We start from the raw sequence: 188,095 nt of genomic DNA, 5'->3' as shown, positions 1-188,095 counted from the left end.
CTTTTTTTGCCTGTGACAAAGGTGGCGGCCTCTTCGCGGGCAAGCCCGCTCCCACAGATACACCACTGTTCTCAAGTAGGTGGTAATCCTGTGGGAGGGCACCGGCGAAGCATTGTTGAGTGATCCAAAGGTACGTGACGCCTATCTGGGTGGTTGATCGACATTGCACACAGAAAGGGCCTACGGGCCCTTTTTTTGCCTGTGACAAAGGTGGCGGCCTCTTCGCGGGCAAGCCCGCTCCCACAGATACACCACTGTTCTCAAGTAGGTGGTAATCCTGTGGGAGCGGGCTTGCCCGCGAAGAGGCCTGCATGGGCCATCGAGGGCTTGTGATCCCCACCCAGCCTGAGTACCGTGGCCAGCTCTTTTGCAAGATTTCCGGAGCCCGCCCCATGCGCCTCACCCAATCCCTGCTGCTCACCGCCCTGCTGCCCTTGTTCGCCGGTTGCCAGCTCATGGCAGACAAGCCAAACGACCCGAACATCGGCACTACGCGCATGCAGGGCGAACTGAGCGCGGCAGGCGGCCAATTGTTGTTCAAGCCTTGCAGCGAACCTCGTCACTTCGTGATCAAGGACGTCGCCGGCACCGGCATCCTGCAGGAAGCCGCCAACCTGGCCGAAGACGCCAACGACAAGCTGTTCGCCGACGTGCGCGGCCGCCTTACCGGCAGCAAGCAGGTCAATACCGATGGCCAACTCGACGTCCGTCACCTGTATCGCCTCGAGCCCTCGACCAACGCCTGCGAAGACCCCAACTTCAAGCAGCTGACCCTGCGCGCTGGTGGCCATGAGCCGGAGTGGGACATCAAGGCCAGCGGCAAGGGCATGGTGCTCAACCGGGTTGGCCAAGAGCCACTGCCCCTGCCCTTTCTGGAAGAACAGGTCCCCGGCGGCGGCCTGACCCTGAGTAGCGAAGCCAACGGTAAACAGGTCGAGCTGTGGGTCTCCCCGCAGCGCTGCGTCGACAGCGCCACCGGTGCCATCCGCCACCTGCGCGCGCAGCTGAAGATCGACGGCCAGACCCTGCAAGGCTGCGGTTACTATGGCGGCGCTCGCGACAACTGATCGTCGGGCACTTTTATCCTGCCAGTCAGGGCGGCGAACAGCTTATACTTGGCGGTTTGAGTAAAGCCGCCGGCCGCCCATGGCCGGGATACTGGACCCTGCCATGCTACGAATCACCGAACTGAAGCTGCCCCTGGACCATCCTGACGAAGCCCTGCGCGAGGCCATCGTCCAGCGCCTGGGCATTAGCGATGACCAACTGCTCAGCTTCACCCTGTTCAAGCGCAGCTACGACGCCCGCAAGAAAAACAGCGAACTGCTGTTCATCTATACCATTGACTTGGAGGCAGCCAACGAAGCCGAGCTGCTGGCCAAGTTCGCTGACGATCGCAACATCAGCGTGGCGCCTGACGTCAGCTACAAGTTCGTTGGCCAAGCGCCGGCCAAGCTTGACCAGCGTCCGCTGGTGGTGGGTTTTGGCCCGTGCGGCATCTTCGCTGGGCTATTGCTGGCGCAGATGGGCTTCAAGCCGATCGTGCTCGAGCGCGGCAAGGAAGTTCGTCAGCGCACCAAGGACACCTGGGGGCTGTGGCGTAAAAGCGTGCTCAACCCTGAGTCCAATGTGCAGTTCGGCGAAGGCGGCGCTGGGACCTTCTCCGACGGCAAGCTGTACAGCCAGATCAAAGACCCGCAGCACCATGGCCGCAAGGTCCTGGAAGAGTTCGTCAAGGCCGGTGCGCCGGACGAGATCCTCTACATCAACAAGCCGCACATCGGTACCTTCCGCCTGACCGGCATGGTCGAGAACATGCGCGCCGAGATCATCGCCCTGGGCGGTGAAGTGCGCTTCGAGCAGAAGGTCAGCGACCTGCTGATCGACGGCGAACAACTCACTGGCGTGGTGCTCGACAGCGGCGAACAGCTGCACTCGCGCCATGTGGTCCTGGCCCTGGGCCACAGCGCCCGCGACACCTTCCGCATGCTGCATGGCAAGGGCGTGTTCATGGAGGCCAAGCCGTTCTCGGTCGGTTTCCGTATCGAGCACCCCCAAACCCTGATCGACAAGGCTCGCCTGGGCAAATACGCCGGTCACCCGAAGCTGGGCGCCGCCGACTACAAGCTGGTGTACCACGCCAAGAACGGTCGTTCGGTGTACAGCTTCTGCATGTGCCCGGGCGGCACCGTGGTCGCCGCAACCAGCGAGCCAGGCCGGGTGGTGACCAACGGCATGAGCCAATACTCGCGTAACGAGCGTAATGCCAACTCGGGCATTGTCGTGGGTATCGATCCGGAGCGTGATTACCCAGGTGGTCCACTGGCTGGCATCGAACTGCAGGAGCGCCTTGAAGCGCACGCCTATGTGATGGGTGGCAGCAACTATCAGGCGCCGGCGCAACTGGTCGGTGACTTCGTTGCCGGACGTCCTTCGACCGCGCTCGGCAGTGTCGAGCCGTCGTACAAGCCGGGGGTGACCCTGGGTGACCTGGCGCCGAGTCTGCCAGACTTCGCTATCGAAGCGATTCGTGAGGCGCTGCCTGCCTTCGACCGGCAGATCAAGGGCTACAACCTGCACGATGCAGTGCTGACCGGGATTGAAACCCGCACCTCTTCGCCGCTGCGTATCACCCGTGACGCGAGCTATCAGAGCGTCAATCTCAAGGGGTTGTTCCCGGCCGGTGAAGGCGCGGGTTACGCGGGCGGGATTCTCTCGGCGGGCGTCGATGGCATTCGCATCGCAGAAGCGGTAGCGCGCGATATCCTCGGGCTAAATGGGTAACCTGGCGTCAGCCATCGCGGGGCAAGCCCGCTCCCGCGAGCTTAATTGCGCGTCATCGTGGGAGCGGGCTTGCCCCGCGATAGGCAATAAAAAACCCCGACCGGCGCTGCCAAGTCGGGGTTTTGTTTTTCAGCGAATTGCTCAGTGGGTCACACGGCTGGTGCCGTCGACGGTGACGATGCGCACACGCTCACCCACGCGGAAAATTTCGTTTTCCTGCACCGCCTGCACATAGGCGCGCATATTGCCGTCGTCTTCACGCACGGTGACCTCGACACCTTGGGTACGGGTAATGCCCTCTTCGGCGGCAGAACCCGCCAGGCCACCGGCCACAGCGCCGATTACCGCAGCGACGATGCTGCCCCGGCCACCACCGATAGCACTACCGGCAACACCACCGACGATAGCGCCCGCGCCACCGCCGATTGGGGTCTTGGTGCCTTCGATCTTCACCGGGCGCAGCGATTCGATGGTACCCATGCGCACGGTCTGCACGCGGCGGGCCTCATCACGGGAATAGCTGTCACCGGTCAGGCTCGACGCACAGCCGCCGAGCAACAGCGACAGGGTGGTGAAGCTCGCCACCAGCAAAACAGATTTACGCATGGGTTGAATCTCCATAAGTCAGGTGTCCATTAGACTCCGCAGGTTGACGGCTGTCACGACACATACGTTACAAATTTGTTTTCATTCAGCTCTGGTACAGCCGCCGTGCTGTCACTATTTAGTCAGACCAAGGATAGCCATGGATTACTTCATCGTCTTGGTAACAACTGTCGCAGGCCTGTATTTCCATGGCTGGCTGTATCTACGCATGCGCCGCTGGATGGACCGCGACCTGGCGTTGTCGATGGCTGGAAAGGATGATGATAAACGCGCCTACATGCTGCAGCGCCTGGAGCTGGCGCGCGCGCAAAAGATCAAACGCAAGGCATTGGCGGCCTGGCTGGAACGCGAGGCCGCCAACTATCGGGCTTAAGGTGCCAGGCGCTCACGCAGCCATTGGCCCTCGACGTGGCGATAATTCAGGCGGTCATGCAGGCGACTCGGCCGCCCCTGCCAGAACTCGATTCGCTCAGGCAGCAGACGATAACCGCCCCAATGCTCCGGGCAGTGCGGCTGGCTGTCGGAGAAGCGCGCTTCGGTCGCCTTGACCAAGCCTTCCAATTGCTCACGCCCGGTAATGACCTGGCTCTGCGGCGATGCCCAAGCGCCCAGGCGACTGCCCAGCGGACGCACCTGGTAATAAGCGTCCGACTCCTGCGCGGTAACTTTCTCCACTTGCCCTTCGATTCGCACCTGACGCTCCAGCGCCGGCCAGAAGAAGGTCATGGCAGCGTAGGGATTGGCCAGCAGCTGCTGGCCTTTGGCGCTGTCATAGTTGGTGAAGAAGGTAAAACCGCGCTCATCCAGTCCTTTGAGCAACAGCACCCGGCAATGCGGGCGGCCGTCGGCATCGACTGTGGCCAGGGTCAGGGCATTGGCCTCCACCGGTGGCTGCTCGGTCTTCACCGCATCAGCGAACCATTGGTGGAACAGGGCGAACGGCTCGCCCGGAGCCTGGCTTTCAACCAGGCCATCCCGGGTGTAGTCGCGGCGCATATCGGCCAGGGATTGGGTCATGACTGCGTTTCCTTGACGATCAGTTGGTCTTCGCAGGGCTATTGGCAGCTACTTTCTTATCGGTTGCGGCCTTCTTGGCGGCAGGTTTTGCCGCGGCTTTTTTGGCAACGGGCTTGGCTGCGGGTTTCTTCGCAGCTGCCTTGGCCGGTGCTTTCTTGGCGGCCGGTTTGGCGGCGGCGGCTTTCGCTGCAGGCTTACTCGCAGCCTTAGCTGCCGGAGCCTTGGCGTCTTGCACTGCAACCATGGCGGCTGGAGTCGGTGCTGGTGCGGCCTGCTGATACTTGGCCAGCAGCGCGACCATGGTGTTCTGCGGGGTCAGCAACATTTCCACACGGCGGTTCAAGGCCCGGCCTTCAAGGCTGTCGTTGGCCGCACGCGGCATCACCGAACCCATGCCCTTGAGGGTCAGGCGGTCTCGCTGCAGGCCGCTGAGGCGGAAGATCGCCGATACCGAAGCAGCGCGTTCCAGGCTGAGCTTCTGGTTGGCAGCAGCCACACCGCTGCTGTCTGCATGGCCGAGCACCAGCACAGCGGTCTTGGGATCGACCTCTACCGCCTTGGCCACGCGAGTAATCGGCCCCAAGCTCGCTGGCAGCAGCATGTTCGGGCGATCAGGGTTGTACGAACCCTCCACCGGAATAATCACCGCCATGACATCTTCACGCCGCTCGACTTCGAACTTGCTGCCCTTGACCGCCTCACGCAGCTTTGGCTCGTACTCGTCCAGCCAGGCCTGGGTGGCCTTGTGATCGATCTTCGGTACGACTGGGCCTTTGGCTTGCTTGTCGTCACCACCAAATGGCCACCACCAACGGCTGGCGCTATCGGCTTTGGCGTCAGCCTTGGCGACCTTCTCGGTCACTGCTTCTTTCACTTCCTGTTCGGCGACTTTGTCGGAGCCGAAAGGCCACCAGCTGAGGCCGCCGTCTTTGGCAGTACCTTGCGAGTGGCTGGCGCAGCCGGTCATGGCCAGGCACAGGGCGAGTGCTAAGGTTTTATGTGAAGACATCAGCGATACACCATGAATTAGAAAGAAATTTTGCCCACACACATGAGGCGTTGGCATTGAGGATAGTCAAAGGGTCGGGCCAATACCCGCGTTACCCGATCAAAGGCAAGTGCCAAGTACACGCACCAGCTGTTGCGCCCGCGGGTCCATCAGCACGTAGGGGCCGAGCGTGTTGGTGACGAAACCAAAGGCGACATCGTGCTCGGGATCGGCAAAGCCGACCGAGCCACCCGCTCCTGGATGGCCGAAGGCGCGGGCGCCCAGCCCGAAAGTGGCATTGGCGACCGTGGGCTGATCAAGCATGCAGCCCAGGCCGAAGCGGGTCTGGGTCAACAGGGTACGATCCTGCCCAAGGCTATGTTCGCGCGTCAGCTCATCGAGCAATTCAGACTCCAGCAGGCTGCCATCGAGCAGACCGGCATAGAAACCGGCCAGGCTGCGAGCATTGCCATGGCCATTGGCCGCCGGCTGCTGCATCCGTCGCCACTCCGGCTTGTTGGTGCTGGTGAGAATGGCTGGCGGGTTGGTAAAGGCTCGCGTCGACAGCGCTTCAGGCTCGCGCAGGGTCACCTGCAGCAAACGCTGTGCAGCAGCGTCGCCAGGGTTGCCTTTGCCGCGAGCAATGTGCGCGACACGGTGGAACTCTTCATCCGCCAGGCCGACATGAAAATCCAGGCCCAGGGGTTTGGCGGTACGCGCGACGATCGAGTCGCCCGGGCCACGGCCATCAGCGCGGCGAATCAGCTCACCGATCAACCAGCCAAAGGTAATAGCGGCGTAGCCATGCTCGGTGCCCGGCGTCCACCAAGGGGTCTCAGCAGCCAGGGCAGCGGTCATGGTCTCCCAGTCATAGAGTGCTTCGGCGGGCAGCAGTTCCCGGATCGCCGGCAGGCCAGCGCGGTGGCTGAGCAACTGACGCAGGGTCACCTGCTCCTTACCGGCCTGGGCGAACTCCGGCCAGTAGCGCGCCACGGGCGTGTCCAAGGCCAGTTTGCCCTCGCCGACCAGTTGCAAGGCGGTAACGGCGGTGAAGGTCTTGGTGCAGGAGAACAGATTGGCAATGGTATCGCTGTGCCAAGCTTCGCGGCCGTCCTTATCGGCGCTACCGGCCCACAGGTCGATCACGGTCTCGCCGCCGACCTGGATGCACAGCGCGGCGCCGCGCTCCTGAGGATCCTCGAACAATGCGGCAAACGCTTCACGCACTGCCTCGAACTTCAGCTCATAGTGACCCTGGATCTGCACCCGCCTACTCTCCGTACGACTCGTCTTCACAAAGTCGTGCATTGTTTCAGTAGTTGGCGGTTTTGCAAACTGAATGTGGCCGGATGGTCGTAGGGAAAAGTCGACAAACGGCACCGAAATGCCGCTTTATGACCTACGGAGCAGGCTTGTTCAGCGCCTTGCGCAACTCATCCATTACCTGCTGATTGCTCCTGCGCACCGCTTCGACAAAACCTGGATATGGCACATCGGTAATTGCAATCAGCCCCAAGTGCCCATTCTCGCCATCGAGCAAGCGCCCACTGGCCGGTTGGTCGAGGTACTGGAACCAGTGCGCGCCGACAATCATCGGTTGAGCCAGCGCAGCCTTGAGGAAGTTGGCGTAAGCCGGGCCGCGATCTTCCTCGCGTACCAGCTCCAGCGGCCCCGGCCAGAATGGCCCACGGTCGCGGGAACCGAACTGGAATTCGGACACCAGCAACGGCTTGTCCAACTCGGCAAGCCGAGCGAAATCGTAGCCATCTTCAGGCTTGAGGGTATAGAAGTTGAAACTCAGCACGTCGCAGAACTCGGCGCAGGCTTTCACTGCCTCTGGAGTACTGGCCGCATAGCGCCCGCCCAGCAGCAAGTGGTTGGGGGCATGCCATTTCAGCGAGTCGGAGATGGTCTTGAAGTAGGTATTGGCGAATACCTGCTGGAAATGCTGATAATCGCGCTCGATTTCCGGATGCTGCGCATTGGGCAGCGGCGCTTCGAAGCCTGGGTCTTCCATCAGTTCCCAAGCTTGCAGGTCTATACCCCAAGCCTTGGACAGACCTTCCTGGTTGCGGTACTTGTCGCGCAGCTGCTTGAGAAACGCGCGCTTGGCCGGTACATCGGTGGTCAGCCTCAGGGTGCCGAAGGCCAGCCCATAGCGGGCCTTGGGATCATCACCTGGCGCTGCCCAGGCCAGTTCATTGTCGGCGAAGTAGCCAATCAGCCAAGGATCATCGCGGTGATCACGGGCGGCGATGGCTACGGCGCGCTCGGTCGCCATGGCAAAGCGTGGATCGAACGGATCGGGCATGCGCCCCCACCAGTCCATACCGGTACTGATGCTGGCGTAGTCGCCAACGATTGATAACGGTAGTGTGTAGGGCACTCGCTTGGCCAGGCCAAGGGCCGGATCGCTCCAGTTACCCAGGGTATTGAAGCCCCAGGCCTGCATGCGATCGAGGGTGTGGCTCTGCCAGCGTGCTGCGTCGAGGGCCGCCGGTGGGCAGGCAACGGGTAGTTGCCCTTCTACTGGCGCCGGACAAGGCTGGCCATGCCCACGATGCAGGTTGGCAGCATAGAAGTCGAACCAGCGACCTTTGTTGAAATTACGTCCCTGCGACGAGGCATTGCCATCATCGTTGTTGCCTTGGCCATAGAACGCGGCGAGACGCTCGCCTTCGCCCGGCAAGGCGATGAACATACTTTCGCGTCCGCTTATATAGGTACGACCGCCGTCGGCGGCCACGGCATTGATGCCGAGCGAATAGAACGGGTGCCCCTCAGGGGTCACCAGGAACCAGCGGCCATCACGCTTTTCCGTACGGAAAAACCCTTTGGCTTCGAAGGCCGGGCCGGCGATCAGCCCACCGTAGCTGTCCAATTGCTGTTTGCCGCGCTCTGCCAACCAGCCTTTGAGCTGAGCTTGTTCGCGGGTATCAGCGGCCTTGAGCTGATCATCGTTGACGATCTTTTCCGGCCAGCGTCCCCGGGTGGACTGGCCATAAGCATCGATCAAACCGTCGTAGGCGGCCTTGAACGCCAGGTCGTCATCCTGGATACCGACTTTCTCGATCAGCAGGCTTTGGGCCACCTTGGGTCTTGGAATGCTCAAGGTAACCGAACTGATCTGCTTGAGATCGACTTCACCGACGCTGCTGGTCAGCAGCAGCCGTTGCCCTTGATAGGTCCACGGCATGGGCGGCCCCGCACGCATGCCCTGGCTCAATGGCGAGCTGGCCTTGAGCGGAACCATCACTGTCTGCGCAGGCCCGGCGGGCAGGTCGATACGGCTGGTAAGCGTGCGGCCATCACTGCTCTGCACCGTGACATCCACACTCAAGGCCCAGTCCATAGCGCTTTGCAGGCGCAAGGTCAGCGCCTGACCGGCAGACCAGTCCCAGACGCCACTCTGCGGGCTGAGGCCCAGTGTCGGCCGCTCCACCGGATTGAACACCACCCGCCGCAGCACCTCGCCCTCGGCCGTCTGCTCCGCGTTGTACTGCGGCATGCCCGCATCAGCGGTGATCACATTGACCACTGAAGCCGGCCGCACAAAGCTGAACAACGTCTGCTGCGCGGCCAGCAACGGCGAGCTGAACAACAGCGTAAGTACAGCGGGCAAGGTGCGATGGAGCATAGGGCTGGGGCTCTCCTTCAGAGCCCTCATGGGCCCTTGACTGAGTGATGGACAACGGGCCGGGCGTCTTGCTCCGGCCGTCAGGAAATCTCCCGCCTAAATGGCGGCAGCGCATTGAGAATAGCCTTGCCGTAGCGCTGGGTGACCAGGCGTCGATCAAGCAAGGTGATGACGCCGCGATCCTGCTCGGTACGCAGTAAGCGACCGCAGGCCTGGATCAACTTGAGCGAGGCGTCGGGTACGGCAATTTCCATGAACGGATTGCCACCGCGGGCTTCGATCCACTCGGCCAAGGCCGCCTCGACCGGATCGTCCGGCACCGAGAATGGGATCTTGGCGATCACCACGTGCTCGCAATAGGCACCCGGCAAGTCGACCCCCTCGGCGAAGCTGGCCAGGCCGAACAGCACACTGTGCTGGCCATCGTCGACCCGCGCCTTGTGCTTGTTGAGGGTTTCCTGTTTGGACAGGTTGCCCTGGATCAACACCAGTTTGCGCCAGTCACGGTCCAGGCCATCGAACACGTCTTGCATCTGTTTGCGTGAGGAGAACAACACCAGCGCGCCGCGGGCCTCCTCGAGCATTGCCGGCAGTTCACGAATGATCGCTGCCGTGTGCCCAGCAGCGTCACGCGGATCAGCGCCCAGGTCAGGCACTCGCAGCAGGCCAGCATCGCCGTGCACGAACGGGCTGGGCACCACGCACGTCACCGCGTCGCGAGGCAGGCCCGAACGCATGCGGAAGCGGTCGAACTTGCCCAGCGCGGTGAGTGTAGCCGAAGTCACCAGAGCGCCGTGGGCGACGCTCCACAGGCTGCGGCGCAGCATTTCGGCGGCAAGGATCGGGCTGGCGTTGACTTCGATGTCGAATAACGCACCGGTTTCGGCCAGCGTCAGCCAGCGCGCCATTGGCGGGCTGTCTTGCGGGTCTTCGGCGGTAAACGCGGTCCATAGCTCCCAGTTGCCCTGGGCGCGGGTCATCAGGCTGCCGAACAGTGGATACCACTCTTCGGCCTGGTGGCTGGCAATACCGATGTTGTTTTCCCCGTCCATGCCTTCCTTGAGCAGGTCGGCCAGACGGGTGAACAGGTCGTTGAGACGCGAGAAGCCCTTTTTCAGCTCTATGCCGACTTCGCGGATCTGCTCTGGTACCACTCCACCCTCGAAGCGGTAGCGTGGGCGCTCACGGCCTTCGGTGTCTTCGCCGGGGCGGAAATCCGCGACCTGCTCGCACAAGGTGAACATGAACTGCTGCTGGGTGCGGATTTCGCGGGCCAGCTCCGGCACCTGTTCGATGTACTTGCCCAGGTCACCCGGCAGCGGATGCTGGGCGAGCAGCTTGGTCAGGTTCTTGGCCGTCTGCTCCAACCAGTCGGCAGTGGAGCGCAGGCGCGAATAATGCGCGAAGTGGCCGATCGCCTTGTCTGGCAGGTGATGGCCTTCGTCGAATACGTACATGGTGTCACGCGGGTCGGGCAGTACCGCACCGCCACCCAAGGCCAGGTCGGCCAGGACCATGTCATGGTTGGTGACGATTACATCGACCTTACCCATGCCCTCGCGTGCCTTATAGAAGACGCATTGCTGGAAGTTCGGGCAGTGGCGACCGGTGCACTGGCTGTGGTCGGTGGTCAGGCGCGCCCAGTCCTGGTCTTCGAGGGTTTCCGACCAGCTGTCGCGATCACCGTCCCAGCGATTGCCGGCAAGCTTCTCGATCATGCTGTTGAACAGCTTCTGGCTGCGCTCGTCGACTTCGATGTGAAAGCCTTCTTCCTCGAACAGCTGGGCGGTCGCCGACTGGGCGTGACCTTCCTGCAGCAGCACGTCGAGCTTGGACAGACACAGGTAGCGCCCGCGCCCCTTGGCCAGGGCGAAGCTGAAATTGAGCCCGCTGTTGCGCATCAGGTCGGGCAGATCCTTGAACACGATCTGCTCCTGCAAGGCCACAGTCGCGGTGGCGATCACCAGGCGTTTGCCGGCAGCCTTGGCGGCGGGAATCGCCGCCAGGCTGTAGGCGACGGTCTTGCCGGTACCGGTGCCGGCCTCGACCGCGACCACGGCCGGCTCGCCCGAGCGGCGACCTTCGTCGTCGCAGGCGATATCGCCGAGCACTTTCGCCACTTCGGCGATCATCAGGCGCTGGCCATAGCGAGGCTTGAGGCTCTTGGCTTCGAGAAAACGCGAGTAGGCGCCCTGGATGGTGGCTTTGAGTTCGTTGCTGATCATGGTCTGCAGGCGCCCGAAGGGCTGGATATATTTTCAGTGTTTCGCATGGGGCGGCTATCATACCCCGCTATCGCCCTTTGTGCCGCATGGAGATCCTGATGCTTGCCTTTGCCCTGCCCTACACACTGCATGTTTTGGCTGCCCTGGTCTGGGTTGGCGGCATGTTCTTCGCCTGGCTGGTCCTGCGCCCGGCCACGGTTGCCGCCTTGGAGGGGCCTGCGCGGCTGCGCTTGTGGGTGGAAGTTTTCCGACGTTTCTTTGGCTGGGTCTGGGCGGCGGTAGCGGTTTTGGCGATCAGTGGTATCGGGATGTTGCATTTGCGTTTTTCCGGGTTTGAAACGGCGCCTCGGTATGTGCAGGTGATGATTGGGGGTGCGATTGTGATGTTTGCGCTGTTTATGCGGGTGCAGGCGTTGATGCTGCCGGAGCTGCGGGCGGCGGTGCAGGCTGGGGATTGGGCGGCTGGGGCTGGGGTTTTGGCGCGGATTCGGCGGATGGTGGGGGTTAATTTGCTGGTGGGGTTGGCGGTGGTTGGGGTCGCTAGTTCGCGGGTTTTGGTTTGAGGTTGGGCTGGGGCTGGGGCTGGGGCTGGGGCTTTTAGAGATTGAGCTTATCCGTTTGATGTGGCGGCGCTGCTGGCCCCTTCCGCCCTTACGGCGGCCTACTTTGGTCTTGGCCAAAGTAGGCAAAGCCGCTCGCTCCTGCATACGGCCCCTGCGCTGCGCTCCGGGGTCCCTTCGCGCCGGCGCCTTCCGGGCCCGCGCGGCCTACGATTTGCTGCGCAAATCTACATCTCGCGCCTTCGGCTGCGCCGAAGGGTGCTGGCGCACCTGGCCCTACAGGCACCTCTGCTCAGCCTCCTGAAGTCGCGAATCTGCGTTGCCTGGAGTTGCGCGCATAAAGATCAAGAGCAGGCGAATCGCTGCGCTCTCGCTAAAGCCAAAGCCAAAGCCAAAGCCAAAGCCAAGTTTGTATTTTTGATTTGTGGGGTTTGGCCTGGCCTCATCGCTTTGACTTTTCCCGCGATGAGGCCTGAAGGAACGCTTGCGCTACTTCGCGACCACGCGTTCAGAAGGGCGTCGAGCGCCGGCTACGAGCTTCTCCACCGCTTTGCTCGCCGCTACCATGCCAAAGGTCGCCGTTACCATCATCACTGCGCCGAAGCCGCCGGAGCAGTCCAGGCGCACGCCCTCGCCGACGAAGCTTTTCTGCAGGCAGACACTGCCATCACCCTTTGGGTAACGCAGCTGCTCGCTGGAAAACACGCAAGGTACCCCGTAGTTGCGCGAGGTATTGCGCGAGAAGTTGTAATCGCGGCGCAGGGTCGAACGCACCCGCGAGGCCAGCGGGTCGTTGAAGGTCTTGTTGAGATCGCCGATCTGGATCTGGGTGGGGTCGATTTGCCCGCCGGCGCCGCCAGTGGTAACGATGCCGATCTTGCGTCGACGACACCAGGCGATCAGCGCCGCCTTGGCCATCACGCTGTCGATGCAGTCGATCACACAGTCCATCTGCTCGGTGATGTACTCGGCCATGGTTTCGCGGGTGACGAAGTCAGCCACGGCATGCACTCGACAGGCCGGGTTGATCGCCCGCAGGCGATCAGCCATGACCTCGACCTTGGCGCGCCCAACTTGGCCCTCCAGGGCGTGCGCCTGGCGGTTGGTGTTGCTCACGCAAACATCGTCCAGATCGAACAGGCTGATTTCACCCACCCCGCTACGGGCCAGCGCCTCTGCGGCCCACGAGCCCACGCCACCAATGCCGACAATCGCCACGTGGGCATCGCGCAGGCGTTGCAGCCCCTGGTCGCCGTACAACCGGGCGACGCCGGCAAAGCGTGGATCTTCTGTGCTCATGGCCAATACCCCGAAAAAACCGGCGCACATTATACGCCAATCGAGCGCTCCCAGGGCCGCGGCACAGCGCCGCCAATTGGCACCTTCCCTAGCATCCCTGCTTTAATGTCCTACCACGCAACCAGATATGGACGACAATAGAGCGGGATCAGAACTTCATCCTCTGCGGAAAATCCAATCAACTACCTTCCCAGGTAAGCGTAGGACTCACGCCCCTGTGGCGCCCGCCCCGCTCCCTTCATCGGAACCTTGAAACGCTTATGTCATCACGCAAATTCGGCCTCAACCTGGTGGTGGTGCTGGCCATCGCCGCGCTGTTCACCGGGTTCTGGGCGCTGATCAATCGCCCAGTGTCGGCCCCTGCCTGGCCGGAACAGATCTCCGGTTTCTCCTACTCGCCGTTCCGCTTGGGCGAAAGTCCGCAGAAAGGCCAGTACCCAAGTGACGATGAGATGCGCCAGGACCTGGAGCAGATGAGCAAGCTGACCGACAGCATTCGCATCTATACCGTCGAGGGCACCCAGGCCGAGATCCCACGCCTGGCCGAGGAACTGGGCCTGCGCGTCACCCTGGGCATCTGGATCAGCCCCGATCAAGAGCGCAACGAGCGTGAGATCAGCAAGGCCATCGAGCTGGCCAATACCTCGCGCAGCGTGGTCCGGGTGGTAGTGGGCAACGAAGCGCTGTTCCGCGAAGAGATCACGCCTGAGGCATTGATCCAGTACCTGGATAGGGTCCGCGCGGCGGTGAAAGTACCGGTGACTACCAGCGAACAATGGCATATCTGGAAAGAACACCCAGAGCTGGCCAAGCACGTCGACCTGATCGCCGCGCACATCCTGCCGTACTGGGAGTTCGTGCCCATGCAGGACTCGGTGGAGTTCGTTCTCGACCGTGCCCGCGAGCTCAAGCTGCAGTTCCCCCGCAAGCCGCTGCTGCTCTCGGAGGTTGGCTGGCCAAGCAACGGCCGCATGCGCGGTGGCGCCGATGCGACCCAGGCCGACCAGGCGATCTACTTGCGCACCCTGGTCAACACCCTCAACCGCCGCGGCTACAACTACTTTGTCATCGAAGCCTATGACCAGCCGTGGAAGGCCAGTGACGAAGGCTCGGTGGGCGCCTATTGGGGCGTGTTCAACGCCGAACGCCAGCAGAAATTCAACTTCGAAGGGCCGGTGGTGGCGATCCCGCAATGGCGGGCACTGGCGGTCGCGTCGGTGGTGCTGGCGATGCTCGCCCTGACCATCCTGTTGATCGACGGCTCGGCCCTGCGCCAGCGCGGGCGGACCTTCCTGACCTTCATCACCTTCCTGTGTGGTTCGGTGCTGGTATGGATTGCCTACGACTACAGCCAGCAGTACAGCACCTGGTTCAGCCTGACCGTGGGCTTCTTGCTCGCGCTGGGTGCAATTGGCGTGTTCATCGTGCTGATGACCGAGGCGCACGAACTGGCCGAGACGGTGTGGACCGCCAAGCGGCGCCGGGAGTTTCTCCCCGTGCAGGGCGATTCTGCCTACCGGCCGAAGGTCTCGGTGCATGTGCCCTGCTACAACGAGCCACCAGAAATGGTCAAACAGACCCTCGATGCCCTAGCCGCGCTGGATTATCCGGACTACGAAGTGCTGGTGATCGACAACAACACCAAGGACCCGGCTGTCTGGGAGCCGCTCAAGGCCCACTGTGAACTGCTCGGCGAGCGCTTCAAGTTCTTCCACGTCGCGCCGCTGGCCGGTTTCAAGGGCGGTGCGCTGAACTACCTGCTGCCACACACTGCCAAGGACGCCGAGGTGATCGCGGTGATCGACTCGGACTACTGCGTCGACCGCAACTGGCTCAAGCACATGGTGCCGCACTTCGCCGACCCGAAGATCGCCGTGGTGCAATCGCCACAGGATTACCGAGACCAGCATGAAAGTGCCTTCAAGAAGCTGTGCTACAGCGAATACAAAGGCTTCTTCCACATCGGCATGGTGACCCGCAACGACCGTGACGCGATCATCCAGCACGGCACCATGACCATGACCCGGCGCAGCGTCCTGCAAGAGCTGGGTTGGGCCGAGTGGTGCATCTGCGAGGATGCCGAACTGGGCCTGCGGGTATTCGAGAAAGGGCTGTCCGCCGCCTATGCGCACAACAGCTATGGCAAGGGCCTGATGCCCGATACTTTCATCGACTTCAAGAAGCAGCGTTTCCGCTGGGCCTACGGCGCGATCCAGATCATCAAGCACCACGCCCGCGCCCTGCTGCGCGGCAAAGGCAGCGAGCTGACCCGTGGCCAGCGCTATCACTTCCTGGCCGGCTGGCTGCCGTGGGTCGCCGATGGCATGAACATCTTCTTCACCGTCGGCGCACTGCTGTGGTCGGCAGCGATGATCATCGTGCCGCATCGGGTCGATCCGCCGCTGATGATCTTCGCCATTCCGCCACTGGCGTTGTTCTTCTTCAAGGTCGGCAAGATCCTGTTCCTGTATCGTCGCGCGGTCGGCGTCGACCTAAAAGATGCCTTCGCCGCAGCGCTGGCGGGGCTGGCGCTGTCGCACACCATCGCCAAGGCGGTGCTGTACGGTTTCTTCACCAGCAGCATGCCGTTCTTCCGTACACCGAAAAATGCCGACAGCCATGGCTTGCTGGTGGCGATTTCCGAAGCGCGCGAAGAGCTGTTCATCATGCTCTTGCTGTGGGGCGCTGCGGCCGGGATCTATCTGGTCCAGGGCCTGCCGAGCTCGGACATGCGTTTCTGGGTGGCGATGTTGCTGGTGCAGTCGTTGCCGTACCTGGCGGCGTTGATCATGGCCTTCCTGTCGTCGCTGCCCAAGCCTGTCGCAAAGTCTGTTGAGCCCTCGACTGCTGCCCAAGGCTAAGGGGCACGTGGGAACGGGCTTATTCCGTGATAGCGAGTGTGGATTGAACATCGCTATCGCGGGGCAAGCCCGCTCCCACGCCCTTCCCTCAAGGTCATTGGCCTCCTGCCGCCTGCCCTGGGCGTGCCCGGCGACATCATTTGATATAAGATAACGCCCCTGATTTCCCGCCTTGCCTTGCCCCCGGAGTCCCCCATGACGGCCCCAGCCGAGCTCTCGCCTACCCTTCAACTGGCCTGCGACCTGATCCGCCGCCCCTCGGTGACCCCGGTCGACGCCGACTGCCAGACCCAGATGATGAACCGCCTGGGTGCCGTCGGCTTCCAGCTCGAACCGATGCGTATCGAGGACGTCGATAACTTCTGGGCCACCCACGGCACCCAGGAAGGCCCGGTACTGTGCTTCGCCGGCCATACCGACGTGGTCCCCACCGGCCCGGTGCAGCAATGGCAGCATGAGCCGTTCGAAGCGCTGATCGATGCCGACGGCATGCTCTGCGGGCGTGGCGCGGCCGATATGAAAGGCAGCCTGGCCTCGATGGTGGTGGCCAGCGAGCGCTTCGTCCACGACTACCCCAATCACCGCGGCAAGGTCGCCTTCCTGATCACCAGCGACGAAGAAGGCCCGGCCCACCATGGCACCAAAGCCGTGGTCGAGCGCCTGGTCGCGCGTAAAGAGCGCCTGGACTGGTGCATCGTCGGTGAGCCGTCGAGCACCAACCTGCTCGGCGATGTGGTGAAGAACGGCCGCCGCGGCTCGCTCGGTGCCAAGCTGACTGTACGTGGCAAGCAGGGCCATGTGGCCTACCCGCACCTGGCGCGCAACCCGATCCACCTGGCCGCGCCAGCACTGGCGGAACTGGCTGCCGAGCACTGGGACGAAGGCAACGCATTCTTCCCGCCGACCAGCTTCCAGATCTCCAACCTCAACTCGGGCACGGGCGCGACCAACGTGGTTCCGGGCGACCTGACGGCGCTGTTCAACTTCCGCTTCTCTACCGAGTCGACCGTCGAGGGCCTGCAGGCGCGCGTCGCCGCCATCCTCGACAAGCACCAGCTGGACTGGTCGATCGACTGGGCACTGTCGGGCCTGCCGTTCCTCACCGAGCCAGGTGACCTGCTCGATGCGGTGTCGGCCAGCATCAAGGCAGTGACTGACCGCGATACCCAACCGTCGACCAGCGGCGGCACCTCCGACGGCCGCTTCATCGCCACCATGGGTACCCAGGTGGTCGAGCTCGGCCCGGTCAACGCCACCATTCACCAGGTCGATGAACGTATCCTGGCCAGTGATCTCGACCTGCTGACCGAGATCTACTACCAGACCCTGGTGCGGTTGCTCGCCTGATGCTCGCCTGCCCGCTCTGCCAGGCAGCCCTGGCACCCCTGGACAACGGCGTAGTGTGCCCTGCCGGCCACCGCTTCGACCGCGCGCGCCAGGGCTACCTGAACTTGCTGCCGGTGCAGCACAAGAACAGCCGCGACCCAGGTGACAACCAGGCCATGGTCGAGGCCCGCCGCGACTTCCTCGACGGCGGCCATTACGCGCCGGTGGCGCGGCGCCTGGCAGAACTGGCTGCCGAGCGCCAGCCCGGCGTCTGGCTGGATATCGGCTGTGGCGAAGGCTACTACACCGGGCAAATTGCCCAGGCCCTGCCGGCGGCGCAAGGCTATGCCCTGGACATCTCCCGCGAGGCGGTCAAGCGCGCCTGTCGCCGCGCGCCAGAGGTGACCTGGATGGTCGCCAGCATGGCCCGGGTGCCGCTGGCCGATGCCAGCTGCCAGTTCATTGCCAGCGTGTTCAGCCCGTTGGACTGGCAGGAGGCTCTGCGCCTGCTCAGCCCAGGCGGTGGCCTGATGCGGGTCGGACCGACCAGCGGCCACCTGATGCAATTGCGCGAGGTGCTCTACGATGAAGTACGCCCCTACGCCGACGACAAACACCTGGCATTGGTCCCGCAAGGCATGGCCCATGCTCATAGCGAGATCCTCGAGTTCCGCTTGAGCCTGGCCGAGCCCAAGGCCCGTGCCGACCTGCTGGCCATGACCCCACACGGCTGGCGCGCCAGCGCCGAGAAACGCGCACGGGTGATCGACCAGCCCGAGCCGTTCGAGGTCACGGTTTCCATGCGTTATGACTATTTCGTGCGCCAAGACTGAGCACACCCGGAGCCTTTTTATGCGCCAACCCGATATCGAGATCTACCTCAAGGACAGCGACGTCGACCACAAGCAGATTTCTGCCTGGCTCGCCCAAGCGCTGGGCCCTTGCAGCGAATGGAAGCAAAAAGGCCAGACCTGGAAATGCCAGGCCGGTAACATTCCGGTCACCTGGTTACCCAAGGCTGTAGGGAAATGGAACAGCTTGTACCTGGAAAGCGACCAGACTCCATGGGACGACGACATCGCCTGCGCACGCGCAGCCTTTGCCGCGCTCAACGTGGAAATACGTTGCGCACCGGGTAGCTGGGCGGAAGAACAAGGGGAAGAAGATGCCGATCGCTGGATCCGCATCAGTGCCGACGGTGAAGAGGAAATCACCTGGCGTACGAGCTGAAGCTCGTTGCGCTTGGCATCAGGCTGCAAGTTCCACGGTCAACTTGCAGCTTGAAGCTTGAGGCTTAAAGACCGACTACATCCTCGGCCTGCAGGCCTTTCTGGCCCTGGGTCAAGTTGTACTCGACCTGCTGCCCTTCGACCAGGCTACGATGACCCTCACCGCGGATTGCCCGATAGTGGACGAATACATCCGCCCCACCCTCGCGCTGAATGAAGCCATAACCCTTGGCATCGTTGAACCACTTTACATTCCCAGTCTCACGAGACGACATCTGAACTACTCCGGTTTTTTATTGTGAAGATCGCCTTGCTGACACAGGTTCTCCACCCTGTGCCGACACAGCTTGCCGAAATATCCTGCAAGGTGCGGACCGAGTATATGACAGAGAACAAAGAAAATTCATGACCGCCCCGTGAATTGCAGATTTTTGCTGAACTTACGCCGATACGGCAGACTAACTGATTGTAAATAGACCCGATCCTCTCATCAGGGCACACACATTCCATGACCCGTTCTCCCTTGCGTCGCCTGATCTTCGGCGCCCTGCGCCGCGTGCTGTACCTATGGGTGCGCTCCGAGACCATCAACCAATCGTCCCTGACCCTCAAGCTCGATCGCAGCCGCCCGGTGTTCTACGCCCTGCCCTCGCCGTCACTGACCGACCTGGCGGTAATCGATCGAGAGTGCACCAAAGCGGGGCTGCCGCGCCCGGTATTGCCCGTTGTCGTGGGCCCCTTGCAGGAACCGGCCGCATTCTTCTACCTGACGCCAGACCCGGACTGGCTCGGCCGCCAGGATAAACGCGGTGCACCGCCAACGCTCGAGCGGCTGGTCGCGGCGATCAGCCAGCACGCGGAGGAAGACGCGCAGATCATTCCGGTGAGCGTGTTCTGGGGGCAGACCCCCGCCAGCGAATCGAGCCCATGGAAGCTGCTGTTCGCCGATAGCTGGGCCGTCACCGGCCGCCTGCGGCGCTTGCTGACCATCTTGATTCTTGGACGCAAGACCCGCGTGCAGTTCTCCGCGCCTATCCACCTGCGCGAGCTGGTCGAGCATAACAAGGGCCACGAACGCACGGTGCGCATGGCTCAACGGCTGATGCGGGTGCATTTCCGCAACCTCAAGACGGCAGTGATCGGCCCGGACATTTCCCACCGGCGCAACCTGGTCAAGGGCCTGATCCACGACCCGCTGGTGCGCCAGGCCATCGCCGATGAAGCCGAACGGGAGAAAATCCCACTGGCCAAGGCCGAGGCCCAGGCCTTGCGCTACGGCAACGAGATCGCCTCGGACTACACCTACACTGCGATCCGCTTCCTGGAGGTCGTGCTCAGCTGGTTCTGGAACAAGATCTACGACGGTATCAAGGTCAATCACATCGAGCAGGTGCAGGGCATCGCCCCCGGCCACGAAGTGATCTACGTGCCGTGTCACCGCAGCCATATCGACTACCTGCTGCTGTCGTACCTGCTGTTTCGCAATGGCCTGACCCCGCCGCACATCGCTGCCGGCATCAACCTCAATATGCCGGTGATCGGCGGGCTGCTGCGGCGCGGCGGGGCGTTCTTCATGCGCCGCACCTTCAAGGGCAACCCGTTGTACACGGCCGTTTTCAACGAGTACCTGCACACCCTGTTCACCAAGGGTTTTCCGGTGGAATACTTCGTCGAAGGCGGGCGTTCGCGTACCGGGCGCATGCTGCAACCGCGCACCGGCATGTTGGCGATCACCCTGCGTAGCTTCCTGCGTTCCTCGCGTACGCCGATTGTCTTCGTGCCGGTGTACATCGGCTACGAGCGCGTGCTGGAAGGCCGCACCTACCTGGGCGAGTTGCGCGGCGCAAGCAAGAAGAAGGAGTCGATCTTCGACATCTTCAAGGTCATCGGCGCGCTGAAGCAGCGCTTCGGCCAGGTCTACGTCAACTTCGGTGAACCGATCCGTCTGGCCGGCTTTCTCGACCAGCAGCAACCTGGCTGGCGCGAGCAGGCGCTCGGTCCGCAGTTCCGCCCGGCCTGGCTGAATGAAACCACCACCCGCCTGGGCGAAACCGTGGCCCGCCACCTCAACGAGGCGGCGGCGATCAACCCAGTCAACCTGGTGGCCCTGGCGCTGCTTTCGACCAGTCGCCACGCCCTCGACGAACGCGCGCTGGTGCGCATTCTCGACCTGTACCTGGCGCTGCTACGCCAAGTGCCCTACTCGTCGCACACCACCTTGCCCGAGGGCGATGGCCTGGCCTTGATCAAGCACGTGCGGGGCATGGACCTGCTGGCCGAGCAGAACGATGCGATGGGCCGCATCCTGTACCTGGACGAAGCCAACGCGGTATTGATGACCTACTACCGCAACAACGTCATGCATATCTTCGCCCTTCCAGCGTTACTGGCGAGCTTCTTCCAGAGCAGTTCGCGGATGAGCCGCGAGCTGATCGGCCAGTACGTCAAGGCGCTGTACCCGTACCTGCAGGCGGAGCTGTTCCTGCGCTGGGCGCCCGAGCAACTGGACGAGGTCATCGATCAGTGGCTGGCAGCTTTTGTCGAGCAAGGCCTGCTGCGCTTCGAAAACCAGGTCTACCTGCGCCCGGCACCGAGCTCACGGCAGTTCGTGCTGTTGACCTTGCTGGCCCGCACCATCACCCAGGCCCTGCAACGCTACTACATGGCCACCTCGCTGCTGCTCAACAGCGGCCAGCAGACCTTGAGCGCCGAGGAGCTGGAAGACCTGTGCGTGATGATGGCCCAGCGCCTGTCGATCCTGCATGGCCTCAATGCTCCGGAGTTCTTCGACAAGACCCTGTTCCGCCACTTCATCCAGACGCTGGTGCAACAAGGCGTGCTGCGCCCGGACAACAACGGCAAGCTTGGTCATCACGACAAGCTCGGCGAGCTGGCCGAAGGGGTGGCCAAGCGTGTGCTGTCGGCAGAGCTGCGTCTGTCGATCCGCCAGGTAGCGCTGCATCGCAATGATCTATAGGGACAGCTTTCCAACTTACTCACACTCCTGCCAACACACAGACTCGTCAGTGCGCGATAACCGCGCACTCACTATTCTTCGTGGCAGGAGCCATGTTATGAGCAAAGTAAACTTTATCGAGTTGTTTGGTTCATTAAGTTTAGTAGATATACCCCACTATGATGCAACACCACATCAAATCATTATTGCTTTGACCCCACCCACAGTCACTGAACTACGCGAGGCGAGGTCTTACTGCATTCAGCAATATAGTGGCACCCGCATCCCCTTCCAATTGACCGTGGACACCGGCGCTTTTGAAGCGGGCGAGGCGCTCGAGCTGGAGGCGATAATTCAGGCGGGCTTCGGGCCTGACAGCAATAAGGAACGGGTAAAAATCCCACTGATGCTCAATCATGCTACAGCGCGCGTGGAGCAGAACATTACCGTCTCAGGTTCGAGCACCTCAGCGACCCAACAACCCGCTTCAACAGTGTTCACTGAAATTCATGGCGATATTTCAATTCCTCAGATCGACGACCTGGAAGGTCACCAGCTCATCATTAGCTTAAATGAAGTAGGGCTGAATGATGACCTGCAGCCTTTCTTCAATAGGATCAGCGAAACCAGTTATCAGGTTCGCGCACTTAAGGCGCCCTTCTCTCTTCGATACGATAACAACGTATTGACCAGCGGGCGCAGCTATGACCTTCTTTTCATCCTGCGCGCGCCTTCAGGTAAATTTGTAGCCGGCCGAAACCTGAGAAATATCGACCTGGCTGAACTCACTGAAGCCCAGCAGGTGACGCTGGGACGGCCGAGGGGATAAGGCACTCCCGAAGTGAGTCCTGAACACTAGCAGGGCTCACTATCGGCGAAGAAAATCCGCTAAAGTCCCTGGGGTTGGCCACAAGCCAGCCCCAGGACTACGGAGATTCCATGAAAAAGCTCGTTATGCTGTGTTGCGCATCCCTGCTCGCAGCCTGTTCCAGCACTACCCCGTCGAACCAGGCCAGCCTGGATGGCGAAGTCTTCTACCTCCAGCGCATTGCCTTGCCACCGGCCGCTACCTTGAGCGTGAGCCTGCAAGACGTATCGCTGATGGACGCCCCCGCCGTGACCCTGGCCAGCCAGGCCGGCCCAGTCAAGGGTAACGTACCGCTGCCGTTCCACTTGACCTACGACCCAGCCCAAATCAAGCCTGGCCATCGCTATGCGGTCAGCGCGCGCATCGAACTGGACGGCAAGCTGCTGTTCATCAATACCGAACACCACGGTGTCCAGCTCGACGGCAGCGATGTGCAGCCGGTGCGGATCAAGGTCGATCCGGTTCGCTGATCCCCGTTTATTCATTTGCATAAGGAAGTCCCCATGATTCGCTCCTCCCTGCGCCTCACCACCCTGTGCGCCGGCCTGCTGCTGTCTGCCAGCACCCTGGCGGTGTCGCTTGGCGACCTGACCCAGAACGATGCGGCTGGCGGCCTGAAGGACGCCCTGACCCAAGGCGCACAAGTTGCCGTCAAGCAACTGAGCACCCCTGGCGGTTTCAGCAACAATCCGGACGTGCGTATCGAGCTGCCGGGCAACCTGGGCAAGGCCGCCAAGGCGATGAAGATGTTCGGCAAGGGCGACCAGGTCACAGCCCTGGAAGACAGCATGAACAAGGCTGCCGAAGCTGCGGTGCCACAGGCGCAGGCGATTCTGGTCGACGCCGTGAAGAAGATGACCGTGACCGATGCCAAGGGCATTCTCAGCGGTGCAGATGACTCGGCAACCCAGTACTTGAACAAGAGCAGCCGCGAGCAGATTCGCGCCAAGTTCCTGCCAATCGTCAAGGCGGCCACCGACAAGGTTGGCGTGGTTCAGCAGTACAACAGCTTCGCCGGCCAGGCTTCGGCCCTGGGTCTGGGCGATGCCAAGAGCGCCAACGTCGAGAGCTACGTGACCGAGAAGGCCCTTGACGGTCTGTTCGAGATGATCGCCAAGCAAGAGCAGAGCATTCGCCAGAACCCGGCCCAGGCGGCGACCAGCCTGGCCAAGAAAGTCTTCGGCGCACTTTGATGTAACTGTTGGGGCTGCTTTGCAGCCCCAATCTCATCAGTCTTTCCTGACCCTGAACCACGCCGCATACAAAGCCGGCAAGAACAACAGGGTCAACACCGTGGCGACGATCAAGCCCCCCATGATCGCCACCGCCATTGGCCCATAGAAGACACTGCGCGACAGCGGAATCATCGCCAGCACGGCCGCCAACGCGGTCAGCACGATCGGCCGGAAGCGCCGCACCGTGGCCTCGATGATCGCCTGCCAACGTTGCATGCCAGAGGCGATATCCTGCTCGATCTGGTCGATCAGAATCACCGAGTTACGCATGATCATCCCCGCCAAGGCGATGGTGCCGAGCATGGCGACAAAGCCAAACGGCTGGCGGAACACCAGCAGGAACAGGGTCACGCCAATCAGCCCTAGCGGGGCGGTGAGGAACACCATCACCGTGCGCGAGAAGCTGCGCAGCTGGATCATCAGCAGGCTCAGTACCACCACGATGAACAGCGGCATGCCGGCATTCACCGACTTCTGCCCTCGCTCGGAGTCTTCAACAGTACCGCCCACCTCCAGCAGATAACCGTCTGGCAAGCTGGCGCGTACGTCCTGCAAGGTGGGCGAGATCTGCTTGACCAAGGTCGCCGGCTGCTCCTTGTCATAGATATCGGCACGTACGGTGACCGTCGGCAGGCGATTGCGGTGCCAGATGATGCCCTCTTCAAAGCCGTACTCCAGCGTCGCCACCTGCGACAGGGCAACGCTTTGGCCATTCTCGGTGGGCAATGCCAGGCTGCCGAGATTGGCCAGGTCACTGCGCTCTTGTTGAGTGCCGCGCAGGAGGATCTCGATCAGCTCGTTGTCTTCGCGGTACTGGCTCACCGTACTGCCGGTCAACGAACTCTGCAGGAAGCTCGCCAGGTGCGAAGTGCTCACGCCCAAGGCACGCGCGCGGTCCTGGTCGATTTCCAGGAACACCGCCTTGCTCGGCTCTTCCCAATCCAGGTGCACGTTCACCACGTGCGGGTTTTCCCGCACCTTGTCGGCGACTTTACGGGCCAGTGCGCGGACCTTCTCGATGTGCTCGCCGGTCACACGGAACTGCACCGGGTAGCCCACGGGTGGGCCGTTTTCCAGGCGCGTGACCCGCGAGCGCAGCTCTGGGAACTGCTCATCGAGCGTGGCGATCAGCCAGCTACGCAGCGCTTCGCGATCTTCCAGCGATTTGGCCAGGACCACGAACTGGGCGAAGCTCGCCGCCGGCAGTTGCTGGTCCAGCGGCAGGTAGAAACGCGGAGAGCCGGTGCCGATATAGGCCACATAGTTATCGATGCCATCCTGGGCCTTGAGCAGCCCTTCGAGTCGCTTGACCTGTTCGGCGGAGTTGCTCAGCGAGGCGCCTTCGGCCAGTTTCAGGTCGATCATCAACTCAGGCCGGCCCGAGGCCGGGAAAAACTGCTGGGGCACGAAGCGGAACAACAGGATGCTGCCGACAAAGGCGGCGATGGTCAGCAGGATGACGGTCTTGCGCCGCCGCACGCACCACTCCACCACGCGCCGTACGCGTTGATAGAACGGTGTGGCGTATGGGTCTGGCGCATGCCCATCGCTGCCGTGGCGCGCCGCGTGCAGCTTGGCCAGATCTGGCAGCAGTCGCTCCCCTAGATAGGGCACGAACAGCACTGCCGCGACCCACGAGGTGAGCAAGGCGATGGTCACCACCTGGAAGATCGACCGGGTGTACTCGCCGGTGCTCGACGCCGCCGTGGCGATCGGCAGGAAGCCCGCCGCCGTGATCAGGGTGCCGGTGAGCATCGGGAAGGCGGTGCTGGTCCAGGCGTAACTCGCCGCCTTGAAGCGGTCGAACCCCTGTTCCATCTTGATCGCCATCATTTCCACGGCAATGATCGCGTCGTCCACCAAGAGGCCCAAGGCCAGTACCAGCGCCCCAAGCGAAATCTTGTGCAGGCCGATACCGAAGTAATGCATGGCAGCGAAGGTCATGGCCAGCACCAGCGGAATCGCCAGGGCCACGACCAGGCCGGTGCGCAGCCCGAGCGAGAAGAAGCTCACCAACAAGACGATGACCAACGCCTCGACCAGCACCTGGACGAACTCGCCAACACCGGCCTTCACCGCTGCCGGCTGGTCGGACACCTTGCGCAGCTCCATCCCCGCCGGCAGGTTGTGCGCCAGCCGCTCGAACTCGCCTTCAAGAGCCTTGCCCAGCACCAGGATGTCGCCGCCCTCCTTCATCGACACCGCCAGACCAATGGCATCTTCGCCCATGAAGCGCATGCGCGGCGCGGGCGGGTCGTTGAAACCGCGGTGCACCTCGGCCACATCGCCAATCCGGAAGGTGCGGTCACCGACCCTGATCGGGAACTGGCGGATCTGCTCGACGCTGTCAAAACGTCCACTGACGCGCAATTGCAGACGCTCGCTGGCGGTTTCGAAGAAGCCTGCGGTACTCACCGCATTCTGCTCCTGCAGCGCTTGCTGAACCGCCGCCAGCGGCACACCCAGGGTGGCCAGCTTGAGGTTGGACAGCTCGATCCAGATCTTCTCGTCCTGCAGGCCGATCAGCTCGACCTTGCCCACATCCTTGACCCTTTGCAGCTGGATCTGGATGCGGTCGGCGTAGTCTTTGAGCACGGCGTAATCAAAGCCGTCACCGGTCAGCGCATAGATATTGCCGAAGGTGGTGCCGAATTCGTCATTGAAAAATGGCCCTTGGATTTCCGGTGGCAGGGTGTGGCGAATGTCTGCGACCTTTTTACGAATCTGGTACCACAGCTCCGGAATATCCTTGGAATGTAGCGAATCGCGGGCCATGAAGGTCACCTGCGACTCGCCCGGGCGGGAGAACGAGACGATCTTCTCGTACTCGCCCGTCTCCATCAGCTTCTTTTCGATGCGCTCGGTCACCTGGCGCGAGACCTCCTCGGCCGTTGCCCCGGGCCAGAGGGTGCGGATGACCATGGCCTTGAAGGTGAACGGCGGATCCTCGCTCTGCCCCAGCTTGGTGTAGGACATCGCGCCAATGGCCGCGAGCAGGATCATCAGGAACAGTACGATCTGGCGATTGCGCAGCGCCCAGGCGGAAAGATTAAAACCCATCGGGACTTACTCCTTGGCCGCCAGGTCTACTTCACGGTTGGTGCGATCCACCGGTCGCACTTGCTGGCCTTCGCGCAATACATGGCCGCCTGCGGCAACCACCCAGTCGCTGGCTTCGAGGCCTTCGAGCACGGGCACGTTGTCCGCGCCATAAGCGCCCAGGCGCACTGCAGCACGGTGCAAGCGTTTGTCCTGGCCGACACGCCAGACATAGGCCTGGCCTTGTTCGGCAGTCACCGCCGACAGCGGCACCGACAGCGGCACCTGGCCGTCGTGGGCAATGAACACCCGCGCGCTCTGGCCCAGTTCGGCCGGCGTCTTGGTCGAATTGAAGGCAATTCGCGCGGCAAAGGTGCGCGAGCGTGGGTCGGCTGCTGGCGACAGCTCGCGGATATGGGCCTCGAAACGCTGGTTGGGGTGCGACCACAATTCGACGCTAACCTTCTGCCCCACCGCGAAGCGGGCGAACTGTTGCTCTGGCAGGCCGATGACCACTTCACGTTCGCCATCGGCGGCCAGGGTAAACACCGTTTGCCCGGCGGCCACGACCTGGCCGACCTCGACCTGGCGCTTGGCGATCACCCCCGCCTGCGGCGCACGCAGCACGGCATAGTCGGCCTGGTTGCCGGCGACATCGAACTCGGCCTTGGCCTGCTTCAGACGGGCAAGCCCGGCGCGATAGAGATTCTCGGCGTTGTCGTAGAGCGAGCGGCTGACCATTTGTCGATCGAGCAGCTTCTGGTAGCGGTCACGCTCGGCCTGCACCAGGGCCAGATTGGCTTGGGCGGCGGCCAGTTGGGCGCGGTTAGCTTCCAGTTGCAGGCGGACGTCTTGCGGGTCGAGTTCAGCCAACGGCTGCTCGGCCTTGACCCGCTGGCCCTCCTCGACCAAGCGCTTGCTGACCTTGCCGGCGATGCGGAACGCCAGCTCCGGCTCGAACCGCGCTCGCACCTCACCCGGGTAGCTGTCGGCAGCCGCAGCGGCGGGTTGGGGCTGAACCACCAAGGCCGGGCGGGGTGCGGCCGGTGCTGCGGTCTGCTGACCACAGGCGGCCAGCAGCAAGGCCGCGGTGGCAGGCAAAGCGATGGACAAGGCATGACGCAACATGATGAATGACCTTTCGCGAAGAGCACTTCGAATATTTATACTGCCGAGTATATTAAATCAGGGAACCGAAGCCGGGAAGCTGGCGTCGCACAGATAATCAACATTAACGATTGGTCGCAGATTGCAGCCGGAGCGCGCCTGACCCGGTAAGATGGGCGACTGTTCACCTAGATGCGGATTCCAATGTCCAACGACGCACCCATCGGCCCTGGCCGGCCGAAGGACCTGGCCAAACGAGAGGCCATCCTCGAAGCGGCCAAGGCGCTGTTCCTCAGCCTTGGCTATGCCAACACCAGCATGGATGCGGTCGCTGCGGCGGCAGGTGTTTCAAAACTCACGGTCTATAGCCACTTCACCGACAAACAGACCTTGTTTGGCTCGGCGGTGATGGCGACCTGTCAGACGCAATTGCCTGAGCTGATCTTCGAATTGCCCGACGGCGTGCCGTTGGATCAGGTGCTGTTGAACATCGCCCGCGGCTTCCAGGCGCTGATCAGCAGTGACGAGTCGGTGAAATTGAGCCGTTTGATCATTGCCCTGGGCAGCCAGGACCCAGGCTTTGGCCAGTTCTTCTACGAAGCGGGGCCCAAGCAGGTACTGGGCGAGATGGAGGCGCTGCTGCGCTCGGTGGCTGAGCGCGGGTTGTTGCAGATCGATAACCCCTTGCGAGCGGCCGAGCATTTCTTCTGCTTGATCAAGGGCGCGCCGGATTATCGCTTGCTGCTGGGCTGTGCGCCGGCGTTGTCGGTGGATGAGGCAGAGGTGCATGTGCGCGAAGTGGTGGGCTTGTTTATGCGGGCTTATCAGTTTTAGGTTTTCACCCCATCGCGGGCTTGCCCCGCGATGAGGCCCATGCCAATTAAATTACAGCCGCTGCAAAATCAACTCTCCCGCAGCCCCCGCCAACCCAGGTTGCCCCGGCTCACCCGCACGCCCATTGGCCCCAGCATCGGTGCGATACACCAGACAGCCTTTGCTAGAGCCTCCTGCCCCAGCCTTGCCGGCAGCACCCGGCTTACCCGGCGCACCACCCTCCAGGCGAACCTGAACACGCTCCTGCGGATAGCCCTCAGGCAAGGCAAGACGGATCCGCCCACCGGCCGCGCCGTCATGGCCATTGCCGCCATTGTCGCCATTAGCCCCACGGCTAGCCTGCCCCCAGGTACAACCACCGGCCTTGCCATTGGCGCCATCGAGGCCGACATACCCAGGCGCCCCAGCCCCACCGCGAGCATCGATCGCCAGCCGATCCGCCTCCAGCGCATGCAGTTGCACATCCAGATTGCGCCCCGGTCGAGCAGCCCGCTCATAGCTGCCCGGCGCGCCTGGCGCACTGATCTCACTGCCTTCGGCAAAACGGGCACTGCCCGCTTCGATACTCAAGGCCGTTTCAGCCGGCGCCACGGCAATTCGCGCATCACGGCCAAGCTCCAGTTGATCGACTTTCAGCGAGGTCAGCGACGCCGGTAGCAATAACGTTGCAGAATCCGCAACGCGTAGGTGCTCAAGGTGCACGCTGCTGGCTTTATTGGCCAAACGCAGCACCGAATGGGCGGCGACTTCCAGGCTTTCGGCGTGAGCCAGCGGGCTGGTCAATGCAACCAGCAACATCAATTTACGCACGGCGCGGCGCCTCCTGAGGCTTGGGAATGGACATTACATGGAAAATACCCGTCAGCAGGATCTGCAGACGGTCGAACCAGCGGTGGCTGCGTTGGCGCAGGCTGGCGTTGAAGAACAGTACTTCGAGCACATGCAGGCTCAGCAGCAAGATACCCGCAGCATTGATCAGTAGATTGAACGGCAGCGGCTGGGGCATCAGCCAGTTCACCAGCACCACCCACCAGAACACCACGGTCAGGGCCTTGCCCAGGCCCAGGATGAACTTCATACCCCGCCCCCTGAGTTGTTGTTATGACGAAGCGGCCCGTTCGAGCGGGCCGATTCGGCAACAGTAACCGCATGGCAGAAAGCGCGCCAGAGGGGTTCAGTCCAGGTGCAGTTCCACCCGTCGGTTGAGCGCGCGGCCTTCCTCAGTGTCGTTGTCGGCCACCGCTTCGCTCTTGCCGCGGCCTTGGCTGGTCACCTTGCTGGCCGCCACTCCCTGGCTGATCAGGTATTCGGCGACACTGCTGGCACGGCGTTCGGACAAGGTCTGGTTATAGCTGTCGGAGCCTACTGCGTCGGTATGGCCAATGACCTTGATGCTCGTCACGCTGGGGTCATTGAGCTTGGGCAGCACATCATGCACTCGCTGCTGGGCGGCAGGCGTGAGGGTGGCCGAGTTGAACGCGAACAGCACCTGGCCTTGGTCGTCCAGGGTGATCACCTGGGAAGTGGCTACAGGCTCTTGCGGCGTTCCGCTGGCAGGTGGATAGCCCACAAACGGACAGCCCATATGATCGACCTGGGTGCCAGCCGGCGTATCCGGGCAGCGGTCGCGGCGGTCGAAGACGCCGTCGCCATCCTCGTCGCCATCCTGGGCATAGCAGATCAGACCGCCCGCGATCGCCCCGGCCGCGCCAAGCCCGGCCGCCCAACTGGAACTCTCGATAGCGCCCAGGCCACCGCCGGCCAGCCCGCCAAGCAGGCTGCACAGAGGCCACGTCCTTTGATTGAGGGGCGCACTGCCGTCACTGTGGGTTGCGCAGCCTGTGAGCAGACTTGACGCCAACAGCAACGGCAAAGCCGCCTTCGACATAACACTCATGGTGAATGCTCCTGTGTCACCGGCCGCTACCGGTCTGACAGGAGTAAAGACGCGCCCGCGCCACTTCTCAAGGCGCGGGCACGTGCCATCAACGCTGGATCTTGATTTCCGTACGCCGGTTCATGGCCCGCCCATCAGCGGTAGCGTTGTCGGCCACTGGCTGGGTTTCGCCAGCGCCAACCACCGAGACGAAGCTGCTGCGCGGCACTCCACTTTCAACCAGGTAATCGGTGACCGAATGGGCCCGACGCTCAGACAGTTTCTGGTTGTAGCTGTCGGAGCCGACGCTATCGGTGTGCCCGGTAACGCTCAAGCGAGCGCTGGCCGCCTCTTGCTTCAATCGTGTCGCGATGGTGTTCAAGCGCTCCTTGTCGGCGGCGGTCAGGCGCGCGGAGTCGAACTCGAAGTGAACGTCGCGAATGACAATGACCTCTTCCTTCTCGACCACCACCTCCTCGACCACGGCAACCGGCTCAGGCGGGCAGCCATTGGCGTCGACCTGCACCCCACGCGGGGTACCGGGGCACTTGTCGCGGCTGTCCGGCACGCCATCACCATCTTCGTCACCATCGCCGTGGGCCCAGCAGTAACCTGCCGCCAGGCCACCGCCCAGTAGCGCGCCCCAACCCGCCCAGCTGGAACTCTCGATGGCGCCAAGCGCTGCGCCGCCCACACCCCCGACGGCAGCACACTTCGGCCAGTCGGTTTTTTGCAAACCTGCACAACCAGTCAACACACTGGTGAGCAGTACCAGGGGTATCGCTGTGCGTACTATGCTCATTTTGTTGCGTCTCCTAGGGGGAATCGGCAGATGGCCGATCCCTGGGAGTAAAGACCGCACATTTCCTCTCTGCCAGCGATAAGCCACGATGCGCTTTGCCCGCGCGCCGGGGACGGCTAGTCTTGAACACCCCCAACGAGGATTGGCAATGACCGACGGTTTTTCCCAACGCACCCCGCAGCAGGCACTGGCAGCCTTGCTGGAACGCTTCACGCCGCAGCGACTATTGCTGGTGGGCACGCGCTTTCCCGCCTTGGACGCGTTCGCCCAGGCCCACCCCGAGGTCACGATAGAAGTGGCCGAACCTGGCGCATTGCCGGCTCTAGTAGCGGCGCAACGTTACGATCTGGCCGTGCTGGTCGATTGCCTGGAGCACCTGTCCAAGCGCAACGGCCTGCAACTGCTCGGCGGCATCCGCAACCTCAATGCCAGCCGGGTCGCGGTATTGGCCGACCTGGCCGCCTGCGGCTGGCACGACACCGATTTTTTCTCCCTGGCAATGTCGGCGAGCGAGAAATTCCGCCGTGACCAACAGGTATTGAGCCTGTTCACCTATGATCTACATGACTACAAGCAAGTCCCGGACTGGCTCAACGCCAGGTTCTGGGCCAACCCTGAAAATTTTGGCAAGTATTGGTGGTGATTTGATGAGTGTCTCGGTCTGCCCCTGTGGCAGCGGCAACCTGCTCGACGCCTGCTGCGGGCATTATCATTCCGGTACCCCGGCCCCCGACGCGCAGGCGTTGATGCGTTCGCGCTACAGCGCCTATGTACTGGGCCTGATCGACTACCTGGTGGCGACCACCCTGCCTGCCCAGCAAGCGGGCCTGGATCGCGACGCCATCGCGGCGTGGAGCGCGCAAAGTACCTGGCTGGGCCTGGAAGTGGAGAGCGCCGAGGTGCTCGGCGGCCAACCCGAGCATGCCTTCGTCACCTTCACCGCGCGCTGGCACGATGCACAAGGCGAGCATGCCCATCGCGAACGCTCGGCCTTCGTCCAACGGGATGGGCGCTGGTACTTCATCGACCCGACCGTAGGCCTGAAGGCCACGCGCAACGACCCCTGCCCCTGCGCCAGCGGGCAGAAATTCAAGAAATGCTGTTCCAGTTACGTCGGTAGCTGAGCATGAGCGCCCTGGCCCGCCTGCTGCTGCTCAGCCTGGTGCTGCTGGTAGCCGGTTGTGCCAGCTGGGGGGGCGACGACTGGCGCGAACCTGAGGTGCATCTGGTCAAGGTCGAGACCGTCAAGGCGCGTTTGCACCAGCAGGAGTTCGTGCTGCACCTGCGGGTCGACAACCCTAACGACAGTCGCCTGTTCATTCGCAACCTGGGGTATTCGCTGCGGCTCAATCAGCTGACCCTGGTGGAGGATGAAACCAGCGTCTGGCGCAGTGTCGGCGGGCACGCCCGGCGGACCTTCAAGATCACCGCGCGAACCAACCTCTGGCAGCACCTCAAGCCCCTGGCCAAGCTACTCAAGAGCCGCCAGCCGCTGCGCTATCAACTGCAGGCTGAGCTCAATACCGGGCTGATCATCTGGCGAAGCCTGCACTTGTCGCGAAGTGGTGAGATAATGCCCGGCGATTTCAACCCGGAGTGACCCGCAATGACTCAACAACCCCATGTCCATGGCCCTGACTGCAACCACGATCATGATCACCACCACGATCACGACCATGGCCATGTGCACGGCCCGCACTGCAACCACGGCCACCAGGAGCCGGTGCGCAACGCCCTGAAGGACGTTGGCCGCAACGACCCATGCCCGTGCGGTAGCGAGAAAAAATTCAAGAAGTGCCACGGCGCCTGATCCACGCCCGGTACTGGCCTCTTCGCGGGTTTACCCGCGAACGAGCGCAGCTCGATCTCCCGCCCGGCGACCACTGGGCAGCCCCACGAAAATAAAGCTTTGCAGCACCTTGCATGGCGCCCCCTCGCTCACTACCTTAGCGCCTTTCGAACCCCGCCACGCCTTGCAGGAGCCTTGTCATGGCCGCGCCCGCCTTTCCTCCCATCCGTCCCCGCTTCGCCGCCATGGCGCTGCTCAGCCTGTTCGGTCTCGCCGGCTGCCAGATGGGCGGCTATCAGGACAGCGTGCCACCGACCACTGGCGTGCAGCCACTCAAGGGCCTGGCGCAGAACGTTTCGGTACGCCGCAACGCCATGGGCGCGCCGCTGATCGAGAGCAGCAACTTCCACGATGCGCTGTTCAGCCTGGGCTACGTGCATGCCGGTGATCGCATCGAGCAGATGATCAGCATGCGCTTGCTGGCCCAGGGCCGTTTGGCCGAACTCGCAGGCCCCGAGGCGCTGGATATCGACCGCTTGATGCGCGCCGCCAATCTCAAGCAGAACGCAGCCCAGCTGTACGCCGATGCCTCGCCGCGGCTCAAGCGCTTCTTCGAGGTCTATGCGCGCGGGGTCAACGCCTACCTGTTCCGCTACCGCGACAAACTGCCGGCCGAGCTCGCCCGCAGTGGCTATCGCCCGGAATACTGGAAGCCCGAGGATTCGGCCCTTGTATTCAGCTTGTATGCCTTTAGCCAATCGGTGAATGTCCAGGAAGAGCTGGCAGCCCTGACCCTTGCGCAAAAAGTCGGCAGCGACAAGCTGGCCTGGCTGCTGCCGGGGGCACCGGACGAACCGCTGGCCGAAGCTGAAGTCGACAAGCTTAAGGGCCTTAATCTGGCTAGCCAACTGCCAGGCCTGGCAGCCTTGGCCAGTGCCAGCCAGAAGCTGGCCGACCTCGGCCTGCTTGGCAGCCCAGGCTCGGCCAACCTTGCCCTGGGCCCGCAGCGCAGCCGCAGTGGCAAGAGCCTGTTGGCCAGTGATAGTCGCGCCGCCTGGGCGCTGAGCCCGGTTCAGATTCATACCGGCAAGTACCAGGTCGCCGGCCTGTCGCTGCCAGGATTGCCGATTCTGCTCGGCGGCTACAACGGCAAGCTGGCCTGGAGCAGCAGTGCGGTCATGGCCGACAACCAGGACCTGTACCTGGAACAGGTCCGCCGCCAGGGCACCCAACTGACCTACCTGGCCGACGGCAAGTGGCTGCAAGCCCGCGCCCGTAGCGAAACCTTCTTCGCCCGCGGCCAGCGCCCGCTGCGCGAAGTCATGTACGACACCCGCCACGGCACCCTGCTCGGCCAGCCGGGCACTAACGGCCTGGGCCTGGCCCTGAGCCTGCCGCAGCTCAAGGGTGATCGCAGCCTTGATGCGCTGTTTGACCTGACCCGTGCGGCCAACGTTGAGCGCGCCTTTGACAGCACCCGCGAGGTCGGTGCAGCCGCCCTGAACTTTGTCTTCGCCGAGCCCCAGCACATTGGCTGGCAGGTCAGCGGCCGCTACCCCAATCGCCGTGAAGGCCAGGGCCTGCTGCCCTCGCCAGGCTGGGACGGGCGGTATGACTGGGACGGCTATGCCGACCCGATGCTGCACCCCTACGATCAGGACCCGCCAGCAGGCTGGATCGGCCACGCCAACCAGCGCAGCCTGCCCAAGGGCTATGGCATGCAGCTGTCCAACACCTGGTACTACCCGGAGCGCGCCGAGCGCCTGGCGCAGTTGGCAGGTAACGGCCGTCATGACAGCCGCAGCCTGATGGCGCTGCAGAACGACCAGGTCACCTTGCTTGCGGACAAACTCAAGCAGATGTTCGACGCTCCAGGCATGGCCCAACCGCTCAAGCAGGCCATCGATGCCCTGCCCGGAGCACAACGCGACAAGGCCCGCGACGCCCTGGCCCGGCTCAAGGCCTTCGATGGCCGCCTGAGCCCGGTGTCGGCGGATGCCGCGCTGTACGAGCTGTTCTTGCAGGAAGTGGCCCGGCAAACCTTCCTCGACGAGCTTGGCCCTGAGTCCAGCCCCGCCTGGCAGGCATTCGTCAGCAACGCCCAGTTGTCCTATTCGGCCCAGGCCGACCATCTGCTGGGCCGTGAAGACAGCCCGTTCTGGGATGACCGCAGCACTTCAGGCAAAGAAGACAAACCCACCATCCTCGCTCGCAGCCTGGCCGGCGCAGTGGATGCCGGCACTGCGCAACTGGGCGCTGACCGTCGCGCCTGGCAATGGGGCAAGTTGCACCAGTACCGCTGGCCAGCGGCCAACTACCATGGCCTGGGCGATGCCATCAGCCGGGCGCCAATCGCCGCCGGTGGTGATTTCAGCACCTTGGCGATGACCCCGTATGGCTGGGGGCGCAACTTCGACACGCAACTGCCGGCCTCGGCGCGGATGATCGTCGACTTCGGCCAGGCAGAGCCCTTGCAGCTGCTGACCAGCAGTGGCCAGTCCGGTAATCCGGCCAGCCGGCATTACGCTGATGGCCTGGATGCCTGGTTCAAGGGGCGGTTCATGAGCCTGCCCATCCAGCCGCAGAACTTTGCTCGGGCCTATGGCAGCCAGCGCCTGACCTTGGTGCCGGGCAAGTAAGCAGACAACGAAATGGGCGTAATGCTGTTCACTTAAGGCCCTTGTCGCCTGCTTTGGGGCCGCTTTGCGCCCCTTCGCGGCGGTTCGGCGCTCCGACAAGCCCGCTCCCACAGGTATAGCGCCGCTCGGACGGTCGGCGCCGTACCTGTGGGAGCGGGCTTGCCCGCGAAGGGCGCAAAGCGGCCCCAAGATCTGCCAACCCAAGCGAACTTCCCCTGTCAGCCCACGCTCCTACTTGGTAACCCCTAGCCAGCGCGCCTGCCATGGATCTTGTGATCGCCCGCCCCGAAGGCCTGTACTGCCCGCCCGGTGATTTCTACATCGACCCGTGGCGCCCCGTCGAGCGCGCGGTGATCACCCATGGCCATGGCGACCACGCGCGCACCGGCAATGCGCGCTACCTGACTGCCGAACCCGGCGCGGGGGTTCTGCGCAGCCGCCTGGGCGCGGACATCAACCTACAGACCCTGGCCTACGGCGAGCGCCTCGATCACCACGGCGTCACCTTGAGCTTGCATCCTGCTGGGCACGTGCTCGGCTCGGCCCAGGTGCGCCTGGAATACCAGGGCGAGGTGTGGGTGGCCTCCGGCGACTACAAGGTCGAGCCCGACGCCACCTGCGCGCCCTTCGAGGCGGTGCGTTGCCACACCTTCATTACCGAATCGACCTTCGGCCTGCCGATCTACCGCTGGCCGCCACAGGCGGTGATATTCGAGCAGATCAACAGCTGGTGGCGGGCCAATCGCGATCAGGGCAAGGCCAGCGTGCTGTTCTGCTACGCCTTCGGCAAAGCGCAACGCATCCTGCATGGGCTGGATGCAAGCATAGGGCCGATTCTTGTGCATGGCGCAGTCGAGCCGCTGAACCGGGTCTACCGCGAAGCCGGGGTGGCCCTGCCCGAAACCCACTATGCCGGTGACTTTACCCGTAGCGATCCGCTGCTGCGTCAGGCCATCGTACTGGCGCCACCGTCTGCTGGCGGCAGCAGCTGGATGAAACGGTTTGGCGACTACAGCGACGCCTTCGCCAGCGGCTGGATGCGCCTGCGCGGCACCCGTCGGCGGCGCGGGGTGGATCGTGGTTTCGTCTTGTCTGACCACGCCGACTGGCCTGGATTACTCTGGGCCATCGAGCAAACCGGGGCCGAGCGGGTGATGGTGACCCATGGCTCGGTCAACGTGCTAGTGCGCTACCTGAGTGAACGCGGGCTGGATGCCCGCGGATTCGTCACCGAATACGGCGACGAAGACGACGCCAGCACCGAGCAGACTTCGCCATGAAGGCCTTCGCCGAGCTCTACCTGCGCCTGGACGCGACCACTTCCAGCAATGCCAAGCTGCAGGCCCTGCGCGACTACTTCAGCCAGGCGCCGGCCAAGGATGCGGCTTGGGCGGTGTATTTTCTCGCCGGCGGCCGCCCCCGGCAGTTGGTGCCGACGCGGCTGTTGCGTGAACTTGCCATCGAGCTGTCGTGCCTGCCGGACTGGCTGTTCGAAGAAAGCTACCAAGCAGTGGGAGACTTGGCCGAGACCATTTCCCTGCTGCTGCCGGACAACCCCCACGGCAGCGAGCAAGGTCTGGCCGAATGGGTCGAGCAGCATTTGCTACCGCTGCGTGGCCAGCCCCCGGAGGCGGTGCGCGAACGCCTGCCACAGCTGTGGGCACAGCTCGACCGGCAAAGCCTGATGCTGTGCCTGAAGCTGATCACCGGCAGCTTTCGGGTTGGCGTCTCCAAGCTGCTGGTCACCCGCGCCCTGGCTCAGCTCGCCGAGCTCGATGCCAAGCGCGTAGCGCAGCGGATGGTCGGCTATACCGACCTGAGCCATAAACCGAGCGCCGACAGTTACCTGAAGCTGATCGCTGCCGAGTCTGCCGATGAGCACAGCCAGCGTGGCGGGCAGCCCTACCCGTTCTTTCTCGCCCACGCGTTGCAGGCACCTACCGAGCAGTTCGCTGGGCTGCTCGGCCCGCCCAGCGACTGGCAAGTGGAGTGGAAATGGGATGGCATCCGCGCCCAGGTGGTCAAGCGTGATGGCCAGTTGTGGATCTGGTCGCGGGGCGAGGAATTGGTGACCGAGCGCTTCCCCGAACTGCACAGCCTCGCCTCGACCTTGCCCGATGGCTGCGTGCTCGACGGCGAGATCCTGGTCTGGAAACCTGGCGCAACGGCCGCAGAAGTGGCAGTGCAACCATTCGCTTTGTTGCAGCAGCGCCTCGGCCGCAAGACCCTGGGCAAGAAACTGTTGGCCGATGCGCCGGTGGTACTGCAAGCGTACGACCTGCTCGAATGGCAGGACCAGGACTGGCGCAACCGGCCCCAGCACGAGCGTCGCGCGCAGCTGGAACGGCTGGTGGAGCAATACCCACTGGCACCTGTCCTGCTCTCGCCCTTGTTGCAAGGGGATGACTGGGCCGATCTCGCCCGCCAGCGTGAGCAGTCACGCAGCCTAGGAGTGGAAGGCTTGATGCTCAAGCAGCGCGAGGCGCTCTACGGGGTCGGGCGCACCAAGGACATGGGCGTGTGGTGGAAGTGGAAGATCGATCCATTCAGCGTCGATGCGGTACTGATCTATGCCCAACGCGGCCATGGCCGGCGCGCCAGCCTGTACAGCGACTACACCTTTGCCGTCTGGGATGCGCCTGCTGGCACTGCCCAGCGCAGCTTGGTGCCCTTCGCCAAGGCCTACTCGGGGCTTAGTGACGAAGAGATGCGCAAGGTTGACGCGATCATTCGCAAGACGACGGTGGAAACCTTCGGGCCGGTGCGCAGCGTAACCCCTACCCTGGTGTTCGAACTGGGCTTCGAGGGCATCGCCCTGTCCAAGCGGCACAAGAGCGGAATTGCCGTGCGCTTTCCGCGAATGCTGCGCTGGCGATTGGACAAGCCGGTGGATGAGGCGGATGACCTGGGCACCCTGCAAGCATTGCTGGCGTGATTGACAGCGCAAAGCCACTGACAACATGCGCAATCGCCAAGTTTATGCTTCTATCTTCAATCGCAGACCGTTCAACCCAACGCCTACCAGGACCACCATGCACCACTCGACCCACGACCTGCTGTCGCCCGTTCCGGGCATCACCCGCCAGTTGCACAGTTTCCACTTCGGCCCACGCGGGGGCGGCAAGGTCTACATCCAGGCCTCGCTGCACGCCGACGAGCTGCCCGGCATGCTGGTGGCCTGGCACTTGAAGCAGCGTCTGCTGGAGCTTGAGCAGCAAGGCCGACTGCGCCAGGCGATTGCCTTGGTGCCGGTGGCCAATCCGGTGGGTCTGGAGCAGGTGCTGCTCGACGCCCCACTGGGGCGCTTCGAGCTACAGAGCGGGGAGAATTTCAACCGCAATTTCGTTGATCTGTCAGACAGCATCGGTGACCAGATCGAAGGCCATTTGACCGATGACCCGGCGCATAACCTTGCCTTGATCCGCGAGTACCTGCGCCGCGGCCTGGACGCTCACCCGGCGCGCACGCCGCTGCAGTCGCAGCGCCTGTGCCTGCAACGGCTAGCCTGCGATGCCGACATGGTGCTCGACTTGCACTGCGATTTCGAAGCGGTCGAGCATCTCTACACCACCCCAGAGGCCTGGCCCAAGGTCGAGCCGCTGGCACGCTACCTCGGCGCCCAGGCCAGCCTGCTGGCCACCGACTCTGGCGGCCAGTCGTTCGATGAATGCTTCAGCCTGGTCTGGTGGCAGTTGCAGCAACGTTTCGGCAAACGCTTCCCGATCCCGCAGGGCAGCTTCTCGGTGACTGTCGAGCTGCGCGGCCAGGCCGATGTCAGCCACGAACTGGCGAGCAAGGACAGCCAGGCGATCATCGACTTCCTCACCCATGCCGGCGTCATCGATGGCCAGCCCGCGCCTCTGCCTGCACTACCCTACCCAGCCTCGCCGCTGGCTGCGGTTGAGCCGGTCACCGCGCCGCTGGGCGGCCTGCTGGTGTTCCACGCCAAACCTGGCCAGTACCTGGAAGCCGGGCAACTGATCGCCGAGGTGATTGATCCGCTCAGCGATCGCGTGACCGCGCTACGCAACAGCCAGGCCGGGCTGTTGTACGCACGTAGCGTGCGGCGGATGGCTACCAGCGGAATGGTCATCGCTCATGTCGCCGGCGAAGAGATCTGCCGTAGCGGCTACCTGCTGGGTAATTGATCGAGTAAAACCAATCGCCGCGGCCAACGGTCTGTAGAAGCACAGCCTTCGACGGATCCGCCGCATGAGCGCCTCGACCGACCTTGCCAACGCCTGGTTTACCGCCCGCGGCTGGAAACCGTTCGCTTTCCAGCGCCAGGTCTGGGCGGCGGTCGAGCGAGGTGAGTCAGGCCTGGTGCATGCCAGCACTGGCGCTGGCAAGACCTATGCGGTGTGGCTGGCGGCACTGCGCGCCTTTGCCCAAGCAGGCACTGCACGCCAACCAGCGCCGCTACAGGTCCTGTGGGTCACCCCTATGCGCGCCCTGGCAGCAGACACCGCGCGCGCCTTACAGACGCCATTGGACGACCTGGAGCTGAACTGGAGCGTGGGCGTGCGCAGTGGCGATACCAGCGCTTCGGAGCGAGCGCGCCAAGCTCGACGCTTGCCCAGCACCCTGATCACCACACCCGAAAGCCTCACCCTGTTGCTGACCCGCGAACATGCGGTTGAAGACTTTTCTGCACTGCGCATGGTAGTCGTGGACGAATGGCACGAACTGCTCGGCAACAAGCGTGGCGTGCAGTTGCAACTGGCCTTGGCGCGCTTGCGCCGCTGGCGGCCGGAGCTGGTGGTCTGGGGGCTGTCGGCCACCCTCGGCAACCTGGAGCACGCCCGCGAAGTCTTGCTGCCTGGCGCCGGCGTACTGATAGAGGGCAGGCAAGACAAGCGTTTTGAGGTCGACACCCTGCTGCCGGAGGCCATCGAACGCTTCCCCTGGGCGGGCCATATGGGCCTGAAGATGCTCGCTCAGGTCAGCGCGCAAATTGACGCCAGCGCCAGTTGCCTGGTGTTCACCAATACCCGCGCGCAAGCCGAACTCTGGTATCAGGCCCTGCTCGAGCAGCGCCCCGACTGGGCTGGACTGATTGCCCTGCACCACGCCTCGCTGGCACGACAGACCCGCGACTGGGTCGAGCGCAGTCTCAAGCAGGGCACGCTCAAGGCGGTCATCTGCACCTCCAGCCTCGATCTGGGCGTGGACTTTCTACCGGTAGAGCGTGTGCTGCAGATTGGCTCGGCCAAGGGCATAGCCCGGCTACTGCAGCGCGCGGGGCGTTCCGGGCATGCGCCGGGGCGGGCCTCGCGGATCACCCTGGTGCCTACCCACAGCCTGGAACTGGTGGAAGCCGCAGCAGCCCGTCACGCCCTGGCAGCCGGCCAGATCGAGGCTCGTCAGTCGCCGCGCTTAAGCATGGATGTGCTGGTCCAGCATGTGGTCAGCATGGCTTTGGGCAGTGGCTTTCGACCGGAGCAATTGCTCCAGGAAGTGCGCAGCACCTGGGCGTTTCGCGATTTGCGTGATAGCCAGTGGCAATGGGCGCTGGACTTTGTCCGCCACGGTGGCGACTCACTCAGCGCTTACCCTGACTACCAGCGCGTAGTCGCCCACCCGGATGGTGTCTGGCGAGTGGCCAGCGAGCGCTTGGCCCGCCGCCACCGGATGGGCATCGGCACCATCGTCAGTGAGGCCAGTATCAACCTCAAGTACTGGAGCAAGGGTGGCGGTGGCAAAAGCCTGGGCAGTGTCGAAGAGGCCTTCATCGCCCGCTTGCGCCCCGGCGATACCCTGGTGTTCGCTGGCCGCGTGCTGGAGCTGGTGCGGGTCGAGAACATGACCGCCTACGTGCGTCGCAGCACCTCGCGCAAGGCCGCGGTAGCGCGCTGGAATGGCGGGCGCATGCCGCTTTCCAGCGAACTGGCCGATGCCCTGGTCGCCCAGCTGGACGCCGCCGCCCACGGCCACTTCAACGGCCCGGAGATGCGCGCCGTGCGTCCCTTGCTAACCTTGCAACACACGTGGTCAGTGCTGCCCACCGAGCAGACGCTGTTGGCCGAGACGCTCACCTCGCGCCAGGGCTCTCACCTGTTCCTCTACCCCTTCGCTGGACGCATGGCCAACCTGGGCCTGGCCAATCTGCTGGCCTGGCGAGTCAGCCGGGTGCAGCCACTGTCGGTGTCGATCGCCGTTAGCGACTATGGCTTCGAGCTGCTCAGCCCGAGCGCTGTCGATTGGGCCAGCTACCTACCTCCGGCGCTGTCCACCGATAACCTGCTGGAGGACGTGTTGGCCAGTCTGAACGCCGGCGAAATGGCCCTGCGGCGCTTTCGCGAAATCGCCCAGATCGCCGGCTTGGTGTTTGGCGGCTATCCGGCGGCGCAAAAAAGTACCCGGCAGATTCAGGCATCCAGCGGCCTGTTCTATGAAGTGTTTCGCAAGCATGACGCGGGTAATCTGCTGCTGGGCCAGGCGCGCGATGAAGTGTTGCGCGAGGAGTTGGAGATCGAACGGCTGCATCGGCAACTGCTGAAGATGAGCAGGCTGCGCCTGGATTTACGCGCTCTGCGCCGGCCCGGGCCGCTGGCGTTTGCGCTGTTGGTCGAAGGCATGCGCGAGACGTTGAGCACCGAGAAACTGGCCGATCGCATTGCGCGGATGGTCGCTGACCTGGAAAAAGTGGCAGATAGAGGCTGAGGGGCGCCAGACCGATGAGCTACCAAGCGTTGGACATCGTCAACGATCCTGAAGGAGTGTCATGGGCCAGCACCTGGTAATCGAACACTGTGGCGAAACCCTCTGGCTGCTACCGGACAAGGCCCTGTATTGGCCTGCCCGACGCGCCTTGCTGGTGGCCGACGTGCACATCGGCAAAGCCGCAAGCTTTCGCGCGCTGCATCAACCGGTGCCTCGCGGCACCACCGACGCCACGCTTGCCCGACTGGATGCGTTGCTCGATGCCTACGATTGCGAGCAGCTGATCGTGCTGGGCGACTTTCTCCATGCGCGCCCGGCGCGCGCACCCACAATCGTCGCCAAGCTCACGGCTTGGCGCCAGCGCCATCGCCACCTGCAAATGGTATTGGTGCGCGGCAATCACGACCGCCACGCTGGGGATCCGCCAGCAGAGCTGGACATCGCGATCAAGGATGAACCCTGGCTTCTGCCGCCCTTCGCCTTGCAGCACGAACCGACTGCGAACCCAACCCACCCCGTGCTGGCGGGGCACATTCATCCGGTCTTCATACTGCGCGGCAGAGCCCGACAGCGCTTGCGCCTGCCGTGTTTTCTGATCGATGACAATGTCAGCCTATTGCCCGCCTTTGGTGAATTCACCGGCGGCTGGACGGTCGAGCCACACGCCGCCACCCGCGTGTTCGTCGCGGGGGCTGAGCAGGTCTGGGCGCTGCAGCGCTGATCAGGCTACAGGGGCAGGAGGCGGCTCATCGGGCAAAGTTGGCTCGCCCGGTTCCATCGGTGGATGCTCACCAGGTTCGGGCGGCTGCGGGGTGTCGGGATCAGGCTGGTGCGGCACGCCACCGGCTTGCAGCGGCGGATGGGCCAGCAGTGACCATGCAAGCAACCCGATCTGGTTGGGCTGCAAGACGGCCAGCTTCGCACTGATTGCGGGATTGAGTTTCATAGACAGCTCCTGACGAGAGCCAGCGCACGTCATGCGCGCTGGAACTGTTCACTCGTTGGAGTGCCAGGCGGGGCAGGAATTCCCCGCGCTCGTCGGCTCAGGTGCGCGGCAGGGTGACGCCACGCTGGCCCTGGTACTTGCCACCGCGGTCCTTGTAGGACACTTCACACTCTTCGTCGGACTCCAGGAACAGCATCTGCGCCACGCCTTCATTGGCGTAGATCTTCGCCGGCAGCGTGGTGGTGTTGGAGAACTCGAGGGTCACATGGCCTTCCCACTCGGGCTCGAGCGGGGTGACGTTGACGATGATGCCGCAGCGGGCATAGGTGCTCTTGCCCAGGCAGATGGTCAGCACATTGCGTGGAATGCGGAAGTACTCGACGGTGCGGGCCAAGGCAAAGGAGTTGGGCGGGATGATGCAGACGTCGCTCTTGACGTCGACAAAGCTGCCGGCATCGAAGTTCTTCGGATCGACGGTGGCCGAATTGATGTTGGTGAAGACCTTGAATTCGTCAGCGCAGCGTACGTCGTAGCCATAGCTGGAGACGCCGAAGGAGATCACCCGGCTATCTGCTTCGCCGCGCATCTGGCGCTCGACGAACGGTTCGATCATGCCGTGTTCCTGCGCCATGCGGCGAATCCACTTATCCGATTTGATGCTCATGGCGGGGGGTGTCCTGAGAGTGCGAGGTAAAAAACAAGATGCGCATCTTACCGGTCCCGGCGTCTGGGTTAAAGTTCCATGCCGTATCCCGCGTCGGACGGGGCTTGCGGCCGCCGTCGATCCGAATTTCATCAAACCGGCTTTTGACCATTGGCAGGTCGCGGAAAGTGGGTTAAGGTGACGCCACTGTGCTGCACGTGACACCGAGAATCTCTAGTTTGATGCACGATTTCCATCGGCCCATCGCTGAATTTTCCTACTCTTTGCACTCAGTCCGGCCAGGGCGTTTCCTGTGCCGAAATTTACTTTGTCCAAGGAGACAGACACATGTCCAACCGTCAATCCGGTACCGTCAAGTGGTTCAACGATGAGAAAGGCTACGGCTTCATCACCCCTCAGTCGGGTGACGACCTGTTCGTGCACTTCAAAGCCATCCAAGCTGACGGCTTCAAGACCCTGAAAGAAGGCCAAGCTGTTACTTTCGTCGCTACCCGCGGCCAGAAAGGCATGCAGGCTGAAGAAGTTCAACTGGCCTAATCCAGTTTAGCTTCAAGAAAAACCCGCCTTTTGGCGGGTTTTTTTGTGCCTGCAAAAACATCCAGCTGCTGGGCAGTAGCAGCGGGCTGGCCTACGACAGCGTCAGCACGTGCGACGCTATCGCGGGGCATGCCCGCTCCCACGGTCAGTCTTCGCTGATGGTGATATTGGGCATTGCCGGTGCTGCGGCTTCCTGCTGCACGATCCGCGCACCGACGTGCCGCGCCAGCTCTTGATAGACCATGGCGATCTGGCTTTCAGGTTCAGCGATCGCAGTAGGCTTGCCGCTATCGGCCTGCTCACGGATCAGCATCGACAGCGGCAGCGAGGCCAGCACTTCGACCCCGTACTGGGCGGCCAGCTTGGCGCCACCGCCTTCACCGAACAGATGCTCGGCATGCCCGCAGTTCGAGCAGATATGCACGGCCATGTTCTCGACCACACCCAACACCGGAATGTTGACCTTGCGGAACATTTCCACGCCCTTCTTGGCATCGAGCAGCGCCAGGTCTTGCGGGGTGGTGACGATCACCGAACCTGCCACCGGCACTTTCTGCGCCAGAGTCAGCTGGATGTCGCCAGTGCCGGGTGGCATGTCGATCACCAGGTAATCAAGATCATCCCAGGCGGTCTGGGTCACCAGTTGCAGCAGCGCTCCGGACACCATCGGACCACGCCAGACCATCGGTGTGTTGTCGTCGGTCAGAAACGCCATGGACATCACTTCGACGCCGTGGGCGTTGAGCGGCACGAACCACTTCTGGTCACGGATCTGCGGACGGGTACCTTCGGCGATACCGAACATCACCCCTTGGCTCGGGCCATAGATGTCGGCGTCCAGAATACCTACCCGGGCACCTTCGCGGGCCAGGGCCAAGGCAAGGTTGGCGGCAGTGGTCGATTTACCCACCCCCCCCTTGCCCGATGCCACGGCGATGATGTTCTTGACGTTGGCCATGCCCGGGACTTGCGCCTGGGCCTTGTGCGCAGCGATCACGCAGTCGATGGCCACGTGCGCAGCCTCCACCCCGTCAAGATTGCCAATGGCCGTTTCCAATACCTGGGCCCAGCCGTTCTTGAACAGGCCTGCGGCATAACCCAGCTGCAGCTGGACCTTGACCTGCCCGCCCTGGATATCGATGGCGCGCACGCAACCGGCACTGACCGGGTCTTGGTTCAGGTATGGGTCGGTGTACTGGCGGAGCACGCCTTCGACGGCGGCACGTGTGACGGCACTCATGGAGACTCCCATTGGCAAACTGAATATGGAACAGACGCTTATGCTAACCCGTCAATCGTCTAGAGATGCGTGCTTGGGGTGAAATATATTCGCCAGCCCTTTATAGTGGCCGATCATCCATTTTTTTCCGTAGCCAGATAAGTAGCCGAGCCACCATGTCCGAGCCACGTCAGATTCTCGTCACCAGCGCCCTGCCCTATGCCAATGGTTCAATCCACCTTGGCCATATGCTGGAGTACATCCAGACGGACATGTGGGTTCGCTTCCAGAAGCTACGTGGCAACCAGTGCATCTATGTCTGTGCTGACGATGCCCATGGCTCGGCGATCATGCTCCGTGCCGAAAAAGAAGGCATCACCCCAGAGCAGCTGATTGCCAACGTCCAGGCCGAGCACAGCGGCGACTTCGCCGAGTTTCTGGTCGACTTCGACAACTTCCACTCGACCCACAGCGAAGAAAACCGCGAGCTGTCGAGCCTGATCTACACCCGTCTGCGCGAAGCCGGCCACATCGCCAATCGCTCGGTCACCCAGTATTTCGACCCTGAGAAGGGTATGTTCCTGGCCGACCGCTTCATCAAGGGCACCTGCCCTAAATGTGCGGCCGAAGACCAGTACGGCGACAACTGCGAAAAGTGCGGCGCCACCTACGCGCCCACCGAGCTGAAGAACCCCAAGTCGGCCATCTCTGGTGCCACTCCGGTCCTTAAAGACTCCCAGCACTTCTTCTTCAAGCTGCCAGACTTCCAGGCCATGCTGCAGCAATGGACCCGGAGCGGCACCTTGCAGGATGCGGTCGCCAACAAACTCGCCGAATGGTTGGACTCGGGCCTGCAAGAGTGGGACATCTCCCGCGATGCCCCATACTTCGGCTTCGAGATCCCTGGCGAGCCTGGCAAGTACTTCTATGTCTGGCTGGACGCACCGATCGGCTACATGGCCAGCTTCAAGAACCTCTGCGCACGCCGTCCGGAACTGGACTTCGATGCGTTCTGGAAAGAAGACTCCAGCGCCGAGCTGTACCACTTCATCGGCAAGGACATCGTCAACTTCCACGCCTTGTTCTGGCCAGCCATGCTTGAAGGCGCAGGCTTCCGCAAGCCTACCGCGATCAACGTGCACGGTTACCTGACCGTCAACGGCGCGAAGATGTCCAAGTCGCGCGGCACCTTCATCAAGGCGCGCACCTACCTCGATCACCTGGCCCCGGAATACCTGCGCTACTACTACGCATCCAAGCTGGGCCGTGGCGTCGATGACCTGGACCTGAACCTGGAAGACTTCGTGCAGAAGGTCAACTCTGACCTGGTCGGCAAAGTGGTGAACATCGCCAGCCGCTGCGCAGGCTTCATCCACAAGGGCAACCAAGGTGTACTGGTAGCGGGCGACGCCGCGCCGGAGCTGAGCGAGGCGTTCCTCGCCGCGGCACCGTCGATCGCCGAAGCCTATGAAGCGCGCGATTTTGCCCGCGCCATGCGCGAGATCATGGGCCTGGCCGACCGCGCCAACGCCTGGATCGCCGACAAGGCGCCATGGTCGCTGGCCAAGCAAGAAGGTAAACAGGACGAAGTGCAGGCGATCTGCGCCCAGGGCGTCAACCTGTTCCGTCAGTTGGTGATCTTCCTCAAGCCAGTACTGCCGGTATTGGCAGCCGATGCCGAGGCGTTCCTGAATGTCGCACCACTGACCTGGAACGATCACCTGTCGCGCCTGGAAAACCATCAGTTGAACGCCTTCAAACCACTGATGAGCCGGATCGAGCCAGCCAAGGTCGAAGCCATGGTCGCCGCCAGCAAGGAAGACCTGCTCGCCTCGCAGACTTCCAGCGCACCTGCCGGTAACGGCGAGCTGAGCAAAGAGCCACTGTCGGCAGAAATCGAGTTCGATACCTTCGCCGCCGTCGACCTGCGCGTAGCGTTGATCGTCAAGGCCGAGGCTGTACCAGGCGCTGACAAGCTGCTGCAACTGACCCTGGACATCGGTGACGAGCGCCGTAACGTATTCTCCGGCATCAAGTCGGCCTACCCTGACCCATCCAAGCTGGAAGGCCGCCTGACCATGATGGTCGCCAACCTCAAGCCGCGTAAAATGCGCTTTGGCATGTCCGAAGGGATGGTCATGGCTGCCGGCCCTGGCGGTGAAGAGATCTACCTGCTCAGCCCAGACAGCGGCGCCAAGCCGGGTCAACGCATCAAGTAAGTCTCCAGCCCCGGCCTTTGCGCCGGGGCTTTTTCATTCCCCGCCGCAGTGCCAGATATACTCAGTGCAGCCCACGGCTTTCGGCATTCTCATGAGCGACTACGTCCTGGTTCTGGTCAGCGCTGCGCTGATCAATCACCTGTTCTTGCACAAGGGTGCAGACTCGCAGCTGCAAGTGCATGCGTTGGGCCTCTCCAGCGCGGTGCTGATACTACTTGGGTTGCTCGGTGCGAAGCTGCTCGAGAGCCTCATTTTCACACCCTTGCAGATACAGCACCTGCAACTGTTGGCGCTGCTGCCGCTGCTGGCGAGTATTGCCTGGGGCTGGCCAACCCTGCTTGCCCGCCTAAGGCCAGCATGGCCCATCGCACAGATGCGCCCGGCATTGCTTTTGAATGTAACGGCCCTTGGCTTGGCCTTGCAGCTTAGCGCCGAGCGCAGTGACTGGGTGACCACCCTCGTCTGGGGACTGCTCGGTGGGCTGGGATTTTGGCTGGCCCTGGCCTTGTTCGACGACCTGCGCCAGCGCTGCCAGCATGAAGACGTGCCGGTCACGCTGCGCGGCCTGCCCATCGAGCTGTTGGCCGCCGGAATCATGGCCATGGCGTTTTCTGGCCTCAATGGATTGTTCACCACATGAGCCCGGCGCCTGACCCACGACTGCGCACGACCATGGGCCAGGTGTTGCTCGCCTGCGTGCCGGGCCTGTTGGCACTGCTCTGGCTACAAGGCTGGGGCGTACTGTTCAATCTGATCTTGTGCGCCTGCGCTGCCAGCGCCAGCGAAGCCTTGCTACTCAAGCTGCGCGGGCAACAGCTGTTGCCTTCGCTAGTCGATGGCAGCGCCTTGGTCACGGCAGTGCTACTGGCAGCGGCCTTACCGCCCTATGCGCCGTGGTGGCTTCCAGTGCTAGGCGCAAGTGTCGCCATCGGCATTGGCAAGCAAGCCTTTGGCGGAGTTGGACGCAACCTGTTCAATCCGGCAATGGTCGGTTACGCCTTCGTGCTCTTGAGCTTCCCGCTGCAGATGAACCATTGGCCGGGACCGATACCGGGATTACCAGAAAGCCTGCAACTGGTGTTTGGCAACGCCAGCATCGATGCCTGGGCCCAGCCCACCGTACTCGATGGCCTGCGCCACAACCGCAGCTTGACCATCGAAGAGCTGTTCGCCAGGCATCCAGGATTTGGCAGCATTGGCGGCCGCCCTGGCGAATGGGTCAACCTGGCATTTCTGCTCGGTGGGCTTTTTTTGCTGCAGCGCAAGGTCTTCAGCTGGCACGCGCCAGTGGGCCTACTGGGTGGGCTGTTAGTGTTCAGCCTGCTGGGCTGGAACGGTTCGGGCTCCGACTCCCATGGCTCACCACTGTTGCACCTGTTCAGCGGCTCGACCATGCTGGCCGCCTTCTTTATCGCTACCGAGCCCGTGTCCGGCCCCAAGCCTGCGCTGGCGCGGCTACTGTTCGGCGTTGGTGCAGGGTTGTTGATCTATCTGATCAGGACTTGGGGCAACTACCCTGACGGCAGCGCCTTCGCCATTTTACTGATGAACCTTGCAGTGCCGTCCCTTGAGCGTCTGGCGATGCGCCGGCAGCAGGCGACTTCATGAACAGCGTGGCACGTCAGGCCTTGGTGCTGACACTGGTCGGCAGTTTGTCGCTGGCGGTGACGGTGGCCTGGTGGCAGCTCACAGAGAAGCCCATCGAGCAAACACAGCGCGAGTTGCAGAGCCGTCAGTGGCTGGCGGTATTGCCGTCTGACAGCTACGACAACGATCCTTTGCAGGCCCCACTGCACCTGGAAAATATCCAGCTTGCCCACAGCCAGCTACTTGCGGGCTTTCGCGCCACCCTGTCGGCAAAACCGATAGCAGTGGTGTTGCGCAGCCGTACTCAAGGCTATGCCGGGCCGATAGAGCTGGCCATTGCCGTTGCGGCAAATGGGCGGCTGCTTGGCATTGAGGTATTGCACCAGCAGGAAAGCCCTGGATTGGGTGATCGCCTAGTCGACCCTGCTCTGCGCTGGCTGGATCAATTTATCGGCCGCACGCACTCGGATGCCTGGGCGATCAAACGTGATCAGGGGGATTTCGATCAGCTGGCAGGGGCTACGGTTACCTCTCGCGCGGTGATTGATGCCTTGCAAGATGCCTTGCGCTACTTCGACGAACACCGCGCCGCCCTGATCGAAGGCAATCCTGATGAATAGATTGTGGTTTTTCAGCGTCAGTCTGGTGCCCTTGCTGGGCGCGACCCGCACACTGCTCCAGGCGGCGGCAATCTGCGGCTGTGCGGTTCTGCTGATGGTCTCGCATCAAGCCTTGTTGACGCCCTTGCGCCGGCAGCTCAGCGGCTATCTCTACCTGCTGGCGAGCGTCCTGCTGATCGCAGCACTGACCAGCTGCCTACATATGAGCCTGCATGCCTGGGCACTACCGCTGGCCTTGGCGCTCGGTCACTACCCGCTATTGCTCAGCGTGCAATGCCTGGCAGCCGATCATCTATTACCCCAGCAAGCACGATGGCGCTCATTGGCCCTGCATCTAGCTGGCTTCGTCACAGCCGGCCTGTTGCTCGGTGCGCTGCGCCAGTGGCTGACGAGCAGCACTGATCTATACCTGGCCAATCTGGCTCCAGGTGCATTGATACTGCTCGGCCTGCTGCTTGCCTTGTACAATCGCCTGCGTCCGGGGCCTGCCCCTTCACGTCGTCAAGGAATTCGTTGACCCCATGAATGCTGCCAAACGCCTGGAGATTTTTCGCAGGCTGCACGAAGACAATCCTGATCCGAAGACTGAACTGGCCTACACCACGCCCTTCGAGCTGCTCATCGCAGTGATCCTGTCTGCCCAAGCCACTGATGTCGGTGTCAACAAGGCCACTGCACGCCTGTATCCGGTTGCCAATACACCTGAGGCGATCTATGCGCTAGGGGTCGAAGGCTTGAGCGAGTACATCCGCACCATCGGCCTGTTCAACAGCAAAGCTAAGAACGTTATCGAGACCTGTCGTTTGTTGATTGAGCAACATGGAAGCGAGGTGCCGCAAACCCGTGAAGCGCTCGAAGCACTCCCGGGAGTTGGCCGCAAGACCGCCAATGTGGTGCTCAATACCGCTTTCCGCCAGCCGGCGATGGCTGTCGACACGCATATCTTTCGGGTCAGCAATCGAACCGGCATCGCACCAGGCACGACCGTGCTGGAGGTGGAAAAGAAATTGATGAAATTCGTTCCCAAAGATTACCTGCTCGATGCTCATCACTGGCTGATCCTGCACGGCCGCTACGTCTGCCAGGCGCGCAAGCCGCGCTGTGGTAGCTGTCGGATCGAGGACCTGTGCGAGTACAAGCACAAGACCTCCGATGATTGAGCCAATAGGTGAAAACACCGTCGAACGATTGAAAAAATCTTTTTTACCGCGATCGAGTTTCTCGTTATAAGGACGCCCAATGGCCCTTTGGCTTGGAGTAACTCATGAGCACCGATAAAGACGAGCTGTCGATCGACGATGATTTCACCGCTTCCGCTGATGACGAAGCAGAGCCTCAAGTGGAAACCGCAAAGACCAACCTGAGTAAACGCCGCACCATTGATAACATGCTCGAGGAGCGCCGCCTGCAGCGCCAGCTGTCCGACTACGACTACGACTTGTAACGCATCGAATCTTACTCTGCGCAAGCCTGTAGCTGGGGCTGCGTGCAGCCCAATCGCAGACTGCGATCGGGCCGCGCAGCGGCCCCTTGGCTTGGGCTCTAGTTGCTTAGTCAGGCCAGGCCATGACGCTGTGCCAGTTCTATCAGATCGACCAACGAGCGAGCGTTGAGCTTGAGCAGCAAACGTGTTTTGTAGGTACTGACGGTCTTGTTACTCAGAAACATGCTATCGGCAATGTCCTTGTTGCTTTTACCCCGCGCCAATTGCTGCAGCACCATCATTTCCCTGGCCGATAGACGCTCGACCATTTCCACCTCACTACCGTTATTCAGACTTCCACGGGTCTTGTGCAACGCCTGATTGGGAAAGTAGCTGTAGCCGGACAATACCGCCTTTATGGCACTGAGCAGTTCAGTCAGCTCTTGTTGTTTACACACATATCCGGCGGCGCCAGCCTGCATGCAACGCATCGAAAAATGCCCAGGTGCCTGCGAGGTGAGTACCAGCACTTTACTGCCAGGACTGGCCAAGGTCATCCGCGCAATCACCTCGAGCCCATCCAGTTTGGGGATGCCGATATCCAGCACGACGATGTCGGGTAGATGCTCCCGTGTCAATTGCAGGGCATCCACACCATTATCAGTTTCCGCCACCACCTCATAGCCATGCCGTTGCATCAGCATGCGCACGGCCAGGCGGATAACAGGATGATCATCCACGATAAGCACTTTATTCATGCGATATCCATTGATTCGTTATTTTTTGCAGGCGTAACAATAACCGAGGAGAACCTTCAATGGGTCTATGAATTGCCCTTTAAACGCATGCAAAGATGAGTACTACATAAAATAAGGAATAGTCCTACAAACAAGGAGTGGGCAAGTTGTTTAACCGTTGATAATTAGGTCCAACATCTCTAAGCACTCGCCTGGTAGCACTCACTCAACCGAAGCAGCAGAAGCCAGAAATCAATTGGCACCCGCCATCCCCACTTGCCCATGGGAATGACTTCCTTTTGTTTTTAAACGTCATTACAGGTACATATAAAAAAATCCAATGTAAGGCTGCAGTCATGAACATTGAAAAGGGCCTGGGTCCATTGACGCTCATCGCCATCTTTGCCGGCATCGTTGAAGCCTCGGCCTTGGCTTCGCTGCCGTTTCTCTCTGAAAGCAGTCAGACAATCTACACTTGGTTTTTGGTCGGCTTCCCCTTCTTCTTAACGGTGCTGTTTTTTCTGACGCTGAATTTCAATCACCGCTCTCTATACCAGCCCCCCTCACCCTCCACCGCCGACAGACACTCTGTGCCCCCTGCGAACATTACTGCGCAGCCTTCATTACACGCCCCAGACCAAAACAGTCAAATTATTGCCTTGTCTGGCCCTGAAGCGCAGAAGTTCATCGAAACTCACATTTTGCGGACTCTCAGCCACCCTCACGCGCAGCCCCGGAGTTGGACCTTGTGTAATTTGGATACACGCATGCGCATCAAGTTGATTGTTCACCCGGTTGCCGACGACGAGGAACTGGCTGACTTTTGACAGAGACAAAAAACCCGGCGCAAGGCCGTAATACTGTTCACTTAAGATGATTTTGGGGCCGCTCTGCGCCCCTTCGCGGGCAAGCCCGCTCCCACAGGTACGGCGCCGACCAACCGAGCGGCGCTATACCTGTGGGAGCGGGCTTGCCCGCGAAGGGGCGCAGAGCGGCCCCAAAGCAGGCGACAAGGGCCTTAAGTGAACAGCATTACGGCGCAAGGCCGGGTTTTTCAAAACAGCGCGTTATTACAGTAGCGAGCGGCCCTTGTTAGCGGCAATCCGCATACGCAGGGCGTTGAGCTTGATGAAGCCAGCAGCATCGGCCTGATTGTAGGCGCCGCCGTCTTCTTCGAAAGTCGCGATGTTAGCATCGAACAGTGAATCGTCCGACTTGCGACCAACAACAGTGACGTTGCCCTTGTACAGCTTCAGGCGAACCACGCCATTGACGTTGACCTGGGACGCATCGATCATCTGCTGCAGCATGACCCGCTCTGGGCTCCACCAGTAACCGGTGTAGATCAGGCTGGCGTATTTTGGCATCAGCTCATCTTTGAGGTGAGCGACTTCACGGTCGAGGGTGATCGACTCGATGGCGCGGTGAGCGCGCAGCATGATGGTGCCGCCTGGGGTCTCGTAGCAGCCACGCGACTTCATGCCCACGTAACGGTTTTCGACGATGTCCAGACGACCGATACCGTTGGCGCCGCCGATGCGGTTCAGGTCAGCCAGCACGGTAGCCGGGGACTTCTCGACGCCGTCGATGGCAACGATGTCGCCATTGCGGTAGGTCAGCTCGATGTAGGTTGCCTGGTCTGGTGCGTTCTCTGGCGAGACGCTCCAACGCCACATGTCTTCTTCGTGCTCGGTCCAGGTATCTTCCAGGACACCGCCTTCGTAGGAGATGTGCAGCAGGTTGGCGTCCATCGAGTACGGTGATTTTTTCTTGCCGTGGCGCTCGATCGGGATGCCGTGCTTCTCGGCGTAGTCCATCAGTTTTTCGCGGGACAGCAAGTCCCACTCACGCCATGGGGCGATGACCTTGACACCAGGCTTGAGCGCATAGGCACCCAGCTCGAAGCGCACCTGGTCGTTGCCTTTACCAGTAGCGCCGTGGGAGATAGCGTCGGCGCCGGTTTCGTTGGCGATTTCGATCAAGCGCTTGGCAATCAGCGGACGAGCGATGGAAGTACCCAGCAGGTACTCGCCTTCGTAGACGGTGTTGGCGCGGAACATCGGGAATACGAAGTCACGCACGAATTCTTCGCGCAGGTCGTCGATGTAGATTTCTTTCACGCCCATCGCCTGAGCCTTGGCGCGGGCCGGTTCGACCTCCTCGCCCTGCCCCAGGTCAGCGGTGAAGGTCACCACTTCGCAGTTGTAGGTATCCTGCAGCCACTTGAGAATCACCGAAGTATCAAGGCCGCCGGAATACGCCAGTACGACCTTATTTACGTCCGCCATGCCATCACTCCACGGGGTTGTACGGAAAGCGATTGATTCTACCGGCGTCAGTGACAAATTTACAGTGGGGCGACAGCTTCTGACGACAAAGCGACAGGAACTGTCGACGGCGCGACTATGGGTTGGTGGCGGTTATCCAAGTTTAGTGGCGACTAGAGCTGTTTGGCGGCAGGCGCAGCAGCGGGCGCTGATGTCGAAGCCGGCGCAGCAGGCGCCTGCTCAAGCGGCTTCTCGACCGGCTTGGCAACCGGCGTAACCCGATCCAGCTCAATATTCACTCGACGGTTGCGCGCACGATTGGCGGCGCTGTTGTTCTTGGCCAGCGGGTACCGCTCGCCATGGAATCGCACGGTGATCTGCTCTTCCGGCACGCCATGCGCCTTCAGGTAATCAGCTACGGCCAGGGCGCGGCGCCGCGAATTTTCCCGATTGGTCAGGCGATTGCCGCTGTTGTCGGAGTGGCCGTTGAGCTCGATGTGATTTACCGACGGGTCTGCCTTGAGATAATCGAGGATCACATCCAGTCGCGCCCGGGCATTGCTGTCCAGATCGACCCCGGTGGGGAAGCCGACCTGGGTCTGGCGAATCTGGTCGTAGTTCATTGGCAGCAACTTACCGGCACACGCCTGATAATCGCTGTAGGCCTTGGCGAAGCTTACCGGCAGTACTCGCACTTCCATGGCCCGGCCGCCTTCGCCGGTGTAGTTGCGCACCACCGTGCTGCGCCCATCGAGCAGGCCATTGATCAGACGACTGGCCTGGCCCTGGGACGAGGTGAACAGCACGCCGGTACGCGCCATACGCACGGCGCCCAGGTTGATATCGCCACGCCCAGGCTGCCAGGGCGCTGCAGCAGCGAGCAAAGTGGCCGAACCCGCTCCCAACACGTTGCTGTTGGAACGCAGCTGGAAGGTCGGCTGCTCGCCGGCGCGCCGCACGAACTCGCCGCTGCCAAAGCCTTCGATCGGCTGGACCAATCGGCACTCGAACTGGTCACCCTCGACCGTCCAGGCGATGTTCTCCATCCGAGTCTGGAAGGTCAGTGCACCGGCCGGCAGGCTGGCAAACAGAGTGAACAGGGCTAGGTAACGCTGGCGCACGGGCGGCTCCACAAATTCTGACGGCTTACCTGCAGGCTATCGGTCGGCTGGCGGAAAACTTGATAGCCGTGCTCGCCCAAGGGTTTTCCGGTAGCATTCACCCTTGAGTTCGACCCGCCTGGAATTCCCAATGTCCGACCGCCTGACCCTCCTGCGTCCCGACGACTGGCACATCCATCTGCGCGATGGTGCCGTCTTGCCCCACACCGTTGGTGACGTGGCGCGCACCTTCGCCCGTGCCATCATCATGCCCAACCTGGTCCCGCCGGTGCGCGACGCCGCCGAGGCTGGCGCCTACCGCGAGCGCATCCTTGCCGCTCGCCCGGCAGGCAGCCGCTTCGAGCCGCTGATGGTGCTGTACCTCACCGATCGCACCAGCCCTGACGACATCCGCGCGGCCAAGGCCAGTGGCTTCGTGTACGCCGCCAAGCTTTACCCGGCTGGCGCTACGACCAACTCCGATTCCGGCGTGACCAGCATCGATAACATCTTCCCGGCTATCGAAGCCTTGGCCGAAACCGGCATGCCATTGCTGGTACACGGCGAGGTGACCCGGGCCGAGATCGACGTGTTCGACCGCGAAAAACGCTTCATCGACGAGCATATGCGGCGTCTGGTCGAGCGTTTCCCGACGCTCAAGGTGGTGTTCGAGCACATCACCACGGCCGATGCTGCGCAGTTCGTCACCGAGGCCCCAGCCAACGTTGGCGCGACCATTACCGCCCAGCACCTATTGTACAACCGCAACCACATGCTGGTCGGCGGCATTCGCCCGCATTTCTACTGCCTGCCGATCCTCAAGCGCAACACCCATCAGGTGGCGCTGCTGGACGCCGCTACCAGTGGCAATCCCAAGTTCTTCCTCGGCACCGACTCGGCGCCGCATGCCCAACATGCCAAGGAAGCGGCCTGTGGCTGCGCCGGTTGCTACACCGCCTATGCGGCCATCGAGATGTACGCCGAGGCGTTCGAGCAGCGCAATGCGCTGGACAAGCTCGAAGGCTTTGCCAGCTTGCACGGCCCGGCCTTCTATGGCCTGCCGGCAAACACCGACACCATTACCCTGGTCCGCGAAGAGTGGACTGCGCCAAGCAGCCTGCCGTTTGGCGACAATACTGTGATTCCGCTGCGCGCCGGTGAAAAACTGCGCTGGCGCCTGCTGGAGGAAAACGCGTGAGCGAAGATCTGTACGAAGACGACCAGGAAGGTCAAACCGGCGGTCCTCGCCACCCGATGGCCGAGCGCTTTCGTGGTTACCTGCCAGTAGTGGTGGATGTCGAGACTGGCGGCTTCAACAGCGCTACCGACGCACTGCTGGAGATCGCCGCAGTTACCATCGGCATGGATGAGAAGGGCTTCCTGTTCCCGGAACACACCTATTTCTTCCGCGTCGAGCCGTTCGAAGGCGCCAACATCGAAGCGGCCGCCCTGGAGTTCACCGGGATCAAGCTCGATCACCCACTGCGCATGGCCGTGAGTGAGGAAAGCGCGCTGACCGATATCTTCCGTGGCGTGCGCAAGGCGCTCAAGGCCAACGGCTGTAAGCGGGCGATCCTGGTTGGTCACAACAGTAGCTTCGACCTGGGCTTCCTCAACGCAGCAGTGGCGCGCAACGACCTCAAGCGCAACCCGTTCCATCCGTTCTCCAGCTTCGACACCGCCACCCTGGCCGGCCTTGCCTATGGTCAGACCGTGCTGGCGCGAGCGTGCCAGAGCGCGGACATCGACTTCGATGGTCGTGAGGCGCATTCGGCCCGTTATGACACCGAGAAGACCGCCGAGCTGTTCTGCGGCATCGTCAACCGCTGGAAAGAGATGGGCGGCTGGCGCGACTTCAACGATTGATCCAAAGGCCGCACTGCAGGGCCGGGCCGCTGCCACATATCCATTACGAGAGTGGGAGTAGCCGTGCTGCGCGATGGGGCTTTGAGCACGCATAAAAAAACCGGCCACTTGGGCCGGTTTTTTTTATGCATGGCGCTTACAGCTTGCCAGCATTCTCGCTCAGGTAGGCAGCAACGCCTTCTGGCGAAGCGTTCATGCCTTTGTCGCCTTTTTTCCAGTTGGCAGGGCAAACTTCACCGTGCTCTTCGTGGAATTGCAGGGCGTCAACCAGACGCAGCAGCTCGTCCATGTTACGGCCCAGCGGCAAGTCGTTGACGATCTGCGAACGAACAACGCCGTTCTTGTCGATCAGGAAGGCGCCACGGAAAGCTACGCCGCCTTCGGACTCGACGTCGTAGGCTTTGCAGATTTCGTGGGTGATGTCAGCTGCCAGGGTGTACTTGACCTGGCCGATGCCGCCGTTGTTGACCGGGGTGTTACGCCAGGCGTTGTGGGTGAAGTGCGAGTCGATCGACACGCCGATCACTTCCACGCCGCGGGCAGCGAAGTCTGGGATGCGGTTGTCCAGGGCGATCAGCTCGGACGGGCAGACGAAGGTGAAGTCCAGCGGGTAGAAGAACACCAGGCCGTACTTGCCCTTGATGGCCGAGGCCAGGTTGAAGCTGTCGACGATTTCGCCGTTGCCCAGTACAGCTGGAACGGTGAAGTCGGGGGCTTGTTTACCAACGAGTACGCTCATTCGTTAACTCCTGATGATGGTGAAAAATCGTTGCCCGCACGCTGACAGCGCCAGGCATCCAACAAAGGCCGCCCATCATACACAGGTTCGAGTGACAGTCCGAATCCAACCGCCGGTCGCTCAAGGCGGGCGCTTTCAGAAAGCACTTTGACAAGCATTCTCATTACCATTAAGCTCCAATCCATCGACTCAACCCGCGATGGTCAGCCCTATGTATGTGTGTCTTTGTGTCGGCGTGACCGACGGACAGATCCGCGATGCGATCTACGAAGGATGCTGCAGCTACAAGGAAGTTCGAGCCGCCACCAATGTGGCCAGCCAATGTGGCAAGTGTGCCTGCCTCGCCAAGCAGGTGGTCCGCGAGACCCTGACCGACCTTCAGGTCAGCCAACAAGCCGCCCTGCCCTACCCCGTTGAATTTAATGCGGCCTGAAATACCAGCGAATTTGAAGAACCGGACCTCGTGTCCGGTTTTTTTATGCCTGTAATTCAATAAGTTAGCGCTCTAACGCGGTTCACAAACATTCTTATTCCGATTAAATTTCATTTATTATTCAATAACTTAGGTTTGACAGTGGTACTTGTGGGGCTCAAACTTCTCTGTATTGGCATACCTCACAGGGCAGGAACCCGGACATGAAAGGCGACGTAAGCGTCATCCAGCATCTCAACAAGATCCTCGGAAACGAGCTGGTCGCGATCAACCAGTACTTCCTGCACGCCCGCATGTACGAAGATTGGGGCCTGAACAAGCTCGGCAAGCACGAGTACAAGGAATCGATCGATGAGATGAAGCACGCTGACAAACTGATCAAGCGTATTCTCTTCCTCGAAGGCATCCCGAACGTTCAAGACCTGGGCAAATTGCTGATCGGTGAGCACACCAAGGAAATGCTTGAGTGTGACCTGAAGATCGAGCAAAAAGGCCTGACCGACCTCAAGGCCGCCATCGCCCATTGCGAAACGGTCGGCGACTTCGGCTCGCGTGAAATGCTCGAAGACATCCTCGAATCCGAGGAAGAGCACATCGATTGGCTGGAAACCCAGCTGAGCCTGATCGACAAGATTGGCATCGAGAACTACCTGCAATCGCAGATGGGCGAAGAATAATCTTCTTCCAGATACGAAAAAGCCCCGCCAAGTGCGGGGCTTTTTCGTATCTGCCAGAGCGGCGTGACCGCTCCGGCATCAGCGTGTATCAGGCTTCGGAAGCCTTGGCCTTGGCGGCTGCTTCCTTGATCAGCGTTTGCAGCTCACCGTTCTCGAACATCTCGAGCACGATGTCGCTGCCGCCGACCAGCTCACCGGCCACCCACAGTTGCGGGAAGGTCGGCCAGTTGGCGTACTTGGGCAGGTTGGCGCGAATTTCTGGGTTCTGCAGGATGTCGACGTAGGCGAACTTCTCGCCGCACTGCATGACGGCCTGCGAGGCACGGGACGAGAAGCCGCACTGCGGGGCGTTCGGCGAGCCTTTCATGTAAAGCAGAATGGTGTTGTTGGCAATCTGCTCTTTGATTGTTTCGATGATATCCATGGAACACCTCGTCTGAACTTTCCGACTCGATGGTCGGCACGGTGACGCATTGTATCGGAAAGCTCAGCGGTGGGTCGACCAGCGTGCGGACAGATCGACCAATGCGTTGTAGCCGTCAATGTTATCGCGGGGCAAGCTCGCTCCCACGCAAGCGCTCGTAGACCTTACAGCACCTGAGTTGGAGCAGTTAGGGCAGCATTTGCGAAGGATGGTGGACGGTTCAATCTTTAGCAACGCCTAACAACGCCTAACAACGTGGGAGCGGGCTTGCCCCGCGATAGCGTCATCGCAAACAACGCTATCGCGGGGCAAGCCCGCTCCCACGTGCACCCACGTTAGCTAACAGAAGAGCCCCCATAGCAGAAGAATCAAGCCGCCTCCACCTTCACCGGCACCCCATTCAACGCTGCATTGCCCGACACTGCATCGCGCAAATGCTCATCGGTCAGGTCATTGGCACTCACTCCAGGCTGCGCCCCGGCGATGTGCAGCTGCACGCCCTGACGGCCATGCCCATAACCATGTGGCAAGCTGACCACGCCCGGCATCATTTCCTCACTCGATTGCACCTGAACCTCGACGACCCCAGTCCGCGAACGGATCCGCACCCATTGACCGTCCGTCAGCTGCCGCTGGGCGAGGTCCTGCGGGTGCATCAGTAACTGATGACGTGGCTTGCCTTTAACCAAGCGGTGGAAGTTATGCATCCAGGAGTTGTTGCTGCGCACATGTCGACGTCCTATCAACAGCAGCTCGTCCACCGCCGGTGGCACCTGCTCAGCCAACCGGCGCAGATCGTCCAGTAGCAACTGCGGCGCCGCTTCGACGGCTTGGCTGGGGGTGCGCAAACGCGCCGCCAGGTTCGGCTGTAACGGCCCGAGGTCGAGCCCGTGAGGAAACCGATCGAGGGTTTCCAACGACAAGCGCCATGGCGAGCCCTCGCCATGACGGCCTTTACGCAAAGCCAGGTCGATCATCTGGGCGGGCGGCAGGGTCGGCTTGAGTTCCACGCCAGCACGCTCGGCGAAGGCCTTGGCCAGGCCGACGAAAATCTCCCAGTCGTGCAGTGCACCCTCAGGCTTGGCCAGGATCGCCCGGTTGAAGCGCGTGACGTTACGCACGGCCAGCAGGTTAAAGGTGGTGTCGTAGTGATCGTTCTCCAACGCCGAGGTGGACGGCAGGATCAGGTCGGCATGGCGGGTAGTCTCGTTGATATACAGATCGATGCTAAGCATGAACTCTAGGCCCGCCAGCGCCTGGTCCAGCTGTCGGCCATTGGGCGTGGACAACACCGGGTTGCCGGCTACCGTTACCAAGGCCCTCACCTGCCCTTCGCCAGGCTCGAGCAGCTCTTCTGCCAAGGCTGCCACCGGCAACTCACCGCCATACTCCGGCAAGCCAGACACGCGACTTTGCCAGGCATTGAAGTGCCCACCGGCGGTACTGGCGACCAGATCCACCGCAGGTTCGGTGCACAACGCCCCGCCTTGGCGGTCAAGATTGCCGGTGACCAGGTTGATCACCTGCACCAGCCAATGGCACAAGCTACCAAAGGCCTGGGTCGAAACGCCCATACGCCCGTAACAGACGGCCCGCCGTGCGCCAGCGAACTCACGCGCCAGCAGGCGAATCTGCTCGGCGGCTACCCCGCATAATGGGCTCATGCGCTCAGCGCTGAACGGCGCAATCGCCTCGCGTACCTGCTCCAGGCCATTGACCGGCAAATGCGAGCCCTTGGCCAGATCCTCGCTGAACAGGGTATTGAGCAGGCCGCACAGCAACGCCGCGTCACCGCCTGGCCGAATGAACAGATGCCGATCAGCCATGTTGGCTGTCTCGCTGCGTCGAGGGTCGACCACCACAAGCCGCCCGCCCCGCGCCCGCAAGGCCTTCAAGCGTTTCTCGACATCCGGCACGGTCATGATGCTGCCGTTGGAGGCCAGCGGATTCCCCCCCAGAATCAGCATGTAATCGGTGTGGTCGATATCCGGGATCGGCAGCAACAGGCCGTGGCCGTACATCAGAAAGCTGGTCAGGTGCTGAGGCAACTGGTCCACCGAAGTGGCCGAAAAGCGATTGCGCGTCTTCAGCAGGCCGAGGAAGTAATTGCTGTGGGTCATCAAGCCGTAGTTGTGCACGCTGGGGTTGCCCTGGTACACGCCCACCGCATTGCGCCCATGACGTTGCTGGATGTCCCACAGTTTGTCGGCGGCCAAGGCAAACGCCTGGTCCCAGCCGATGGGCTCCCAGCGTTCGCCCACACGCCTGTGCGGCTGGCGCAGGCGGTCAGGGTCTTGCTGGATATCCTGCAGCGCCACCGCCTTGGGGCAGATATGGCCACGGCTGAACGGATCCTGAGGGTCGCCCTTGATCGAGGCAATGCGCGCCTGGCCGTCGCTTTCATGGGCGATCTCGATGTTCAGGCCGCAAATGGCCTCGCACAGGTGACAGGCTCGGTGATGCAGGGTCGTGGACATGGTCGCCTCTGCCTTGTTGTTGTGAGCCTTCGACTATGCGCCCACCCTCAACCTCTCGCCAGCCGGCTTTGCCGCGTGAATCGCACGCCATCAGGCATACGATTCGCGACACAGGGTTTGCCAACGCCCCCGCGCCCCGTGTACAACCCCTGTAGTAAATAAAAAACAGTACCCCAGCAGAGGGTTACGACACCCGTTGATACAGAGACGCGGTTTCCCCTCTTGGTTTCAGGCGACATTTAATTATAGTATTGCGCCTTTCCCCTATTTCGTCCGCCCCGTGCGGCTTACGCCGCAGGTCACTCCCGTTGTCAATAAAACCATACGGTCGACCTGCAAACCGTTGCAGATAAGGTAGTCAATCATGAGCGCTAGGCACTTTCTCTCCCTGATGGATTTCACTGCTGACGAATTGCTCGGCGTGATCCGTCGAGGCATCGAGCTGAAGGACCTGCGTAGTCGCGGCGTGCTGTTCGAGCCGCTGAAGAACCGCGTGCTTGGGATGATTTTCGAAAAATCATCTACCCGTACCCGCCTGTCGTTCGAAGCCGGCATGATCCAGCTCGGCGGCCAGGCTATCTTCCTGTCGCCTCGTGACACTCAACTGGGCCGTGGCGAGCCGATTTCCGATAGCGCCATCGTCATGTCGCGCATGCTCGATGCGGTGATGATCCGTACCCATCACCACAGCATCCTCACCGAGTTCGCCGCGCATTCGCGGGTGCCGGTGATCAATGGCCTGTCCGATGAGTCGCACCCCTGCCAACTGCTGGCCGACATGCAAACCTATCTGGAGCACCGCGGCTCGATCCAGGGCAAGACCGTGGCCTGGATCGGCGATGGCTACAACATGTGCAACTCCTACATCGAGGCCGCCCAGCAGTTCGACTTCCAGCTGCGCATCGCCTGCCCCGAGGGCTACGAGCCCGATCCACGCTTCCTGGCATTGGCCGGCGAGCGTGTGCAGATCGTTCGTGATCCCAAGCAAGCCGTCGCTGGCGCGCACCTGGTAACTACCGATGTCTGGACTTCCATGGGCCAAGAAGAGGAAACTGCACGGCGCCTGGCGCATTTCGCGCCTTACCAGGTCAACCGCGAACTGCTCGACCTGGCAGCACCCGATGCCCTGTTCATGCATTGCCTGCCCGCCCACCGTGGCGAGGAAATCAGCCAGGACCTGCTCGACGACCCGCGTTCGGTCGCTTGGGACCAGGCTGAAAACCGCCTGCATGCGCAGAAGGCCCTTCTCGAATTCCTTGTCGAACCGGCTTACCACCACGCATGAGTCAACCGCTACTGCTTAACCTGCGCAACCTGGCCTGCGGCTATGGCAACCAGCGCATCGTCCAGAACCTCAACTTGCACCTCAATGCAGGCGACATCGGTTGCCTGCTGGGGTCCTCGGGTTGCGGCAAGACCACCACCCTGCGTGCCATTGCCGGCTTCGAGCCGGTGCACGAGGGTGAGATCCAGCTCGCGGGCGAAGTGATTTCGCGCGCAGGCTTTACCCTGTCGCCGGAAAAACGCCGGATCGGCATGGTGTTCCAGGACTACGCGCTGTTCCCCCACCTGACCGTGGCGCAGAACATTGCCTTCGGCATTGGCAAGCACCCGCGCCAGGGTGAAGTGGTCGAGGAGATGCTCGAGCTGGTCAAGCTCGGTGGCCTCGGTGGGCGCTATCCGCATGAGTTGTCCGGTGGCCAGCAACAGCGCGTGGCCCTGGCCCGCGCGTTGGCCCCTGAGCCGCAATTGCTGCTGCTCGATGAGCCTTTTTCCAACCTCGACGTCGAACTGCGTCGGCGCCTGAGCCATGAAGTGCGCGACATTCTCAAAAGCCGCGGCACCAGCGCCATTCTGGTCACCCATGACCAGGAAGAGGCATTCGCCGTCAGCGATCAGGTCGGAGTGTTCAAGGAAGGTCGCCTGGAGCAGTGGGACACGCCCTACAACCTCTACCACGAACCGCAGACGCCCTTCGTTGCCAGCTTCATCGGCCAGGGCTACTTCATCCGTGGCCAGATGATCAGCCATGAGGCAGTCAATACTGAACTGGGCGAACTGTGCGGCAACCGTGCCTATATCATGGCGCCGGGCAGCTCGGTGGACGTGCTGCTGCGCCCGGACGACATCGTCCATGCGCCAGACAGCGAACTGCGCGCGAGCATCGTCGGCAAGAGCTTCCTCGGTGCGTCGACCTTGTACCGCCTGCAACTGGCTACCGGTAGCCAGCTCGAGGCGATTTTCCCCAGCCATGTCGACCATCAGGTCGGCCAGGATGTGGGGATTGCAGTGAAGGCCGATCACCTGGTGTTGTTCGCTGTGCCTGGCAGTGTCGCGGCGCAGTTGCCACGTCAGGAGAATGGCGTTCGCCGCTACAGCTCGGCAACCTGACAAGCCGCTCCTTACAGCGCTGAGCCTATAGGAGCAGCTGGCTTTGCCTGCAATGGCCTGCGCAGCAGGCCGTTATCCATGACTAGCCCCGGCCAATCTCGGCAAAGGTGCCTTGGGTATGCTCAGCCAGCACTGCTGCAGCCAGCTCCACCTCCAACCCACGCCGCCCAGCACTGACGTGAATCGTTTCGAACTGTTGCGCTGATTGATCGATAAACGTGCGCAAACGCTTCTTCTGCCCCAACGGGCTGATCCCGCCAACCAGGTATCCGGTGGCCCGCTGTGCCGCAGCCGGATCAGCCATCTCGCACTTCTTGACCCGGGCCGCCTGCGCCAACGCTTTGAGGTCCAAGGTGCCACCCACCGGCACCACCGCCACCAACAACTCACCTTTCTCGCTGCTGGCCAGTAGTGTCTTGAATACCTGCACAGGGTCTAGCCCAAGCTTTTCCGCCGCTTCCAGGCCATAAGAAGCAGATTTGGGATCATGTTCATAGCTGTGCACGCGGTGTTCGGCGCGGGCCTTTTTCAGCAGATCGAGAGCGGGGGTCATGCAGGGCTCCGAGCAAGTACAGGTCGGCGGCTACTTTAGGTGAAAAGGCTTGAGCCAGCCAGTCTGTCGCCAGATCGCGGCGAGTTATCGGAATAGTCACTCTTGTTGCAGTTAGTCAGATTATGGCTGACCGTTCACTTTCGACCTTTGACATGAGCGTTTCTTGCCTATATTTTTTCGTTTCTGAATAAATGGTGCACTTTTAAGGTGCGCTTTCGCTTATCCGCCCGGGGTCAATGGGGATCGACTCTGGGCCTTGCTGTCGAGCGCCTTGCGCCTCACAACAACAAGAACCGAGGTCATACATGACGACTGCTCTACGCGAACCAACGCTTTCCGGCCAATGCATGGCCGAATTCCTGGGCACGGCCCTACTTATCTTTTTCGGCACAGGTTGCGTCGCTGCGCTCAAGGTCGCTGGCGCCAGCTTCGGCCTGTGGGAAATCAGCATCATCTGGGGGGTCGGCGTGAGCATGGCGATCTACCTCACCGCCGGGGTTTCCGGCGCGCACTTGAACCCAGCGGTGAGCATTGCCTTGAGCCTGTTCGCGGGCTTCGACAAGCGCAAACTGCCCTTCTATATCCTTGCCCAGGTCTGTGGCGCCTTCTGCGGCGCCGCCCTGGTCTACACCCTGTACAGCACTCTGTTCTTCGATTTCGAACAGGCCCACGCCATGTTGCGTGGCAGCGAGGCAAGCCTGGAACTGGCCTCGGTGTTCTCCACCTATGCCCATCCAGCCCTGTCGATCGGCCAGGCATTTTTGGTCGAGATGATCATCACGGCCATTCTCATGGCGGTGATCATGGCCCTGACCGATGACAACAACGGCCTGCCCCGCGGGGCGATGGCGCCACTGCTGATCGGCCTACTGATTGCGGTTATTGGCAGTGCCATGGGCCCGCTCACCGGCTTTGCGATGAACCCTGCCCGAGATTTCGGCCCAAAACTGATGACTTTCCTCGCTGGCTGGGGCGAAATCGCCTTTACCGGCGGGCGCGACATTCCCTATTTCCTGGTTCCGGTGTTCGCACCGATCGTGGGCGCATGCCTGGGCGCGGCGGTTTACCGCGGCCTGATCGCGCGCAATTTGCCGATGGCGCAAACCGCGAACCTGCAAACAGACGATAATCCCCAGAGCGATGCGCAGGTGTCCTGATTCGGACACCTAAACGCATGCCGGGCCGATTGCCCGGCCAGCCTGACCTAACCCTTTTTGTGCAAGGCCACCGACATGACAGACACCCAGGACAAGAACTACATCATCGCCCTGGACCAGGGCACCACCAGTTCGCGGGCCATCATTTTCGACCGTGACGCCAATGTGGTCGGCACCTCCCAGCGCGAGTTCGCCCAGCACTACCCACAGGCCGGCTGGGTCGAGCACGACCCAATGGAAATCTTCGCCACCCAGAGCGCGACCATGGTCGAGGCCCTGGCCCAGGCGGGTATCAGTCACGCCCAGGTCGCTGCAATCGGCATCACCAACCAGCGCGAAACCACCGTGGTCTGGGACAAGGAAACCGGCCGCCCGGTCTACAACGCTATCGTCTGGCAGTGCCGACGCAGCACCGAGATCTGCGCCCAGCTCAAGCGCGACGGCCATGAAAGCTATATCCGCGAGACCACCGGCCTGGTCACCGACCCGTACTTCTCTGGCACCAAGCTCAAATGGATCCTGGATAACGTCGAAGGTGTACGCGAGCGCGCCGAGCGTGGCGAGTTGCTGTTCGGCACTGTCGATACCTGGCTGATCTGGAAATTCTCCGGCGGCAAGGTGCATGTCACCGACTACACCAACGCCTCGCGCACCTTGATGTTCAACATCCATACCCTGCAATGGGACGAGAAACTCCTGCAACTGCTCGGCGTACCGCGCCAGATGCTGCCGCAGGTGCGCTCCTCCTCCGAGGTCTACGGCAAGACCAAGAGCGGCATCGACATCGCCGGTATCGCTGGTGACCAGCAGTCGGCGTTGTTCGGCCAGATGTGCGTGGAGGCCGGTCAGGCCAAGAACACCTACGGCACCGGCTGTTTCCTGCTGATGAACACGGGCGACAAAGCCGTGACCTCGTCGCATGGCCTGCTCACCACCATCGCCTGCGGCCCGCGCGGCGAAGTGGCCTATGCGCTGGAGGGCGCGGTCTTCAATGGCGGCTCGACCGTGCAGTGGCTGCGTGACGAACTGAAGATCGTCAACGATGCGCTGGACACCGAGTACTTTGCCAGCAAGGTCAAGGACAGCAACGGCGTCTACCTGGTACCGGCCTTTACCGGCCTGGGCGCGCCGTACTGGGATCCGTATGCCCGTGGCGCGTTGTTCGGCCTGACCCGTGGAGTCAAGGTCGATCACATCATCCGCGCAGCGCTCGAGTCGATCGCCTACCAGACCCGCGACGTGCTCGACGCCATGCAGCAAGACTGCGGCCAGCGCCTGAGCGAGCTGCGCGTGGACGGCGGCGCGGTGGCCAACAACTTCCTCATGCAGTTCCAGGCCGATATCCTCGGCACCTGTGTCGAGCGGCCGCAGATGCGCGAGACCACCGCCCTGGGCGCCGCTTACCTGGCGGGCCTGGCATGCGGTTTCTGGAGCGGCCTGGACGAGTTGCGCGACAAGGCGATCATCGAGCGCGAATTCAGCCCACAGCTGGATGAGACGCAGAAAGAGAAGCTCTATGCTGGCTGGAAGAAAGCCATCGAGCGTACCCGTGATTGGGAAGATCACGAGGCCTGATTCAGCCTTCATCGACCAATCGCGGGGCAAGCCCGCTCCCACGTGCGCTTATGCTGAACACGTGGGAGCGGGCTGGCCCGCGATGACCTGGGCGAGCTTCCTTTGCTGGCCGTCATCCCTTTCCTACGGCATCATTGCAGCATTTGTCCGGCAGCCCCAAAGGACCGCCCATGAATCTGCCCCCCCGCCAACAACAAATCCTCGAACTGGTGCGCGAACGCGGCTACGTCAGTATCGAAGAAATGGCGCAGTTGTTCGTCGTTACCCCGCAAACCATCCGCCGCGACATCAACCAACTGGCCGAGATCAACCTGCTGCGCCGTTACCACGGTGGTGCGGCGTACGACTCAAGCATCGAGAACACGGCCTACGCCATGCGCGCAGACCAGATGCGCGATGAGAAACAGCGTATCGCTGAAGCCGTGGCCCTGCAGATTCCCGATCACGCTTCGGTGTTCATCAATATCGGCACCACCACCGAATCGATCGCCCGCGCGCTGCTCAATCACAACCACCTCAAGGTCATCACCAATAACCTGCACGTCGCCTCGATCCTCAGCACCAAGGACGATTTCGAAGTCTTGGTGGCCGGCGGCACGGTGCGCCGCGATGGGGGTGTGGTCGGTCAGGCCAGCGTCGACTTCATCAACCAGTTCAAGGTCGACTTCGCCCTGGTGGGCATCAGCGGTATCGATGAAGATGGCAGCCTGCTCGATTTCGATTACCAGGAAGTGCGCGTATCCCAGGCGATCATCGCCAATGCACGCCAGGTCATCCTCGCCGCCGACTCCAGCAAGTACGGACGCAATGCCATGGTCCGCCTGGGTTCGATCAACCTGGTCGACTGCCTGGTAACCGACCAGCCCCCCTCCCCCGCGTTGAACCAGTTACTGGCCCAGCACAAGATTCGCCTCGAAGTGGTGTGAGCGGCGTTAGGGCCGCCTTGCGGCCCCAAGATCCTGGGCTCAAGCACGCTCGTCGCAAATGTTCATAAATGTTCACTTTCTTGTCATCTGATCAGTTTTTTCTATGAAGACTGACTGGCGATAGCCGTTCTGTTGCGCTAGTATTTTCGGAAACGAACATTGATGTTCATATTCGATGTGAACAGCCTTCAGGAGGCCTGCCCGTGTCCCAGCCCGTTTCGTCCCAGCCTACCCTCGCCGACTGCTACGATCTTGCCGTGATCGGTGGCGGTATCAATGGTGTGGGCATTGCCGCCGATGCAGCCGGACGTGGCCTGAAAGTGTTCCTTTGCGAAAAGGACGATCTGGCCCAGCATACCTCCTCCGCCAGCAGCAAACTGATCCATGGCGGCTTGCGTTACCTGGAGCACTACGAGTTTCGCCTGGTGCGTGAGGCCTTGGCCGAGCGTGAAGTGTTGCTGGCCAAGGCGCCGCATATCGTCAAGCCGATGCGTTTCGTCCTGCCTCATCGCCCGCACCTGCGCCCGGCCTGGATGATTCGCGCTGGCCTGTTCCTTTACGATCACCTGGGCAAGCGTAAACGCCTGGGAGCTTCGCGCAGCCTGCGCTTTGGCCCTGGCAACCCGCTCAAGCCGGCCATCATCCGCGGTTTCGAATATGCCGACTGCGCCGTCGACGATGCGCGCCTGGTGGTACTCAACGCCATGGCTGCGCGTGAAAAAGGCGCCGATATTCATACCCGCACCCGCTGCCTGCGTGCCGAGCGCATCGATGGCCTGTGGCAAGTTGAATTGCAGCACGCCGATGGCAGCCTGCGGACCATCCGCGCCCGCGCCTTGGTCAATGCCGCAGGCCCCTGGGTCGCCAGCTTCATCAAAGACGATCTCAAGCTCGATGCGCCATACGGTATCCGCTTGATTCAAGGCAGCCACATCATCGTGCCGCGCCTATACGAAGGCGAGCACGCCTACATCCTGCAGAATGAAGATCAGCGCATTGTTTTCGCTATCCCCTACCTCGAGCGTTTCACCCTGATCGGCACCACCGACCGTGAATACAGCGGCGACCCGGCGCAAGTGAAAATCACCGAAGGCGAAACCGACTACCTGCTAAAGGTGGTGAACCAGCATTTCAACCACCAACTCAGCCGTGCCGACATCCTGCACACCTACTCCGGCGTGCGCCCGCTGTGCAATGACGAATCGGATAACCCTTCGGCAGTGACTCGTGACTACACCCTAGCGTTGTCCGCCAGTGAAGGCCTGGCGCCACTGCTGTCAGTATTTGGCGGCAAGCTTACGACCTACCGTAAACTGGCTGAGTCGGCCATGACCGAACTCAAGCCCTTCTTCACTCAGATGCGCGAAAGCTGGACCGCCGAGAGCCCCCTGCCCGGCGGCGAGAACATGACCGAAACACAAGCCCTGGTCGATTCCCTCCTCGCACACCATGACTGGCTGCCTGTGGACATCGCCAAACGTTGGGCAAGCACCTATGGCAGCCGCGTATGGCGGCTGCTGGAAGATACTCAAGGGCCGGCGGACCTGGGCCAGACGATCGGCGGCGGCTTGTTCACACGCGAGGTAGACTACCTACGCAACCAAGAATGGGCCGTGACTGGCGAAGATATTCTTTGGCGCCGCACCAAGCTGGGCCTGTTCACCTCTACGGCGGAGCAACAGGCGCTGGTCGATTACCTGAAGCAAGTAGCAGATCACAGCGCGGGGATCCGCGCTGCCTGACGGGAATTGACGCAGCGCTTCGCCTATCGCGACGTGCTGCGTCAATACCTGAGCACCTTACAAGGGCCAACGCGCATACGCCTCTACCGTCAAACGCTTGATGAGTGCGGTTTCCTGCGTTTCCAACTGCTGCTTTAACTCATTACACCGCTCCAGGTACGTGTTCTCATCAATCTGATTACTCTCCACTTGTAATGCGTACTGCTCCAGCGTTTGCTGCTGAGCATCGACCAATGCTCTGAATTGCAAGAAATAGATCTGTCGCAGGTAATCCTGCCAGAAGGGCTGATCTGCCAGCGATTGCACCAGTTGCTCGGTGGATTCCGCAGAAAGAATTTCGACCCTGGCACTGTCGATATCTTCCGCCGTCACAAAAGAATGATCCTCAAAGTGCATACGCAGCGGTTGAGCTGGCAACTTCAGCCGCGTGGCCAGCCTTGTTCGGTATGCCAGGTAAGTTTCGATGTCGTCGATCCGCTCCAGGTTGCGCGGCTCGTTCGCGTTCACCTCCCTCAGCCACTCCAGTTTACGTGCAGCAATCCTGTCCACCTGCTGCAAGCGAAACAGCGAACGCCCAAGTCTTATCAAAGCGGCCTCACTCTGCATCTGGGCCAAACCTGCCATCTCGCGATGAACCAGTACACGGATTTCCATCTGGCTGAGTAGCCATAGCAGCCTGTCCTCACAGGTGGCCATTCCGCCCGCCTGCTCGAACAATAGCTCGCGCAACTCGCCATTTTGCTCGCATGCCTCGATGATGTTCCACACCCTTGCCCGGTAGTACGCGGGATGTTTCAGATAATCAGAAGATCGTGCGAAATCACGCAAAAAGCGGAAAAAGTCATTCGCTCCAGGCTCACTGCGCAGGTTACTCCATAACGCTTCGCGCTCAGCGCGCAATGCTGAGGACGAACCTACCAGCCATCTAGACATCTCAGCTTGCAGAATCAGGTGATGCCGATAATAAGGACTGTGTTGAACAGCATGACCAGATGCAGTCGATGGAGCCGGTTGTTCATTCAGCAGAGCCTCACTGGCCTCATTCAATGGATTGTCGTGCAGTGCCATTTGCCGCAAGCGGGCCTGCAGCCCCTGAAGGTCGCGATTGACTTCGCGAATCTGGTTCTCTCGCAGATCGGCAATGCCTCGCCAAGGCAACTGCTGAACCTCAGCTGGCAGCTCTGTAATGGCCGCCCCACGCATCTGTACCCAACGCAAGTTGAGTAAGTGCCTCACCTGCGGTGCATCTCGCAACGGGTTGTAATTGAGCCCAAGTATCTCCAAATGCAACAACGTACTGAGCCGTTGGCTGTCCGCTGGCGTCATCACTAGCTGGTTGTTATCGAGGCGTAAAATGCGAAGCTCGGTCAATTGCTCTACACCCGACGGGATAGACACCAGCCGATTGCTGCTCAGATAGAGCTCCGTAAGGTTCGGAAAACGCCCGAGAAAATCAGCATCGACAGTCTCCAGATCCATATCGAGCAACGCCAGGCGTGTCACATGGTTGAAGGTAATGTCTGGAGGCAAGTCAGGCAGGCTTGCTACACGCTCGCCACGGATTTCCAGCTCGTAGCTGCCATCCATCCGCAGTCGCAACTTGCGCCGCCAGCAGCGCCTGATAGCGCTGGCCACCCTGCTGCGCCTGAGAAGATCCAATACGTTTCCATAATCGGACTGCCAAGTCGTCAGCGCTTCGCTCAATGCCATCCATTGCTCATGCAACGCTCGGTAGTGAGTCCACGGATCAACACCTTGGGCAGTCAAATTGAGCATGTACCGCTGCAATTGCGTATCGTCGAGGGTTGGGAATACTTGCAGAATTCCGCGCCTGCCAGCCGCGGTTCGGGTTTCGCCCCGCCCACTGAGCGGGTAGCCGAGCCGACCATCGGCAAAGCGCAAGGGGGGGCGAACACCACTGGCGATAGGCGTCTGCCCTATGAGCCTCGATGCCAAGTCACGGTGAACTCGCGCGTGCCCCGCTAGCCGGTCGGTCAATTGCTGATCGTCCAGCATGGCATTGCCCAGGCGCACTTTCTGCTCATCGCTCATGCACAGAAGAAGAGCGTGCATCAGGCTGTTGCTGGGTGTTGCCGGACGGCGGGAGTCTACGGTAGCGTCATGAACGCTGTAGCCCTGCCCTTCCCGCACGATGTAACGGGTTTGTTGTGCCACCCCTGAGCCCACCTGCCCCTGCAAGAGGCCCTGCGTTGAACCAACACGAAGTTCGATACGCAGCCTATCTGGCCAGGGGGCTAGCTCATGGACCAAGCCGATCGCCAGCCTTTCAGTATCACCATTGATCGCCTGCTGCTGACGCAAACCGGCGCATGCACGATCCAGCCGACTGTCATGCAGGAACCAGCGAATTCTCTCAGCCATCACCAACGGTACGCGCCCGCTGGAGCGCAGTTGTTCAAGGTGCAGATTGTCGACCTGCTTGCGTATCTCCTTTGCCCCTCGCACCGAAAGCCCAGGAAATGATCGTCGGATCAATGCATCTTCAACTTCCTCCGCCTCTTGGGCCGCAGCGACCAGCAGCTCGAATGCATCCGCCTCCATGGCGGGATGGAGGGCGTGCAGGTGATGGCGATCATACGCATCCAGTAGCCGAGCAGGCGCCGGGGCGTGCTCCACATGCAATTGGCGCAGCCGCTCCTCGTCAAAACCTGTGCAATCGAGTACCGCTGTTGCCTGTTCCGGCGTCATGTCAAAAAATGCTGCTGCCAGCCGACGCAACAATTGCAGTTCACCTGTCCATTCCTGAGGCAGCTCCAGCGCATGACGCCACCCACCACTGCCATTGCGTTCAAGCAACGGTCTGTATGCACCATCGCGCTTTGGATGGCGGATCACCAAATCCTTGCCGTTTTGCGAACGCGCCATCTGGAAGGTGCCCTCGTGGAATTGCACTTGAGTTCGTCCCAGGTGACTCTCGCCCTGCCCCGGCGACACGCCCGGGGATTGGTCGACCTGGTAAGGCGTCATGTCAAACGAGCACAGTTTCAATCGCCCACTCTCAACTAACACAGGGGTCAATTTGCGCAAAAAGGTCACCCCGACCCCCACCGCCGCTCCCAGCGCCAGGTTTTGCGCAACCGCAAACACATGACCCAGGGCAGCCTCACGGTCGCCTAGCCGCCAATCCTGATAGCCTTCGTAGACTTCGTCGGCGACCTGAAACGCTGCAACACCCAGCATCAGCTCGCCCAGTACAGGTATGAATAGCCCGGCCAAGCCCAACAGCGCCAGGCCGGTATTTTCATAGTTGGCCAGGCGCCGACGTCGGCTGGCGGCATCTTCATCGTCTGTGGGCACCACCAGCACCCTGGCATCGTCGATTATCTTGTCGATGTACAAGGCTCGAAGATGAGCAAACAACGGTTGGTCCAGGGGAAAATGGCGACCATCGAGTTCAAGTGCGGTGCCTGTCGCGGTCTTGGCCCGAAGACGCTCAAGTTTGGCGCTGAAGTCCATACGCTCGCGCTCGCCAATGAAACGCATGAAAAACGTCTCATAACTCGACTCACGCAAGCGCTGTCCCAAATCTGCATAGAGTGCGGCCCAGGAGGCATACTGCCGAACCGGCTTGTCAGCATCGCCAGGAATCCAAACGATTAGACCGCTTGGGGCAGCATCTCTGTGGTCACGCGTTTCGACCACCACCACCCCTTTGACACATTTACCAAGCACGAACAGCTGCCTACAGACAAGCACCGTGGTGTCGGCAGCTACGATCGGCTTTGGCGCGACAACTCTGAGCATCTGTAGATAGCTGCGCTCATCAATGTCTGCTTTGAAAAAGGCGATACGTACCGCAGCATCCAATGCCGTGCGCTGCGCCTCTTCAAACACTATCTCGATCTCTCGCCGAGCATGCCCTGGGGTGCCGCCCTCCTTGTCAGCCGGCAGCAAGTGCTCACGCAATACCCGTTGATAGTTGCCGCCTAAGTCCAGCTGACGGCAAAGCTTGGCGAACAACGCAAACGAAATGGGCAGCAAGGTGCCTGATGCAGCCTCTACCCGCCGGCGGACACGCGGCCTGGCGACAATTTCATCTGCAGCAAAGTTGTGCATTGCCGCAGACAGCAGTGGCACTGAGTCTGTGCGCACCGTGATCTCCAAAGGGGGCAGAGGAAAAATGCTTGGATAAGACTTGCGTACCACTGTACACAGCTGCGCCGACCTTACATCGACATGGAAGTTGTATTTCTGGGTAAGGGCTTGCTCCAACAGCGGTGCGCAAAACTCTGCCAGCTCGGGGAGACCACTCAGCAGCCGTTTCAATCGTTCGGCACTTTGCTGCTGCCCAATCAACGCAAGATGTAGCTCCTCGAGCGCATCACCGGGGGCATTTTTCAGCCAATCGGGTAACTGCCTGGCGATCAACGCATCTATTGAGTCGGAGGGAAGTTCGTGAACAGCCTGCTCAGGGGTATCGTTCATAGGGTGCCTCTCTATTCTTGAGAAGCGAACAGCAAGCCTCGAACGGCCTGGCACAAGGTGTTAATTAGATAGGACTGAGCCCTGCTTGAGCGAATCCATTCGGATTCCCGAACGACTCAGCCGCAATTCATTCGGAGATCCGTACAAAAAACTGTTACAGGGCAACCGCTAAACTGTTGATCGCCTGCGTCTGCGGGGCGTTATGATCTCTGACAGAGCTTGGCACGACTCATGCTCTACACTTGGAAGCCGAATGCACCGCTTCATGCTGTATTCGTTGAACGAAAGAGTCCGCCAACGGCTCCATAAAAAAAACAAACACGTCGAGGAAAATTTGATGCGTATCGTTCGTCAATTGCTGGGCGCCGCCATCGCGGCCGCTGTGATCGCTTCGCCGGCCATGGCTGAAGAGCTGACCGGCACCCTGAAGAAGATCAAGGATTCGGGCACCATCACCCTGGGGCACCGTGACTCCTCCATTCCATTTTCCTACCTGGCAGGCAAGCCGGAACCCGTGGGCTACTCCCACGACATCCAGCTGGCCATCGTCGAGCACCTGAAAAAGCAACTCGACGCTCCTAACCTCAAGGCCCGCTACAACCTGGTCACCTCGCAGACCCGTATCCCACTGGTACAAAACGGCACTGTCGACGTCGAGTGCGGCTCGACCACCAACAACGTCGAACGCCAGCAGCAAGTCGGCTTCTCGGTCGGCATCTTCGAAGTCGGTACCCGCCTGCTGACCAAGGTCAAGGACGGTCAACCGGCCTACAAAGACTTCCCCGACCTGGCTGGCAAGAACGTGGTGACCACCGCTGGTACCACCTCCGAGCGTATCCTCAAGGCGATGAACGCCGACAAGCAGATGAAGATGAACGTGATCTCGGCAAAAGACCACGGCGAAGCCTTCAACATGCTCGAAAGCGGCCGCGCCGTAGCCTTCATGATGGACGACGCCCTGCTCGCCGGCGAAATGGCCAAGGCGCGCAAGCCTGCCGACTGGGTCATCACCGGCACTCCACAGTCCTACGAAATCTACGGCTGCATGGTGCGCAAGGGTGACGACGCGTTCAAGAAAGCCGTCGATGAGGCCATCGTTGCACTGTACAAGTCGGGCGAGATCAACAAGATCTACGACAAGTGGTTCTCTCAGCCAATCCCGCCAAAAGGCCTGAACCTGCAGTTCCCGATGAGTGACGAGCTCAAGGAACTGATCGCCAACCCGACCGACAAAGCGGCGGACGAGAAGAAGTCCTGAGTCGCAAATAGTGGCCTGGCGCTCAACATGCGCATGAATTAACCCTGCAGGCCACTCGTTAGTGTCTAACCTTTCATCCGAGGGCGCTCGCCGCCCTTGGATGTTCGAAGGTGCCCGTGAAACAACCGTCTGAGGGGAAATCCCGATGAATTACAACTGGGACTGGGGCGTATTCTTCAAGTCCACCGGCGTGGGTAGCGAAACCTACCTGGACTGGTACATCACCGGTCTAGGCTGGACCATCGCCATTGCCATCACCGCCTGGATCATCGCCTTGCTGCTGGGCTCGCTGCTCGGCGTGATGCGTACCGTGCCAAACCGCCTGGTGTCAGGGATTGCCACCGCCTACGTCGAGCTGTTCCGTAACGTACCGCTGCTGGTGCAGCTGTTCATCTGGTACTTCCTGGTACCGGACCTGCTTCCAGAAGGCCTGCAGGAATGGTTCAAGCAAGACCTCAACCCGACCACCTCGGCGCTGATCAGCGTGGTCATTTGCCTGGGCCTGTTCACCGCTGCGCGGGTCTGCGAACAGGTGCGTACCGGTATCCAGGCGCTGCCCCGCGGCCAGGAAGCCGCCGCCCGGGCGATGGGCTTCAGCCTGGCGCAGATCTACAACAACGTGCTGCTGCCGCAAGCCTACCGGATCATCATTCCGCCGCTTACCTCGGAATTCTTGAACGTGTTCAAGAACTCTTCGGTGGCCTCGCTGATTGGCCTGATGGAGCTGCTGGCGCAGACCAAGCAAACCGCCGAGTTCTCCGCCAACCTGTTCGAGGCGTTCACCCTGGCTACCCTGATCTACTTCACCCTGAACATGGGCCTGATGCTGCTGATGCGCATGGTCGAGAAGAAAGTCTCGGTGCCCGGCCTGATCTCCGTGGGGGGTAAATGATGGAAATGGATTTCAGTGAAATCATCCCTGCCCTGCCGGCCCTCTGGGAAGGCATGGTCATGACCCTCAAGCTGATGGTCATGGGCGTGGTTGGCGGTATCGCCCTGGGCACCATCCTGGCGCTGATGCGCCTGTCGTCGAACAAACTGCTGTCCAATGTCGCCGGCGCCTACGTCAACTACTTCCGCTCGATCCCGCTGCTGTTGGTGATCACCTGGTTCTACCTGGCAGTGCCGTTCGTGCTGCGCTGGATCACCGGCGAAGACACCCCGGTGGGCGCCTTCACCTCGTGCGTGGTGGCATTCATGATGTTCGAGGCCGCCTACTTCTGCGAAATCGTCCGTGCCGGCGTGCAGTCGATCTCCAAGGGCCAGATGGGCGCCGCCCAAGCCCTGGGCATGAACTACAGCCAGACCATGCGCCTGATCATCCTGCCGCAGGCGTTTCGCAAGATGACCCCACTGCTGCTGCAGCAGAGCATCATCCTGTTCCAGGACACCTCGCTGGTGTACACCGTGGGCCTGGTCGACTTCCTCAACTCGGCACGCTCGAACGGCGACATCATTGGCCGCTCGCATGAGTTCCTGATCTTCGCCGGTGTCGTCTACTTCCTCATCAGCTTCTCCGCTTCATGGCTGGTCAAGCGCCTGCAAAAAAGGATCACCGTATGATTTCCATCAAGAACGTCAACAAGTGGTACGGCGACTTCCAGGTGCTCACCGACTGCACCACCGATGTCAAAAAGGGTGAAGTGGTGGTGGTCTGCGGCCCATCCGGCTCGGGTAAATCCACCCTGATCAAGTGCGTCAACGCCCTGGAGCCGTTCCAGAAAGGCGACATCGTGGTCGACGGCACGTCGATCTCCGACCCCAAGACCAACCTGCCCAAGCTGCGCTCGCGGGTCGGCATGGTGTTCCAGCACTTCGAGCTGTTCCCGCACCTGACCATCACCGAGAACCTGACCATCGCGCAGATCAAGGTGCTCGGTCGCAGCAAGGAAGAAGCCACCAAGAAAGGCCTGGCATTGCTTGAGCGAGTCGGCCTGTCGGCGCACGCGCACAAGCACCCTGGCCAGCTCTCCGGCGGCCAACAGCAACGTGTGGCGATCGCCCGCGCGCTGTCGATGGACCCGATCGTCATGCTGTTCGACGAACCGACCTCGGCGCTGGACCCGGAAATGGTCAGTGAAGTGCTCGATGTGATGGTGCAACTGGCCCACGAAGGCATGACCATGATGTGCGTGACCCACGAAATGGGCTTTGCTCGCAAGGTCGCCAACCGGGTGATCTTCATGGACAAGGGCAACATCATCGAAGACTGCACCAAGGAAGAGTTCTTCGGCGACCAGACGGCCCGCGACCAACGCACCCAGCACTTCCTCAGCAAGATCCTGCAACACTAAGTCGGCCACGGCAGCGGCTGTCCGGTCCCCACCGGGCAGCCGATGCTGGTCGTGACAAGGCCACTGTGATGAAATGCGACCCCTCGCTCCTGCGCCCTGCCCAACCCGCCGTGAAATCCCGCCTGATCCGTCAATTGCTGCTGCCACCCTTGATCGTCCTGCTGATGGTCGGCCTGGGCCTGCTTGGCTATCTGGTCAGCGAGAGCAATGGCGTGCGCGCGTTGAGCGAGAATGGCGAGCGCCAGCTGGAGCTGCACGCGCGCACGGTCGAGAGTGAAATCAGCAAGTACACCTACCTGCCCAGCCTGCTGGAGCTCGAAGACAGCGTCTCGCACTTGCTGACCGACACCGACGGCGGCTCCCGCCAGATCGTCAACGAATACTTGGAAGGCTTGAACCGCCGCAGTCGCAGCCGGGCGATCTTCGTCCTCGACACCAGTGGCCGGGTACAAGCCACCAGCAACTGGCGCGATGCCGACTCGTTCCTCGGCGAAGACCTGTCGTTTCGTGCCTATTTCCAGGATGCCGTGCGCGGCGAGCCTGGACGCTTCTACGGCATCGGCAGTACCACCGGCGAAGCCGGCTATTACCTGGCCCACGGCCTGGAAGAACACGGCAAGATCATTGGCGTAGCGGTGATCAAGGTGCGCCTGGACACCCTTGAGGAGCGCTGGCAACGTGCGCGGCTGGAAGCTTTCGTCAGCGACGAGAACGGCATCATCATCCTCTCCAGCGACCCGGCCAGACGCCTCAAGTCGGTACGCCCGCTGACCCCGCAGACCAAAGAACGCCTGGCCCGCAGCCTGCAATACTATTGGTGGCCACTGAACGAGTTGCAGCCCCTGGCCCGGGAAACCCTGGCCGATGGCGTCGAGAAGCTGACTTTCCCGGCAAACAGCGAAACCGCCCAAGGCAAGCCCCATGAAGTGTCCTACCTGGCGCAGACTCGGCGCCTGGCCGACACCCCCTGGCATTTCACCCTGTTGACGCCGCTGCAGGACCTGCGCCGCGAGTCGATGGTCCAGGGCATCCTGGTCGGGGTGGCCTTCGCCCTGCTGGCGATCCTGGCGATTGCCTGGAACGAACGACGCAAAGTCATCGCCACGCGGTTGGCCGCACGTGAAGCGCTGGAAGAAGCCAACAGCCATCTGGAGCGCAAGATCGCCGAACGCACCGCCGACCTACGCGCCAGCAACGAGCGTCTCAAGGGCCAGATCCGCGAACGCCGGCATGCCGAGCAGACCCTGCGCCACGCCCAGGACGAACTGGTCCAGGCCGGCAAGTTGGCGGCCATCGGCCAGATGTCGACCAGCATTGCCCATGAGCTGAACCAACCGCTGGCGGCGCTGCGCACCTTGTCCGGCAACACCGTGCGTTTCCTGGAGCGCGGCGCGCTGGAAACGGCCAGCACCAACCTGCGCACCATGAACGACCTGATCGACCGCATGGGCCGCATCACCGCCAGCCTGCGTTCGTTCGCCCGCCGCGGCGACGACAGCGGCCAAGCCTCGCTGAGCAAAGCGATCGACGCCAGCCTGCAAGTGCTGGGCAATCGCATCGCCGGTTGCCACCTGCAACTGCACAGCCAGTATGATGACCAGCAGTTGGCCATCGATCAGACCCGCCTGGAGCAGATCCTGGTCAACCTGATTGGCAACGCCCTGGACGCCATGGCCACTCAGCCGCACCCCCAGCTGTGGTTGGAGGGCGAGCTGCAGGGCGACAAGTATCGCCTGCGCGTGCGCGACAATGGCCACGGCATCGATGCCGAGGCGCGCAAGCACCTGTTCGAACCTTTCTTCACCACCAAACCGGGCGAGCATGGCCTGGGCCTGGGCCTGACCTTGTCGGCGAGCCTGGCCGCCGCCGCCAAAGGCTCTCTGAGCGTCGAACACCCCGCCACTGGCGGTACCGCGTTCGTCCTCGCCCTGCCCTTGGTCAACGCCCCTAGCGAAACGGCTGAGCATTCATGAACCAAGCCTCTTTAACTGTACTGATCGTCGAAGACGACCCGCATGTACTGCTCGGCTGCCAACAGGCATTGGCCCTGGAAGACATCGCCTGCGAAGGCGTCGGCAGTGCCGAACAGGCCTTGGAACGCATTGGCGATGACTTTGCCGGCATCGTCGTCAGCGATATCCGCCTACCGGGCATCGATGGCCTGGAGCTGCTCAGCCGCCTCAAGGCGCGCGACCGCAGCCTGCCGGTGGTGCTGATTACTGGCCACGGCGATATCGACATGGCCGTTGGCGCCATGCGCAACGGCGCCTATGACTTCATGGAAAAACCCTTCTCGCCAGAACGCCTGGTCGAAGTGGTGCGCCGCGCCCTGGAGCAACGTGGCCTGGCCCGCGAGGTGTTTTCGCTGCGCCGCCAGTTGGCCGGCCAAAGCACCCTGGAAGGGCGCATCATCGGCCGCTCACCGTCCATGCAAAACCTGCGCGAACTGATCGCCAACGTCGCCGATACCTCGGCCAACGTGTTGATCGAAGGCGAGACCGGTACCGGCAAAGAACTGGTAGCCCGCTGCCTGCACGACTTCAGTCGGCGCCAGGGCCAGCCGTTCGTAGCGCTGAACTGCGGCGGCCTGCCAGAGAACCTGTTCGAAAGCGAGATCTTCGGCCACGAAGCCAACGCCTTTACCGGCGCCGGCAAGCGCCGCATCGGCAAGATCGAGCACGCCAACGGCGGCACGTTGTTCCTCGATGAAGTCGAGAGCATGCCGCTGAACCTGCAAATCAAACTGCTGCGCGTGCTACAGGAACGCACCTTGGAGCGGCTTGGCTCGAACCAGAGCATCCCGGTCGACTGCCGGGTGATCGCCGCGACCAAGTCCGACCTCGACGCCATGGGTCAGAGCGGCCAGTTCCGCAGCGACCTGTATTACCGCCTGAACGTGGTGACCCTGGAGCTACCGCCCCTGCGCGAGCGTCGGGAAGATATCCTGCAGCTGTTCGAACACTTCTTGCAGCAATCGGCCCTGCGCTTTGACCGCGAAGCGCCGGAGCTGGACAGTCAGACCCTGTCGCGGCTGATGGCCCACGACTGGCCGGGCAACGTGCGTGAGCTGCGTAACGTCGCCGAGCGCTATGCCCTGGGCTTGCCGGCGTTCAAGAAATCCGGCACCAGTGGCGCCAGCCAGGGCCTGGGCTTTGCCGAGGCGGTCGAGGCGTTCGAGCGCAACCTGCTCAGCGATGCCTTGCAGCGCAGCGGCGGCAACCTCAGCCAGGCCAGCCTGGAGCTGGGCATGGCCAAGACCACGCTGTTCGACAAAGTGAAAAAATACGGCCTCGGCTGAACTCGATCTCAACCTGGATGACATTGTGGATCTGCTATTCAAAGCCGCCTTGGGCGCGGGCGTGGTGGTACTGCTGGCGATACTGTCGAAGACGCGCAACTACTACATTGCCGGGCTGGTGCCGCTGTTCCCCACCTTCGCCCTGATTGCGCACTACATCGTTGGCAAGGGGCGCTCGCTAGAGGATCTGAAGACCACCATCTTGTTTGGCATGTGGTCGATCATTCCGTATTTCGTGTATCTGGCGACGTTGTATGTGCTGGTCGATCGGATGCGCTTGGAAGCGTCGTTGGCGCTGGCCACGGTTGCCTGGTTGGTGGCCGCGACAGTGCTGGTCAGCCTTTGGGTGCGTTTCCACTGAGATTGTCTGGGACCGCTTTGCGGCCCTCGACAATCTACAGCCGGGCCAAATGGGTCAGATCTTCGCGATGCGCCTTCAAGTAAGGCAATACCGCCCCCAACAGCGGCGCCTTGAACTGCTCCTGAAACCGATGGGCCAACCCCGGTATCAAGCGCAGTTGACTGCCCTGGATATGCGCCGCCAGATGCACCCCATGCATCACCGGCAGCAACGGATCAGCCGTGCCATGCACCACCAGCGTCGGCACCCGCAACTGATTCAACAGCTCGACCCGGCTCGGCTCGGCCAGAATCGCCATGATCTGGCGCTTGGCCCCTTCTGGATTGAACGCCCGGTCATAGGCCAAAGCCGCTTGCTGCAACAGCACCGCCCGATCATCGCGCACCTGCGGGCTCCCCAGCGCAGCCAACAGATCAGCCTGCTGCTCGATCGCCACTTCACGACTCGGCGCACTGCGCCGCGCCAGCAACTGCACCAATGCCGGGCTCGGCGCGGGTAATCCGGCAGCGCCAGAGCTGGACATGACCAAGGTCAAACTGCGCACCCGCTCTGGGGCCATCGCCGCCAGGTGCTGGGCGATCATGCCGCCCATACTCACCCCCAGCACATGAAACTGCTCGACCTGCAACGTATCCATCAGACGCAGGCCATCGCCGGCCATATCGGTCAGGGTGTAAGGCGCCGACACCGACAAGCCGAATTTGTAGCGCAACAGCTCGACCGTCAGATTGGCCGAGGGCGGTAGCTGGTTCCAGCGCGACAGCCCGACATCGCGGTTGTCGTAGCGAATCACCCGAAAACCCTGCATGCACAGCGCTTGGACCACATCGTCGGGCCAGTGAATGAGCTGTCCGCCCAAGCCCATGACCAGTAGCAACACCGGATCGCTCGGCTTGCCAACGCTTTGATAGACCAAGCTGACCTGGCCAAGCTCGGCCCGCTGTACCGGTACCTGAGCGTCGCAACGCTGGGCGGCGAAAGCACCCGGCACACTGAACAGGAAAAATAAAAACAGCAGAAAAGCCCGCATGAAATAAACACCAGAATGCAGATCCCCAGTAGAGCGCGAGTCTGATGAAAATTGTTCAATCGCGCTGCCACAGTTCAGTGACAGTTTGATGAACCTCGCCCAACGGTCTTTCGGATAACTATCTACCTCCCTGGTCTGCATCGCGGCTTTTCTAATGCTCAGGCCAATTTCGGCTTAGGCGCACTCATGGATACCCTCGATGACCGACGCTCTTCCCTCAGTTATCGCCTCACCTTTCATCGCGGCCCAGCCGCTACCCCTAACCCGCACGACGCTGCAAGCAAAAGCCACTTGCCAAAAAGCACGAGACATTTGCCACGCGCTGCTCAAGCAAGCTCCACGGCTCAGTTTGATCATTCGCTCGCTGCTTGACGCTAAACCTGCAACTGATCCGAACGAACTGACAATGGCGGACATGAATCTGCCAGACACCCTGCGCCAACGCTGGCAAACTTACTGGCAGGGCCGCGCGCAAGGCACGCCCTTGAGCCGTCAACAACATGCACAGGAATACTATGACATTTACTTTCACGCCGCGCTGAGCCTGGCTTGGGCTGACACACAGATCAATGAGGCTCAGCTACGGCCAGTCAGCGGCTTGCAGAACGATCCTGAATGGAAAATGCTCGACGGCAAACCCATTACCATCGAAAGCCCCTCCGGCGCCTCTGGGGCCCTGGTATTCACGGTCCAGGGTGAAGCGCCACAGCTACTCTATCTGCCTGGACGCGCAGCAGCCTTTAGCAGCCATGCCACACGCCAAGACCTGGAAAACCAACTGCCCGATCACACAGGCAGCACCACCTATCGACTGCTGGATGATGTAGCCCAGGGCTTTAGCGTTTTGCTCGATAACTATCTGCAAGCCGCACTCGACAACCTAGAAAACGCCAGCGCAGATAACCCTGGCAACCTCGCCTCGGTGGCCCTCAGCCAGGCGCTAGCGTGGGAAACGGCACATCCTAACCCGCAGCTGTTTTTCACTGAGCCAAGCCCTGCCCTCGCGCAAACTAACGAACACGCAGCGCAGTTGTCGCTGTTTGACCTAGGTGGCCTGGGCCCGGAAAGTTCAGACACAGCCGCGTCGGCCCAAGTTGCCAGGCAGATGCAGTTGATCAACGAATTGAGCGACAGCGACGCAAAAAAACTAGAGTCGCTGCAAAAGTCCTTACAAGAACAACAGGAAAACGCCAGGCAAGCCACGCAGACGCTGTTGCACTCGCCCCGTTGGCACTCGGCCGCCGCCAACCTGCAAACCAACCCGGCATTGCTCCAGGCCCATCGCCAAGGACTGCAAGTTCACGCGCAAATCCAGCAGCTGCTCGGGCAAATCAGTAGTGCGCAACTTAGCGCTGTGCAATCCATTCTCGATCTGGGCGGGGATTTTCCTGCCAGCGACAGCAATGTGCGCGCGGCCTATCCACTGCTAAAACAGCAAGCTCATGGTGAATTCGCTGACAGCGCCGGTGAACAGCACCTGCGCGAAGTACTACTGGTAACCGACGCAGCGACCTTGAGCGCTGCAGCAGACGGCCCGATATTGCTGTACTGGCCAGGAGAACACGGCGGGCTTATGCATTGCCCGAACCGCTTGGCCCTTGCCAGCTGCCTGGGCCTGAGTGAAGCGCATCAGTCGCTGGAGCTGCTGCAGATCAACGGTGATGTGCTGGCGCAGACCCTCAACGCCACGCTCAGCCATATGCGCACGCTCACGCAGCAGGTACAAAATGAGCAGGGTCTGGAAGCCTTAGCCGCGCAGCTTCCGCGCCTGCAAGAAACACTCGAACAACGCTTGCAGATACCTCGCCATGCCGCACGCGAAGCGGCGCTTCGCCTTGTCCAGGAGCAAGATCAGGTGGTGAGCATGGCTGCGGCGCAGGCAACCCGCTTCACTCGACTGTCACCGACTACTTGCCAGGCGCTGAGCCGTCTGATGCCCGAATACATACACGCAGTAACCTGCAGCGAAGCGTTACTGACCAAGGATCTACAGGAGTGCCAGGCTTTTGCCCGGCCGCTGATCAGGCAACGCCTGAAACGCGACTTTCCACTCTATGACGACAGCGACATAGGCCTGAACCTGCCACGTAGCGTCGATCTGGTCACGGATATTGTCACTGGCGGCACACCCGGCACGGTGACCCGAAAAGTCTACAGACCCAGCCGTGAACGAGAAACGATCAGCCTTGTTACCTTGCTGTTGGAAAACATCGACGAGAACATGCTGAGGCGGCTAAACCATTTGCGCCTGGATTTAGCCTCCGACGATACTGCCCTGAAAGCGATGCTAACGGCGGGACTTGATGCCAAGTACCTGCAAACCCTGGTCAAGGAGCTAGACCTAGCCAACGCCTATGAACAGCAGATCCTTGCTGCCTACAAAGGTCTAGACGACAGCCCTTTGCAGGCCGAGTATCGACGCGAATGCTTGACTATGCCGGTGCAGTTGATGCTGCGTATGCAGGGCCTGCTGTTGCACGGAAAAGGCGTATTGAATGATCAAGGCTTGGCCATCCTGCAGATCGCCATCCAGGCCGACAGCCGTTCGGCCTATCAAGCGAACGGCTATGACATCCGCCTGCTGTCGGCGACGCTGACCTCAGGCGGCGCCGACACCGATTTTGGTCCAACCACCTTGTCCGGCGTCATGTTCATCGAAGACCGTCGCTCAGGCGTTACGCTGTTGTATCTGCCTGAGCATGCGAGCCACCCGTTGGCTCAGCATGCAAGCCTGGAGGCGGCCAGGCTCAGTCTCTACGAACGCAGTCGCGAAGAAACGCAAAGCCACTACTTGGCCGGCAGGGCGCTGCACGGTGACCTTCAGGCGCATATGTCGCGCATCCGTCAGGCTCATCTGCATGATTTCTCAGGTGTGATCGGCGTGGGCGCGCAATGGCCTGCGACCACTTCACTGGCCGAGCATCTGCTTAATGCACAGATGGGCCGTGCGATCGTGGCTCATCGGGCCAGTACCCGCTCCAACGACCAACTCTGGATGGAGAATTTCACCCATCAAAGCAACATGGTCTTTACCTATCTAAAGCTTGCGATAGGTCTATTGCCACTGTTCGGCACAGCCATTGGCATCTACGACTTGTTCGAATCGGCAGCGCGTGCGGTCAACGCGTTTACCCAGAGCAAGATTATCGAGGGGCTCGAAGCGCTCAACGATGTATTTCTCGCGGTGATCGACACGGCGATGGATGTGGCCACTGGAATCGGCGTCAATCTGCTGACCGTGCGCCAACTCACGCGCCAGCGTCAGCTTCGTACCCTGCGCAGCATGAAATCTGCGCAACTGCGCATGGATGCCCGCGCACTCTCACGAGTCAAGCGCTTCGCTGGCTATGAATATCAACAAGCCCTCTCCATGAACGGGGTGTCCGCCGGGGCGCACGGACGCTATCGGGGCATTTATCGACATCCCGAAGGCGACTTCATCCAGATCGAACAGCAGTTCTACCAGGTGCAATGGGACGCTGCCGCGCACACCTGGCGTCTGCAGGGCACAATCCACAAAGGCTGGAAACGAGCAATCAGCTTGGATGAGTACGGACACTGGGATACCCACTTCGCTCTGCATGGCGTTCATCTGCTCGGTGCAGGCGCAGGTGGCGGCCAGGTTATTGGGCGCCTGGCCGAGCAGCTAGATCCCTTCTGGCCAGCAGCCATACGCGAGCAACTGCCGCGTTTTCTGGTCGACCAGCACTACCGGCGACAACGCAGGGTAACGTCCAAAGCCTTTGCCGATGAGATCAGCTTGATCGCTTCTATCGAGCGCAGTAATGCGCTAGCGCAGCGCAATGCGCCGGGCACGGAGTTGCAGGCGAGCTTCCTCGACGACATCACGCGGGGCAAGCAAACTTACCAATCCTGGGACGAAGTGCTGCAGATCAGCGCTCGCAGGAACCAGCAAACACCGATGACGCAGAAAGCGCGTGCCGCTAAGCTGATCTGCGAGCGCCTGCTCAACTTGATCGAACTGCTGGCTAATCGAGGTCGCGGCCGCCTCATCGAGATGGCGCACCTGCAGATGCGCGTGCTAGGTGTGGATGAATTTGCCGAGCAACTACCCTTGCTGCGGCAATGGCGACAGAAAGCGATTGAGCACCTGAAAGAGCGCGACGAGATTTTCCAGGGCATGGAAGATTTGACTACTTGGTTCCAACGAGCCGAGCGTGACCCTCAGCTACACGCCTCCTACCAGCGCTACCAGCAGCATTTGAACGGCGAGTTCAAAGCCTACTTCGACACCCTGCACCTGATGCCTGCGACCTTGCGCCATAACAACCCCTCAGTGGTGGCCGAATTTCTTGTGCAGCGGCTCGCAGAGTTCGAAGAAGAAATTCACCGAACGCGCGTTACCGTCATGGACCTGCGCGAGGTGCAGGTCAATGCCGCGCAAAGACGCCTGATCTATGAACAGGCGCGCAGCGTTTACAGTCAGTACCAGCGACGGCTGCAAAGCACTTATGCCAGTTTTCCAGAGCTGTTCGATGAATCCTACCTCACGCGCCTGTACAGCAATCTCGATACCCTGATCACCATGTCAGACACTCAGCTCAGGCGCCTGCCGCAGCGCCAGCGTCTGGGCGGGGCGCCCTCGCGTAGCCCCAGGTTGTTCCTGGACACGGATGGTCATTGGCTGGTCGGCGATTATCAGCCAGCCACTACGAATCGGCCTGCCCAGATGGTCATGCATAAGGATGATGGCTCGGTGCTCAAGCGCTACGAGGCCGATGGCGAGCGCTGGCGTCAACGGGCAGCCGACAGGCCCACGCGAGCACATGAATTGCGCGACCTTAAACAAGTCGCCAACCAAGCCATGGCTAACCTGCCTAGCTATCGCAAACGCATTCAGACGTATCAGCGCCAAGGCATGCTGGCAGTAGACGTCGAACACATGATGGTGATCAAGGCCGATGACCTGCAACGTTATGCCGATCGGCTACAGCAACTCGACCCATCAGCCCCCGAGCCCGCCAGACTCCGCACTCAAGCCCAAGCGCTACGTGCCGAGGGGCGGTCCATGCGCATTGCCCAGGTCAAGCAAAGCACGCAACCCAGCGAGGGCCAATTGAGTTACCTGATCGAGCAGCGCCAGGTTGAATTGCGTCGCGCAGGCCAGCGGCAGATGCTCAGCGCGCGCGATTATCTTCAGGAATACCAGATCGTCGACCTCGCCAGCCATGACCATGCGGTACTTTGGTATGCACACTTCCACTACCGTAGCGCCGATACCCCATTCGACAAGTTCAGCGCAGCGCATCTCAAACGCGCCGAGGACCGCTTCCTCGGCCCGCAATGGCAGGCAGCTCAGGCCGAACCCAGCAACATCTGGCGCGGGCCGCTATCACGCAGCATAGCCAACCAGCACTTCGCCGCACTCGCCTAGCAAGCACTTGGCAGGGCCTGCCCTGCCTTGCCAAGTGATCGACAGACATCGCAACTTGAGCCAAACTCAACGACTTTCCCATCCGCTGCAATATCGCTCATGAGAAGTCGTTGTGCTTGAGATCCGCCACCTGAAAACCCTGCATGCCCTGCGCGAGGCCGATAGCCTGGTCGAGGCCGCCGAACGCCTGCACCTGACGCAATCGGCGCTGTCCCACCAGTTCAAGGAACTCGAAGAGCGCCTTGGCCTGCCCATCTTCGTGCGCAAGACCAAGCCGATCCGCTTCACCAGTGCCGGCCTGCGCCTGCTACAACTGGCCGACGCCACCTTGCCGCTGCTGCGTAGCGCCGAACGCGACATCGCCCGTCTGGCCGGTGGCACGGCTGGTCGTCTGCACATGGCGATCGAATGCCATAGCTGTTTCCAATGGCTGATGCCGACCATCGACCAGTTCCGCGATGCCTGGCCGGAAGTCGAGCTGGACCTGGCTTCAGGCTTTGCCTTCGCGCCACTGCCAGCGCTGGCCCGCGGCGATCTGGACCTGGTGGTGACCTCCGACCCGCTGGACCTGTCGGGTATCACCTACGTGCCGCTGTTCACCTACGAGGCGATGCTGGCGGTGGCCAATCAACACGCCTTGGCCAGCAAACCCTACATCGTGCCGCAGGACCTGCTCGACCAGACGTTGATCACCTACCCGGTCGAGCGCGACCGCCTGGATATCTTCACCCGTTTCCTGGAGCCGGCCGACATCGAGCCGGCGGCGGTACGCACCTCGGAGCTGACTGTGATGATGATGCAGTTGGTCGCCAGTGGCCGGGGCGTGTGCGGCATGCCGCACTGGGCGCTGCATGAGTACAGCTCGCGCGGCTATGTGAAGGGCAAGCGTTTGGGGGAGAAAGGCCTGTTTGCCACGCTTTACGCGGCGGTGCGCACCGACATGCTCGATGCGCCGTACATGCGCGACTTTTTGCTGACGGCTAAAGACACTTCGTTCGCCACCCTCGATGGGGTCAGCGCGGTACGTTGAGGCCCTGTCGGTAGAGCGGCAGGATCAGGTCGCGGGTCAGCGGCGCCAGCTCGAACGTTGGCGTCTGCTCGGCTGCCAGCCATAGCACTTCTTCGATTTCCGCAGCCGGGGCCACAGCCTCGGCGCTGTGTACGCGAAACAGTTCGGCCTGCACCTCAAAGCCTGGCTCGTTGGCCGCTGGGGCGCTGAATAGGCCCAGGTACTCGGCGTGTTCGGGGTCGATGCGCAGACCGAGTTCTTCATGGAGTTCGCGCACCAGGGCTTGCTGTGGGGTTTCCCCGGCATCGATCTTGCCGCCAGGTTGCATGAAGGCCTGGGTGCCGCGTTTGCGCACCAGCAGGGTGCGGCCCTGGGGGTCGATCAGCAGGGCGGCGGCGATGCGGATGATGTTGGTCATGGAAGGGCTCGCAGGCTAAGACAGCGACCAAAGATTACTGATCTGGGGTGTCTGTAGCGGCCCTATCGCGGGGCAAGCCCGCTCCCACGCCAGTCGATTATGGTGGTGGTCATGGAAGGGGGGCGCAGGCTAAGACAGCGACCAAAGATTACTGATCTGGGGTGGCTGTAGTGGCCCTATCGCGGGGCAAGCCCGCTCCCACGCCAGTCGATTATGGTGGTGGTCATGGAAGGGGGGGCGCAGGCTAAGACAGCGACCAAAGATTACTGATCTGGGGTGGCTGTAGTGGCCCTATCGCGGGGCGAGCCCGCTCCCACGCCAGTCTGTGAGGGTGTTGGTCGGGTGGAAGCGGCTCCCAGGTGGGCAAAATCGACTGGCGTGGGAGCGGGCTTGCCCCGCGATAGCGTTGTTACAGGCAGACGAACGGCCCCTTGCCAACCCGCGCCATGCCCTGCATAACCAATGCATGAACCTCCCTGCCCTGCATCACCCGGTCCTGGATCTGTTCCACCCCGCCGTTGGCCGCTGGTTCCGCCAGCGCTTCGCCACGGTCACCGACGCCCAGGCGCGTGCCTGGCCGCTGATTCACAGTGGCCAATCGATACTGCTCGCCGCCCCCACCGATTCGGGCAAGACCTTGAGCGCCTTTCTCGCGGTACTCGATGAGCTGTTTCGCCAAGGCCTGGAGCACGGCGGTGAACTGCCTGCGCAAACCCAGGTGGTGTATGTCTCACCGCTCAAGGCACTGTCCAACGACATTCGCCTCAACCTGCAGGTACCCCTCGAAGGGATCAGCCAAGCCCTCGAAGCCCAGGGCCTGAAGGCGCCATGCATCACCACGGCGGTGCGCACCGGCGATACTCCGCAAAAAGACCGCGCGGCCATGCGCAAACTGGCGCCGCACATCCTGGTGACCACCCCTGAATCGCTCTACGTGCTGCTCGGCTCGGGGTCCGGCCGTGCCGGCCTTGCGCAGGTGCACACAGTAATCGTCGATGAGATTCACGCGGTGGCCGGGAACAAGCGCGGCTGTCACCTGGCGTTGACCTTGGAGCGCCTGCAAGCCCTGTGCGGCAGGCCGCTGCGGCGTATCGGCCTGTCGGCCACGCAACGCCCGGTAGAGCGCGTGGCGCAGTTTCTGGTCGGCCATCAACGGCCCTGCGCCATCATCGATGTCGGCCATGCGCGCCAGCGTGATCTGGCCATCGAAGTGCCGCCGGTGCCGCTAGGGGCGGTAATGGCTACCGATGTGTGGAACCTGGTCTACGACCGCCTCGCCGTACTGGCCCGCGAACACCGCACCACGCTGATCTTCGTCAACACCCGGCGCCTGGCTGAGCGCCTGACCCGTCATCTGGGCGAGCGCCTGGGCAATGCGCGGGTCGCCGCTCACCACGGCAGCCTGGCCAAGGAACACCGGCTGATTGCCGAGCAACGGCTGAAGGCCGGCGAGCTGCAAGTGCTGGTCGCCACGGCGTCGCTGGAACTGGGCATCGACATCGGCGAGGTCGAGTTGGTCTGCCAGATCGCCTCGCCCGGCTCGATCGCGGGCTTCTTGCAGCGGGTCGGACGCTCAGGGCACCAAGTCGATGGCGTACCCAAGGGACGGCTGTTCCCGACCTCTCGCGATGACTTGATCGAATGCGTGGCCTTGCTCGATTGCGTGCGCCGGGGTGAACTCGATGAGTTGCACACACCCAAGGCGCCGCTGGATGTGGTGGCCCAGCAGATCGTTGCCGAAGTCAGTAACCAGCCGTGGTCCGAACAGGCCTTGTTCGACTGCCTGCGCCAGGCCCAACCTTTTGCCGAGCTGGACCTGCGCCATTACCAGTCACTGCTGCGCCTGCTGGCCGAGGGCTACAACGGCCGCCAGGGCGTGCGCGCCGCCTATGTCCACCGCGATGCGGTCAGCGGCATGTTGCGCGGGCGCCGGGGCAGCCAGCTGACCGCGCTGACCAGCGGCGGCACCATCCCGGAAACTGCTGACTATGCCGTGCTGCTCGAACCCCAGGCGTTGAACATCGGCAGCGTCAACGAAGACTTCGCAGTCGAAAGCATCGCCGGCGATATCTTCCAGCTGGGCAACGCGTCGTACCGCATCCTGCGCGTCGAGCCCGGCCGGGTCAGGGTCGAGGACGCCCATGGGCTGCCGCCGACCATTCCGTTCTGGCTCGGCGAGGCGCCTGGGCGCAGCGACGAGCTATCTACCGCAGTTGCCCGGCTGCAAGCCCGTATCGATGAGCAGCTGCAACTCAGCGGCGGCCAACCTGAGCCGGTCCGCCAGTGGCTGCAGGACAGCTATGAACTGCACCAGGACACCGCCACCCAACTGCTCGATTATCTCCAGCGTACCTGGCAGGTGCTCGGCGCCCTGCCCTCGCAGCAGACGCTGGTGATGGAGCGTTTCTTCGACGAGTCTGGCGGTACCCAGCTGATCATCCACTCACCCTATGGCAGCCGGATCAACCGCGCCTGGGGGCTGGCCCTGCGCAAGCGTTTCTGCCGCACCTTCAATTTCGAGCTGCAAGCTGCGGCGAGCGAAGACGCGATCATACTCTCGCTGTCGACCAGCCACAGTTTCGAGCTCGACGAAGTGTGGCGCTACCTGTCGAGCAAGAGCGCCGAGCCGATCCTGATCCAGGCCGTGCTCGACGCCCCGCTGTTTGGCGTGCGCTGGCGCTGGAACGCCGCGGTAGCCCTGGCCCTGCCGCGTTTCGTCGGCGGGCGCAAGGTGGCGCCGCAGATCCAGCGAATGAAGAGCGAGGACCTGGTGGCAGCCGTGTTCCCTGACCAGATCGCCTGCCTGGAAAACATCGCCGGCGAACGGCAGATCCCCGATCACCCGCTGGTCGAACAGACCCTCGATGATTGCCTGCACGAAGCGATGGACAGCGAGGGCTGGCTGGCCCTGCTCAGGCGCATGGAAAATGGCCAAGTGCACCTGCTCAGCCGTGACTTGCCGGCGCCATCGCCCTTGGCGGCAGCCATTCTCAATGCTCGTCCCTACGCCTTTCTCGATGATGCCCCGCTCGAAGAGCGGCGCACCCAGGCGGTGCTCAATCGGCGCTGGAACGAGGTGCACAGCAGCGACGAGCTTGGCGCACTGGATGCCGAGGCGATTGCCGCAGTGCAGGATGAAGCCTGGCCGCAACCGACCGGCAGCGACGAGATGCATGAGGCACTGATGAACCTGGGCGCCATCAGCCAGGCTGAAGTTGAAGGTAACCCTGGTTGGCAGGCACTGCTGCGCACCTTGGCCAAGGCCGGACGCAGCACCTGCCTGCATACGCCCGGCCAGCCACTGTGGCTGGCCCGCGAGCGCTTGAACCTGTTCACGGCGCTGTATCCGGGTGCTCGGCTTGAACCCTCTGTGGACCTGCTTGCTGGGTTCGACCAAGCCATAGATCCCGATACCGCACTCACCGAACTGCTGCGCGCCCGCCTCAGCGGCTTTGGCCCTCTGACGCTCTCGCAGATCGCCGCCCCGCTGGGCTTGGCGGAGTCGGACATCGAGCAGGCCCTGGCACGCCTGGAGCAGCAAGGCTATGTGTTGCGCGGTCACTTCAGCCCAGCCAGCCAGGCGCTGCAATGGTGTGAGCGCCACCTGCTGGCGCGAATTCATCGCTATACCGTCAAACGTCTGCGCCGAGAGATCGAGCCGGTCAACCTGCAGGACTTCATGCGCTTTCTGTTCGATTGGCAGCACCTGGCCAGCCAGGATCGCTTGCGCGGGCCTGAGGCGATCAGTGAAGTGCTGGGGCAGTTGCAAGGATTCCCGAGTGCTGCCGGTGCCTGGGAGGCGGACCTGCTGCCAGCGCGGATCAAGGACTACAGCCCACATTGGCTGGACGATGCCTGTCGTAGCGGGCAGTGGGCGTGGAGCCGGCTGGCGGCGACGGCGTCGAGCAGTACCCTGTCGAGCACGCCACTGGTGCTGCTGCCGCGTGAGCACTTGGGGCTGTGGCGCAGCTTGGCCAGTGCGCCTGAGGTGAGTGAGCTGGGGCCACGTGCGCAGCGGGTGCATGAGGCGTTGCACCGCCATGGGGCGTTGTTCTTCGATGAGTTGAGCCAAGAGGCCCACCTGCTGCCCAGCGAGTTGGAGTCCGCCTTGCAGGAACTGGTTGGCTCGGGTCTGGTCGGCGCCGATAGCTTTACCGGCTTGCGCAGCCTGATCACACCCGCCGCCAAGCGCTCATCGCGCATTAGCCGCCGTGGCCATCCGCCGATGTCCAGCAGCATGGCCCACGCCGGACGCTGGGCATTGCTCAGGCGCAATAGCGCCGAGCCCGATCACGATCAACGCCTGGAGCACATTGCCCGGGCGCTGTTGCGCCGCTATGGGGTGATCTGCTGGCGCTTGCTGGAGCGCGAAAGCGATGCGCTGCCGCCGTGGCGAGAGTTGCTGCGCTGTTATCACCGGCTGGAAGCGCGCGGCGAGATTCGTGGCGGGCGCTTCATCGCGGGGTTGGCGGGGGAACAGTTTGCCTTGCCCGACGCGGTCGGGCTGCTGCGCCAGGTCAGGCGGCGGGCGCTGGATGGCGAGCTGGTGATGGTCAGTGCCAGTGACCCGCTGAATTTGATTGGCACATTATTGCCTGGGAACAAGGTGCCTGCGGTGAGTGGCAATCGGCTGCTCTATCGCGATGGCCTGCCGGTGGCTGCGCGGGTGGCGGGCAAGTATGTGTTTTTGCTTGAGGCGCCTGCCGAGCAGGAGGCCTGGCGGCTGAAGTTGCTGCGTGGCTGAGGGCCTCATCGCGGCGCCCCGACTTGCCCCGCGATAGGGCCCTCGGCCATTGTCGACTAGCGCGCAGTGAACCCAGCAAAGCGCTTGTTGAACCCAGCCACTCGCCCTTCGACGGTGGTCTTGCGCTGCTGGCCGGTATACACCGGATGCGAAGCGCTCGACACATCCAGGGCCACGTACGGATAGCGCTGGCCATCGCTGTGCTGGTGGGTACGATCAGTATCAACGGTTGAGCCGATCAGGAAATACACGTCGGCAGCGGTGTCATGAAACAGCACTGGACGATAGGCTGGGTGGATATCAGGCTTCATGGCAAATGACCTCAATCGCTAAGTGATACTTTATAACATACTAAAGGCGAATGATTTTTGATACTGCAATTTTCATTTTTTCCGCTGCCGGCAAGGCTGGCCATTGGCTTGGTTAAAGGGCTATGGTCGGGGTTTGACCCAGGCCCTGAGCCTGACCGAGCCATCGCAAGGATTACGTATGAGCCTGTCACTTCTCAGTCGCTATGCCTTCTTCGCCGGGTGTGTGCTGTTCACCCTGGCCAGTCTGCCGCTGCTGCATCATGAATGGCTGTGGCCGTTCACCCTGACCACCGCCGTCCTCAGCTTGATCGGCCTGTTCGACCTGCTGCAAAAGCGCCATGCGGTGCGCCGCAACTATCCGATCCTGGGCAATATCCGTTACCTGGTCGAAGCCATTCGCCCGGAGATCCGCCAGTACCTGCTGGAGGCCGACAGCGATGCCCTGCCCTTCTCCCGCGCCCAGCGCTCGCTGGTCTATGCCCGCGCGAAAAACGAGGCATCGGACAAACCGTTCGGCACCCTGATCGATGTCTACGAGTCGGGCTTTGAATTCATCGGCCATTCCATGCGCCCGGCGCCGCTGGCCGACCCTGCCAGTTTCCGGGTGATCATTGGTGGCCCGCAATGTCGCCAGCCTTATTCAGCGTCGATCTTCAACATCTCGGCGATGAGCTTCGGCTCGCTCAGCGCCAATGCCATTCGTGCCCTCAACCAAGGCGCCAAACTGGGCAACTTCGCCCATGACACCGGCGAGGGCAGCATCAGCCCTTATCACCGCGAGCACGGCGGCGACCTGACATGGGAGCTGGGCAGTGGCTACTTCGGTTGTCGTACTGCCGATGGGCGCTTCGACCCCGAGCGCTTCGCCGAACAGGCGCGCAATCCACAAGTGCGGATGATCGAAATCAAGATGAGCCAGGGTGCCAAGCCCGGCCACGGCGGCATCTTGCCCAAGCACAAGGTGACCCAGGAGATTGCCGAGACGCGCGGCATCCTGATGGGCGAGGACTGCATCTCGCCGTCACGCCACAGCGCCTTCTCCACCCCGATCGAGATGATGCAGTTCATTGCCCAACTGCGTGAGTTGTCCGGCGGCAAGCCGGTCGGCTTCAAGTTCTGCCTGGGCCATCCGTGGGAGTTCATGGGCATCGCCAAGGCCATGCTGGAGACCGGCATCCTGCCCGACTTCATCGTCGTCGATGGCAAGGAAGGTGGCACCGGCGCGGCGCCAGTGGAGTTCACCGACCATATCGGCGTACCGTTGCGCGAAGGCCTGCTGTTCGTGCACAACACGCTGGTTGGCTTGAACCTGCGCGACAAGATCAAGCTCGGTGCCAGCGGCAAGATCGTCAGTGCTTTCGATATCGCCAGCGTATTGGCGATTGGTGCCGACTGGGCCAACTCGGCGCGCGGCTTCATGTTCGCCATTGGCTGCATCCAGTCGCAGAGCTGCCACACCAACAAATGCCCGACCGGGGTGGCCACGCAAGACGCCTTGCGCCAACGGGCGCTGGTGGTGCCGGACAAAGCCAACCGGGTGCTCAACTTCCATCACAACACCCTGCGCGCCTTGGCCGAAATGCTCGCTGCCGCAGGCCTGGATCATCCTGCGCAACTGGAGGCCAAGCACCTGGTGCGGCGCATTTCGGCGACCGAGATCAAGTTGTTCTCGCAGATGCATGTGTTCCTCAAACCGGGCGAGTTGCTTACCGGTGAGGTCAATGGTCAGTTCTATTCGCGTATGTGGCAGCTGGCCAGGGCGGACAGCTTCGAGCCGCACAGTGAGGTAGCGGCTTAGGGAGTTTGGGGCCGCTTTGCGGCCCCAAACTTGTTTACCTCAAGAAGCAGTACTCACCACCCCTTGCGCATCTTTGGGTGCCAGACGGAACATGTAGTACAACCCCGTCAGCAACACCAGGAACGCCGGGCCAATGTACAAGGCCACGCGAGTCTCCTCGAAGTACGCCATCAAGCCCACCACCAGCACCAGGAACGCCAGCGCCAGGTACGAGCTCAGCGGCCACAGCCACATGCGGTACTTAAGCGCCTTGCGCTCAGCGCTGCTAAGGCCAGCGCGGAATTTGAGCTGGGCCAACAGAATCATCACCCAGGTCCAGATCGCACCGAAGGTGGCGATCGAAGTCACCCAGACGAAGACTTTCTCCGGCACCAGGTAGTTGGCCAACACGCCCAACAGCAAGGCGGCAATCGACAGCAGCAGCGCATTGCGCGGCACGCCATTTTTCGAGGTACGGGCGAAGGTCGCCGGCGCCTGGCCGTTCTGTGCCAGGCTGTAGAGCATGCGCCCGGTGCTGAAGATACCGCCGTTGCACGACGACAGCGCGGCAGTGATCACCACGAAGTTGATGATGCCAGCCGCAGTCTTGATGCCCAGCCGCTCGAAGGTCATCACGAACGGGCTCCCCTGGCTGCCGATTTCGTTCCACGGGTAGATCGACAGGATCACGAACAGCGCGCCGACGTAGAACAGCAGAATGCGCCAGAACACCGAGCCGATCGCTTGGGGGATGGTCTTCTGTGGGTTGCGTGCTTCACCTGCTGTGAGGCCGATCATCTCCACACCCAGGTAGGCGAACATGACCATCTGCAGCGACATCAGCACACCGGTCACGCCATTGGGCATGAAGCCGCCGTTGCTCCACAGGTTGGAGATGCCCATGGCCACGCCGTCATTGCCCAGGCCAAAGGCGATGATGCCGATGCCGCCGAGGACCATGGCAATGATGGTGACGATCTTGATCAGAGCGAACCAGAACTCGAACTCACCAAAGGCCTTGACCGCGATCAGGTTGATCGCACCCATGCTGCCCAGCGCCGCCAGGGCCCAGATCCAGCGCGGCACATCGGGGAACCAGATGCCCATGTAGATGGCCACCGCCGTGATCTCGGCAACGCAGGTCACCAGCCACAGGAACCAGTAGTTCCAGCCGGTCAGAAAGCCCGCCAGGGGGCCGAGGTAGTCTTGGGCGTAGCGGCTGAAGGAGCCAGCGACCGGATTGTGCACGGCCATTTCGCCGAGCGCGCGCATGATCACCAGGATCGCAAGGCCGCCAATGATGTAAGAAATCATGATGGCCGGACCGGCCATTTCGATAGCTTTGGCCGATCCGAGGAACAGGCCGACACCGATACAGGCGCCGAGGGCCATCAGACGGATGTGCCGTTCGCCCAGTTCACGCTTGAGTGGGCCGCCTTGAGCGGTCTCACCATGGGCAGGGTGGTTGCCGACTGGCATAGCAATACAACCTCATTTTGTTATTGGATATGACCTTCGTGCAGCACCAGCCTCACCGATGAGCGGGGCGTCGTCTTGCCGGGCCAACCTCGTGGGTTGATCCGTCCACCCGCACCAGAGGCGCGGGCAGGGCGAAGGGGTCGAGCAGTATAGGAAGCCAACTGTAGGGCTTTTCACTATATAAACAGGGAAATTTGGCGAGAATTCTTGGCAAATTTCCCTTTTACCTAGTGTATTTTTGCCGCTGCTGCAGTGCTCATCGCAGCAGCCCCAAAATGGTGCAGCCACCCTAACAACTTCCACGCAAATTGGAAGCCGCACCAAAGCCTTATATTCCCACCGCAGATTCGGCCACTTCTTACAAAATTTTCACCAATTCCGGCCAACGTCTAAGCTTCAGACAAGTAAGACGAAATTACCTGGCCGGATTGAAGACTATGGGCGCACTGTGGCAATCGGAACCAACCAGAACGGACGCACCTGAAGCAAATCTGGCTGAAGCTCCGGCGCCAAAGACCCCTCGCCAGCGCCGGCTGTGGTGGCGGTTGATTTTGCTGATCGTGCTGGTGGCCATCGTCGCCATCGGCTTTGCCGCCTATGACGAGGTGCAGACCTCGAACTTGCAGTCACGCGAATTCAGCCGGCTGGCCAGCACCCTCACCTACTCGCTGGAGCCTGGCCCAAGCGATGCCATCGTCTACCCCGGCGAAGGTCCGTTCGACAAACGCTTGGGTTACAGCGCGCTGGGCGAATTCTTGCCGCGCCTGCTCAAGCGCGACTACCTGATCAGCGAGCAGGTGCAGTTCTCCCCGGCCCTGATGAACTACGTCGACCACGGCCTGTTCGTGCCTTACGTGGAAAAGATCCAGGCAGGCCTGTCGATTACCGACTGCCGGGGCGACACGCTGTACCAGTACAACTACCCACAGCACCTGTATCCGAACTTTGCCGCGATTCCGCCAGTGATCGTCAACAGCCTGCTGTTCATCGAGAACCGCGACCTGCTCGACCCGCACGACCCGCGCAACAACCCGGCCGTCGACTGGCCGCGCTTCGCCAAGGCGGCCTACAGCCAGGTGGCCAAGTACCTCGCCTTGCCGGGTCAATCGGCGGGCGGCAGCACCCTGGCTACGCAGCTGGAAAAATACCGCCATTCGCCAGATGGCCTGACCGTGTCGGGCGCCGAGAAAATCCGCCAAATGTTCTCGGCCAGCGTGCGCGCCTACCAGGGCGGGCCGGACACCACCGAAGCACGCCAGCGCATCGTGCGTGACTACCTCAACAGCGTGCCACTCTCGGCAGTGCCTGGGCATGGCGAAGTGCATGGCATGGCTGAGGGTTTGCGGGTCTGGTACGGCGCTGATTTCGACCAGGTAAACCAAGCGCTGGCGTCCACCGCCACCGACGAGGCCAGCATGGCCCAACGTGGCCTGGCCCTGCGCCAGGTGTTATCGCTGATGATCGCCCAGCGCCGACCTTCGCATTACCTGACCAAAGGCCGCATCGAACTGGCTGAACTGACTGATTCGCATATTCGCGTGCTCGCTGCCGCCAATGTCATCGAGCGACCACTGGCTGATGCGGCGCTGGCCAGCAAGGCGGTGTATCGCGACTGGGTGGCCCAGCCGACCATCGTGCCGATCGTCACCAACAAGGGCATCAGCCTGGCCCGCAACCGCCTGGCAGCGATGCTCAATCGCCCGCTGTATGACCTCGACCGCCTCGATCTGTCGGCCACCAGTACCCTGCAGGCCGACCTGCAGACGCAAGTCAGCCAATACCTGAAAAACCTTTCCGACCCGGCCTTCGCCGCGCAGATCGGGCTGATCGGCGAACGCTTGCTGACTACCAAGACCACCGACCAGGTGCGCTACAGCTTCACCCTGTTCGAGCGCACCGCCGATGGCTCGCGGGTGCGCGTGCAGACCGACAGCACCGACCAACCGTTCGACATCAACGAAGGCAGCAAACTGGAACTGGGCTCGACCGCCAAGCTGCGGGTACTGACTACCTACCTGGAAATCATCGCCGAGTTGCACGGCAAATACGCGGGCAAACCCGTCGCCGACTTGAAGAAAGAACCTGTCGCCGAGCTCGACCGGATCACCCAATGGTCACTGGAATGGCTGATCCAGAACAGCAAGAACCAGAGCCTGGACGCCATGCTCGACGCCGCCCTTGAGCGCAAGTACTCGGCCAATACCGGTGAAGCGTTCTTCACCGGTGGCGGCATGCATGTGTTCAACAACTTCCGCAAGGAAGACAACAGCCGCAACCCCACTCTCAAGGACGCGCTGCGCGAATCGATCAACCTGCCGTTCATCCGCCTGATGCGCGATATCGTCCGCTACGTGACCTACCAGCAGCCGTTCAACCGGGCACCGCTGCTCAAGGACGACTCCGACCCGCGTCGCCAGGAATACCTAGCGCGCTTCGCCGACCGCGAAGGCACCAACTACCTGATGCGGTTCTGGAAGAAGTACCAGCGTAAAACCTCCCAGCAGCGCCTGGACACCTTCCTCGACAGCATGCGCGTGACCCCGCAGCGTCTGGCTGCGGTGCACCGCTACCTGTTCCCCGAAGCCGGCCAGGAGACGTTCAACGCCTTCGTGCGCGCCCATAGCAAAGAAGACAAGAAGGCCCTGGCCAAGCTCACCGACGGGCGCCTGTCAGAGATGTACGACGCCTATGGCCCTGGCAAATACGACCTGCCCGACCAGGGCTACATCGCCAAGGTTCACCCCCTCGACCTGTGGCTGCTTGGATACCTGCTGAAAAACCCCGGGGCGACCCTGACCGAGATGGTCAATGCCAGCCGCTTCGAGCGTCAGGAGGTGTACAGCTGGCTGTTCAAGAGCCGCCACCAGGGCGCGCGCGACAGCCGTATCCGCACCATGGTCGAGATCGAGGCGTTTCTCGACATTCACCAGCGCTGGAAACGCGTCGGCTACCCGTTCGATCACCTGGTGCCCTCGCTGGCCACTGCCATCGGCAGCTCGGGCGACCGCCCAGCGGCACTCTCAGAACTGGTCGGGATCATCCAGAACGATGGCGTGCGCCTGCCCACCTTGCGCATCGACACCCTGCACTTCGCCGCCGACACCCCCTATGAAACCAAGCTGATCAGCGACCCGGACCGCGGCCAGCGAATCCTCCCAGTGGAAGTTGCCCGGGCGCTCAAAGGCGCCCTGTCGCAAGTGGTCGATGCCGGTACCGCGCGGCGTATCTCCGGCAGCTTCAAGCTGCATGACGGCACCCCGCTGGTGATGGGCGGCAAGACCGGGACCGGTGACAACCGCATCGAAAGCTTCGGCGCCGGCGGCCGGCTGATCGGCTCGCGCTCGCTCAACCGCACCGCCACCTTTGTGTTCTACCTGGGCGACAACCACTTCGGCACCCTCACCGCGTTCGTCCCAGGTCGCACGGCAGAAGCCTTCACCTTCACCTCGGCATTGCCGGTGCAGGTACTCAAGGGCATGGCACCGATTCTCATGCCATACCTGGAGCCGGGCAGCGCAACCGAGTGCAAAGCACCGCAAATGGCTATGCGTGCAAATGCCCCCTAGATAAGTACTCATCGGAAAGTTAGATGAGAATCATCAGCCTCTAGGGCTTGTCTTGCGATATATCTTAAGTAATATCTAACGATATATCGCAAAGACGAGAACCCTCCCATGCGTGACCATGATCCTTTCGAACGTCGCCCCGGCCGTGGCGAACGCGGCCCTCGGGTATTCGCCCCGGGCGACCTCAAATTGCTACTGCTGGCGATGCTTGCCGAGCAACCTGGCCATGGCTATGACCTGATCCGCCAGATCGAAACCCTGTTCGACGGCAGCTACAGCCCAAGCCCAGGGGTGATCTACCCCACCCTCAACTTCCTTGAAGAAGCAGAGCTGATCACCGGCCAAATCCAGGGCAGTAAACGTCTGTACGTCATCACCGACGCAGGTCGCACCGCCCTGATCGAGCAAGCCGTCGCCCTCGATGGCGTGCGCATGCGCATCGAAGTCAGCAAACGCGCCCTGCGTGGCCACGACCGCCCGCCAGAAATCCATGAAGCGGTCGGCAACCTGCGCCATGCCTTGCACATGCACAGCGGCTGTTGGACGCCTGAAGAGATCGAGCGGGTGCGCAACCTGCTCAACGACACCGCCAAGGCCATCGCCGCCGGCCCGGCCAATTCCATTACGGAGAACACCCCATGAGCGACACCATTCACCGCGTCAACCATGAAATCAAACAGCGCCGTTTGCAGGTTCTGCGGGTCACCGAACTGACCCCACGCATGCGCCGGATTACCCTCGGCGGCCCAGAGCTGCAAGGGTTCATCAGCCTCGGTAGCGACGACCACGTCAAGCTGTTGTTCGCCATGAGTGCACAAGAGCAAGCCGCCATCGAAGCGCGCAACCTTGGACGTGACGGCGGTGCCCGGCCAACCATGCGCGAATACACCCCACGGCGGGTCGACCTGGCGGCGGGAGAACTGGACATCGACTTCGTCCTGCACGGCGATGGCCCTGCCTCGACCTGGGCTGCGCAGGCTGTGCCTGGGCATGAGCTGAACATCGCCGGGCCACGGGCGTCGATGGTGGTCCCGGACATTTTCGACAGCTACCTGCTGATCGGAGACGAGACTGCAATCCCGGCCATTGCCCGCCGCCTGGATGAACTGCCCGCTGGCCGTCAGGTGTTGGCCGTGATCCAGATCGAGGACGAACAGGAGCGTCAGCCGCTGCCGAGCAAGGCTCAGGTCGAGGTGATCTGGGTGCGCCGACATGACGAAGACCTGCTGGCATTGCTGGAGAACTTGGCACTGCCGCAAGGCAAGCTGTACAGCTGGGTCGCCCTGGAAAAAACCCTCACCCGCCAGGCCAAAGCGTTGCTGCTGGCCAAGGGCGCACAGGAAGACGCACTGAAGGCCGCCGCTTATTGGCGTGCAGATGCCAGCGCTGACGACGAGTGATCGCTCAGCGCGAATGCGCCCTGGCTTCGGCCAGGCGCCTGCCTTGCCAGCGGTCCAGGCCCAGGATCAGCAGGCCTATCCCCCAGAACCCCGCCAATACCGCCAGAGCATTGACCAGCACTTGCGCATAGCCAAGCTCGGCAACATCGATGAACGGATACGGGTACACCCCGATCTCATGCCCGCGCCACAAGGCAAAGGCAAAGTACAACGCCGGATACAGGCTCCACAGCCCCAGGTGCCAGACGCGCAGGCTGCCCTTGGGCACCACCCGCCACCAATACACCACGAACAGCAGCGGCATCACGTCGTGCAGCAGTTCATCGGCCAGCCATTGCCACCCCTGCGGGTGCCACAAGTGGCGCAGCAACAGGCTATAGGCCAAGGCCACCAAGGCGATGCTGGCGGCAATCCCTGAGCTGACGGCGGGCGACAGAAACCAACGCTTGGCGGCAGACGGGTGGCCGAAGGCTGCATAACTGAGCACGCTGGCAACCAAGGTGTTGGTCAGTACCGTGAAAAACCCGAAGACATTGATCAACCCGCCGATCAGGCTGGCCTGCTCGTGCCAGCGCGCCAGCAGCACCAGGTAGACCTGCACGCTCAGGCCGCTCCAGCCGAGGATTGCGGCCAGGCTCAACCAGGGATGACGAGGCATTCAGCCTTTGCGCTGCAGCTTGATGTACAGGTGCTCGACTTTTTCCCGCGCCCACGGTGTCTTGCGCAAGAAGGTCAGGCTCGACTTGATGGTCGGATCGCTCTTGAAGCAGCGAATGTCGATGCGCTCGGCCAGGCCCTGCCATTGGTAGTGCGCGACCAGCTCGGTAAGGATCTGCTCCAAGGTCTTGCCGTGCAGCGCGTTGTGGTTGGCCGTGCTCATGCCAGTGCTCCCGCGAAGAAAAGATGCGCACATTACACGAGTGTAGTGGGCGGTGGCGGTATTCGAGCGCTGTACCCGGCATGCCGGCCCTATCCCCCCCTGCGACTTGCGCCGCGAAAGGGCCGGCAGCAACACAGAAGATCCTCTGGCCAGACCGAGATTCCCTGTGCTGAAATAGTAATGTTATATTGTAACCATACCAATACCTGCCAAGGATCGTCTTTTCCCATGCTGTGCTCCTCATTGCGCCTCTCCCCCCTCGCCGCCGCGCTATGGCTCGCCTCCACGCCCAGCCAGGCAGTCGAACTGGAACCCCAGGTCATCACCGCCAACCCGCTCGGCAATACCCAGCTGGCCGCGCCCAGCACTGTCCTGGAAGGCAACGACCTGCTGCAACAGCAGCATTCGAGCCTCGGCGAAACCCTCAACAAGCAGCCCGGGGTCGCCTCCACCTGGTTCGGCCCCGGGGCCAGTCGTCCAGTGATTCGCGGCCTGGATGGCGATCGCATCCGCATCCTGCGCAATGGCGTCGGCGCCCTGGATGCCTCGTCGCTGTCCTATGACCATGCGGTGCCGCTCGACCCGGTCACGGTCGAGCGGGTCGAGATCGTCCGCGGCCCCGCCGCCCTGCTCTACGGCGGCAATGCCATCGGCGGCGTGGTCAACACCTTCGATAACCGCATCCCCGATGCACCCATCGAGGGAATTCATGGTGCGGGCGAGCTGCGCTACGGCGGCGCCGACACCACCCGCAGCAGCGCCGGCAAGCTTGAGGCCGGCAACGGCGCCTTCGCCCTGCACCTGGATGCCAACAGCCGTCAGTTCAATGACCTGCGCATCCCCGGCTACGCGCGCAGCTCGAACGTGCGCAACGCCGAGGAACCTGGCAGCAAGCACCGCCTGGAAAACAGCGACGGTCGCCAGGACGGCGGCGCCATTGGCGGTTCCTACCATTGGGATCACGGTTACACCGGTCTGTCCTACAGCCGCTATGACAGCAACTACGGCTCGGTGGCCGAGCCTGGCGTACGCCTGGACATGCAGCAGGATCACTACGGTTTCGCCTCGGAGCTGCGCGATCTCGAAGGGCCGTTCAGCTCGGTCAAGGTCGACGCCGGCTACACCGACTATCAGCACCGCGAGATCGAATCTGGCGAGGTTCACACCACCTTCAAGAACAAGGGCTACGAGGCGCGTATCGAGGCGCGGCACCAGCCGCTCGGGCCGCTCGAAGGGGTAATCGGCGCCCAGCTCAGTCGCAACGAGTTTTCTGCCCTGGGCGAAGAAGCCTTCGTCCCGCATACCGATACCGACAGCCTGGCGCTGTTCCTGCTTGAGCAGTGGCAGGCCAGCGAGCGTCTGAACCTGAGCTTCGGGGCGCGCCTGGAGCACACCCGGGTAGATCCCGATGCCAAGGGCAATGAAGACTTCACCGGGGCCGACAGCGCCAGCAGCTTCAACGCAGTGAGCCTGTCGTCCGGTGCGGTGTACCAACTCGATCCGGTCTGGTCGCTGGCGGCCAACCTCGGCTATACCGAGCGCGCCCCGACCTTCTACGAGCTGTATGCCAACGGCGCGCACGTCGCCACTGGCGCGTATGAGGTGGGCGATCCGAACCTGAACAAGGAAAAAGCCATCTCCGGCGACCTGGCGCTGCGGTTTGACAACGGCACCCACAAGGGCAGCGTCGGCGTGTTCTACAGCCACTTTCGTAACTACATCGGCCTGATCGGCAGCGGCAACCTGCGCGAAGGCCACGATCACGGCCATGAAGAACACGACCACGATCATGACCACGATCACGGCGACATCCCCGAGTACCTCTACCAGGGCGTGCGCGCACGCTTCTACGGCATCGAGGCGCAAGACCGCTGGCAGTTGACCGAGAACCGTTATGGCAGCTTTGCCCTGGAATTGTCGGGTGACTACACCCGCGCCAAGAACCTGGACAGCGGTGAGCCTCTGCCGCGTATCGCGCCGCTGCGCTTGAACAGCGGCTTGGTCTGGGAGCGGGATCGCTGGCAGGCTCGGGTCGACGTGCAGCATGCCGCCTCGCAGCATCGCAAGCCGTCCAATGAAACCCATACTGACGGCTATACCACCCTAGGGGCCAGCGTGGGTTATCGCTTCGATATCGGTCAGAGCCAGTGGCTGGCCTTCGTGCGCGGCGAGAACCTGACCGATCAGACGGTGCGCTATGCCAGCTCGATTCTGCGCGACATCGCTCCAGCGCCCGGACGCAGTGTCGAGGTGGGCTTGCGGACCAGTTTCTGATGCTGACGCGGGAGATTCGAACGTAGTTTCTGCGTCGACCGCTTCGCGGGCAAGCCCGCTCCCACAGGTACAGCGCGGCTCTTGGGAACTGCGCGGTCCCTGGGCAACTGTTCGCTCTGCCAGCTCGCGTCTGGGTGCAAGCCCGCTCCTACTGGTACACCACGGCTCTTGGGAGCTGCGCGGTCCCTGTGGGAGCGGGCTTGCCCGCGAAGAGGCCGGCACAGACACTGTGATCATTGACCTAAGAAATGGCCCAACAAAGCCATTATTACCCCCTCGGCAATAATTCCCTGCGACAATTTGTCTTTTTTTCTTACAACTTCCCCTATATCCTCCCCGCCGCAAGCTGAATCGCTTCATCCGTACCATCCGATGCCTTTTCCATTGAAGAGCCCGCTCTTCGATGCGCTTGCGTATTTTTCAATAATCAAAAGATAGCGCTATCTCATGCTCCAGCTGCCTAAAACTCGATACTCCGGCCTTGCCCTGGCCACCCTTCTCAGCGGCCTGTCGACCACCGCTAGCGCCAGCGAATTGTTTGCCAGCGACTCGCCGTGGATGCTCGGCGACTGGGGCGGCACCCGTACTGAACTGCTGGAACAAGGCTACGACTTCACCCTCGGCTACACCGGCGAGATGGGCAGCAACCTGCACGGCGGCTATGACCACGACCGCACGGCGCGCTACAGCGACCAGTTCACCTTTGGCAGCCACCTGGACCTGGAAAAGATCCTCGGCTGGCACGATACCGAGGTGCAGCTGACCATCACCGAGCGCCATGGCCAGAACATCAGCAATGACCGCATCAACGACCCACGCGTCGGCGGTTTTACCTCGGCCCAGGAAGTCTGGGGCCGCGGCCAGACCTGGCGGCTGACCCAGATGTGGATCAAGCAGAAATACTTCGACGGCGCCCTGGATGTGAAATTCGGCCGTTTCGGTGAAGGCGAGGACTTCAACAGCTTCCCCTGCGACTTCCAGAACCTGGCGTTCTGCGGCTCGCAGGTGGGCAACTGGGTCGGCGGCATCTGGTACAACTGGCCCGTCAGCCAGTGGGCACTGCGTGTGCGTTACAACCTCAACGACTCGCTGTACGCCCAGGTCGGGGTGTTCGAACAGAACCCGTCCAACCTTGAGTCGGGCAACGGCTTCAAGCTCAGCGGCAGCGGCACCCAAGGCGCGGTGATGCCGATCGAACTGGTCTGGAGCCCACGGGTCAATGGCCTTAAAGGGGAATATCGCGCCGGCTACTACTACAGTAATGCCAAGGCTCAGGACGTATTGAAGGACAGCAACGGTCAGCCGGCCGCGATCAGCGGCGCGGCCTACCGCAGCAGCTCCAGCAAACATGGCTTGTGGCTTGGCGTCCAGCAGCAGGTCACCTCGCTGGCATCCGACCAGTCGCGCGGCCTGAGCATGTTCGCCAATGCCACCGTGCACGACAAGAAGACCAATGCCATCGACAACTATGTTCAGGCTGGTGTGGTTTACAAGGGGCCGTTCGATGCCCGCGCCAAGGACGACATCGGTTTCGCCCTCGCTCGCGTGCACGTCAATCCCGGCTATCGCAAGAATGCCCGCCTGGCCAACCAGGTGGCGGGTCTCGATGACTACGACAATCCAGGCTTCCTGCCCGTGCAGGACACCGAATACAGCGCCGAACTCTATTACGGCATCCATCTGGCCGACTGGCTCACCGTGCGTCCCAACCTGCAGTACATCCGCCATCCGGGCGGGGTGTCGCAGGTCGATGATGCGCTGATCGGCGGCCTGAAGATCCAAAGCAGTTTCTGAACCCACCCTTTGACCTAACGGAGTACCTATTGATGAGCACTGACAGTGCCAAGAATGGAACCCGCTGGCTCCCGCGCCTTCTGGGCGTGCTGCTATTGCTGATGGGCCTGGCCCTGCTGGCTGGCGGCATCAAGCTGAGCCAGCTGGGCGGATCCCTCTACTACCTGATCGCCGGCCTTGGCTTTGCCGTGTCTGGCGCCCTGCTGCTGGCCAAGCGCCGCATCGCTCTGGGCCTGTACGGCCTGGTGCTGCTCGGCAGTACCGTCTGGGCCTTGTGGGAAGTGGGCCTGGACTGGTGGCAACTGGTGCCGCGCCTGGCCATCTGGTTCGCCATCGGCGTGCTGTTGCTGCTGCCATGGGCGCGCCGCCCGCTGATCGGCCCAGCCACGAAGATCAACACCGCCCTGCTCAGCGTGGCCGTGGTCGCTTCCGGCGCCACCGCCGTGGCCAGCCAGTTCACTCACCCAGGCGAAATCCGTGGCGAGCTGAACCGCGACAGCAGCGAGATGGGCAGCGCCGCACCGGCCATGCCGGACGGTGAATGGCAGGCCTACGGGCGTACCGAGCATGGCGACCGCTACTCGCCACTGCGCCAGATCACCCCACAGAACGCCTATCGTCTGGAAGAAGCCTGGCGCATCCGCACCGGCGACCTGCCAACCGACAACGACCCGGTGGAACTGACCAACCAGAACACCCCGTTGAAGGTCAACGGCATGCTCTACGCCTGCACCGCGCACAGCAAGCTGCTGGCCCTGGACCCGGATACCGGTGCGGAAATCTGGCGCTTCGACCCACAGGTCAAGAGCCCGACTGGCACCTTCAAGGGCTTCGCCCACATGACGTGCCGGGGCGTTTCGTACTACGACGAAAATCGCTACGTCAGCCGTGACGGCAGCCCAGTGCCGAAGATCTCCGACGCCGGCCAAGTGGTTGCCCAGGCCTGCCCGCGCCGCCTGTACCTACCGACCGCCGATGCCCGCCTGATCGCCATCAACGCCGACAACGGCAAGGTCTGCGAAGGCTTCGCCAACCAGGGCGTGATCGACCTGACCACCGGCATCGGCCCATTCACTGCCGGTGGCTATTACTCCACCTCGCCTGCGGCGATCACCCGTGATCTGGTGATCATCGGCGGCCATGTCACCGATAACGAGTCGACCAACGAGCCGTCGGGCGTGATCCGCGCCTACGACGTGCACGACGGTCACCTGGTGTGGAACTGGGACAGCAACAACCCAGACGACACCACGCCTCTGGCTCCCGGCAAGATGTACAGCCGCAACTCGGCCAACATGTGGTCGATCGCCAGCGTCGATGAAGACCTGGGCATGATCTACCTGCCACTGGGTAACCAGACGCCCGACCAGTGGGGCGCTGACCGCACCCCAGGTGCCGAGAAGTACAGCGCCGGTATCGTCGCCCTCGACCTTGCCAGCGGTAAGGTGCGCTGGAACTACCAGTTCACCCACCACGACCTGTGGGACATGGACGTCGGCAGTCAGCCAACCCTGATCCACCTGAAGACCGACGATGGCGTCAAGCCTGCGGTGATCGTTCCGACCAAGCAGGGCAGCCTGTACGTACTGGACCGCCGCGACGGCACGCCGATCGTGCCGATCCGCGAGATCCCGACGCCGCAAGGCGCGGTCAAGGGTGATCACACCGCACCGACCCAGGCCCGTTCGGACCTCAATTTGCTCGGCCCGGACCTGACCGAACAGGCGATGTGGGGCGCTACCCCGTTCGACCAGATGCTCTGCCGGATCCAGTTCCGCAGCCTGCGCTACGAAGGCCAGTACACCCCGCCGTCCGAGCAAGGCAGCCTGATCTACCCAGGCAACGTCGGTGTATTCAACTGGGGCAGCGTCTCGGTCGACCCGGTGCGTCAGCTGATGTTCACCTCGCCCAACTACATGGCCTTCGTCTCGAAAATGGTTCCACGCGAGCAAGTCGCCGCGGGCAGCAAGCGCGAGAGCGAAACCAGTGGCGTGCAGCCCAATACCGGCGCGCCGTATGCGGTGATCATGCATCCGTTCATGTCGCCACTGGGCGTGCCGTGCCAAGCACCGGCCTGGGGCTACGTGGCAGCCATCGACCTGTTCACCAACAAGGTCGTGTGGAAGCACAAGAACGGCACCACCCGCGACAGCACCCCAGTGCCAATCGGCATGCCGGTCGGCGTACCAAGCATGGGCGGCTCGATCGTCACCGCCGGTGGCGTTGGCTTCCTGAGCGGCACCTTGGACCAATACCTGCGCGCCTATGACGTGCACAACGGCGAAGAGCTGTGGAAAGCCCGTCTGCCGGCAGGCGGCCAGGCCACGCCGATGACCTACACCGGCAAGGATGGCAAGCAGTACGTCCTTGTGACGGCTGGCGGCCACGGCTCGCTGGGCACCAAGATGGGTGACTACATCATCGCTTACAAACTCGCCGAGTAAGCGATTGCCCGGCGTCAGTGATGACGCCATCGCGGGGCAAGCCCGCTCCCACGCTTCCATTGACACCGGCAGCGTGGGGCAAGCCTGCTCCCACGCTGCCAGTATCGGACGCGTGGGAGCGGGCTTGCCCCGCGATGCGTTTGCCAGCCCCCCTTTCGTCTACCATTGAAACCTGTCCGCCCCCGCCCCATCTAAGCACCATAGCCATTCACGCAGGTGCCCCATGAGCGACCAGCAGGATCTTCCGGAACATCCCGACGAACACAGCGAAGTCGAACACCTCGAAGCGGCCTCCACCCCAGGCCACTCCCTCGCCCTGCCCGGCCAACAGTTGCCGGACAAGGTCTATGTGATCCCAATTCACAATCGCCCATTCTTCCCGGCCCAAGTGCTGCCGGTCATCGTCAATGAAGAACCCTGGGCAGAAACCCTCGACCTGGTAGCCAAGACCGATCATCACTCGCTGGCGCTGTTCTTCATGGACACGCCGCCCGAGGACCACCGCCACTTCGACACCTCGGCGCTGCCGGAGTACGGCACCTTGGTCAAGGTGCACCACGCCAGCCGCGAAAACGGCAAGTTGCAGTTCGTCGCCCAAGGCCTGACCCGCGTGCGCATCCGCACCTGGCTCAAGCACCACCGCCCGCCTTATCTGGTGGAAGTCGAATACCCGCGCCAGTCGACCGAGCCAACCGATGAGGTCAAGGCCTACGGCATGGCCCTGATCAACGCGATCAAAGAGCTGCTGCCACTCAACCCGCTGTACAGCGAAGAGTTGAAGAACTACCTCAACCGCTTCAGCCCCAACGATCCTTCGCCACTGACCGACTTTGCCGCTGCGCTGACCTCAGCGACCGGCAACCAGTTACAGGAAGTGCTCGACTGCGTGCCGATCCTCAAGCGCATGGAGAAGGTCTTGCCGATGCTGCGCAAGGAGGTCGAGGTCGCCCGTTTGCAGAACGAGATCTCCGCCGAGGTCAATCGGCAGATCGGCGAGCACCAGCGCGAGTTCTTCCTCAAGGAGCAGCTCAAGGTCATCCAGCAGGAACTGGGCCTGACCAAGGACGATCGCAGTGCCGACCTTGAGCAGTTCAAGCAACGCCTGGAAGGCAAGACCTTGCCTGCTGCCGCCCAAAAACGCATCGACGAAGAGATGGGCAAGCTGGCGATTCTGGAGACCGGCTCACCCGAATACGCCGTCACCCGCAATTACCTGGAATGGGCCAGCGCCCTGCCTTGGGGCGTGTATGGCAAGGACAAGCTCGACCTCAAGCATGCGCGCAAAGTGCTCGACCAGCATCATGCCGGCCTCGATGACATCAAGGAGCGCATCCTTGAGTTCCTCGCCGTGGGCGCCTGGAAGGGCGAGATCAGTGGCTCTATCGTGCTGTTGGTCGGCCCGCCCGGGGTCGGCAAGACCAGTATCGGTAAATCGATTGCCGAATCACTTGGCCGGCCGTTCTACCGCTTCAGCGTCGGCGGTATGCGCGACGAGGCCGAGATCAAGGGCCACCGCCGCACCTACATCGGCGCCCAGCCGGGCAAGCTGGTGCAGGCGCTCAAAGAGGTCGAGGTGATGAACCCGGTGATCATGCTCGACGAGATCGACAAGATGGGCCAGAGCTACCAGGGCGATCCGGCTTCGGCGCTGCTGGAAACCCTCGATCCGGAGCAGAACGTCGACTTCCTCGACCATTACCTGGACCTGCGCCTGGACCTGTCCAAGGTGCTGTTCGTGTGCACCGCCAACACCCTCGACTCGATCCCCGGGCCGTTGCTCGACCGCATGGAAGTGATTCGCCTGTCCGGCTACATCACCGAAGAGAAAATGGCGATCGCCAAGCGCCACCTGTGGCCCAAACAGTTGGAAAAAGCCGGTGTGGCCAAGACCAGCCTGAGCATCAGTGACAGCGCCCTGCGCACGGTCATCGAGGGCTATGCCCGTGAAGCCGGGGTTCGCCAGCTGGAAAAACAGCTGGGCAAGCTGGTGCGCAAGTCAGTGGTCAAGCTGCTGGACGACCCTACGGCGAAACTGAAGATCGCCCCGAAAGACCTGGAAGCCGCCCTGGGCATGCCGGTGTTTCGCAGCGAGCAGGTGTTGGCGGGCAAAGGCGTGATCACCGGCCTTGCCTGGACCAGCATGGGCGGCGCGACCCTGCCGATCGAGGCGACGCGCATCCATACCCTTAACCGCGGATTCAAGCTGACCGGCAAGCTTGGCGATGTGATGAAAGAGTCGGCCGAAATCGCCTACAGCTACGTCAGTTCCAACCTCAAGCAGTTTGGTGGCGATCCTGGGTTCTTCAACGAAGCCTTCATTCACCTGCATGTACCGGAAGGCGCCACGCCCAAGGACGGCCCAAGTGCCGGTGTGACCATGGCCAGCGCGCTGCTGTCGCTGGCTCGCGACCAGGTGCCGAAGAAAGGCGTGGCGATGACCGGCGAGCTGACCCTGACCGGCCAGGTCCTGCCGATCGGCGGTGTGCGCGAGAAAGTCATTGCGGCCAAGCGGCAGAAGATCTTCGAGCTGATCCTGCCGGAGGCCAACCGCGGTGATTTCGAGGAACTGCCCGATTACCTGCGCGAAGGGCTGACCGTGCACTTTGCCAAGCGCTTTGCCGATGTAGCGAAGGTGTTGTTCTAGACAGGGGGCCCTAGCGCCGGGCAATCCCGCCCCTACAGGACTGTGGTAAACCCTGTAGGAGCGGGCTTGCCCGCGATAGGGCCAGAACAGCCAACACAAAATTCTCACCGCTTCGGTTATCCTCAGGCATCGCCAGCCCTTTGGAGCCAACATGACTGCACTCCGTCTGCTCGTTCCCCTGAGCCTCACCCTGCTTGCCGCCTGTAGCCATCAGTCGCGCCAAACCGTCGAGCTGGGCGCAGAAAACGAATGCCCGATACGCCTGCAAACAGGCCAGAACCTGACCCTGAGCCTGCCAAGCAACCCCACCACCGGCTACCGCTGGCTGGTGCAAAACCCGGCCACCAACATCCTTCGGCCGATCGGCGCAGAGGTCTACACCCAACCCGAGCAGGCCGGGCTGGTCGGTAGTGCAGGCGTCTCGACCTGGCGTTTCCAGGCCAAAGCCCCCGGCGATGGCCACCTGATCCTGGTCTACCAGCAGCCCTGGGCTCCGGAGGTGCGCCCGGTACAGACCTTCGATTGCGAGATCAAGGTGAATTAAACACGCAGCGCTGGTCAGCCATTCATGCATCCTTGGCGCAGTTTGGCTAAAATGCTGGCCCTTTACCCAGCCAGCACCCTGGACCTTACGTGAGCAAACAACCCGACCGCCTATTCGCCGAGCCTCTTGAGCAGGTACCCGACTTCGTGTTCAACGAAGACGTGGTGCGGGTGTTCCCGGACATGATCAAGCGCTCGGTGCCAGGTTACCCGACCATCGTCGAGAACCTTGGCGTGCTGGCCGCACGCTTCGCCCAGCCCAATACCGCGCTGTATGACCTGGGCGCCTCGCTCGGCGCGGTGACGCAATCCTTGCGCCGCCATGTGCGCAGTGACGGTTGCCGGGTGATCGCGGTGGACAACTCCGCAGCGATGGTCGAGCGTTGCCGCCAGTACCTCACCGCACAAGACTCGATGTTCCAGGAGCTGCTGCCGGTACAGGTGCTGGAGGCGGACATTCTTGCCCTGCCCTTCGAGCCAGCCTCGGTAGTGGCGATGAACTTCACCCTGCAATTCATCGCCCCCGAGCAACGCCTCGAGCTGCTCACACGCATCCACCAGGCGTTGCTGCCGGGCGGTGCGCTGATCCTTTCGGAAAAGCTGTGCTTCGCCGATGAGCAGGAGCAGGCGTTGCTTGCCGAGCTGCATGTGGACTTCAAGCGCGCCAATGGCTACAGCGAACTGGAAATTGCCCAGAAGCGCAGCGCCATCGAAAACGTCATGCGCCCCGACACGCTTGAAACCCATGAACAGCGCCTGCGCGCTGCCGGTTTCTCCAAGGTGGTGCCGTGGTTCCAATGCCTTAACTTTGCCTCACTGATAGCCCTGCCATGATCGATCTGTCTCCCCTCGTCCGCCGCCTGGCGGGCACCCCCCTGGCTAACTGGTCGCAAGGCCTGCAAGCGCAGCTGCAAAGCAAACTGGAAAAAGGCCACGGTGACCTCGAACGCTGGCGCGGCGCCTTGGACACCTTGCCCGACCTGCAACCGAGCCAGATCGATCTGGTCAATGGCCTGCGCCTGGACAGCGACTGCGATGAGGCCAGCCGCGCGCAGATGCGCCAGGCGCTGATGGGCTTGTCGCCTTGGCGCAAAGGGCCGTTCGATCTGTTCGGCGTGCATGTCGACACCGAATGGCACTCGGACTGGAAATGGTCGCGGGTCGCTCCGCACCTGGACCTGAACGGCAAGCGCGTACTGGATGTCGGCTGTGGCAATGGCTACTACCAGTGGCGCATGCTCGGTGCCGGCGCTGACATGGTCATCGGCGTCGACCCCAACTGGTTGTTCTTCTGCCAGTTCCAGGCGGTGCAAAAGTACCTGCCAGAGCTGCCAGCCTGGCACTTGCCGTTCGCCCTGGAAGAGTTGCCAGCCAACCTCGAAGGCTTCGACACCGTGTTCTCGATGGGCGTGTTCTATCACCGGCGCTCGCCGATCGAGCACCTGCTGGCGCTCAAGGACTGCCTGGTCAAGGGCGGCGAACTGGTGCTGGAAACCTTGGTGATCGAAGGTGACGAGCATCAGGTGCTGGTCCCGGAAGATCGCTATGCGCAGATGCGTAACGTCTGGTTCCTGCCTTCGGTGCCGGCATTGGAACGTTGGTTGCGCCGCGCAGGCTTCAGTGACGTACGCTGCGTCGACGTCAGCGTCACCAGCGTCGAAGAGCAACGCAGCACCGACTGGATGCGCTACCAATCGCTGGGCGACTTCCTCGACCCGGACGACCACAGCAAGACCATCGAAGGCCTGCCGGCACCTCGCCGCGCGACCATCCTGGCGCGCAAATAAAACAGGCGCCCGGCAATGGGCGCCTAACGACACCGCCTGGCAGGAGCAACGCCAGGCGGCTGGGTGAAACTAGTCCTTGGCTACTTCACGGGCCTTTTCCGCTTGCTTACGCTCACGCTCGGCCACGGCCTGGTCCTGCTTGCCATGCAAGCGCTCCTGGTCTTGGCGGAATGCCTCCCAGAACTGCCGCGAACGCTCCGCGCCGCCTTCGGCCAAGGCCGTGGTGCTGCCCAGAGTGAGCAGTGCCAGCAACAGGTACTTGGTCAGGTTCATGGTGATTTGCCTCATAAGGGTTCAGATGAGGCCATCCTAGAGGGCGGTAGCTAACGCCAAGGTGAGGCGCACATTACAGTCTTGCAAGGCTGGCTTTCGGGGCGGTTGGTTCACCCTATCGCGTCTGTAAGCGCGGGTTTGTGCCACGTTAGGGCCCTGACTGTCAGGGAAATGGCTGGCACATTACAAATCCGTAATCCAGGCAAAACACCGCTTCGCATGCCGTAACATTGCCTCGCTTGACCCTCATCCCACTTCAGGGTCGAGAATCGCCGCCCTTCACCTGACCGAGCCCGACCATGCGTCTACTGATCATCGAAGACGAACTGCGCACCGCCGACTACCTGCAGCAAGGCCTGCGCGAGAACGGCTACGTGGTCGACTGCGCCCACACCGGCATCGACGGCCTGCACCTGGCCCGCCAGCAGGCATATGACCTGGTGATCCTCGACGTCAACCTGCCCGAGCTGGACGGCTGGAGCGTATTGCAGCGCCTGCGCGCCGATTCGGCCACGCGAATCATGATGCTCACCGCCCATGGTCGCCTGGCCGACCGGGTCAAAGGCCTGGACCTGGGTGCCGACGACTACCTGCTCAAACCGTTCGAATTCCCCGAGCTACTGGCGCGAATCCGCAGCCTGCTGCGGCGCAACGACCAACAGCTACAACCGAGCACCCTGCGCGTCGCTGACCTGGAGCTCGACCCAGGCCGTCATCGTGCCTGGCGCGGCGGCAAGCGCATCGACCTGACCGCCAAGGAATTCGCCCTGCTGCACCTGTTGATGCGTCAAAGCGGCGAAGTGCTGTCGCGCACGCAGATCATCTCGTTGGTGTGGGACATGAACTTCGATTGCGATACCAACGTGGTCGAGGTCTCCATCCGCCGCTTGCGGGCGAAGATCGACGATCCGTTCGAAGACAAGCTGATCCATACCTTGCGCGGCGTTGGCTACGTGCTCGAGGCGCGTCCTTGAAGCCTGCCAGCCTGTCGCTACGGCTGGGCCTGAGCGTAACCCTGATGGGCGCCACCCTGGTCCTGCTGCTGGCCTGCCTGGCAGTGTTCGCCCTCGATCATGAACTCGATAGCCGTGCCCGCAAGGACCTGGCGCGCAAGATGCTCCAGGTCGAGCACAACTTGCGGGTCGATCTGCGCAGCGGTGACTTGGCCACTCGCGCCCATCCGCTGCTCGATCTGGTCATGGGCCATGACAACCTCAGCCTCAATGTCCTGGCACTCAACGGCCGGCACCCGCCGCTGCTCAGCCTTGGCCCAGCGCTGGAGTCACAGGCGCTCCGCGAACTGCAGACCGGCGCGACGCTGGCCTTCGCGCAGTGGCAAGACAGCGCCGGCAACCAGATCCTCACTGCCACCCGCTTGATGCGCCTGCGCGATGACACGCCGGTGCGGGTGATGATGTCGCTCAACCGCGACGACGATAACAGCCTGCTGCAAGCCTACCTGCACTCGACACTGCTGGCCCTGCCCTTGCTGCTGGTGCTGATCGGCATTGGCGCGTGGAAGCTGGTGCAACGCGGCCTCAAGCCGCTGCGTCACTTTCGGCGGGTGGCCGGTCAGGTGTCGGCTCAGGACCTCACTCACCGCCTGCCCGACAGCGGCTTGCCGTTTGAACTGGCGGAGCTTGCCGGCGCCATCAACGTGATGCTCGATCGCCTGGATCAAGGCGTGCGGCAGCTGTCGCAGTTCTCCGATGACCTCGCCCATGAGCTGCGCACGCCCTTGAGCAACCTGATGGGCAAGGCCCAGGTCACCCTGGCTCGTGAGCGTGACAGCGAGAACTATCGCGAGGTCCTGGAAGACAGTATCGAGGAGCTGACCCGGCTCAACCGCATCATCAACGACATGCTGTTCCTCGCCCAAGTCAGCCAACCGCAGGCGCAGGTCGTGCTCAAACCCTTGGCATTGGCCGAAGAGGCCGAGCGGGTCGGCGAGCTGTTCGCGTTCAGCGCCGAGCTCAAGGATATCGAGCTGAAGCTGCAAGGTTGGGGCACGGCGCTGGCCGACCGGTTGATGTTCCAGCGGGCGCTGTCGAATCTGTTGAGCAATGCCATCAGGCATAGCCCTGAAGGGCAGCGCGTGACGGTAGGCATTGGCCGGCACGCTGAGCATGCCTGGGTGTGGGTGGAGAACCAGGGGCCAGGGATCGCCCCGGCACACCAGCCACAGCTGTTCGAACGTTTCTACAGGGCTGGATGCGGGCGTTCGCGGCTCGAAGGTGGTACCGGACTGGGGCTGGCGATCGTGCAGTCGATCATGCACTTGCACGGCGGCAGGGTTGAGGTGAGTAGCCGGCCGGAAGGGCCAACCCGGTTTACTTTGCTGTTTCGCGCAGAATGAATCGCGGGGCGGGCCCCGCGATCAGCTAAGGCGATCGCGCCTAGGCTTGCTTAGCGCGATGCCTGGACAATCAGCGCTTTCATCTCCGCCACCGCCGCCTTGAAGCCAACGAACAGCGCATGTGCGACCAGCGCATGACCAATGTTCAACTCGTTGATGCCCTTGATCGCCGCCACCGCTTCAACGTTGTGGTAATGCAGGCCGTGACCGGCGTTGACGATCAGGCCCTGGCCCACGCCAAAGGCCACGCCATCGACGATGCGCTTGAGCTCTTCAGCCACTTCGGTCGGGGTTTGGGCGTCAGCATAGCGGCCGGTGTGCAACTCGATCGCAGGCGCGCCGACACGACGCGAGGCTTCGATCTGGCGCTCATCGGCGTCGATGAACAGCGAGACTTCAGCGCCAGTACGCGACAGGCGCTCAACTGCTGCCTTGATCCGCGCTTCTTGCCCAGCCACGTCCAGGCCACCTTCGGTGGTCAGTTCCTGACGGGTTTCGGGGACCAGGCAGATATGCGCCGGGCGGATTTTTTCGGCGAACAGCATCATCTCTTCAGTGACGCCCATCTCGAAGTTCATGCGCGTTTGCAGCACCTCCTTGAGTACCAGCACATCGCGCTCCTGGATATGCCGGCGGTCTTCGCGCAGGTGTACGGTGATGCCGTCGGCACCTGCCTCCTCGGCATCCAGGGCAGCCTTGACCGGGTCTGGGTAGCGGGTGCCGCGGGCCTGGCGCAGGGTCGCCACGTGGTCGATGTTGACGCCAAGAAGCATGCGGTTGCTGTGAGTCACGAAAGGCTCTCCTGAAGATTTAGCCACACAGCATACGACGTGCTTAGCGCTTGCGAAACAGTTCCCGACTGACCAGCGGCTTTGGCCCCAGATGGACCGCCAGCGCCTGGCGCATCAAGCGCTTGGCGGCCAGCAGTGCGCCGGGGGCTTCCCAGTTCGCTTGCGCCAGGGCCAGCAGCTCGTCACCCTTGAATAATCCGGGCTGCAGCAGCTCGACGCGCTCAAGACCTGCGTCCACTTGCAAGCGATACAGGCCTTCGGCGGCAATCGGGGTGTCGTTGATGTCGTGATCCAGCGCAAAGGCGTAGCCCAGCTCATCGAGCAGGCGCCATTCGAAGGCGCGCAGCAGCGGCTCCAAGGGCCGGCCTTCGCCGAGCGCCTGCAAGGTCAATGCGTAATGCTCGAACAGCGCCGGATGAGGCGCTTCGGCAGGCAGCAGGCGCATCAGCAACTCATTGAGGTACAAACCGCTGAACAAGGCGTCGCCATGCAGCCAGGCGGCAATCCCCACGCTGTCCAGACGGCCGACGTTCTTCAGCTCGCCGCGCCCGCGCAGCTCGACTTCAAGCGGCACGAAACAGCGCACCAGGCTGCCACCCTTGCCCCGCGCCCGGCGCAGCACCGCTCGCACCCGCCCCTGGGGGGTGAGCAAGTCCACCAGCGCACTGGTTTCCTTGTAGGCGCGGCTGTGGAGCACGAAGGCCGGCTGGGCGGCGGGTTGTTCCATCACAGAGCACTCGATGTCAGAAATAACTGTGGGAGCGGGCTTGCCCTGCGATCGCCATCGCGGGGCAAGCCCGCTCCCACAGGAGCAAAGGCGGAGCGTAAGGCTTACAGGTCGCCGTAGCCCAGCGAACGCAGGGCGCGTTCGTCATCGGACCAGCCGCCTTTGACCTTGACCCACAGGTTGAGCATGACCTTGGCGTCGAACAGGGTTTCCATGTCCTTGCGCGCGTCAGAGCCGATGCGCTTGATGCGCTCGCCCTTGTCGCCAATGATGATCTTCTTCTGGCCATCTCGCTCGACCAGGATCAATGCATGGATGTGCAGCACATGGCCCTGCTGCTTGAACTCTTCGATCTCGACGGTGATCTGGTACGGCAGCTCGGCACCGAGCTGGCGCATGATCTTCTCGCGCACCAGCTCCGCGGCGAGGAAGCGGCTGCTGCGGTCGGTGATCTGGTCTTCCGGGAAGAAGTGCTCGTTTTCCGGCAGGTGCTTGGCGATCAGCGCCTCGAGCGATTCGAGGTTGTGCCCCTGCTGCGCGGAGATTGGCACGATCTCGGCGTTCGGCAACTGCTCCTGCAGCCATTTCAGGTGCGGGATCAGCTCGGCCTTCTCGTCCATCCGGTCGGTCTTGTTGACGGCCAGGATGAGCGGGCCGGTCACGTACTGCACCCGCTCGAGCACCAGCTGGTCTTCTTCGGTCCAGCGGGTACGGTCGACCACGAAAATAACCACGTCGACGTCCTTGAGGGCGGCCGAAGCGGTGCGGTTCATGTAGCGGTTGAGCGCTTTGTCGTTGGCCTTGTGCATGCCGGGGGTGTCGACGTAGATCGCCTGCACATCACCTTCGGTCTTGATCCCGAGCATGTTGTGACGGGTGGTCTGCGGCTTGCGCGAGGTGATCGCCAGCTTTTGCCCGAGGATGTGGTTGAGCAAGGTCGACTTGCCCACGTTGGGGCGACCCACGATGGCTACGTAACCGCAGCGGGTTGGGTTGTTCTCAGTCATTGCCATTCTCCACGCCCAGGGCGATCAATGCAGAAGCCGCGGCGACTTGCTCGGCGATACGCCGGCTAACGCCCTGGCCACGGCTCTTGTTGTTCAGCAGCACCACTTCGCATTCGACGAAGAAGGTGCGGCAGTGAGGTTCGCCCTGGATGTCGACCACTTCGTAACGTGGCAACTCACAGGCCCGCGACTGCAGGAACTCCTGCAGGCGGGTCTTGGGGTCTTTGTTGGTGTCGACCAGCGTCAGGCTCTCGAATTCATCGGTCAGCCAGGCCAGGATGCGCTCGCGCGCAGTCTCCATGTCGGCGTCCAGATAAATGGCGCCGATCAGCGCTTCGAGGGCATCGGCGAGGATCGATTCGCGGCGAAAACCGCCGCTCTTGAGCTCGCCCGAACCCAGGCGCAAGTATTCACCCAGGTCAAAGCCGCGGGCCAGACGCGCCAGGGTTTCGCCCTTGACCAGGCGTGCGCGCAGGCGCGACAGCTGGCCTTCGCGCGCTTGGGGGAAGCGCTCGAACAGCGCCTCGCCAGCGACGAAGTTGAGAATGGCATCGCCGAGGAACTCCAGACGCTCGTTATTGCGCCCGGCGTAGCTGCGATGGCTCAGGGCCAGGAGCATCTGGTCCTTGTTCTTGAAGGTGTAGCCGAGCTTGCGCTCCAGGCGTTCAAGGGGAGCACTCATGCGGCCACCCGTGGGTTATTCAACGCGTTGTTCAAATCAACATCCTGAAAGACTGTTTTGCTGTGGATCGCCCCTGTTCAGGTGGCGAAATCTCCCGATCCCTGAGAACACAGCCTATGTCAGAAAAGCATTCGGCGCTGTCTGTCAGACAACGCCGATGGGTATCAATGGATCAGGCCGACCCGCGACAGGTTGGGCATATGGCTGAGCTTGGGCTCTGGCCAGCTCATCCAGACCGCGAAAGCCTTGCCGACGATGTTGCGGTCCGGGACCATGCCGTGCAGTTCTTTAGGGATGTTCGGGTCATCCCAGTAACGGCTGTCGTTGGAGTTGTCGCGGTTGTCGCCCATCATGAAGTAATGGCCAGCCGGCACGGTCCATTGCTGGTCCGGCGGCATGCGATAGCGGCTCATCTCCTTGCGGATCAGGTGCTCGGTCTCGCCCAGCTTTTCCTTGTACAGCTCAGCGCTGCCCAAGGTGCCTGGCTCGGTACCGACCAACTGCTCGGCGACCGGCTGACCGTTGACATACAAACGCTTGTCGCTGGTATAGCGGATCTGGTCGCCCGGCAGGCCGACCACGCGCTTGATGTAGTTGACGTTCGGGTCGCTTGGATAGCGGAACACCATCACGTCCCCGCGCTGCGGATCACCCACGTCGATGACCTTTTTATCGATCACCGGCAGCCGAATGCCGTAGGAGAACTTGTTCACCAGGATGAAGTCGCCGACTTCCAGGGTCGGTTTCATCGACCCGGAAGGGATCTGGAACGGCTCGACCAGAAACGAGCGCAGTACCAGCACGATGAACAGCACCGGGAAGAACGACTTGCCGTACTCGACCAGCAACGGCTCCTTGTTCAGCTTCTCGACCACAGCCATTTCGGGCTGAGTGACGCTGCCCTGGTAGTTGGCGATCGCTGCGCGCCGGCGCGGGGCCAGGAACAGCAGGTCGATCAGACCCAACAAGCCACAGACTGCGACGGCGATGACGAGCAACAGCGGGAAATTTAGCGACATAGGACCTAGCTATCCAACCTGAGCACGGCGAGGAAGGCCTCTTGTGGAATCTCCACATTGCCCACCTGTTTCATGCGTTTCTTACCGGCCTTCTGCTTCTCCAGCAGCTTGCGTTTACGGCTAACGTCACCACCGTAGCACTTGGCCAGTACGTTCTTTCTGAGCGCCTTGACAGTGGTACGCGCAACGATCTGCCCGCCAATGGCGGCCTGGATCGCAACGTCGAACATCTGCCGAGGAATCAGTTCCTTCATCTTCTCGGTCAACGCACGACCTTTGTAGTGCGCGTTATCGCGGTGCACGATCAGTGCCAGGGCGTCGACCTTGTCGCCGTTGATCAGCACGTCCAGTTTGACCAGGTTGGCCGACTGGTAGCGATCGAAATGATAGTCCAGCGAGGCATAACCGCGGCTGGTCGACTTCAGGCGGTCGAAGAAGTCCAGCACCACCTCGTTCATCGGCAGGTCATAACGCACCTGCACCTGCGAGCCGAGGAACTGCATGTCGCGCTGCACGCCACGCTTCTCGATGCACAGGGTGATGACGTTACCCAGGTGCTCTTGCGGCACGAGGATGTTGGCCTGCACGATCGGCTCGCGGAAATCTTCGACCGACGACACGTCCGGCAGCTTGGACGGGTTGTCGACGTAGATGGTTTCGCCGGTCTTGAGCTTGACCTCGAAGATTACGCTTGGCGCGGTGGTGATCAGGTCAAGGTCGTATTCGCGCTCCAGGCGCTCCTGGATGATTTCCATGTGCAGCATGCCGAGGAAGCCGCAACGGAAGCCGAAGCCCAGTGCGTCGGAGCTTTCCGGCAGGTATTGCAGCGACGAGTCGTTCAGGGTCAGTTTCTGCAACGCGTCGCGGAAATCCTCGAAATCGTCGGAACTGACCGGGAACAGGCCGGCATACACCTGTGGTTGGATCTTCTTGAAGCCTGGCAGCACTTCGACCTCAGGGGTCGAGGACAGGGTCAGGGTGTCACCGACCGGTGCACCATGAATGTCTTTGATGCTGGCGATGATGAAGCCTACTTCGCCGGCCTTGAGGTCTGCGGTCTGGGTGTGCTTGGGGGTGAATACACCGACGCTGTCGACCAGGTGCACCTTGCCGGTGGACTTGACCAGAATCTTGTCGCCCTTCTTCACCCGGCCATGGCGCACACGCACCAGCGACACGACCCCAAGGTAGTTGTCGAACCAGGAGTCGATGATCAGCGCCTGCAGGGGCGCGTCGATATCGCCTTCGGGTGCGGGAATGGTCTGTACCAGGCGCTCGAGCACTTCGTCAACGCCCATGCCGCTCTTGGCGCTGCAAGCCACGGCATCGGTAGCGTCGATGCCGATGATCTTCTCGATCTCGTCCTTGACGCGGTCCGGGTCGGCCTGGGGCAGGTCCATCTTGTTCAGCACTGGCATGACTTCCAGGCCTTGCTCGATGGCGGTGTAGCAGTTGGCGACCGACTGCGCTTCGACACCTTGACCGGCGTCCACCACCAGCAGCGCGCCCTCACAGGCGGCCAGCGAACGGCTGACTTCGTAGGTGAAGTCGACGTGGCCGGGGGTGTCGATGAAGTTCAGCTGGTAGGTCTTGCCGTCCTGGGCCTTGTAATGCAGCGTGACGCTGTGGGCCTTGATGGTAATACCGCGCTCGCGCTCCAGGTCCATGGAATCCAGGACCTGGGCTTCCATTTCGCGCGCCGACAGGCCACCGCACATCTGGATGAAACGGTCGGCCAGCGTCGACTTGCCATGGTCGATGTGGGCGATGATGGAGAAATTGCGGATATGACTCAAATCACTCACGGGTCAACACTCGGAAAAGGCTGCGAGCCGGACGCCCGCCGAAAAATAGCCGGGAATTGTACCTTAAGCCGATGGCTTATGGGAGATTCCTGATCGGCAGTCATGGCATCTACGTGCTGAGGCGTGGGAGCGGGCTTGCCCCCCCGCGATTGCTGGCTGATCAAGTAGATAGGGGGGCTTGGTCGCTCACAATCGCGGGGCAAGCCCGCTCCCACGGTGCATGAAACTTTCAATCAGTGACGAAAAAGGGCAGCCGAAGCTGCCCTTTCCTACCTTGTTACCGGATTATTCAGCCAGTTTGAAGGTGATGAAGCTGGCGCGCCCCTGACGCAGAACGCGCATCGACACCGAACGGTTCTTCGGCAGGCCCTTGGCAATCTCGGTGAACTCCTTGGCGTTGCTGATCGCCTGGTTGTTCAGGTGGCTGATGACGTCACCCGGACGCAGGCCGATCAGTGCCGCAGGGCCATCCTGGACTTCCTTGATGACCACACCACCCTTGAGCTCAAGCGATTTTTTCTGCTCGGCGGTCAGGTCAGTCACCGAGACGCCCAGACGGTTGCTGCTGCGCTCGGCGCCGCCTTGGGCACCGGTAGCGATATCGGCATCATCTTCCGGCAGTGCGCCGACGGTGACATCAAGGTTCTGCCGCTTGCCGTTGCGGATAATCTCAAGCTTGGCCTTGGCGCCGTCCTTGAGGCTGCCGACCAGGTGCGGCAGATCAGCCGACATGACGATCGGCTGACCATTCATGCTGAGGATCACATCACCGACCTGCAGGCCACCTTTGGCAGCCGGGCCGTCTTCCAGAACCTGAGCGACCAAGGCACCGGCAGGCTTGTCGAGGCCGAACGATTCAGCCAGGTCTTTGTTGACCTCCTGGATCACCACGCCGAGCCAGCCGCGGTTGACCTTGCCGTCCTTTTTCAACTGGTTGGAGACATCCAGCGCCACGTCGATCGGGATAGCGAAGGACAGGCCCATGAAGCCACCGGAGCGGGTGAAGATCTGCGAGTTGATGCCGACGACTTCACCTTTCATGTTGAACAGCGGGCCACCGGAGTTACCCGGGTTGATCGCCACGTCCGTCTGGATGAACGGCACATAGGTGTCGTTAGGCAGGGTACGACCCTTGGCGCTGACGATCCCTTTGGTCACCGAATGATCGAAGCCAAACGGCGAACCGATGGCCAGCACCCACTCCCCGACCTTGAGCTTCTCGGAGTCGCCCAGTTTTACCGTTGGCAGGTTTTTGCCTTCGACCTTGAGCAGGGCCACGTCAGTACGCGGGTCGGTGCCGACCAGCTTGGCCTGCAGCTCGCTGCGATCGGACAGGCGCACGATGATTTCGTCGGCGTCGGCCACGACATGGTTATTGGTCAGCACGTAGCCATCGCTAGAAATGATGAAGCCCGAGCCGAGCGACTGTGCTTCACGCTGGCGGTCGCCACGCGGCGAACGCGGCTGTTGCGGCATATTGCGTTCGAAGAACTCGCGGAACATCGGTGGCAGGCCTTCGAGGTCGGGCATGGTCCCGGCAGCGAGGCGGTCTGGCAGCTTCTGTTTGGTACTGATGTTGACCACGGCCGGTGAGGCCTGCTCCACCAGGGTAGTGAAGTCCGGCAGGGCTTCTTCGGCCTGAGCGCTGAGCACCTGACCGAGCATGAGCACGGCGGCGAACATAGACAGATAGGATTTCAAGCGTGGTATTGACATACGGCTCCCGTCACAACGAGCGTAGTTAGCAGTAAGACCCCTGCTGACGCAGGCAAGGCCAGACCTCAAGAAGTCTGACCTATAGAAAATTTACGAGGGGATTGCAAATGACAATGCTTTAATTTCATTTCAGCCCCGTGATTTCGGGGCTGATGAAAGGACGCTGAAGGTCATTACTGACGCGCCTGAGCATCCTGCGCCCGCATGGACAATGCCACACGTTCGGCGGTACCCAAAGGAATCTCTCCAACCACGGTCACCATGACTTTGCCATTGGGCGTATTGAGTTGGCGCGAAACGGCCACGGTTGGGCCTAGCTGGGTTCGGATATCGTTGCCCGAGCTACCCTTGACCGGTTCCAGGAACACTGAGAAGCGCGCCAGACCGTCGTCATACATCAAGCTGCTGACCGTACTGTTGCGCGAAGCGTCGCGGCGACTGGAGCTGTTGATCAGTTCGAAGCCTGGCGGCAACCAGTCCGAGCGCCAGGCCACCTTGGATCCGCCAGGCGCCGAGGCAACCGGCTGGACAGGCTTGCACGAGGCACTGGCATGTAGCTCTTGATCGCTTGGGGCGGTGGTATTCAAACGGGTCATCTGGAAGCGCTCGAGCAACTGGCCCTTGTCGTTGAGCATCAACGAGCGCAGGGGCAATCCAGTCTCACGGTCCAGATGTAATTCGAAGGCGTAACGATGCTGGTCGCGTGGAGTGAGTGTGACGATTACCGCATCGCGATCAGCGACCCGGGATTCACCCGCAAGCCTCAAGTCGTACCAACTCATCAGCTTGAGCGGATCGAGCATGCGCGGCGCAGAGTCAGGTGGCGCTGCCACCCCGCTGGCCAGAGCTCCGCTAACGCACTGCACCTTGCCATCGACACGCACGATTTCCTGGGCCGCGCCATCGAGCTGCAATAGCCGCTCGCTGACCCTGCCATTGTGCACACGGTGCCAGATATCGTGGGAAGAGAAGCTGCCGTTACGTTCGTAAACGAAGGAACCCTGGTAACTCTGTACTTGCTCGGCTCGTGCCAGCTTGTTCAACCACTCACTCGCCTCAGGCGAGGAGTTGGCTGCCAACGCTGGCACCGTCATGCAGCTGCCTAGTAGCAGCGACAGGAGAGGTAGCGCGCGCATGATCCTCCTTACTAGCGGTTTTCCAGGCTGGCAGCGCGGGCGTATGGCAGGGCGGTTTCAGTGCCCTTGAGCGCAGATTCCTGGGCGTGCTGGCGCAGGTAGCCTGGCAGACGCTGATCCCAGCCGGCCTGGTTCTGCAGCACACCGTTGGCCATTGGCCCGGTCGGTTGCTCACTGCTTTCACTATAGCCTGCCAATACAGCCGGGCCTTGTGTTTGCGGCATGCTCAGACCTTGCTGTGCCGGTTGCTGGGAAGCCAACTCGCTACCGGTGATTTCGTCTTGGTTGTACAGGCGTACACCTGCCAGCACCGCAACGGTCACCGAGGCAGCCACGGCCAGACGGCCAATGCTACGCCATGGACCTTGCTTGACCTTGGCCGGCACGGCTTCATCGGCCAGTGCTGCAGATACCGCCGAGGCGATATCCAGCTTCGGCAGCAGCAGTTCCTTGTGCATCGCTGCGCGGGCAACCTGGTAACGCGACCAGGTAGCACGGGTGTCTGCGTCATCGACGGCGCTGAGCACCCGACGCAATTCCAATTCGTCCGCTTCGTTATCCATCACCGCGGACAGCGATTCCTGCAAAGCTTCACGACTCATGGCGGTTCCTCTCTTGGCTGTCGCCGCTGTCTCAGGATTCCTGCAACAACGGCTGCAGGGCTTTATCAATGGCCTCCCGAGCGCGGAAGATTCGAGAGCGCACGGTACCCACCGGACATTGCATGACGCTCGCAATGTCCTCGTAACTCAGACCATCAAATTCACGCAAAGTTAGTGCAGTGCGTAGATCTTCTGGCAGTTGCTGGATGGTGCGATGGACGGTGCCTTCGATTTCATCCCGCAACAACGAGCGCTCTGGGGACTCGAGATCCTTGAGACCATGATCGCCGTCGTAAAACTCCGCATCCTCGGAGCTCACATCGCTGTCTGGGGGCCGTCTACCACGGGACACCAGATAGTTTTTCGCCGTGTTGATGGCGATGCGGTACAGCCAGGTATAAAACGCACTGTCTCCGCGAAAATTTCCAAGCGCTCGGTACGCCTTGATAAAGGCTTCCTGCGCCACATCCTGGGCTTCATGGGTGTCGTGTACGAAACGCACGATCAACCCGAGAATCTTGTGCTGATACTTCAGCACCAACAGATCGAACGCTCGCCTGTCGCCGCGCTGTACGCGCTCAACAAGCTGCTGATCCTCTTCCTGGGTTAGCATGAACACTCCTCAGTGAACTCGAAGGAGCGTTGCCACAGCCATCGTTCAGGCTTGCAACCATAGACTCGGGCTTTGCGCAAAAGTTCTCCCCTCCAAGCAAGTTTCCTGCGGCCTCTGGTCGGCTCGCACGAAAAACACACAGCGCGGTCACGGCCGGCTGCGTCGATAATCGGGTCTCGAATACGCAGGTGTCAGCCCGGATCGAGCTACCGCCCTGCGTCGCCTTGGCATTTGTGGCGTATGGGCAGCCTTCATAGGATTTCCCGGCATGTCGGAAAGTTCCCACGAAGATCACCATCGCTACGCAAGCGCCATTGGAAATCAGGCGCCTGGGGCTGCTATAAAGGCATCCCGGCTATGTTTCACGATAGTTTCACAATGCCATCTGCGCATGACTATTGTGCCGTTCCCCTACCCCAGATTACTAGTGTCCCGACATGAGCCAACAATTCCAACATGATGTCCTGGTGATCGGCAGTGGTGCAGCTGGCCTGAGCCTGGCCCTCAACCTCCCCAGCCACCTGCGTATTGCCATTTTGAGCAAGGGCGACCTGGCCAATGGCTCGACGTTCTGGGCGCAGGGCGGCGTCGCGGCGGTGCTGGACGACACCGATACCGTGCAATCGCATGTCGAGGACACGCTCAATGCCGGCGGCGGCCTGTGCAACGAAGACGCCGTGCGCTTCACCGTCGAGCATAGCCGCGAGGCCATCGAGTGGCTGATCGAGCAAGGCGTGCCTTTTACCCGCGACGAGCATGCCAGCGTCGACGACGGCGGTTTCGAGTTTCACCTGACCCGCGAAGGCGGTCATAGCCACCGACGCATCATCCATGCCGCCGACGCCACTGGCGCGGCGATCTTCACCACCCTGCTGGAACAAGCCCGCAAGCGCCCGAACATTGCCTTGCTGGAACAGCGGGTGGCGGTCGACCTGATCACCGAACGGCGCCTGGGCCTGGATGGCCAACGCTGCCTGGGCGCCTACGTGCTTGACCGCAATACCGGCGAGGTCGACACCTTTGGCGCACGCTTCACGGTGCTGGCCACGGGCGGCGCGGCCAAGGTCTATCTGTATACCAGCAATCCCGACGGTGCCTGTGGCGATGGCATCGCCATGGCCTGGCGCGCCGGCTGTCGGGTGGCCAACCTTGAATTCAACCAGTTTCATCCGACCTGCCTGTATCATCCGCAAGCCAAGAGCTTCCTGGTAACCGAGGCCCTGCGCGGCGAAGGCGCCCTGCTGCGACTGCCCAATGGCGAACGCTTCATGCCGCGCTTCGACCCGCGTGAAGAGCTGGCCCCACGCGATATCGTCGCCCGCGCGATCGACCACGAGATGAAGCGCCTGGGCGTGGATTGCGTCTATCTGGACATCACCCACAAGCCGGCCGACTTCATCAAGAGCCACTTCCCCACAGTCTATGAGCGCTGCCTGACCTTCGGCATCGACATTACCCGCCAGCCCATCCCAGTGGTGCCGGCCGCCCACTACACCTGCGGCGGGGTCATGGTCGATGACCGTGGTCATACCGATGTGCCGGGCCTGTACGCCATTGGCGAGACCAGCTTTACCGGCCTGCACGGCGCCAACCGCATGGCCAGCAACTCGCTGTTGGAGTGCTTTGTCTATGGCCGCTCGGCTGCGGCCGACATCGAGGCGCATCTTGAGCAGATCAGCATGCCAACTGCCCTGCCCTGCTGGGATGCCAGCCAGGTCACCGACTCGGACGAGGATGTGATCATTGCCCACAACTGGGACGAGCTGCGCCGGTTCATGTGGGACTATGTGGGGATCGTGCGCACCAACAAGCGCCTGCAGCGGGCGGAGCACCGGGTGCGGTTGCTGCTCGATGAGATCGATGAGTTCTACAGCAACTACAAGGTCAGTCGCGATTTGATCGAGTTGCGTAACCTGGCACAAGTCGCGGAGCTGATGATTCGTTCGGCCATGCAGCGCAAGGAAAGCCGGGGCTTGCACTACACCCTGGACTATCCAGGAATGCTGCCCGAGGCGCGTGACACTGTTCTGGACCCACGCTGAAGAAAGACACGCAACGTTATCTGCTGGCTATCGGCGCCCACCGTCTGCGGCTGAACTTCAGCCGCAGACGCAAGCGCCGATGCTGATCCACCCCCAGCGCGTCTTTGGGGATGCACTGACTTTCACTGATACGCCGTCCTTCGCGCACGAAACGCAACACCACCAGACGCGGCAGGGCAATACTGTCAGGCAATAACCGCACCGGTTGCCAGCCATGAGCACGGCTGAACAGCCGCCAACCCTGCGGATCGCGGCGTAGACCGGTGATGGCCTCGGGGTGCGTCAGAAGAATTCGGCGGGGAATGGCCCAACTGGCGTGGGCAATGCCGATCAACAAAACCACGATTGCCAGCCACCAGGGCAGCGCACTGAGCCAGAGGGCCATGAGCGCCAGCGCCTGGCATGCCAGAAACGCCGTCAGCAACAGGCGCGAGCCCTGCCAACGGCATTCGAAGTGTTCACTTGGGCTGGACACGGTCCAGGATGATGCGAACCATGCGCTGCAGCTCTGGATCTTCCGATTCGGTGCGCTCCATGAACCAGCCGAACATGTCCTGATCTTCGCAGGAGAGCAGGCGAACATAGAGCTCGCGGTCCACTTCGCTCAGCGTGGGATAGACCTCCTGGGTGAATGGCACCAGCAGCACGTCCAGTTCCAGCATGCCGCGGCGGCTGTGCCAGAAAAGCCGGTTGAGTTCAGTTTGTTCGACCATGGGGCCCTCCTCGAATGGTCGGCCAGTATACAGCGCGGCGAAGCCAGCGGCACAAGGCGTTGGTCTAGTCACCTACCTATTTTGTTACCGGCGTTCTATGATGGCCGCCAGTCTTTAGTAACCGCGATGACCCATGGCCGACTCTGCTTTCTTCTGCCCCCTGTCCCACGAGGGCATTCTCGCCGTCCGCGGCTCCGACGCGGGCAAATTCCTGCAAGGCCAATTGACCTGCAACCTCAACTACCTGAGCCAGGAGCAATCGAGCCTTGGCGCTCGGTGCATGGTCAAAGGCCGCATGCAATCGAGCTTCCGCATCCTGCCCGAGGGCAACGGCTTTTTGCTGGCGATGGCCAGCGGCCTGCTCGAGGCGCAGCTTGCTGACTTGAAAAAGTACGCGGTGTTCTCCAAGGCCAGCCTGAACGACGAAAGCGCGGCCTGGGTTCGCTTTGGTCTTGAACATGGCGACGCGGCCCTGCAAGCCTTGGGGCTGGCGGTGCCTGGCGATGCTGGCGCTACCGTTCGTCATGAGGGCTTGATCGCTATTGCTGTCTCGCCTGGACGCGTGGAGCTCTGGGCACCTGCCGAACAAGCCGCCGCCGTGGGCGAACGACTCGCCGCCAGCTTGCCCGAAGGCACTCTCAACGATTGGCTGCTGGGCCAGATCCGCGCCGGTATCGGCCAGGTCATGGAGCAGACCCGCGAGCTGTTCATCCCGCAGATGATCAACCTGCAGGCTGTCGGCGGCGTGAGCTTCAAGAAAGGCTGCTACACCGGCCAGGAAATCGTCGCCCGCATGCAGTACCTGGGCAAGCTCAAGCGCCGCCAGTATCGCCTGGCCCTGGCCCAGGACGAGATCCCAGCGCCCGGCACCGAAGTGTTTTCGCCCACTCACAGCTCCTCGGTCGGCGAAGTGGTGATCGCCGCGCATGCCCACGCGGGCTGCGAACTGCTGGCCGTGCTGACCGCCGACTCGGTCGAGGACGACAACCTGCACCTGGGCAGCCCAGAAGGCCCGCGTCTGAGCCTGCTGAGCCTGCCTTACGAACTGGACCGCGACCGGGAAATCCAACGCTGACCAGCCCGCCCCGCCTACCCGCGGGGCCGCCCCATTGCGGTAGAGAAATCCATGAACAAGCTGGCCGAGATGGTTCAAGCGCAGTTGCTCGCAGCCATCGACAACGATGACCTGGTCTTGCCGACCCTGCCGGAAGTCGCCCTGAGCATCCGCGAGGCCGCCGAGGACAGCGAAATCAGCGTGGCCGCGTTGAGCAAGGTGATCGGCCGCGACGCCGCGCTGTCGGCGCGCCTGATCAAGGTGGTCAACAGCCCCCTGTTGCGCGCCGCCGTCGAGGTCACCGACCTGCACACCGCGATTACCCGCCTGGGCATCAACTACAGCTGCAACCTGGCCATTGGCCTGGTGATCGAGCAGATCTTCCATGCCCGCTCACCGGCGGTGGAACAGAAGCTGCGTGATATCTGGGCCAATAGCCTGGAAGTGGCAGGCATCAGCTATGAGCTGAGTCGGCGCTACACCCAGCTCAAGCCTGACCAGGCCACCCTTGGCGGCTTGGTGCATCAGATCGGCGCGTTGCCGGTGTTGATCTACGCCGAAGAGCACAATGAGCTGTTGTCTGATCCGGTCTGCCTGCATTACGTGATCGAGCAGATTCAACCAGTCTTGGGCGACAAGATTCTCAGCGCCTGGGAGTTTCCCGAGCAGCTGGTCAAGCTGCCGAGCGAAGTTCAGGACCTGGACCGGCGCACGGACAAGGTCGACTACATCGACATCGTGCAGATCGCCCGCTGCCTGAGCCAACGCGGCCGCAGCCGCCCCCTGGCCGCCCTGCCCGCTTACCGGCACCTGGGGCTGCCTTATGGGACTGAGTTGGATGTGGCGGATCTGCTTGAGGCGCGGAGTATGTTGCGCTAACGCCGCAGAATTGGCTCGTGGGAGCGGGCTTGCCCCGCGATAGTGCTCGGCAAGGCCATGTGGAGGCCCATTATGGCTATCGCGGGGCAAGCCCGCTCCCACGAGACCGTGTCGCATCTAGTCGGCAATGAAGCTCACCCGCACCTTCAAGCCGCCATTCTCGCCATCGTGCAAACTGATCTGGGCCAAATGTGCACGACAGATCTCGCCAACGATCGCCAAGCCCAGGCCACTGCCCTGCGCGCTGCGCCGATAGAAGCGCTCGAACACTCGCTCGCGCTCGTCCTCGGGTATCCCCGGGCCATCGTCCTCGACTTCCAGAACCGCCGGCGCCAGCACCCGCAGGATCACGTTGCCACCTGCAGGTGTATGAGCCAGGGCGTTGTCGACCAGATTGCTCAACAGTTCGTTGAGCAGGGTTGGCTCCCCCTTGAGCCACACAGGCGACTCGGCCTCCAGCGCTAGCGACACACCCCGTGCATGGGCCAGCGGCGCCATGGCCATACCCAAGTCGCGCGCCAACTGACTCAGGTCCAAGCGCTGGGCACCGCCCTCGGCAATCGCCCGCGCGCCATTCTCCACCCGCGCCAGGGATAACAGCTGGTTGGCCAAGTGGGTCAGCCGGTCAGTACCTTGTGCGGCAGACTCCAGGGTCTGGCGCCATTCCTGCGGCTCGTGCGAACGCAGCCCCAATTCGACCCGCGCCTTGAGCGCCGCCAACGGCGTGCGCAACTCATGGGCGGCATCGGCGATAAATTGTGCCTGACGCTCGAACTGCCCGCGCAGACGCTCGGTAAAGTGATTGAGCGCTCGCACCAACGGACCTAGCTCGCGCTGCACCTGAACCACCGGCAACGCCCGCAGGTCATCAGGCTGACGCTCTTCCACCGCCGTGCGCAAGCGCTCCAGCGGGCGCAGCGCGGCGCTGATGGCAAACCAGACCATCACCAATGCGCCCAACGCCAGCATCCCCAAGCGCAGCAGGGTGTCGGCCATCAACCCGCGAGCCATGCTCACCCGCGCCTCTTCGGTCTCGGCCACCCGAATCTCGGCCATGCCATTCATGTTCGGCTCGCTGACCGGCTTGAGCAGGCTGACCACGCGCACGTCCTGGCCGAGGTAGGTGGCGTTGTAGAAGCGCGCCAGGGCTGGATAGTCGTCCGTGCGTGGGGTGCCGGGGGGCGGTGGCGGCAGGTTCTCGTAGCCGGAGATCAGCCGCTGGTGAATATCCAACACTTGGTAGTAGATGCGTCCGGCGCTGTCATAGGCAAAGGTGTCCAGAGCCACGTAAGGCACATCGGCGCTCAAGGTGCCGTCACGCTGCGACAGGCCCGCAGCGATAGTGCGCGCCGAAGCCAGCAAGGTTCGGTCATAGGCGGTGTCGGCGGCTTCACGACCGTTCCAGTAGGCGCTCAGGCCGCTGGCCAGCATCAGCACCACCAGCAGCAACGCCAGGTTGGCCAGCAGCCGCCCGCGCAGGCTGGTGCTGTCACGCATCGCGGTGCTCGAGCAGATAGCCAAGGCCACGGAAGGTCACGATCGCCACCGGATGGCCATCGAGCTTCTTGCGCAGGCGGTGGATGTAGATTTCGATGGCGTCGGGGCTGGCGTCCTCATCCAGACCGAACACTTGGGCGGCCACCTGTTCTTTGCTCATCACCCGGCCCGGCCGGGCGATCAGCGCTTCGAGCACACCCTGCTCACGCGACGTCAGCGCCAGGTGCTCTTCACCCAAGCTGAAGCGGCGGGTATCCAGGTCGTACACCAGCGGGCCGCAACGTTGTTGGCGCTCGCCGCCCAACACACTGCGGCGCAGCAGCGCCTTGACCCGCGCCTCAAGCTCGGTGAGCTCGAACGGCTTGGCCAGGTAGTCGTCAGCGCCCAGGTTCAGCCCATGGACCCGATCCTTGACGTCACTGCGCGCGGTGAGCATCAGCACCGGCAGGGTTTTGCCGCGCGCACGCAAGCGGGCCAGCACCTCGAAGCCGTCCATGCGCGGCAAGCCGACGTCGAGCACAGCCACCGCGTACTCCTCGCTGGCCAAGGCCAGGTCGGCGGCGATGCCGTCGTGCAGCACGTCCACGGTCAGCCCATGGCTCTTGAGCGCCTGGGCCACGCTTTCGGCCAGTTGCAGGTGGTCTTCGACCAGCAGCACTCGCATCGGTTTTCTCCCTGCTTGGTTAGGTCGGGTGGCGCGGAGTGTACCGCCGTCATCGAGACTGTGAAGCCCCCGAGCGTTTCCTTTCACCCTGAAAGGTTAGCGAAAGGTTGGTTACCTAGCATCGCACCACGGTCGCTCCATGCGCCGACTATAAGCACCAGCAAGGTGCAAACCGATAAGAACAATAAACGGAGTCATCCTCGATGCTGCAAGCACAGCCGCAGGCGTTCGCGCCCACCCGTTCCCTTCGCACCCGTCCGTCTGCCCTCGCCAGCGCCTTTGCGCTTGCCGGTGTCGCACCTGTCAGCCAGGCCGCATTCTTCGAAGACAGCAGCGCCACCTTCGAAACCCGCAACATGTACTTCAATCGCGACTTCCGTGACGGCACCAGCAGCCAGCAGTCCAAGCGCGACGAGTGGGCCCAGGGCTTCATGCTCAACTTCGAGTCCGGCTACACCGAAGGTACCGTCGGCTTTGGCCTGGACGCGCTGGGCATGGTCGGCATCAAGCTCGACTCCAGTAAAGACCGCACCGATACCGGCCTGCTGCCGACCCATGATGACGGCAAGGCTGCCGATGAGTATTCCAAGCTGGGCCTGACCGGCAAGGTCAAAGTGTCGAAGACCGAGCTGAAGGTCGGCTCGCTGATCCCGGAACTGCCGACCCTGCAGCCCAACGATGGCCGCATCCTGCCGCAAACCTTCCAGGGCGGCCTGCTGACTTCCAACGAAATCAGCAACCTGACCATCACCGGTGGACGTCTGGAAAAAGCCAAGGACCGCAACGACACCAACTGGGAAGACATCGCCCTCAACAACAAGAACGGCCGTTTCGGTGGCACCTTCGCCGCCGACAACTACGACCTGGCCGGCCTTGACTACAAGTTCAGCGAGCGCATCACCGGCAGCTACCACGTCGCCCAACTCGACGATATCTATCGCCAGCACTTCGTCGGCATGGTCGCCACCCAGCCTTGGGGCCCAGGCACCTTCGGCGCCGACCTGCGCCTGGCGATCAGCGACGACCAAGGCCAGGCCCGCGCCGGCAAGATTGACAACACCACCGCCAACGGCATGCTCAGCTACGCCCTGGGCGGGCACAAGGTCAGTGGCGCCTACCAGCACCTGTCCGGCGACAGCGCCTTCCCCTATGTCGATGGCGCCGACCCGTACCTGGTCAACTTCGTCCAGATCAACGACTTCGCCGGGGCTGACGAGCACTCCTGGCAACTGCGCTACGACTACAACTTCGCCTCCTTAGGCATTCCCGGCCTGACCTTCATGACCCGTTACCTCAGCGGCGACAACGTCAGCCGCGCCGATGGCAGCGAGGGCAAGGAGTGGGAACGCAACACCGAGTTCAAGTACGTGGTACAAAGCGGCCCGTTGAAAAACGTCGCCGTGCGCCTGCGAAACGCCACCTTCCGCTCCAACTTTGCCCGCGACGCCGACGAAGTGCGGCTGCTGGTGAGCTACAGCGTGGCGCTGTGGTAACCCAATAACAACAATGCTCACGGAGATAGACGATGACCTTTTCACTGCGCCGCCTCGTCCTCGCCACTGGCTGCCTGCTACTCGCTGGCAACGCCCTGGCCGCTGAACCGAAACGCCCCGAATGTATCGCCCCGGCCTCCCCTGGTGGCGGCTTCGACCTGACCTGCAAGCTGGTGCAAAGCGCCTTGGTCAACGAGAAGATCCTCAGTAAACCGATGCGCGTCACCTACATGCCTGGCGGTGTCGGTGCGGTGGCCTACAACGCCGTAGTCGCCCAGCGCCCGGGCGATGCCGGCACCCTGGTGGCCTGGTCCAGTGGCTCGTTGCTCAACCTGGCCCAAGGCAAGTTTGGCCGCTTCGACGAGAACGCGGTGAAATGGCTGGCGGCGGTGGGCACCAGCTATGGCGCCATCGCGGTGAAAAACGATTCGCCCTACAAGAACCTCGACGATTTGGTCGCGGCCTTGAAGAAAGATCCGAGCAAAGTGGTGATCGGCTCCGGCGGCACCGTCGGCAGCCAGGACTGGATGCAGACCGCGCTGATCGCCAAGGCCGCCGGGATCAACCCGCGCGACCTGCGCTACGTAGCCCTGGAAGGCGGCGGCGAAATCGCCACCGCACTACTCGGCGGGCACATTCAGGTCGGCTCCACCGACATTTCCGACTCGATGCCGCACATCCAGAGCGGCAACATGCGCATCCTTGCGGTGTTCTCCGAGAACCGCCTGGACGAGCCCGAAATGAAGAACATCCCCACCGCCAAGGAACAGGGCTACGACATTGTCTGGCCGGTAGTACGCGGCTTCTACCTGGGGCCAAAGGTCAGCGATGAAGACTACGCCTGGTGGAAAGCCTCGTTCGACACGCTGCTCAAGTCCGAAGAGTTCGCCAAGCTGCGTGACCAGCGTGAACTGTTCCCGTTCGCCATGACCGGTGAAGAGCTCGATGGCTATGTGAAGAAGCAGGTTGCTGACTACAAAGCACTGGCCCGGGAATTTGGGTTGATCCAGTAAATGAACCTGCTGGGTGCCTTTGCTTAAGACCGGTATTAGCCGCTTTCGGGCTGCTATGCAGCCCTTCGCGGGCAAGCTCGCTCCCACAGTTCTTCAGACCGACGCGGTCCCTGTGGGAGCGGGCTTGCCCGCGAAGAGCCGCACAGCGGCTCCAGAACCTCAGCAGCAACCCGCCCTAAAGCCCGGCACCGTGCCCGAATACCCGTATCGAGGATTCCTTGATGATCCTGCAACGCCTGTTCGCCCTGATTCTGCTGGCGCTCTGCGCCGCTCTGGCAGTGATGGCCTGGCCTTACCAGGCCGCGTTTTCCTATGAACCGGTAGGCCCACGCGCCTATCCCTTGCTGATGCTCGGCCTGATGAGCCTGGGCCTGCTGTACCTGGCCATTCGCCCCACGCCCATCGTGCACAAGGACGACGAGCCCCCACTGGACCGCGAAACCCTGCTCAAGATCACCGCCTGCGTGGGCCTGCTGATCGTCTTCGCCAGCACCTTCGAGGCCCTGGGCTTCGTGCTCAGCGCAATCCTGGTCGGCGTGCCGATGGCCCGTCTGTACGGCGGCCGCTGGCTGCACAGCGCGATCGTCGTGGTGGGCATGAGCCTGTTCCTCTACTGGCTGTTCGACCGCGTGATGGACGTGCCCCTGCCCCTTGGCCTGCTTGACGTTCTGGAGAACTGACACATGGATACCTTGAGCTACCTCGGCCAGGGCTTCGGCGTCGCCCTGAGCCCGTACAACCTGGTTACCGCCCTGACCGGCACCCTGATCGGCACCGTGGTCGGCCTGCTGCCGGGCCTGGGGCCAATCAATGGCGTGGCGTTGCTGATCCCGATTGCCTTTGCCCTGGGCCTGCCACCGGAGTCGGCGCTGATCCTGCTGGCGGCGGTGTACCTGGGCTGCGAATACGGCGGACGCATCAGCTCGATCCTGCTGAACATCCCCGGTGAAGCCTCAACCGTGATGACCACCCTCGACGGCTACCCGATGGCCCGCCAAGGCCTGGCTGGGGTGGCCTTGTCGCTGTCGGCCTGGAGTTCGTTCATCGGCGCTTTCATCGCCACCTGTGGCATGGTCCTGTTCGCGCCGCTGCTGGCGAAATGGGCGATCGCTTTCGGCCCGGCCGAATACTTCGTGTTGATGGTATTTGCCATCGTCGCCCTCGGCGGCATGGCCGGCGACAAACCGCTGAAGACCTTTATCGCCGCACTGATCGGCCTGTTCCTGTCGGCGGTCGGCATCGACGCCAACAGCGGCGTGTACCGCTTCACCGGTGACAGCGTGCACCTGGCCGACGGCATTCAGTTCGTGGTCTTGGTGCTTGGCTTGTTCTCCATCAGTGAAATCCTTCTGCTGCTGGAAAAAACCCACCATGGCCACCAAGCGGTCAAGGCCACCGGGCGCATGCTGTTCAACTTCAAGGAAGCGGCTTCGGTGTTCGTGGTCAACATCCGCTGCGGCCTGCTTGGCTTCATCATGGGTGTGTTGCCGGGTGCCGGCGCGACCCTGGCCAGCGCGGTTGCCTACATGACCGAGAAAAAGATCGCTGGCGCCAAGGGTAATTTCGGCAAGGGCGATGCCCGTGGCCTGGCGGCCCCGGAAACCGCCATCGGCGCCTCCTGCTGCGGCGCCCTGGTACCCATGCTGACCCTCGGGGTGCCCGGCTCGGGCACCACAGCGGTGATGATCGGCGCGCTGACCCTGTACAACATCACCCCAGGCCCGATGCTGTTCGAACAGCAGCCGGACATCGTCTGGGGCCTGATCGCGTCGTTGTTCATCGCCAACATCATGCTGGTGATCCTCAACATCCCGATGATCCGCATCTTCACCCGCATCCTTGCCGTGCCGAACTGGGCGCTGGTGCCTGTGATCGCCATCATCACCGCGATCGGCGTATACGCCGTGCATGCCACTACCTTCGACCTGTTTCTGATGGTCGGCATCGGCATCATGGGCTATATCCTGCGCAAGCTGGATTTCCCGCTGTCGCCGATCCTGCTCGGCTTCATTCTCGGTGGTTTGATGGAGCAGAACCTGCGTCGCGCCCTGTCGATCTCCAACGGTGAGCTGGGCATTCTCTGGTCGAGCCCGATCAGCATGGGCGTGTGGGTGCTGACCATTTGCATGCTGAGCCTGCCGCTGCTGCGCATCTGGCGCCGCCGCAACCTGCAACGGCGGGCCGTGGCGGATGCCTGATCGGTCGTTGCCGCTGTTCTGGGCCACCGGGCTGGTCGGGCTGGCGGGCGGGTATCTCGCCAGCCTGGTCGGCTGGCCTTTGCCATGGATGGTCGGCTCGTTACTGGCGATCATCCTGGTGCGCTGCCTGACGCCCTGGCAGCTGACGGAGATCCCCAACGGGCGCAAATGCGGCCAATGGATCATTGGCGTCGGCATTGGCCTGCACTTCACCCCGGCGGTGATCGAGCAGGTGGCCGGGCATTTCACGTTGATCGTGTTTGGCGCGCTGTTCACTACAGTGTCGAGCGTGATCGGCGTGTGGCTGCTGCGGCGCACTGGCGAGGACCGCGCAACGGCGTTTTTCGCCAGCATGCCAGGCGGTTCGGGCGAGATGGTCAACCTCGGCGCGCGCAATGGCGCGGTACTCAGCCAAGTAGCTGCGGCGCAAAGCCTGCGGGTGCTGGCGGTGGTGTTGTGCGTGCCGGCGCTGTTCAAATTTCTAGTAGGCGATGGCGTGCCGCTGAATCACGCCAGCAGTGTTAGCTGGGGCTGGCTGGCGTTGATTGCACCGCTGGCCGTGCTGGTGGCCCTGGGTTGGCAGCGCCTGCGCCAGCCCAACCCCTGGCTGTTCGGGCCCTTGTTGGTGGCGGCCTGCGTGAGCCTTGCCGGCAACCTGCAAATCGCCCTGCCCAATGGCGCCAGCCAGATTGGCCAGTGGTTGATCGGCAGCGGCCTGGCCTGCCATTTCAACCGGGCTTTCTTTCGCCGTGCCCCCTCGTTTTTGGGCCGCACTTTGGTTGCCACCGCATTGAGCATGCTGATTGCCGCCAGCGCCGCCTGGGCGTTGAGCAGCCTTACCCATCTGGACTTGCGCTCACTGACGCTGGGCATGATGCCTGGCGGCATCGCCGAAATGAGCCTGACGGCCGAGACCTTGCAATTGTCGGTGCCGCTGGTGACAGCGATGCAGGTTATGCGTTTGCTGTTCGTGCTGTTTTTGGCGGAGCCGTTGTTTCGGCGTTGGAATGCTGGGCACCACTGGCGCTGACAATCTGCATTGATCTTTTCGTGGCTATTGCCAGCCCCACAGTCAATGAGTCAATCGATTTACTACAAGATTACGGTACCGGGCCACATACACCGTCCCTGAAATAACGAACCAGGCACGGCTCTGACCGCCGCAGATCGCCACTGGGCTTGGTTACGGTGAAACTGCTTACAAAACTGCCCGTCAGAAGCGGTACGGGAGGAGTGGGTTGCTGAGCTCGATTGTAAAACAAGATTTGCTCATAAGGGACGCGGTGAGCAAAGCTACCATTGACGGCCTCTACTGCTGTTACTAGATGATCGGCAGAGTAGTGCTGATCAACCAATGCCGTCCCCAATCCTCCTGTGGAGTACTGGAAGATGATCGTAACCCGATCATGCTCGGCCAATTGGCTATCGACGATTTGAAGATTAATGCCACTCCAGGGCGCACTCAGGCAATTGAGAATTCCAGTGCGGGTAGCACCCGGTCGCTGGTTCTGTAATAGGTCATTTCTGATGGCGCTGTACCTGACGAAGGGGGCTCTCACGGCGTCCACAGCGACAGTCGTTGCTGGCGAACGCTGATAATTACCGGCGCTTTGTGCAGTGTCGTCTGGGTAGACCTCATAGAAAATGTGCTTCGGACCATTTCCTTGCGCCAGGAAAATCGCTCTGGGCAGTGTCACTATGACGGCGCTGCCCGGCGTTTCGGCACCTGTCAGCGTCCGCACTTGCGCAGCCAACAGCTCCACACCGTCGTAGAAGAATCTAACAAAGTGGCCAGCCGCCAAGCGTTCATAGAAGGTGAAGGTGATATCTGCATCCGCATCGACATCGCGCTCGGTTAGCACGTTATCAACCGCACTACCCCGACCGCGAACGATCACTGCAGTGAGACGCGGGTTAACCGGGCCTTCATCATCCGGTATGGGTCCCCCTGTGCGCAGATCTACCGGCACTTGCGTGCGTAGCGAAGTGCCAAGCGTTAAGGCGCCACGATGCAAGGTGTAATCGATATTCAATTTGTAGAAAGATTGACCGAAGCCCTCAGCCACCGCCAGATCCTGCCAACGCGCTGCAATAGCACGTGGAACGTCCGCGTAGGCAAATTCTGCGAGAACGACAACACGGTCAGTATCGCCAGCGAATGCGGCCGGCCTGATCAAACGCATCACTATACGATCGCTTGGCTGTGCGCTTGCAAGATCAGGGACCTGAATCAACAGCCCGTTGCGGGCAATCACACGATCCACCCGGTCCACGGTAACTTTTGGCGCGAGCAACACCACCCCAGGTGCCAGCCGCAGTTCGACCCTACGTGGCCTGGAGGGCGTTGATCGCCAGCCACCTCTACGCACCAACTGATACTGCAGATCCCATAGGCCGGTGCCCAAGCTGAGCAGTCGTTCTGCGGGTATACCCACGTCATTCGGCCGGAGCCCGTACCGACCTTGGTTGTCAATTGGCCAGAACACCACCGAATAAAGGACGTTCGCTCCGACCAGGATCACCAGGGTATCGCCTGGCAAGGCGCTACTGGCCAGGGGTACAGCAAACCTGATAACCGGCTGCGGATCCTGTGGCCTTTCCAGATCAGCGCGGGTCAGGACAACCGGCTCTACAAAGTCGACCGGTACGCCTAAGGCAAGGGGTATGACCTCAATGGAAGACGCGGCCTTGCTGCGACATATCCTTGGCATTGGCGTACTCGCTTGTTTTACGCAACGGGCGCTTGGTGCATCGGGGGCAAACTGTATTAATCGACATCCTCAGGGGAGGCGACCGGGTTGCTAGCCGCAATACCGCAATGGATGAATTTTGCGTGAACCGCCACCAGTGCGAAACTGGCAGAACTGCTAGGTAGTGCTTCAGCCCAAGCTAATCCCAAGAATTGACACCCAATAAAAAAGGAAGCCGAAGCTTCCTTTTCTCTAACCGCGCTCATCAGAAATCGTAGCGCACACCCAGGTTCACCCCGTAAGGCTGCTCGATGTGCTTACCATTGCTGTACTCCACATCCGCATGCACACGCAACTGCTTGGACAGCGCCAGCGACACACCCGCCCCCAGCTCAGCACGAGAACCGGACAGGTCATTGTTGAACACGTTATTGTTCACCTGTACTTCGTTGCGCTTGACGAACTCGTGGGCGAAAGCGGCCTTGACGTAAGGCTGGAGCATGCCGCCGCCATCGAGCGGGATGGTCTTGCCGACAGTGGTGCCGACCTTGCCCAGCAGCGACCTGGCAGTATCACCTTCGGCGCGCAGACCGTTGTCGAAGCTGTAGTCCTTGCCAGCTACCACGGCTGTGGCCACCTGGGCGAACGGCTCGATGAAGTAGCCATCGTTGAGCTTGATGTGCTTACCGGCCTCAACCGAGCCACTCAGGCCGTGGGTGTCATAGTCGCCCTTGGTCCGGGTCGAGTCGCTCAGGCCGACCTTGGCGTTGTTCTGGTAGCGGTTGTACTTGACCACGGTATCGACGTAGTAACCGGTCTCACGGTCCAGCCAGGTGGCGTAACCGCCCAGGTAGTAGCTGTCGACCCGGCCGGAGGTGCCATAGTCGAGGTTCAGGTCCGAGCGGCTGGTACCACCCAGCACGCCCACCAGCCAGTCGGTCTCGGCCACCTGCATGTCGGCGCCCAGGCTCAGGCCATGTTGGTTTTGCTGATAGCCAGCACCCGATGACGCGCCGCTGACATTGTACTTGTTGCCATAGGCGCGCATCCACAAGCCGGCATCGCGGCCTTCGCTGTAGCGCAGCTCACCCATGCGGCTGCGCAGCGAGCTCAGTTCACCATAGGCCACCGTGATCGGGGTATTGAACAGGGCCATCACCGAACGGGTCATCGGCGAGATGGTGCGGGTCTCGCGGTTGAGTACCCAGTCGTTGTTTTCATCCTTGGTCATTTCATAGGAGTAGGCGCCTACATCCACTCGGTCGCGGTCGTTGAGCAGGTGGAACTGCGCTGCACCATCTTGCGTTTGCACCAGGCGCATCGACTCCACAGTGGCCTCATTGCCGCTGCTGGCGACCAGCAAGCCATGATTGCCGCTGGAGCTGCCGGTAACGATCAGTTGATCGGTTTCACCGCTGATAAAATCACTGCCCATGACGAACGTGCCGTTGCCGGACAGGTTGTTCACCGTCAGTTCATGGAAACTTGAGGTATCTCCGAACGTCACTTGGCCGCCGTTCAAGGCCAGGTCACCGACGCTGCTGTTTCCGTTCAGGGTCCAGTTCGAGCCGCTGGCAACGTTAGCGTTGCGCACGTTGTTCAGCGTACCCAGCAAGGTCGAGTTATTGACCAAGCTGACGTCAGCAATTGCGCCGGAGGCGGCGGTGACGTTACCGGTCATCTGGCCCTGGTCCAGTGCAAGGCTGAGCGAGCCGGTGTTGGTAACCGTGGCATTGCCCGTCAACGCCGCCTGGTTGAAGGACGCAGTAGTGGTGCCGGCCGAATCGATGTTGCCCTGCATGGCGCCGCCGTTGAAGGACAGATTGAGCTTGCCTGCATCGGCGACCACGGCATTACCGGTCAACGTCGCTTGACTGAAGGTGCTCGTAGCAGCGCCTGCCGACTGAATATCGCCGGCCATGCTGCCGCCGTTGAGGGTCAGATCAAGGGTGCCGGTGTCAGTGACGATCGCGTTGCCGGTCAGTGCTGATTGGCTGAGGTTCGCTGTGACAGTACCGGCAGACTCGATGTTGCCGTCCATGCGCCCTTCAGCCATGCTCAGGTTGAGCGTACCACCATTAGCGGCCACGGCATCGCCGGTCAGCGTTGCTTGATTGAAGGTAGCCGTGGTGGCACCAGCGGACTGAATAGCACCGGCCATACCACCACCGTTGAAGGTCAGATCCAGCGTGCCGGTGTCAGCCACCGAGGCATTGCCAGTCAACACCGATTGGCTGAAGTTCGCGGTGGCAGTACCCGAAGACGCGATGTTGCCGTTCATGCGTCCATCCGTCATGTTCAGGTTGAGCGTACCGCCCGTAGCGGCAGCGGCATCGCCGGTTAGTGTCGCTTGATTGAACGTAGCCGTGGCGGTGCCGGCAGACTCGATATCGCCAGCCATGCTGCCACCGTTCAAGGTCATGCCGAGCGTACCGCCGTTGGCGACCGTGGCATTACCGGTCAAGGCCGTTCGCGTGAGGTCGACCGTTGCAGTGCCAGCGGACTCGATGTTGCCGTCCATGCGCCCATCGGTCATGGTCAAATCTAGCGTACCACCAGTAACAGCAACGGCATCGCCGGTCAGCGTGGCTTGATTGAACGTAGCCGTGGCAGTGCCGGCAGACTCGATGTCACCAGTCATGCTGCCACCGTTCAAGGTCATGCCGAGCGTACCGCCGCCGGCGACCGTGGCATTACCGGTCAAGGCAGTTTGGGTGAGGTCGACCGTTGCAGTGCCAGCGGACTCTATGTTGCCGTCCATGCGCCCATCGGTCATGGTCAACTCCAGCGTACCGCCGTTAGCGACAACGGCATTGCCAGTCATGGTCGCCGCATTGGAAAACTCCACCGTGGCAACACCTGAGTCGTTGACGTTCAGATTGCCGTTCAGCGACGACTCTTCAAAGGAGGCATCTAGCGTACCGCCAATCTCGAAATGACCATCTACCTGCGAATTACTGAATTGCAAGTTGCCGGCTGCCTGGTCGGCGATTGTGACGCCGCCTGTCAGTACAGAGTCATCCACCAACCCGGTCAAAGTGCTTGCACCCGCCACGCTGATTGCTACTCCGTTGCTGCCAGTCAGCGTCGAGCCATTGCTCACTTGCACGGTAGCATCGGTATTGGCTCCCACCGAAATTGCTGGGCCGTTGAGTCCGATCACACGGGCGTTATCCAGGGTCAATTCAGGTTCCCGGTTTGCCGCACCTTCTAGCAGCAAGCGAATACCCGATGCCTGTCCAGTCACCGTACTGTCAATAATTGTGGCATTGCCGCCGAGCAAACGTAGGCCAACACCTGTGGGACGGGTCCCAGTGAGTTGCGAGCCCTGGATGGTCAACTGACTACCGGCGGTTGCCTGCGCCCCTGCAATACCGCCACTGAGCTGGCTGTTAGTCACAGTGGCAGTAGACGCTATGTTCTGGCGCGCCAGCGCCAAGCCAAAGCCATTACCCGAGGTACTGATCGCGGCATTGGCAATTGTCGCCACACTATCTACTAACGTAATTGCGGTGCCTGCGGTGGTCGTCGTAGTACCGCTGAGCATGTTCAGGCTCGAACTATGGGATTGTATTGAGTCCGTTTGGGCAGCATCGATCGTCAAAATAGAATTAGCATTCAACGCGTAAGTATCCACGGGCGTCGTGGCATCGATTGTCAGCGTTTCGCCAGTCAACTCCCGTGCAAGAGCAGGGCTGCTGTAGCAGGTCAATAGACTAATAATACCTGCGAGAGAAAGTGCAAGATTTAAATCGGGGAAATTCCGGTCACGTCGCATCATCGAGCTCCCTAAGCGGGCATGAGATGTAATAAAGTGCATGACTAGGCATGCGTCACTAAAAAGTCGCCGGCACTTTATAACTACCAACAAGCCTGATATGTAGGAAAAATCCACAAGCACGAGGGAATATTCCTACAAATTAATCCGCTGACCCGATCAAAATCCCGTTGCGGTAGCTTTATGACTACCGCAACGGTCAAGGTATTGCTACTGTCGCGCCTGTGCCGCTATCAACTGCCGATTCGCGGTGCGCTGCGCTTCATCAGTTCTTGGGCTACCCCAATTACCACATCGAACTCCCAAGTTAGAGACTGTATAACGAATCATGCTAACCCTTGAATTTCCTGTGTCACCCGTGGCATTAGTAACGGTGTAGCTGCTGACGAAGCTTCCAGACAAAGGCTCAGCAGCCTGTTCAAACCTGATGCCAGCATACGGCACTGTATGATTAATCCCACGATTATTCACATCCACCTGAGTCACGGGATGATCAAATGAATACTGCTGAGCAACCAAGTTAAGTGCGCGTGTGCCTGTGGAATAGCGCAAAGTAATCCTCACCGTGTCGCCCACGACTAGGGTAGGATCTGTAATCCTGAGATTGATACCCAACCATGGATAGGCATCACAGTTAATGGCACCGGTTTCAGCCACCAAACTGCCTGGACGTCTGTCTTGCACAGAAACTTCTGTCTGGCCAGGTGCGGTGAAGAAAGCATTCACAAACTGGACATAAGAAGCAACCGTCAGCGACTGCGGACGCACCGTCACAGTAGTGGTGGGTGAACGCTGGAAATTACCTGCATTGATGGCATCGCCATTCAAGTACACTTGATAGAAGATCGGTTTTTGACCACTGCCTTTACGTCGGAAGACAGCGTTGGACAGCGGCACAACCACAGTATCGCCGACCACTTCGGTACCGCTAAGGGTCAGTGGGTTAGGCAACTCCTCACCGTCGTAGAAAAACCTCACCACATGGCCGGCTGCAAGACCTTGATAGTAGGTGAAGGTAATATCAGCATCGGCCCCGCCATCATTTGCGGTTATTTCGTTAGCTAACTGGTCCACCGCGCCGCTCACTGTAACCGGCACAAGGGCAGTATTCACCGGTCCCTCCTCCAGGTCACCAGGGTTCGGACCGGGCCCAACAGTACGAAGGTCAAGGTCTACCGTGGCGCGAGGTGAGGTGCCCAAGTTCCGAGTACCTCGGAACAATGTGTATTCCACATTCAGCGTGTAGTGGGATTGGCCAAATAGCCGCGCCACTGCCAATTGCGCCCAGCGGGCAATGGTAGAGCGAGGTGTGCTGCCGTAGAGAAACTCTGGCAAGGTGACCACATTACCATTTGGATTATCACCAGGTGGGTCAATAGCGAATGGGCGAATCAGACGCATCAAGATACGATCGCCCGGCTGCGCCCCAGCGATATCCTCTACACGAATTCCCAAACCATTACGCGCCGTTTCGCGGTCGATTCGCGCGGCCTCAATGATTGGGGCGGGTAATGCTGTGGGGATAGCTGCCACATCCACAGTGACTTCAAGGGGCAGCGATTCCTGCGAGGGCCATCCCGCACGATCGGTCAAAACATACCTCAGTTCCGATCTTCCCTGGGGCAAACCTTCAAGCGCGGCCCTAGGAATGGAAACAGTGGGTATGGGATTAGGTAAGAAACTTCCATCGGGGTTCACCGGCCACTGCACTGCCTGATGGATCACTCGCCCCCCTACCATGACCTCTATGCGATCGCCAGGCTGCGCCGAGTTGGGGAGCCGTAGAGGAAAATCCGTGGTTGGATTATTACTGAACCATGTACTGTCGAGCACGATAGGCTCTGTGAGGCCGTTCGGGACTTGCAAAGGCCCAGGCTGCACGTTGAACGAAGGTGAGCGCAGGTCAAGAAACAAGGTATGCAGTGGAGAGCTTGTAAAGTTACCCTCAGCGCCATTGACGACCGAGTAATAGATATTGTAAAGCCCCTCCCCCCTCTGACGCTCCAGCCAATTCAGGAAGTCTGGAGTTAGGGTGAGGGAGTAGCTGGCGTCGGTGGGAGGGAATGGCACTTCTAGTAATGCCCCCGGGGTGACGCCGGGGCGGGAGGGGGGAGTGTATCGGACATCCCGAGAATTATCTTGTGCATCCAGCGGACGGCTAAAGAAAAAAACCTGATCAAACGTACCGACAAAGTCGAGTGGATCCTGACTAGGATCGATCGTTGATGGCCATGTAGGAATATTGACCCGCAGGTGGGGACCAGCAAAGTGAGCATCCCGCGTAATCGTATTAGGTCGCCCGTCCTGGATATCAGGCGTCACCACACCTGACTCAATTGTGAAAGCCGGCGCAACATTGAACACTTGCCCACCTTGCCTTGTAGTGCCCGCCATCTTGCCCTGAGGCTTCACACGACTCAACAGTGCGGCATTCTGCGCGTCCACTGACTGCTTATTTTTTTGCGCTACTACTATTTGCTCTTCGACCGTCAACTCTTCACCAATAACTACAATACCACCACTATCGCCTACTTTAATGTTCATAGCACTCTTCCTAACTGTTTTCAAATTATGTAAACAACCTGAAACCGCTGGACACTCACCTTATTCAGCATGGCTCACACCTAATAAACTTAGCTATTTACTCTACCTCCATGCACACGCCTCCCTGCCCGCTAAGCAGGCGCCCGCCACACCAGTCAACACCCGTAAAAGCGCCCCCACCTAAAAAGATGGACATTCCGATTTTGAAATAAACCTATTAACTTAAGTCACGTTTGATGTGCAGACCACACCTGTCACTGGGCGCTGGAGATTGACTTCCAACCAAGACAGTTGTGATTCAGCGCTGCGACCATCAGGTTTAGTGAGCCGGTAGCCAATCCTGGCGTAGCCTCTAAACGGCCCGCCTGCGGCCTCGAAGACTTTGACGATCAAACGCGTAAACTCGCTCGCGCTCATCTCCAAAGGCTGCCCATTTGTGGCACGGTCCAAGTTAATGTCTACCGCAGGTAGGTATTCGGGGGCCAACATCAGGGGCACAGGCGCGGGTTGCGCAGACGAAGACGTACCGTCATTGAGTGTGCGGAACATCTGCCAACGCAGTTGGGCACGATCCCCCGCCTGCACGTTCGTTTGTCTACCCGGAACCGTCAGTGTGAAGCCATCCCAGGGCTTGCTGGCACAATTGACGAGCCCTACATTGGTGGCTAATGGTGGTGTCAGCGAGCGAGGTAGCGTTAGCCTTTGCAGCCTCGCCGTATCGACCCTGACCGGTGTCGGATTGGCCCGCTGGCCATTCACTCCTCTGACATTATTAACGTTGATGAAGATGCGGTAGAACACCTGAATAGCCAAGCCGTCACCGGCCTCGGTAATCACGTCATAGGGCACCGGGGTAAAGTCGACCATCTGCCCTGGTGTTTCGTTGCCCGTCACTCTATAGCGCGCAACAACTCGGGCTAAATTGCCCCAGTGCAGCTCGAGTAGGTCCCCCACCCTTGGGTTATCGTAAAGTCGGACTTGCACAGGAACGGGTTGATTGATGTCCATTGGTGTAATGGCATTGTCCCGCCTGCTTCCCACAATAACGGGATTGAGTAACGTATTAAGCTCAGTTGGGCCCTGCGGATCAGGGCCGGCCACACGAAAGTCGATGTTGACCTGAATCTGTGGCGAATTTATCAGTGCCCCATTTTGCTCAAGCTCGTAACGCACTGGCCGCGCCACAGGCCCCACGAAGCCATCTGCAACAATCGTCGCCCAAGGCACGTTGACGCTGATAGGCCATTGCTGGTCCGCCCTCACAGGCAATGACCCAAGCGCACGCTCATTCCAGTAAACCTGGATGCTATTACCCGCGACCGCTTGGGCAATCTGCGGAATCTGGACAACAACTGGGCGTCGAGCTTCCTCTAGATTGATAAGATTATCCGCGGCCAATGGCACCACTGGCGCAGGCAGCGCTGCAGCCCCCATCAGTTGGATGGTGACCCGATGTGAGAGTGACTCGGGGCCGACGTTGCCTGCGCGATCAATCAACCGGGCAACTACACGAAAACTGCCACTTCTCAAAAGTGCCGCCGGGACCGGAACGTGGAAGCTACCCCCTACAGCGGGCAGGGAGGTCACTGGGACCTCCACCGTCGGCACTACAGGTGTGCCACCTTGGTTATCAGGTATGAGGAACAACTGCACGCGATCCTGCAAACGGATATCGCCCCAACGCTCCAAGATAAAGATTGCTTGCTGCCCATTGTTTGCCAAGTACGTGTCATCAATGGTTGCCACGTTGGTTGCATGGAATACCGCAGGATTACGCGAGTTGGGTGCAGTTCGGTCGACACGCAGCAGCAGTGGGGATGAAAGATTTCGGTTTCCGAGAAACTCTACCTCTGCCGAATAGGCTAAAGAACTAATGCCTTCAGGCTTGAGCAGGTGTTGTGGAACTTCAAGGGCTACTGGAAAAAAAGCTGCGGCGCTGGCCGTCATTGCTCTTCGGGACTGAGCGACCTCCGTGCTGTTCCATAAAACACGAAAAATCATCACCGGGTCGGTGATTTCTTCCTCATTTACAATCCGTTCATACTCTTGTTCGTAGCCATTCCAGGCTACTACGTTCACTGGCAGGGTCGAGTTGAGCGCAGTCAGAGGTAAAGTTGCCGCGCCAGCTTCATCAGCTTGCAACTCAAGGGCGGCTGGCACATCGGGCTGCGGGAGTAAACCCGTAGTGCTCTCTACCGTTGACGTTTGCTGTGCCATGATTCGTCCCTTTTCGCAGGAGCCCAATACAGGGCTCTTCAATAAGTGGTTCGAATCTAGCGCGCACTCAGCCAGGGCGAAACTGACAAAAATACTAGGTAGTTACCTTCAAAGCGGCCGCAGCGCCCAATCGATCGGGCTCATGCCATGCTGCTGCAAAAAGCCATTGGCCCGACTGAAATGGCCACAGCCAAAGAACCCACGATAGGCCGACAGCGGCGATGGATGCACCGACTTGAGCACCAGGTGCTTGGTACCGTCGATCAGCTTTTGCTTGCTCTGGGCATGGGCGCCCCACAGCAGAAACACCACGTTGGGGCACTGCTCGCTGACCAGCTGAATGATTCGATCAGTAAACAGCTCCCAGCCTTTTTTCGCATGCGAAGCGGCATTGGCGCGCTCTACGGTCATGGTGGTGTTGAGCAACAACACGCCCTGATCGGCCCAGCTCTGCAGATAGCCATGGTTGGGAATGGGCAGGTTCAAATCACGCTGCAGCTCTTTGTAGATATTGACCAGCGAAGGTGGCGTAGCAATGCCTGGCTGCACCGAGAAGCACAAGCCATGGGCCTGGCCCGGGCCGTGGTACGGGTCCTGGCCGAGAATGACCACTTTGACCTGGTTCAGCGGCGTCGAATTCAGCGCATTGAAAATCAGCGGACCCGGCGGATAGATCTCCTTGCCAGCGGCGTACTCCTGACGCAGGAATTCGCGCAGCTGGTGCATGTAGGGCTGGTCGAATTCAGCGCGTAGCGCCTCCTTCCAGCTGGGTTCGAGCTTGATGCGGTCGTCGTCGGTCATGGGGCTATCCAAAAGCAAAGTGGCGCGACACTAGGAAAGCTGCCCTGGCTTGTCAATCGATCCGACCGACGACCGGCGCGATCTGCTCAGCAGGCCATACTTGGCGGATGACTTGTGCGAGGTAGTCCATGTCCATTACATGCCAGGTACTCACCGGCGCCGATGGCGCCCGAATCGGTATTGCCACCCTGGATGCACCCGAGGCGCTCAACGCCTTGAGCCTGCCGATGATCGAGATACTCGACGAGCAACTGCGTAGCTGGGCCAGTGACTCGGGGATCGTCTGCGTGCTGCTGCGTGGCAATGGCAGCAAGGCCTTCTGTGCCGGCGGCGACGTGCGCGCGCTGGTCGATGCGTGCCGTGAGCATCCCGGTAGCGTACCGCCGCTGGCGGCGACCTTCTTTGCCGCTGAATACCGCCTGGATTATCGCCTGCACACCTACCCTAAACCGCTATTGTGCTGGGGGCATGGGCATGTCCTCGGCGGTGGCATGGGGCTGCTGCAAGGCGCCGGGGTGCGTATCGTCACCCCCAGCAGCCGCTTGGCGATGCCGGAAATCAGCATTGGCTTGTACCCCGACGTGGGCGCCAGCTGGTTCCTAAGCCGCTTGCCCGGCAAGCTGGGGTTGTTTCTGGGGCTGACCGGGGCGCCGATCAACGCGCGTGATGCGCTCGATCTGGGCTTGGCGGATCGTTTCTTTGGTGAGCACCAACAGGAAGCATTGATCAATGAATTGCTGCAGTTGAACTGGCAGGAGCAAACCAGCCTGCAACTGAGCAGCCTGCTCAAGTGTGAACAGCACCGCGCCTGCGCCGAACTGCCGCAAGCCCAATGGCTACCGCGTCGGGCTGTCATCGACGAATTGCTCGATGTCGCCGACCCAGTTGCAGCCTGGAAAGCCGTGGCAGGCCTGCGAAAACATGCCGATCCGTTACTGGCGGCAGCTGGACAGCGCCTACATGAAGGCTGCCCGCTCACTGCGCACCTGGTCTGGGAGCAGATTCAGCGGGCCCGGCACCTGTCATTGGCGCAAGTGTTCCAGATGGAATATGCAATGAGCCTTAACTGCTGCCGGCACCCGGAGTTCAGCGAAGGCGTGCGCGCGCGACTGATCGACAAGGACAACCAACCGCGCTGGCACTGGCCGGATGTGGCACAGGTGCCCACAGCGGTGGTGGCGGCGCATTTCGCCAAAGTCTGGGAAGGGCGCCACCCCTTGGCCGATCTGTAGGGTGGTATGAGAGCCGAACGACGCCGCTACCGCTTAGCGATGCCAGTTGCGCTCACCCCGCGGCCCATCCGGGCGGCGATTGCGATCACCCCGGCCGTTGGAATGCCAGCGACCATCCTGGTAGCGGCGGTTGTCGTTGCGGTAGTCATGCCGATCACGGTCGCGACCATAGTCATAGCGCTGGCGGTTGCCGTAGTCATTGCGCGGATTGCCGTGCCACTGCCTCACCCCAGGCTGCGGATAAGGCCGGTAATGCGGCACCGGCGCAGGCCGATAGTAACGCGGTGCCGGTTGGTAATAGCGCGGTGCGGCTTGATAGTAGTAGCGCGGCTGCGGCGCAACGTAATAGCCGCGGTCATAGCGTTGATAGCCGGGGTAGGCGTAGCGATCGGCGCTGTAGTACTCGGTGCGATAGTAGCCGCCGTTTCCGTAATAAGGGGCGCAGGCGCTGGTCAGCAGCGCCAGCAGGGCGATCAGCAAGATTCGTGGGGACATGGCGGCCTCCTGGACCGCTGGAGTGCCCGGCACAGCGGCGCTGGCGAGCGTCGATCGGCATGCGTTGATCGACACTGATTAAGACAGTTGCGCCAAGGTCCAGTGCCATTTGCGCAACAAATTGAAACAAGTCGGATACCCCCAAAAAACATGCAGTCATTTTCCGGTCATCTCACTAGAATGGCGCCACTGGCACACATCACGGGAAGATCATGCCGTCACGTTCCGCCTTGTTCTCACAGCGCTCGCTGATCCTGACCCTGCTGCTGTTGCTGGCGTGTGGTTTTCTGGCCACTTCCCTGCTCGGCTATTTCGCCTCGCGTAGCGCCATTCGCGATGGCATCGTCAATACCGAGTTGCCCCTGACCTCCGACACGGTCTATTCGGAGATCCAGAAAGACCTGATCCGCCCGGTGCTGATCTCCTCGATGATGGCCCAGGACACCTTCCTGCGTGACTGGGTGCTGGCCGGCGAACAGGACGCCGAGCGCATCACCCGCTATCTGGGCGAGGTGATGGGCAATCAGGACACCTGCACCGCCTTCTTCGTCTCCGAGCGCACGCTCACCTATTACCAGGCCAAGGGCGTGCTCAAGCAGATCAAGCCCGGCACCTGGCGCGATGCCTGGTATTACCGCCTGCGCGAGCTGAACGAGCCCTATGAGATAAACGTCGACCTGGACATGGCCAACCAGGACAAGCTCACGGTGTTCATCAACTACCGGGTGCTCGACTATCAGGGCCAGTTCATTGGCGCTGCCGGGGTGGGCCTGAGCGTGGAGTCGGTCGTCAAGCTGATCGACGACTACCAGCGGCGTTACCAGCGCTCGGTGTTTTTCACCGATGCCAGCGGCAAGGTCTTGCTGACCGGCTCGGAGGGCGCTGCACATGGCCTGCGGGTTGGCCAGCAACTGACTGAAAGCCGCGAGTTCGAACAACTGCTGGCGCGCATGCCCATCCCCAGCGCTGGCAGCCATGAATACCTCGACAGCGAAGGCCACAGCCACTTCCTCAATGTGCGGCAGATCCCCGAACTTGACTGGTACCTGCTGGTAGACAAACGCGAGACCGGCGCGCTGGAGCGGGTGCGCCAGTCGCTGTACTTGAATCTGGCGATCTGCGCGATGATTACCCTCGTGGTGCTCTCACTGCTGCATGCCATGGTCAAGCGCCATCAAGACAGCATGGAAGCGCTGGCCACCCTCGACACCCTCACCGGCCTGCCTAACCGGCGCAGCTTCGATCTGCTGGCCGGGCAAGCGTTGCAAGAAGCCCAACGCGACAACACGTCCTTAGTGGCGCTGCTGATCGATCTGGATCACTTCAAGGTGCTCAACGACACCCACGGCCACCTGGCTGGCGACGAAGTGCTGCGCCAGTTCGCCAACGTCCTGCAGGGCAGCTTGCGCCAGTCGGATATACTTTGCCGCTGGGGTGGTGAGGAGTTCATCGTGCTGTTGCGTGAAGCCGATGGTCGACAAGCGTTCGATGTGGCGGAAAAAATCCGCCGGCGCACCGAGCAGCTGACTTTCAGCTACAACGACCAGCCGCTACGCCTGACCACCAGCATCGGCCTGAGCAGCCTGCAACGTGACGACACCCTGCACACGCTGCTGACCCGCGCCGACCATGCCCTCTATCGTGCCAAACAGGGCGGACGCAACCGCGTCTGTAGCGAGACAGCCTCATGACCGACAGCCAGCGTTGCCCCGCCTGCGGCGCCCTCAATCAATGCGGCCTGGCCGACCCACGCAGCGCTACCCAGGGTTGCTGGTGCTTTGCCGTGACCATCGACCCGGCGGTGCTCCAAGCCCTGCCCGCCGAACTGCGTAACCAAGCCTGCCTGTGCCCACGCTGTGCGGCGGTCGATGAGCAGCTCAAAATACCGCCCCGTGGGAGCGGGCTTGCCCCGCGATAGCGTCAGATCAGCCCCCCCAATTGAGGCTGCTGATACTATCGCGGGGAAGCAGCGAATCCGCCAGCAATTGGGTAGACTGCGCGCCTTATTCCGACCTCAGTTGCAATCATGCGTCTCGACCGTTTCCTCGCCAACCTCCCTTGCTACAACCGCCAGCAGGTGCGCTTGCTGCTGGTGCAGCGGCGCGTGCGCGTGGATGGCGAGATAGTTGTCGATCCGCTGCATGAAGTGCGTGAGTTCAGCCGCGTCGAGGTCGATGAGCAGCTGCACCAGGCTGGCCGGCCTGCGCGCTACCTGATGCTGCACAAGCCTGCGGGCTGCGTCAGTGCTACTCACGATCGGCAACATCGCACTGTGCTTGAGCTGTTGCCGGCTGAACTGCGTGAGGATTTGCACATTGCCGGGCGGCTGGACTTCAACACCACCGGGTTGCTGATCCTGACCAACGATGGCCAGTGGTCGCGGCGTTTGACGCAACCGAGCACCAAACTGCCGAAGGTGTATCAGGTGCAGACCGAGGATGAGATTGGCGAGCACTACCCCGCCAAGTTTCGCCAGGGGTTCTATTTTGCTTTCGAGGACCTGACCACCCTGCCCGCCCGGCTGCAGATCCTGGGTACGCATCAGGCCCGGCTGGAAATCGTCGAGGGGCGTTATCACCAGGTCAAGCGGATGTTCGGCCACTTTCAGAACAAGGTGATCGGGCTGCACCGGGAAAGCATGGGCAGCATTGTCCTGGACCCTGCCCTGGCGCCAGGTGAGTTCCGCGCGCTGACCCAGCAAGAGATCGCGGCGGTCTGAGACCTGCGGTCATTCCCAGCAGAGCTATCGCGGGGCAAGCCCGCTCCCACGTGAAATTCGAGCATGGGAACGTGGGAGCGAGCTTGCCCCGCGATAGGGCCTGACCTGAGTTACGCCCCATACCAGCGCACCCACAACCGCCCAGCGGTTTTTCCTACACGATTACCCGAACGGCACTTGCGGGATCGCCAACCTACTGCTTGAATCGAAATCGTCAGTCTGCATGTGACTTGCCAGTCACGGCCGCAGTCCAAGACGCCTTTTTGCCGGCCACCCAGGGTCTCGATACCCCGGGGCACGGTAAATTGCCCGCCAAAAACAATACCGTCGACACATGTGCCAAGGATCGACACAGGGCCCGGTAAAACTCTTCAAGGCATGTGCCTACCTGTCATAAACAACGTGCACCCTAGGTGACGCGAATACCCTTTTTGCGCCAGGAGTCGATGACATGAGGCCAGAAATCGCTGTACTTGATATCCAAGGTCAGTATCGGGTTTACACGGAGTTCCATCGCGCGCACGGCGCCGAGAAGACGATCATTCTGATCAACGGATCGCTGGCGACCACTGCCTCGTTTGCCCAGACGGTGCGCAGCCTGCACCCGCAATTCAACGTGGTGCTGTACGACCAGCCGTATGCCGGCAAGTCCAAGCCCCACAACCGCCAGGAGCGTCTGCTGACCAAGGAGACCGAGGCGCATATCCTCCTTGAGCTGATCGAGCACTTCCAGGCCGACCACGTGATGTCGTTCTCCTGGGGCGGTGCCTGCACCCTGCTGGCGCTGGCGCACCAGCCACGGTTGGTGAAAAAGGCCATCGTCAGCTCGTTCTCGCCAGTGATCAACGAACCAATGCGCGACTACCTGGAGCGCGGTTGCCAATACCTGGCCGCTTGCGATCGCTACCAGGTCGGCAACTTGGTCAACGACACCATTGGCAAGCACCTGCCGTCGCTGTTCAAGCGCTTCAACTACCGGCATGTCAGCAGCCTGGACAGCCATGAGTACGCGCAGATGCTGTTCCACATCAATCAGGTGTTGCAGCACGATCTGGAGCGGGCGCTCAAGGGCGCGGCGAACATCAATATCCCGGTGATGTTCATCAACGGTGATCGTGACGAATACACCACCGCCGAGGATGCCCGCCAGTTCGGCAAGCATGTGGACCAGAGCCACTTCAGCGTGATCAATGGTGCCGGGCACTTCCTCGATATGGAGCACAAGACCGCCAGCGAAGCGCTGCGTAACGTCATGCTGGGCTTCCTCAAGCCGACCACGCGTGAGCCCCGTCAACGCAACCACTATGTACAGGGGCACCATGCACTGGCCATCTGAGCGCATCGGCGTCCTGTAGCCCTTTGACTACCCGCAGGCTACGGGCCGCCGACTGTTCTTTTTCAAGCCTGGGCTTTTCATCGCTGGAGGGTTCTGGTACAAAGTCGAGCTGCGAAGCGCAAGCCGCTTAGTAAAGGCGTCAAGCGGGTATAGTTTAATGGTAGAACAGTAGCTTCCCAAGCTTCCGACGAGGGTTCGATTCCCTCTACCCGCTCCACTTCTTGCTGCACCGATTCAAGTAGTTCCGCATGACGTTGCCATAACGTCATCGCCTGTCAAAAGGAAGCCGAGGCTTCCTTTTTTCGTTTCTGCCTTTTGCTTGATCTGGCCCATGGCCTGCACCTGCCCAATCCGCTTGAATGCCCTGCGCGAAAATCCACTTGCACGGAGCGCGCCGTGAGCGCATATGCTCACCTGCACTGTGAAACATTTCGAAAGGACTGCGCATGTTTCTCTCACGCTGGCTACCGGGCCTGGCCAACCTGCTGCACTACCGCCGCGAGTGGTTCCACGCTGACCTGCAGGCGGGCCTGTCGGTGGCAGCGATTCAGATCCCGATCGCCATCGCCTACGCCCAGATCGTCGGCCTACCGCCGCAGTACGGGCTGTACGCCTGCGTACTGCCGATGATGGTCTATGCCTTGATCGGCAGTTCGCGGCAGTTGATGGTGGGGCCAGATGCGGCGACCTGCGCGATGATCGCCGGAGCCGTGGCGCCGTTGGCGATGGGTGATCCGCAGCGCATCGCCGAGCTGTCGGTGATCGTCACCGTGCTGGTGGGGGTGATGCTGATTGCCGCCGGTGTGGCGCGAGCTGGATTCATTGCCAGCTTCTTCTCGCGACCGATCCTGATTGGCTACCTCAACGGCATCGGCCTGAGCCTGATCGCCGGGCAATTGAGCAAGGTGGTGGGCTTCAAGATCGAGGGCGACGGGTTCATCCTCAGCCTGATCAACTTTGTTCAACGCCTGGGCGAGATCCACTGGCTGACCCTGCTGATCGGCGTTGCCGGGCTCGGCTTGCTGATCTGGCTGCCACGGCGTTATCCGCGCCTGCCAGCGGCGTTGGTCACCGTGGTGCTGTTCACCTTGCTGGTCGGACTATTCGGGCTCGACCATTTTGGCGTCGCCATCCTCGGCCCAGTACCAGGCGGCATGCCCGAGCTGGCTTGGCCGCAAAGCAATCTGGCCGAGACCAAGAGCCTGCTGCGCGATGCCCTGGGTATCGCCACGGTCAGTTTTTGCAGCGCCATGCTCACCGCCCGCAGCTTCGCCGCCCGGCATGGCTATGCGATCAACGCCAACCACGAGTTCGTCGCTTTGGGGGTGAGTAACCTGGCTGCCGGGCTGTCGCAAGGTTTCGCCATCAGTGGCGCCGACTCACGTACCGCGGTCAACGACATGGTCGGCGGCAGGAGCCAACTGGTGGGCATCATTGCCGCGCTGGTGATTGCCTTGATCCTGCTGTTCTTCACCGCCCCGATGGCCTGGATTCCCCAGGCTGCGCTCGGAGCTGTGCTGCTGATGGCTGGCTGGGGGCTGATCGATGTGCAGTCGTTGGGCAAAATCTATCGCCTGAGCCGCTTCGAGTTCTGGCTGTGCCTGCTGACCACCGTCGGCGTGCTTGGCCTGGGCGTATTACCGGGGATCGTGTTCGCCGTGACCTTGGCCATCCTGCGTCTGCTCTACAGCATCTACCAACCTACCGATGCGGTGCTCGGCTGGGCGCCAGGCATCGAAGGCCAGGTCGATGTACGCCATCACCCCGACGCGCGCACGGTGCCAGGTTTGGTGGTGTACCGCTTCGATGATGCGATCCTGTTCTTCAATGCCGACTATTTCAAAATGCGCTTGCTCGACGCCGTGCAAGGCGAGGACAAGCCCCAGGCAGTGCTGTTCGATGCCGAGGCGGTGACCAGCATCGACGTCAGCGGCATAGCCGCCCTGCGCGAGGTGCGCGACACCCTCGCAGCACAAGGGATTCACTTCGCCATCGCCCGCGCCCGCGGCACCTTCCTGCGCATGCTGGTGCGCTCGGGGATGGCGCGAGAGATGGAAGACAAGCTGCTGTTCGGCTCGGTGCGGGCGGGGATACGGGCTTATCGGGTTTGGCGCAATCGGGCGCGTAAGGAGACGACGAACGATTAAGGCTTTGCGTGAGGCCACTAAGGGCTTGCTCTTCGATCAGTACCCGAGCCTGCGCAATACCTGTCCCTCCTCCAGCGCATCCGCCCGTCCATAAAAGCGCATCAGCGCCCCGGTCCGATTGGTGAAAATCCCATCCACCCCGGCCTTCATCGCCTTGTCGAAGTCCACCGGCTCATCAAGGGTATACACGTGCACCAGCAGCCCCTGTTGATGGCTGAGCTGGTTCATCCACGGCTCAATCAAATCGGCATAGCTCTGCTCGCCCAACTGACTGCGCCGCGCCGATGGCCCTGTGCCGATCGCGCCGCCCGCCTTGGCAAACTCAAGCCAACGCTCGAACTCAGCCCGATCACGAGGCTGCTGGCGGGCGTAGAACGCCGCCTTGTCGCGCTCACCCGATTCGGCAAACGACTGCCCCGAGGCCGGCTCGATACTGCCCTTGCCCACCCACAGCAACAGCACCTTGGGCACCTGTGGCATGGCCTCATGCAGCAGTCGCAGGCTGTTGCGATCAAAGGTCTGCAGTACCACCCGCCCGGGCTTGTCCAGCCAGCCCCGCGCCTTGAGCCGCTCGGCCAGATCACGCTCGATGCCAGGAAACTGCCCCGGCATCTTGGTCTCGATATACAACCCAGGCCGCTGCTGTGGGCTATCTTCTGCGATGTCGATCACCTCATCCAGGGTCAGGATCGGTAGCTGCTTGAACGAAGCCCGGGCGCGATCCGGATACGCCTGGTTGAACCAACTGCCAGCGTCCAGCGATTTAAGCTCCGCCAGGGTAAAAGCGCTGACCGGGCTGTCACGGCGCGTGGGGAAGCGCTCGGCGACATCGCTGGTACGCGACAGCACATCGTCGTGCACCACCACCAACACACCATCGCGGGTGCGTTGCAGGTCCAGCTCCAGATAGTCGGCGCCCAGTTCGCGGGCCAGTAGGTAAGCCGGCCGGGTGGACTCGGGCGCATCGAAAGACGCACCGCGATGGGCGATCACTGCCGGATGTGCAATGCCCTGGGCAGCCGCCAAGCTGCGCCCATCGCTGGCTTGCGCCGCGCCCGCCAACAGTGTTGCAAGGCCCAGTGCCCGTACGATCTGCGTGTGCATCTTGGCTCTCCTGCGTATCGATCCATGGCCAGACAGCCTCGCACAGCTTGCATGACATGCTAAAGTCCCCGCGATTTCCGCCTCTACCCCTGGACCCTCGCATGCCTGCACTAGACGCCCACCTGATCGCCTGGCCAACGCTCAATGCCAGCCATCCCTGCGATGCCTTGCTGCTGGGCAATGGTGCCAGTCGTGCGCTGTGGAAACCGTTCGGCTATTTCTCGCTGTTCGAACAGGCCCAGCGCGTGCGGCACAAGGCCTTGGGTGTCAGTGACCAGGCGTTGTTCAAGGCGTTGGGCACAGAGTTGTTCGAGCCGGTGCTGAGTACCTTGAACACCACGGTCCGGGCCAACGCTGCACTGGCGATCAATTCCACCGCGCCGCTGAACCGCTACTACTCGCTCAAAGAGGCGCTGATCCATGCCGTGCGCGCGGTGCATATGCCCTGGCCACTGATGCCAAGCGCTACCCTCGACTCGATCGTCCAGGCCCTGCGCGGCTATCGCCGTGTCTATACCAGCAACTACGACCTGCTCTTGCCCTGGGCGATGCGCCATGCACCGCAGGGGTTTGCCTCGCTGTTCGATGACGAAGGCTTTTTCGATGTGCGCAACACGCGCAGCGAAGGCACGCGGGTGATGCACCTGCATGGCGGGCTGCACTTGCTCAAGCTGCCCGATGGCAGCACCCGCCAGCGCAGCGCCAATAATGCCGAATTGCTCGATGGCTTTGCCGTGAACATTCCCGGTGAAGTGCCGTTGTTCATCAACGAGGACCGCAGTGAACACAAACTGCGGGCTATTCGTAATTCCGATTACCTGTCCTGGTGCCTGGGCCAACTCGCCGGTGAAAGCCAGGGGGTGTGCCTGTTCGGACAGCATCTGGATGGCAGCGATCAACATTTGCTCGACGCCATTCGCCAGGCGCGACCGGCACACCTGGCGATTGCCATCAGGCCGCTGAGCGAGGCTTCGGTTATCAACCAAAAACAGCATTTCATCCAGCGGTTTGCCGACATTGCAGGTAGTTCTCTGCATTTTTTCGATTCCAGCACCCACCCCTTAGGCGGCGCCGAACTGGCCATCGAAGTCCCGGCTGATTTTTCCCGGCGGCGCTGAACGAGTAATCAGTATAACTTGGCAAATGTAAATAATTATCGATAAGATCCGCACCCTTTCTCCAGGCCAGCCCGGAAAGCGTGCATGCAGCGCCTCAAACCCGACCCCGCCGCCCAGGAATCCTGCCGGGGTTTCTATGCCGACATCCTGCACTTCCTGCGCAAGCGCATGGACAATGCCAGCGATGCGGCAGACATGACCCAGGACGTGTTCACCCAATGGCTGGGGTATCGCGACCGGGCCAAGGTCGAGCAGCCGCGGGCCTTCCTGTTCCAGATGGCGCGCAACCTGCTTAGCGACCATTGGCGCCGGCAGAAGGTGCGCCACAGCGCGCTGGGCGAAGAGCAGGCCGAAGTGCTGCACAGCGAGCCGGCCAACGACCCGCTCGACCACGCCCAGCGCCAGCAACGCCTGGAACATCTGCGCCAGGTGCTCGCGCAACTCTCGCCGCGGCGCCGCGAAGCCCTTATGCTGCATCGCTTCGAAGGACTGACCCAGGCGCAGATCGCACAACGCATGAATATTTCCGTAAGCATGGTCGAAAAGCACATCGCCGCCGCCCTGCTGCAGTGCAAGCAACGCCTGGACAGCGATAACGGCAGGGAGCACGCAGAATGACACCTCATGACGATCTCCACGCCCACTCGATCGACGCCCAGGCCGCCAGCTGGTTCAGCCGCAACCGCAATGCCCCCTCGCGTGAGGCACGCAAGGCCTTTGCCCAGTGGTTGCAAGACCCGCAGAACGCTCGCGCCTATCGCCAGTTCGAGCAACTATGGGATGACCTCGAAGCGCTCAAGCAAGCCAATCGCCCGGTGCCGCTGGAAGTACGCCGGGCGCCGCGCTGGCGCCCGGCTTTGGCCGCCGCCGCTGCACTGCTGTGTGCGCTGCTGGCCGGCAATCTCGGCGCTGGCAGCAGCGCCTACCAACAGCGTCTGAGCGCCCAGCACGACCTGCGCAGCCTGCGCCTGCCCGACGGCAGCCAGCTGGTGGTCAACGCCCAGACCCGGCTGCGCCTGGACTTCAGCGCCGAGCGCCGGCTGATCCACCTCGATCAAGGCCAGCTGTACATCGACGTGGCACCGGACAAGGAGCGGCCACTGTTCATCGACGCGGGCAGAGGACAAGTACGGGTGGTGGGCACAGGCTTGGATGTGCGCCGCGGTGAAAAGGAGCTGGTGGTCACTGTCGCCCACGGCCAGGTAGCCTTCGACACGCCGGGCGAAACTAATCCGGCACTGTTGCTTGGCGCAGGTCAACGGGCCACCTACGACACCACGCGAGGCACCGTCACCCAACAGGCATTGAACGACCAGCCGGTAGCCGACTGGCGCGACGGTCATGTGAGCTTTCGCAACCGCGAACTGGCCAGCCTGATTGACGAACTCCGCCTGTACCGCGAGCAACCGGTGCTGCTCGCCGATCCGTCGCTTGGGCAATACAAAGTCTCAGGTAATCTCGACGTACACGACCCGGACGCCCTGCTCAACGCCCTGCCCGCTCTGCTGCCGGTGAAAACCACCTTGCTGGCCGACGGACGCCTGCGCATCGACCGCCGCTGATTTTTTAAGAATTTTTATCATTCGCAGGTGAGGACTTTTCTCAACGCCACGTCTTCCTCCCCGCCTGTCGCGCAATTGGCAGGCTTTTTCCGGCCTTTTGCCGTTTGGGGGAATTCATGTTGTCCGCGTTGCGTCCGTTGCGATCCTTGCCTTTTCGTCCATCCCTGCTGGCGCTGTGCCTGGCTGTGAGCCTGGCCGCCGAGGCCGCGCCTGTACAGCTCGACCTGCCGGCCCAGGCGCTGGCCCGCTCGCTCAGCCAACTGGCGCAGCAGGCCAAGGTGCAGCTGCTGTTCGATGAGGCGGTGCTGCGCGATGCCCAGGCCCCCGCGCTCAACGGCGCCTTCGAGGCGCACGAGGCCATCTCCCTCCTGCTGGCCGGCAGCCGCTTCAGCGTACTGCGCATGGGTGAAACCTACGTGGTGCGCCTGCGCGAGGACGAACCCAACGCCGACAACAGCATCCAGCTCGGCGCCCTGAGCATCGTCGGCGATGGCCAGCAGGTCACGCCCGACAACGTCGGCCGCTCGACCCTGGACCAGGAGCAGATCGACCGCTACCAGCCCAGCAACATCCCCAGCGTCTTGGCCACCCTGCCTGGGGTGAACATGGGCGGTTCGGCCAAACCTGGCGGGCAGACCATCAACATCTGGGGCATGGGCGACGCCGAAGATGTGCCGATGACCGTCGACGGCGCTACCAAGAGCGGTTTCGAGCGCTACCAGCAGGGCACCATCTTCATCGAGCCAGAACTGATCAAGTTCATCGAGGTGGAAAAAGGCCCGCACTCGGTCAAGACTGGCAACGGCGGCTTTGGTGGCAGCGTCAACATGCAGACCAAGGACGCCAGCGACCTGCTGCAAGAGGGCCGCAACAGCGGCGCGATGGTCAAGTACGGCTACGCCAGCAACGACCACCAGCAGATCTACAGCTCGGCGCTGTTCGGCCGCAGCGACGATGGCCGCATCGACGGTTTGGTCTACCTGACCAAGCGCGACGGCGGCGACATGAAGATGGCCGACCGCCTGCCCGATCCGGAAAACCGCTACCCAATCAACCCCAAGCGCCTGCCCAACAGCGCCTTGGACCTGGAAGGCGCTTTGCTCAAGAGCAACATCCACTTTACCGACGAGCACAGCCTGGGTCTGTCCTGGTCGCGCTCGCAGACCGAGCGCTGGACGGCCTTCTCGTCCACCGCCTACCCGACGCCGCCGACCCAGGCCAACATCGATCGCTATGGCTACGAGAACGCGATCAAACGCTTCCTTGCCCTGCGCAACACGGTCGACACCACCTGGTCGGCCACCTATAACTACCAGCCGATCGAAAACCCTTGGGTCGATTTGCAGATCAAATATTCCGAGTCAGACACCGACCAGACTGACCAACGCAACGCCACGGCGTTCTTCCAGGCCGCCACGGGCGGGCGCAAGATGGACACCAAGTACAAGGACCGCATGCTCGATGTGAAGAACACCAGCCTGTTCACCACCGGCCCGCTCGAACATGCGCTGACCGCAGGGCTGCAAGTGCGCCAGCATGAGCGGGATACGCAGATGTGGATGCCGGGCAAGATGTACGATGTGCCCAAGTACAACTACGGCCATTTCCAGCCGTACTTCATGCCGCGTGGCAAGGTCGAGAGCCAGGGCTACTACCTGCAGGATGCGATCACCATTGGTGACCTGACCATCACCCCATCGCTGCGTTACGACCACGTGACCAACGAGGGCGAGCCAAACCAGGCGCCCTACTACAACAACCCTGTAGCCGGTCACGACTACAGCGCCAAGACCTACAGCGGCTGGTCGCCGCGCCTGGCACTGTTCTACAAGCTCAACGACCAGCACGCGCTGTTCGCCAACTACAGCAAGACCTGGCGTGCCCCGGTGCTGGACGAGCAGTACGAAGTGCAAGGCGTGGGCAGCCGCACGGCCACCAGCCGTAACCTCGACCCCGAGCGCATTACCGGCATTCGCCTGGGCAGCATCAGCAATTTCTCGAACGTGCTCGTGCAGGGCGACAGCGCACAGATTCGCACTACGCTGTTCCGCAACCATGTCAAAGACGAGATTTTCAAAGCCACGGGTATTGGTTGCCAGCAGCAAATGGTCACCGGCGGCACCATCGCCCAGACCTGCGGCGGCGGGTTGATGAGCAACTACCGCAACATTGGCGACACGGTGTATCAGGGCTATGAGGTGGAGACCTTCTACGACGCCACCTACTTGTTCGGTGCCCTGTCGTACGCCTGGATGGAAGGCCGCCACGAAGGCGCCTACACCAACCCATGGGGGCCGAATGTGTGGGCCAAGGACGTGCCAGCGCCCAAGTGGATCGCTACCCTGGGCGTGAAGATCCCGGCCTGGGATGCCCGCGTCGGCTGGACTGCCGAGTTCGTCAGCAAGACTCACCATCTGCCCAGCGACAAGTACTTCGAAGGCCCGGCCAGCGCATTGGGCGACCGCTACTACGACAACTTCGGCAACGAGCGCTATCAGATCCACGGCCTGTTCGCCAACTGGAAACCGCAGCAGCCTTACCTGAAAGGTACTGAGGTCAACCTGACGGTGGACAACCTGTTCAATGTGTCGGTGCGGCCGGAATTGTCTGGGGAAAATGCCTACACCATCGGGCGTAATGCCAAGGTCAGTGTGACCCGGTTCTTCTGAAATATCTGATACTTCGCGGCGCCCTTTTCGCGGGCAAGCCCGCTCCCACAGGGATAGCGCTGCTTTCGAAGGTATCGCGGTACCTGTGGAAGCGGGATAGCGCTGCTTTCGAAGGTATCGCGGTACCTGTGGAAGCGGGATAGCGCTGCTTTCGAAGGTATCGCGTTACCTGTGGGAGCGGGATAGCGCTGCTTTCGAAGGTATCGCGTTACCTGTGGGAGCGGGCTTGCCCGCGAAAAGGCCAACGCGCAGTCAGATAGCGATCAAGCCATCCGCCCGTAACAACATCTCCAGACAATGCTCACTGACGCCATAGAACGCCTTGAGCTCGGCAATCTTCTGCAAAAGGGCAGTCGCATCCACCGGCTGCTTGCGCTTGACCGCAAGAATCATCTTGTTCTTGTTGGTGTGCTCCAGCGAGATGAACTCGAACACCTTGGTTTCGTAGCCACAGGCCTCAAGGTACAGGGCGCGCAGGCTGTCGGTGAGCATTTCGGCCTGTTGCCCCAGGTGCAGGCCGTACTGCAACATTGGCTGCAACAAGCCTGGGCTCTGCAACTGCGGGCGTACCTGTTTGTGACAGCACGGCGAGCACATGATGATCGCCGCGTTGCAACGAATACCGGTGTGGATGGCGTAGTCGGTGGCGATGTCACACGCGTGCAGGGCGATCATCACTTCGATGGCCTCAGGCACCACGCTGCGCACATCGCCGCACTCGAATACCAGGCCTGGATGCTCAAGACGGGCGGCGGCGGTGTTGCACAAGTCGACCATGTCTTGGCGCAATTCGACGCCAGTGACCTGCGCCTCCCGGCCCAGGGAGTTGCGCAGGTAATCATGCATGGCGAAGGTCAGGTAGCCCTTGCCCGAACCGAAGTCGGCGACCCGCAATGGCTGCGCCGCCGCCAGCGGGGCACTGGCCAGGGCATGATCGAAGACTTCGATGAACTTGTTGATCTGCTTCCACTTGCGCGACATCGACGGGATCAGTGCGCCCTGGCCATCGGTCACACCCAGATCGCGCAGGAACGGCCTGGAAAGTTCCAGGTAGCGTTTCTTCTCGCGGTCATGCCCAGCCGCAGGCGCGGCTTCGCGCGGAGCCTGCGCCACATGGCGCTGAAGCATCGGCTTGCCTTTTTTGCTGAAGCCCAGTTGCACTTCGCCTTCAGTAGTGAACAGGTGGGCATTGCGAAAGCTGTCCGGCAACAGCTCGGCGACCAGCGCTTGTGCCTGCTCGACTGGCACGTTGCGGGTGATGTCGCGGGTTTGATGGCGATAGACCAGCGACAGGCTGGGCTGGCCCTTGACCAACAGCGGCTTGGCGATGATCCGTTGCAGGCTCTGGTCGGCGCCAACGTGACGAGCGAGCACTAGCTTGCTCAGGCTGCCTTGCTCCAGGGCATCGGCCAGCAGGCGCAGAAATTGGCTACGCGCATCCGGCGCGGTGGGAGCGGAAGGGTTGGCGGACATGGGAACGGGGTGCCTCGAATTGCCGGGAGCGCTGCGCGCAATGGCGGGCATTCTACGTCGCTGGCAGCCTTGCGCGAAGGTTTTCTCGATGGGCGTGGCTCAGTCGAGGATCACCAGGCGGTTGGGCAATTCGTTGCGTCTATGGGTGGCCGGCAGCTGGCGGCTGAGCAGCTCACCGCAAGCATCGATGCATTCGACGAAGCCCTGCAAGGTCCGACCCTGGCGCACCTGCTCGGTGAAACGGGCGACCAGCACGGCCCGGGCCTGGGCATCGAGGTGCTGTTCGATGCCTTTGTCAGCCAGGATCGCCACATAATGCTCGGCCTCGCTGACGAAGATCAGTACACCAGTAGCGCCAGCGGTGCGTTGCAGGTTCAACTCGCGAAACTGCTGGCGCGCCAGGCCCGAGGCACGCCGATGACGCAGCAGACGCGGGGTTACCAGGCTGGCCAGGCGGGCATTGCGCAGCAGCAGACACAGGCCTATGAACAGCACCACCTGGGCCACCAGCAACGCGCGCAAGCTCGGCCAATTGATCAGTAGATGCAGCACCGCAGGAATCGCCAGCGCCAGCAGCGCCGCCCAGAACAGCGGCAGGTAGGCATAGTCGTCGGCGCGGCGCGCCAGCACCGTCACCAGTTCGGCGTCGGTGCGTCGCTCGGCGCGGGCAATGGCCTCGGCAATCTGGCGTTGCTCGTATTGGTCGAAAACGGTCATGCCATCGGTCTCTAACGTTCTTATAGTTGTTGTCCCGGCACGGGGCTGGCGCGAGTGTATCTCAACAACTGCGTGACATCAGGCATAATCCTCCGCTGCCGCTGCATCCTGCTGTAGGAATGATCGGATAGATCGCCCTATTACCCAAGAACAACAGCCGCCCGACAACTTTAGGCCGCGCGCGTATCCCTGTGGATACGGCCCAGGCCACGACAATGGAATTGATGATGAAACTGTCTTCGCTGGGCCTGGCCATGGCCCTTGCCAGTCAGGCGGCCCTGGCCGCTAACACCGCCCCGCCCCTGCAAGACAAGCAGGCGTTCATCGACCACCTGATCGGGCAGATGACCGTCGATGAGAAGATCGGCCAGCTGCGCCTGATCAGCATCGGCCCAGAGATGCCAAAGGAAAAGATCCGCGAGGAAATCGCCGCCGGACGCATTGGCGGCACCTTCAACTCGCGCACCGCGCCGGAGAACCGCCCGATGCAGGACGCCGCCATGCGCAGCCGGTTGAAGATCCCGATGTTCTTCGCCTACGACACTATCCATGGCGAACGTACGATCTTCCCGATTAGCCTGGGCCTGGCCGCGACCTGGGACATGGACGCGATTGCCAAGGTCGGCCGCACCTCAGCCATCGAGGCCTCCGCCGATGCCCTGGACATGACCTTCGCACCCATGGTCGACATCGCCCGCGACCCGCGCTGGGGCCGCACCAGTGAAGGCTTCGGCGAAGACACCTACCTGACTTCGCGCATCGGCCAGGAGATGGTCAAGGGCTTCCAGGGATCGAGTGCGAAGAATCCCGACAGCATCATGGCCATCGTCAAGCACTTCGCCCTATACGGCGCAGTGGAAGGCGGGCGCGACTACAACACGGTCGATATGAGCCTGCCGAAAATGTACAACGACTACCTGCCGCCCTACCGCGCCGCGCTCGATGCGGGTGCCGGCGGCGTGATGGTCGCGCTCAACTCGATCAACGGCGTGCCAGCCACCTCCAACACCTGGCTGATGAACGACCTGCTGCGCAAGGAGTGGGGTTTCAAGGGCGTGACCATCAGCGACCATGGCGCGATCCAGGAGCTGATCCGTCACGGCGTGGCCAAGGATGGGCGCGAAGCGGCCAAGCTGGCGATCAAGGCCGGCATCGACATGAGCATGAACGACACCCTGTATGGTGAAGAACTGCCCGGCCTGCTCAAGTCTGGTGAAGTGACCCAGGCCGAACTCGACCAGGCGGTGCGAGAGGTTCTGGGTGCCAAGTACGAAATGGGCCTGTTCGACAACCCGTACGTGCGCATCGGCAAGGCCGAGACCGACCTGAAGGACTATTACGCCAATGACCGACTGCACCGCGACGCCGCCCGCGATGTCGCCCGGCGCAGCCTGGTGTTGCTGGAAAACCGTAACCAGACCTTGCCGCTAAAGAAAACCGGCACCATCGCCCTGGTCGGGCCCCTGGCCGATGCACCGATCGACATGATGGGCAGCTGGGCCGCCGATGGCCGCCCCGAGCATTCCGTCACTGTGCGCGAAGGGCTGCGCCGCGCAGTCGGTGACAAGGCCAAGTTGATCTACGCCAAGGGCTCGAATGTCACGGGCGACAAGGCCATGTTCGACTACCTGAACTTCCTCAACTTCGACGCCCCGGAAATCGTCGACGACCTGCGCCCTGCCGCCGTGCTGATCGACGAGGCGGTCAAGGCCGCCAAGCAAGCCGATGTGGTTGTCGCCGTGGTGGGTGAGTCGCGCGGCATGTCTCACGAGTCGTCAAGCCGCACCACCCTGGAAATTCCCGCGGTGCAACGCGAGCTGATCAAGGCACTGAAGGCCACCGGCAAGCCGCTGGTGCTGGTGCTGATGAACGGCCGCCCGCTGTCGATTGCCTGGGAACGTGACCAGGCCGATGCCCTGCTCGAAACCTGGTTCAGCGGCACCGAAGGCGGCAACGCCATCGCCGATGTGCTGTTTGGCGACTACAACCCGTCCGGCAAGCTGGCCATCACTTTCCCGCGTTCGGTCGGGCAGATCCCGATGTACTACAACCACCTGCGAATCGGCCGTCCGTTCACCCCTGGAAAGCCTGGCAACTACACCTCGCAGTATTTCGAGGAGCCTAATGGCCCGTTGTACCCGTTCGGTTATGGCCTGAGCTACAGCAGCTTCGAGCTGTCGGGGTTGAAGCTTGCCAGCGATCAGCTCAAGCGCGGCGACACCTTGCACGCCACGGTGACCGTGAAGAACACCGGCAAGCGTGATGGCGAAACCGTGGTGCAGTTGTATCTGCAAGACGTCAGCGCTTCGATGAGCCGTCCGGTCAAGGAACTGAAGAACTTCCAGAAACTGATGCTCAAGGCCGGCGAGTCGCGAACCTTGACCTTCAGCATCAGTGAAGAAGACCTGAAGTTCTACAATGGCCAACTGCAGCGAGTGGCTGAGCCGGGCCAGTTCAATGTGCAGGTCGGGCTCGATTCCGAAGCGGTGCAGCAGCAGAGTTTCGAGTTGCTGTAAGGCCTCTGCCGGAGCAAGGCGCCTGCGACGGGGTGCCTTCACCGGCCTCATCGCGGGGCAAGCCCGCTCCCACGCAGACCCGCGATGAGGCCGACGTGCTCAACCCACCTCTAAACTGATCGAGACAGCCCCAGGACCCGCACCATGCCTTCTTCGTTTCGCGCACTGCGCCTGGGTCTGATCGTGTTACTGATTCTGGTCGGCACCGCCCTGAGCGCCGGTTGGGCCATGCATCAGGCCAAGCGCCAGTCGATGGAAACCGACGCCCGCCGTGCCGCCCAGCAATTGGGCTTGTACGCCAATTCTTTGCATACCCTGATCGAACGCTACCGCGCCCTGCCGGCGGTACTGGCACTGGACCCGGAACTGATCGCCGCCTTGCGTGGCCCGGTCAGCGAGCCGGTGCAAGATGCACTCAACCGCAAGCTCGAACGCATCAACGGTGCGGCCAATTCCTCTACCCTGGAGTTACTCGACCATACCGGCCTGGCGGTCGCCGCCAGCAACTGGCGCCTGCCGACCACCTATGTCGGCTCCAACTATGGCTTTCGACCCTACTTCAAACAGACCCGCACCCAGGGCAGTGGCCGCTTCTACGCGGTCGGCGTGACCAGTGGCGTGCCAGGTTATTTTCTCTCAAGCGCGGTCAACGACGAGCAAGGGCGCTTTCTCGGCGCCATGGTGGTCAAGCTGGAGTTCCCCGAACTTGAGCGCGAATGGCGCCAGGGCAGCGATGTTCTGTTGGTCAGCGACGCCCGCGGGATCATCTTCATCGCCAACCAGGACGGCTGGCGATATCGCGAACTGGCGCCGCTGACGGGCGCCGACCGTGCAGAACTGGCCGAAACCCGTCAGTACGACAAGCAACCACTGGTCCCGCTGCAGCACCAGGTGCTGATGCGCTTCGATGGCAACAGCCACCTGAGCCGTGTGCAACGCCCGGATGGCCCAGTTGAATACCTGTGGCAAAGCCTGCCACTGGAAGGCGAAGGCTGGACCTTGCACCTGCTGCGCAAACCCCAGGTCAGCGAGGACGGGCGCAACGCCGCCCTGGCCGCCGCCGCGATCTGGCTGACCCTGGTGTTCGCCGCGCTGTTCGTCAGCCAGCGCCTGCGCCTGGCGCGCTTGCGCCAGCGTAGCCGTGAAGAGCTCAAGCGCCAGGTCGAAGAGCGCACCCGTGAACTGCGCACCGCCCAAGAGGGGCTGGTGCAATCGGCCAAACTGGCGGCATTGGGGCAGATGTCAGCAGCGCTGGCGCATGAGATCAACCAGCCGCTGACCACCCAACGCATGCAACTGGAAACCCTGCGCCTGCTGCTCGACCATGGCCGCCTCGATGAAGCGCGCCAAGCCCTGGAGCCGCTGGAGCAAATGCTCGCGCGCATGGCCGCGCTCACCGGCCACTTGAAGACCTTCGCCCGCAATAGCCCGGGCGGGCTGCGCGAACGCCTGGACCTGGCCGATGTGGTCGACCAGGCGCTGCATCTATTGGACGCCCGGATCCGCAGCGATGAAGTTGAAGTGGCGCTGTACCTGGCCCGCCCGGCCTGGGTGCGCGGTGATGCGATCCGCCTGGAGCAGGTGCTGATCAACTTGTTGCGCAATGCTCTCGACGCCATGGCCGACAAGCGCTACAAACGCCTGGAAATCCGCATCGAAATTGACAACGGCCAGTGGCGCCTGAGCGTGCTCGACTCCGGTGGCGGTATCGCTGAAACCGACCTGGCCAAGGTCTTCGATCCGTTCTTCACCACCAAACCGGTGGGCGAAGGCCTCGGCCTGGGCCTGGCGATCTCCTACGGCATCGTCCATGATGCCGGCGGCCAGTTGCAGGTCGAGAACTTGCCTGGCGGCGCACGCTTTAGCCTGACCCTGCCTCGCGATCTGGAGCCGGTATGTTGAATTCAGTGATCGTCGTCGATGATGAAGCCAGTATCCGCACCGCGGTCGAACAGTGGCTGAGCCTGTCAGGCTTCAGCGTGCAGTTGTTCGCCCGTGCCGAGGAGTGTCTGGCGCAACTGCCTGCGCACTTCCCAGGGGTGATCATCAGCGATGTGCGCATGCCAGGGATGGGCGGTTTGCAGTTACTTGAACAGTTGCACGCCCAAGACCCCGACCTGCCAGTGATACTGCTCACCGGTCACGGTGATGTACCGATGGCGGTGGAAGCCATGCGCAACGGTGCTTATGACTTCCTGGAAAAGCCCTTCACGCCCCAGCACTTGTTGGGCAGCCTGCGCCGCGCCCTGGAAAAGCGCCAGCTGGTGCTGGAGAACCGCCGCCTGCACGAACAGGCCGACCTTAAGGCGCGTTTGGAGGGCACTCTGCTGGGGATGTCACAGGGCCTGCAGCAGCTGCGCCGACAGGTGCTGGACTTGGCCAGCCTGCCGGTCAACGTGTTGATTCGGGGGGAAACCGGCAGCGGCAAAGAGCGCGTGGCGCGCTGCCTGCACGACTTCGGTCCGCGCGCCGACAAGCCGTTCGTGGCGCTCAATTGCGCAGCGATTCCGGAGGCTTTGTTCGAAGCCGAACTGTTTGGCCATGAAAGCGGCGCCTTCACCGGTGCTCAGGGCAAACGCATCGGCAAGCTGGAATATGCCCACGGCGGCACGGTGTTTCTCGACGAAATCGAGAGCATGCCGTTGGCCCAACAGGCCAAGCTGCTGCGGGTAATCCAGGAGCAGAAGCTCGAACGCCTGGGCGCCAACCAAAGCATCACTGTCGATCTGAGAATTATCGCCGCGACCAAACCGGACCTGCTGGAAGAAGCCCGCGCCGGGCGCTTCCGGGAAGACCTGGCGTATCGCTTGAACGTCGCCGAACTGCGCCTGGCACCGCTGCGCGAGCGGCGAGAAGACATCCCGCTGCTGTTCGAGTTTTTCGCCCGCATCACCGCTGAGCGCCTGAACCGCAGCGCACCGCCACTGTCCGGCGCACAGCTGGCGCAATTGTTGGCCCACGATTGGCCGGGCAATGTGCGCGAACTGGCCAATGCTGCAGAACGCCACGCCTTGGGGCTGGGGGCGTCCAGTGCCGAACAGAGCAACGGCGGGCCATCGTTGGTCGAACAGATGGAAGCCTTCGAGGCGCAATGCCTGCGCGCCGCCCTGCGCCAGCATAAGGGTGAGATCAAGGGCGTGATGGAAACCCTGCAACTGCCACGGCGGACGTTGAACGAGAAGATGCAGCGCCATGGGTTGGTTAGAGAAGATTTTATCGAGCGCGAATAGGCGGATTTTTGCCTATTTCGTAATTAGGATGAGCGGATATCCGCTCACTTAAGCCGATTTACCTGAGCAGTGGTGCTGCAGCTCCCGCTTTGTGCGACAACAAGCCGCAGTCACAACCGCGTCGCGCAAGGCATATGTTTCGCGGTTCCGAGGTTTTTGGGGGACGTAGACAGCGCCAGTCTGCGCCCCCAAATGGATCGTCATGCACCCATCTGGCACACCTTCTGCAAATACCTGTGCAAGCGCATCCCAGCGCGCTCCACAAAAACAACGAGAAGGTTACCTCTGATGGATAACGCCACCTCCCTGCCAACCGGGGCGGCCATAGCGCCTGCCGCGGAAAAAACCACCGCCAGCCGTCTCAAGTCGATTTTCAGCGGCTCGATCGGCAACATGGTCGAGTGGTACGACTGGTACGTCTACGCTGCATTCTCGCTGTACTTCGCCAAGGCTTTCTTCCCTGCTGGCGACACCACCGCACAACTGCTCAACACCGCCGCAATCTTTGCCGTGGGCTTCCTGATGCGCCCAATCGGCGGCTGGCTGATGGGCCTTTATGCCGACCGCAAGGGCCGCAAAGCGGCACTGATGGCCTCGGTCCTGCTGATGTGCGCAGGCTCGCTGGTAATCGCCCTGACCCCGGGCTATGAAACCATCGGCGTTGCTGCCCCGATCCTGCTGGTACTTGCGCGCTTGCTGCAAGGACTGTCGGTGGGCGGTGAATACGGCACCTCGGCCACCTACCTCAGCGAGATGGCCAGCAAGGAGCGTCGTGGCTTCTTCTCCAGCTTCCAGTACGTGACGCTGATCTCTGGCCAGCTCATCGCCCTGGCAGTGCTGATCATTCTGCAGAACACCCTGACCACCGAAGAGCTGTACGCCTGGGGCTGGCGTGTACCGTTCGTGATCGGCGCGCTGTGCGCAGTGGTCGCGCTGTACCTGCGTCGTGGCATGGAAGAGACTGCTTCCTTCACCAAGAAAGAGAAGTCCAAGGAAAGCCTGATGCGCACCCTGATGCGCCATCCCAAGGAGCTGCTGACCGTGGTCGGCTTGACCATGGGCGGTACCCTGGCCTTCTACACCTACACCACCTACATGCAGAAGTACCTGGTCAACACCGTGGGCATGAGCATCAGTGACTCGACCACCATTTCGGCGGCTACGTTGTTCCTGTTCATGTGCCTGCAACCGGTGATTGGTGGCCTGTCCGACAAGATTGGCCGGCGCCCGATCCTGATCGCCTTCGGCGTGCTCGGCACCCTGTTCACCGTACCGATCCTCAGCACCCTGCACACCATCACCACCTGGTGGGGCGCGTTCTTCCTGATCATGGCGGCACTGATCATCGTCAGCGGCTACACCTCGATCAACGCCGTGGTAAAAGCCGAACTGTTCCCTACTGAAATCCGCGCCCTGGGCGTGGGCCTGCCGTACGCACTGACCGTGTCGATCTTCGGCGGCACCGCCGAGTACGTGGCGCTGTGGTTCAAGAGCGTCGGCATGGAGAGTGGTTTCTATTGGTACGTCACCGGCTGCATCGCTTGCTCGCTGCTGGTCTACGCGACCATGAAAGACACCAAGACCCACTCGCGGATCACCACCGACTGATCCTGTTCGGGCTGTAACCAGCAAGGGGCGCACCGCCAGACGGTGCGCCCCTTTTTTATTTTGTGGTCACCCAAGCCCGCGGATGTATCGCTCAAAACGAAGCGCCGGATCAGATAAATCCACAACCGATGCAGGACAAAGCCACTCATCAGCCGCTTCCTATCCATTTAACCTTTCATTAATTCAAAGCCGCCATCCTGGAACGACTGGCGACACATCCTCTTGAACCGGTACCCCTTCATTACTGAAAGCTAATCGGTGTTAGCGGATAGAACGCCTCAAAAATAATCTAATAAATCGATTAGTAACCGTTAATATTTGCGCTTTTTAATCAATTTAATAGGCGTAACATCAAACCCATAGAAACAAACAACCCAACGACTCATCGGAGCAACGACCATGAAAAACAAACTGATCCTGTCCCTGGCTTTCTCTGTACTGGCTACTGGCGCCTTCGCCGAAGACGGCTTTGATCGCACCAATGCGCACAACTTCGCCTCTGCTCAAACCCAGTCGGCTACCTACGCAGAAGATGGTTTCGATCGCACTGGCGGCGCACGCTTCGCTGAAGATGGCTTCGATCGCACTGGCGGCGCACGCTTCGCTGAAGATGGCTTCGATCGCACCGGCGGCGCACGCTTCGCTGAAGACGGCTTCGATCGCACTGGCGGCGCACGCTTCGCCGAAGATGGCTTCGATCGCACCAACGCCCATCGCATCAGCTGATTGCTGATGCTCACACCCAGCCCGGCTTTGGCCGGGCTTAATCATTTCCAGCAAGGCTCAGGCTTGGCACACTAGGCGTCTCGTCCATCCCAGAGGAAGGGCCCCGGCCCTGAGCAGATGTACTACTACGAACCCGCCAAAGGCCACGGCCTGCCCCACGACCCGTTCAACGCCATCGTCGGCCCTCGGCCCATCGGCTGGATCTCTTCGCAAGATCGCGAAGGCCGGCTGAACCTGGCGCCCTACAGCTTCTTCAACGCCTTCAATTACATTCCACCGATCATCGGTTTCTGCAGTGTCGGGCGCAAAGACAGCCTGAACAATATCGAGCAGACCGGCGAATTCGTCTGGAACCTGGCCACCCGGCCACTGGCCGAGCAGATGAACCAAAGCTGCGCGGCAGTTGCTGCGGATATCGATGAATTCGTTTTGAGTGGTCTGACGCCAACGGCATCACGGCTGGTCGGCGTGCCACGTGTGGGTGAAAGCCCAGTCGCCTTCGAATGCAAGGTCAGCCAGATCGTCCAGCTCAAGCGCGCCGACCAGGAGCTGGTGCCCAGCTGGCTGATCCTCGGTGAAGTAGTGGCGGTGCATATTGCCGAGCATCTGCTCAAAGACGGCATCTACGACACCGCTGCCGGCGAGCCGATCCTGCGCGGCGGCGGCCCGCAGGACTACTTCGAACTGGGCAACCTGTTCAAGATGGGCCGGCCCCAGGTCAACGGCTGATCACCAGATCAGCTCGCCCTCTTCGCTCACCCCTTGCAGGCGTTCGAGCTCGGCGCAGGCGGCCTCATCGGCCGCTATCGCGCCCTTGAACAGTTGGCCATCGAGCACCTTGTGAAAACGCGGGGTGCCCATGCCGTTCAATGCTTTCACGGCAATCGCCGCGTTATAGCCACCACCTTCTACGGGGACCATCGCCGAAACCGCTTCGAAGTGGGGGAACTCTCTACGTGCCATCGTGCAATCCAGTCTGGGTAAAAGTGCGCATTCTAACCCGAGCCCTGGTCACTGAAGGTATGCAGATCGAGGCTGGCGACCACCTGCGCCTGCACCAGCTCACCAAACAGATCGAGATTAGGCGAGGCAAAATAGCCACTCATCGCCTGCTGATCGCGCCAGCTGCCGCTGAGCAGCCACAGGTCGTCATCCGCTTGCGAGCGCTGCACGCTGAAACTCAGGCAGCCGGGCATGCGCAGCGACGGCTCGAGCAGGTCACGCAGGCGCACGCCTAGTTCCGCCGAACGACCGTTGCTGGCACGGATAAAAGCCAAGTGAGTGACCGGTTGGCGTTGGGTCATGAACGATCTCCTTGAAGCGGGACGGACGGAAACACCAGGCTGGCCAGCGTAGGGCCTGGCCCGCGCGCGCCGTTAGGCCATTACTGCACGCCGATTGCCTGATCCTGCCACGTTGCAGGATCAGGCAATCGGCGTGCAGTAATCGACTAGCGCCGCGGCTTGCCCAAACCTATCCTGCTGGTCACCACACAGGATCCCCGTCATGACCACGCCAGCGACCCTCGAACCGACTTTGGAGACCCTGCGCCAGGAGCTCTCCGGGCTGATCCTGCGCCACACCGCCGAGACCAATGGGGTTGAATCGGCGATCGACGGCTTGTTCCTGAGTCGCTATGAGGAGAATGTGCGGGGTATGCCTGCCCTGGCGCAGCCAGCCCTGTGCATCCTTGCCGAGGGTAACAAGACGCTGTTTCTCGGCGATGAACGCTACACCTACGACCCCCTGCACTACATGGTGGTCTCGGTGACCTTGCCAATAACCGGGGCGATGCTCGATGCCTCCCCACAGAACCCCTGCCTGGGTCTGCGCCTGGACATCGACCCGGCCGAAATTAGCCAGCTCATCGCCCAAAGCGGCCCGATGCTGGTGCCCAGCATGGCGTCTGGCCGCGGCCTGTTCGTCGAACGCAGCGACGTGCCCTTGCTCGACGCGTTGCTGCGCCTGGTGCGGCTACTCGACTCGCCGAGAGATATCGCAGTGCTTGCGCCATTGGTTCGTCGCGAGCTGCTGTACCGAGTGTTACGTGGCCCCCAAGGTCATCGCCTGTACGAAATAGCCTTGGCCAACAGCCAGACCCACCGGGTATGCCAGGCCATTGCCTGGCTCAACCAGCATTACCAGCAACCGCTGCGCATCGAGGACCTGGCGCGTGAGGTCAACCTGAGCACCTCGACCCTGCATCACCGTTTCAAGGCCGTGACCTCAATGAGCCCGTTGCAATATCAGAAGCAATTGCGCCTGCAAGAAGCACGGCGGCTGATGCTCAATGATGGGATTGAAGCAGCGGTGGCGGGCTATCGGGTGGGCTACGAGAGCCCGTCGCAGTTCAGCCGCGAGTACAGTCGCCTGTATGGCGCCCCGCCGATCCGGGATGTGGCCAGGCTGAGGGCCAGCGCCAACTGACAACGGTGGCGTAGCACTGTCCTGCTTGCGTCGGTGGCGGCCTCTTCGCGGGCAAGCCCGCTCCCACAAGGACCGCGCTGCTCTATGGCGCAGCGCTGTACCTGTTTCCCCCAAATACTCACTCAAGGCAGACGCTGCTCTGCGGTCCAACGCTGTACCTGTGGGAGCGGGCTTGCCCGCGAACGAGGGGGGCAGCCCTCGCAGCGGTCGTCAGCCCTGCACAGCCTGCTGCCACTGCGCCTGATCCACCTGGATCAAGGTCGGCCCCTTACGCTCGACAGCGCTAGCCAACGCCGCCTGCAATTGCGCCACATCCGCCACATCCTCAGCCGCCGCACCCAACGCCCGCGCCACGCCGATAAAGTCAGGCGTATGAATATCCACGCCCACCGGCTCAATCGCCCGATTGACCATGTACTTCTTGATTTCCTCATAGCCCTGGTTATTCCACAGCAGCACGATCAGCGGCACCTGCGCTTCCACCGCGCTGGCTAGCTCTGGCAGGGTGAATTGCAAGCCACCATCGCCGATCAGGCACACGGCAGGCGAGCGCTGGCTGACCTGCTCGGCGCTACCGAGCCAAGCGCCCATGGCCGCTGGCAAGGCGTAGCCAAGCGTCCCGTAGCCAGTGGAGGCATTGAACCAGCGGCGCGGCTGATCAAGGTCCAGGGTCAGATTGCCGGTGTACACCGGTTGGGTCGAGTCGCCGACCAGAATCGCACGGGGCAACGTTTGCAGGATCGCCGTCAACAGGCGCGTCTGACTCAGGGTCGGCTGGTCCCAACCAGCCGCCAACGCCTGGCGCAACTGACCCACCCGGGCCACACCCCACTGTGCCTCAAGCACCGCTGGCGGCTGCGCCTGCAATGCAGCGAGCAACGCCCCTGTCGCTTGTTGGGCGTCGGCCACCAGCGCCAGCTCAGGCAAGTAATTGCGAACGGTCTGGTCCGGGTCGATGTCGATCCGGAGCAGGCTGCCGGGGATCTCGAAGCCGCCCTTGAAGGTCACGTCATAATCGGTCTCGGCCAGCTCGGTGCCGATTGCCAGCACCACATCGGCCTCGGCCACCAACGCGCGAGTGGCAGGCAGCGATTGGGTCGAGCCGATCTGCAGCGAGTGAGCGGCTGGCAGCAGGCCCTTGGCATTGATGGTCAGCGCCACTGGCGCCTGCAAGTGTTCGGCGAGGGCGGTCAGTTCCACCCCTGCGGCCAGTGCGCCACCGCCAGCGAGGATCAGTGGCCGGCGGGCCTTGGCCAGGCGTTCGGCCATCAGCGCTACTGTCGCAGGCGATGCAGCGGCGCGGCTGGTACGCACCGGCCGCCCTGGCAGCAAGTGATCGGCTGGCTCGACCAGCACATCCAGCGGGATCTCGATATGCACCGGACGCGGCCGCCCCCCCTCGAACACCGCGAAGGCCCGCGCAAGCACATGCGGCAGGTCATCTGCACACATCAGGGTATGAGAGAACGCCGCCACCCCGGCAACCAGCGCAGACTGATCAGGCAGCTCGTGCAACTTGCCACGCCCACCACCGAGCGAATCGCGCGACTGTACGCTGGAGATCACCAGCATCGGGATCGAATCGGCATAGGCCTGGCCCATGGCGGTGGTGATGTTGGTCATGCCAGGGCCGGTGATGATGAAGCACACCCCAGGCTTGGCGCGGGTGCGCGCATAGCCGTCCGCCATGAACCCTGCGCCCTGCTCGTGGCGCGGGGTGATATGGCGGATGGATGAGCCGGCAAGCCCGCGATAGAGTTCCACGGTATGCACGCCGGGGATGCCGAAGACATGGTCCACGCCATAGCCTTCGAGCAGTTTGACCAATACTTCGCCACAGGTTGCCATCGTTCGATACCCAGCTTTTTTGTTGAAATCAGGGGTCATTGGAACCAAGCAGCCGGTATCGCCACAATGCAAAAAAACACATACTAGCCATGTCCTCAGATCATGGCTGACTGCGATGAAACGCCTCCCTCCCCTGCCCGCACTGCACACGTTTTTGGTCACTGCCCAGCACTGCAACTTCACCCGTGCGGCGCAGCACTTGCACATCACTCAAGGTGCGGTCAGTCGGCAGATTGCCGGCCTCGAAGAGCACTTGGGCTACGCGCTGTTCCAACGCCAGGCGCGCGGCCTGAGCCTGACCCGCGAAGGCCAGGACTGGCTGCCGCGAGTGCAGCAGGTGTTTGCCTTGATCGACCAGGGTGTGCGTGAAGTGGGCGGGCGCAGCGCTACGCTGCAACTCAAAGCGCCAACCTGTGTGATGCGCTGGCTGTTGCCGCGCCTGATGGAGTGGCAGGCCCTGCGTCCGGATGTGCCGGTGGAGCTGACCACTACCGTGCAGCATGGGGTGGATTTTCGTCATGAGGGATTCGATGCGGCGGTGGTCTACGGCAGTGCGCCCAACCATGGGCTGCGGGTGCGCAAGCTGTTCGATGAGCAGTTGACCCCGGTGTGTGCACCGTCCTTGCGCAATGCTTCAGTGCCGTTGGCGCGGCTTGAGGATCTGGCTGGGCACATGCTCCTGCACCCTTCGCGCGACGAGCATGACTGGCGACTGTGGTTGCAGGCGGCGGGCGCAGAGTTCGATCTGCACGGCCCGCGCCAGCACTTCGAGACCTTGGACATGGCGATGGCCATGGCCTCGCAGGGCACTGGCGTGGCGATTGGCGACTGGGCGCTGATTGGAGATGACTTGCGCAACGGCAGGTTGTGCATGCCGTTTGGCTTGAAGGTGATGACCGGGAAGGCGTATTACCTGGCAAGCCCAGCCAAGAGCCCCCCTGCGGGGTTGATCGAGTTGCTGGATTGGCTGGAACAACGTGCCAGGTAATGATGCGCTGCTGGATGGCCCGTTATGGGGCCGCTTTGCGGCCCCAGCACTCAGTATCCAACCGTAAACCGCTGCCGCGAATGCGCCGGTTTCTCCAATTCATCAAGCATGGCAATGGCGTAGTCGGCAAAGCTGATCCAGCTCTTGCCATCCGCCCCGATCAGCAGATGATCCTTGCCCAATTGGTAATGCCCACTGCGCTGACCTTCGACAAACTCCGCCGACGGCGACAGGAACGTCCAATCCAGGTTCTGCTCCTGACGCAGCGTTTCAAGAAAACGCACCCCAGCCGACGCCTCAGCCTTGTAAGCCTCTGGGAAATCCGGGCTATCGATCACCCGATGCCCCGACGGCAACAGCAGGCTACCTGCCCCACCCACCACCAGCAGGCGCTTGACCCCGGCACGCTTGACCGGCTCGATGATCGCGCGCGGTTCGAGGGTGGAGAAGTGCGCCGCGCTCAGCACCGCGTCAACCCCGGTCACAGCCTGCTGCAACGCTGCGCTGTCCTTGGCATCCAGGGCCTTTACGGTAACGACCTCGCGCCCTTGCAACGTGGACGGATTACGGGCGATGGCCACGACACTGTGACCACGGCGCAGGGCCTCTTCCAGCAACTGGCTGCCAGCCCGTCCGGTAGCACCGATAATTGCGATCTTGCTCATGGGAAACACTCCATCAGGTTGAAAGGGATTACCACTTCATCTCGCCCTTGGCGACCTTGGCGCTGAGCTCCAACGAGCTTTCGTCGGCAAGGTCTGGGTAACGCGCTTTCATGGCTGCGATCAGCGCGTTGGCATCCTTGGCCTTCGCGGTTTCGCTGTCGAAGGCACGAATGTAGTTGGCAGTGAAGCGGACCGCGTCCAGCGATTGGCTGCTTTTGCCCAGATAGTGACCAGGGATCACCGTGCGCGGAGCCAACTGCTCGATGCGTTGCAGCGTCGCCAGCCAGTCGTAGTGGGATTGCACGGTCTGGGTATCGGCCATCCACACGTGAATATGCTCGGCCACCACCACGCCACCGACCACCGCCTTGATCGACGGGATCCAGACGAAACTGCGATCGGGCTGCGGGCCGTCCAGGCCGATGATCTGCAGCGCCTGCCCTTCCAGCTCAAGGCGGTCGCCTTGCAGCACTTGCGGAACGAGCAGACGCTTGGGCTGATCAGCAGCCATCTGCGGCCCCCAATAGGCTAGCTTGGCATCCATGGTCTTGCGGATATGCGCCACGGTGGCGGCAGAGGCCACCACCCGCGCCTTGGGAAAGGCTTCGGTCAGGGTCTGCAGGCCAAAGTAATAGTCCGGGTCGCCATGACTGATGTAGATCATGGTCAAGCGCTTGTCGCTGGCCCGCAGGCGTTGTACCACTTGCTCGGCCTGGGCCTTACCGAACTGAGCGTCGACCAGAATCGCCTCATGCTCGCCACTGACGATCACCGAACTGACGGGAAAGATCGCCTCATGACCTGGGTTATAGACCTCTAGCTGCAAAGGCTCGGCAGCCAGTACGGGGCCTGCGAGTGCTGCGCACGCCAGCAACACGCTGCGCAAGGGGGTAAGAAATGACACTGGCTAATCCTGTGAATGGTCGATGCAGGACAGCTTAGTTGCCCGATCCATTACAAAAAATGCGATCCTGCTACATAGTTTGTTTCCAAAATCGAGCAGATCATGGACCGTCTCAACGCCATGCGCGTGTTTGTCACCGTCGTCGACCTGGGTAGCCAGTCGGCAGCTGCGGATCATCTGCAGATGTCCAGGCCAGTAGTGTCGCGCTATCTGGCAGAACTGGAAGACTGGGTCGGCGCACGCCTGATGCAGCGCACCACGCGCAAACTCAGCCTGACCGCCGCGGGCCAGGAGACGCTGCCGCGCTGCCGGCAAATGCTGGAGTTGGCGGGAGACCTGCAAAGCGCCGTGCGCCAGCCGGACGATGCGCCACGCGGGGAGCTGCGCATTAGCGTCAGTACGTCATTTGGCCAAGCGCAACTGGTCGATGCAGTAGCGGAGTATGTGAGCTTGTTTCCAGGGGTTAAGGTCGAGCTGCAGATGCTCGATCGCACGGTCAATCTGGTCGATGAGCGCATCGATTTGGCGATTCGTACCAGCAACGACCTTGATCCCAACCTGATCGCCCGGCGCCTGACGGTCTGCCGCTCTGTGGTCTGCGCCGCCCCCGCTTACCTGCAAACCCATGGCGTACCGCAACGGGTCGAGGAGTTGAGCCAACACAATTGCCTGACCCATGCGTATTTCGGCCACAGCCTGTGGCATTTCGAAGTGGATGGCCGCCAGCTCGCCGTGCCGGTGCAAGGCAATATCAGCGCCAACGAAGCCATGACCTTGCAGAAAGCCGCGCTGGCCGGCGCAGGCATCGCCATGCTGCCGACTTACCAGGCAGCTTGCGCCCTCAAAAAGGGCGAACTGCTGCGCTTGCTGCCGCAGGCCAAGCCCCGGGAGCTGAACCTGAATGCGGTCTATACCTCGCGCAAGCACATGCCGGCGACCTTGCGCAGCATGCTCGATTTTCTTGCACAGCGTTTCAAGGATGAGCCGCAGTGGGATAGCGCCATTTAGGCCGCCACTGCCTACAGAGTGATCAGACTGACCTATGCTTGTAGTTACCACCTGTCGCTGTTGAAGGAGGTAAGCTCGATGAGCATAAGAACAAGAAGATGCGCCGTGGCCTTCGCCTTGGTCGCGGTCGCAGGCCTTTATGGCTCGGCCTGCTGGCGAGTCGAACTGCTACGCAACCAGCCCAACTCGGCGGCCAGTTGCGCCCAGGAGCACTGCGTTCCCCACACCGCGACCCTGAGCGCCGTCAGATAAGCCGACGGCAGCCCGCCGTTACTCTTCGACGCTCATGTATTCCTTGGCCCAGCGGATGTAGTCCTCAGGCTGGGTGTAGGTGTGCGAAAGCTCGGTAGCGCTGAGGTTCTCGGACTTGTTCTGCTGGCCACGCTGCAAGCGCAGGCAATCATAGGTCGCCTTGATCGCGGCAAAGTAGGCGGCGTGCCCATCGACCACGATCCGCACCCCCAGGCGCGCCAGGCGCTCGTCGTCACGCAGATTCGGGTTGCCGTAGCTGACCAGCATCAGCGGCACGCTCAAGTGCTCGGCAATCTGCTCCAGGTGATCGAAGTCCTTCACCCCGACCATGCAGATCGCATCGGCGCCGGCCTTCTGGTAGCTCTGCGTGCGCACGATGATTTCTTCGGTGGTGAGCACCCCGGCGTTGGTGCGGGCGATGATCGACAGCGACGAATCGACCCGTGCCTCGATGGCTGCGCGCACCTTGCCAACACCCTCTTCCACTGAAATCAGGTCAGTCGACTTACGGCCAAACTGTGCTGGCAACAGGGTGTCTTCAATGGTCAGCGCGGCCACACCGGCGCGCTCGAGCTCGATCACCGTGCGCATCACGTTCAGCGCATTGCCATAGCCATGGTCGGCGTCAGCCATCACTGGCAACTGGGCAACACGGCCGATGCGGGTGGCCTGTTCGACGAACTCGCTCAGGGTGATCAGGGCGAAGTCAGGCGCGGCCAGCACCTGCAGCGAAGCGACCGAACCGCCAAGGATGCCCACCTCAAAACCGAGGTCGGCGGCGATGCGTGCGGACATCGGGTCAAAGACCGAGGCGGTGTGATAGCACGAGCCTGAGGCGAGCAGTTTACGGAAGGCAAAACGCAGATCTTGGTGGGAAGCCTTGGGCATGATCACTCCGCAATAACGTTGAAATTGAACTGGCTGACAACCGACCCCGAAATTGGGTCTACCTGACCTGTTCCAACCGTCGCCATCTGGGCGGTCATGCTCGACATGCAGGCAGAGGAATAAAAGGCGTGGGATACAGCGACCGGAAAATCTGCGGCAAAATGATGCACCAAGCTGGTGCAAACCCCTGATTTCAGCCTCTGCGGCCCGGCCACGATATCACGCAGCCATGCACATCCGGGTGAAAGGGCTAATGCCGATCTTGCATAGGGAATGCACATACTACATAGGAAGCTACCTAAGTCAGGTTACACTTGGCCCAGCGTGAGCAGCCCGCGACCCGGCTGTTTTCAATTACAAGGTATGACCGTGACCGCCGCCCTGCCCCCCGCCGTCCTGCGCAGTGTCCTCAGCGCCCTGATGCTGGCGATCTTTCTCGGTGCCCTGGACCAGACCATCGTCGCCGTCTCGCTGCCAGCGATCTCGGCGCAGTTCAATGATGTCGGGCTGCTGGCCTGGGTGATTTCTGGCTACATGGTGGCGATGACCGTGGCCGTGCCGATCTACGGCAAACTTGGCGATCTATATGGCCGTCGGCGGATGATCCTCACCGGCACCGCGCTGTTCACCCTGGCCTCGGTGTTTTGCGCGTTGGCGCAGAACATCGAGCAGCTGGTCTTGGCCAGGGTGCTGCAAGGGGTCGGCGCGGGCGGCATGGTCTCGGTCAGCCAGGCGATCATCGGCGACTACGTGGCACCGCGCGAGCGTGGCCGTTATCAGGGCTACTTCAGCAGCATGTATGCGCTGGCCAGCGTGGCCGGGCCGGTGTTCGGTGGCTGGCTGACCGAGTACCTGTCCTGGCACTGGGTGTTCTGGATCAACCTGCCGCTGGGCCTGGCGGCGCTCTGGGTGATCAATCGCGCCCTGCGCGGCATGCCAGTCAAGCGCCGTGAGGCACAGGTGGATTACCTCGGAGCGGTGCTGCTGATTGTTGGCCTGGGCAGTCTGTTGCTTGGCATTACCCTGGTCGGTCAGGGGCATGCCTGGCTGTCCACGCCTGTGTTGGCGCTGTTCGGCTGCGCCCTGCTGGGGTTGCTGCTGTTCATTGGCCATGAGCGCCGTTGTCCTGAGCCGCTGCTGCCCCTCTCGCTGTTCAATAATCGGGTCGCCGTGCTGTGCTGGGTGGTGATCTTCTTCGCCAGCTTCCAGTCGATTTCCCTAAGCATGCTGATGCCGCTGCGTTACCAAGGCATTACCGGCGCGGGCGCCGATAGCGCGGCCCTGCACCTGCTGCCATTGGCCATGGGGCTGCCGATGGGGGCGTTTGGCGGCGGCCGGCTGACCAGCCTGACTGGCCGCTACAAGCCGCAGATTCTTGCCGGCGCGGTATTGATGCCGCTGGCGATTTTCGCCATGGCCCTCACCCCGCCGCAGTCGGGGTTACTCAGCGCCGTGTTCATGCTGCTGGTAGGCATTGCCTGCGGTTTGCAGTTTCCGACCTCGCTGGTGGGTACGCAAAGCTCGGTGCAGATCAAGGACATTGGCGTTGCCACCAGCACCACCAATCTGTTTCGCTCGCTGGGCGGCGCGATGGGCGTTGCCTGCATGTCCAGCCTGATGCTGGCGCTGCTGCACGATGGCGGGTTTGCGGTGCTGGATAACCCGCTGCTGGGCAGTTTGCAGGCGGGCGATGCCGATCCAGCGACCCAGGCGCGGCTGCTGGAGATGTTCAAGCAGTTGTTGACCGGCAGCGCCGCAGTGGCCGTGTTGGGCTTGATTGCGGCGATCGGTTTGCCGGATCGGCAATTGCGCGGGCATTGAGCTGGCCTTGCAGGACGAGGTGGTTGGACTGACGCTATCGCGGGGCAAGCCCGCTCCCACGCTTCCCAGCAGGGGCCAGCAGCGTGGGAGCGGGCTTGCCCCGCGATAGCGTCAGTTCGACCGATCCATTAACTGTCCCTTAATACAACCGGACAACACTTCCTCACAATCCTTAACAAAGTGTCATTTGCGCATGCCAGGGCTCAAGCGCAGCATATCCAGCCCGGTATCGACCCATTGCTCGGCGTTGGCCAGCAGGTCGAAGCTGTCCGGCAGCAACAACCAGCGGCCAATCAACCCGTCTACATAGGCGAACAGGGCGATGGCGGCACGCTCCACATCCAGATCCGCAGGTAACTGTTCACGGCGTACTGCATTGGCCAACGCGAGGGTGATGCCCTCATGGCAATCAAGGATCGCGCCCTGGCGCTGCTGACGAATTTCACACATTTCATCGGTGAACTCGCACTTGTGATGCAGGATTTCATTGATACGCCGGGTTCGGGCGTCGAGCACCAACTCGGTAAATACCTGCAGCAACAGCTTGCGCATGCAGCCGAG

At 61.6% G+C, this 188,095-nt stretch carries 156 protein-coding genes and 1 tRNA gene; 95 read left to right on the top strand and 62 right to left on the bottom strand.

Going from position 1 to position 188,095, the window contains the following annotated elements; translation table 11 throughout:
- Positions 1-79: 79 nt before the first annotated feature.
- From ACI2JX_RS12305 to ACI2JX_RS12295, 3 genes are all read left to right on the top strand, one after another.
- On the top strand, positions 80-157 hold the full coding sequence (locus ACI2JX_RS12305; protein WP_372353334.1) for a hypothetical protein: 78 nt from the start codon (positions 80-82) through the stop codon (positions 155-157).
- A 235-nt stretch (positions 158-392) separates the two neighbouring features.
- Positions 393-1,067, top strand: a complete 675-nt coding sequence (locus ACI2JX_RS12300) for a COG3650 family protein (protein ID WP_368971416.1) — start codon at positions 393-395, stop codon at positions 1,065-1,067.
- Positions 1,068-1,170: 103 nt separating this feature from the next.
- Positions 1,171-2,784, top strand: coding sequence for an NAD(P)/FAD-dependent oxidoreductase (locus ACI2JX_RS12295; protein ID WP_264236372.1), 1,614 nt, complete (start codon positions 1,171-1,173; stop codon positions 2,782-2,784).
- A 141-nt stretch (positions 2,785-2,925) separates the two neighbouring features.
- Here ACI2JX_RS12295 and ACI2JX_RS12290 read toward each other — a convergent pair whose 3' ends face one another.
- The gene (locus ACI2JX_RS12290) at positions 2,926-3,390 is read right to left on the bottom strand and encodes a glycine zipper 2TM domain-containing protein (RefSeq protein ID WP_186557581.1); all 465 of its coding nucleotides are present in this window, start codon (positions 3,388-3,390) and stop codon (positions 2,926-2,928) included.
- 139 nt (positions 3,391-3,529) lie between these two features.
- Here ACI2JX_RS12290 and ACI2JX_RS12285 point away from each other — a divergent pair, with 139 nt between their 5' ends.
- On the top strand, positions 3,530-3,763 hold the full coding sequence (locus ACI2JX_RS12285) for a hypothetical protein (RefSeq protein WP_186557580.1): 234 nt from the start codon (positions 3,530-3,532) through the stop codon (positions 3,761-3,763).
- Here ACI2JX_RS12285 and pdxH read toward each other — a convergent pair.
- The 5 genes from pdxH to dinG all read right to left on the bottom strand — a co-directional run bounded on the left by pdxH (position 3,760) and on the right by dinG (position 11,257).
- Entirely contained in the window at positions 3,760-4,407 is a 648-nt protein-coding gene (pdxH, locus tag ACI2JX_RS12280; RefSeq protein WP_404690162.1) for a pyridoxamine 5'-phosphate oxidase, read from the bottom strand. The genes ACI2JX_RS12285 and pdxH overlap by 4 nt on opposite strands.
- A 19-nt stretch (positions 4,408-4,426) precedes the next feature.
- Positions 4,427-5,416 (bottom strand): OmpA family protein, encoded by a 990-nt coding sequence (locus ACI2JX_RS12275; protein ID WP_404690161.1) that lies wholly within the window; start codon positions 5,414-5,416, stop codon positions 4,427-4,429.
- Between the two features lie 99 nt (positions 5,417-5,515).
- Positions 5,516-6,661, bottom strand: coding sequence for a serine hydrolase domain-containing protein (locus ACI2JX_RS12270; protein WP_404690160.1), 1,146 nt, complete (start codon positions 6,659-6,661; stop codon positions 5,516-5,518).
- A gap of 133 nt (positions 6,662-6,794) precedes the next feature.
- Complete coding sequence (locus ACI2JX_RS12265; RefSeq protein ID WP_404690159.1) at positions 6,795-9,032, bottom strand: beta-galactosidase; 2,238 nt, start codon at positions 9,030-9,032, stop codon at positions 6,795-6,797.
- Between the two features lie 80 nt (positions 9,033-9,112).
- Complete coding sequence (gene dinG / locus ACI2JX_RS12260; protein WP_404690158.1) at positions 9,113-11,257, bottom strand: ATP-dependent DNA helicase DinG; 2,145 nt, start codon at positions 11,255-11,257, stop codon at positions 9,113-9,115.
- Positions 11,258-11,355: 98 nt separating this feature from the next.
- Between dinG and ACI2JX_RS12255 the strand changes: the two genes are divergently transcribed.
- The gene (locus ACI2JX_RS12255) at positions 11,356-11,820 is read left to right on the top strand and encodes a CopD family protein (protein WP_264236366.1); all 465 of its coding nucleotides are present in this window, start codon (positions 11,356-11,358) and stop codon (positions 11,818-11,820) included.
- A gap of 486 nt (positions 11,821-12,306) precedes the next feature.
- Here the strand turns inward: ACI2JX_RS12255 and tcdA are convergent, their stop codons facing one another.
- Positions 12,307-13,116 (bottom strand): tRNA cyclic N6-threonylcarbamoyladenosine(37) synthase TcdA, encoded by an 810-nt coding sequence (gene tcdA / locus ACI2JX_RS12250; RefSeq protein ID WP_404690157.1) that lies wholly within the window; start codon positions 13,114-13,116, stop codon positions 12,307-12,309.
- Positions 13,117-13,376: 260 nt separating this feature from the next.
- On the opposite strand from tcdA, the gene ACI2JX_RS12245 reads away from it, so the two are divergent.
- The 4 genes from ACI2JX_RS12245 (at position 13,377) to ACI2JX_RS12230 (ending at position 18,533) form a co-directional block, all read left to right on the top strand.
- Positions 13,377-15,977, top strand: a complete 2,601-nt coding sequence (locus ACI2JX_RS12245; protein ID WP_404690156.1) for a glycosyltransferase — start codon at positions 13,377-13,379, stop codon at positions 15,975-15,977.
- 195 nt (positions 15,978-16,172) lie between these two features.
- On the top strand, positions 16,173-17,324 hold the full coding sequence (gene dapE / locus ACI2JX_RS12240; protein WP_186556246.1) for a succinyl-diaminopimelate desuccinylase: 1,152 nt from the start codon (positions 16,173-16,175) through the stop codon (positions 17,322-17,324).
- Complete coding sequence (locus tag ACI2JX_RS12235; RefSeq protein WP_186556245.1) at positions 17,324-18,136, top strand: putative RNA methyltransferase; 813 nt, start codon at positions 17,324-17,326, stop codon at positions 18,134-18,136. The genes dapE and ACI2JX_RS12235 overlap by 1 nt, the downstream gene beginning before the upstream one ends.
- Before the next feature lie 19 nt (positions 18,137-18,155).
- Positions 18,156-18,533 (top strand): hypothetical protein, encoded by a 378-nt coding sequence (locus tag ACI2JX_RS12230; protein ID WP_186556244.1) that lies wholly within the window; start codon positions 18,156-18,158, stop codon positions 18,531-18,533.
- Positions 18,534-18,597: 64 nt separating this feature from the next.
- Here ACI2JX_RS12230 and ACI2JX_RS12225 read toward each other — a convergent pair whose 3' ends face one another.
- Positions 18,598-18,807, bottom strand: coding sequence for a cold-shock protein (locus ACI2JX_RS12225; protein WP_186556243.1), 210 nt, complete (start codon positions 18,805-18,807; stop codon positions 18,598-18,600).
- A 233-nt stretch (positions 18,808-19,040) separates the two neighbouring features.
- On the opposite strand from ACI2JX_RS12225, the gene plsB reads away from it, so the two are divergent.
- The 4 genes from plsB (at position 19,041) to ACI2JX_RS12205 (ending at position 23,549) form a co-directional block, all read left to right on the top strand.
- Positions 19,041-21,509 (top strand): glycerol-3-phosphate 1-O-acyltransferase PlsB, encoded by a 2,469-nt coding sequence (gene plsB, locus ACI2JX_RS12220; RefSeq protein WP_264236361.1) that lies wholly within the window; start codon positions 19,041-19,043, stop codon positions 21,507-21,509.
- Between the two features lie 97 nt (positions 21,510-21,606).
- Positions 21,607-22,317 (top strand): hypothetical protein, encoded by a 711-nt coding sequence (locus ACI2JX_RS12215; RefSeq protein ID WP_404690155.1) that lies wholly within the window; start codon positions 21,607-21,609, stop codon positions 22,315-22,317.
- 110 nt (positions 22,318-22,427) lie between these two features.
- A complete protein-coding gene (locus ACI2JX_RS12210; RefSeq protein WP_392464506.1) occupies positions 22,428-22,826 on the top strand; it encodes a YbaY family lipoprotein in 399 nt (132 codons plus the stop codon).
- 33 nt (positions 22,827-22,859) lie between these two features.
- The gene (locus ACI2JX_RS12205) at positions 22,860-23,549 is read left to right on the top strand and encodes a DUF4197 domain-containing protein (RefSeq protein ID WP_404690154.1); all 690 of its coding nucleotides are present in this window, start codon (positions 22,860-22,862) and stop codon (positions 23,547-23,549) included.
- 36 nt (positions 23,550-23,585) lie between these two features.
- On the opposite strand, the gene ACI2JX_RS12200 is transcribed toward ACI2JX_RS12205, so the two are convergent.
- Positions 23,586-26,651: an efflux RND transporter permease subunit gene (locus ACI2JX_RS12200; protein ID WP_404690153.1), complete on the bottom strand. Its 3,066-nt coding sequence runs from the start codon at positions 26,649-26,651 to the stop codon at positions 23,586-23,588.
- A gap of 6 nt (positions 26,652-26,657) precedes the next feature.
- A complete protein-coding gene (locus ACI2JX_RS12195; protein WP_264236357.1) occupies positions 26,658-27,758 on the bottom strand; it encodes an efflux RND transporter periplasmic adaptor subunit in 1,101 nt (366 codons plus the stop codon).
- Positions 27,759-27,929: 171 nt separating this feature from the next.
- Here ACI2JX_RS12195 and ACI2JX_RS12190 point away from each other — a divergent pair, with 171 nt between their 5' ends.
- Entirely contained in the window at positions 27,930-28,571 is a 642-nt protein-coding gene (locus ACI2JX_RS12190; RefSeq protein ID WP_319004536.1) for a TetR/AcrR family transcriptional regulator, read from the top strand.
- A gap of 51 nt (positions 28,572-28,622) precedes the next feature.
- Here ACI2JX_RS12190 and ACI2JX_RS12185 read toward each other — a convergent pair whose 3' ends face one another.
- The 4 genes from ACI2JX_RS12185 to ACI2JX_RS12170 form a co-directional block, all read right to left on the bottom strand.
- Positions 28,623-29,381 carry a collagen-like protein gene (locus ACI2JX_RS12185; RefSeq protein WP_264236355.1) on the bottom strand — a complete coding sequence of 253 codons (759 nt, stop codon included), beginning with the start codon at positions 29,379-29,381 and terminating at the stop codon, positions 28,623-28,625.
- Positions 29,374-29,649, bottom strand: a complete 276-nt coding sequence (locus tag ACI2JX_RS12180) for a DUF1145 domain-containing protein (protein WP_264236354.1) — start codon at positions 29,647-29,649, stop codon at positions 29,374-29,376. The genes ACI2JX_RS12185 and ACI2JX_RS12180 overlap by 8 nt, the downstream gene beginning before the upstream one ends.
- Positions 29,650-29,745: 96 nt before the next feature.
- The gene (locus ACI2JX_RS12175) at positions 29,746-30,468 is read right to left on the bottom strand and encodes an OmpA family protein (RefSeq protein WP_404690152.1); all 723 of its coding nucleotides are present in this window, start codon (positions 30,466-30,468) and stop codon (positions 29,746-29,748) included.
- Between the two features lie 88 nt (positions 30,469-30,556).
- Entirely contained in the window at positions 30,557-31,249 is a 693-nt protein-coding gene (locus ACI2JX_RS12170) for an OmpA family protein (RefSeq protein ID WP_264236352.1), read from the bottom strand.
- Positions 31,250-31,397: 148 nt separating this feature from the next.
- Between ACI2JX_RS12170 and ACI2JX_RS12165 the strand changes: the two genes are divergently transcribed.
- The 10 genes from ACI2JX_RS12165 to pdeM all read left to right on the top strand — a co-directional run bounded on the left by ACI2JX_RS12165 (position 31,398) and on the right by pdeM (position 43,061).
- Positions 31,398-31,892 carry a DUF6231 family protein gene (locus ACI2JX_RS12165; protein ID WP_404690151.1) on the top strand — a complete coding sequence of 165 codons (495 nt, stop codon included), beginning with the start codon at positions 31,398-31,400 and terminating at the stop codon, positions 31,890-31,892.
- A 4-nt stretch (positions 31,893-31,896) separates the two neighbouring features.
- A complete protein-coding gene (locus tag ACI2JX_RS12160; protein ID WP_264236349.1) occupies positions 31,897-32,373 on the top strand; it encodes a YchJ family protein in 477 nt (158 codons plus the stop codon).
- 2 nt (positions 32,374-32,375) lie between these two features.
- Positions 32,376-32,849 (top strand): LEA type 2 family protein, encoded by a 474-nt coding sequence (locus ACI2JX_RS12155; protein WP_186556229.1) that lies wholly within the window; start codon positions 32,376-32,378, stop codon positions 32,847-32,849.
- A gap of 6 nt (positions 32,850-32,855) precedes the next feature.
- Positions 32,856-33,059, top strand: a complete 204-nt coding sequence (locus ACI2JX_RS12150) for an SEC-C metal-binding domain-containing protein (RefSeq protein ID WP_033694179.1) — start codon at positions 32,856-32,858, stop codon at positions 33,057-33,059.
- Positions 33,060-33,238: 179 nt separating this feature from the next.
- Positions 33,239-35,677, top strand: coding sequence for a penicillin acylase family protein (locus ACI2JX_RS12145; RefSeq protein ID WP_404690150.1), 2,439 nt, complete (start codon positions 33,239-33,241; stop codon positions 35,675-35,677).
- 263 nt (positions 35,678-35,940) lie between these two features.
- On the top strand, positions 35,941-36,957 hold the full coding sequence (locus ACI2JX_RS12140; protein ID WP_404690149.1) for a ligase-associated DNA damage response exonuclease: 1,017 nt from the start codon (positions 35,941-35,943) through the stop codon (positions 36,955-36,957).
- Positions 36,954-38,612 carry an ATP-dependent DNA ligase gene (locus tag ACI2JX_RS12135; RefSeq protein ID WP_404690148.1) on the top strand — a complete coding sequence of 553 codons (1,659 nt, stop codon included), beginning with the start codon at positions 36,954-36,956 and terminating at the stop codon, positions 38,610-38,612. Before ACI2JX_RS12140 ends, ACI2JX_RS12135 begins: the two co-directional genes overlap by 4 nt.
- 97 nt (positions 38,613-38,709) lie before the next feature.
- Positions 38,710-39,825, top strand: a complete 1,116-nt coding sequence (locus ACI2JX_RS12130) for a succinylglutamate desuccinylase/aspartoacylase family protein (RefSeq protein WP_404690147.1) — start codon at positions 38,710-38,712, stop codon at positions 39,823-39,825.
- A 64-nt stretch (positions 39,826-39,889) separates the two neighbouring features.
- Positions 39,890-42,340 (top strand): ligase-associated DNA damage response DEXH box helicase, encoded by a 2,451-nt coding sequence (locus tag ACI2JX_RS12125; protein ID WP_404690146.1) that lies wholly within the window; start codon positions 39,890-39,892, stop codon positions 42,338-42,340.
- A 61-nt stretch (positions 42,341-42,401) separates the two neighbouring features.
- Positions 42,402-43,061: a ligase-associated DNA damage response endonuclease PdeM gene (pdeM, locus tag ACI2JX_RS12120; RefSeq protein WP_404690145.1), complete on the top strand. Its 660-nt coding sequence runs from the start codon at positions 42,402-42,404 to the stop codon at positions 43,059-43,061.
- On the opposite strand, the gene ACI2JX_RS12115 is transcribed toward pdeM, so the two are convergent.
- Both ACI2JX_RS12115 and dcd read right to left on the bottom strand, forming a co-directional pair.
- A complete protein-coding gene (locus ACI2JX_RS12115) occupies positions 43,062-43,286 on the bottom strand; it encodes a hypothetical protein (protein WP_186556222.1) in 225 nt (74 codons plus the stop codon).
- A gap of 97 nt (positions 43,287-43,383) precedes the next feature.
- Positions 43,384-43,950: a dCTP deaminase gene (dcd, locus tag ACI2JX_RS12110; RefSeq protein WP_186556221.1), complete on the bottom strand. Its 567-nt coding sequence runs from the start codon at positions 43,948-43,950 to the stop codon at positions 43,384-43,386.
- 327 nt (positions 43,951-44,277) lie between these two features.
- On the opposite strand from dcd, the gene ACI2JX_RS12105 reads away from it, so the two are divergent.
- Positions 44,278-44,487 (top strand): cold-shock protein, encoded by a 210-nt coding sequence (locus ACI2JX_RS12105; RefSeq protein ID WP_043197576.1) that lies wholly within the window; start codon positions 44,278-44,280, stop codon positions 44,485-44,487.
- A 145-nt stretch (positions 44,488-44,632) separates the two neighbouring features.
- Here ACI2JX_RS12105 and apbC read toward each other — a convergent pair whose 3' ends face one another.
- Positions 44,633-45,727, bottom strand: coding sequence for an iron-sulfur cluster carrier protein ApbC (apbC, locus tag ACI2JX_RS12100; RefSeq protein ID WP_368971398.1), 1,095 nt, complete (start codon positions 45,725-45,727; stop codon positions 44,633-44,635).
- Positions 45,728-45,882: 155 nt separating this feature from the next.
- Between apbC and metG the strand changes: the two genes are divergently transcribed.
- From metG to ACI2JX_RS12065, 7 genes are all read left to right on the top strand, one after another.
- Complete coding sequence (gene metG, locus ACI2JX_RS12095) at positions 45,883-47,925, top strand: methionine--tRNA ligase (protein ID WP_404690144.1); 2,043 nt, start codon at positions 45,883-45,885, stop codon at positions 47,923-47,925.
- A gap of 91 nt (positions 47,926-48,016) precedes the next feature.
- The gene (locus ACI2JX_RS12090) at positions 48,017-48,565 is read left to right on the top strand and encodes an Rnf-Nqr domain containing protein (RefSeq protein WP_404690143.1); all 549 of its coding nucleotides are present in this window, start codon (positions 48,017-48,019) and stop codon (positions 48,563-48,565) included.
- Positions 48,562-49,533 carry an RnfABCDGE type electron transport complex subunit D gene (locus ACI2JX_RS12085; protein WP_404690142.1) on the top strand — a complete coding sequence of 324 codons (972 nt, stop codon included), beginning with the start codon at positions 48,562-48,564 and terminating at the stop codon, positions 49,531-49,533. The genes ACI2JX_RS12090 and ACI2JX_RS12085 overlap by 4 nt, the downstream gene beginning before the upstream one ends.
- The gene (locus tag ACI2JX_RS12080) at positions 49,530-50,132 is read left to right on the top strand and encodes an RnfABCDGE type electron transport complex subunit G (RefSeq protein ID WP_404690141.1); all 603 of its coding nucleotides are present in this window, start codon (positions 49,530-49,532) and stop codon (positions 50,130-50,132) included. Before ACI2JX_RS12085 ends, ACI2JX_RS12080 begins: the two co-directional genes overlap by 4 nt.
- On the top strand, positions 50,125-50,649 hold the full coding sequence (locus ACI2JX_RS12075) for an Rnf-Nqr domain containing protein (protein ID WP_404690140.1): 525 nt from the start codon (positions 50,125-50,127) through the stop codon (positions 50,647-50,649). The genes ACI2JX_RS12080 and ACI2JX_RS12075 overlap by 8 nt, the downstream gene beginning before the upstream one ends.
- A gap of 4 nt (positions 50,650-50,653) precedes the next feature.
- Complete coding sequence (nth, locus tag ACI2JX_RS12070; protein WP_404690139.1) at positions 50,654-51,292, top strand: endonuclease III; 639 nt, start codon at positions 50,654-50,656, stop codon at positions 51,290-51,292.
- A 104-nt stretch (positions 51,293-51,396) separates the two neighbouring features.
- Positions 51,397-51,576, top strand: a complete 180-nt coding sequence (locus ACI2JX_RS12065; protein ID WP_186556213.1) for a PA3496 family putative envelope integrity protein — start codon at positions 51,397-51,399, stop codon at positions 51,574-51,576.
- A 110-nt stretch (positions 51,577-51,686) separates the two neighbouring features.
- Here ACI2JX_RS12065 and ACI2JX_RS12060 read toward each other — a convergent pair whose 3' ends face one another.
- Positions 51,687-52,313, bottom strand: a complete 627-nt coding sequence (locus ACI2JX_RS12060; protein WP_404690138.1) for a response regulator — start codon at positions 52,311-52,313, stop codon at positions 51,687-51,689.
- Between the two features lie 335 nt (positions 52,314-52,648).
- On the opposite strand from ACI2JX_RS12060, the gene ACI2JX_RS12055 reads away from it, so the two are divergent.
- Positions 52,649-53,119: a hypothetical protein gene (locus tag ACI2JX_RS12055; protein ID WP_404690137.1), complete on the top strand. Its 471-nt coding sequence runs from the start codon at positions 52,649-52,651 to the stop codon at positions 53,117-53,119.
- Between the two features lie 243 nt (positions 53,120-53,362).
- Here ACI2JX_RS12055 and ACI2JX_RS12050 read toward each other — a convergent pair whose 3' ends face one another.
- Positions 53,363-54,580: an argininosuccinate synthase gene (locus tag ACI2JX_RS12050; protein ID WP_027594196.1), complete on the bottom strand. Its 1,218-nt coding sequence runs from the start codon at positions 54,578-54,580 to the stop codon at positions 53,363-53,365.
- Between the two features lie 152 nt (positions 54,581-54,732).
- Complete coding sequence (locus ACI2JX_RS12045; RefSeq protein ID WP_264236331.1) at positions 54,733-55,680, bottom strand: OmpA family protein; 948 nt, start codon at positions 55,678-55,680, stop codon at positions 54,733-54,735.
- A 130-nt stretch (positions 55,681-55,810) separates the two neighbouring features.
- Here ACI2JX_RS12045 and pyrC point away from each other — a divergent pair, with 130 nt between their 5' ends.
- A complete protein-coding gene (gene pyrC, locus ACI2JX_RS12040) occupies positions 55,811-56,857 on the top strand; it encodes a dihydroorotase (RefSeq protein WP_264236330.1) in 1,047 nt (348 codons plus the stop codon).
- A 56-nt stretch (positions 56,858-56,913) separates the two neighbouring features.
- Entirely contained in the window at positions 56,914-57,525 is a 612-nt protein-coding gene (gene rnt / locus ACI2JX_RS12035; protein ID WP_189661901.1) for a ribonuclease T, read from the top strand.
- A 136-nt stretch (positions 57,526-57,661) separates the two neighbouring features.
- On the opposite strand, the gene ACI2JX_RS12030 is transcribed toward rnt, so the two are convergent.
- A complete protein-coding gene (locus ACI2JX_RS12030) occupies positions 57,662-58,264 on the bottom strand; it encodes a peroxiredoxin (RefSeq protein WP_112897608.1) in 603 nt (200 codons plus the stop codon).
- A gap of 211 nt (positions 58,265-58,475) precedes the next feature.
- Here ACI2JX_RS12030 and ACI2JX_RS12025 point away from each other — a divergent pair, with 211 nt between their 5' ends.
- Positions 58,476-58,697: a bacterioferritin-associated ferredoxin gene (locus ACI2JX_RS12025; RefSeq protein WP_186556207.1), complete on the top strand. Its 222-nt coding sequence runs from the start codon at positions 58,476-58,478 to the stop codon at positions 58,695-58,697.
- A 203-nt stretch (positions 58,698-58,900) separates the two neighbouring features.
- The gene (gene bfr / locus ACI2JX_RS12020; RefSeq protein WP_186556206.1) at positions 58,901-59,374 is read left to right on the top strand and encodes a bacterioferritin; all 474 of its coding nucleotides are present in this window, start codon (positions 58,901-58,903) and stop codon (positions 59,372-59,374) included.
- 88 nt (positions 59,375-59,462) lie between these two features.
- On the opposite strand, the gene grxD is transcribed toward bfr, so the two are convergent.
- Entirely contained in the window at positions 59,463-59,798 is a 336-nt protein-coding gene (grxD, locus tag ACI2JX_RS12015) for a Grx4 family monothiol glutaredoxin (RefSeq protein WP_312151734.1), read from the bottom strand.
- A 368-nt stretch (positions 59,799-60,166) separates the two neighbouring features.
- On the bottom strand, positions 60,167-62,275 hold the full coding sequence (locus ACI2JX_RS12010) for a molybdopterin oxidoreductase family protein (RefSeq protein WP_404690136.1): 2,109 nt from the start codon (positions 62,273-62,275) through the stop codon (positions 60,167-60,169).
- A 364-nt stretch (positions 62,276-62,639) separates the two neighbouring features.
- Between ACI2JX_RS12010 and argF the strand changes: the two genes are divergently transcribed.
- Positions 62,640-63,560 carry an ornithine carbamoyltransferase gene (gene argF, locus ACI2JX_RS12005; protein WP_404690135.1) on the top strand — a complete coding sequence of 307 codons (921 nt, stop codon included), beginning with the start codon at positions 62,640-62,642 and terminating at the stop codon, positions 63,558-63,560.
- On the top strand, positions 63,557-64,666 hold the full coding sequence (locus ACI2JX_RS12000; protein WP_186556203.1) for an ABC transporter ATP-binding protein: 1,110 nt from the start codon (positions 63,557-63,559) through the stop codon (positions 64,664-64,666). The genes argF and ACI2JX_RS12000 overlap by 4 nt, the downstream gene beginning before the upstream one ends.
- An 82-nt stretch (positions 64,667-64,748) precedes the next feature.
- On the opposite strand, the gene ybaK is transcribed toward ACI2JX_RS12000, so the two are convergent.
- Entirely contained in the window at positions 64,749-65,219 is a 471-nt protein-coding gene (gene ybaK / locus ACI2JX_RS11995) for a Cys-tRNA(Pro) deacylase (RefSeq protein ID WP_264236327.1), read from the bottom strand.
- Positions 65,220-65,524: 305 nt separating this feature from the next.
- Here ybaK and ACI2JX_RS11990 point away from each other — a divergent pair, with 305 nt between their 5' ends.
- From ACI2JX_RS11990 to glpD, 4 genes are all read left to right on the top strand, one after another.
- Positions 65,525-66,376, top strand: a complete 852-nt coding sequence (locus tag ACI2JX_RS11990; RefSeq protein ID WP_264236326.1) for an MIP/aquaporin family protein — start codon at positions 65,525-65,527, stop codon at positions 66,374-66,376.
- A 75-nt stretch (positions 66,377-66,451) separates the two neighbouring features.
- A complete protein-coding gene (gene glpK / locus ACI2JX_RS11985; protein WP_404690134.1) occupies positions 66,452-67,951 on the top strand; it encodes a glycerol kinase GlpK in 1,500 nt (499 codons plus the stop codon).
- A gap of 170 nt (positions 67,952-68,121) precedes the next feature.
- Positions 68,122-68,877 (top strand): DeoR/GlpR family transcriptional regulator, encoded by a 756-nt coding sequence (locus tag ACI2JX_RS11980; protein ID WP_264236325.1) that lies wholly within the window; start codon positions 68,122-68,124, stop codon positions 68,875-68,877.
- Between the two features lie 203 nt (positions 68,878-69,080).
- On the top strand, positions 69,081-70,619 hold the full coding sequence (gene glpD, locus ACI2JX_RS11975) for a glycerol-3-phosphate dehydrogenase (RefSeq protein WP_404690133.1): 1,539 nt from the start codon (positions 69,081-69,083) through the stop codon (positions 70,617-70,619).
- Positions 70,620-70,676: 57 nt separating this feature from the next.
- Here the strand turns inward: glpD and ACI2JX_RS11970 are convergent, their stop codons facing one another.
- Positions 70,677-75,065 carry an NEL-type E3 ubiquitin ligase domain-containing protein gene (locus ACI2JX_RS11970; RefSeq protein ID WP_404690132.1) on the bottom strand — a complete coding sequence of 1,463 codons (4,389 nt, stop codon included), beginning with the start codon at positions 75,063-75,065 and terminating at the stop codon, positions 70,677-70,679.
- A 337-nt stretch (positions 75,066-75,402) separates the two neighbouring features.
- Here ACI2JX_RS11970 and ACI2JX_RS11965 point away from each other — a divergent pair, with 337 nt between their 5' ends.
- The 7 genes from ACI2JX_RS11965 (at position 75,403) to ACI2JX_RS11935 (ending at position 82,276) form a co-directional block, all read left to right on the top strand.
- The gene (locus ACI2JX_RS11965) at positions 75,403-76,323 is read left to right on the top strand and encodes a glutamate/aspartate ABC transporter substrate-binding protein (RefSeq protein WP_186556196.1); all 921 of its coding nucleotides are present in this window, start codon (positions 75,403-75,405) and stop codon (positions 76,321-76,323) included.
- 145 nt (positions 76,324-76,468) lie between these two features.
- The gene (locus tag ACI2JX_RS11960) at positions 76,469-77,215 is read left to right on the top strand and encodes an amino acid ABC transporter permease (RefSeq protein WP_186556195.1); all 747 of its coding nucleotides are present in this window, start codon (positions 76,469-76,471) and stop codon (positions 77,213-77,215) included.
- Positions 77,215-77,886: an amino acid ABC transporter permease gene (locus ACI2JX_RS11955; RefSeq protein ID WP_368971417.1), complete on the top strand. Its 672-nt coding sequence runs from the start codon at positions 77,215-77,217 to the stop codon at positions 77,884-77,886. The genes ACI2JX_RS11960 and ACI2JX_RS11955 overlap by 1 nt, the downstream gene beginning before the upstream one ends.
- Positions 77,883-78,617: an amino acid ABC transporter ATP-binding protein gene (locus ACI2JX_RS11950; RefSeq protein WP_119138855.1), complete on the top strand. Its 735-nt coding sequence runs from the start codon at positions 77,883-77,885 to the stop codon at positions 78,615-78,617. Before ACI2JX_RS11955 ends, ACI2JX_RS11950 begins: the two co-directional genes overlap by 4 nt.
- Before the next feature lie 68 nt (positions 78,618-78,685).
- A complete protein-coding gene (locus ACI2JX_RS11945) occupies positions 78,686-80,590 on the top strand; it encodes an ATP-binding protein (protein ID WP_404690131.1) in 1,905 nt (634 codons plus the stop codon).
- Entirely contained in the window at positions 80,587-81,915 is a 1,329-nt protein-coding gene (locus ACI2JX_RS11940) for a sigma-54-dependent transcriptional regulator (protein WP_404690130.1), read from the top strand. Before ACI2JX_RS11945 ends, ACI2JX_RS11940 begins: the two co-directional genes overlap by 4 nt.
- Before the next feature lie 25 nt (positions 81,916-81,940).
- On the top strand, positions 81,941-82,276 hold the full coding sequence (locus ACI2JX_RS11935) for a GlpM family protein (protein ID WP_264236320.1): 336 nt from the start codon (positions 81,941-81,943) through the stop codon (positions 82,274-82,276).
- Between the two features lie 34 nt (positions 82,277-82,310).
- Here the strand turns inward: ACI2JX_RS11935 and ACI2JX_RS11930 are convergent, their stop codons facing one another.
- A complete protein-coding gene (locus tag ACI2JX_RS11930; protein WP_264236318.1) occupies positions 82,311-83,306 on the bottom strand; it encodes an alpha/beta fold hydrolase in 996 nt (331 codons plus the stop codon).
- A gap of 406 nt (positions 83,307-83,712) precedes the next feature.
- Here ACI2JX_RS11930 and ACI2JX_RS11925 point away from each other — a divergent pair, with 406 nt between their 5' ends.
- Entirely contained in the window at positions 83,713-88,701 is a 4,989-nt protein-coding gene (locus ACI2JX_RS11925) for a dermonecrotic toxin domain-containing protein (protein ID WP_404690129.1), read from the top strand.
- A 112-nt stretch (positions 88,702-88,813) separates the two neighbouring features.
- Positions 88,814-89,731 (top strand): transcriptional regulator MetR, encoded by a 918-nt coding sequence (gene metR, locus ACI2JX_RS11920; RefSeq protein WP_368971386.1) that lies wholly within the window; start codon positions 88,814-88,816, stop codon positions 89,729-89,731.
- Here the strand turns inward: metR and ACI2JX_RS11915 are convergent.
- Positions 89,715-90,128 carry an NUDIX domain-containing protein gene (locus ACI2JX_RS11915; protein WP_264236313.1) on the bottom strand — a complete coding sequence of 138 codons (414 nt, stop codon included), beginning with the start codon at positions 90,126-90,128 and terminating at the stop codon, positions 89,715-89,717. The two genes, metR and ACI2JX_RS11915, sit on opposite strands and share 17 nt — an antisense overlap.
- Before the next feature lie 466 nt (positions 90,129-90,594).
- On the opposite strand from ACI2JX_RS11915, the gene ACI2JX_RS11910 reads away from it, so the two are divergent.
- A complete protein-coding gene (locus tag ACI2JX_RS11910) occupies positions 90,595-94,872 on the top strand; it encodes a DEAD/DEAH box helicase (protein WP_404690128.1) in 4,278 nt (1,425 codons plus the stop codon).
- 56 nt (positions 94,873-94,928) lie between these two features.
- On the opposite strand, the gene ACI2JX_RS11905 is transcribed toward ACI2JX_RS11910, so the two are convergent.
- Positions 94,929-95,183: a type B 50S ribosomal protein L31 gene (locus ACI2JX_RS11905; protein WP_368971383.1), complete on the bottom strand. Its 255-nt coding sequence runs from the start codon at positions 95,181-95,183 to the stop codon at positions 94,929-94,931.
- A gap of 178 nt (positions 95,184-95,361) precedes the next feature.
- Here ACI2JX_RS11905 and ACI2JX_RS11900 point away from each other — a divergent pair, with 178 nt between their 5' ends.
- Entirely contained in the window at positions 95,362-96,981 is a 1,620-nt protein-coding gene (locus ACI2JX_RS11900) for an FMN-binding glutamate synthase family protein (RefSeq protein WP_368971382.1), read from the top strand.
- Between the two features lie 39 nt (positions 96,982-97,020).
- On the opposite strand, the gene ACI2JX_RS11895 is transcribed toward ACI2JX_RS11900, so the two are convergent.
- Positions 97,021-98,439: an amino acid permease gene (locus ACI2JX_RS11895; protein WP_368971381.1), complete on the bottom strand. Its 1,419-nt coding sequence runs from the start codon at positions 98,437-98,439 to the stop codon at positions 97,021-97,023.
- A gap of 437 nt (positions 98,440-98,876) precedes the next feature.
- Here ACI2JX_RS11895 and ACI2JX_RS11890 point away from each other — a divergent pair, with 437 nt between their 5' ends.
- The 3 genes from ACI2JX_RS11890 (at position 98,877) to ACI2JX_RS11880 (ending at position 103,405) form a co-directional block, all read left to right on the top strand.
- Complete coding sequence (locus ACI2JX_RS11890) at positions 98,877-102,005, top strand: transglycosylase domain-containing protein (RefSeq protein WP_264236310.1); 3,129 nt, start codon at positions 98,877-98,879, stop codon at positions 102,003-102,005.
- A 108-nt stretch (positions 102,006-102,113) separates the two neighbouring features.
- The gene (locus tag ACI2JX_RS11885) at positions 102,114-102,647 is read left to right on the top strand and encodes a PadR family transcriptional regulator (protein ID WP_404690127.1); all 534 of its coding nucleotides are present in this window, start codon (positions 102,114-102,116) and stop codon (positions 102,645-102,647) included.
- A complete protein-coding gene (locus ACI2JX_RS11880; protein ID WP_264236308.1) occupies positions 102,644-103,405 on the top strand; it encodes a siderophore-interacting protein in 762 nt (253 codons plus the stop codon). Before ACI2JX_RS11885 ends, ACI2JX_RS11880 begins: the two co-directional genes overlap by 4 nt.
- 4 nt (positions 103,406-103,409) lie before the next feature.
- Here the strand turns inward: ACI2JX_RS11880 and ACI2JX_RS11875 are convergent, their stop codons facing one another.
- Complete coding sequence (locus tag ACI2JX_RS11875) at positions 103,410-104,063, bottom strand: Pr6Pr family membrane protein (RefSeq protein ID WP_264236307.1); 654 nt, start codon at positions 104,061-104,063, stop codon at positions 103,410-103,412.
- Positions 104,064-104,285, bottom strand: coding sequence for a VF530 family DNA-binding protein (locus tag ACI2JX_RS11870; RefSeq protein ID WP_186556180.1), 222 nt, complete (start codon positions 104,283-104,285; stop codon positions 104,064-104,066).
- A gap of 228 nt (positions 104,286-104,513) precedes the next feature.
- On the opposite strand from ACI2JX_RS11870, the gene ACI2JX_RS11865 reads away from it, so the two are divergent.
- From ACI2JX_RS11865 to cmoB, 7 genes are all read left to right on the top strand, one after another.
- A complete protein-coding gene (locus ACI2JX_RS11865) occupies positions 104,514-106,559 on the top strand; it encodes a TonB-dependent receptor (protein ID WP_368973651.1) in 2,046 nt (681 codons plus the stop codon).
- Positions 106,560-107,006: 447 nt separating this feature from the next.
- Entirely contained in the window at positions 107,007-108,353 is a 1,347-nt protein-coding gene (locus ACI2JX_RS11860) for a carbohydrate porin (protein WP_404690126.1), read from the top strand.
- A gap of 32 nt (positions 108,354-108,385) precedes the next feature.
- Positions 108,386-110,797 (top strand): glucose/quinate/shikimate family membrane-bound PQQ-dependent dehydrogenase, encoded by a 2,412-nt coding sequence (locus ACI2JX_RS11855; protein ID WP_404690125.1) that lies wholly within the window; start codon positions 108,386-108,388, stop codon positions 110,795-110,797.
- A 223-nt stretch (positions 110,798-111,020) separates the two neighbouring features.
- Positions 111,021-113,441, top strand: coding sequence for an endopeptidase La (gene lon / locus ACI2JX_RS11850; RefSeq protein WP_368973657.1), 2,421 nt, complete (start codon positions 111,021-111,023; stop codon positions 113,439-113,441).
- 151 nt (positions 113,442-113,592) lie between these two features.
- A complete protein-coding gene (locus ACI2JX_RS11845; protein WP_264236302.1) occupies positions 113,593-113,985 on the top strand; it encodes a protease inhibitor I42 family protein in 393 nt (130 codons plus the stop codon).
- An 89-nt stretch (positions 113,986-114,074) separates the two neighbouring features.
- Positions 114,075-114,818: a carboxy-S-adenosyl-L-methionine synthase CmoA gene (gene cmoA, locus ACI2JX_RS11840; protein WP_404690124.1), complete on the top strand. Its 744-nt coding sequence runs from the start codon at positions 114,075-114,077 to the stop codon at positions 114,816-114,818.
- On the top strand, positions 114,815-115,771 hold the full coding sequence (gene cmoB, locus ACI2JX_RS11835) for a tRNA 5-methoxyuridine(34)/uridine 5-oxyacetic acid(34) synthase CmoB (RefSeq protein WP_264236300.1): 957 nt from the start codon (positions 114,815-114,817) through the stop codon (positions 115,769-115,771). The genes cmoA and cmoB overlap by 4 nt, the downstream gene beginning before the upstream one ends.
- Before the next feature lie 69 nt (positions 115,772-115,840).
- Here cmoB and ACI2JX_RS11830 read toward each other — a convergent pair whose 3' ends face one another.
- Positions 115,841-116,044: a hypothetical protein gene (locus tag ACI2JX_RS11830; protein ID WP_186556172.1), complete on the bottom strand. Its 204-nt coding sequence runs from the start codon at positions 116,042-116,044 to the stop codon at positions 115,841-115,843.
- A 299-nt stretch (positions 116,045-116,343) separates the two neighbouring features.
- On the opposite strand from ACI2JX_RS11830, the gene ACI2JX_RS11825 reads away from it, so the two are divergent.
- A complete protein-coding gene (locus tag ACI2JX_RS11825; protein WP_264236298.1) occupies positions 116,344-117,018 on the top strand; it encodes a heavy metal response regulator transcription factor in 675 nt (224 codons plus the stop codon).
- Positions 117,015-118,400 carry a heavy metal sensor histidine kinase gene (locus tag ACI2JX_RS11820; RefSeq protein ID WP_404690123.1) on the top strand — a complete coding sequence of 462 codons (1,386 nt, stop codon included), beginning with the start codon at positions 117,015-117,017 and terminating at the stop codon, positions 118,398-118,400. Before ACI2JX_RS11825 ends, ACI2JX_RS11820 begins: the two co-directional genes overlap by 4 nt.
- A 50-nt stretch (positions 118,401-118,450) precedes the next feature.
- Here ACI2JX_RS11820 and pdxJ read toward each other — a convergent pair whose 3' ends face one another.
- From pdxJ to rpoE, 10 genes are all read right to left on the bottom strand, one after another.
- Positions 118,451-119,173 carry a pyridoxine 5'-phosphate synthase gene (pdxJ, locus tag ACI2JX_RS11815; RefSeq protein WP_404690176.1) on the bottom strand — a complete coding sequence of 241 codons (723 nt, stop codon included), beginning with the start codon at positions 119,171-119,173 and terminating at the stop codon, positions 118,451-118,453.
- 61 nt (positions 119,174-119,234) lie between these two features.
- Positions 119,235-119,918 carry a DNA repair protein RecO gene (gene recO, locus ACI2JX_RS11810; RefSeq protein WP_368973654.1) on the bottom strand — a complete coding sequence of 228 codons (684 nt, stop codon included), beginning with the start codon at positions 119,916-119,918 and terminating at the stop codon, positions 119,235-119,237.
- Between the two features lie 104 nt (positions 119,919-120,022).
- Positions 120,023-120,925 (bottom strand): GTPase Era, encoded by a 903-nt coding sequence (era, locus tag ACI2JX_RS11805; RefSeq protein WP_264236294.1) that lies wholly within the window; start codon positions 120,923-120,925, stop codon positions 120,023-120,025.
- Positions 120,918-121,607 (bottom strand): ribonuclease III, encoded by a 690-nt coding sequence (gene rnc / locus ACI2JX_RS11800; RefSeq protein ID WP_186556166.1) that lies wholly within the window; start codon positions 121,605-121,607, stop codon positions 120,918-120,920. Before rnc ends, era begins: the two co-directional genes overlap by 8 nt.
- Before the next feature lie 164 nt (positions 121,608-121,771).
- On the bottom strand, positions 121,772-122,626 hold the full coding sequence (gene lepB / locus ACI2JX_RS11795) for a signal peptidase I (RefSeq protein WP_186556165.1): 855 nt from the start codon (positions 122,624-122,626) through the stop codon (positions 121,772-121,774).
- A gap of 5 nt (positions 122,627-122,631) precedes the next feature.
- Positions 122,632-124,431: a translation elongation factor 4 gene (gene lepA / locus ACI2JX_RS11790; RefSeq protein ID WP_264236292.1), complete on the bottom strand. Its 1,800-nt coding sequence runs from the start codon at positions 124,429-124,431 to the stop codon at positions 122,632-122,634.
- A gap of 285 nt (positions 124,432-124,716) precedes the next feature.
- A complete protein-coding gene (locus tag ACI2JX_RS11785) occupies positions 124,717-126,114 on the bottom strand; it encodes a DegQ family serine endoprotease (protein ID WP_372353332.1) in 1,398 nt (465 codons plus the stop codon).
- 206 nt (positions 126,115-126,320) lie between these two features.
- Positions 126,321-127,283: a MucB/RseB C-terminal domain-containing protein gene (locus tag ACI2JX_RS11780; RefSeq protein WP_404690122.1), complete on the bottom strand. Its 963-nt coding sequence runs from the start codon at positions 127,281-127,283 to the stop codon at positions 126,321-126,323.
- Positions 127,284-127,294: 11 nt separating this feature from the next.
- Positions 127,295-127,885, bottom strand: a complete 591-nt coding sequence (locus ACI2JX_RS11775; RefSeq protein WP_264236289.1) for a sigma-E factor negative regulatory protein — start codon at positions 127,883-127,885, stop codon at positions 127,295-127,297.
- A 31-nt stretch (positions 127,886-127,916) separates the two neighbouring features.
- Positions 127,917-128,498, bottom strand: coding sequence for an RNA polymerase sigma factor RpoE (gene rpoE, locus ACI2JX_RS11770; RefSeq protein ID WP_011535354.1), 582 nt, complete (start codon positions 128,496-128,498; stop codon positions 127,917-127,919).
- Between the two features lie 437 nt (positions 128,499-128,935).
- Between rpoE and nadB the strand changes: the two genes are divergently transcribed.
- The gene (nadB, locus tag ACI2JX_RS11765; RefSeq protein WP_264236287.1) at positions 128,936-130,540 is read left to right on the top strand and encodes an L-aspartate oxidase; all 1,605 of its coding nucleotides are present in this window, start codon (positions 128,936-128,938) and stop codon (positions 130,538-130,540) included.
- Between the two features lie 16 nt (positions 130,541-130,556).
- Here nadB and ACI2JX_RS11760 read toward each other — a convergent pair whose 3' ends face one another.
- Complete coding sequence (locus ACI2JX_RS11760; protein WP_404690121.1) at positions 130,557-131,015, bottom strand: protein YgfX; 459 nt, start codon at positions 131,013-131,015, stop codon at positions 130,557-130,559.
- Positions 130,999-131,253, bottom strand: a complete 255-nt coding sequence (locus tag ACI2JX_RS11755; protein ID WP_186556158.1) for a succinate dehydrogenase assembly factor 2 — start codon at positions 131,251-131,253, stop codon at positions 130,999-131,001. Before ACI2JX_RS11755 ends, ACI2JX_RS11760 begins: the two co-directional genes overlap by 17 nt.
- A gap of 133 nt (positions 131,254-131,386) precedes the next feature.
- Between ACI2JX_RS11755 and ACI2JX_RS11750 the strand changes: the two genes are divergently transcribed.
- Together ACI2JX_RS11750 and ACI2JX_RS11745 are read left to right on the top strand one after the other, a co-directional pair.
- Positions 131,387-132,328, top strand: a complete 942-nt coding sequence (locus ACI2JX_RS11750) for a folate-binding protein YgfZ (protein ID WP_264236284.1) — start codon at positions 131,387-131,389, stop codon at positions 132,326-132,328.
- Between the two features lie 51 nt (positions 132,329-132,379).
- Positions 132,380-133,186 (top strand): HDOD domain-containing protein, encoded by an 807-nt coding sequence (locus tag ACI2JX_RS11745; protein WP_264236283.1) that lies wholly within the window; start codon positions 132,380-132,382, stop codon positions 133,184-133,186.
- Between the two features lie 117 nt (positions 133,187-133,303).
- On the opposite strand, the gene ACI2JX_RS11740 is transcribed toward ACI2JX_RS11745, so the two are convergent.
- Positions 133,304-134,683, bottom strand: a complete 1,380-nt coding sequence (locus ACI2JX_RS11740; RefSeq protein WP_264236282.1) for a sensor histidine kinase — start codon at positions 134,681-134,683, stop codon at positions 133,304-133,306.
- Complete coding sequence (locus ACI2JX_RS11735; RefSeq protein WP_186556154.1) at positions 134,676-135,347, bottom strand: response regulator; 672 nt, start codon at positions 135,345-135,347, stop codon at positions 134,676-134,678. The genes ACI2JX_RS11740 and ACI2JX_RS11735 overlap by 8 nt, the downstream gene beginning before the upstream one ends.
- A gap of 203 nt (positions 135,348-135,550) precedes the next feature.
- On the opposite strand from ACI2JX_RS11735, the gene ACI2JX_RS11730 reads away from it, so the two are divergent.
- From ACI2JX_RS11730 to ACI2JX_RS11710, 5 genes are all read left to right on the top strand, one after another.
- Positions 135,551-136,840, top strand: coding sequence for an OprD family porin (locus ACI2JX_RS11730; protein WP_404690120.1), 1,290 nt, complete (start codon positions 135,551-135,553; stop codon positions 136,838-136,840).
- 32 nt (positions 136,841-136,872) lie between these two features.
- Positions 136,873-137,853: a tripartite tricarboxylate transporter substrate binding protein gene (locus ACI2JX_RS11725; RefSeq protein ID WP_264236280.1), complete on the top strand. Its 981-nt coding sequence runs from the start codon at positions 136,873-136,875 to the stop codon at positions 137,851-137,853.
- Between the two features lie 221 nt (positions 137,854-138,074).
- Positions 138,075-138,533, top strand: coding sequence for a tripartite tricarboxylate transporter TctB family protein (locus ACI2JX_RS11720; RefSeq protein ID WP_186556151.1), 459 nt, complete (start codon positions 138,075-138,077; stop codon positions 138,531-138,533).
- 3 nt (positions 138,534-138,536) lie between these two features.
- Positions 138,537-140,051 (top strand): tripartite tricarboxylate transporter permease, encoded by a 1,515-nt coding sequence (locus tag ACI2JX_RS11715; RefSeq protein WP_368973278.1) that lies wholly within the window; start codon positions 138,537-138,539, stop codon positions 140,049-140,051.
- Complete coding sequence (locus tag ACI2JX_RS11710; protein WP_368973277.1) at positions 140,044-141,081, top strand: AbrB family transcriptional regulator; 1,038 nt, start codon at positions 140,044-140,046, stop codon at positions 141,079-141,081. Before ACI2JX_RS11715 ends, ACI2JX_RS11710 begins: the two co-directional genes overlap by 8 nt.
- Before the next feature lie 70 nt (positions 141,082-141,151).
- Here the strand turns inward: ACI2JX_RS11710 and ACI2JX_RS11705 are convergent, their stop codons facing one another.
- From ACI2JX_RS11705 to ung, 5 genes are all read right to left on the bottom strand, one after another.
- A complete protein-coding gene (locus ACI2JX_RS11705; protein WP_404690119.1) occupies positions 141,152-142,573 on the bottom strand; it encodes a hypothetical protein in 1,422 nt (473 codons plus the stop codon).
- Positions 142,574-143,006: 433 nt separating this feature from the next.
- On the bottom strand, positions 143,007-146,288 hold the full coding sequence (locus tag ACI2JX_RS11700; protein ID WP_404690118.1) for an autotransporter outer membrane beta-barrel domain-containing protein: 3,282 nt from the start codon (positions 146,286-146,288) through the stop codon (positions 143,007-143,009).
- A 441-nt stretch (positions 146,289-146,729) separates the two neighbouring features.
- Entirely contained in the window at positions 146,730-149,063 is a 2,334-nt protein-coding gene (locus tag ACI2JX_RS11695) for a hypothetical protein (protein WP_404690117.1), read from the bottom strand.
- Positions 149,064-149,285: 222 nt separating this feature from the next.
- Positions 149,286-151,280 carry a hypothetical protein gene (locus ACI2JX_RS11690; RefSeq protein ID WP_404690116.1) on the bottom strand — a complete coding sequence of 665 codons (1,995 nt, stop codon included), beginning with the start codon at positions 151,278-151,280 and terminating at the stop codon, positions 149,286-149,288.
- A 108-nt stretch (positions 151,281-151,388) separates the two neighbouring features.
- The gene (gene ung, locus ACI2JX_RS11685; RefSeq protein ID WP_186553984.1) at positions 151,389-152,081 is read right to left on the bottom strand and encodes a uracil-DNA glycosylase; all 693 of its coding nucleotides are present in this window, start codon (positions 152,079-152,081) and stop codon (positions 151,389-151,391) included.
- 128 nt (positions 152,082-152,209) lie between these two features.
- Here ung and ACI2JX_RS11680 point away from each other — a divergent pair, with 128 nt between their 5' ends.
- Positions 152,210-153,313, top strand: a complete 1,104-nt coding sequence (locus ACI2JX_RS11680) for an enoyl-CoA hydratase/isomerase family protein (protein ID WP_368973466.1) — start codon at positions 152,210-152,212, stop codon at positions 153,311-153,313.
- A 33-nt stretch (positions 153,314-153,346) separates the two neighbouring features.
- Here the strand turns inward: ACI2JX_RS11680 and ACI2JX_RS11675 are convergent, their stop codons facing one another.
- Complete coding sequence (locus ACI2JX_RS11675) at positions 153,347-153,808, bottom strand: hypothetical protein (protein WP_392464593.1); 462 nt, start codon at positions 153,806-153,808, stop codon at positions 153,347-153,349.
- Between the two features lie 212 nt (positions 153,809-154,020).
- Between ACI2JX_RS11675 and ACI2JX_RS11670 the strand changes: the two genes are divergently transcribed.
- The 6 genes from ACI2JX_RS11670 to ACI2JX_RS11645 all read left to right on the top strand — a co-directional run bounded on the left by ACI2JX_RS11670 (position 154,021) and on the right by ACI2JX_RS11645 (position 160,010).
- Positions 154,021-155,499, top strand: coding sequence for a diguanylate cyclase (locus ACI2JX_RS11670; RefSeq protein WP_368973464.1), 1,479 nt, complete (start codon positions 154,021-154,023; stop codon positions 155,497-155,499).
- Positions 155,496-155,726, top strand: a complete 231-nt coding sequence (locus ACI2JX_RS11665; protein ID WP_264236266.1) for a cysteine-rich CWC family protein — start codon at positions 155,496-155,498, stop codon at positions 155,724-155,726. The genes ACI2JX_RS11670 and ACI2JX_RS11665 overlap by 4 nt, the downstream gene beginning before the upstream one ends.
- A gap of 108 nt (positions 155,727-155,834) precedes the next feature.
- Positions 155,835-156,527 (top strand): pseudouridine synthase, encoded by a 693-nt coding sequence (locus ACI2JX_RS11660; protein ID WP_368973463.1) that lies wholly within the window; start codon positions 155,835-155,837, stop codon positions 156,525-156,527.
- Positions 156,528-156,978: 451 nt separating this feature from the next.
- Entirely contained in the window at positions 156,979-157,863 is an 885-nt protein-coding gene (locus ACI2JX_RS11655; RefSeq protein WP_404690115.1) for an alpha/beta fold hydrolase, read from the top strand.
- A 143-nt stretch (positions 157,864-158,006) separates the two neighbouring features.
- Positions 158,007-158,080 (top strand) — tRNA-Gly (locus ACI2JX_RS11650).
- A gap of 229 nt (positions 158,081-158,309) precedes the next feature.
- On the top strand, positions 158,310-160,010 hold the full coding sequence (locus ACI2JX_RS11645) for a SulP family inorganic anion transporter (protein ID WP_264236263.1): 1,701 nt from the start codon (positions 158,310-158,312) through the stop codon (positions 160,008-160,010).
- Positions 160,011-160,046: 36 nt separating this feature from the next.
- Here ACI2JX_RS11645 and ACI2JX_RS11640 read toward each other — a convergent pair whose 3' ends face one another.
- The gene (locus ACI2JX_RS11640; RefSeq protein WP_264236262.1) at positions 160,047-161,114 is read right to left on the bottom strand and encodes a glycerophosphodiester phosphodiesterase family protein; all 1,068 of its coding nucleotides are present in this window, start codon (positions 161,112-161,114) and stop codon (positions 160,047-160,049) included.
- A gap of 101 nt (positions 161,115-161,215) precedes the next feature.
- Between ACI2JX_RS11640 and ACI2JX_RS11635 the strand changes: the two genes are divergently transcribed.
- The 4 genes from ACI2JX_RS11635 to ACI2JX_RS11620 all read left to right on the top strand — a co-directional run bounded on the left by ACI2JX_RS11635 (position 161,216) and on the right by ACI2JX_RS11620 (position 166,463).
- Positions 161,216-162,232, top strand: coding sequence for a DUF4917 family protein (locus tag ACI2JX_RS11635; RefSeq protein WP_404690114.1), 1,017 nt, complete (start codon positions 161,216-161,218; stop codon positions 162,230-162,232).
- Between the two features lie 84 nt (positions 162,233-162,316).
- The gene (locus ACI2JX_RS11630; RefSeq protein WP_186553974.1) at positions 162,317-162,850 is read left to right on the top strand and encodes an RNA polymerase sigma factor; all 534 of its coding nucleotides are present in this window, start codon (positions 162,317-162,319) and stop codon (positions 162,848-162,850) included.
- Complete coding sequence (locus tag ACI2JX_RS11625) at positions 162,847-163,794, top strand: FecR family protein (protein ID WP_404690113.1); 948 nt, start codon at positions 162,847-162,849, stop codon at positions 163,792-163,794. The genes ACI2JX_RS11630 and ACI2JX_RS11625 overlap by 4 nt, the downstream gene beginning before the upstream one ends.
- Before the next feature lie 116 nt (positions 163,795-163,910).
- Positions 163,911-166,463, top strand: a complete 2,553-nt coding sequence (locus tag ACI2JX_RS11620; protein WP_404690112.1) for a TonB-dependent hemoglobin/transferrin/lactoferrin family receptor — start codon at positions 163,911-163,913, stop codon at positions 166,461-166,463.
- A gap of 252 nt (positions 166,464-166,715) precedes the next feature.
- Here the strand turns inward: ACI2JX_RS11620 and ACI2JX_RS11615 are convergent, their stop codons facing one another.
- Positions 166,716-167,936 carry a class I SAM-dependent methyltransferase gene (locus tag ACI2JX_RS11615; protein WP_404690111.1) on the bottom strand — a complete coding sequence of 407 codons (1,221 nt, stop codon included), beginning with the start codon at positions 167,934-167,936 and terminating at the stop codon, positions 166,716-166,718.
- Between the two features lie 99 nt (positions 167,937-168,035).
- Positions 168,036-168,653 (bottom strand): TPM domain-containing protein, encoded by a 618-nt coding sequence (locus ACI2JX_RS11610; RefSeq protein ID WP_264236258.1) that lies wholly within the window; start codon positions 168,651-168,653, stop codon positions 168,036-168,038.
- Between the two features lie 224 nt (positions 168,654-168,877).
- Between ACI2JX_RS11610 and bglX the strand changes: the two genes are divergently transcribed.
- From bglX to ACI2JX_RS11580, 6 genes are all read left to right on the top strand, one after another.
- Positions 168,878-171,169, top strand: a complete 2,292-nt coding sequence (bglX, locus tag ACI2JX_RS11605; RefSeq protein WP_404690110.1) for a beta-glucosidase BglX — start codon at positions 168,878-168,880, stop codon at positions 171,167-171,169.
- A 144-nt stretch (positions 171,170-171,313) separates the two neighbouring features.
- A complete protein-coding gene (locus ACI2JX_RS11600) occupies positions 171,314-173,071 on the top strand; it encodes an ATP-binding protein (protein WP_264236256.1) in 1,758 nt (585 codons plus the stop codon).
- Complete coding sequence (locus tag ACI2JX_RS11595) at positions 173,065-174,399, top strand: sigma-54 dependent transcriptional regulator (protein ID WP_264236255.1); 1,335 nt, start codon at positions 173,065-173,067, stop codon at positions 174,397-174,399. Before ACI2JX_RS11600 ends, ACI2JX_RS11595 begins: the two co-directional genes overlap by 7 nt.
- A gap of 288 nt (positions 174,400-174,687) precedes the next feature.
- Positions 174,688-176,007, top strand: coding sequence for an MFS transporter (locus tag ACI2JX_RS11590; RefSeq protein ID WP_186553966.1), 1,320 nt, complete (start codon positions 174,688-174,690; stop codon positions 176,005-176,007).
- 399 nt (positions 176,008-176,406) lie between these two features.
- Positions 176,407-176,733 carry a hypothetical protein gene (locus ACI2JX_RS11585; RefSeq protein ID WP_404690109.1) on the top strand — a complete coding sequence of 109 codons (327 nt, stop codon included), beginning with the start codon at positions 176,407-176,409 and terminating at the stop codon, positions 176,731-176,733.
- Positions 176,734-176,850: 117 nt separating this feature from the next.
- Entirely contained in the window at positions 176,851-177,462 is a 612-nt protein-coding gene (locus ACI2JX_RS11580) for a flavin reductase family protein (RefSeq protein WP_404690108.1), read from the top strand.
- On the opposite strand, the gene ACI2JX_RS11575 is transcribed toward ACI2JX_RS11580, so the two are convergent.
- Together ACI2JX_RS11575 and ACI2JX_RS11570 are read right to left on the bottom strand one after the other, a co-directional pair.
- Positions 177,463-177,696: a hypothetical protein gene (locus ACI2JX_RS11575; RefSeq protein ID WP_264236252.1), complete on the bottom strand. Its 234-nt coding sequence runs from the start codon at positions 177,694-177,696 to the stop codon at positions 177,463-177,465. It lies immediately after the preceding gene.
- A 32-nt stretch (positions 177,697-177,728) separates the two neighbouring features.
- Complete coding sequence (locus ACI2JX_RS11570; RefSeq protein ID WP_264236251.1) at positions 177,729-178,037, bottom strand: antibiotic biosynthesis monooxygenase family protein; 309 nt, start codon at positions 178,035-178,037, stop codon at positions 177,729-177,731.
- A gap of 202 nt (positions 178,038-178,239) precedes the next feature.
- Between ACI2JX_RS11570 and ACI2JX_RS11565 the strand changes: the two genes are divergently transcribed.
- A complete protein-coding gene (locus tag ACI2JX_RS11565) occupies positions 178,240-179,160 on the top strand; it encodes an AraC family transcriptional regulator (protein WP_264236250.1) in 921 nt (306 codons plus the stop codon).
- Positions 179,161-179,370: 210 nt separating this feature from the next.
- On the opposite strand, the gene ACI2JX_RS11560 is transcribed toward ACI2JX_RS11565, so the two are convergent.
- On the bottom strand, positions 179,371-181,008 hold the full coding sequence (locus tag ACI2JX_RS11560) for a 5-guanidino-2-oxopentanoate decarboxylase (RefSeq protein WP_264236249.1): 1,638 nt from the start codon (positions 181,006-181,008) through the stop codon (positions 179,371-179,373).
- A 115-nt stretch (positions 181,009-181,123) separates the two neighbouring features.
- Between ACI2JX_RS11560 and ACI2JX_RS11555 the strand changes: the two genes are divergently transcribed.
- Positions 181,124-181,996, top strand: coding sequence for a LysR substrate-binding domain-containing protein (locus tag ACI2JX_RS11555; RefSeq protein WP_264236248.1), 873 nt, complete (start codon positions 181,124-181,126; stop codon positions 181,994-181,996).
- Positions 181,997-182,046: 50 nt separating this feature from the next.
- Here the strand turns inward: ACI2JX_RS11555 and ACI2JX_RS11550 are convergent, their stop codons facing one another.
- Both ACI2JX_RS11550 and ACI2JX_RS11545 read right to left on the bottom strand, forming a co-directional pair.
- Positions 182,047-182,661, bottom strand: a complete 615-nt coding sequence (locus ACI2JX_RS11550; RefSeq protein ID WP_404690107.1) for an NAD(P)-dependent oxidoreductase — start codon at positions 182,659-182,661, stop codon at positions 182,047-182,049.
- A 28-nt stretch (positions 182,662-182,689) separates the two neighbouring features.
- The gene (locus ACI2JX_RS11545; RefSeq protein WP_404690106.1) at positions 182,690-183,565 is read right to left on the bottom strand and encodes an MBL fold metallo-hydrolase; all 876 of its coding nucleotides are present in this window, start codon (positions 183,563-183,565) and stop codon (positions 182,690-182,692) included.
- A gap of 102 nt (positions 183,566-183,667) precedes the next feature.
- On the opposite strand from ACI2JX_RS11545, the gene ACI2JX_RS11540 reads away from it, so the two are divergent.
- Entirely contained in the window at positions 183,668-184,573 is a 906-nt protein-coding gene (locus tag ACI2JX_RS11540) for a LysR family transcriptional regulator (protein WP_264236245.1), read from the top strand.
- 270 nt (positions 184,574-184,843) lie between these two features.
- Here ACI2JX_RS11540 and ACI2JX_RS11535 read toward each other — a convergent pair whose 3' ends face one another.
- Positions 184,844-185,713 (bottom strand): oxaloacetate decarboxylase, encoded by an 870-nt coding sequence (locus ACI2JX_RS11535; RefSeq protein ID WP_186553955.1) that lies wholly within the window; start codon positions 185,711-185,713, stop codon positions 184,844-184,846.
- A 369-nt stretch (positions 185,714-186,082) separates the two neighbouring features.
- On the opposite strand from ACI2JX_RS11535, the gene ACI2JX_RS11530 reads away from it, so the two are divergent.
- Complete coding sequence (locus ACI2JX_RS11530) at positions 186,083-187,534, top strand: MDR family MFS transporter (RefSeq protein ID WP_404690105.1); 1,452 nt, start codon at positions 186,083-186,085, stop codon at positions 187,532-187,534.
- A gap of 183 nt (positions 187,535-187,717) precedes the next feature.
- Here ACI2JX_RS11530 and ACI2JX_RS11525 read toward each other — a convergent pair.
- A partial coding sequence (locus tag ACI2JX_RS11525) for a TetR family transcriptional regulator C-terminal domain-containing protein (protein WP_404690104.1) occupies positions 187,718-188,095 on the bottom strand: 378 nt, incomplete at its 5' end.

This window comes from Pseudomonas sp. NPDC088890 (genome assembly GCF_044900155.1).
GTDB lineage: Bacteria > Pseudomonadota > Gammaproteobacteria > Pseudomonadales > Pseudomonadaceae > Aquipseudomonas > Aquipseudomonas urmiensis.
The sequence above is the reverse complement of the archived record's forward strand: the minus strand, read 5'-3'. Positions and strand labels throughout refer to the sequence as shown.

Excerpts from the sequence above, each read along its gene's own strand:
- ACI2JX_RS11865 (WP_368973651.1), top strand. The coding sequence starts at position 104,514 with ATGCTGTGCTCCTCATTGCGCCTCTCCCCCCTCGCCGCCGCGCTATGG.
- ACI2JX_RS11945 (WP_404690131.1), top strand. The coding sequence starts at position 78,686 with ATGAAATGCGACCCCTCGCTCCTGCGCCCTGCCCAACCCGCCGTGAAA.
- ACI2JX_RS11870 (WP_186556180.1), bottom strand. The coding sequence starts at position 104,285 with ATGAGCACGGCCAACCACAACGCGCTGCACGGCAAGACCTTGGAGCAG.
- ACI2JX_RS12300 (WP_368971416.1), top strand. The coding sequence starts at position 393 with ATGCGCCTCACCCAATCCCTGCTGCTCACCGCCCTGCTGCCCTTGTTC.
- ACI2JX_RS11925 (WP_404690129.1), top strand. The coding sequence starts at position 83,713 with ATGGCGGACATGAATCTGCCAGACACCCTGCGCCAACGCTGGCAAACT.
- ACI2JX_RS12125 (WP_404690146.1), top strand. The coding sequence starts at position 39,890 with ATGAGCGCCTCGACCGACCTTGCCAACGCCTGGTTTACCGCCCGCGGC.
- ACI2JX_RS11630 (WP_186553974.1), top strand. The coding sequence starts at position 162,317 with ATGCAGCGCCTCAAACCCGACCCCGCCGCCCAGGAATCCTGCCGGGGT.
- ACI2JX_RS11665 (WP_264236266.1), top strand. The coding sequence starts at position 155,496 with ATGACCGACAGCCAGCGTTGCCCCGCCTGCGGCGCCCTCAATCAATGC.
- ACI2JX_RS11890 (WP_264236310.1), top strand. The coding sequence starts at position 98,877 with ATGGGCGCACTGTGGCAATCGGAACCAACCAGAACGGACGCACCTGAA.
- ACI2JX_RS12150 (WP_033694179.1), top strand. The coding sequence starts at position 32,856 with ATGACTCAACAACCCCATGTCCATGGCCCTGACTGCAACCACGATCAT.
- tcdA (WP_404690157.1), bottom strand. The coding sequence starts at position 13,116 with ATGAGCACAGAAGATCCACGCTTTGCCGGCGTCGCCCGGTTGTACGGC.
- ACI2JX_RS11580 (WP_404690108.1), top strand. The coding sequence starts at position 176,851 with ATGTACTACTACGAACCCGCCAAAGGCCACGGCCTGCCCCACGACCCG.
- ACI2JX_RS12140 (WP_404690149.1), top strand. The coding sequence starts at position 35,941 with ATGGATCTTGTGATCGCCCGCCCCGAAGGCCTGTACTGCCCGCCCGGT.
- ACI2JX_RS11900 (WP_368971382.1), top strand. The coding sequence starts at position 95,362 with ATGAGCCTGTCACTTCTCAGTCGCTATGCCTTCTTCGCCGGGTGTGTG.
- ACI2JX_RS11905 (WP_368971383.1), bottom strand. The coding sequence starts at position 95,183 with ATGAAGCCTGATATCCACCCAGCCTATCGTCCAGTGCTGTTTCATGAC.
- ACI2JX_RS11745 (WP_264236283.1), top strand. The coding sequence starts at position 132,380 with ATGAACAAGCTGGCCGAGATGGTTCAAGCGCAGTTGCTCGCAGCCATC.
- rnc (WP_186556166.1), bottom strand. The coding sequence starts at position 121,607 with ATGAGTGCTCCCCTTGAACGCCTGGAGCGCAAGCTCGGCTACACCTTC.
- metG (WP_404690144.1), top strand. The coding sequence starts at position 45,883 with ATGTCCGAGCCACGTCAGATTCTCGTCACCAGCGCCCTGCCCTATGCC.
- ung (WP_186553984.1), bottom strand. The coding sequence starts at position 152,081 with ATGACCGACGACGACCGCATCAAGCTCGAACCCAGCTGGAAGGAGGCG.
- ACI2JX_RS11640 (WP_264236262.1), bottom strand. The coding sequence starts at position 161,114 with ATGCACACGCAGATCGTACGGGCACTGGGCCTTGCAACACTGTTGGCG.
- ACI2JX_RS12180 (WP_264236354.1), bottom strand. The coding sequence starts at position 29,649 with ATGAAGTTCATCCTGGGCCTGGGCAAGGCCCTGACCGTGGTGTTCTGG.
- ACI2JX_RS12295 (WP_264236372.1), top strand. The coding sequence starts at position 1,171 with ATGCTACGAATCACCGAACTGAAGCTGCCCCTGGACCATCCTGACGAA.
- cmoB (WP_264236300.1), top strand. The coding sequence starts at position 114,815 with ATGATCGATCTGTCTCCCCTCGTCCGCCGCCTGGCGGGCACCCCCCTG.
- ACI2JX_RS11895 (WP_368971381.1), bottom strand. The coding sequence starts at position 98,439 with ATGCCAGTCGGCAACCACCCTGCCCATGGTGAGACCGCTCAAGGCGGC.
- ACI2JX_RS11575 (WP_264236252.1), bottom strand. The coding sequence starts at position 177,696 with ATGGCACGTAGAGAGTTCCCCCACTTCGAAGCGGTTTCGGCGATGGTC.
- ACI2JX_RS11720 (WP_186556151.1), top strand. The coding sequence starts at position 138,075 with ATGATCCTGCAACGCCTGTTCGCCCTGATTCTGCTGGCGCTCTGCGCC.
- ACI2JX_RS12155 (WP_186556229.1), top strand. The coding sequence starts at position 32,376 with ATGAGCGCCCTGGCCCGCCTGCTGCTGCTCAGCCTGGTGCTGCTGGTA.
- ACI2JX_RS11775 (WP_264236289.1), bottom strand. The coding sequence starts at position 127,885 with ATGAGTCGTGAAGCTTTGCAGGAATCGCTGTCCGCGGTGATGGATAAC.
- ACI2JX_RS11600 (WP_264236256.1), top strand. The coding sequence starts at position 171,314 with ATGCCTTCTTCGTTTCGCGCACTGCGCCTGGGTCTGATCGTGTTACTG.
- ACI2JX_RS11990 (WP_264236326.1), top strand. The coding sequence starts at position 65,525 with ATGACGACTGCTCTACGCGAACCAACGCTTTCCGGCCAATGCATGGCC.
- ACI2JX_RS11645 (WP_264236263.1), top strand. The coding sequence starts at position 158,310 with ATGTTTCTCTCACGCTGGCTACCGGGCCTGGCCAACCTGCTGCACTAC.
- ACI2JX_RS12075 (WP_404690140.1), top strand. The coding sequence starts at position 50,125 with ATGAATAGATTGTGGTTTTTCAGCGTCAGTCTGGTGCCCTTGCTGGGC.
- ACI2JX_RS12160 (WP_264236349.1), top strand. The coding sequence starts at position 31,897 with ATGAGTGTCTCGGTCTGCCCCTGTGGCAGCGGCAACCTGCTCGACGCC.
- ACI2JX_RS11955 (WP_368971417.1), top strand. The coding sequence starts at position 77,215 with ATGGAAATGGATTTCAGTGAAATCATCCCTGCCCTGCCGGCCCTCTGG.
- ACI2JX_RS11620 (WP_404690112.1), top strand. The coding sequence starts at position 163,911 with ATGTTGTCCGCGTTGCGTCCGTTGCGATCCTTGCCTTTTCGTCCATCC.
- ACI2JX_RS11675 (WP_392464593.1), bottom strand. The coding sequence starts at position 153,808 with ATGTCCCCACGAATCTTGCTGATCGCCCTGCTGGCGCTGCTGACCAGC.
- pdeM (WP_404690145.1), top strand. The coding sequence starts at position 42,402 with ATGGGCCAGCACCTGGTAATCGAACACTGTGGCGAAACCCTCTGGCTG.
- ACI2JX_RS11930 (WP_264236318.1), bottom strand. The coding sequence starts at position 83,306 with ATGCGGGCTTTTCTGCTGTTTTTATTTTTCCTGTTCAGTGTGCCGGGT.
- ACI2JX_RS12010 (WP_404690136.1), bottom strand. The coding sequence starts at position 62,275 with ATGTCCACGACCCTGCATCACCGAGCCTGTCACCTGTGCGAGGCCATT.
- ACI2JX_RS11940 (WP_404690130.1), top strand. The coding sequence starts at position 80,587 with ATGAACCAAGCCTCTTTAACTGTACTGATCGTCGAAGACGACCCGCAT.
- ACI2JX_RS11595 (WP_264236255.1), top strand. The coding sequence starts at position 173,065 with ATGTTGAATTCAGTGATCGTCGTCGATGATGAAGCCAGTATCCGCACC.
- dcd (WP_186556221.1), bottom strand. The coding sequence starts at position 43,950 with ATGAGCATCAAATCGGATAAGTGGATTCGCCGCATGGCGCAGGAACAC.
- ACI2JX_RS11715 (WP_368973278.1), top strand. The coding sequence starts at position 138,537 with ATGGATACCTTGAGCTACCTCGGCCAGGGCTTCGGCGTCGCCCTGAGC.
- ACI2JX_RS12050 (WP_027594196.1), bottom strand. The coding sequence starts at position 54,580 with ATGGCGGACGTAAATAAGGTCGTACTGGCGTATTCCGGCGGCCTTGAT.
- ACI2JX_RS11735 (WP_186556154.1), bottom strand. The coding sequence starts at position 135,347 with ATGCGAGTGCTGCTGGTCGAAGACCACCTGCAACTGGCCGAAAGCGTG.
- ACI2JX_RS11710 (WP_368973277.1), top strand. The coding sequence starts at position 140,044 with ATGCCTGATCGGTCGTTGCCGCTGTTCTGGGCCACCGGGCTGGTCGGG.
- ACI2JX_RS12105 (WP_043197576.1), top strand. The coding sequence starts at position 44,278 with ATGTCCAACCGTCAATCCGGTACCGTCAAGTGGTTCAACGATGAGAAA.
- nth (WP_404690139.1), top strand. The coding sequence starts at position 50,654 with ATGAATGCTGCCAAACGCCTGGAGATTTTTCGCAGGCTGCACGAAGAC.
- lepB (WP_186556165.1), bottom strand. The coding sequence starts at position 122,626 with ATGTCGCTAAATTTCCCGCTGTTGCTCGTCATCGCCGTCGCAGTCTGT.
- ACI2JX_RS12165 (WP_404690151.1), top strand. The coding sequence starts at position 31,398 with ATGACCGACGGTTTTTCCCAACGCACCCCGCAGCAGGCACTGGCAGCC.
- ACI2JX_RS11555 (WP_264236248.1), top strand. The coding sequence starts at position 181,124 with ATGAAACGCCTCCCTCCCCTGCCCGCACTGCACACGTTTTTGGTCACT.
- argF (WP_404690135.1), top strand. The coding sequence starts at position 62,640 with ATGAGCGCTAGGCACTTTCTCTCCCTGATGGATTTCACTGCTGACGAA.
- ACI2JX_RS12245 (WP_404690156.1), top strand. The coding sequence starts at position 13,377 with ATGTCATCACGCAAATTCGGCCTCAACCTGGTGGTGGTGCTGGCCATC.
- ACI2JX_RS11875 (WP_264236307.1), bottom strand. The coding sequence starts at position 104,063 with ATGCCTCGTCATCCCTGGTTGAGCCTGGCCGCAATCCTCGGCTGGAGC.
- ACI2JX_RS11740 (WP_264236282.1), bottom strand. The coding sequence starts at position 134,683 with ATGCGTGACAGCACCAGCCTGCGCGGGCGGCTGCTGGCCAACCTGGCG.
- grxD (WP_312151734.1), bottom strand. The coding sequence starts at position 59,798 with ATGGATATCATCGAAACAATCAAAGAGCAGATTGCCAACAACACCATT.
- dinG (WP_404690158.1), bottom strand. The coding sequence starts at position 11,257 with ATGATCAGCAACGAACTCAAAGCCACCATCCAGGGCGCCTACTCGCGT.
- plsB (WP_264236361.1), top strand. The coding sequence starts at position 19,041 with ATGACCCGTTCTCCCTTGCGTCGCCTGATCTTCGGCGCCCTGCGCCGC.
- ACI2JX_RS11550 (WP_404690107.1), bottom strand. The coding sequence starts at position 182,661 with ATGAGCAAGATCGCAATTATCGGTGCTACCGGACGGGCTGGCAGCCAG.
- pyrC (WP_264236330.1), top strand. The coding sequence starts at position 55,811 with ATGTCCGACCGCCTGACCCTCCTGCGTCCCGACGACTGGCACATCCAT.
- ACI2JX_RS12025 (WP_186556207.1), top strand. The coding sequence starts at position 58,476 with ATGTATGTGTGTCTTTGTGTCGGCGTGACCGACGGACAGATCCGCGAT.
- ACI2JX_RS11695 (WP_404690117.1), bottom strand. The coding sequence starts at position 149,063 with ATGAACATTAAAGTAGGCGATAGTGGTGGTATTGTAGTTATTGGTGAA.
- ACI2JX_RS11635 (WP_404690114.1), top strand. The coding sequence starts at position 161,216 with ATGCCTGCACTAGACGCCCACCTGATCGCCTGGCCAACGCTCAATGCC.
- ACI2JX_RS12085 (WP_404690142.1), top strand. The coding sequence starts at position 48,562 with ATGAGCCCGGCGCCTGACCCACGACTGCGCACGACCATGGGCCAGGTG.
- era (WP_264236294.1), bottom strand. The coding sequence starts at position 120,925 with ATGACTGAGAACAACCCAACCCGCTGCGGTTACGTAGCCATCGTGGGT.
- ACI2JX_RS12285 (WP_186557580.1), top strand. The coding sequence starts at position 3,530 with ATGGATTACTTCATCGTCTTGGTAACAACTGTCGCAGGCCTGTATTTC.
- nadB (WP_264236287.1), top strand. The coding sequence starts at position 128,936 with ATGAGCCAACAATTCCAACATGATGTCCTGGTGATCGGCAGTGGTGCA.
- ACI2JX_RS12175 (WP_404690152.1), bottom strand. The coding sequence starts at position 30,468 with ATGAGTGTTATGTCGAAGGCGGCTTTGCCGTTGCTGTTGGCGTCAAGT.
- ACI2JX_RS12290 (WP_186557581.1), bottom strand. The coding sequence starts at position 3,390 with ATGCGTAAATCTGTTTTGCTGGTGGCGAGCTTCACCACCCTGTCGCTG.
- ACI2JX_RS12030 (WP_112897608.1), bottom strand. The coding sequence starts at position 58,264 with ATGAGCGTACTCGTTGGTAAACAAGCCCCCGACTTCACCGTTCCAGCT.
- ACI2JX_RS11730 (WP_404690120.1), top strand. The coding sequence starts at position 135,551 with ATGCTGCAAGCACAGCCGCAGGCGTTCGCGCCCACCCGTTCCCTTCGC.
- lon (WP_368973657.1), top strand. The coding sequence starts at position 111,021 with ATGAGCGACCAGCAGGATCTTCCGGAACATCCCGACGAACACAGCGAA.
- pdxJ (WP_404690176.1), bottom strand. The coding sequence starts at position 119,173 with ATGCTTCTTGGCGTCAACATCGACCACGTGGCGACCCTGCGCCAGGCC.
- ACI2JX_RS11780 (WP_404690122.1), bottom strand. The coding sequence starts at position 127,283 with ATGCGCGCGCTACCTCTCCTGTCGCTGCTACTAGGCAGCTGCATGACG.
- ACI2JX_RS12130 (WP_404690147.1), top strand. The coding sequence starts at position 38,710 with ATGCACCACTCGACCCACGACCTGCTGTCGCCCGTTCCGGGCATCACC.
- ACI2JX_RS12060 (WP_404690138.1), bottom strand. The coding sequence starts at position 52,313 with ATGAATAAAGTGCTTATCGTGGATGATCATCCTGTTATCCGCCTGGCC.
- ACI2JX_RS11980 (WP_264236325.1), top strand. The coding sequence starts at position 68,122 with ATGAATCTGCCCCCCCGCCAACAACAAATCCTCGAACTGGTGCGCGAA.
- ACI2JX_RS11565 (WP_264236250.1), top strand. The coding sequence starts at position 178,240 with ATGACCACGCCAGCGACCCTCGAACCGACTTTGGAGACCCTGCGCCAG.
- ACI2JX_RS12235 (WP_186556245.1), top strand. The coding sequence starts at position 17,324 with ATGCTCGCCTGCCCGCTCTGCCAGGCAGCCCTGGCACCCCTGGACAAC.
- ACI2JX_RS11750 (WP_264236284.1), top strand. The coding sequence starts at position 131,387 with ATGGCCGACTCTGCTTTCTTCTGCCCCCTGTCCCACGAGGGCATTCTC.
- rpoE (WP_011535354.1), bottom strand. The coding sequence starts at position 128,498 with ATGCTAACCCAGGAAGAGGATCAGCAGCTTGTTGAGCGCGTACAGCGC.
- ACI2JX_RS11700 (WP_404690118.1), bottom strand. The coding sequence starts at position 146,288 with ATGCTCAGCGGTACTACGACGACCACCGCAGGCACCGCAATTACGTTA.
- ybaK (WP_264236327.1), bottom strand. The coding sequence starts at position 65,219 with ATGACCCCCGCTCTCGATCTGCTGAAAAAGGCCCGCGCCGAACACCGC.
- ACI2JX_RS11670 (WP_368973464.1), top strand. The coding sequence starts at position 154,021 with ATGCCGTCACGTTCCGCCTTGTTCTCACAGCGCTCGCTGATCCTGACC.
- bfr (WP_186556206.1), top strand. The coding sequence starts at position 58,901 with ATGAAAGGCGACGTAAGCGTCATCCAGCATCTCAACAAGATCCTCGGA.
- ACI2JX_RS11590 (WP_186553966.1), top strand. The coding sequence starts at position 174,688 with ATGGATAACGCCACCTCCCTGCCAACCGGGGCGGCCATAGCGCCTGCC.
- ACI2JX_RS11950 (WP_119138855.1), top strand. The coding sequence starts at position 77,883 with ATGATTTCCATCAAGAACGTCAACAAGTGGTACGGCGACTTCCAGGTG.
- ACI2JX_RS11910 (WP_404690128.1), top strand. The coding sequence starts at position 90,595 with ATGAACCTCCCTGCCCTGCATCACCCGGTCCTGGATCTGTTCCACCCC.
- recO (WP_368973654.1), bottom strand. The coding sequence starts at position 119,918 with ATGGAACAACCCGCCGCCCAGCCGGCCTTCGTGCTCCACAGCCGCGCC.
- ACI2JX_RS11725 (WP_264236280.1), top strand. The coding sequence starts at position 136,873 with ATGACCTTTTCACTGCGCCGCCTCGTCCTCGCCACTGGCTGCCTGCTA.
- ACI2JX_RS11610 (WP_264236258.1), bottom strand. The coding sequence starts at position 168,653 with ATGACCGTTTTCGACCAATACGAGCAACGCCAGATTGCCGAGGCCATT.
- ACI2JX_RS12205 (WP_404690154.1), top strand. The coding sequence starts at position 22,860 with ATGATTCGCTCCTCCCTGCGCCTCACCACCCTGTGCGCCGGCCTGCTG.
- ACI2JX_RS11915 (WP_264236313.1), bottom strand. The coding sequence starts at position 90,128 with ATGACCAACATCATCCGCATCGCCGCCGCCCTGCTGATCGACCCCCAG.
- bglX (WP_404690110.1), top strand. The coding sequence starts at position 168,878 with ATGATGAAACTGTCTTCGCTGGGCCTGGCCATGGCCCTTGCCAGTCAG.
- ACI2JX_RS11585 (WP_404690109.1), top strand. The coding sequence starts at position 176,407 with ATGAAAAACAAACTGATCCTGTCCCTGGCTTTCTCTGTACTGGCTACT.
- ACI2JX_RS11755 (WP_186556158.1), bottom strand. The coding sequence starts at position 131,253 with ATGGTCGAACAAACTGAACTCAACCGGCTTTTCTGGCACAGCCGCCGC.
- ACI2JX_RS12210 (WP_392464506.1), top strand. The coding sequence starts at position 22,428 with ATGAAAAAGCTCGTTATGCTGTGTTGCGCATCCCTGCTCGCAGCCTGT.
- ACI2JX_RS12190 (WP_319004536.1), top strand. The coding sequence starts at position 27,930 with ATGCGGATTCCAATGTCCAACGACGCACCCATCGGCCCTGGCCGGCCG.
- apbC (WP_368971398.1), bottom strand. The coding sequence starts at position 45,727 with ATGAGTGCCGTCACACGTGCCGCCGTCGAAGGCGTGCTCCGCCAGTAC.
- pdxH (WP_404690162.1), bottom strand. The coding sequence starts at position 4,407 with ATGACCCAATCCCTGGCCGATATGCGCCGCGACTACACCCGGGATGGC.
- ACI2JX_RS11885 (WP_404690127.1), top strand. The coding sequence starts at position 102,114 with ATGCGTGACCATGATCCTTTCGAACGTCGCCCCGGCCGTGGCGAACGC.
- ACI2JX_RS11540 (WP_264236245.1), top strand. The coding sequence starts at position 183,668 with ATGGACCGTCTCAACGCCATGCGCGTGTTTGTCACCGTCGTCGACCTG.
- ACI2JX_RS12080 (WP_404690141.1), top strand. The coding sequence starts at position 49,530 with ATGAACAGCGTGGCACGTCAGGCCTTGGTGCTGACACTGGTCGGCAGT.
- ACI2JX_RS11880 (WP_264236308.1), top strand. The coding sequence starts at position 102,644 with ATGAGCGACACCATTCACCGCGTCAACCATGAAATCAAACAGCGCCGT.
- ACI2JX_RS11535 (WP_186553955.1), bottom strand. The coding sequence starts at position 185,713 with ATGCCCAAGGCTTCCCACCAAGATCTGCGTTTTGCCTTCCGTAAACTG.
- ACI2JX_RS11785 (WP_372353332.1), bottom strand. The coding sequence starts at position 126,114 with ATGTTCGCCGCCGTGCTCATGCTCGGTCAGGTGCTCAGCGCTCAGGCC.
- ACI2JX_RS11655 (WP_404690115.1), top strand. The coding sequence starts at position 156,979 with ATGAGGCCAGAAATCGCTGTACTTGATATCCAAGGTCAGTATCGGGTT.
- ACI2JX_RS12115 (WP_186556222.1), bottom strand. The coding sequence starts at position 43,286 with ATGAAACTCAATCCCGCAATCAGTGCGAAGCTGGCCGTCTTGCAGCCC.
- ACI2JX_RS12055 (WP_404690137.1), top strand. The coding sequence starts at position 52,649 with ATGAACATTGAAAAGGGCCTGGGTCCATTGACGCTCATCGCCATCTTT.
- ACI2JX_RS11965 (WP_186556196.1), top strand. The coding sequence starts at position 75,403 with ATGCGTATCGTTCGTCAATTGCTGGGCGCCGCCATCGCGGCCGCTGTG.
- dapE (WP_186556246.1), top strand. The coding sequence starts at position 16,173 with ATGACGGCCCCAGCCGAGCTCTCGCCTACCCTTCAACTGGCCTGCGAC.
- ACI2JX_RS12265 (WP_404690159.1), bottom strand. The coding sequence starts at position 9,032 with ATGCTCCATCGCACCTTGCCCGCTGTACTTACGCTGTTGTTCAGCTCG.
- ACI2JX_RS12065 (WP_186556213.1), top strand. The coding sequence starts at position 51,397 with ATGAGCACCGATAAAGACGAGCTGTCGATCGACGATGATTTCACCGCT.
- ACI2JX_RS11960 (WP_186556195.1), top strand. The coding sequence starts at position 76,469 with ATGAATTACAACTGGGACTGGGGCGTATTCTTCAAGTCCACCGGCGTG.
- ACI2JX_RS11855 (WP_404690125.1), top strand. The coding sequence starts at position 108,386 with ATGAGCACTGACAGTGCCAAGAATGGAACCCGCTGGCTCCCGCGCCTT.
- ACI2JX_RS12145 (WP_404690150.1), top strand. The coding sequence starts at position 33,239 with ATGGCCGCGCCCGCCTTTCCTCCCATCCGTCCCCGCTTCGCCGCCATG.
- ACI2JX_RS11860 (WP_404690126.1), top strand. The coding sequence starts at position 107,007 with ATGCTCCAGCTGCCTAAAACTCGATACTCCGGCCTTGCCCTGGCCACC.
- ACI2JX_RS11560 (WP_264236249.1), bottom strand. The coding sequence starts at position 181,008 with ATGGCAACCTGTGGCGAAGTATTGGTCAAACTGCTCGAAGGCTATGGC.
- ACI2JX_RS11615 (WP_404690111.1), bottom strand. The coding sequence starts at position 167,936 with ATGTCCGCCAACCCTTCCGCTCCCACCGCGCCGGATGCGCGTAGCCAA.
- ACI2JX_RS12215 (WP_404690155.1), top strand. The coding sequence starts at position 21,607 with ATGAGCAAAGTAAACTTTATCGAGTTGTTTGGTTCATTAAGTTTAGTA.
- ACI2JX_RS12000 (WP_186556203.1), top strand. The coding sequence starts at position 63,557 with ATGAGTCAACCGCTACTGCTTAACCTGCGCAACCTGGCCTGCGGCTAT.
- ACI2JX_RS12090 (WP_404690143.1), top strand. The coding sequence starts at position 48,017 with ATGAGCGACTACGTCCTGGTTCTGGTCAGCGCTGCGCTGATCAATCAC.
- glpK (WP_404690134.1), top strand. The coding sequence starts at position 66,452 with ATGACAGACACCCAGGACAAGAACTACATCATCGCCCTGGACCAGGGC.
- ACI2JX_RS12275 (WP_404690161.1), bottom strand. The coding sequence starts at position 5,416 with ATGTCTTCACATAAAACCTTAGCACTCGCCCTGTGCCTGGCCATGACC.
- ACI2JX_RS11660 (WP_368973463.1), top strand. The coding sequence starts at position 155,835 with ATGCGTCTCGACCGTTTCCTCGCCAACCTCCCTTGCTACAACCGCCAG.
- ACI2JX_RS11845 (WP_264236302.1), top strand. The coding sequence starts at position 113,593 with ATGACTGCACTCCGTCTGCTCGTTCCCCTGAGCCTCACCCTGCTTGCC.
- ACI2JX_RS11970 (WP_404690132.1), bottom strand. The coding sequence starts at position 75,065 with ATGAACGATACCCCTGAGCAGGCTGTTCACGAACTTCCCTCCGACTCA.
- ACI2JX_RS12135 (WP_404690148.1), top strand. The coding sequence starts at position 36,954 with ATGAAGGCCTTCGCCGAGCTCTACCTGCGCCTGGACGCGACCACTTCC.
- ACI2JX_RS11830 (WP_186556172.1), bottom strand. The coding sequence starts at position 116,044 with ATGAACCTGACCAAGTACCTGTTGCTGGCACTGCTCACTCTGGGCAGC.
- ACI2JX_RS11825 (WP_264236298.1), top strand. The coding sequence starts at position 116,344 with ATGCGTCTACTGATCATCGAAGACGAACTGCGCACCGCCGACTACCTG.
- ACI2JX_RS11625 (WP_404690113.1), top strand. The coding sequence starts at position 162,847 with ATGACACCTCATGACGATCTCCACGCCCACTCGATCGACGCCCAGGCC.
- ACI2JX_RS12225 (WP_186556243.1), bottom strand. The coding sequence starts at position 18,807 with ATGTCGTCTCGTGAGACTGGGAATGTAAAGTGGTTCAACGATGCCAAG.
- ACI2JX_RS12195 (WP_264236357.1), bottom strand. The coding sequence starts at position 27,758 with ATGTTGCGTCATGCCTTGTCCATCGCTTTGCCTGCCACCGCGGCCTTG.
- ACI2JX_RS11570 (WP_264236251.1), bottom strand. The coding sequence starts at position 178,037 with ATGACCCAACGCCAACCGGTCACTCACTTGGCTTTTATCCGTGCCAGC.
- ACI2JX_RS12170 (WP_264236352.1), bottom strand. The coding sequence starts at position 31,249 with ATGAGCATAGTACGCACAGCGATACCCCTGGTACTGCTCACCAGTGTG.
- ACI2JX_RS12230 (WP_186556244.1), top strand. The coding sequence starts at position 18,156 with ATGCGCCAACCCGATATCGAGATCTACCTCAAGGACAGCGACGTCGAC.
- ACI2JX_RS11690 (WP_404690116.1), bottom strand. The coding sequence starts at position 151,280 with ATGGCACAGCAAACGTCAACGGTAGAGAGCACTACGGGTTTACTCCCG.
- ACI2JX_RS12200 (WP_404690153.1), bottom strand. The coding sequence starts at position 26,651 with ATGGGTTTTAATCTTTCCGCCTGGGCGCTGCGCAATCGCCAGATCGTA.
- ACI2JX_RS11680 (WP_368973466.1), top strand. The coding sequence starts at position 152,210 with ATGTCCATTACATGCCAGGTACTCACCGGCGCCGATGGCGCCCGAATC.
- ACI2JX_RS12255 (WP_264236366.1), top strand. The coding sequence starts at position 11,356 with ATGCTTGCCTTTGCCCTGCCCTACACACTGCATGTTTTGGCTGCCCTG.
- rnt (WP_189661901.1), top strand. The coding sequence starts at position 56,914 with ATGGCCGAGCGCTTTCGTGGTTACCTGCCAGTAGTGGTGGATGTCGAG.